Origin of the sequence: Candidatus Micropelagos thuwalensis (assembly GCF_000469155.1) — a bacterium.
Taxonomy (GTDB): Bacteria; Pseudomonadota; Alphaproteobacteria; order RS24; family RS24; genus Micropelagius; species Micropelagius thuwalensis.
In genome coordinates this window covers 230687-461372 of sequence record NZ_AWXE01000001.1, presented here as the reverse complement: position 1 = coordinate 461372, position 230686 = coordinate 230687, and the positions used below count along the sequence as shown (strand labels likewise).

Annotated in this window: 220 protein-coding genes, 7 tRNA genes and 1 pseudogene (2 of these 228 cut by a window edge); 143 read left to right on the top strand and 85 right to left on the bottom strand. The window is 42.8% G+C overall.

Annotated elements, in window-relative coordinates:
• Positions 1 to 513, bottom strand: partial view of a ferritin-like domain-containing protein gene (locus RS24_RS02250; protein ID WP_021776555.1) — the 5' portion only. The gene continues 297 nt to the left of window position 1, outside the view; 513 of the gene's 810 nt are visible here — the first part of the coding sequence; the start codon lies at positions 511 to 513; its stop codon lies beyond the left edge, outside the window.
• A gap of 12 nt (positions 514 to 525) precedes the next feature.
• Positions 526 to 990: a thioredoxin-dependent thiol peroxidase gene (bcp, locus tag RS24_RS02245; protein WP_021776554.1), complete on the bottom strand. Its 465-nt coding sequence runs from the start codon at positions 988 to 990 to the stop codon at positions 526 to 528.
• Positions 991 to 1089: 99 nt separating this feature from the next.
• Here bcp and RS24_RS02240 point away from each other — a divergent pair, with 99 nt between their 5' ends.
• Complete coding sequence (locus RS24_RS02240; protein WP_038300438.1) at positions 1090 to 4515, top strand: YhdP family protein; 3426 nt, start codon at positions 1090 to 1092, stop codon at positions 4513 to 4515.
• Between the two features lie 3 nt (positions 4516 to 4518).
• Here the strand turns inward: RS24_RS02240 and tyrS are convergent, their stop codons facing one another.
• Positions 4519 to 5772 (bottom strand): tyrosine--tRNA ligase, encoded by a 1254-nt coding sequence (gene tyrS, locus RS24_RS02235; RefSeq protein WP_021776552.1) that lies wholly within the window; start codon positions 5770 to 5772, stop codon positions 4519 to 4521.
• 50 nt (positions 5773 to 5822) lie between these two features.
• On the opposite strand from tyrS, the gene RS24_RS02230 reads away from it, so the two are divergent.
• On the top strand, positions 5823 to 7037 hold the full coding sequence (locus tag RS24_RS02230; protein ID WP_021776551.1) for an anhydro-N-acetylmuramic acid kinase: 1215 nt from the start codon (positions 5823 to 5825) through the stop codon (positions 7035 to 7037).
• Here the strand turns inward: RS24_RS02230 and RS24_RS02225 are convergent.
• Complete coding sequence (locus RS24_RS02225; protein WP_021776550.1) at positions 6950 to 7651, bottom strand: alpha/beta hydrolase; 702 nt, start codon at positions 7649 to 7651, stop codon at positions 6950 to 6952. The genes RS24_RS02230 and RS24_RS02225 overlap by 88 nt on opposite strands.
• A 151-nt stretch (positions 7652 to 7802) precedes the next feature.
• Between RS24_RS02225 and RS24_RS02220 the strand changes: the two genes are divergently transcribed.
• The 9 genes from RS24_RS02220 (at position 7803) to RS24_RS02180 (ending at position 15857) form a co-directional block, all read left to right on the top strand.
• Positions 7803 to 8285 carry an Rrf2 family transcriptional regulator gene (locus RS24_RS02220; protein ID WP_021776549.1) on the top strand — a complete coding sequence of 161 codons (483 nt, stop codon included), beginning with the start codon at positions 7803 to 7805 and terminating at the stop codon, positions 8283 to 8285.
• Positions 8282 to 9445: a cysteine desulfurase family protein gene (locus RS24_RS02215; RefSeq protein WP_021776548.1), complete on the top strand. Its 1164-nt coding sequence runs from the start codon at positions 8282 to 8284 to the stop codon at positions 9443 to 9445. Before RS24_RS02220 ends, RS24_RS02215 begins: the two co-directional genes overlap by 4 nt.
• 4 nt (positions 9446 to 9449) lie before the next feature.
• Positions 9450 to 10934, top strand: a complete 1485-nt coding sequence (sufB, locus tag RS24_RS02210; protein ID WP_021776547.1) for a Fe-S cluster assembly protein SufB — start codon at positions 9450 to 9452, stop codon at positions 10932 to 10934.
• Between the two features lie 5 nt (positions 10935 to 10939).
• Positions 10940 to 11692, top strand: coding sequence for a Fe-S cluster assembly ATPase SufC (gene sufC / locus RS24_RS02205; protein WP_038300580.1), 753 nt, complete (start codon positions 10940 to 10942; stop codon positions 11690 to 11692).
• A gap of 17 nt (positions 11693 to 11709) precedes the next feature.
• The gene (gene sufD, locus RS24_RS02200) at positions 11710 to 12903 is read left to right on the top strand and encodes a Fe-S cluster assembly protein SufD (RefSeq protein WP_021776545.1); all 1194 of its coding nucleotides are present in this window, start codon (positions 11710 to 11712) and stop codon (positions 12901 to 12903) included.
• 1 nt (position 12904) lies between these two features.
• Positions 12905 to 14155 carry a cysteine desulfurase gene (locus RS24_RS02195; protein WP_021776544.1) on the top strand — a complete coding sequence of 417 codons (1251 nt, stop codon included), beginning with the start codon at positions 12905 to 12907 and terminating at the stop codon, positions 14153 to 14155.
• A gap of 130 nt (positions 14156 to 14285) precedes the next feature.
• Positions 14286 to 14603 (top strand): SUF system Fe-S cluster assembly protein, encoded by a 318-nt coding sequence (locus RS24_RS02190; RefSeq protein WP_239642392.1) that lies wholly within the window; start codon positions 14286 to 14288, stop codon positions 14601 to 14603.
• A gap of 15 nt (positions 14604 to 14618) precedes the next feature.
• Positions 14619 to 14990 (top strand): HesB/IscA family protein, encoded by a 372-nt coding sequence (locus RS24_RS02185; RefSeq protein ID WP_021776542.1) that lies wholly within the window; start codon positions 14619 to 14621, stop codon positions 14988 to 14990.
• A gap of 12 nt (positions 14991 to 15002) precedes the next feature.
• Positions 15003 to 15857: an acyl-CoA thioesterase gene (locus RS24_RS02180; RefSeq protein WP_021776541.1), complete on the top strand. Its 855-nt coding sequence runs from the start codon at positions 15003 to 15005 to the stop codon at positions 15855 to 15857.
• Between the two features lie 14 nt (positions 15858 to 15871).
• Here the strand turns inward: RS24_RS02180 and scpA are convergent, their stop codons facing one another.
• Both scpA and RS24_RS02170 read right to left on the bottom strand, forming a co-directional pair.
• Positions 15872 to 18064, bottom strand: coding sequence for a methylmalonyl-CoA mutase (gene scpA / locus RS24_RS02175; RefSeq protein ID WP_021776540.1), 2193 nt, complete (start codon positions 18062 to 18064; stop codon positions 15872 to 15874).
• Positions 18061 to 19875, bottom strand: coding sequence for a methylmalonyl-CoA mutase family protein (locus RS24_RS02170; protein WP_021776539.1), 1815 nt, complete (start codon positions 19873 to 19875; stop codon positions 18061 to 18063). The genes scpA and RS24_RS02170 overlap by 4 nt, the downstream gene beginning before the upstream one ends.
• A 199-nt stretch (positions 19876 to 20074) precedes the next feature.
• Here RS24_RS02170 and RS24_RS02165 point away from each other — a divergent pair, with 199 nt between their 5' ends.
• Complete coding sequence (locus RS24_RS02165; RefSeq protein WP_021776538.1) at positions 20075 to 21898, top strand: ABC-F family ATP-binding cassette domain-containing protein; 1824 nt, start codon at positions 20075 to 20077, stop codon at positions 21896 to 21898.
• A 163-nt stretch (positions 21899 to 22061) separates the two neighbouring features.
• Here the strand turns inward: RS24_RS02165 and RS24_RS02160 are convergent, their stop codons facing one another.
• Positions 22062 to 22292: a DUF2842 domain-containing protein gene (locus tag RS24_RS02160; protein ID WP_021776537.1), complete on the bottom strand. Its 231-nt coding sequence runs from the start codon at positions 22290 to 22292 to the stop codon at positions 22062 to 22064.
• Between the two features lie 127 nt (positions 22293 to 22419).
• On the opposite strand from RS24_RS02160, the gene RS24_RS02155 reads away from it, so the two are divergent.
• The 11 genes from RS24_RS02155 to RS24_RS02105 all read left to right on the top strand — a co-directional run bounded on the left by RS24_RS02155 (position 22420) and on the right by RS24_RS02105 (position 32197).
• Positions 22420 to 23478 (top strand): COX15/CtaA family protein, encoded by a 1059-nt coding sequence (locus tag RS24_RS02155; RefSeq protein ID WP_021776536.1) that lies wholly within the window; start codon positions 22420 to 22422, stop codon positions 23476 to 23478.
• A 153-nt stretch (positions 23479 to 23631) separates the two neighbouring features.
• Entirely contained in the window at positions 23632 to 24108 is a 477-nt protein-coding gene (rplM, locus tag RS24_RS02150) for a 50S ribosomal protein L13 (protein WP_021776535.1), read from the top strand.
• Entirely contained in the window at positions 24108 to 24617 is a 510-nt protein-coding gene (gene rpsI, locus RS24_RS02145) for a 30S ribosomal protein S9 (protein WP_021776534.1), read from the top strand. The genes rplM and rpsI overlap by 1 nt, the downstream gene beginning before the upstream one ends.
• 66 nt (positions 24618 to 24683) lie before the next feature.
• Positions 24684 to 25151, top strand: a complete 468-nt coding sequence (fabZ, locus tag RS24_RS02140; RefSeq protein ID WP_021776533.1) for a 3-hydroxyacyl-ACP dehydratase FabZ — start codon at positions 24684 to 24686, stop codon at positions 25149 to 25151.
• A 15-nt stretch (positions 25152 to 25166) separates the two neighbouring features.
• Positions 25167 to 26210 carry an N-acetyl-gamma-glutamyl-phosphate reductase gene (gene argC, locus RS24_RS02135; protein WP_021776532.1) on the top strand — a complete coding sequence of 348 codons (1044 nt, stop codon included), beginning with the start codon at positions 25167 to 25169 and terminating at the stop codon, positions 26208 to 26210.
• Positions 26211 to 26232: 22 nt separating this feature from the next.
• Positions 26233 to 26628: a hypothetical protein gene (locus RS24_RS02130; protein ID WP_021776531.1), complete on the top strand. Its 396-nt coding sequence runs from the start codon at positions 26233 to 26235 to the stop codon at positions 26626 to 26628.
• A 68-nt stretch (positions 26629 to 26696) separates the two neighbouring features.
• The gene (locus tag RS24_RS02125) at positions 26697 to 27908 is read left to right on the top strand and encodes an LL-diaminopimelate aminotransferase (RefSeq protein WP_021776530.1); all 1212 of its coding nucleotides are present in this window, start codon (positions 26697 to 26699) and stop codon (positions 27906 to 27908) included.
• A gap of 15 nt (positions 27909 to 27923) precedes the next feature.
• Positions 27924 to 29240, top strand: a complete 1317-nt coding sequence (locus RS24_RS02120) for a homoserine dehydrogenase (protein ID WP_021776529.1) — start codon at positions 27924 to 27926, stop codon at positions 29238 to 29240.
• 50 nt (positions 29241 to 29290) lie between these two features.
• Positions 29291 to 30283 carry a class II fructose-bisphosphatase gene (gene glpX, locus RS24_RS02115; RefSeq protein ID WP_021776528.1) on the top strand — a complete coding sequence of 331 codons (993 nt, stop codon included), beginning with the start codon at positions 29291 to 29293 and terminating at the stop codon, positions 30281 to 30283.
• Positions 30280 to 32064, top strand: a complete 1785-nt coding sequence (gene recJ / locus RS24_RS02110; RefSeq protein WP_021776527.1) for a single-stranded-DNA-specific exonuclease RecJ — start codon at positions 30280 to 30282, stop codon at positions 32062 to 32064. The genes glpX and recJ overlap by 4 nt, the downstream gene beginning before the upstream one ends.
• Before the next feature lie 58 nt (positions 32065 to 32122).
• Positions 32123 to 32197: transfer RNA gene (locus RS24_RS02105), tRNA-Glu, on the top strand.
• 60 nt (positions 32198 to 32257) lie between these two features.
• Here RS24_RS02105 and msrA read toward each other — a convergent pair.
• Both msrA and RS24_RS02095 read right to left on the bottom strand, forming a co-directional pair.
• Positions 32258 to 32866, bottom strand: coding sequence for a peptide-methionine (S)-S-oxide reductase MsrA (gene msrA / locus RS24_RS02100; protein ID WP_021776526.1), 609 nt, complete (start codon positions 32864 to 32866; stop codon positions 32258 to 32260).
• A 70-nt stretch (positions 32867 to 32936) separates the two neighbouring features.
• Positions 32937 to 33620: a hypothetical protein gene (locus RS24_RS02095; protein ID WP_021776525.1), complete on the bottom strand. Its 684-nt coding sequence runs from the start codon at positions 33618 to 33620 to the stop codon at positions 32937 to 32939.
• A 93-nt stretch (positions 33621 to 33713) separates the two neighbouring features.
• Between RS24_RS02095 and RS24_RS02090 the strand changes: the two genes are divergently transcribed.
• From RS24_RS02090 to RS24_RS02055, 8 genes are all read left to right on the top strand, one after another.
• Positions 33714 to 34448, top strand: coding sequence for an SIR2 family NAD-dependent protein deacylase (locus RS24_RS02090; RefSeq protein ID WP_021776524.1), 735 nt, complete (start codon positions 33714 to 33716; stop codon positions 34446 to 34448).
• 90 nt (positions 34449 to 34538) lie between these two features.
• Positions 34539 to 35948, top strand: a complete 1410-nt coding sequence (nhaD, locus tag RS24_RS02085) for a sodium:proton antiporter NhaD (protein WP_021776523.1) — start codon at positions 34539 to 34541, stop codon at positions 35946 to 35948.
• A gap of 167 nt (positions 35949 to 36115) precedes the next feature.
• Positions 36116 to 36192 (top strand) — tRNA-Pro (locus RS24_RS02080).
• 45 nt (positions 36193 to 36237) lie between these two features.
• On the top strand, positions 36238 to 37260 hold the full coding sequence (locus RS24_RS02075) for a glycosyltransferase family 10 domain-containing protein (RefSeq protein WP_021776522.1): 1023 nt from the start codon (positions 36238 to 36240) through the stop codon (positions 37258 to 37260).
• Positions 37261 to 37486: 226 nt separating this feature from the next.
• Positions 37487 to 37981, top strand: coding sequence for a superoxide dismutase family protein (locus tag RS24_RS02070; RefSeq protein ID WP_021776520.1), 495 nt, complete (start codon positions 37487 to 37489; stop codon positions 37979 to 37981).
• Between the two features lie 12 nt (positions 37982 to 37993).
• Positions 37994 to 38338 (top strand): Mpo1-like protein, encoded by a 345-nt coding sequence (locus tag RS24_RS02065; RefSeq protein ID WP_021776519.1) that lies wholly within the window; start codon positions 37994 to 37996, stop codon positions 38336 to 38338.
• Positions 38339 to 38584: 246 nt separating this feature from the next.
• The gene (locus RS24_RS02060) at positions 38585 to 38890 is read left to right on the top strand and encodes an ETC complex I subunit (RefSeq protein ID WP_021776518.1); all 306 of its coding nucleotides are present in this window, start codon (positions 38585 to 38587) and stop codon (positions 38888 to 38890) included.
• A 13-nt stretch (positions 38891 to 38903) separates the two neighbouring features.
• Positions 38904 to 38980: transfer RNA gene (locus RS24_RS02055), tRNA-Arg, on the top strand.
• Here the strand turns inward: RS24_RS02055 and RS24_RS02050 are convergent.
• Together RS24_RS02050 and metC are read right to left on the bottom strand one after the other, a co-directional pair.
• Positions 38981 to 39709: a gamma-glutamyl-gamma-aminobutyrate hydrolase family protein gene (locus RS24_RS02050; RefSeq protein WP_021776517.1), complete on the bottom strand. Its 729-nt coding sequence runs from the start codon at positions 39707 to 39709 to the stop codon at positions 38981 to 38983.
• A gap of 22 nt (positions 39710 to 39731) precedes the next feature.
• Positions 39732 to 40892 carry a cystathionine beta-lyase gene (metC, locus tag RS24_RS02045; RefSeq protein ID WP_021776516.1) on the bottom strand — a complete coding sequence of 387 codons (1161 nt, stop codon included), beginning with the start codon at positions 40890 to 40892 and terminating at the stop codon, positions 39732 to 39734.
• Between the two features lie 137 nt (positions 40893 to 41029).
• Here metC and RS24_RS02040 point away from each other — a divergent pair, with 137 nt between their 5' ends.
• The 4 genes from RS24_RS02040 to RS24_RS02025 are packed head-to-tail and all read left to right on the top strand — an operon-like array spanning position 41030 to position 45055.
• A complete protein-coding gene (locus RS24_RS02040) occupies positions 41030 to 42082 on the top strand; it encodes an amino acid ABC transporter substrate-binding protein (RefSeq protein ID WP_021776515.1) in 1053 nt (350 codons plus the stop codon).
• Between the two features lies 1 nt (position 42083).
• The gene (locus RS24_RS02035; RefSeq protein WP_108912098.1) at positions 42084 to 43247 is read left to right on the top strand and encodes an amino acid ABC transporter permease; all 1164 of its coding nucleotides are present in this window, start codon (positions 42084 to 42086) and stop codon (positions 43245 to 43247) included.
• On the top strand, positions 43248 to 44315 hold the full coding sequence (locus RS24_RS02030) for an amino acid ABC transporter permease (RefSeq protein ID WP_021776513.1): 1068 nt from the start codon (positions 43248 to 43250) through the stop codon (positions 44313 to 44315).
• Positions 44312 to 45055 (top strand): amino acid ABC transporter ATP-binding protein, encoded by a 744-nt coding sequence (locus RS24_RS02025; protein WP_021776512.1) that lies wholly within the window; start codon positions 44312 to 44314, stop codon positions 45053 to 45055. Before RS24_RS02030 ends, RS24_RS02025 begins: the two co-directional genes overlap by 4 nt.
• Here RS24_RS02025 and RS24_RS02020 read toward each other — a convergent pair.
• Entirely contained in the window at positions 45052 to 45588 is a 537-nt protein-coding gene (locus tag RS24_RS02020; protein ID WP_021776511.1) for a GNAT family N-acetyltransferase, read from the bottom strand. The genes RS24_RS02025 and RS24_RS02020 overlap by 4 nt on opposite strands.
• 30 nt (positions 45589 to 45618) lie before the next feature.
• Positions 45619 to 46617, bottom strand: a complete 999-nt coding sequence (locus tag RS24_RS02015; RefSeq protein WP_021776510.1) for a cysteine synthase A — start codon at positions 46615 to 46617, stop codon at positions 45619 to 45621.
• A gap of 146 nt (positions 46618 to 46763) precedes the next feature.
• On the opposite strand from RS24_RS02015, the gene RS24_RS09640 reads away from it, so the two are divergent.
• Genes RS24_RS09640 through RS24_RS02000 form a run of 3 tightly spaced genes read left to right on the top strand, consistent with a single transcriptional unit; the run spans position 46764 to position 48919 of the window.
• Positions 46764 to 47426 (top strand): ChrR family anti-sigma-E factor, encoded by a 663-nt coding sequence (locus RS24_RS09640; protein WP_021776509.1) that lies wholly within the window; start codon positions 46764 to 46766, stop codon positions 47424 to 47426.
• A complete protein-coding gene (locus RS24_RS02005; protein ID WP_021776508.1) occupies positions 47401 to 48162 on the top strand; it encodes a DUF6134 family protein in 762 nt (253 codons plus the stop codon). The genes RS24_RS09640 and RS24_RS02005 overlap by 26 nt, the downstream gene beginning before the upstream one ends.
• Positions 48155 to 48919, top strand: a complete 765-nt coding sequence (locus RS24_RS02000; RefSeq protein WP_021776507.1) for an SDR family NAD(P)-dependent oxidoreductase — start codon at positions 48155 to 48157, stop codon at positions 48917 to 48919. Before RS24_RS02005 ends, RS24_RS02000 begins: the two co-directional genes overlap by 8 nt.
• Here the strand turns inward: RS24_RS02000 and RS24_RS09635 are convergent, their stop codons facing one another.
• The 7 genes from RS24_RS09635 to RS24_RS01965 form a co-directional block, all read right to left on the bottom strand.
• Positions 48920 to 49381 carry a DUF3833 family protein gene (locus RS24_RS09635; RefSeq protein WP_021776506.1) on the bottom strand — a complete coding sequence of 154 codons (462 nt, stop codon included), beginning with the start codon at positions 49379 to 49381 and terminating at the stop codon, positions 48920 to 48922. It abuts the gene before it with no gap.
• Between the two features lie 69 nt (positions 49382 to 49450).
• Positions 49451 to 50683: an SAM-dependent methyltransferase gene (locus tag RS24_RS01990; protein ID WP_021776505.1), complete on the bottom strand. Its 1233-nt coding sequence runs from the start codon at positions 50681 to 50683 to the stop codon at positions 49451 to 49453.
• Between the two features lie 11 nt (positions 50684 to 50694).
• Positions 50695 to 51474, bottom strand: coding sequence for a DUF1365 domain-containing protein (locus RS24_RS01985; RefSeq protein WP_021776504.1), 780 nt, complete (start codon positions 51472 to 51474; stop codon positions 50695 to 50697).
• Entirely contained in the window at positions 51464 to 52753 is a 1290-nt protein-coding gene (locus RS24_RS01980; RefSeq protein WP_021776503.1) for an NAD(P)/FAD-dependent oxidoreductase, read from the bottom strand. Before RS24_RS01980 ends, RS24_RS01985 begins: the two co-directional genes overlap by 11 nt.
• A 73-nt stretch (positions 52754 to 52826) precedes the next feature.
• Positions 52827 to 54242, bottom strand: coding sequence for a cryptochrome/photolyase family protein (locus RS24_RS01975; protein WP_021776502.1), 1416 nt, complete (start codon positions 54240 to 54242; stop codon positions 52827 to 52829).
• Positions 54243 to 54332: 90 nt separating this feature from the next.
• Positions 54333 to 54408, bottom strand: a tRNA-Asn gene (locus RS24_RS01970).
• A 70-nt stretch (positions 54409 to 54478) separates the two neighbouring features.
• Positions 54479 to 54552 (bottom strand) — tRNA-Cys (locus RS24_RS01965).
• Positions 54553 to 54683: 131 nt separating this feature from the next.
• Between RS24_RS01965 and RS24_RS01960 the strand changes: the two genes are divergently transcribed.
• The 6 genes from RS24_RS01960 to RS24_RS01935 all read left to right on the top strand — a co-directional run bounded on the left by RS24_RS01960 (position 54684) and on the right by RS24_RS01935 (position 62593).
• Positions 54684 to 55349, top strand: coding sequence for a protein-L-isoaspartate O-methyltransferase family protein (locus RS24_RS01960; RefSeq protein ID WP_021776501.1), 666 nt, complete (start codon positions 54684 to 54686; stop codon positions 55347 to 55349).
• 31 nt (positions 55350 to 55380) lie between these two features.
• Positions 55381 to 56736, top strand: a complete 1356-nt coding sequence (locus RS24_RS01955) for a TolC family outer membrane protein (RefSeq protein WP_038300432.1) — start codon at positions 55381 to 55383, stop codon at positions 56734 to 56736.
• 96 nt (positions 56737 to 56832) lie between these two features.
• Complete coding sequence (locus RS24_RS01950; protein ID WP_021776499.1) at positions 56833 to 57183, top strand: hypothetical protein; 351 nt, start codon at positions 56833 to 56835, stop codon at positions 57181 to 57183.
• A 188-nt stretch (positions 57184 to 57371) separates the two neighbouring features.
• On the top strand, positions 57372 to 60035 hold the full coding sequence (locus tag RS24_RS01945; RefSeq protein WP_021776498.1) for a valine--tRNA ligase: 2664 nt from the start codon (positions 57372 to 57374) through the stop codon (positions 60033 to 60035).
• 13 nt (positions 60036 to 60048) lie between these two features.
• Positions 60049 to 61767 (top strand): dihydroxy-acid dehydratase, encoded by a 1719-nt coding sequence (gene ilvD, locus RS24_RS01940; RefSeq protein WP_021776497.1) that lies wholly within the window; start codon positions 60049 to 60051, stop codon positions 61765 to 61767.
• A 46-nt stretch (positions 61768 to 61813) separates the two neighbouring features.
• Positions 61814 to 62593 (top strand): SDR family NAD(P)-dependent oxidoreductase, encoded by a 780-nt coding sequence (locus RS24_RS01935; protein ID WP_021776496.1) that lies wholly within the window; start codon positions 61814 to 61816, stop codon positions 62591 to 62593.
• Positions 62594 to 62595: 2 nt separating this feature from the next.
• Here the strand turns inward: RS24_RS01935 and RS24_RS01930 are convergent, their stop codons facing one another.
• Genes RS24_RS01930 through erpA form a run of 3 tightly spaced genes read right to left on the bottom strand, consistent with a single transcriptional unit; the run spans position 62596 to position 64076 of the window.
• Positions 62596 to 62964 carry a Superoxide dismutase Cu-Zn protein gene (locus RS24_RS01930; RefSeq protein WP_021776495.1) on the bottom strand — a complete coding sequence of 123 codons (369 nt, stop codon included), beginning with the start codon at positions 62962 to 62964 and terminating at the stop codon, positions 62596 to 62598.
• Positions 62961 to 63746, bottom strand: coding sequence for an exodeoxyribonuclease III (gene xth / locus RS24_RS01925; RefSeq protein ID WP_021776494.1), 786 nt, complete (start codon positions 63744 to 63746; stop codon positions 62961 to 62963). The genes RS24_RS01930 and xth overlap by 4 nt, the downstream gene beginning before the upstream one ends.
• Before the next feature lie 3 nt (positions 63747 to 63749).
• Positions 63750 to 64076: an iron-sulfur cluster insertion protein ErpA gene (gene erpA / locus RS24_RS01920; protein ID WP_021776493.1), complete on the bottom strand. Its 327-nt coding sequence runs from the start codon at positions 64074 to 64076 to the stop codon at positions 63750 to 63752.
• A gap of 119 nt (positions 64077 to 64195) precedes the next feature.
• On the opposite strand from erpA, the gene RS24_RS01915 reads away from it, so the two are divergent.
• From RS24_RS01915 to RS24_RS01835, 17 genes are all read left to right on the top strand, one after another.
• Positions 64196 to 65374 (top strand): deoxyguanosinetriphosphate triphosphohydrolase, encoded by a 1179-nt coding sequence (locus RS24_RS01915; RefSeq protein WP_021776492.1) that lies wholly within the window; start codon positions 64196 to 64198, stop codon positions 65372 to 65374.
• A 4-nt stretch (positions 65375 to 65378) separates the two neighbouring features.
• Positions 65379 to 67130, top strand: a complete 1752-nt coding sequence (argS, locus tag RS24_RS01910; protein ID WP_021776491.1) for an arginine--tRNA ligase — start codon at positions 65379 to 65381, stop codon at positions 67128 to 67130.
• Positions 67131 to 68147: an SPOR domain-containing protein gene (locus tag RS24_RS01905; protein ID WP_021776490.1), complete on the top strand. Its 1017-nt coding sequence runs from the start codon at positions 67131 to 67133 to the stop codon at positions 68145 to 68147.
• Positions 68144 to 69190, top strand: coding sequence for a beta-N-acetylhexosaminidase (nagZ, locus tag RS24_RS01900; protein ID WP_021776489.1), 1047 nt, complete (start codon positions 68144 to 68146; stop codon positions 69188 to 69190). The genes RS24_RS01905 and nagZ overlap by 4 nt, the downstream gene beginning before the upstream one ends.
• 6 nt (positions 69191 to 69196) lie before the next feature.
• Positions 69197 to 70066, top strand: coding sequence for a segregation and condensation protein A (locus tag RS24_RS01895; RefSeq protein WP_021776488.1), 870 nt, complete (start codon positions 69197 to 69199; stop codon positions 70064 to 70066).
• The gene (scpB, locus tag RS24_RS01890) at positions 70056 to 70811 is read left to right on the top strand and encodes an SMC-Scp complex subunit ScpB (protein ID WP_021776487.1); all 756 of its coding nucleotides are present in this window, start codon (positions 70056 to 70058) and stop codon (positions 70809 to 70811) included. The genes RS24_RS01895 and scpB overlap by 11 nt, the downstream gene beginning before the upstream one ends.
• Positions 70808 to 71854, top strand: a complete 1047-nt coding sequence (locus RS24_RS01885) for an ABC transporter ATP-binding protein (RefSeq protein WP_021776486.1) — start codon at positions 70808 to 70810, stop codon at positions 71852 to 71854. The genes scpB and RS24_RS01885 overlap by 4 nt, the downstream gene beginning before the upstream one ends.
• A 30-nt stretch (positions 71855 to 71884) precedes the next feature.
• Positions 71885 to 72106: a twin-arginine translocase TatA/TatE family subunit gene (locus RS24_RS01880; RefSeq protein ID WP_021776485.1), complete on the top strand. Its 222-nt coding sequence runs from the start codon at positions 71885 to 71887 to the stop codon at positions 72104 to 72106.
• Positions 72107 to 72122: 16 nt separating this feature from the next.
• Positions 72123 to 72479 (top strand): Sec-independent protein translocase protein TatB, encoded by a 357-nt coding sequence (gene tatB / locus RS24_RS01875; RefSeq protein WP_021776484.1) that lies wholly within the window; start codon positions 72123 to 72125, stop codon positions 72477 to 72479.
• Positions 72472 to 73269, top strand: coding sequence for a twin-arginine translocase subunit TatC (tatC, locus tag RS24_RS01870; protein ID WP_021776483.1), 798 nt, complete (start codon positions 72472 to 72474; stop codon positions 73267 to 73269). The genes tatB and tatC overlap by 8 nt, the downstream gene beginning before the upstream one ends.
• 9 nt (positions 73270 to 73278) lie before the next feature.
• On the top strand, positions 73279 to 74559 hold the full coding sequence (gene serS / locus RS24_RS01865; RefSeq protein WP_021776482.1) for a serine--tRNA ligase: 1281 nt from the start codon (positions 73279 to 73281) through the stop codon (positions 74557 to 74559).
• A 43-nt stretch (positions 74560 to 74602) separates the two neighbouring features.
• On the top strand, positions 74603 to 75505 hold the full coding sequence (locus RS24_RS01860) for a M23 family metallopeptidase (RefSeq protein ID WP_021776481.1): 903 nt from the start codon (positions 74603 to 74605) through the stop codon (positions 75503 to 75505).
• 57 nt (positions 75506 to 75562) lie between these two features.
• On the top strand, positions 75563 to 75889 hold the full coding sequence (gene yajC / locus RS24_RS01855) for a preprotein translocase subunit YajC (protein ID WP_021776480.1): 327 nt from the start codon (positions 75563 to 75565) through the stop codon (positions 75887 to 75889).
• A gap of 6 nt (positions 75890 to 75895) precedes the next feature.
• Positions 75896 to 77509 carry a protein translocase subunit SecD gene (gene secD, locus RS24_RS01850; protein WP_021776479.1) on the top strand — a complete coding sequence of 538 codons (1614 nt, stop codon included), beginning with the start codon at positions 75896 to 75898 and terminating at the stop codon, positions 77507 to 77509.
• 12 nt (positions 77510 to 77521) lie between these two features.
• Complete coding sequence (secF, locus tag RS24_RS01845) at positions 77522 to 78448, top strand: protein translocase subunit SecF (protein ID WP_021776478.1); 927 nt, start codon at positions 77522 to 77524, stop codon at positions 78446 to 78448.
• Between the two features lie 83 nt (positions 78449 to 78531).
• A complete protein-coding gene (locus RS24_RS01840) occupies positions 78532 to 79137 on the top strand; it encodes a urate hydroxylase PuuD (protein WP_021776477.1) in 606 nt (201 codons plus the stop codon).
• Positions 79138 to 79206: 69 nt separating this feature from the next.
• The gene (locus RS24_RS01835) at positions 79207 to 79908 is read left to right on the top strand and encodes a squalene/phytoene synthase family protein (protein ID WP_021776476.1); all 702 of its coding nucleotides are present in this window, start codon (positions 79207 to 79209) and stop codon (positions 79906 to 79908) included.
• Here RS24_RS01835 and trmFO read toward each other — a convergent pair.
• Positions 79903 to 81327, bottom strand: a complete 1425-nt coding sequence (trmFO, locus tag RS24_RS01830; protein WP_420885937.1) for a methylenetetrahydrofolate--tRNA-(uracil(54)-C(5))-methyltransferase (FADH(2)-oxidizing) TrmFO — start codon at positions 81325 to 81327, stop codon at positions 79903 to 79905. The two genes, RS24_RS01835 and trmFO, sit on opposite strands and share 6 nt — an antisense overlap.
• A gap of 44 nt (positions 81328 to 81371) precedes the next feature.
• On the bottom strand, positions 81372 to 84320 hold the full coding sequence (gene uvrA / locus RS24_RS01825) for an excinuclease ABC subunit UvrA (protein ID WP_021776474.1): 2949 nt from the start codon (positions 84318 to 84320) through the stop codon (positions 81372 to 81374).
• A 202-nt stretch (positions 84321 to 84522) separates the two neighbouring features.
• On the opposite strand from uvrA, the gene ssb reads away from it, so the two are divergent.
• The 25 genes and pseudogenes from ssb to RS24_RS10120 all read left to right on the top strand — a co-directional run bounded on the left by ssb (position 84523) and on the right by RS24_RS10120 (position 106879).
• The gene (gene ssb, locus RS24_RS01820; RefSeq protein ID WP_021776473.1) at positions 84523 to 84990 is read left to right on the top strand and encodes a single-stranded DNA-binding protein; all 468 of its coding nucleotides are present in this window, start codon (positions 84523 to 84525) and stop codon (positions 84988 to 84990) included.
• Between the two features lie 206 nt (positions 84991 to 85196).
• The gene (gyrA, locus tag RS24_RS01815; RefSeq protein WP_051295582.1) at positions 85197 to 88016 is read left to right on the top strand and encodes a DNA gyrase subunit A; all 2820 of its coding nucleotides are present in this window, start codon (positions 85197 to 85199) and stop codon (positions 88014 to 88016) included.
• Positions 88016 to 88507, top strand: a complete 492-nt coding sequence (gene coaD / locus RS24_RS01810; protein WP_021776471.1) for a pantetheine-phosphate adenylyltransferase — start codon at positions 88016 to 88018, stop codon at positions 88505 to 88507. The genes gyrA and coaD overlap by 1 nt, the downstream gene beginning before the upstream one ends.
• A gap of 110 nt (positions 88508 to 88617) precedes the next feature.
• Positions 88618 to 89070: a peptidylprolyl isomerase gene (locus RS24_RS01805; protein ID WP_038300550.1), complete on the top strand. Its 453-nt coding sequence runs from the start codon at positions 88618 to 88620 to the stop codon at positions 89068 to 89070.
• 5 nt (positions 89071 to 89075) lie between these two features.
• On the top strand, positions 89076 to 90164 hold the full coding sequence (gene queA / locus RS24_RS01800) for a tRNA preQ1(34) S-adenosylmethionine ribosyltransferase-isomerase QueA (protein WP_021776469.1): 1089 nt from the start codon (positions 89076 to 89078) through the stop codon (positions 90162 to 90164).
• Between the two features lie 9 nt (positions 90165 to 90173).
• Positions 90174 to 91310: a tRNA guanosine(34) transglycosylase Tgt gene (gene tgt / locus RS24_RS01795; protein WP_021776468.1), complete on the top strand. Its 1137-nt coding sequence runs from the start codon at positions 90174 to 90176 to the stop codon at positions 91308 to 91310.
• 87 nt (positions 91311 to 91397) lie between these two features.
• Positions 91398 to 91473: transfer RNA gene (locus RS24_RS01790), tRNA-Lys, on the top strand.
• 84 nt (positions 91474 to 91557) lie between these two features.
• Positions 91558 to 92577: a formylglycine-generating enzyme family protein gene (locus tag RS24_RS01785; protein ID WP_021776467.1), complete on the top strand. Its 1020-nt coding sequence runs from the start codon at positions 91558 to 91560 to the stop codon at positions 92575 to 92577.
• A gap of 150 nt (positions 92578 to 92727) precedes the next feature.
• On the top strand, positions 92728 to 93534 hold the full coding sequence (locus tag RS24_RS01780; RefSeq protein WP_021776466.1) for a DUF3450 domain-containing protein: 807 nt from the start codon (positions 92728 to 92730) through the stop codon (positions 93532 to 93534).
• A 2-nt stretch (positions 93535 to 93536) separates the two neighbouring features.
• Complete coding sequence (locus RS24_RS01775) at positions 93537 to 94910, top strand: MotA/TolQ/ExbB proton channel family protein (RefSeq protein ID WP_021776465.1); 1374 nt, start codon at positions 93537 to 93539, stop codon at positions 94908 to 94910.
• Positions 94911 to 94923: 13 nt separating this feature from the next.
• Positions 94924 to 95475 carry a MotA/TolQ/ExbB proton channel family protein gene (locus RS24_RS01770; protein ID WP_021776464.1) on the top strand — a complete coding sequence of 184 codons (552 nt, stop codon included), beginning with the start codon at positions 94924 to 94926 and terminating at the stop codon, positions 95473 to 95475.
• Between the two features lie 10 nt (positions 95476 to 95485).
• Complete coding sequence (locus RS24_RS01765) at positions 95486 to 95887, top strand: ExbD/TolR family protein (RefSeq protein ID WP_021776463.1); 402 nt, start codon at positions 95486 to 95488, stop codon at positions 95885 to 95887.
• Between the two features lie 14 nt (positions 95888 to 95901).
• Entirely contained in the window at positions 95902 to 96504 is a 603-nt protein-coding gene (locus RS24_RS01760) for an energy transducer TonB (RefSeq protein ID WP_021776462.1), read from the top strand.
• Between the two features lie 2 nt (positions 96505 to 96506).
• On the top strand, positions 96507 to 97814 hold the full coding sequence (locus tag RS24_RS01755; protein WP_021776461.1) for a tetratricopeptide repeat protein: 1308 nt from the start codon (positions 96507 to 96509) through the stop codon (positions 97812 to 97814).
• Between the two features lie 87 nt (positions 97815 to 97901).
• Positions 97902 to 99650, top strand: a complete 1749-nt coding sequence (locus tag RS24_RS01750) for an acyl-CoA dehydrogenase family protein (RefSeq protein WP_021776460.1) — start codon at positions 97902 to 97904, stop codon at positions 99648 to 99650.
• Between the two features lie 110 nt (positions 99651 to 99760).
• Entirely contained in the window at positions 99761 to 101116 is a 1356-nt protein-coding gene (gene glmU / locus RS24_RS01745; RefSeq protein WP_021776459.1) for a bifunctional UDP-N-acetylglucosamine diphosphorylase/glucosamine-1-phosphate N-acetyltransferase GlmU, read from the top strand.
• A 2-nt stretch (positions 101117 to 101118) separates the two neighbouring features.
• Positions 101119 to 102933 (top strand): glutamine--fructose-6-phosphate transaminase (isomerizing), encoded by a 1815-nt coding sequence (gene glmS / locus RS24_RS01740; RefSeq protein ID WP_021776458.1) that lies wholly within the window; start codon positions 101119 to 101121, stop codon positions 102931 to 102933.
• Between the two features lie 67 nt (positions 102934 to 103000).
• The gene (locus RS24_RS10085; protein ID WP_021776457.1) at positions 103001 to 103129 is read left to right on the top strand and encodes a hypothetical protein; all 129 of its coding nucleotides are present in this window, start codon (positions 103001 to 103003) and stop codon (positions 103127 to 103129) included.
• A 368-nt stretch (positions 103130 to 103497) separates the two neighbouring features.
• The gene (locus RS24_RS09630) at positions 103498 to 104001 is read left to right on the top strand and encodes a hypothetical protein (protein ID WP_021776455.1); all 504 of its coding nucleotides are present in this window, start codon (positions 103498 to 103500) and stop codon (positions 103999 to 104001) included.
• Between the two features lie 119 nt (positions 104002 to 104120).
• Positions 104121 to 104513: a hypothetical protein gene (locus RS24_RS01725; protein WP_021776454.1), complete on the top strand. Its 393-nt coding sequence runs from the start codon at positions 104121 to 104123 to the stop codon at positions 104511 to 104513.
• 79 nt (positions 104514 to 104592) lie between these two features.
• On the top strand, positions 104593 to 105165 hold the full coding sequence (locus RS24_RS09935; protein ID WP_021776452.1) for a ferric reductase-like transmembrane domain-containing protein: 573 nt from the start codon (positions 104593 to 104595) through the stop codon (positions 105163 to 105165).
• A 497-nt stretch (positions 105166 to 105662) separates the two neighbouring features.
• Positions 105663 to 105887 carry an aminotransferase class V-fold PLP-dependent enzyme gene (locus tag RS24_RS10140; protein WP_021776451.1) on the top strand — a complete coding sequence of 75 codons (225 nt, stop codon included), beginning with the start codon at positions 105663 to 105665 and terminating at the stop codon, positions 105885 to 105887.
• Positions 105888 to 106279: 392 nt separating this feature from the next.
• The gene (locus tag RS24_RS10135; protein WP_108912097.1) at positions 106280 to 106396 is read left to right on the top strand and encodes an aminotransferase class V-fold PLP-dependent enzyme; all 117 of its coding nucleotides are present in this window, start codon (positions 106280 to 106282) and stop codon (positions 106394 to 106396) included.
• A gap of 13 nt (positions 106397 to 106409) precedes the next feature.
• A pseudogene (locus RS24_RS10130) lies at positions 106410 to 106652 on the top strand (aminotransferase class V-fold PLP-dependent enzyme); the annotation flags it as partial.
• A 50-nt stretch (positions 106653 to 106702) separates the two neighbouring features.
• Positions 106703 to 106879 (top strand): aminotransferase class V-fold PLP-dependent enzyme, encoded by a 177-nt coding sequence (locus RS24_RS10120; RefSeq protein WP_192814054.1) that lies wholly within the window; start codon positions 106703 to 106705, stop codon positions 106877 to 106879.
• A 339-nt stretch (positions 106880 to 107218) separates the two neighbouring features.
• Here RS24_RS10120 and RS24_RS01705 read toward each other — a convergent pair whose 3' ends face one another.
• The gene (locus tag RS24_RS01705) at positions 107219 to 108454 is read right to left on the bottom strand and encodes a tyrosine-type recombinase/integrase (RefSeq protein WP_021776448.1); all 1236 of its coding nucleotides are present in this window, start codon (positions 108452 to 108454) and stop codon (positions 107219 to 107221) included.
• A gap of 261 nt (positions 108455 to 108715) precedes the next feature.
• On the opposite strand from RS24_RS01705, the gene RS24_RS01700 reads away from it, so the two are divergent.
• Together RS24_RS01700 and RS24_RS01695 are read left to right on the top strand one after the other, a co-directional pair.
• On the top strand, positions 108716 to 109123 hold the full coding sequence (locus RS24_RS01700) for a thiol-disulfide oxidoreductase DCC family protein (protein WP_081696218.1): 408 nt from the start codon (positions 108716 to 108718) through the stop codon (positions 109121 to 109123).
• 67 nt (positions 109124 to 109190) lie between these two features.
• Positions 109191 to 109850, top strand: coding sequence for a DUF502 domain-containing protein (locus RS24_RS01695; RefSeq protein ID WP_021776446.1), 660 nt, complete (start codon positions 109191 to 109193; stop codon positions 109848 to 109850).
• A 2-nt stretch (positions 109851 to 109852) separates the two neighbouring features.
• On the opposite strand, the gene recG is transcribed toward RS24_RS01695, so the two are convergent.
• Positions 109853 to 111940: an ATP-dependent DNA helicase RecG gene (gene recG / locus RS24_RS01690; RefSeq protein WP_038300429.1), complete on the bottom strand. Its 2088-nt coding sequence runs from the start codon at positions 111938 to 111940 to the stop codon at positions 109853 to 109855.
• Positions 111941 to 112007: 67 nt separating this feature from the next.
• Here recG and RS24_RS01685 point away from each other — a divergent pair, with 67 nt between their 5' ends.
• The 7 genes from RS24_RS01685 to RS24_RS01655 all read left to right on the top strand — a co-directional run bounded on the left by RS24_RS01685 (position 112008) and on the right by RS24_RS01655 (position 121041).
• Positions 112008 to 112280 (top strand): FAD assembly factor SdhE, encoded by a 273-nt coding sequence (locus tag RS24_RS01685; protein ID WP_021776444.1) that lies wholly within the window; start codon positions 112008 to 112010, stop codon positions 112278 to 112280.
• A 2-nt stretch (positions 112281 to 112282) separates the two neighbouring features.
• On the top strand, positions 112283 to 115789 hold the full coding sequence (mfd, locus tag RS24_RS01680) for a transcription-repair coupling factor (RefSeq protein ID WP_051295566.1): 3507 nt from the start codon (positions 112283 to 112285) through the stop codon (positions 115787 to 115789).
• 25 nt (positions 115790 to 115814) lie between these two features.
• A complete protein-coding gene (locus RS24_RS01675) occupies positions 115815 to 116636 on the top strand; it encodes a TatD family hydrolase (RefSeq protein ID WP_021776442.1) in 822 nt (273 codons plus the stop codon).
• Positions 116633 to 117433, top strand: coding sequence for an MBL fold metallo-hydrolase (locus tag RS24_RS01670; protein WP_021776441.1), 801 nt, complete (start codon positions 116633 to 116635; stop codon positions 117431 to 117433). Before RS24_RS01675 ends, RS24_RS01670 begins: the two co-directional genes overlap by 4 nt.
• A 133-nt stretch (positions 117434 to 117566) precedes the next feature.
• Complete coding sequence (locus RS24_RS01665) at positions 117567 to 118232, top strand: type II secretion system protein (RefSeq protein ID WP_021776440.1); 666 nt, start codon at positions 117567 to 117569, stop codon at positions 118230 to 118232.
• A gap of 30 nt (positions 118233 to 118262) precedes the next feature.
• Positions 118263 to 120701, top strand: a complete 2439-nt coding sequence (locus RS24_RS01660; protein ID WP_021776439.1) for a hypothetical protein — start codon at positions 118263 to 118265, stop codon at positions 120699 to 120701.
• A 25-nt stretch (positions 120702 to 120726) separates the two neighbouring features.
• Positions 120727 to 121041, top strand: a complete 315-nt coding sequence (locus RS24_RS01655) for a hypothetical protein (protein ID WP_021776438.1) — start codon at positions 120727 to 120729, stop codon at positions 121039 to 121041.
• Positions 121042 to 121241: 200 nt separating this feature from the next.
• On the opposite strand, the gene RS24_RS01650 is transcribed toward RS24_RS01655, so the two are convergent.
• Positions 121242 to 121913: a hypothetical protein gene (locus tag RS24_RS01650; RefSeq protein WP_021776437.1), complete on the bottom strand. Its 672-nt coding sequence runs from the start codon at positions 121911 to 121913 to the stop codon at positions 121242 to 121244.
• 98 nt (positions 121914 to 122011) lie between these two features.
• On the opposite strand from RS24_RS01650, the gene RS24_RS01645 reads away from it, so the two are divergent.
• Positions 122012 to 122437, top strand: a complete 426-nt coding sequence (locus RS24_RS01645) for a YybH family protein (protein WP_157833776.1) — start codon at positions 122012 to 122014, stop codon at positions 122435 to 122437.
• A gap of 4 nt (positions 122438 to 122441) precedes the next feature.
• Here the strand turns inward: RS24_RS01645 and RS24_RS01640 are convergent, their stop codons facing one another.
• Positions 122442 to 123563: an MFS transporter gene (locus RS24_RS01640; protein ID WP_021776435.1), complete on the bottom strand. Its 1122-nt coding sequence runs from the start codon at positions 123561 to 123563 to the stop codon at positions 122442 to 122444.
• Positions 123564 to 123655: 92 nt separating this feature from the next.
• On the opposite strand from RS24_RS01640, the gene RS24_RS01635 reads away from it, so the two are divergent.
• Positions 123656 to 124204, top strand: a complete 549-nt coding sequence (locus tag RS24_RS01635; RefSeq protein WP_021776434.1) for a carboxymuconolactone decarboxylase family protein — start codon at positions 123656 to 123658, stop codon at positions 124202 to 124204.
• Positions 124201 to 125277: a glyoxalase/bleomycin resistance/dioxygenase family protein gene (locus RS24_RS01630; RefSeq protein ID WP_021776433.1), complete on the top strand. Its 1077-nt coding sequence runs from the start codon at positions 124201 to 124203 to the stop codon at positions 125275 to 125277. The genes RS24_RS01635 and RS24_RS01630 overlap by 4 nt, the downstream gene beginning before the upstream one ends.
• 4 nt (positions 125278 to 125281) lie before the next feature.
• Here the strand turns inward: RS24_RS01630 and RS24_RS01625 are convergent, their stop codons facing one another.
• Positions 125282 to 126631 carry an MFS transporter gene (locus RS24_RS01625; protein WP_021776432.1) on the bottom strand — a complete coding sequence of 450 codons (1350 nt, stop codon included), beginning with the start codon at positions 126629 to 126631 and terminating at the stop codon, positions 125282 to 125284.
• Positions 126615 to 127652 (bottom strand): NADP-dependent oxidoreductase, encoded by a 1038-nt coding sequence (locus tag RS24_RS01620; RefSeq protein ID WP_021776431.1) that lies wholly within the window; start codon positions 127650 to 127652, stop codon positions 126615 to 126617. Before RS24_RS01620 ends, RS24_RS01625 begins: the two co-directional genes overlap by 17 nt.
• Positions 127653 to 127797: 145 nt before the next feature.
• Between RS24_RS01620 and RS24_RS01615 the strand changes: the two genes are divergently transcribed.
• Positions 127798 to 129228, top strand: a complete 1431-nt coding sequence (locus RS24_RS01615; RefSeq protein ID WP_021776430.1) for a flavin monoamine oxidase family protein — start codon at positions 127798 to 127800, stop codon at positions 129226 to 129228.
• 1 nt (position 129229) lies between these two features.
• On the opposite strand, the gene RS24_RS01610 is transcribed toward RS24_RS01615, so the two are convergent.
• Entirely contained in the window at positions 129230 to 129679 is a 450-nt protein-coding gene (locus RS24_RS01610) for an Lrp/AsnC family transcriptional regulator (protein ID WP_021776429.1), read from the bottom strand.
• Between the two features lie 116 nt (positions 129680 to 129795).
• On the opposite strand from RS24_RS01610, the gene RS24_RS01605 reads away from it, so the two are divergent.
• The 3 genes from RS24_RS01605 (at position 129796) to RS24_RS01595 (ending at position 133560) form a co-directional block, all read left to right on the top strand.
• On the top strand, positions 129796 to 130008 hold the full coding sequence (locus tag RS24_RS01605) for a DUF6356 family protein (protein ID WP_021776428.1): 213 nt from the start codon (positions 129796 to 129798) through the stop codon (positions 130006 to 130008).
• 119 nt (positions 130009 to 130127) lie between these two features.
• Positions 130128 to 132575, top strand: coding sequence for a TonB-dependent receptor (locus RS24_RS01600; protein WP_021776427.1), 2448 nt, complete (start codon positions 130128 to 130130; stop codon positions 132573 to 132575).
• Positions 132576 to 132642: 67 nt separating this feature from the next.
• On the top strand, positions 132643 to 133560 hold the full coding sequence (locus tag RS24_RS01595; RefSeq protein ID WP_021776426.1) for a DUF1838 family protein: 918 nt from the start codon (positions 132643 to 132645) through the stop codon (positions 133558 to 133560).
• A gap of 19 nt (positions 133561 to 133579) precedes the next feature.
• Here RS24_RS01595 and RS24_RS01590 read toward each other — a convergent pair whose 3' ends face one another.
• The 3 genes from RS24_RS01590 to RS24_RS01580 are packed head-to-tail and all read right to left on the bottom strand — an operon-like array spanning position 133580 to position 135895.
• Positions 133580 to 134641 carry a VOC family protein gene (locus tag RS24_RS01590; protein ID WP_021776425.1) on the bottom strand — a complete coding sequence of 354 codons (1062 nt, stop codon included), beginning with the start codon at positions 134639 to 134641 and terminating at the stop codon, positions 133580 to 133582.
• A gap of 2 nt (positions 134642 to 134643) precedes the next feature.
• Entirely contained in the window at positions 134644 to 135447 is an 804-nt protein-coding gene (locus RS24_RS01585) for an alpha/beta fold hydrolase (RefSeq protein WP_021776424.1), read from the bottom strand.
• A 10-nt stretch (positions 135448 to 135457) separates the two neighbouring features.
• Positions 135458 to 135895 (bottom strand): VOC family protein, encoded by a 438-nt coding sequence (locus tag RS24_RS01580; RefSeq protein WP_021776423.1) that lies wholly within the window; start codon positions 135893 to 135895, stop codon positions 135458 to 135460.
• Positions 135896 to 135986: 91 nt separating this feature from the next.
• Here RS24_RS01580 and RS24_RS01575 point away from each other — a divergent pair, with 91 nt between their 5' ends.
• Positions 135987 to 136451, top strand: coding sequence for a VOC family protein (locus RS24_RS01575; RefSeq protein ID WP_021776422.1), 465 nt, complete (start codon positions 135987 to 135989; stop codon positions 136449 to 136451).
• 3 nt (positions 136452 to 136454) lie between these two features.
• On the opposite strand, the gene RS24_RS01570 is transcribed toward RS24_RS01575, so the two are convergent.
• The 5 genes from RS24_RS01570 to RS24_RS01550 form a co-directional block, all read right to left on the bottom strand.
• On the bottom strand, positions 136455 to 137363 hold the full coding sequence (locus RS24_RS01570) for a hypothetical protein (RefSeq protein ID WP_021776421.1): 909 nt from the start codon (positions 137361 to 137363) through the stop codon (positions 136455 to 136457).
• Positions 137363 to 137989 (bottom strand): VOC family protein, encoded by a 627-nt coding sequence (locus tag RS24_RS01565; protein WP_021776420.1) that lies wholly within the window; start codon positions 137987 to 137989, stop codon positions 137363 to 137365. Before RS24_RS01565 ends, RS24_RS01570 begins: the two co-directional genes overlap by 1 nt.
• A 111-nt stretch (positions 137990 to 138100) precedes the next feature.
• Positions 138101 to 139030, bottom strand: a complete 930-nt coding sequence (locus RS24_RS01560; RefSeq protein ID WP_021776419.1) for a polysaccharide deacetylase family protein — start codon at positions 139028 to 139030, stop codon at positions 138101 to 138103.
• Positions 139030 to 139977 (bottom strand): polysaccharide deacetylase family protein, encoded by a 948-nt coding sequence (locus RS24_RS01555; protein WP_021776418.1) that lies wholly within the window; start codon positions 139975 to 139977, stop codon positions 139030 to 139032. Before RS24_RS01555 ends, RS24_RS01560 begins: the two co-directional genes overlap by 1 nt.
• 7 nt (positions 139978 to 139984) lie before the next feature.
• On the bottom strand, positions 139985 to 140653 hold the full coding sequence (locus RS24_RS01550) for an isochorismatase family protein (RefSeq protein ID WP_021776417.1): 669 nt from the start codon (positions 140651 to 140653) through the stop codon (positions 139985 to 139987).
• Positions 140654 to 140786: 133 nt separating this feature from the next.
• Between RS24_RS01550 and RS24_RS01545 the strand changes: the two genes are divergently transcribed.
• The 5 genes from RS24_RS01545 (at position 140787) to RS24_RS01525 (ending at position 144638) form a co-directional block, all read left to right on the top strand.
• Positions 140787 to 141458: a hypothetical protein gene (locus RS24_RS01545; protein WP_038300541.1), complete on the top strand. Its 672-nt coding sequence runs from the start codon at positions 140787 to 140789 to the stop codon at positions 141456 to 141458.
• 97 nt (positions 141459 to 141555) lie between these two features.
• Positions 141556 to 142932, top strand: coding sequence for a 3-isopropylmalate dehydratase large subunit (locus RS24_RS01540; RefSeq protein WP_038300426.1), 1377 nt, complete (start codon positions 141556 to 141558; stop codon positions 142930 to 142932).
• Between the two features lie 4 nt (positions 142933 to 142936).
• Positions 142937 to 143554, top strand: a complete 618-nt coding sequence (gene leuD / locus RS24_RS01535) for a 3-isopropylmalate dehydratase small subunit (RefSeq protein WP_021776414.1) — start codon at positions 142937 to 142939, stop codon at positions 143552 to 143554.
• A 21-nt stretch (positions 143555 to 143575) separates the two neighbouring features.
• Positions 143576 to 144250, top strand: a complete 675-nt coding sequence (locus tag RS24_RS01530) for an MFS transporter (RefSeq protein WP_021776413.1) — start codon at positions 143576 to 143578, stop codon at positions 144248 to 144250.
• Positions 144251 to 144254: 4 nt separating this feature from the next.
• Positions 144255 to 144638, top strand: a complete 384-nt coding sequence (locus tag RS24_RS01525; protein WP_157833775.1) for an MFS transporter — start codon at positions 144255 to 144257, stop codon at positions 144636 to 144638.
• 53 nt (positions 144639 to 144691) lie between these two features.
• On the opposite strand, the gene RS24_RS01520 is transcribed toward RS24_RS01525, so the two are convergent.
• Positions 144692 to 146785 carry a TonB-dependent receptor gene (locus RS24_RS01520; RefSeq protein WP_021776411.1) on the bottom strand — a complete coding sequence of 698 codons (2094 nt, stop codon included), beginning with the start codon at positions 146783 to 146785 and terminating at the stop codon, positions 144692 to 144694.
• Positions 146786 to 146910: 125 nt separating this feature from the next.
• Between RS24_RS01520 and RS24_RS01515 the strand changes: the two genes are divergently transcribed.
• The 3 genes from RS24_RS01515 to RS24_RS01505 are packed head-to-tail and all read left to right on the top strand — an operon-like array spanning position 146911 to position 150947.
• Positions 146911 to 148155 (top strand): serine hydrolase domain-containing protein, encoded by a 1245-nt coding sequence (locus RS24_RS01515; RefSeq protein ID WP_021776410.1) that lies wholly within the window; start codon positions 146911 to 146913, stop codon positions 148153 to 148155.
• 35 nt (positions 148156 to 148190) lie between these two features.
• Positions 148191 to 149591, top strand: coding sequence for an FAD-dependent oxidoreductase (locus RS24_RS01510; protein WP_021776409.1), 1401 nt, complete (start codon positions 148191 to 148193; stop codon positions 149589 to 149591).
• A 3-nt stretch (positions 149592 to 149594) separates the two neighbouring features.
• Positions 149595 to 150947 carry an MmgE/PrpD family protein gene (locus RS24_RS01505; protein WP_021776408.1) on the top strand — a complete coding sequence of 451 codons (1353 nt, stop codon included), beginning with the start codon at positions 149595 to 149597 and terminating at the stop codon, positions 150945 to 150947.
• A 5-nt stretch (positions 150948 to 150952) separates the two neighbouring features.
• On the opposite strand, the gene RS24_RS01500 is transcribed toward RS24_RS01505, so the two are convergent.
• The 7 genes from RS24_RS01500 to RS24_RS01470 form a co-directional block, all read right to left on the bottom strand.
• Positions 150953 to 151801 carry an SDR family NAD(P)-dependent oxidoreductase gene (locus RS24_RS01500; protein WP_021776407.1) on the bottom strand — a complete coding sequence of 283 codons (849 nt, stop codon included), beginning with the start codon at positions 151799 to 151801 and terminating at the stop codon, positions 150953 to 150955.
• Complete coding sequence (locus tag RS24_RS01495; protein ID WP_021776406.1) at positions 151801 to 152109, bottom strand: AsnC family transcriptional regulator; 309 nt, start codon at positions 152107 to 152109, stop codon at positions 151801 to 151803. Before RS24_RS01495 ends, RS24_RS01500 begins: the two co-directional genes overlap by 1 nt.
• A 25-nt stretch (positions 152110 to 152134) precedes the next feature.
• Positions 152135 to 152797: a hypothetical protein gene (locus RS24_RS01490; protein WP_021776405.1), complete on the bottom strand. Its 663-nt coding sequence runs from the start codon at positions 152795 to 152797 to the stop codon at positions 152135 to 152137.
• An 11-nt stretch (positions 152798 to 152808) separates the two neighbouring features.
• Complete coding sequence (locus RS24_RS01485) at positions 152809 to 153177, bottom strand: hypothetical protein (protein ID WP_131443706.1); 369 nt, start codon at positions 153175 to 153177, stop codon at positions 152809 to 152811.
• A complete protein-coding gene (locus tag RS24_RS01480) occupies positions 153113 to 154282 on the bottom strand; it encodes a class I SAM-dependent methyltransferase (RefSeq protein WP_021776403.1) in 1170 nt (389 codons plus the stop codon). Before RS24_RS01480 ends, RS24_RS01485 begins: the two co-directional genes overlap by 65 nt.
• Before the next feature lie 80 nt (positions 154283 to 154362).
• A complete protein-coding gene (locus tag RS24_RS01475; protein ID WP_021776402.1) occupies positions 154363 to 154698 on the bottom strand; it encodes a YciI family protein in 336 nt (111 codons plus the stop codon).
• On the bottom strand, positions 154695 to 155615 hold the full coding sequence (locus RS24_RS01470) for a hydroxymethylglutaryl-CoA lyase (RefSeq protein ID WP_021776401.1): 921 nt from the start codon (positions 155613 to 155615) through the stop codon (positions 154695 to 154697). Before RS24_RS01470 ends, RS24_RS01475 begins: the two co-directional genes overlap by 4 nt.
• An 89-nt stretch (positions 155616 to 155704) precedes the next feature.
• Here RS24_RS01470 and RS24_RS01465 point away from each other — a divergent pair, with 89 nt between their 5' ends.
• Entirely contained in the window at positions 155705 to 156904 is a 1200-nt protein-coding gene (locus RS24_RS01465) for a CaiB/BaiF CoA transferase family protein (protein ID WP_021776400.1), read from the top strand.
• Positions 156901 to 158541, top strand: coding sequence for an alpha/beta hydrolase (locus RS24_RS09615; protein WP_021776399.1), 1641 nt, complete (start codon positions 156901 to 156903; stop codon positions 158539 to 158541). The genes RS24_RS01465 and RS24_RS09615 overlap by 4 nt, the downstream gene beginning before the upstream one ends.
• A 19-nt stretch (positions 158542 to 158560) precedes the next feature.
• Here RS24_RS09615 and RS24_RS01455 read toward each other — a convergent pair whose 3' ends face one another.
• Positions 158561 to 159337 (bottom strand): GntR family transcriptional regulator, encoded by a 777-nt coding sequence (locus RS24_RS01455; RefSeq protein WP_021776398.1) that lies wholly within the window; start codon positions 159335 to 159337, stop codon positions 158561 to 158563.
• 184 nt (positions 159338 to 159521) lie between these two features.
• Here RS24_RS01455 and RS24_RS01450 point away from each other — a divergent pair, with 184 nt between their 5' ends.
• From RS24_RS01450 to RS24_RS01415, 8 genes are all read left to right on the top strand, one after another.
• Positions 159522 to 159818: a DUF1330 domain-containing protein gene (locus RS24_RS01450; RefSeq protein WP_021776397.1), complete on the top strand. Its 297-nt coding sequence runs from the start codon at positions 159522 to 159524 to the stop codon at positions 159816 to 159818.
• Positions 159819 to 161252 carry an aldehyde dehydrogenase family protein gene (locus RS24_RS01445; protein ID WP_021776396.1) on the top strand — a complete coding sequence of 478 codons (1434 nt, stop codon included), beginning with the start codon at positions 159819 to 159821 and terminating at the stop codon, positions 161250 to 161252.
• A gap of 84 nt (positions 161253 to 161336) precedes the next feature.
• A complete protein-coding gene (locus RS24_RS01440; protein ID WP_021776395.1) occupies positions 161337 to 161999 on the top strand; it encodes a hypothetical protein in 663 nt (220 codons plus the stop codon).
• Between the two features lies 1 nt (position 162000).
• Entirely contained in the window at positions 162001 to 162909 is a 909-nt protein-coding gene (locus RS24_RS01435; RefSeq protein WP_021776394.1) for an amidohydrolase family protein, read from the top strand.
• Positions 162893 to 164083, top strand: coding sequence for a CaiB/BaiF CoA transferase family protein (locus RS24_RS01430; protein ID WP_021776393.1), 1191 nt, complete (start codon positions 162893 to 162895; stop codon positions 164081 to 164083). The genes RS24_RS01435 and RS24_RS01430 overlap by 17 nt, the downstream gene beginning before the upstream one ends.
• Before the next feature lie 12 nt (positions 164084 to 164095).
• Positions 164096 to 164368: a hypothetical protein gene (locus tag RS24_RS01425; protein WP_021776392.1), complete on the top strand. Its 273-nt coding sequence runs from the start codon at positions 164096 to 164098 to the stop codon at positions 164366 to 164368.
• Between the two features lie 14 nt (positions 164369 to 164382).
• Positions 164383 to 165396, top strand: a complete 1014-nt coding sequence (locus RS24_RS01420) for a DUF4437 domain-containing protein (RefSeq protein WP_021776391.1) — start codon at positions 164383 to 164385, stop codon at positions 165394 to 165396.
• Between the two features lie 149 nt (positions 165397 to 165545).
• Positions 165546 to 166187 (top strand): Crp/Fnr family transcriptional regulator, encoded by a 642-nt coding sequence (locus tag RS24_RS01415; RefSeq protein ID WP_051295565.1) that lies wholly within the window; start codon positions 165546 to 165548, stop codon positions 166185 to 166187.
• Here RS24_RS01415 and RS24_RS01410 read toward each other — a convergent pair whose 3' ends face one another.
• The gene (locus RS24_RS01410) at positions 166188 to 167225 is read right to left on the bottom strand and encodes a nitrilase-related carbon-nitrogen hydrolase (RefSeq protein ID WP_021776389.1); all 1038 of its coding nucleotides are present in this window, start codon (positions 167223 to 167225) and stop codon (positions 166188 to 166190) included. It lies immediately after the preceding gene.
• 112 nt (positions 167226 to 167337) lie between these two features.
• Here RS24_RS01410 and RS24_RS01405 point away from each other — a divergent pair, with 112 nt between their 5' ends.
• On the top strand, positions 167338 to 168333 hold the full coding sequence (locus tag RS24_RS01405) for an NADP-dependent oxidoreductase (protein ID WP_021776388.1): 996 nt from the start codon (positions 167338 to 167340) through the stop codon (positions 168331 to 168333).
• Here the strand turns inward: RS24_RS01405 and RS24_RS01400 are convergent.
• The 3 genes from RS24_RS01400 to RS24_RS01390 are packed head-to-tail and all read right to left on the bottom strand — an operon-like array spanning position 168330 to position 171394.
• Entirely contained in the window at positions 168330 to 169898 is a 1569-nt protein-coding gene (locus RS24_RS01400; protein ID WP_021776387.1) for an FAD-binding oxidoreductase, read from the bottom strand. The two genes, RS24_RS01405 and RS24_RS01400, sit on opposite strands and share 4 nt — an antisense overlap.
• A 10-nt stretch (positions 169899 to 169908) precedes the next feature.
• Positions 169909 to 170814, bottom strand: coding sequence for a hypothetical protein (locus tag RS24_RS01395; RefSeq protein ID WP_021776386.1), 906 nt, complete (start codon positions 170812 to 170814; stop codon positions 169909 to 169911).
• Positions 170815 to 170827: 13 nt separating this feature from the next.
• Positions 170828 to 171394: a carboxymuconolactone decarboxylase family protein gene (locus tag RS24_RS01390; protein WP_021776385.1), complete on the bottom strand. Its 567-nt coding sequence runs from the start codon at positions 171392 to 171394 to the stop codon at positions 170828 to 170830.
• Between the two features lie 132 nt (positions 171395 to 171526).
• Here RS24_RS01390 and RS24_RS01385 point away from each other — a divergent pair, with 132 nt between their 5' ends.
• Positions 171527 to 172867, top strand: a complete 1341-nt coding sequence (locus RS24_RS01385) for an MFS transporter (protein WP_021776384.1) — start codon at positions 171527 to 171529, stop codon at positions 172865 to 172867.
• Positions 172868 to 172872: 5 nt separating this feature from the next.
• Complete coding sequence (gene mazG, locus RS24_RS01380; RefSeq protein WP_021776383.1) at positions 172873 to 173673, top strand: nucleoside triphosphate pyrophosphohydrolase; 801 nt, start codon at positions 172873 to 172875, stop codon at positions 173671 to 173673.
• Between the two features lie 14 nt (positions 173674 to 173687).
• Here the strand turns inward: mazG and hfq are convergent, their stop codons facing one another.
• From hfq to RS24_RS01325, 11 genes are all read right to left on the bottom strand, one after another.
• Positions 173688 to 173939, bottom strand: coding sequence for an RNA chaperone Hfq (gene hfq, locus RS24_RS01375; protein ID WP_021776382.1), 252 nt, complete (start codon positions 173937 to 173939; stop codon positions 173688 to 173690).
• 144 nt (positions 173940 to 174083) lie between these two features.
• Positions 174084 to 174932: a D-amino-acid transaminase gene (locus RS24_RS01370; RefSeq protein ID WP_021776381.1), complete on the bottom strand. Its 849-nt coding sequence runs from the start codon at positions 174930 to 174932 to the stop codon at positions 174084 to 174086.
• A gap of 36 nt (positions 174933 to 174968) precedes the next feature.
• A complete protein-coding gene (locus RS24_RS01365) occupies positions 174969 to 176420 on the bottom strand; it encodes a potassium transporter TrkG (RefSeq protein WP_021776380.1) in 1452 nt (483 codons plus the stop codon).
• Between the two features lie 5 nt (positions 176421 to 176425).
• Positions 176426 to 177802 (bottom strand): Trk system potassium transporter TrkA, encoded by a 1377-nt coding sequence (gene trkA, locus RS24_RS01360; RefSeq protein ID WP_021776379.1) that lies wholly within the window; start codon positions 177800 to 177802, stop codon positions 176426 to 176428.
• Between the two features lie 21 nt (positions 177803 to 177823).
• A complete protein-coding gene (gene ntrX / locus RS24_RS01355; RefSeq protein ID WP_021776378.1) occupies positions 177824 to 179206 on the bottom strand; it encodes a nitrogen assimilation response regulator NtrX in 1383 nt (460 codons plus the stop codon).
• Complete coding sequence (locus tag RS24_RS01350) at positions 179203 to 181479, bottom strand: sensor histidine kinase NtrY-like (RefSeq protein WP_021776377.1); 2277 nt, start codon at positions 181477 to 181479, stop codon at positions 179203 to 179205. Before RS24_RS01350 ends, ntrX begins: the two co-directional genes overlap by 4 nt.
• Positions 181480 to 181627: 148 nt before the next feature.
• Complete coding sequence (metG, locus tag RS24_RS01345; protein WP_021776376.1) at positions 181628 to 183163, bottom strand: methionine--tRNA ligase; 1536 nt, start codon at positions 183161 to 183163, stop codon at positions 181628 to 181630.
• 23 nt (positions 183164 to 183186) lie between these two features.
• Entirely contained in the window at positions 183187 to 184296 is a 1110-nt protein-coding gene (locus RS24_RS01340) for a DNA polymerase III subunit delta' (protein ID WP_021776375.1), read from the bottom strand.
• Entirely contained in the window at positions 184289 to 184933 is a 645-nt protein-coding gene (tmk, locus tag RS24_RS01335; RefSeq protein WP_021776374.1) for a dTMP kinase, read from the bottom strand. The genes RS24_RS01340 and tmk overlap by 8 nt, the downstream gene beginning before the upstream one ends.
• Before the next feature lie 11 nt (positions 184934 to 184944).
• Entirely contained in the window at positions 184945 to 186090 is a 1146-nt protein-coding gene (locus RS24_RS01330) for a D-alanyl-D-alanine carboxypeptidase family protein (protein WP_021776373.1), read from the bottom strand.
• Positions 186091 to 186128: 38 nt separating this feature from the next.
• The gene (locus RS24_RS01325) at positions 186129 to 187016 is read right to left on the bottom strand and encodes a septal ring lytic transglycosylase RlpA family protein (RefSeq protein ID WP_021776372.1); all 888 of its coding nucleotides are present in this window, start codon (positions 187014 to 187016) and stop codon (positions 186129 to 186131) included.
• A gap of 98 nt (positions 187017 to 187114) precedes the next feature.
• Between RS24_RS01325 and RS24_RS01320 the strand changes: the two genes are divergently transcribed.
• From RS24_RS01320 to RS24_RS01280, 9 genes are all read left to right on the top strand, one after another.
• A tRNA-Ser gene (locus tag RS24_RS01320) sits at positions 187115 to 187204 on the top strand.
• Positions 187205 to 187357: 153 nt separating this feature from the next.
• Positions 187358 to 188395: a LacI family DNA-binding transcriptional regulator gene (locus tag RS24_RS01315; protein WP_038300418.1), complete on the top strand. Its 1038-nt coding sequence runs from the start codon at positions 187358 to 187360 to the stop codon at positions 188393 to 188395.
• Positions 188396 to 188524: 129 nt separating this feature from the next.
• A complete protein-coding gene (zwf, locus tag RS24_RS01310) occupies positions 188525 to 190006 on the top strand; it encodes a glucose-6-phosphate dehydrogenase (protein ID WP_021776370.1) in 1482 nt (493 codons plus the stop codon).
• Position 190007: 1 nt separating this feature from the next.
• A complete protein-coding gene (locus RS24_RS01305) occupies positions 190008 to 190709 on the top strand; it encodes a 6-phosphogluconolactonase (RefSeq protein ID WP_021776369.1) in 702 nt (233 codons plus the stop codon).
• 49 nt (positions 190710 to 190758) lie between these two features.
• Positions 190759 to 192573, top strand: coding sequence for a phosphogluconate dehydratase (edd, locus tag RS24_RS01300; RefSeq protein ID WP_038300417.1), 1815 nt, complete (start codon positions 190759 to 190761; stop codon positions 192571 to 192573).
• Positions 192574 to 193524: a glucokinase gene (locus tag RS24_RS01295; protein ID WP_021776367.1), complete on the top strand. Its 951-nt coding sequence runs from the start codon at positions 192574 to 192576 to the stop codon at positions 193522 to 193524.
• Positions 193525 to 193530: 6 nt separating this feature from the next.
• Entirely contained in the window at positions 193531 to 194166 is a 636-nt protein-coding gene (gene eda, locus RS24_RS01290) for a bifunctional 4-hydroxy-2-oxoglutarate aldolase/2-dehydro-3-deoxy-phosphogluconate aldolase (protein WP_021776366.1), read from the top strand.
• A gap of 149 nt (positions 194167 to 194315) precedes the next feature.
• Entirely contained in the window at positions 194316 to 195320 is a 1005-nt protein-coding gene (gap, locus tag RS24_RS01285) for a type I glyceraldehyde-3-phosphate dehydrogenase (RefSeq protein ID WP_021776365.1), read from the top strand.
• Positions 195321 to 195379: 59 nt separating this feature from the next.
• Positions 195380 to 195790 (top strand): hypothetical protein, encoded by a 411-nt coding sequence (locus RS24_RS01280; protein ID WP_021776364.1) that lies wholly within the window; start codon positions 195380 to 195382, stop codon positions 195788 to 195790.
• 26 nt (positions 195791 to 195816) lie between these two features.
• Here the strand turns inward: RS24_RS01280 and RS24_RS01275 are convergent, their stop codons facing one another.
• From RS24_RS01275 to RS24_RS01240, 8 genes are all read right to left on the bottom strand, one after another.
• The gene (locus RS24_RS01275) at positions 195817 to 197106 is read right to left on the bottom strand and encodes an ADP-ribosylglycohydrolase family protein (protein ID WP_239642383.1); all 1290 of its coding nucleotides are present in this window, start codon (positions 197104 to 197106) and stop codon (positions 195817 to 195819) included.
• Between the two features lie 331 nt (positions 197107 to 197437).
• On the bottom strand, positions 197438 to 198721 hold the full coding sequence (locus RS24_RS01270; protein WP_239642388.1) for an SLC5 family protein: 1284 nt from the start codon (positions 198719 to 198721) through the stop codon (positions 197438 to 197440).
• Positions 198722 to 198765: 44 nt separating this feature from the next.
• Positions 198766 to 199734: a glycoside hydrolase family 16 protein gene (locus RS24_RS01265; RefSeq protein ID WP_021776361.1), complete on the bottom strand. Its 969-nt coding sequence runs from the start codon at positions 199732 to 199734 to the stop codon at positions 198766 to 198768.
• Positions 199735 to 199765: 31 nt separating this feature from the next.
• Positions 199766 to 201277: a tryptophan halogenase family protein gene (locus RS24_RS01260; protein WP_021776360.1), complete on the bottom strand. Its 1512-nt coding sequence runs from the start codon at positions 201275 to 201277 to the stop codon at positions 199766 to 199768.
• Entirely contained in the window at positions 201277 to 202275 is a 999-nt protein-coding gene (locus RS24_RS01255; protein ID WP_021776359.1) for a cupin-like domain-containing protein, read from the bottom strand. The genes RS24_RS01260 and RS24_RS01255 overlap by 1 nt, the downstream gene beginning before the upstream one ends.
• Positions 202276 to 202317: 42 nt before the next feature.
• Positions 202318 to 203034, bottom strand: coding sequence for a SapC family protein (locus RS24_RS01250; protein WP_021776358.1), 717 nt, complete (start codon positions 203032 to 203034; stop codon positions 202318 to 202320).
• Positions 203035 to 203158: 124 nt separating this feature from the next.
• Positions 203159 to 206113: a TonB-dependent receptor gene (locus RS24_RS01245; RefSeq protein ID WP_021776357.1), complete on the bottom strand. Its 2955-nt coding sequence runs from the start codon at positions 206111 to 206113 to the stop codon at positions 203159 to 203161.
• 201 nt (positions 206114 to 206314) lie between these two features.
• Positions 206315 to 207325, bottom strand: a complete 1011-nt coding sequence (locus RS24_RS01240) for a LacI family DNA-binding transcriptional regulator (protein ID WP_021776356.1) — start codon at positions 207323 to 207325, stop codon at positions 206315 to 206317.
• A 384-nt stretch (positions 207326 to 207709) separates the two neighbouring features.
• Here RS24_RS01240 and RS24_RS01235 point away from each other — a divergent pair, with 384 nt between their 5' ends.
• Positions 207710 to 210172 (top strand): glycoside hydrolase family 3 protein, encoded by a 2463-nt coding sequence (locus RS24_RS01235; protein ID WP_021776355.1) that lies wholly within the window; start codon positions 207710 to 207712, stop codon positions 210170 to 210172.
• A gap of 26 nt (positions 210173 to 210198) precedes the next feature.
• Here RS24_RS01235 and RS24_RS01230 read toward each other — a convergent pair whose 3' ends face one another.
• The 4 genes from RS24_RS01230 to RS24_RS01215 form a co-directional block, all read right to left on the bottom strand.
• Complete coding sequence (locus RS24_RS01230) at positions 210199 to 211785, bottom strand: sodium:solute symporter family transporter (protein WP_021776354.1); 1587 nt, start codon at positions 211783 to 211785, stop codon at positions 210199 to 210201.
• 197 nt (positions 211786 to 211982) lie between these two features.
• Positions 211983 to 213020: a 4-hydroxy-2-oxovalerate aldolase gene (gene dmpG / locus RS24_RS01225; protein ID WP_021776353.1), complete on the bottom strand. Its 1038-nt coding sequence runs from the start codon at positions 213018 to 213020 to the stop codon at positions 211983 to 211985.
• The gene (locus RS24_RS01220; RefSeq protein ID WP_021776352.1) at positions 213017 to 213955 is read right to left on the bottom strand and encodes an acetaldehyde dehydrogenase (acetylating); all 939 of its coding nucleotides are present in this window, start codon (positions 213953 to 213955) and stop codon (positions 213017 to 213019) included. Before RS24_RS01220 ends, dmpG begins: the two co-directional genes overlap by 4 nt.
• A gap of 41 nt (positions 213956 to 213996) precedes the next feature.
• The gene (locus tag RS24_RS01215) at positions 213997 to 214785 is read right to left on the bottom strand and encodes a 2-keto-4-pentenoate hydratase (RefSeq protein ID WP_021776351.1); all 789 of its coding nucleotides are present in this window, start codon (positions 214783 to 214785) and stop codon (positions 213997 to 213999) included.
• Between the two features lie 192 nt (positions 214786 to 214977).
• Between RS24_RS01215 and RS24_RS01210 the strand changes: the two genes are divergently transcribed.
• The 3 genes from RS24_RS01210 (at position 214978) to RS24_RS01200 (ending at position 218282) form a co-directional block, all read left to right on the top strand.
• Positions 214978 to 215685 (top strand): ribosome recycling factor, encoded by a 708-nt coding sequence (locus tag RS24_RS01210; protein WP_021776350.1) that lies wholly within the window; start codon positions 214978 to 214980, stop codon positions 215683 to 215685.
• 123 nt (positions 215686 to 215808) lie between these two features.
• On the top strand, positions 215809 to 217056 hold the full coding sequence (locus tag RS24_RS01205) for a cyclic nucleotide-binding domain-containing protein (RefSeq protein WP_021776349.1): 1248 nt from the start codon (positions 215809 to 215811) through the stop codon (positions 217054 to 217056).
• A gap of 83 nt (positions 217057 to 217139) precedes the next feature.
• Positions 217140 to 218282 (top strand): acyl-CoA dehydrogenase family protein, encoded by a 1143-nt coding sequence (locus tag RS24_RS01200; protein WP_021776348.1) that lies wholly within the window; start codon positions 217140 to 217142, stop codon positions 218280 to 218282.
• A gap of 2 nt (positions 218283 to 218284) precedes the next feature.
• Here RS24_RS01200 and RS24_RS01195 read toward each other — a convergent pair whose 3' ends face one another.
• Together RS24_RS01195 and RS24_RS01190 are read right to left on the bottom strand one after the other, a co-directional pair.
• Positions 218285 to 218686: a PaaI family thioesterase gene (locus RS24_RS01195; protein ID WP_021776347.1), complete on the bottom strand. Its 402-nt coding sequence runs from the start codon at positions 218684 to 218686 to the stop codon at positions 218285 to 218287.
• Positions 218687 to 218717: 31 nt separating this feature from the next.
• On the bottom strand, positions 218718 to 219338 hold the full coding sequence (locus RS24_RS01190; RefSeq protein ID WP_021776346.1) for a glutathione S-transferase family protein: 621 nt from the start codon (positions 219336 to 219338) through the stop codon (positions 218718 to 218720).
• A gap of 132 nt (positions 219339 to 219470) precedes the next feature.
• On the opposite strand from RS24_RS01190, the gene hspQ reads away from it, so the two are divergent.
• The 3 genes from hspQ to RS24_RS01175 are packed head-to-tail and all read left to right on the top strand — an operon-like array spanning position 219471 to position 222400.
• A complete protein-coding gene (hspQ, locus tag RS24_RS01185) occupies positions 219471 to 219812 on the top strand; it encodes a heat shock protein HspQ (protein WP_021776345.1) in 342 nt (113 codons plus the stop codon).
• A gap of 12 nt (positions 219813 to 219824) precedes the next feature.
• Entirely contained in the window at positions 219825 to 220580 is a 756-nt protein-coding gene (locus RS24_RS01180; protein ID WP_021776344.1) for a C40 family peptidase, read from the top strand.
• Positions 220580 to 222400 (top strand): extracellular solute-binding protein, encoded by a 1821-nt coding sequence (locus RS24_RS01175; protein ID WP_021776343.1) that lies wholly within the window; start codon positions 220580 to 220582, stop codon positions 222398 to 222400. Before RS24_RS01180 ends, RS24_RS01175 begins: the two co-directional genes overlap by 1 nt.
• Before the next feature lie 28 nt (positions 222401 to 222428).
• On the opposite strand, the gene ntrC is transcribed toward RS24_RS01175, so the two are convergent.
• From ntrC to dusB, 3 genes are read right to left on the bottom strand one after another with little or no spacing between them, the layout of a single operon-like run.
• A complete protein-coding gene (ntrC, locus tag RS24_RS01170; protein WP_021776342.1) occupies positions 222429 to 223877 on the bottom strand; it encodes a nitrogen regulation protein NR(I) in 1449 nt (482 codons plus the stop codon).
• Positions 223870 to 225021, bottom strand: a complete 1152-nt coding sequence (locus RS24_RS01165) for a two-component system sensor histidine kinase NtrB (RefSeq protein ID WP_021776341.1) — start codon at positions 225019 to 225021, stop codon at positions 223870 to 223872. The genes ntrC and RS24_RS01165 overlap by 8 nt, the downstream gene beginning before the upstream one ends.
• A 9-nt stretch (positions 225022 to 225030) precedes the next feature.
• Positions 225031 to 226101, bottom strand: coding sequence for a tRNA dihydrouridine synthase DusB (gene dusB, locus RS24_RS01160; protein WP_021776340.1), 1071 nt, complete (start codon positions 226099 to 226101; stop codon positions 225031 to 225033).
• Between the two features lie 120 nt (positions 226102 to 226221).
• Between dusB and RS24_RS01155 the strand changes: the two genes are divergently transcribed.
• From RS24_RS01155 to RS24_RS01145, 3 genes are read left to right on the top strand one after another with little or no spacing between them, the layout of a single operon-like run.
• Positions 226222 to 227415 carry a bifunctional 2-C-methyl-D-erythritol 4-phosphate cytidylyltransferase/2-C-methyl-D-erythritol 2,4-cyclodiphosphate synthase gene (locus RS24_RS01155; RefSeq protein WP_021776339.1) on the top strand — a complete coding sequence of 398 codons (1194 nt, stop codon included), beginning with the start codon at positions 226222 to 226224 and terminating at the stop codon, positions 227413 to 227415.
• Positions 227416 to 227424: 9 nt separating this feature from the next.
• On the top strand, positions 227425 to 227919 hold the full coding sequence (locus RS24_RS01150; protein ID WP_021776338.1) for a phosphatidylglycerophosphatase A family protein: 495 nt from the start codon (positions 227425 to 227427) through the stop codon (positions 227917 to 227919).
• Positions 227920 to 228411 (top strand): CinA family protein, encoded by a 492-nt coding sequence (locus RS24_RS01145; protein WP_239642382.1) that lies wholly within the window; start codon positions 227920 to 227922, stop codon positions 228409 to 228411.
• Positions 228412 to 228420: 9 nt separating this feature from the next.
• Here the strand turns inward: RS24_RS01145 and RS24_RS01140 are convergent, their stop codons facing one another.
• From RS24_RS01140 to eno, 4 genes are all read right to left on the bottom strand, one after another.
• Positions 228421 to 228870, bottom strand: a complete 450-nt coding sequence (locus RS24_RS01140) for a type II toxin-antitoxin system RatA family toxin (protein WP_051295563.1) — start codon at positions 228868 to 228870, stop codon at positions 228421 to 228423.
• A 5-nt stretch (positions 228871 to 228875) separates the two neighbouring features.
• Complete coding sequence (gene lipA, locus RS24_RS01135; protein ID WP_021776335.1) at positions 228876 to 229847, bottom strand: lipoyl synthase; 972 nt, start codon at positions 229845 to 229847, stop codon at positions 228876 to 228878.
• Positions 229848 to 229885: 38 nt separating this feature from the next.
• Positions 229886 to 230239, bottom strand: coding sequence for an FtsB family cell division protein (locus RS24_RS01130; protein ID WP_081696214.1), 354 nt, complete (start codon positions 230237 to 230239; stop codon positions 229886 to 229888).
• Positions 230240 to 230308: 69 nt separating this feature from the next.
• Positions 230309 to 230686 carry the end of a phosphopyruvate hydratase gene (gene eno, locus RS24_RS01125; protein WP_021776333.1) on the bottom strand. 885 nt of this gene lie beyond the right edge of the window, so 378 of the gene's 1263 nt are visible here — the last part of the coding sequence; its start codon lies beyond the right edge, outside the window — the gene reads right to left on this strand; its stop codon occupies positions 230309 to 230311.

Below are 230686 nucleotides of genomic sequence, written 5' to 3'. Positions count from 1 at the left end.
GGGGACGATAGCTAATCTGGCTGCGAGATTATGCGCAGTATTCTGTGCCGCTTCCCAAAGCCCGTCATGTGCGGGAAGGGCGCCGTAAGTGCTTCCCAATGATTTTAACCGCCCTTGCAAGAGCATAAAATGTTTGGCTTCTTCTGCCCCAACACGCAACCAATCTGCATAAAAATCTTCAGGCATAGGGGTGTTTATAAAGCGTCCAATCAGGTCAAAAGCCAAATCAATAGCATTTAATTCAATATGGGCGAGAGCATGGAGCAACCCGATACGCCCTGCATGACCACCCGATCGTCTCTTGGGCATGTCCCTGGGATGCAAAAGTTCGGGCGTTTTTGGTCTCCCGGGGCGTTCAGGCCAGCCTTCACTTTCTACCAAAGATTTATTTTGTTTCCCTTTTTGGTAATGGGCAAAAACATCAAGAGCATACTCTGCCTTTTTTTCGGCATTATCGCAAAGCAACACATTGCGTGCTTGTTCTCTTAAGCTAACTTGAGTGCCTAAAATCATTTAAACTCTGACTTATCCAGTTTTTGCGGCTTCCAAAACCTCTGCAACGTGGTTTTTAACTTTAACCTTTCGCCAGATTTTTTGGATTTTACCATTTTCATCAATCAAAAAAGTGGCGCGTTCGATACCCATATATTTTTTGCCATACATATTTTTTTCAACCCAAACTTCATAAGCATTGAGCACTTCATGATCTTCATCGCTTCCAAGTAGAATTTTCAGATTATGTTTGTTTTTAAATTTTTCATGTTTCGCAACTGTATCGGCAGATACACCGAGAATCGACGTATTAGCTTTATCAAAGTTTTTGATTTGTGCCGTAAAATCCAAAGCTTCTGTTGTGCAACCCGGTGTATCGTCTTTTGGGTAAAAATATAAAACTAGCTTTTTGCCGGCATAATCAGAGAGTTTGGCTTTTGTGTCGCCATCACATGCGAGGTTGAATTTTGGCGCTTTTGAACCTTCGGTAAGGGGCATGATGATTTATTTCTCCTTTGGTAATGAGTGTTATAGTAATTAGGTCAAATATGCGTGTGAATCAATCTTTGACATCATTATGGGCTGGGTGAACTGAAATTGATTAATAATTTAAAAAATAACTTTTTGTCGCTGTCGACTTCCCAGCTTTTAAGGGCATTCTTTCTAATTGTTTTGCTGCTTTTACTTGCCGTTATCGGCTTCCTGATACGCCTGTCCATCAACCCAATGAGCCTTGACCGTTCTGTACCTGTTATCAACTATTTTATCGAAAAATCGCATTTGATAAGTTCCGCGAGTCTCAAACAGCTGACGCTTTTCTATGACATGGATCAAAGCAGTCTGATGATAACAGCTGGCAGTGCTGATATTCGTATGATTAGTGGCAATCGTTATGAGCTGTATAAAGTCAATCTGAGCTTAAGTACGAAGGCCTTCTTAAGCAGCCTGACTTTTGTTCCTAAGACAATTGAGGCGGAAAAAGTTTATCTTAATATTTTAAATAAAAATCCGTCTCAAATGAAGTCGATAGACGTGGCTTCCAATGCAAATGTGGGTGACACCTCAACATCTCTGCCCGAGCTTGGAAGTATCATTAAATCTGTACGTGACTTTCAAAGCAGCAATGATTTGCCTTATGTAAAAAGTGTCCAGTTTCCTGATATTCGGCTGGTGGTAATGAATGAAGCCACGGGTGAAAAGTTTGAAACAAGTGGATCCTCTGTTTTTTATGAGAGTCTTTCAGATATCCGTCAGGCCAATATTAATCTCGCAATAAACGAGGCTGGCGGTGAAAGCCAGTTAACTTTTGAACTTTATCAGCCCTTTTCAGCCGCAGGGCAGGGGAGTCTGAAGCTTCATAATATTCGTCCGGTTTTATTAAGCTCATTATTTCCCTTTGCTTCTGTATTGGATCGCCTGAATGTGCCGATTGATGGACAGATTGATTTTACATCGAATAATCAGGGGGAGATATCTCTGGCAAAAGTCAGGTTTGATTTTGCCAAAGGGAATATGCAAATTGGTGATAAAAACCACCCCGTTAGAAAGCTTGGTCTTAGAGCTGGTCTCGACTTAAAAGCGGGTATCGGTGAAATATCGCAAATGGATTTTGACGTTGGGCCGCATCAGGGCGCTTTTTCAGGCCAGGTTAATTTTGAGCGTACTCTTCGCAACAAGCTGGATTTTATTTCAGGTAATTTATCCGCAGACATCATTGCCTTGTCTTTTGACAATGCCGGGGGAGACATGTTTTCGCCGGATGATTTGACGTTGAGTTTTGAAGTAAATTTACCTGAAGCGCGTCTTGATATTACTGAAGTCAAATTTTCAAGTGGTGGTGGTGTATTAGGTGCCAGTGCTGAAATATTTTACGATCAATTGGATTTACCGATTATTTTTACCGGACACCTTGATAACTTACCCATAGAGAGTTTTAAAAAGCTTTGGCCAAACAACTTATTAAAACGGACACGGGGGTGGTTTTTCCGGAATGTTCATGGCGGCGTGATGAAACGTGGCACCATGACTATGGATACGACTTTTATGCGCCTTAGAAAGTCCACCAAGGGTAAGCGATTGTCCGAAAGTGACTTATTTGTCGATATAGATATCGAAAAATCCAAATTGAGATATTACAAAAAGCTACCTGAAATGTATGATATTGAAGGTAAGCTGATTGTTAAAGGTAGCCGTCTTGAAGTGCAGGTGCAAAATGCACTTCTGCCGTCACCAGGCGATGCACCTATTCGTATCACGGGCGGCAGTGCTGTTATTCCCGAAAACCATATTCGCCAAAGCGATATGATTGTGACGGCGATGATGGAAGGTTCAGCGCCAAATATTTTAAAATATATTGATCAAGAGCCTCTGCGCCTCATGCGTGGATTTGCCTATAGCCCAGATACGATTCTCGGAAACTTTGATGGCACGGTGCGGTTACAATTTCCACGATTAGGCGAGCTTCCATTTAACCTCATCAGCACGCAAGTTGATGCACAAATTAGTGATTTTGTATTGACCAAGCCGGTTGCTGGTTATCGTCTTGATGCTAATCGCTTAAAGCTTAAGGCCACGAATGAGCAGATTTATGTAACCGGTGAGGCGCGCATAAACACTGTTCCTGTCAGCGTAGAATGGTCTGAAAAAATGAAAAATAAAGGTATTAATAACAATAAGTTAAAAACTATAATTAATATTTCAGCTGAAGTAACTGAAACACATTTGGCTGCATTAAATTTGGAATTTTTATCATCACGAATTCGTGGATATGTGCAGGCTGATGTAACCCTTTCGGGCAGTTTAAACAATTTTACTTTGCTAGAAGTTATTGCTGATTTGTCTAAGGCGAAGGCAAGTTTCTCTCCACTTAACCATATTAAACCTGTGAATACGCCAGGAATGATTAAGGTGCGAACTGACTATGGTGATAAAGGCCGTGTCAAAGGGGCGTTGTTGGACATTGATTTAGCTGATTTTTCAACGCAGATTGAATTCACCTATGACGACTACATTACCGACCTAAAAATATCTCCCTTCGTGATAAAGGATAAATATAATTTTTCACTATCATTTGGTGAAAATGAAGATCGTTATGAAATTTCGCTTCAAGGTAAAGATTTTGATATTTCTGCGTTGACGAAACCGATTGATTTCGGCCTGCCGGATGGAGTTTTGTCTAGTGAAAAAAAAGGTCAATCGCCTTTTGACTGGGTTAATAGGCTGGGCGAAAACCTGTCAATCAAGTTGGATGTTGACAATCTGCACATGAATAATGGTGTTGTGCTCAAGGGGGTTTCTGGGGTTGTTGAGCGACAAGATAATCTTTTTGAAAAAATTGTCCTGAATGGCTCCTTCACTGAAAAACATCGCCTAAGTTACGTCCTCTTCAGAGACGAAAACCGCAATCGCCATGTGTCTCTTGAAGTCCCTAGGGCAGAATATTTCTTTAAGGGTTTCGGTTTTATTGAAGGCATGGAAGGCGGATATATGAGCCTAAATGGCACAATTCCTGACACCCCTTCAGATGACATTGGAGAACTGGATAAAAATAAAACACTCGCCGAAGGCTATGCCTATCTGGTGGACTTTAGCATGAGAGATTTGCCAGTGCTGGGGCGTATCTTGTCACTTTCTTCATTCCAAGGAATTGCTGATATTCTTACCGGCGAAGGGCTTCGTTTTGACGGAGCAGAAATGCGATACCGTATTACACCAGAAGAATTTAAATTCGTACGCCTGAAAGCCAATGGACCATCTATGGGGCTGAAATTAGATGGAAGTATAAATCTTCGTAATGCACGAGCCAATCTGGGAGGGAATATTTATCCAGCTTATTCCTTGAATTCTATTGTTGGTAATTTGCCAGTAGTTGGACAAGTATTAACCGGTGGACGCGAGGGGGTTGTAGGTATCAACTATGACCTGAAAGGTCCTCTGTCTAATCTGAAAGTAGAAGTTAATCCATTATCCATTCTTGTGCCGGAAGTGTTGAAGGAAATCGTTTCCGTCAGGTCGACACGCTAAAACCTAAACTGGCTTTAACAGCACATGTTTTTTCTTACCTGAAGACAGTTTAATAGTGCCGTCATGAACAGCATCCTCAGATGAGATTTGAAGCTTTATATCACTTACAGTGGCATCGTTTAGCTTTGCTCCGCCGCCTTGTACCAGTCGACGGGCTTCACTGTTAGAGTTTGCAAGACCCGCTATCACAAAAGCTTCAAGAATACCTATGCCGGTTTTTAAACTTTCAGCAGGCACGTCAATCCTTGGCAGGTTCTGGCTTGTGCCGCCGGACTCAAAAGTTTCGGTAGCTGTTTTAAGACAGTCGGCGGCTGCCTCTTCCCCATGCACCAAAGCTGTGGCTTGCGTTGCGAGAATTTTTTTGGCCTCGTTTAATTCGGCACCTTCGAGTTGTTCAAGCCGAGAAATTTCTTCAAGAGGGCATTCAGTAAATAATCTTAAAAACCGTCCAACATCTGAGTCCTCAGTATTTCGCCAGAATTGCCAGTATTCCCATGCGCTGAGCATCTCGGCATCAAGCCAGACAGCACCTTGCGCTGTTTTACCCATTTTTGCGCCGGATGATGTTGTGAGGAGTTCAGTTGTCAGGGCATAAAGTTGTGCCTGATCCGTCCGGCGTCCAAGTTCAATACCATTAATTATATTGCCCCATTGATCTGAACCTCCCATTTGCAATGTGCAGCCGTGACGGCGGTAGAGTTCCAGGAAATCATAGGCCTGTAAAATCATGTAATTAAATTCGAGAAAAGAAAGTGGCTGTTCGCGATCAAGCCGGAGTTTAACAGAGTCAAAACTCAGCATTCTGTTAACTGAAAAATGCCGCCCGTAATCACGCAGAAAGGAAATATAATTAAATTCGGAAAGCCAAACATCATTATCAAGCATGATGGCGTCTGTCGGGCCATCTCCAAATGTCAAAAATTTCTCAAAAACTTTCTGAATGGATTTTTTATTGGCTGCAATATCCTCTTCTGTCAGTAATTGTCGGCTTTCATCCTTGCCGGAAGGATCACCAACTTTCGTTGTTCCGCCGCCCATAAGAACAATCGGTTTGCCTCCAGCTTGCTGGAGTTTGCGGAGCATCATGATTGAAATCAAATTCCCGACATGCAAACTTTTCGCGGTGCAATCGTAACCGATATATGCCGTGACAATGCCATCGCTTGCGGCAGCGTCTAGCCCCGCTTCGTCGGAACATTGGTGAATATATCCGCGAGACGACATTAGGTTAAGGAAATTTGATTTAAATTCTGTCATGATGTGAATGGGTAAGACAAGCAAGCTTATTGGTCAAGAACGGAAACTACATGGTTAACAATATAACCGCAAAAAAACCAGATAACGAGATGAAACCACTAACGGCTATTGGGCTTATGAGTGGTACATCAATGGATGCGATTGATTTGGCAGTTATTGAAAGCAATGGCGGGGAAAATATTAGTTTCGGACCCTCCGGGAGTGTGGCTTATACAATGGCGGAGCGCGGTCTTCTCGATAACGCCATGCAAAAAGCGCGAACATGTGACGGACCCGTTCCTCTAACTGGTGTTTTTGCTGAGGCCGCTGGGCTGGTGACACAAAAACATGCCTATGCCGTTAAAACATTTTTAAAAGAACACGAACTTAAAGCGCGGGATATTGATTTGCTTGGCTTTCACGGTCAGACCATTCTTCACCGACCTGAGGAGAAATATACTTGCCAAATTGGTGACGGGCGAGCATTGGCCCGATTGACGGGTATTGATGTCATTGGTGATTTTCGCTTGGCAGATATGCGAGCTGGCGGACAGGGCGCACCGTTAGCGCCGTTATATCATGAGGCGTTATGCACCAAACTTTTGGGAAAAGACAATGTTGCTATTTTAAATCTTGGAGGGGTCGGCAATGTTACTTTTATCAATAACAAAACTATTCTTGCTTTTGATACGGGGCCTGGTAATGCGTTGCTTGATGACTGGATGATGTTGAAAACCGGACGACCGCTAGATGAACAGGGTGCGATGGCACGTAAGGGTGTGATTAATGATGCGCTATTATCGGTTTGGATGAGCCATCCCTATTTTGACAAAGCCGCGCCCAAATCTTTAGACCGGCAGGGCTTCACAACAGCGGGTCTTGAGGATTTATCGGTGGAAGACGGTGCGGCTACTCTGACAGCTTTTACAGTGAATTCAATTTTAAAGGCCGAGGGCTTGCTGGAAACACCTCCCATGACATGGATTATATGCGGCGGGGCGCGTCATAATGATTTTATGATGAATTATCTCTCGCGCGTATTGAAAGGAAAAGTGATGACGGCTGAAGCTGCAGGTTGGCCGGGGGACGAGTTAGAGGCGCAGGCCTTTGCGTGGCTTGCTATCAGGTCACGTTACGGTTTGCCCTTAACTTTACCGGAAACAACAGGATGCAATCAGCCCACAGGCGGTGGCGTTTACTATTCGTCTCGAGACGCATCTTCTTCAGGGGGAGAAATTACCTCTATCGACGGACTCTCAGGAACGGCAAGTCGCTCATCAAGATAGTCATTTACTGTCTTGTCGAGCACGTCCATATGGTCGTTATAAAAATGATTAGCGCCAGCAATATTTTTATAGGTGATTTCAATTCCCTTTTGGGATTGTAGGCGTTCTACCATTTTCCCAACACTATCTGTGTCGACGATTTTGTCCTCGTCACCATGGACAACCAGTCCAGAAGACGGGCAAGGAGCAAGAAAACTAAAATCATGAAGATTGGCTGGAGGAGAGATGGATATAAAGCCGTTAATTTCAGGGCGGCGCATCAATAGTTGCATGCCAATCCATGCGCCAAAAGAATATCCGGCGAGCCAACATTGTTTAGCATCTGGGTTAAAGCTTTGAAGCCAATCCAGCGCGGAAGCAGCATCGGATAATTCACCAACGCCGTGGTCGAAAGTTCCCTGACTTTTCCCAACACCTCGAAAGTTGAACCTTAAAACCGTGAATCCTCGGTTTAAAAAAGTCTGATAAAGCTGATACGTAACAGGGTTATTCATATTACCGCCGAGTTGGGGAAGGGGATGGAGTATCATTGCCATCGGTTTCCCCTCGGTCGGTTTTTGAACATACCGACCTTCGAGGCGTCCTTCAGGGCCGTTAAAGATAATTTCTGGCATTTACAGGATCCGTTTTAAGAGTGAAAAATTGAATGGCCTAAACTTGACTAATCCAGTAAGGATTACTATATAAATCTCAAAAATGTGTTTAACACAAACCAGCACCTTAAAATCAAGCTTTTTAATATTTTATTTGTAGGAACATAGGGTTATGAAATTATCCACGCGCGGAAGATATGCTGTTATGGCCATGACTGACCTTGCCCAGCATTATTACGCCAATAAAGCGCGTGGTGAGTCTGCACTTTCAAAGCCCGTTGCATTGACGTCGGTTTCAGAACGCCAGCAAATATCTTTGCCTTTTCTTGAACAAATATTTCAGGATTTGCGGAAGTTCGGTCTTGTTGAAAGTGTCAGAGGTGCGCATGGTGGATTTCGCCTGTCTCGCCCACCGGAAGATATCTGGATAGGTGATATTATCTCAAGTGTTGAAGAAGTCGTTGATATCACACGGTGTCAGGCATCCGATGGGTGCTTGAAGGGTCATGCAAAGTGTCTAACGCATGATTTATGGGCGGATTTGACCAGCCAGATTGATGGGTTTCTTAACAGCGTCTCTTTGAATGATGTTATTTCTGGAAATACAGGCAAGCGATCTAATAGTTCTGCACAAGTATCGGCGCATTTGTCATGACCCAGCGCGTTTATCTTGACCATAATGCGACAGTCCCGATTAGGCCGGAAGTACTGGATACTATGTCCGAAGTTTTACAAATTGGCGGTAACGCTTCCTCTGTCCATGCCGAAGGGAGAAAAGCCAGGCAGTTTCTTGAGATTGCGCGGGAAAATATTGCAACCTTCGTTGATGGCGAAACCGGCGGTGTAATATTCACAGGCGGCGGAACGGAGGCATGTAATCTGGCGCTACAGACAAGAAAGGCGCCGAAGGGTGTTATTCGTCGTATCCTTGTGTCTTCTATTGAACACGCGGCTGTTTTAGCCCCGCTTGATGATTTAACTGAAAATGAAGATATCTCTGTAACGCATCTACCTGTGTCAGAGCAGGGGGTTGTGGATTTAAAAGCACTTTCGACAGCTCTTGAAGACCCATCACCAGCATTAGTTGTTGTTATGGCGGCAAATAATGAAACAGGCGTGATACAGCCGATAGCAGAAATAGGCGCAATGGTTCGGTCTCACGGCAGTTTGTTTTTTTGTGACGCGATACAAGCGGCAGGTAAAATACCGCTTTCTATGGAAGACATGAATATTGATATTCTAAGCCTCTCAGCGCATAAAATAGGCGGTGCTGCGGGTGTCGGTGCATTAGTGGTGCGTGACGGTATCGTGCTGAAACCACTTCTTAGGGGTGGTGGTCAGGAATTACGCCGTCGAGCTGGAACAGAAAATCTTGCCGGTTGTGTCGGCTTTGGTCTAGCTGCGCGTCTGGCTATGCAGGGACTTTCGTCTTATTCGAACTTGTCGACACTGCGTGATGATTTAGAAAGTCAGCTTGCCGATAGTTTCCCTGAGATATCTATTTTTGCCGAAAACACGCATCGCCTTTCTAACACTAGTTGTTTTGCTCTACCTGATATGCGCGCCGAAACAATGGTCATGTCTCTGGATCTTGCTGGCATTGCGGTGAGTTCAGGAGCGGCCTGTTCCAGCGGCAAGGTGACGCGGAGTCATGTTCTTGAAGCTATGGGTGTGAGTCACAATCTATTAGAGGGTACAATTCGTATCAGTTTAGGGCATACCAATACCGTATCGGATATCCACCAGTTAATTTCAGCTTTGAAAAGTCATGTTGACATTTCTCAGCCCAAACTTCAGTCAGCAAATCGGATATAGCTTAATGAGTCAGGCAAAAGAAAATATTGAAAAAGAAACCGTCGAGCAGGTTCAAAGCCTTGCAGGTGAGAAGTATAAATATGGCTTCTCTTCTGACATTGACAGTGAGAAGGCACCTAAGGGTCTGAATGAAGATATTATCAGATTTATATCGGCTAAAAAGGAAGAGCCAGAATGGTTGCTGGAGTGGCGTCTTGACGCTTTCGAACGTTGGTTGACCATGAGTGAACCCGAATGGGCAATGGTGGATTACCCTCAGATTGACTATCAGGACTTATATTACTATTCCGCGCCCAAAAGCATGGATGACCGCCCCGAAACTTTAGATGATGTAGACCCCGAATTGCTTCGAACATATGAGAAGTTGGGTATTCCGTTATCTGAACAAGAAGTTCTTGCCGGTGTGAAAAACAGGGTTGCTGTTGATGCTGTATTTGACAGCGTATCTGTTGCGACGACATTCAGAGAAGAACTTGCCAGTGCTGGGGTGATTTTTTGTTCATTCTCTGAAGCTGTTAAAGAGCACCCTGAATTGGTCAAAAAATATCTCGGTACAGTGGTGCCAAAATCCGATAATTACTTTACGGCTCTTAACTCGGCTGTTTTTTCTGACGGGTCATTTGTTTACATTCCGCCAAACACCCGCTGTCCTATGGAGCTTTCAACTTATTTCCGAATTAATGAACCAAATACGGGGCAGTTTGAGCGTACGCTCCTGATTGCTGATAAGGGGTCCTATGTCAGCTATCTTGAGGGCTGTACTGCACCGATGCGGGATGAGAACCAACTCCATGCGGCAGTTGTTGAGCTTGTCGCGCTAGAAGATGCTGAGATAAAATATTCCACGGTTCAAAATTGGTATCCCGGTGATGAAGAAGGGCGTGGCGGTATTTATAATTTTGTCACCAAACGAGGCGACTGCAGAGAGAATAACGCCAAGATTTCCTGGACACAGGTTGAGACAGGATCGGCGGTCACATGGAAATACCCATCATGTATTTTGCGCGGCGATAATACAGTCGGCGAGTTCTACTCCATTGCCATTGGGAATAATTACCAGCAAATAGACAGTGGGACGAAGATGATACATCTCGGTAAAAACACCTCGAGCCGCATTATATCTAAAGGTATTTCAGCAGGTAAATCTTCCAATGCTTATCGAGGGCAGGTGAGTGTGCACCGCAAAGCTGATAAGGCGCGTAATTTTACCCAATGCGACAGTCTGCTTATTGGTGATACATGTTCGGCGCATACTGTGCCTTACATTGAAACAAAAAACCCTACAGCTATTTTGGAGCATGAGGCTACGACATCTAAAATCAGTGATGACCAATTATTCTATTGTCAGCAAAGAGGTCTGGATGCTGAGGAAGCGGTTTCTCTCATCGTGAACGGTTTTTGTAAAGACGTTTTGCAACACCTGCCTATGGAGTTTGCTGTGGAAGCGCAAAAGCTAGTCGGCATATCACTAGAAGGAAGCGTAGGATGAGTGCTTTGCTTGAAATTAAAAATCTTCATGTTTCTGTTGCCGATACGGAAATTCTCAAAGGTTTGAGTTTGAGTGTTTCTGCTGGTGAAGTGCACGCCATTATGGGGCCCAACGGATCTGGAAAGTCCACACTTTCATATGTGCTCGCAGGGCGAGATGGTTATGAAATTACCGAGGGTGATATTCTGCTGAACGGCGTCAGTCTTAAAGATATGAACCCTGAAGACAGAGCTATTGCGGGGCTATTTCTCGCTTTTCAATATCCACTTGAAATTCCTGGCGTTACAAATATGACTTTCCTCAAAACCTCTGTGAATGCTGTGCGGCGCGGACGTGGCGAAGAGGAAATGGATGCGGCGAGCTTCCTGCGCTTTGTCCGCGATAAAGCGAAAGCGTTGCGCCTTGATGATGACATGCTGAAACGGCCCCTCAATGTTGGTTTTTCCGGCGGAGAGAAAAAGCGGAATGAAATTCTGCAAATGTCAGTGCTAGAACCGACCATGGCGATATTGGATGAGACTGATAGCGGTCTAGATATTGATGCTCTGAAAACTGTAGCTGAGGGTGTCAATGCGCTACGAGATGCCCAGCGTGGTATGCTTGTCATTACGCATTATCAGCGTCTACTGGATTACATCAAACCAGACATTGTACATATTCTGGCTGGTGGTCAGATTGTTAAAACTGGATCGCCTGAATTGGCTCTGGAACTCGAAAAATCTGGTTACGCAGATTATGTTGGCGAAGTGGTGGCCTAGATGGAAGCACGTACGTCATGACCAGTTTCAATCACATGCAGCAAGAAGCGAAACAGGTATTCGCGACACATGGCTGGCCGAACAAAAGAAATGAGGATTGGCACTATACCGATCTCTCTGCCCGTTTGCCGGAGACTTTTCAAAATCAGTTGCTGGAACTCTCCGAAGATGTCCTTATCGAAAACCTCACCCGCGATATTGATGAAGCTTATCAGTTGAATTTTATCAATGGACTGTTGGCAGAGGTCGAGGGTCTTCCGGATGGTTTAGAAATTAGTGCGCTCATGGATCACCCTGAGCTTGTCCAGCAATCAGATGAGGATATCACTGACCCACTGCTTTATGCTAATCTCGCGCACCTTGAAACAGGCATTGTGATTGATGTAACCAGCACAATTGAAGAGCCATTGGAAATCCATTTTCACAATACTGCCGCAGAAGAAGCCGCTTTTGTTCGTATCGTCCTTCGCCTTGCGGGTGGGGCGAGCCTCACGCTTCTGGAAATTCATAGCGGCTGGGGGCATACACAGCTTGTAAGCGATGTCTATCAAGAGGAAGACAGTGTTTTACGGCATTTAAAAGTGCATGAAGCTGAGGACACACAAGTTTCCTTATTGTTGAATAGAGTGTCTCTGGATGCGCGGGCGCAATATCATAACGTAGCTGTTAGTTTGTCGGGCGGCCTGGGGCGTCTTGAGACACGGTTAACATTTAATGCGGCTGGAAGTCATGCTGGTCTCGCGACGGCACTGCTTTCGAGTGGCAATCAACATATTGATGTAACGACACGCTTAAACCATCTTAGCCCCGATACGACGAGCGAAACGGTTGCCAGAACCATTTTGGATGATGAAGCATGCGGCATTTTTCAAGGCAAGGTGATTGTTCATGAAGATGCACAGCGCGTTGAGGCCACGCAAAAATCGGATGCGTTGATGCTATCTGCAGATGCGATGATGAATGTGAAACCTGAGCTTGAGATTTACGCCGATGATGTTGCTTGTGCACATGGCTCGGCAATTGGTGAGATTGACCATGAAGCACTCTTTTTTCTCCGCAGTCGCGGCATCAGCGAGGAAGCCGCACGAATTATGTTGGTTGAAGGGTTTGTTTCTGAAATTTTGGGACGTCTAGATGATTTTGCAGCAGGGTCAATCTTGCAGGAGCAACTTTCAAAGCGTGTTGCAACATTTTTAAAGAAGAGTGCGTAAGATGCAGAAAGCTGAAGTAATGACAATGAATACGGCTTTTGATGTTCAAAAAATCCGGGCTGATTTTCCTATCCTATCTATGGAGGTTTATGGCAAGCCGCTTATTTATCTTGATAATGCGGCCTCGGCACAAAAACCTCTTCAGGTAATGAATGCTATGAATGAGGCCATGACCTCTGGCTATGCGAATGTGCATAGGGGACTCCACTATCTTTCGAATAAAGCCACAGATGATTTTGAAGTGGCACGCGAAGATGTGCGCCGCTTTTTGAATGCATCATCTCTTGAAGAAGTAATTTTTACCGGCGGGGCTACTGATGCTTTAAACCTCGTTGCTCAATGTTACGGTGCTGATCATATTGGTGAAGGGGACGAGATTATTCTCTCCGAAATGGAGCATCATTCGAATATTGTCCCTTGGCACTATTTACGCGAACACAAAGGTGCGGTTATCAAGTGGGTGCGTGTTCATGATGATGGGGCTTTTGATATGGAGGATTACAAAAACCTCCTTGGGCCAAAAACTAAATTTGTTGCTCTGACACAAATGTCTAATGCTTTAGGAACAATCACGCCAATGAAGGAGATTATCCGCTTGGCACATGAACACGGCGCTCCGGTTTTGGTGGATGGTTGTCAGGGGGCCGTGCATCTTGAAACAGATGTTCAAGACCTTGATTGTGATTTTTATGTTTTATCCGGTCATAAGCTTTATGGCCCGTCTGGTATTGGGGCTTTATACGGCAAGGCTGACTATCTAAATAGAATGCGTCCCTATCGTGGGGGCGGGGAAATGATACGTGAGGTCACACTTGATAATGTGACTTATGGTGACTTGCCTCATAAATTTGAAGCCGGTACGCCACCTATTTTAGAGGTCATCGGTCTGGGCGCAGCCATTCGTTATATTGAAAGTTATGGTCGCAAAGAAATTGCTGCTCACGAAAATGACCTTTTGGAATACGCAACTCGTAAAATGACAGACATAAATAATCTGTCGATTATGGGCACAGCGCCTGAAAAGGGCAGTGTTATTTCTTTCACTATTAAAGATATTCATCCGCATGATCTGGCAACAGTGATTGACCGATCTGGGGTAGCTGTGCGCGCCGGACACCACTGTGCGCAGCCGCTCATGAAACGATTTGGCGTAACTGCTACTGCGCGCGCCTCTTTTGCAATGTATAATACACGCGATGAAATTGACTCACTTGTCGAGTCAATTCACAAAGCTGTAAGTTTTTTCGGGTGAAATAATGTCTGAAAGCACACCAAATAAGGACATGCCGGTTATTGACACGTCAACTGAGGCACATGCTTCAAAGGCATCCTCTGATGCTGATATACCAGTTGAAAACAATGATGAAATTGCTGCACCTGAAATGTCTCCGGAAATGCAAGCCCTGACAGATGAAATCGTCGGTGCTTTGAAAAGTGTCTATGATCCTGAAATTCCTGTCGATATTTATGAGCTTGGCCTGATTTATCGCGTTGAAGTTACGGACGACAGAGATGTGAATATTGATATGACCCTTACAGCGCCTGGATGTCCGGTTGCCGAACATATGCCGGTTTGGGTGCAGGACGCTGTAAGCGCCCTTGATGGTATTGGTGATGTGAAGGTAAATATGGTTTTTGAGCCACCATGGGATCCCAGTCGTATGACTGACGAGGCCAGAGTTGCACTAAATATGTTTTAGGTTTAGGGGTAGAGAATGAACCAGACTTTTCAATTACCAAAAACAATTACCCTGACAGACGCTGCGGCTGACCGCGTAAAGCATATTATGGCGCAATCCGACGAAAATTATCTGGGTGTGCGCCTTGGTCTAAAAAATGCTGGCTGTGCGGGTATGGAATACACTATGGAATATGCCACTGAAATCCTGCCTCAAGATGAAGTGGTCGAGGATAAGGGTGTTACTGTGCTGGTAGACCTTAAAGCGGTTCTGTTCTTGATAGGCACAGAAATGGATTTCGAGACGGAAAAACTTTCTTCAGGTTTTGTCTTTAATAATCCAAATCAGACCGATGCATGCGGTTGTGGAGAAAGCGTCACTTTAACACCTGCTAAATCACCAAATTAAAGAAAGAATAAAATGGGGACTGTCAGTTTAAAAAGCATTCTCGAAATTGAACAAATTGATGATTTGATTTTCCGCGGATTTACCCCGCAAGGCGGCACTGGTCGTGTTTATGGCGGCCAGGTCATTGCGCAAGGCCTTTCTGCTGCTTCCCATACGGTTGAAAACAGACCATGTCATTCTTTGCATGCTTATTTCCTTCGTCCGGGTGATCGGTCAAAGCCAATTATTTATGATGTTGATATTGCTCGTGACGGGAGAAGCTTCTCAAGTCGGAGAGTGACAGCTATTCAAAACGGTAAGCAAATTCTTAATATGGCGCTGTCATTTCAAGTTGAAGAAACGGGATTGGAGCATGCCGAAGAAATGCCGGATGTTCCTGCGCCTGAAACCTTAAAATCACTTCAGGAATTACAATCAGATATTATTGATAAGATTCCAGAAGAGTTTCGTGAGAATATTTTGCGCAAGCGTGCCTATGAGGTTCGTCCGGTCACGCCAATGGATTATCTTAATCCAAAGCCGATTGATACGCTGAATAATGTTTGGATTCGGTTAACTGATGACACTATACCGGATGATCTGGACCACCAACGGCTCGTGCTGACCTATATGTCTGACTTGACATTGCTTGATAGTGGCCTGCGCGTTCATGGCAAAGATTACATGAACACTGATCTTCAAACGGCTAGCCTTGATCATGCTTTATGGTTTTATCATCCTTACAAAATTGATGATTGGTTGCTGTTCTCTCAGCATTCGCCGGTGACAGGTGCGGGTAGGGGATTGAATTTTGCTTCGATTTATACACGCGACGGGAAGCTCGTTGCCTCGGCCAGTCAAGAAGGTCTGATGCGCGAAAGAGGTTAGGTGATTGACCTAACTTAAGGACGTTCATTATGCCCAAGGTGAGCAGATAGTTCCGTCAGCAATGTTTTTGCCGCATCGGGAATAACCGAACCGGGCGGGAATATCGCTTTCGCGCCAGCCTTGTACAACGCATTGAAATCTTGCGGCGGGATAACACCGCCGACAATCACCATAATATCTTGCCTGTCTCGTGAATTCAGTTCTTCTCGCAATTCAGGTACTAAAGTTAGATGACCGGCAGCAAGGGAACTCACGCCTATGGCATGTGCACCGCCTTCAATAGCATCTTCGGCTGCTTCAGCCGGTGTTTGGAAAAGCGGGCCGACAATCACATCAAATCCCAAGTCTGCAAAGGCCGTAGCTACAACTTTCTGCCCTCGGTCATGACCGTCCTGGCCTATTTTTGCTATATATATCTTAGGCTTACAGCCTTGTCTATCAGCAAAACGTGAAACCATATCGCGTACTTCCACAATAGCCTTGCTATCATTGCCAAAGTCGTTGGCATAGACGCCTGAGATGACATTTGGTTTTGCCTCATGGCGGGTAAAAGCTTTTTCCATGGCATCGGAAATCTCACCAACTGTCGCCTTGGCACGCGCTGCATCAACAGCAAGCCCCAACAAGTTGCCTTCGCCAGAACTTGCGGCGTGTGTAAGGGCTTCCAAAGATTGTGTAACAGCTTCATTATTGCGCTCATTTTTGAGTTTTTGAAGACGCTCAATCTGAGATTTGCGGACAGCGCTGTTATCAACTTTTAGAACATCAATATCATCTTCCTGATCAAGACGGAATTTATTCACCCCGACGACGGTCTGTTTACCACTGTCAATGCGCGCTTGTGTATGGGCTGCCGCTTCTTCAATCCGCATTTTGGGGAGACCTTGCTCAATCGCTTTAGTCATCCCGCCGGAGCCTTCAACTTCTTTAATGTGTTCCAGCGCTTTCGCCGCAAGGTCATGGGTCAGTCGTTCAACAAAATAACTGCCGCCCCAAGGGTCAATTACATTGGTTGTTAGGCTTTCCATTTGTAAAAGTAGTTGGGTGTTTCTGGCAATCCGAGCAGAAAAATCAGTCGGTAAAGCGAGAGCTTCATCAAAACTGTTGGTGTGAAGCGATTGGGTATGGCCTTGAGTGGCCGCCATGGCCTCCACACAAGTGCGCGTGATATTATTGTAAATATCTTGCGCCGTGAGGCTCCAACCGGAGGTTTGGCAATGGGTTCTAAGAGCCAGAGATTTTGGGTTTTTCGCGCCAAGACCCTGCATGAGTTGTGCCCATAAAAGACGACCTGCGCGCATTTTGGCAATTTCCATAAAGAAATCCATGCCAATGGCCCAGAAGAAAGACATACGGGGGGCAAATACATCAATATCCAGCCCGGCATCCATTCCTGCACGAACATACTCAACCCCGTCTGCAAGCGTATAGGCAAGTTCAAGATCCGCTGTCGCTCCAGCTTCTTGCATGTGATACCCAGATATTGAAATTGAATTGAATTTCGGCATATGGGCGGAGGTGTAGGCAAAAATATCCGAGATTATCCGCATCGAAGGTCGTGGCGGATAAATATATGTATTGCGAACCATGAACTCTTTAAGGATGTCGTTCTGAATTGTCCCGGCAAGTTTCTCTGGCCCAACGCCTTGTTCTTCGGCTGCTATGATATAAAGCGCCATTATTGGCAACACTGCGCCATTCATGGTCATGGAAACGCTCATCTCATCTAAGGGAATACCGTCAAACAACATGCGCATGTCATAAATCGAGTCAATCGCGACACCTGCCATACCAACATCACCGGCGACACGCGGGTGGTCGCTGTCATAGCCTCTATGTGTTGCGAGGTCGAAAGCCACTGAGAGGCCTTTTTGTCCTGCTTTTAGATTGCGGCGGTAAAAGGCGTTTGATGCCTCTGCTGTAGAGAAGCCCGCATATTGCCTGACCGTCCAAGGTTTGTTTACATACATGGTTGCATAAGGGCCGCGAATATATGGCGGGATACCCGGATAGCCATCCAGATGAGGCAAATCCTTGGTGTCATCTTCGGTGTATAATCTTTTAAGAGATAAGCCTTCAGGTGTTTCACGAGATTTTCGGTCATTATTTTGATTGATGACGTCTTGCCAATTTTGTTTCTGGCTATCTGGCGAAATAGATGAACTCGCGTTAAAGGCGATGTTACTGAAATCGGGTAATTGACTCATGACTGAACCTCATCATAGGCAACCCCTGATAGGCTTAGTGTCAATTGTAAAACCGAAATGGTGTCACAGCCCATAAAAATATTTCCATTAATTGCGTCCGACTCATATTTTCCAGCCAACCATACATGTGCGCAACCGGCCTCAGCAAGGCCTTGTGCCAATGTTTCCGCATGGTTCTCATAAGCTGCATCCGTGCCGCAAATAACGGCGACAGAAAACCCACTTGCTGTAAAGTCATCAATAATCGCATTGAGGTCATTGCCACCACAGCCAAGATGGCTCTCAATCCCACCAGCGGCAAATAAATTTGTGGCAAAATTTGATCTGGCGGTGAACTCAGCCGTTTCCCCAAGAACGGCCAGATATATTTTAGGTTTTTGGTTTTCTGCCGCAAAGCGCAATTTTTCAAAGGCTTCAGCAGGTCGCGTTTCTTGTAAAGCACCGCTACCATATACTGGGCGCGGCTTAAGCAAAGCTTCCTCCAAATTGGCGAAATCACCTGCACCCAGAACGGGCATTTTACGTTTTGCTATATCTTTATTTTCAGTAATGCGGTTTTCTTCAATATTAGTGGTGACTATTTTCATACCTTCAGGGGAGGCAATGCCGCCTGCTTTTTCGATGCTCTGAAAAAGTGACCAGCTTTTTGAGGCGAGGGCTTCAGATAGTGTTTCCACATACCATGAGCCACCAGCAGGATCCATAACTTGCCCGATATGACTTTCCTCTTGCAAAATTACTTGAGTGTTTCTGGCTACACGCCGCGTGAGCAGATTATCGCTTTCGGCGATAGATGTGCAGGGCAGTGCGGTTACAACGTCTGCTCCCCCAATACCGGCGGCAAGTGTGGACATGGTTGCGCGCAACATATTCACCCACGGGTCGGCAAGAGAGAAATATCTCTCAGAGCCTTCGGCGTGAATATATGGCGTGACAATTTTATCTTGCTTTAGTGCCGCGCAAATATTCCCCCAGAGGAGACGTAGAGCGCGTAGCTTGGCGATAGAACCAAAAAAATCTGTATCAGCGCTGACCGTAAGTGTCAGGCGGTTGATTATATCAGCAATATCAAGACCTGATTGTTCTAGATAACGCATGTAGAAGGTTGCCGTTGCGATAATAGCGGCAAGCTCAGTTATCGCATCTGCGCCTGCATTATGATATGTCAGTCCGCTTGCAGTCATAAGCCGGATATTCGGGGATGATTGAGTTTGCTCAACAAGCCCTAACATTCCGGGGAAGATGGTATCGACATCATCATCAATTTTTAAACCCGATGCGGCGGCATAGCCCAACGGATCAAGATCAAGAAAGATAGCTTTATAATTGCCTATTTTGCTAGCGAGATGAGTAGCAAGATTAATCGCATTATCATCTGCGCGCAAAAATAACGGTGCAATATTGATATCAACACCCTCAAGCAGCTTATCAAGTTGGGTGGGTGTTACTGTGTCAAAACGACAATCCAATAGCAACGCACTCACGCCGCCTTCTAGGTCAGTGAGTACATCTTTATTATCATTACCTTTACGCCCTAGGGTAAAACGCGATGCGATATGCCAAGGCAGGAAAGAGTTTGAAAGCGATTTACTGCCCCGAAGAAAGGGCGCTTGACCCGGCATTCCATGAGCGGCTTGAGATAAGTTAACTGTCTCATTTGTATAAAGCGGTTCCCTGCTCAATCCATTATGGCGAGTCTGCAATGTCTCATAGGCGGCCCCTCTTAGAGCTTTCTCAACAGCTTCTAACCAGTCTTTTTTATCAGCATCCGGGAAATCATTTCCAAGCGATAGGTTTGTTTCTTGCGTCATAGATGAAGACTCAGTTTGATTAAAGTGTTAGGCACATAACATTTACAGACCATAATTTCAAATTTTGAGAGCTAGCACAATCATAAGACACCCCAGTAAACTCAGATTTATTATTGTGGTATCTGTGTTGCATTGGATGGAGTGGCAGGACGTGATATGAAGCCCATTCATAATGTTCGAGCATAATTGAGAAATCGTGATGTCCAGCCCACCTATTTTATATCTTCAGGATGTAAACCTGACTTTTGGTGTGACGCCGCTTCTTGAAGGGGCAGATTTGTCTATCGCACCGGGTGAGAGACTTTGTGTTGTCGGGCGAAATGGCTCAGGTAAATCGACACTTCTTAAAATTGCTGCTGGAATGGTTGAGCCTGATAGTGGGGAAAGATTTGTCCAGCCAGGAATAATGGTCAGCTATCTTGACCAAGACCCGACATTTAAGGGGGCTTCGACTATTGGCGAATATGTGCTGGCAGAACTCATGGATAATGAAGACAAACAACGTGCCTTTCAACTTATGGCGGATTTGCGTTTGTCTTCCGATCAAGGGCTTGAAAATCTCTCGGGCGGTGAAAAGCGTCGCGTGGCGCTGGCAAAGGTCATGGCGCCTGACCCTGATATTCTTTTGCTAGATGAGCCAACGAACCATTTGGATTTGCCGGCGATTGAATGGTTAGAAAATGCACTAAAGTCTTTGCGCTCCGCGCTGGTTCTCATTAGCCATGACCGAAGATTCTTAAGCAATATGTCTCAGTCAACATTATGGCTGGATAGAGGAAAGACAAGCTTGCTTAAAAAAGGTTTCAATCATTTTGAGGATTGGCGGGATCAGGAGATTGAACTGGAAATTATGCGACTTCAAAAACTCGACAGGAAAATTGAGCGAGAGGAGCATTGGGTGCGCTATGGCGTGTCAGGCAGGCGTAAACGTAATGTAAAGCGGCTGGCTGAATTATCGGCTTTAAAAAAACAGCGCCGGGATCATCAAGGCCCAGCAGGTAATGTGAAGGCGCAAGTCAGCGAAGCCGATATGTCTGGTAAGCTTGTGGTGAAAGCCGATAAGATTGCCAAAAGTTTCGGGGATAAAAAAATTGTCTCCCAGTTTTCTACACAAATTAAGCGTGGCGACAGAGTTGGTCTCGTCGGTGCAAATGGGGCGGGTAAGACCACCATGCTAAATATGTTGATTGGTGAGTTGGAACCTGATGTCGGCAATGTGCGTCTTGGAAAAAACCTTCAAATGCTTGTGCTGGATCAGGCACGGGCAGGTATTAAGCGCGACTGGACAATTAAGGATGCGCTGACTGATGGGGCAGGGGACTATGTCACTATTGGTGAAGATAAAATGCACGTTATTGGCTATATGAAGGATTTTCTTTTCCATCCTTCTCAAATGCGGACACCTGCCAATGTGTTATCTGGTGGCGAGTTGGCGCGTCTTTTGCTGGCGCGCGGTCTCCGGCATCCTTCTAATGTGTTAATCATGGATGAGCCAACAAATGATTTAGATCTTGAGACGCTGGATTTGCTTCAAGAACTGATTGCAGATTATCAGGGTACAGTCATTCTTGTAAGTCACGATAGAGATTTTCTCGATCGTACTGTGACCTCTGTAATCAATTCGGAGGGCGAAGGGCAGTGGGTAGAATATGCCGGTGGTTATAGTGATATGCTGGTGCAGCGTAAAGCCGGAGATGTGGGGGGTGATAAAGATGCGCATAAATTGCCCGAAGGTAAAAATCTAGACAAAAACGCGACAAGTCCCCCACCAACACATAAGGCTATTACCAAATTAAGCTACAAGCAAAAATATGCTTTAGAGCAACTGCCTGGTGAAATGCGCGAACTTGAAACGCTTATTGCCGACAGCAAAAAACTTTTATTCGACAGCACGCTTTTCACGAAAGACCCTGAGCTATTCAACAAAACCGCGATGGCACTTGAAAAAGCTGAAACACGTCTGGCAGAAGCCGAGGCGGAATGGTTGGAACTAGAAATCTTGCGCGAAGAGTTGGAAGGATAAAATGTTCTTGCCGAGGAAATCAACGCATGTTACCCCCAAACAAGATTAAAAATGTTTAGGTTGAGCGCGTATTATGTCTTCTATTTTACCAATTGTTATCTTTATTGCTGTCATCATCGTACTGAATATTACTCAGTTCGGTAGCATTGATTAAAAGAATTAATTAGGCGACATCCCTGTCAGTTTTTTCAGGTTTTTGCATCCACCAGATGATAATTCCCGCAGGAAAAGTCCAGGCCAGGCCGGTTATCAAATAAAACATAAATTCGATAAAGCCGTTAGCAGGCATCCATCCGCTGACTGCAATCGTCATGACAATCATGGCGTAAAAAAACAACACAATAAGCAACAACAACATGCCAATAAATTTTCTTAAGCGGACGGGTAATCTCATATCTATCTCCTGCTTTTGATATAGCAGACAGATGAGCTTTGACAATTCATCACATCATGATGGGCTTGGTTAATTTGTCGCAAGTCTTCATCTTGCCCTGATATGAGCACAGGTTTAAATCCGTTACATGGATATGTTGTATTCAAAAAATCATGTAACGAAGGAAAACCGAGCTGTAGGCATCTGGCTTCTCAGTGTGGCCAGTTTGATAATTCTCATGGTTTTGGTTGGCGGGCTTACCCGACTGACGGACTCTGGTTTGTCCATCACTGAGTGGAAGCCTGTGACGGGCGCATTACCACCTTTATCGCAAGCAGACTGGATGTCTGAATTCGATAAATATAAAGCCATTCCAGAATATCAGTTGGTCAATAAAGATTTCAGTCTTGAAGAATTTAAATATATTTACTGGTGGGAGTGGGGGCATCGGCAACTTGGCCGCGTTATCGGCGCTGTATTCTTTATTCCTTTTATGTTTTTTCTCATGCGCGGTTTTATAGCCAAAAAGAATTTTTTGCCGCTGACGGGCATATTTTTTCTTGGTGGACTTCAAGGCTTTATGGGGTGGTATATGGTGCAAAGTGGTTTGACAGACCGCGTCGATGTTAGCCAATACCGCCTCGCTATGCATTTGGGGCTTGCCCTTATTATCTTTTGCTTGGTTTTCTGGCAGGCTCTACGTTTGCTGCAACCTGCGCAGGCTATAGCAAAACCATCGAGACAAATTTATTTCGGATATTTTTTAATTTTCATGGTTTTCATGCAATCTTTGCTTGGTGCTTTGGTGGCAGGGTTGAATGCCGGCAAAACCTATACAGATTGGCCGCACATGGATGGTGTTCTTATTCCTTCCGGCTTGCTAGATATGCAGCCGGTCATGGATAATTTTTTCGAAAGCCATCTCACAGTCCAATTTGATCACCGCATCGGTGCTTATCTGCTATTAATTTTAGTAATCATACATTTCTGGTCGCAGTTTAAACAAAACGCGCCCACCCGCGTAACCGCAGGATTATTGATGTTCGGAGTGATCGCGCAGGCTGTACTCGGGATTGTCACCTTAATGCAGGCCGTTCCAATGCATTTGGGTGCTCTCCACCAGCTTGGTGCCGTATTTGTGCTGGCACTGAGCGTTTATCATGTCTATAAATTACAGTACACCCCATTCTCGGCTCAAACTGTTTAATTCCAACAGCTTAGATTTAGGTAATATATTACCATATTTATAAATAGTTGATAAAAAAGTATAAATTTACTACATCATATATTGACATCGATGCTGTGACGGCTTAGAAACTCTAAAAAATTTGTACCATTCAAATTTATTGGACTTTGACTTATGAAAACATATTCTGCAAAACCTGCTGATATTGAAAAAAAATGGGTGCTGATTGATGCCGAAAACTTAGTTGTCGGTCGTTTGGCTTCCATTATCGCAATGCGTTTGAGAGGTAAGCATTTGCCTACTTTTACGCCTCACATGGATTGCGGCGATAACATCATCGTTATCAACGCCGATAAGGTAAAATTCACCGGTAATAAAACTGGCGACAAGACCTACTACCGCCACACCGGTTATCCTGGTGGTATTAAGGCGACAACACCTGAGAAAATTCTTGAAGGTAAGTTTCCTGAAAGGGTTTTGGAATTGGCTGTCAAAAGAATGATGCCGGGTGGGCCGCTAACGCGCCAGCAACTCACAAATTTAAGAATTTATCAGGGCTCAGAGCATCCGCATGAGGCTCAAAAGCCCGAAGTTCTGGATGTATTATCTATGAACAATAAAAATCTTCCAAGAAATCTGAGGTCGTCATAATGAGCGAAGAAACAACTCTCGAAAATCTTGATCAGGCACTCAAGGCTGATACGCCATCACAGCCTACAGACGATGTGGTTGAAACGACACCTTCAACACCTGCGGAACCTCAAATTGACGCTCAGGGTCGATCTTACGCTACTGGTAAACGTAAAAATGCGATTGCGCGTGTTTGGATTAAGCCTGGTGCGGGTCGCATTACGGTAAACGGTAAAGGCGAAGAGACATATTTCGCACGTCCTGTACTGCGTATGATTTTGCGTCAGCCATTGGTTGCTGCTGGTCGTCCAGAATCCTATGATGTTGTCGCTACAGTTAGCGGTGGAGGGCTTTCAGGCCAGGCCGGTGCAGTTCGCCATGGTATCTCAAAGGCGCTTACTTATTACGAACCCGAACTGCGAGGTGTGTTGAAATCAGGTGGCTTCCTGACCCGTGATAGCCGGGTTGTCGAGCGTAAGAAGTTTGGTCGCGCTAAAGCCCGCAGAAGCTTCCAGTTCTCTAAACGCTAGTGAAATATACAAGACTCGTTTAAAAAGGAGCCTTGTGGCTCCTTTTTTATAGGGTGGTATTTGATTATGAGTGATAAAAAAGAAAATAAATTACGAGTTGAACGTGAGGAAATTTTAGAACTTCTGCCCCATCGTGGAACTTTTCAACTTATAGATGCGTTGGAAAATTTAAATGGTGAAGATAGTTGCACAGGTATATTCAAAGTAACTGAAGATGCGTTCTGGGTGCCTGATCATTTTCCATCACATCCAGTTTTGCCAGGTGTTTTGATAATTGAAGCTATTGCTCAAACGGCGGGTGCACTTGTGGCGCATCACCGAAAAGATGAAATCAACGCATCGGTCATTTATTTCCTGGGCATTGATAAAGTTAAGTTCAGAAAACCTGTTTTTCCGGGTTCTGAGGTTAGAATTGACGTGAACCTGATTCACCGTAGAGGTGCGGTATGGAAATATAGTGGTGTTGCGAAAGTTGATGGAGAAGTCGCCACTCAAGCCGAGGTATCGGCCATGAATTATGAACCAAAAGAGTAAAAGTTAGATGAGCTGATGGAACGGGCTGTAAATGTTGTGATTATTGGATCCTCCGGATATACCGGCGCTGATGCTATTCGGTTGCTGGCTGAGCATCCATTTGCCAATATTACAGCTCTCACAGCGCACCAGCATGCCGGAAAAAACTTATCCGATATTTATCCTCAATTCTCCGGCGTTTCGCCCCAGATTTTACAAACCACTGACGAGATTGATTGGTCCAATGTTGATGTTGCGATTTGCGGTTTGCCGCATGGCACATCGCAAAAGCTTATTGCGTCCATTCCCGACACGGTAAAGATTATTGATATGTCAGCAGATTTCAGGCTTAAAAATGCGACGACCTATCAGGACTGGTATGGCCTATCTCATGATTTTCCTGACTTATTATCTGAGGCTGTTTATGGACTGAGTGAGCATTATGCTGATTCCATTATGTCAGCGCGCCTAGTCGCTTGTCCCGGATGCTATCCAACAGCAGTTTTAACGGCTCTGCTGCCCGTTATAAAGTTAGGGCAGGTGAGCTGTGACGATTTGATAATTGATGCCAAATCAGGGGCAACAGGAGCTGGACGGAGCCTGAAGGAAACCAATCTGTTTTGCGAGATTGCTGAAGGGCTTGCACCTTACAGTATTGCGCATCATCGCCATGCACCAGAAATTGAACAAGAAATAGGATTTGCAGCAGGTTCAGATAATGTGACGATTAATTTTACGCCACATCTGGTGCCAATGAATCGGGGTGAGTTGGTTACTATTTACGCAAAAACTAATGGCGCAAAGGCAGATGATGTAAGGGCTTTGTTGAACGCATTTTATGACGATAAACCTTTTGTGAGGATTGTCGGTGCAGATGAAACACCAGCGACACGTCATGTGCGGGGGTCAAATTATTGTCATGTAGGGGTTTATGATGACCGGTTACCGAATAGGGTTATATTGGTCGCGACGCTGGATAATTTGGTTAAGGGGTCTAGCGGTCAGGCCATACAGAACATGAATCTCATGTGCGGATTTGAAGAAACCAGCGGTTTAACACAATTACCGCTTTACCCATGATTTAGAATTGGACAAATACTCAATGAAGATATTTTCAACCTATGGTTTTTTTCTTTTTCCCAAGCTTTTGATTTTAACGCTTGTGATTTCATTCGGGCTTGCGGGGTGTTCGAGTGCCTTGAATCCTCTAGATATTTATAGTGATATTTTCCAAAGCAAGGCGGCGCGTTCAGATGTTTTGAAAGCTGATGTTGAAAATCGCGCTCACTCAGATTTCATCCTGCGGGGTGGTTCACTATCCAGATTGCCGTCATTGCAAACAGATGAAGGGATTACCCCTCAGCCGTCTCAGCCGGTTGAGACAAAACCTCTTTCAGAACCTCCTCTTAATAACGAAGAGGAGCCATCGGCGGAAAATCAAACTCAACAGCAGAAGAAAACCCCCGCCTTTCCTGGTTTATCTGGTGTGGTGCAGTAGACTTGCCATAAGCTTGCCGCAATTAAAGGTATAATAAACTTATTATTATCGATGATTAAGAAATTCACATGGTTCAAGATTTTCAAAGAATACAAAGACTTCCCCCCTATGTGTTTGAGCAGGTAAACAAGCTCAAATATCAGGCACGTTCAGATGGGGCAGATATTATTGACTTTGGTATGGGAAACCCGGATTTGCCGACCCCTAAGCACATAGTCGATAAATTGGTGGAGACTGTTAATAACCCTAAAACTCACAGATATTCTGCCTCAAAGGGTATTCCGGGTTTGCGCCAGTCTCAAGCGAGATATTATGAACGTCGTTTTGGGGTCAAACTAAACCCCGACACCGAGATTATTGCCACACTTGGATCTAAAGAAGGCTTCGCTAATATGGCTCAAGCTATGGTTAACCCAGGCGATGTTATTCTGGTTCCAAATCCGACTTATCCAATCCACGCTTTTGGCTTTATCATTTCTGGTGCGACCATTCAGCATTTGCCAATTCTCCCAGATACTATGTCCACACCTGACGGTTTCTTTGAAGTTTTGGATCAGAATGTTCGTAATTCCGTGCCGCTCCCCAAGGCTCTGGTTTTGAATTTTCCAGGCAATCCAACTGCTGAAGTGGTTGATCTGGATTTTTATAAAGAAGTCGTAAGCTATTGTAAAAAAAATGATATTTTAATTCTTTCAGACCTTGCTTATGCCGAGATATATTACCACTCCGATAACCCGCCGCCGTCTATTTTGCAGGTTGATGGTGCGAAAGATATCGCTGTTGAATTTACATCCCTGTCAAAAACTTATTCCATGCCAGGCTGGCGTATGGGCTTTGCTGTTGGTAATGAACGCCTAATTGGCGCGCTAACACGCATCAAATCATATCTTGATTATGGTGCATTTACACCCATTCAGGTTGCGGCCTCGGCAGCGCTCGATAGCCCTGATAGCGTCATTCAGGAAATTCGGGATGTTTACAAGCATCGTCGTGATGTCCTTATTGACGCCTTTGACAGGGTGGGGTGGCATGTTCCTGCGCCTGAGGCAACCATGTTTGCTTGGGCACCAATCCCAGAGCCATTAAAAAAGCTTGGGTCGCTTGAGTTTTCAAAGCTTTTATTGCAGGAAGCCGATATAGCTGTGTCGCCCGGCATTGGTTTTGGCGAATATGGTGATACGCACGTCAGAATTGCGCTGGTTGAAAACGAGCAACGTATTCGTCAGGCCGCACGAAACTTGAAAAAGTTTCTCGATAAACATCAGATTTCAGCTGCCTGATCCCTGGAGAAGAAAATGGACTCTTTGAAGATTGGGATTGCCGGTGTCGGAACTGTAGGCACCTGTGTGGTTGTCAAACTGCTTGGTGGTGCGGTTAAGGATACAACCATTACACGTCTTGCAGCGCGTGATATCAATAAAGACCGTGGATTTAAGATGCCTGAGTCACAATGGACTCAAAACGCGCTTGATTTGGCTGATGAGGATGATGTTGATGTTCTTGTTGAGCTTATTGGTGGTGCTGATGGTACTGCATTGGATTTGGTGCGTGCTGCATTGGCAAACAAAAAACATATTGTAACGGCGAATAAAGCGCTTTTGGCAAAGCATGGTGTCGAGCTGGCTGAATTGGCGGAAAAGAATAATTGTATTTTGAAATACGAAGCTGCAGTTGCCGGCGGTATTCCAGTGATCAAGGCTTTATCTGAAGGACTTGCGGCAAATAATATTTTCCGTATTAACGGTATTTTGAATGGAACATGTAATTTCATCCTTACTGAAATGGAAACAAAAGGCGCGGGCTATGAAGAGACACTGAGTATTGCTCAGGAACTCGGCTATGCAGAAGATGATCCGACTTTCGATGTAGAAGGTATTGATGCTGCTCAGAAGCTAAGTTTGTTGTCTGCTATCGCCTTTGGTCAGAAACCAAATGAAAATGATGTCCTCACGCGCGGTATAAGTGACGTCGCCGCTATAGATTTCGAATTTGCAAAAGGTTTTGAGGCGGTTATCAGGCTGATAGCACGGGCTGAAAAAAAGATAAAAAGCGAGTCATCCAGCGCATCCATATCAGGCACTTCTGGTGAGGTTGTTCAGGTGGTTGAACCGTGTCTGGTACGAAAGACTTCTGTTCTCTCTGGAATTAGTGGTGTGACAAATGCTGTGCAGTTTGAAACGGATATGGTGGATGTCATACTTCAAGGGCCGGGTGCGGGCGGTGAAGCGACGGCCTCAGCAGTGCTGGCAGATATTGCCGATCTGAGCCAATTTATGAAATCAGGTATGCGCGTAACCCCTCATGTTTTCGGACGCTCAGTATCGGAACTTGTTGCTTCACAAAGCGAGACAGAGGTTATGCCGTCGCAATGGTATATAAGGTTGAATCTTAAAGATGCGCCCGGAAGCATGGCTAAAGTCACCTCAATTCTTGCTGAACATGACGTATCAATTGAGGAGGCGGTGCAAAGAGGGCCGCAAAATGGTGAAGACCACAGACCAGTTGTGTTTATCACCCATAAATGTGAAAAATCAGCTATTAAAAATGCGTTAGTAGCTCTTGAGGCTATTGATGTTATAGCCAAAGATGTAAATTATATGCCTGTAATTTAGGTTTGTAGTTCAATAAATCCGTCTGAGACCCCAACATAAAAGGATATAGTATGACCTCTGGAATTAATCGTAGCCTTTCGCTTGAGCTTGTCAGGGTAACTGAGGCCGCCGCTGTCGCCTGCGCACCTCTCATCGGACGTGGTGATGAAAAAGCTGCTGACCAAGCCGCCGTAAATGCCACTCGGACAGAGTTAAACCGTCTGAACATAGACGGAAGGATTGTTATCGGCGAAGGCGAACGTGACGAAGCACCCATGTTGTATATTGGTGAGGAGGTCGGCACAGGGCAGGGGCCAAAAATTGATATTGCTCTTGACCCTCTTGAGGGCACAACCCTTACGGCCAATGGTATGCCCAATGCGTTGGCGGTTATTGCTCTTGCAGAGCATAATAATCTGTTAAACGCGCCTGATACATATATGCAGAAAATCGCCGTAGGGGGTGGGTTGCCTGATGGTGTGATTGACCTTGATGCTTCGCCGCAAGAAAACATCAAAGAACTTGCTAAAGCTAAGGGCGTCGGCCCGGAATATATAACTGTTTGTGTGTTAGACCGTCCGCGTCATCAGGATATTCTCGAGGGTATCCGAAGTGCTGGGGCAAAAGTAAGCCTCATCTCTGACGGAGATGTGGCGGGCATCATTCACACAACAGACCCCGCTACAGGAATTGACCTCTATATTGGGACAGGTGGAGCACCGGAAGGTGTTTTGGCGGCAGCGGCGTTGGCCTGTACGGGCGGTCAAATGCAAGGCCGTCTTGTGACGGACAGTGAGCATCAAAAAGAGCGCGCGGCGCAAATGGGTGTGTCTGACTTTGATAAAAAATACTCAGTTGATGACATGGCAAAGGGGGATATTATTCTCTCCCTAACAGGTGTCACAAGCGGGTCGCTGGTCAAGGGTGTTTCTTATCAGCAGAGTGCGATTACCACAGATAGCCTTGTCATGAGGCGGTCACTCGGTGAAACACCAACTTCAACAACACGCTGGATACGCGCTCGTCATCACATTACTGACAAATTTTCGCAGGACGGAAAATGACATCTGAGCCGGTGCGTGAAACCCTGCTAGGGGTTGAACAATCTGCAGCCGGACGACGATGGGTCATGCGGCCTTACGATGAGCGTCTAGCTCTAACGATTGCTCAAAGGCACGGTTTGCCAGATGCAGTTAGCCGGATACTGTCTCAGCGGGGGATAACATCGGAAATTGTTGCCGATTATCTAAACCCAAATCTTGCCGACGTTTTGCCCGACCCTTTTGTCCTAATGGATCTTGAAAAAGCTGCCTCCCGTCTCGCTGATGCAATTATCCATGACGAAAAAATCGTTGTATTTGGTGATTATGATGTTGATGGCGCAACCTCTGCAGCTTGTCTTATCAGATTTATGCGTCAGCTTGGCATAACCCCTATGCTTTATGTGCCGAACCGCATGACAGAGGGGTATGGACCAACTGTACCAGCTTTTAAATCTCTCATAGATGATGGGGTTGGTGTGATTGTTACCGTTGATTGTGGAACAATGGCGCATGAGGCACTTACCTTTGCAAAGGAGCACTCTGTTGACGTGATTGTCGCTGATCACCATCAGACAGGAACATCTTTGCCGGATTGCTTTGCACTGGTTAATCCAAGGCGTGGTGATGATTTAAGTGGACTGGGTAATCTGGCAGCAGTCGGCGTGACATTCATGCTGCTCGTCGGATTGCGTCGGGAGCTTCGTAATCGGGGATATTTTTCTTTAAAAGAAGAACCGAATTTAATGGCATTAACAGATCTGGTCGCGTTGGGAACTGTGTGTGACGTTGTGCCATTGGAAGGGCTAAATAGGGCGCTGGTAAGCCAGGGTTTGCGTGTCATGGCAAGAAGAGAAAATACCGGCATAAAGGCTTTGATTGATTTGTGTAATCTGGAAAGCGCGCCTGAAGCGTCGGACTGCGGGTTTAAACTTGGGCCGCGAATTAATGCAGGTGGTCGGGTTGGTGAAAGTGATCTTGGCACGCGTCTGCTGATTTCAGATAATCCTGATGAGGCTGCAGGTTTGGCTTTACGTATGGATGAGTTGAACACGCACCGCCGCAGTCTTGGTGATGAAAATCTGTCTCTTGCTGAAAAAATGATCGAAGATATTATCAGCCATCGAAATGGTCTGCCGCCATATATTCTTTTGTCTCATCGTGAGTTTCATGCCGGTGTTATTGGCATTGTCGCCGGAAGATTGAAAGACAAATATAACCGTCCGACCTTTGTGATAGCGCTTGAAGCAGATGGGACGGGCAAGGGATCCGCGCGCTCTATTAAGACGGTTGATATTGGGCGGTTGGTATCTGCTGCTGTGCTGGCGGAAGTCCTTAACGCTGGCGGCGGTCATGCAATGGCTGCAGGGGTGACAACTCACATTGATCAACTGGCAGATTTTGAAAACTATCTCTCAAAGGAGCTTGGCGAAATGAGCTTTTCCGGCCCACGAGAAATGATGTTTGACTGTGCAGTCAGTCCTTCCGGCGCTGTGAGGGATTTTCATAATCTTATATCTCAAATCGGGCCATTTGGTGCCGGCAATCCTGAGCCGCGCATGGTGTTGCCTGCCGTTCATGTTCTTCACGCTGAAATCATTGGTGCGGGGCATGTGCGTTGCCGTTTTGGTGATGACCAAGGCGGCAAATTATCTGCGATGGCCTTCGCTTCAGTCGACGAACCAGTGAGAAATATGATTTTATCAGGTGCGCGTGTCCTCCATGTGGCGGGTACGTTAAAAGCGGACAATTGGCGCGGGAGAAATGGTGTGCAGTTCATGGTTCAAGACGTCGCATCAATTTAGAGATTCATGCCTTGAAATCATGCATTGACTGAGTTATATCCCTCTCACTCAGTGTAATGCGCCCTTCGTCTATCGGTTAGGACGCCAGGTTTTCAACCTGGAAAGAGGGGTTCGATTCCCCTAGGGCGTGCCATCACTTTTTTACATACCAAGCATTTTATTTAACTTGGTATAATTCAGCCTTTCCCTTTATCTATCTATAAACCTTATCATCACCTTTCCAGTGTTGATTTATAAAATCGTCACGTCCACATCTTGACCGATAAAATTTATAACGTATTGGATTTTTTTTAGCGTAATTTTGGTGATGTTCCTCAGCAGGATAAAAGGCTTCAGCCGCCAAAACCTTTGTGGCGACAGGTTTTAAAAATTTCCCTGACGCATCTAAAGCCTTTAGCGCTTTGGTAGACACCAACTTCTGACGATCTGAATTATAAAAAATTACACTGCTATATTGTTGACCTCTATCACAGAATGAACCGTCGCCATCAGTAGGGTCAATCATGCGCCAAAATGCCTGTACAAGGTTTTCGAAACTAACTTTTTTGTCATCATAAACAACTTTTACGATTTCATAGTGGCCAGTCGTTCCTTTACTAACATCCGTGTAGGCAGGATTAACAACATGCCCGCCCATATATCCTGAAACGACATCCTGAACGCCCGCAATTTTTGCAAAATCTGCTTCGGTGCACCAAAAACAGCCGCCACCAAAATAGGCAATTCTTTCAGAAGCTAATGTTAGTTGAGGAAGAAATACAATAAGGGCATACAATAAAGTATGAAGGAAATAATTTTTCATGTTTTTCTCTAAATTAATTATAGATAATTATTCTGAATTATTAATGCTTTACGCTTATATAATAAAACTATTATTTTATATAAACTGGAAACCAGTTTCTTGCTAATTCTTTTCCTAATAACCATTGATTTTTTGTCATGTTATTTTCCAGCTTTTTTAGCTTTTTTTCTTCAACTATCGGGGCGCCGATTTGAAGCCTTAAGGGATTGGTAAGATATAAATGTGCCCACATGGCACCATTGACATGCATGTCATGTGTTTTTTCATTCACCTTCTCTTGCGGGTTACTGGCTCCATCGCTAGGCGGTATGAGGTTGTCCGCATGTAGAGACACTAAACTTGCCTGCGCCTTAAAGTGGCCAGCATTGGCAGCTCTTAAAATCCATTCGATACCTTGTCTAAAATTGATGTCTTGTATCAAATCCTGTCGTTCTTTTTTTGTAACAGGCGAGGCCGTTAGACCCGCGAGGCGGAGCTTACAGAGACCGGTCGCATGCTGGGCATCCTCAAAGCCATAACCTTGATGGGCGAGGGGGATTAATTTTTCCAATGCTTCTTCGCATTTATCTGCATGCTTTAATTTAAAGCCCTCCCAATAAGGGCTGTTATAAATGCTGGGTTTTTTGGTTTTGATATTTGTTGATTGTTGCATTTGAGCATACGCTGAATAAACATGAATGAGGCTCACTAAGCCAAACAAGAAAGCGACTCGTAACGATAAAACCGAGAATATAATTTCTTTTAATTTTTTCATGTATTCCAGACCAAATAATATGAACTACCTTAATAATTAAATCTTTGCAGAATAATGCATCATGTCAAATATAGTATGGGCTGAGGAGTGTTAATGGAAGAGCTGAAAAATTGGATAAATGACTCTGCATATACGGTCGTTTTTACGGGTGCTGGTATCAGCACAGACTCGGGTATTCCGGATTTTCGAAGCCCAGGCGGCTTATGGAGCAGATTAGCGCCAATAGATTTTCGTGATTTCATGGCGTCCGATGAGATGCGTGTAGAAACTTGGCGACGCAAAGTTCTTCTGGATCAAGAAATTGGTAAACCCGAGCCTAACAAAGCCCATTATGCAATCTCTGAATTGATGGATGTAGGCAAGGTGAGCAAAGTCATAACTCAAAATATTGATAATCTTCACCAAAATTCTGGCCTTTCAGATGACCAAGTCATTGAACTACATGGTAATGGAACTTTTGCGAAATGCTTAAATTGCGAAAAAAAATACCAGATAAATCTCATCAAAGAGCAGTTTAAAAAGGATAATCTGGCGCCTGTTTGTGAATGCGGTGGGTATATTAAATCTGCGACAGTTTCCTTCGGTCAATCTATGCCACCCGAGGCGATGCAGGCCGCTGAAGAAGCAAGTCTCGCCTGTGACCTGTTTATTGCTGTCGGATCTTCTTTAAAAGTTTTTCCAGCCGCTGGATTCCCACTTCTTGCTAAGGAAAACGGCGCAAGATTTGTCATTATCAATCGTGAGCCAACCGATCTTGATGGTTTTGCAGATTTGGTTTTGAATATCGAAATTAATGAAATTTTCGATTCATTAATTGAAAATAATTAACATTTTTTACTCCCGATTTTGCTGTATTTGTGTGCGTGGTGTTGGTATTGTTGGTTTGCTTTTGAATTCTTCCAATTATCTGAGGGTATAATGCCAAAATTCTTCTATGGACTTCCGGCCATTCTTCTTATGGCTTTTATGTCATTTCCAGTTCACGCAGCTGATGGTGGTGTGCTTAATCTAAAAATGACTACATCTACTTTTGCGATTTCATCAATTTGTGTATTTACGGTTGCTTACGTGCTTGTAATGCTAGAGGAGGTAACCCACCTTCGTAAATCTAAGCCTGTAATGTTAGCAGCAGGTATTATTTGGCTTCTTGTAGGTTTAGCGGTTAACCAAAGTGGTTATGATACCCACGAAACCCAAGGAGCATTTAGACACGTATTTTTAGAATTTGCAGAACTTTTCATGTTCCTACTGGTTGCGATGACTTTTATAAATACTATGACAGAACGGAATGTGTTTGAGTATCTTCGAGCTTGGCTGGTGGCACGTAATTTCAGCTTCAAAAAAGTTTTCCTGATTACAGGTGTTCTTTCCTTTTTCATCTCTCCGATTGCAGACAATTTGACAACAGCATTGCTAATGTGTGCGGTTGTTATGGCTGTGGGAGTTGGGCATACAAAGTTCGTTGCACTTGCATGTATCAACATAGTTGTTGCTGCAAATGCAGGTGGTGCATTTAGTCCTTTCGGTGATATTACTACTCTCATGGTATGGCAGAAAGGAGTTATTGATTTCTTTGGTTTCTTCCAGATTTTTATTCCTTCAGTTGTAAATTACATTGTACCAGCAGCAATTATGTATTTCGCCGTTCCTGACCAACAGCCTGCTGCTGTGTCAGATAATGTTGTAATTAAAAAGGGTGGCATTCCTGTAGTATTTTTATTTCTTGGCACAATAGCTTTCACGGTTTCTGGTCATCAATTTTTCCATATCCCGCCAACTTTTGGTATGATGACTGGTCTTGGAGTTCTCGGATTTTTCAGTTTCTATTTGAAATCTTCGGGTGAAAAATTTAGTGACGGAAAAAAATTCGATTTTTTCGAGATAATAGGGAAAGCTGAATGGGATACTCTTCTATTCTTCTACGGGGTTCTACTTTGTGTTGGAGGTCTAGCAACATTTGGTTATTTAAATTTAGCCTCTGAATATATGTATGGTGATTTAGGTGCAACTACGGCTAACGTACTTGTTGGTATATTATCAGCTATTGTAGATAACATACCGGTAATGTTCGCAGTTCTTACAATGTTTCCAGCTATGGATGAGGGCCAATGGTTGCTTGCAACGCTGACAGCAGGTGTTGGGGGCTCAATGCTTTCTATTGGTTCAGCGGCGGGTGTTGCACTTATGGGCCAAGCGCGAGGCATATACACATTCTTTGGTCATTTGAAGTGGACATGGGCGATTGCACTTGGTTACGCTGCAAGTATAGTCGTACATCTTTATGTCAATAAGCACCTTTTTGATAATGTTCCATTAACATTAAATTAAGAAAAAACACTTTAACTTTTTTGCCGCTGAAGAGAAATATTCATTCCTTCAGCGGTTTTTTGTGGCCGTTAAATTAACAAATAGCCTATTAAATGAAAAATTTTTTAATGTTTTTTTTAATTTACTTGATAATTCATTGTTGAAAAGGTATTTGAACCAGAAGTTGTCGGGGCTTGGCGCAGTCTGGTAGCGCACCTGGTTTGGGACCAGGGGGTCGCAGGTTCGAATCCTGCAGCCCCGACCATTTAAATTTCACAAATTCAATGCTTAAAGTTTTTACTGCTTTGCTATGCCAAATAAGATTCGCATTAAGCTGGTTTCCAAATATCCCAGAGCCTTTAAACTTCTGGCAGAACCTGAATTTAGTCATGATGATATTGAATGGATTCTGGATTGGGATGCGAGGGATTATGACTGGTTCGTTGTTTGCGATGATTTGCCAGGACATGATGGAGAACGTTTCAGTTTACGTGTCGAGGAGTTAGCGTGTCCACAAAGCCAGACAATATTACTGACCTATGAGCCATCATCCGTGAAGTTTTACGGTTGGGATTATGTTAACCAGTTTGGTTCTGTGCTGACGAGTCATGAGCCTGAAATCCTTAAACATCCAAATAGACATTTTGTTCCGCCGGTAGGTGTCTGGTATTACGGCACCATGGAACATGTTAGGGCACATTTAACCCCGCCAGATAAAACAGCCGATCTTTCCATGTTTATGTCTTTTAAGGCGCAAAAGCATACGATGCATCACCTGCGCGCCAGTTTTATGCAGGCTCTGGCTGATAGGCTCGGTAATCAGGTGGATTTATTTGGACGCAATTTGAAATTTGTTGAACATAAGGCTGAAGGAACAGATGGCTATCGCTATCAAATAGCGATTGAAAATCATGTCGCCCCCCACCATTGGACAGAAAAACTTTCGGATGCTTATCTGGGGTATTGCCTCCCATTTTATTTTGGTTGTCCGAATGTGTCCGAGTACTTTCCTCCAGAAAGTTTTATTGAATTGGATATTAATGATGTTGAGGTTTCGGTAGATATAATCCGGCAAGCCATCGCAAATAATGAATATGAAAAAAGACTGGATGCTATTATAGAAGCCAGGCGGCGCGTTATTGAAGATCATAACATCCACTCTATTTTGGCATCTTATATTTTGGATAAGCCTAAGCCTGACCTGATACGAGGGAATGGTAAAATTTTAAGCCGTCACGCTATGATGCGCCGCGATATTCCGACTTTTATGAGATATGCGTTTGATAAAACGAGCCATCGTCGTCGAAATAAAAAACGTTTTAAAAATTTTTGATACTTCATTTCAAATAAAGCAAACTCCCAGCAAATTCTATTTTAGCTTGCTATGATATTAGTCTAGATTAAATTTACTATCAGTAATCTGGAGTGAGAGAAATAATGGGATTGATTATTGCTTTGTTTTTTGTCGTCTTGTTCATCGCCACTCAAGTCTGGATGATTATGAAGATTTCAGATTTAAGTAAACGTTTGAAGGATCTTGAGAATAGGGAGTGAAAATTATGCTCCGAATATTTACCTACGCTACCTTTATTTTTGTCATTTTTAGTTCAGGTACGTTTGCCAATGAGTCAACTCTCAGCGGTACTTTATTATCGCCCGAGGGGGAGCTAAGAGGTGGTTTTAAACTGACCCCCGCGCCGGGTGGCCTGCTTGTGTCTGCCACATTAGAGAACATGCCGGTCGGACAACATGCTTTTCATCTTCACGCGAATCCGAGTTGTGCTGACAGTTTTAATGCGGCAGGGGGGCATTACAATCCAAAGGATAAACCACATGGTTTTTTCAGTGGGACTGAATACCACCTTGGTGACATGCCGAACATACATGTCGGTAAAACAGGCAAGCTTAAAATTGAGAACTTCATTCACGGGTTGATTTTGTCGCCAAATACCCCGCCTCCAGGTACGCTTATTATTCACGCAGGCGGCGATGATTATATCAGCCAACCTTCCGGTGCAGCGGGTAAACGCATTGCGTGCGGGGTTATTGAATGATAGGTTTTGGTTATGTCTAAGCCAATTAAAACTTATTCTGAATTTTGGCCATATTATCTGCAGGAGCATGCACAACCGGCCACACGTGGTTACCATTATTTTGGTGTTATCTGCTTGGTAGGAATTATTTTCACAGCGATGATGACCGGTAATTATTTTTATCTCTGGTTCGTGCCTGTTGTTGGTTATGGTTTTGCTTGGTTCAGTCATCTCACTATTGAGAAAAATAAACCTGCTACTTTCGATTATCCTTTCTGGTCGCTCATTAGTGACTTCCGCATGTTCTATTGCTGGGTGACGAGACAAATTGATGATGAGTTAAAAAAAGCGGGCGTCCTTGAAGAAAGCGTTTCTTAATAAACCTTTTTAATATCCTTGGGTTCTAATAATTTTCATTATTCTGTCACAGGAATCGCGTCTTGTGCGCTTCGCTATATTGTGAAGGGCAATGCTATGATACGTCATGTTTTTATACTTTTAATACTGGTTCTATCCATGGTGTCATGCGGTGTGGCCTTCGTTGATGTGCCCATTGTGCCCAGCATTTAAAATTTCAGTTGATAATTCTTGTGACTTTGGCGATATATTGCCCAAGAGGTGATTATGTCTGCAAAAATTTATCAACCCGGCAAAACAGCAATGCAGTCCGGTATGGCGAAGACCAAAAGCTGGATGCTTGAATTTGATGCCGAAACCGCGCGATCTAAAGACCCGCTAATGGGTTGGAACAGTGTGTCTGAGACTAAAACTCAAGTTAAACTCCGTTTTGAAACGCTTGATGAAGCCAAAGCATATGCTGAAAATAATGGCATTGCCTACCGAGTGTTGAAACCACATTCAAGGAAGAAAGTCAGCAAATCATACGCTGAAAATTTCAGCTATGACCGGCAAATTTCCTGGACGCATTGACGATTAATATTTTGGCCCCGTAGCTCAACTGGATAGAGCGACGGACTTCTAATCCGTAGGTTGCAGGTTCAAGTCCTGCCGGGGTCACCATTATCGCGCAAAGACTGCTTCCGCAAAAGCCTCGTAAAAACACTTGGAAAACGCATTGGTCGCCGGCTCATATTCTGGGTGCCATTGGACTGCTGCGGTAAAGCCTTTAGCATTTTTAACCGTGAAGCCCTCCACAGTACCGTCTGCTGCAACCGCTTCAATGGTTAATCCGTCACCAAGCTTCTCGACACCTTGAAAGTGCAGACTGTTCACCATTATTTCATCTGTCCCGACCCAGCTTTTAAACAGCCCCCCTTCGGTGAGTTTAACACTATGACGTGGTGCATAACGTATAGCCTCATCATCGGTTTTGATGCGTCTATGATCCAGCCTGCCGTCAATTTCGTGAATAGCAGGATGAAGTGTTCCCCCATAGGCAACATTCAATTCTTGAAAACCGCGACATATCGCAATCAAAGGAATTTCATGTTCAATGATTTTTTCAAGATAGGGTATGGCGGTGCTATCGCGGTCTTCATCATAGGGTGGATGTTTTTCCGTCTCAGCCTGACCGTATTGGGAAGGGTGAACATTCGACACATTACCGGTAAGCATCACCCCATCAAGCTTATCGAGGAGGGGCATAATATTAACCCCTAATGGGGGAATGAGAATTGGTTGGAGATCCGTTAATTCTGTTAAGGCTTGCAGATATCGTTCTCCGGAAAAGAAGACCCGATTGCCGTAAAGTTTTCCCGTATCTGCAATAATTCCGACAATCTTGCTCATTTGAATCTATCCGGTTATTTAACTATGCACTGGCATTATCAAATCTTTTAAAACCTTCAGCTAAATCTTCAAGTAAATCTTCAACATCCTCAAGGCCAATATGAAGGCGGAGGAGGGGGCCTCTTTCTGGCCCTAATTGACGCAATAAGACGACAGGTATCATGAGGCTTTCATAGCCGCCCCAACTATAGCCCATACCAAATAAAGACATGTCATCCAGCATAGCGGCGATTTGTGTTTCACTACATGGGTGAAGTTCAATCGCAAAAAGTCCGCCAGAGCCTATGAAGTCGCGTTTCCATAAATCATGTTGCGGATGGCTTTCCAGTGCGGGGTGATGCACATACTTAACTTGTTCTTTTTGTTCAAGCCATCGCGCAATCGTTAGGGCGCTTTCTTGATGCCTTTTTAATCTGACATCTAATGTCCTTACACCGCGGAGCGTCATGGCGACATCATCCGGCCCGACGCATAGTCCCATAAGGCCATACGTTCTTTTAAGGCGGTTATAAATTTCTTTGCGTGCCGACACATAGCCAAGCAGGCAGTCAGCATGACCGGACACATATTTGGTAGCCGACTGGATGGAGACATCAATACCCATGTCTAGCGGCTTACAAAATAGAGGCGACGCCCAAGTGTTATCCATCGCTGTTAGAATATTTTTTTCCCGTGCAATTTTTATTATCATCTGCAGATCCATGACTTCAAAAGTCTGTGATCCGGGGCTTTCGAGAAAAATAAGCGCTGTATTGTCGCGTATTAGAGGAGATATGTCACTAACCGTCGGGTCATAAATCTCTGTATCAATACCAAAGTCAGGGAGGATTTTCTGGCTAAAAGATCGGGTAGACTCATAGGCATTATCCGGCACAAGAACATGATCGCCCTGTTTGCATAAGGCTAGAAGTGTCAACGTACATGCTGCTAATCCACTTGGAAGGAGAAGCGTGCCATCAGCATTCTCGAGGCCGGAGATAACATCTTCAAGTGCTCTTGTGGTGGGGGTACCACGCCTGCCATAGGTGTAATCCCCCCGGTTATTGATAATATCTGCATAGCTGTCGAATAAAATTGTAGAGGCATGATAGACAGGTGGGTTTACGGCGCCAAAATGTGCGGCTCCGGCGCGTCCACTATGCGTCAGAAGAGTAGAGGGTTTCTTTTCGCTTTTGTCTTTCAATTTAAAATCCCCGTAAAATTTTTATAAATCTCATTTGAAACCTCAAATACTGGGCTTTGTGGCTAGGTTTTGCCTGTTTATTAATGTTAGAATTTATTACTCTACAATTACCTTTGATTTTGAGAAAGAAGAAGATCATGAATTTTTTAAAGTGGCCACATATCGGATATCCGAAAGCAGGCGTGTTTTTAACGTTTTTATTATTGCCTGTATTGGCAATCTTTACACCTGCAAAAGCAGAGGGAACGCTCGATCTCGTCAAAAAACGCAATGTGCTTATATGCGGCGTTACACAAGGGTTGCCTGGGTTTTCTGCGCCTGACGATAAAGGTAGATGGCATGGTCTTGATGCAGATTTTTGTAGAGCTGTGGCTGTTGCGGTTTTAGGGGATGCCGAGGCCATTAAATTCGTTCCCCTTTCTGCAAAAGTGAGATTTACAGCACTGCAATCAGGTGAAATTGATTTGCTGGCACGTAACACGACCTGGACAATGCACCGGGATACAGCGCTGGGAATTCAGTTTATCGGCGCAAATTATTATGACGGGCAAGGTTTTATTGTCCGGAAGGATATTGGCGTTACCAGATTAAGTGAGCTTGATGGTGCATCTATCTGTGCAAATGCCGGAACGACAACAGAGCTAAATGTTGCTGATTATTTCAGAAGTAATGGGATGGAATATGATATTAGCTCGTTTGAAAAATCTGAAGAAGCCGTCGCCGCTTATGATGCTGGGCGTTGTGATGCCTATACGACGGATCAATCGGGTCTTTATGCTCAACGTCAACGTTTAATTGAACCCGATGCGCATATTGTTTTGAATGAAGTGATTTCAAAAGAGCCGTTATCTCCTGCTGTCCGACAGGGGGATGAAGTATGGGCGGATGTTGTGCGCTGGGTGCATTATGCCATGTTGAATGCAGAAGAGTTCGGCGTTAATTCGCAAAATGTTAATCAAATGAAGGAGAGTCCCAATCCGTCAATTCGGCGCTTGCTGGGTGTAGAAGGGTCATTTGGGGAAAGCCTCGGTCTTGATAACGACTGGGCGACACGCATTATCCGTAAAGTAGGTAATTATGGTGAAAGTTTTAACCGCAATCTTGGTGCTGGCTCCGAACTCAAAATTAAACGCGGTTTAAATGCTTTATGGACCGATGGCGGTCTCCAATTTGCTCCACCCATCAGATAGTATGAAAATAATCTCTTCATTATGGTCTAGCCAGAATGGTCGTAATCTTACTGTCCAGATACTCATGGTTGCCGCCTTTTTGGGGCTTGTCTGGTGGCTTGTAGACAACACGATTGCCAATCTAGCGCGTCAGAATGTGGCCACAGGTTTTGGCTTTCTTGATAACAATACTGGCTTTGATATCAATCAAAAGCTCATTGCCTATGATGAAACATCCAGCTATCAGCGTCTTTTGCTTGTCGGGCTTTTAAACACAGCGATAGTGTCAGTATTAGGGATTTTTTTCGCCACCGTAATCGGATTTATGGTGGGGCTTGCGCGCTTATCAGATAACTGGTTGGTGTCAAAGCTGGCATTTCTTTATGTTGAGATATTCAGAAACCTGCCTTTATTAATACAAATTCTTTTCTGGTATGTGTTGTTGATTGAAATTCTTCCCCATCCCAGAAAAAGCTTAGCTTTATGGGAAGTCTTTTTTCTCAATAATCGCGGGCTTTATCTCCCTTGGTTCACAACATTACCGGGCGGTGGGTTTTTGCTTTGGGCGATTGGCTTGTTTTTTGGAGGGTGGTTTTTAGTTGCTCGTGAAGCACGAAAAATGCGTGAATTGACTGGGCGGAACAGGGCCTATGTTCGGAATTATTTCATTATTGGTGGGGTGTGTCTTGGCGGGTATCTCAGCTTATGGGGTGTCCCCTTTGAGGCTAACCTCCCTGCATTGAGGGGGTTTAACTTCCGGGGAGGCTTGAGCTTCACGCCCGAATTTGTAGCCTTACTCATCGCGCTTTCCCTTTATACGGCATCTTTTATTGCCGAGATTGTTAGGGCTGGGATTTTATCAGTTTCAAAAGGGCAGTTCGAAGCTGCTAAAGCTTTAGGCCTACCAACTTCTGTGACCATGAATAAGGTCATCATTCCACAAGCCATGCGGGTTATTATTCCGCCACTGACGAGCCAGTATCTAAATCTGGCTAAAAACTCTTCTTTAGCTGCGGCAATTGCTTATCCCGATCTGGTATCAGTTTTTGCCGGAACTGCGTTGAACCAAACCGGTCAGGCAGTTGAGATTATTTTCGTCACGATGAGTATTTATCTCTTCTTAAGCTTGTTCACCTCATTTGTGATGAACATTTACAATGCGCGTGTCGCTTTGGTGGAGAAGTAGATGCAGCAATTTATAAAATGGTCGCGCGAAAATCTTTTTGCGACACGAATGAACACTTTCCTTAGCTTGATTAGTTTTTGGTTGGTTTATGTGACGATAGACGGCGTGGTGTCGTGGGCATTTATTAATGCCAGTTTCTTTGGAGCAGATAAAGCCAGTTGTATGTCGAATCCTTATGGCGCTTGTTGGCCATTTATTACTGCAAAATTCAACCAATTCATTTACGGCAATTATCCTGAAGCTGAGCAGTGGCGGGTTAATATTGTATTTGTACTTGGCGCGTTGGGCTTAGGTTTCTTGATGGTTGAACGCGTAGGTTTCAAAAAACAGCTCGCTATAGTGATGCTGACTGTTTATCCGGTTCTGACCTTTATTCTTTTATCTGGTAGGGTTTTGGGGCTGGGTTATGTCGAAACAAATCAATGGGGCGGCTTATTGGTGACATTGGTGATTGCGGTTACAGGCATTGTTGTTTCCTTACCATTAGGCATTTTGCTGGCACTTGGACGACGCTCAGAACTTCCCATTATTCGAATTATGTCCATTGCATTTATTGAGTTTTGGCGCGGTGTTCCGCTTATTACTGTTTTGTTTATGGCGAGTGTCATGTTGCCTCTATTTTTGCCAGAAGGGATGAATTTCGATGCTCTGCTAAGATGTCTGATAGGGGTATCCTTGTTTGCTTCTGCCTATATGGCAGAGGTCATAAGGGGCGGACTTCAGGCGATACCCAAAGGCCAATATGAGGCGGCTAAGTCTATCGGTCTGTCTTACTGGAAATCTATGCGGTTGATTATCTTGCCGCAGGCTTTGGTGATATCAATTCCGGGTATCGTTAATACATTTATCGGGTTGTTTAAGGATACAACATTGGTGATGATTGTAGGCATTTTTGACTTACTTGGTATTATAAGTTTTCATTTCACAGATCCAAATTGGACATCACCACAAGTACCCATTACTGGATTTGTGTTTGCGGGGCTTGTCTTTTGGGTATTTTGTTTTGCCATGTCACATTATTCTAAATCGGTTGAACGGCGTTTTTCAGTCAAAGGAGAAGATAAATGAGTGAAAAACGCATAATCGAGATTAATCATTTGGATAAGTATTTTGGAGAATTCCATGTTCTCAAAAACATTAATCTATCTGTTGTGGCTGGTGAAAAGATTGTTATTTGCGGCCCCTCTGGCTCAGGTAAATCAACATTAATTAGGTGTATAAACCACCTGGAGAGACATGACGGTGGAGAAATTATCGTTGACGGTATACCTCTTGATGACAAGATTAAAAATATTGACCACATCCGTTCTGAAGTTGGCATGGTGTTCCAGCAATTTAACTTGTTTCCACACATGACTGTTCTGGAGAATTGCATTGTTGCGCCTGTTTGGGTGAAGGGCGAACCGCGCGCCGAAGCTGAAGCGCTTGCTTTGACATATTTGGAGCGTGTCCGTATTCCCGATCAGGCCGACAAATATCCCGGGCAGCTCTCTGGTGGTCAGCAACAACGGGTAGCTATTGCGAGGTCACTTTGCATGCAGCCGCGTATCATGTTGTTTGATGAGCCGACATCAGCGCTTGATCCTGAAATGATAAAGGAGGTGCTGGAGGTTATGGTTGATTTGGCTAAGCAGGGCATGACAATGCTTTGTGTCACGCATGAAATGGGATTTGCACGACGCGTTGCTGACCGTGTGATTTTTATGGATGAGGGTGAAATTATTGAAGAAAATACCCCAACTGCATTTTTTGATAACCCACAAAATGATCGTACTAAAATGTTTCTAAGTCAGATTATCGGTGATTAAATTATCTCAAATTTATTGCGTGTTTTAATCGACACTCTTTTGCGTTTATAAGGCTTAAAACCGATTTTTTGGTATAATGGCAGGGCTGACGGGTGATCTAATGTATTTGTTTCGATAATCACACGTGTGGGGTTGCGGTTCCATATTTTTTGTAAGGTGTGAGATAGCATAGCCCGCCCGAGGCCCTTCCCCGTTTCAGACGCTACAAGCCCGACAAAAACAATTTCCATTTGAGGGAAATGCCGTGCGTGATATTCGGTAAAACCGATACATTCGTTATCTTTCCAAAGCTGGGTAACATAATTTTCCGGATGGTAAAGAAGCGCGCCCAATTGCCCATCCGTCAATCGCTTTCTGTTTACCCAAAAATGATTATCCCCGACGGCATGGTATATGGCGCGGTATTGTTTGATTTCGGGTTCTGGGGTTTCAATGAAGGCGAGCCCACTGATAGGCCATGTAAGATTAAGCTTTGGCGGTGAAAGCATCTCCAACATGGTTACATCTGCAGTAATTCTATCTTCACGCGCCATTCACAAAGTCACTTTCTTAAACTTACTCACTTACAACCATTCAGGGCAGGGGAGGTTTTTCTCTTTTAAAAACGCAGCATTGAACAATTTGCTTTGATAACGTGTGCCGTAATCGCAAAGAATGGTTACAATTGTGTGGCCTGGCCCTAAATTTTCAGCCATGCGCATAGCACCGGCGATATTAATACCGCTTGATCCGCCAAGGCATAAGCCTTCATGCTTCAATAAATCAAATACAATTGGCAAAGCTTCTTCATCTGAAATTTGGTAGGCATCATCAATTGGCGCATCCACAAGATTTGCCGTGACGCGGCCCTGTCCAATACCTTCGGTGATAGAAGTGCCTTCAGATTTTAATTCACCATGTTTGTACCAATGATACATGGCTGCACCCATCGGGTCTGCTGCTGCGATTTGAATATCGTTATTTTTTTCCTTCAGAAACATGCCGGTTCCGGCCAATGTGCCGCCGGTTCCGATGGCGCAGGTAAAGCCATCAACTTTTCCTTCGGTCTGAGACCAGACTTCCGGGCCGGTTGTCATGATATGGGCATCTCGGTTGGCTGTATTATCGAATTGGTTGGCCCATATGGCTCCATTTTCGCTTTCAGAAGCGAGTTTCTCTGCCAGACGACCAGAATATTTAACGTAATTATTATCGTCTTTATAAGGGACAGCGGGGACTTCAATCAGTTCTGCCCCACATAAACACAGCATATCTTTCTTTTCCTGACTTTGGGTTTCAGGGATAACTATGACGGAGTTATATCCCAGCGCGTTGGCGACGAGAGCTATACCAATGCCTGTATTTCCAGCAGTACCCTCTACAATTGTTCCGCCTGGCTTTAATTGACCTTTAGCTTCTGCATCGCGGATAATTTGCAGGGCAGCGCGATCTTTTACGGACTGACCAGGATTCATAAATTCGGCTTTTCCAAGGATGTTGCATCCTGTGAGTTCTGACGCTTTTTTTAGTTTTATTAACGGTGTATTGCCAATAGCATCAATCATATTGTGATGGATGGTCATTTTTGGGTCTCCTTCATCCTTTTTTACTTAATGGGACTGGAATAAACACGCAAGAGCTCATCTTTTAAGTTTGTCTGTGAACCAAAATGAAATATATATCGTATTAAAGTTATTATTTGAAACGTGTACTTAACTCGGATTTTTAAATGTCAGCAGACATAGACACATTATTACTACAATATTCGGCAGGCACTCTTGATGCGCCGATGAGTATTCTTGTCGCCAGTTATCTGACACTGGAGCCTGAAGCACGCAAAAAACTTGATTTCGCTGATAACCTCAATGCTTCATTTATTGATAGTGAAGATCCAGTGGGAATGTCTGAAGATAGTGTTCATTCACTTATGGATATGCTTGACAATGACACTATCGTTGAGTTGGTTGCCGAAGAACCAGAACCAGTTGATGAAATCGTTTCTTGTTCAGATATAGATTTGCCATTACCTCTTCGTCGCGCTTTGTCTTCAGATGTCGATGATCTAAAATGGTCTTTCTCTTATCCTGGTGTTAAATCATCAAAAATTAAAGCCGCAGAGTCTTCCAGCGATATTCGTCTCTTAAGAATACAGCCTGGTAAATCTGCACCGCGTCACGCGCATGAAGGCATTGAGGCCACGCTTGTGCTGAGAGGTGCATTTATTGATGGTGGCGAAATTTACAGCCGAGGTGATCTCGCAATCGCTGATGGTAAGGTAGAACACCGTCCAAAGGCCGTAGGTGACGAAGTATGCTTATGTTTAGCCGTCACGTCTGGCTCATTAAAATTTAAAGACAGGTTTGGGCGTGTTCTCAAGGATTTTATATCTTAGCATCCTTGCTCTAGCTTTTATTCAGCTATCATTAATACCTCCTTCTTACGCAGAGAGTAGCTCAATAGCTTTTGAGTATCCTGCACAGGATTGGCGGGCGGCTGTCCCACCAGAAGGCACTAAATCTTTTCTTATTAAATATAAAGGTAATGCCGTCGGCTTTCATCACATGGAGTTTTTTCCAGGTGGAAATAATCTCGTCGTTAAAACCCATTTTGAAATTATTGTGAAGCTAGGCTTTATTAAGGTTGCTGATTTCCGTCATGATGCAGTTGAATACTGGGAAGATGGGCGGCTGGTGGCTTTTATAACGGAGACCAAAGAACAGGATAAAAAGCGCTTTGCAAAAGGTGTTTTGCGTAAAGAGGGGCTCGTTGTTGAAGGCAGTAAATTTAGTGGTGTCATTGATAAAGCCTTAATGCCTGCAACTTTTTGGAACCCCGAGTCACTCACGAAGAAGGAACTGGTCAATCATCAGAATGGCGACCCTATTGAGGTTGAAACTACATTTTTAGGGCTTAAACAGCTTAATGTTTTAGGTGAGATGAAGGATGTCCTCACATATAGTTTTGCTAAGGGGGATGCCTATTACACTCGCCAAGGAGCATGGGTCGGTGGTGCTTTCAGAAAGAAGCGCGATGCCATATACGAAATATGCAGCAGTGAAAAAATCCCTCCAAAAAAGAAATGGCACTATGCCTCTGATATTTTGTTGAAGGAAAACCCATTTGAATAATCGAAAATTATCAGCCATGCAGCCTTCTGACGGGGTTGTTTGGATATCAGGTGCAAGTTCGGGTATTGGTGCGGCTGTGGCTATGGAAATGGCTGAACGGGGCTGGAAGGTCGCAATATCAGCGCGTAGCAGTAAAAAACTCGATAAGATTGCCGCCTTGCACCAAAACATTAATGCCTTTGAATGCGATGTGACTGACCGTGAGGGAATGTCACAAACAGCGCAGAAAATTGAAACTGAAATTGGTTCATTGGCGATGATTATTGCGAATGCGGGTATCTATTTACCGACGCATTTTCCTGAATTTGACGTGTCTGTTTTTGATGAAAGTTTTGATGTGAATTTAACTGGCACAGTCAATATGATTGCCGCAGCATATCCTTTCATGATTGCTCGTAAGAAAGGTCAAATCGTGCTGGTATCTTCTGTGGCGGGCTATAACGGTTTGCCAACCTCTGCTGCTTATGGTTCTACAAAAGCGGCTCTTCTTAATATGGGGGAGGCCATGGCTGTTGACCTTGCGAAGTATGGTTTAAGCGTGAATATGGTCGCTCCAGGCTTTATTGATACGCCAGCGACACAAAAAAACACCTTTCATATGCCTGCTTTAATGGATGTCACTAAGGCTGCTAAGGCTATGGTAGATGGGCTTGAAAAAAATCATACGCGCATCACATTCCCAAAACGATTTACGTTCTGGCTAAGGCTTCTGACCTTTTTACCACGCCAATTATTTGTGCGGTTACTCTCTCGCTAATTATACTTTATTGAATGTCTGGAATATTTTTAGTACCGGCAAGCTGAATTTGCTGATGGTTGCCACATTGCTGATTGCATTATTATGAAAATGCATCATATCCGTGAATCGCAACGTTACGGGGATATTTTTAACTGGCAATTTCAGGCGGTAAGACCAACTAAAAAGGTTTTCAGTCGGGTGGTTACGGGGCGGTGGCCCAACAAGGTCGGTTGTATAACCTTCGTATGACCCATCCGGCAAACATAAGATTTGCCATACACGCTTATCAACTTCGCCATCGTCATAAGTGAATTTTTCGTTGAGGGTTAGCGTTCCTTTTTTAAAATTTGATTGCCCCTCGACTTTAAAGCGCCTGATTAATTTCCCATTGGGCTTTACAATTATGCCGTCTGATACGAAATCTCCGACAAAAAAGTTTTCCAGACGAAAATCGTTATTTAATGTTTCTGCGGTAGACATTTAGACCTCCTGAACCGCAGATTGACTATGCCGGTTTATATGTATGACTGTTATACGCCGTTTAGAGCGTTATGGATTAGATTTGGCTTTATGCAAATAAAATTGTGATACGTCAATTGTTCCAGTTTTGAAACCTGCTTCACAATAAGCAAGATAATATTCCCACATGTGCTTAAAGCGTTCGTCAAAGCCCATAAGTTTGATTTCATGCCACTGTTCATTAAACCTGGCCCTCCATCTCGCTAAGGTCTCGGCATAATCCAAACGAAAATCGACTGTTTCTTGAAGTTTGAGATGTACCTTATTGAATTCGTCATTCAAAGCATCTTTTGAAGGGAGCATGCCACCCGGAAATATGTATTTTTGAATAAAATCAGCATTTTTTCGGTAGGTTTTGAATTTTTTGTCATCAATTGTGATGATTTGTAGGCCAGCTTTACCACCTGGTTTTAAGATACTGGAGACTTTGGTAAAAAAAGTAGGCCAATACTTTTCTCCTACGGCTTCAAACATCTCAATAGAAGCAATCCTATCAAAATCACCTTGTATATCTCTGTAATCTTGTAATTTGATATTGACCCTATCTGACAGCCCTTTTTTGCGTATGCGGTCACAAGCATAGTCATATTGCGCTTGACTGATTGTTAAGCCGGTCACGCGGCATCCAATGTGAGTTGCTGCATATTCCGCAAACCCGCCCCAACCGCAGCCAATCTCAAGGATATGATGTTCTTTTTTCAAGTCTATCGATTGCGCCAGCGACTTATATTTTTCGTGCTGGGCAGTCTCCAAGGAGTTTTTTTTATTTTTAAATATGGCAGATGAATAGGTCATGCTCGGATCAAGCCATTTTTCGTAGAAACTATTCCCTAAATCATAATGTTCGTAGATATTTTTTTTAGAACCAGATCGGGAATTTGGCCGCAAAATATGTGATAGGCGCGTCATAAATTTGATAATTTTATTTTTACCAATATGGCTTTGCATTTCATCAAGATTTAAATTTAAGACTTCTAATAAGTCTGAAATATCTGGGGTTGACCAATAATTGGCTAAATAACCCTCAGCAAAGCCTATCGCACCGGTTCTCACAATTTGTTTAAAAAGATCCCAATCATGGACAATCAGGACGCCTTTAAGGTGCATGCTTTCTTTGCCCTGATAGGTCTCGACTTTACCGTCAGGCCAATGCATTTCTATCGTCCCATGGCGAATATTTTTCAGGAGATAAACCATTAAATTTGCAATGACTTTAGTGCGTTTGGAAGGCATTAAATTAATATTATCTGATAAGGAATTCATTAGTTTAGCTATTATGAATACGTAATTCTAGATGTCTCTTTGGATGGACGTTTTATGTAGATTACACCTTTTAGGATGAGTCTCAAGGCTTCATAATGTATACCAAATACGATTTTCATCGTCATTAATGGATATCGGAAAAACGCCTTGAGGAGTTCTTTGTCGTTTAAAGCCGCGCGGTGACCGATAAAGCTTGCGAGTAAAAGAGGTGCGTTATTGCTTTTTTCTCTGATGATTACTTTAAGTTCATCACCAGGGATATCTGTCGTAAACGAATATTCCGCATCCATTGCTATAAACGGCGAAACATGAAGTTTTTTCCTGCGATTATGTTTTGCGGGACGGTCGGCATCAGTTTGAGGGACAACATAAATATGATCCTCACCGAATGTATTGTTGACCTCATAAATCATGGCAGAAATTTTATTATTTTCGAGGCAATAATAAACCGTAATCGGGTTGAACACATATCCAAAGATGCGTGGGTAGCACATCACCAATATATTATCCGGTGCTTTGATTTTTTCTTTATCTAGAATTTTTTCAATAAAGGGGCGCAATGGCGAGCCGTCTTTGGCGCCATGGTCAGATGTTCTGAAACTAAAAATGTTAAAACGGTTAAATGAGAATAGTTTTAAATTTTTCGATAAAGTTTCCAGTTGATCAATGTCAAGCAGTAATGAGAAAACCTTATAGGCAAAACGGTGCTTTTTGGGCATGTAACGGGCGTGTCTGACCGTGCCATGATAAATGGCAGAATAAGAATGGGCTGTCACGTCATTATGAGGCATTTGCTATCGTTTCAACATAGTTACGACTTTCAATATCTATGACAATTCTTTGTGCAGATTGTAAGCCATCTTCGTGAAAACCGAAACCAGCCCAAGCACCACAAAACCATGAATTTCGATTTCCTTGAATTGAGGAAAGGTTGGATTGAGCTGCAAAGGCTTTGCGGTCAAACTGGGGATGGTCATACTCAAAATATCCGAATGTCAGTTCTGAAGCAGGGGGCTCGGGGGGATTTAGGGTCACAAAAAGTGGATATTTTTTATTGATGTTTTGCAGTCGGTTCATCCAGTAACTAACTGTTACTATTATGTTATTTTTCTCATCTTTATCATGTAGATAATTCCATGCAGACCATACTTTTTCACGTTTTGGCATCAGGCGGCGGTCACGATGCAAATAAACCTGATTTGGTAAATATTTAATATCTGACAAGATTTTTTGTTCTTGGGCATCCGCATCATTCAAAAGCGAGAGGGTTTGATTAGTGTGAGCGGCAAAAATGACAGCATCAAATGTTTCAAAAACATTCTCATTATTTATGTAAACCTGCACTTTTGAGTCTTGGCGCGTTACTTTGGTTACTTCAGAATTGACTTTGAAATCAGCAGAGGTCTTAGCAACAAGTTTTTTTACATATTCTCTGCTACCGCCTTTAACAGTGCGCCATACAGGGCGGTCTTGATAAGTTAGCTTGTGGTTTATGAAAAAATTCAAAAAACTTTTTGCAGGAAAATCATTCATTGCTCTGCTAGGGGTCGACCAGATTGCAGCCCCCATAGGGATGAGGTAGTTATTTTTGAAACTCTCTGAAAATTTGTGGCGTTTTAACCAATTTCCAAGGCTTTCGGGTGCGTCTGTATTTAAATCGCCGTTGTTGGCAATTTTATTAAATCGTAAAATTTCTTTCAGCATCATCCAAAAAGATGGGCGAAATAAATTCATTCGTTGGGCGAATATGGTGTCCATAGAATCGCCTGACCACTCCAGTCCGCCACTCTTGATGTTGTATGCTGAACTGAAGGCAAAGCTCATATTGCTTTGGTTTGTTTCTACGTCTAATTCAGCAAACAGACGCGTGAGACCAGGGTAATTTAATTCATTATAGACAATAAAGCCTGTATCAACGGCAATTTGTTGTCCATCATAGTCAACATCTATCGTTGCACTATGTCCGCCAAGTCGTTCGCGTTTTTCAAAAACGGTAACTTCATGATTTTTAGAAAGTTTATAAGCGGCATAATTTCCTGATATGCCAGCACCTATGACTGCAATTTTCACTTTGCCTCCCCCTCAATCAAATTCATGGAACAGAATTGTACCAGTGGTTTTGTTTACTGATACGAGACTGAACCTAACGCCGAATTTGCTGAAAGGCTTCCAAAGCGCGATTACGAGCATATTCGTGTTCGACAATCGGGTCGGGATATTGCCCTTCCTGAAAATCCAACTCTACTCTATCCGATTTTGATTTCCATGGGGAAAATAAATGTTTCTGCTCCAAATGGGCGAGTTCTGGTATGAAACGCTTTGTATAACTCCCGTTTGGATCAAATTTTTCACCCTGAATAATTGGGTTGAAAATTCTGAAGAATGGCGCAGCATCCGCGCCACTGCCGGCAACCCATTGCCAACCAGCAATATTGTTGGCAGGGCAGGCATCCAAGAGGCGATCCCAGAAATATTTTTCCCCAGCACGCCAGTCAATCATCAAATGTTTTATCAAAAAACTGGCAGTAATCATACGAACGCGATTGTGCATATATCCCGTTCGGCGCAGTTCCCGCATCCCGGCATCAACCAGTGGATAGCCTGTATTGCCTTCTTTCCATAGTTGCAGTGCTTTTTCATTTTCCTCCCAAGGAAAATCATTGAAGGAGGGTTGCAGGTTTTGTGTCGCCATTTCAGGGACGTGAAAAATCAGATGATAAGAAAATTCACGCCATCCAATTTCCGCCAAAAATTTTGTAACTGTTTTCTCTGAAAAACTTTCATGTGATTTAACAAATTGAATTTTTGACCATATTTGGCGTGGGCTGATTTCTCCCCAGCGCAAATAAGGTGATAATCGAGACGTTGCCAGGCGGTCAGGAAAATCTCGAAACTCAGCATAAATTGCCAAACCTTCTTCTACAAATTTCTCTAATTGCTGATATGCGCCTGATTCTCCGGGTGTCCATTCCTCCGTGACTAAATCCGCATCTTCATCTAAAGGCGTCGCTGGCAAAGGAATTTGAAACGGGTCAATGTCTGGGTGCCCTCGTAGTTCGGCTGGTCTTGGGCATGGAGAGTCAGGTTGGTTTTCAGCCATACATTGTCGCCAGAAGGGTGAGAAAACCTTAAAATGTGATCCAGATTTGTTTTTAATTAACCATGGCTCAAATAACAAAGATGCGTTGAAACTTGCGCATTGAATTCCTTTATCACTGAACGTCTGTTTTATTTCTTTATCCCGCGCAACACTGTAGCCGTCATATTGACGACTCCAGACAAATTCGTCGGCATCATAAAAACTTGCCAGTTTTTGCAAAATCTCAAGCGGACGACCTTCATAAAAGTTCAAATTAGCCCCAATTTTTTTAAGCTCGGCGCCAAGATTGATGAGGCTTTGCTCGCGCCACCATGATGCTGCCATGCCTATAGGTCTGTCATTTGGATCAAAAATGTAAATGGGGATAATGCGTTTACCTGTTTGTGAGGCGTGCAAAAGAGCCGGATTATCCGCTAGGCGTAGATCTTGACGAAACCAATAAATAATTGATTTGGACATCTAAAAGTCTCCATATGTTTATGAAACATACGCTTAAGCAGGCAGATTGGATGAAAGAGAGGGTATTCAATATCTATAGAAAAATTCCGGTGGCTCCGCCTGCTGGGCTCGAACCAGCGACCCAATGATTAACAGTCATTTGCTCTACCAACTGAGCTAAGGCGGATCAGCCTACCGGATAGGTCGATATATCAAAGCATGGCACCTGCGCCAAGCTAAATTTATCTTTTTTTCTTTGGAGGCCACGCCCGGACTCGAACCGGGGTACACGGCTTTGCAGGCCGCTGCGTAACCACTCCGCCACGTGGCCATTACACAAAGATGAGGCATGCTATATCAAAGCAAGAAAAACAAAACAATCTTTTCATTCTTTTCAATGCTAATTTCTTGTTTTCCATTGCACACAATCGTATAAGCAAATAATTCCATCCAGAGGTTAAAATGGTCGAACAGATTGTAGATTTTGAAGTTGCTAGAGAAGCAATGGTGGAGTGTCAGGTTTTACCCGGTGGCGTGCGTGATACCAAACTTTGCCGCGTTCTTAAGAATATTCCTCGTGAAGCCTATGTTCCGGAGAAATATAAGAACCTTGCTTATATGGACAAAAACATTCCCCTCATAGGTGAGCGTGAAGTCTTAAATCCTCTTGTCTTGTCTATGCTGGTTGAGCTTGCGGATATACAACCAGATGATTTGGTTTTGGATATTGGGTGTGGTCTTGGATATTCAACAGCGGTATTAGCAGCGCTTGCCGGGACGGTTGTTGCGCTTGAAAATAATCCTGTTTTTGTAGAAAGCGCCAATACAGTTTTACAGAATCAAAATATTGATAATGCAGTTGTTGTAGAGGGCGATCACGCAGTTGGTCAGCCAAAACAAGGGCCATTTAATGTGATTTTCATCGGCGGTTTGGTTGATGAAGTTCCACATACACTGCTTGACCAACTTGATAAAAACGGTCGTCTTGTTTGTGTATCTACTTATGAGAATGCCAGTCGCGGCGTTATTATTTCGCGTCATGGCGACAGTTTTTCTATTAATGCTGCGTTAGATGTAACTGCACCAAAAATGCTAGGTTTTGAGAAAGAAGAGCAGTTTTCTTTTTGAATATTCGTAAAGAACTCAAAAAGATTTACATATGTCATTTATGAACCGATTTCTTACAATATTTATTCTGACTTTTATCATGGTCGGAGATGCACTTGCCCAATCTTTTGAGGAAGCTATGTCGCTTGCTCTTGGCAACAACCCCCAATTATTGGCGGCGATCTCCGAGTATAAAGCCATCCGCCAATCTCAATATATTGCTATAAGCGCAAGCCTTCCGCAAATTGAAGCCTATGCACGGAGTTCGACCAACGACACAAAAACGAATTGCTTGGTTGACTTAGATGGTGTTTGCAATGGTGTGGCTGTGGATCAGCAAGTTCCCCCATTTCTGGAAGAACATGATACTGAAGGGTGGGGACTAAATGCCAGTTTGAGTATTTTTACCAGCGGTAAGAATTTTAATGATTTTCGTAAAGCACGCGCTGATATTGTCACTCAGAAAATCAGCCTCCAGAATACAGAACAAACAGTTTTGTTGAATGCAGCGCAAGCTTTCCTTGATGTGCTGCGCGACCAGGCTCTAACAAGCTTACGCCAAAAAAATGTAGAAGTTTTGGAAAGACAATTCCAAGCTGTTAAAGACCAATTTGAGGTTGGTATTGTCACACGAACGGATGTGGCCCAATCCGAGTCCCGACTTAAGCTTGCGCAGTCAAATTTGCTTTTACAAAATGCTTCGCTTTCTGCTTCTAGGGCGACTTATCAGGAAGTTATCGGACAGCCACCGGGCAGACTTATTCCACCTGAAAAACTGCCTGAATTACCAGAATTGCTTGAGCAAGCTTTGACCATTGCACGGTCAAACAGCCCGATTTTACGGTCTGCACAAGAAATTGCGCGAGGGGCTAAATACGCCACATACAGCACGGTTGCGGCGTCTTTGCCACAAGTGCGACTATTTGGTAATTATTCCGTCATGGACGATCCAACGCGCATGAAAGTTGGGTTGCAAGATGAGGTCACGAATTTCGGTGTGGAAGTTAAGATGCCTGTTTTTACAGGCGGGAGATCTTTAGCGACAATTAATGCATCGCGGCATGTTTCTAACAATTCAAAATATAATGTTCATGCGGCGGCCAATCAGGTGCAAAAATTGGTGACAATTGCTTGGTTTGATTTTAGTGCCGCAGGCGGACGCGTTGAAGCATCAAACGGTCAAATATTAGCGTCCAAAATAGCGCTTGAGGGTGTCCAGCAGGAGCGCGAACTTGGTACGCGGACAACATTAGATGTGTTAAATGCAGAGCAAGAGCTTTTAGATGCCCGGGTCGCGCAGGTAAAGGCCGAGCGCGATCAGATTCTTTCAGCCTATAGATTACTATCGGCTATTGGCAGATTGACGGGCGATAACCTTGAGCTTATCCCCGCTTCCCTAAGTGACTGATCAATTTAGTTTGCCTGTCCGGCTAATTTGATTAAACTTTAATAAATTTATGTTGCGTTCAATGTCGTATTTCATAAAGGAACAATGGACGACGAAATGAATAATTATGAAGACGAGGCGCAAAAACTCGCAGATTTTGTTCCAGCAAATACAAAAATAGGCGTATCCTCACCCAAACCATCTATTCCGGGAGATGATCAGCAGTCCGAGGATATTGTTAGAGCTGTTGAAATACTGGTTGGGGATAGAAATAAGCGCTTTACATATGCGCGTGATAATATGGCGGCGGCGAGCGAGGTCATGCAGGCTGTTGAGGATAATATCTCATTTCAAAATGAGGCATGGGCTATTGACCAAATTCTTCAAGATGAAGAATCTGAACTGCCTAAAATGACTGTCCTTGAGGTCATGATGCGTGAAGCTTTGCCTGATTTGTTACAAGACTAGATGAATAAAAATATGGAAGCGATTGCCACAGAGATGATCAGGCGTGACGCTTTGCATGATGCGGTGGCACAAGTTTGGTCGAAGAAAATGAAAAATTCAACTTAAGCTCTATAAGCCATTGAAGACTATAAAAGATTGTAGTACCCACGGGAATACGATTATTCTTTGACCGATAACGAGTCCGGTAAATGTCTGATACCTCACCCGCTGATATAGAAAAGCGTTTATATGCAGAATGGGAAGAGCAAGGTTGCTTTGAAGCAGGCCGTGTGGATGGCGATCCTTACACGATTGTAATTCCGCCGCCTAATGTTACTGGCAATTTGCATATGGGGCATGCCCTTAATAATACGCTTCAGGATATTCTTTGCCGATTTGAACGGATGCGCGGTCGCGATGTTTTATGGCAACCCGGTACGGACCATGCTGGCATTGCCACTCAAATGGTGGTCGAGCGTCAACTAGCTGAAGCGGGTGAGCCTTCGCGCCGTGATATGGGGCGACAGGCTTTTCTTGAGCGTGTCTGGCAATGGAAAGAGGAAAGTGGCTCAACGATAACGCAGCAACTCCGTCGCTTAGGAGCCTCGTGCGACTGGAGCCGTGAACGTTTCACGATGGATGAGGGGCTGTCTAAAGCTGTTCTTAAAGTTTTTGTGACCTTACATCAGCAGGGTTTGATTTATAAAGACAAGCGCCTGGTAAATTGGGATCCAAAATTACTGACGGCAATTTCCGATCTTGAGGTGGTGCAAAAAGAGGTGAATTCACATCTCTGGCATTTCAATTACCCGCTGGAAGATGGGGCAGGTCATATTACGGTTGCAACCACACGTCCTGAAACCATGCTTGGGGATACCGGGGTTGCGGTTCATCCTGACGATGAAAGATATGCTGATTTGGTCGGTAAGAATGTAATTCTTCCAATTGTTGGGCGGAAAATTCCCATTGTTGCGGATAGCTACGCCGATCCTGAGCAAGGTTCAGGTGCAGTTAAAATTACCCCAGCGCATGATTTTAATGACTTTGAGGTTGGACGCCGATGCAATCTGAATTCGGTTAACATTCTTGATAAAACAGCATGTATTGAATTGAATGAAGATGATTTTTCCGACATGGAAAGCCTCGATAGCTGGCAAGGGCTTGAGCGGTTTGAAGCGCGTAAACGCGTTATTGATGAGATTACCGAGCTAGGCTTGCTTGATAAGATTGAAGATAACACACATATGGTGCCGTTTGGCGATCGTTCAGATGTTGTTATCGAGCCATGGTTGACAGACCAATGGTATGTAGATGCGGCAACTCTCGCAAAACCCGCCATCGAGGCGGTTAAATCGGGCCAAACAAAATTTGTCCCAGCGAATTGGGAAAAAACTTATTTTGACTGGATGGAAAATATCCAGCCTTGGTGCATTTCACGCCAGCTTTGGTGGGGACATCAAATTCCGGCATGGTACGGGCCGGATGGCGAGGTGTTTGTCGCTGAAAGTGAACAGGATGCTTACGCAGCCGCAAAGACGCATTATGGTCATGATACCGAATTGACGCGCGATGAGGATGTTCTCGATACTTGGTTTTCTTCTGCGCTTTGGCCTTTCTCAACATTAGGGTGGCCAGATGATACATCTGAGCTCCACAAACATTACAAAACTGATGTGCTGGTCACAGGTTTTGATATTATTTTCTTTTGGGTAGCCCGCATGATGATGATGGGACTTCATTTCAAACAAGAAGTTCCTTTTCACACGGTTTATATTCATGCACTCGTCAGAGATGAGAAGGGCGCAAAAATGTCCAAATCAAAGGGCAATGTAATAGACCCGCTTGAATTGGCGGATAAATATTCCGCCGATGCGTTGAGATTTACTTTGTCAGCCATGGCAGCAATGGGACGGGATATTAAACTTTCTGAAAGTCGCGTGGAAGGTTATAGAAATTTTGCGACGAAGTTGAGAAATGCAACTCGTTTTTGTGAAATCAACGAATGTTTTACTGCGGGCGCATTTAATCCTGCCGAGGCTACCTTACCTCTAACACAATGGCTTGTTGGTGAAACATATCGCGCAACAGAGGCAATTACTGCTTCTCTTGAAGCCTATAGATTTAATGATGCTTCAACATCCGTTTACCAATTTATCTGGGATGGGTTTTGTGATTGGTTTATCGAGCTTGCAAAGCCTATTTTGCAGGGTGACGATGAAGCGACTAAAATTGAAACGCAGGCTGCCGCTCAATGGGGGTTGCAAAATGCCCTTAAATTACTGCACCCATTCATGCCTTATGTGACAGAAGAATTATGGCAGGAAATAAAGCCTGCTGATACGGGCACTAAATTTCTGATGCTTGAAAATTGGCCACAAATTCCAGAAAACTTAATGAACAAAGACGCTGATGCAGAAATTAACTGGGTCATTAAGGCCATCACCGGCATCCGCTCCGTCCGTTCAGAAATGAATGTGCCGGCTGGTGCAAAAATTCCCCTTATTGTTTCTGGCAGTAATGAACTAACGCAACAGCGTATCGTCAGGCATAATGATGTTTTGAAAAGACTTGCTCGTCTTGATACAATCACGGTGCAGAATGATTTTCCTGAGGGGTCGATACAATCTATCGTTGAGGAAGCGGTGTTTGCTATTCATCTTAACGAGGTGATTGATGTTACTGCGGAAACCGATAGATTAAAAAAAGAAATCACCAAAGTGGAAAAAGAAATTTCAAAAATATCAGGTAAGTTGAACAATCAAGGCTTTCTTGAAAAAGCCCCTGACGCGGTTATTCAAGAAAATAAATCCCGTTTGCAAGATGAACAAAGCAAGCTAGAAAAACTCGAAACTGCCCTAGACCGGTTGAGTTGATACGGAGCACCAAATGACAAAATTTGATAAATCAAAACTTCCAAGTCGCCATGTATCTGTTGGCCCCGAGCGCGCGCCTCATCGATCATATTATTATGCTATGGGCATGACTGAAGAAGAAATTGCACAACCATTTGTCGGTGTTGTGTCATGTTGGAATGAAGCTGCGCCCTGTAACATCGCCCTAATGCGTCAGGCACAGGCTGCAAAAGCAGGGGTAAAAGCCGCAGATGGAACGCCGCGAGAGTTCTGCACCATTAGTGTTACTGATGGTATCGCCATGGGACATGAGGGAATGAAGTCCTCACTCATTTCACGAGAGGTTATTGCCGATAGTGTTGAACTTACCATGCGTGGGCATTGTTATGATGCAATGGTTGGCTTGGCTGGCTGTGATAAATCTCTGCCGGGTCTTATGATGGCTATGTTACGTTTGAATGTGCCAAGCGTGTTTATGTATGGTGGTTCAATCATGCCTGGTGAATTTAAAGGTAAGGATGTAACAGTCCTTGATGTGTTTGAGGCTGTTGGTCAAAATGCGGCTGGAAACATGCCGGATGATGAATTGCATGCATTGGAGTGCGTAGCTTGTCCTAGCGCCGGAGCATGCGGGGGACAATTTACAGCTAATACCATGGCTTGTGTCTCTGAAGCTATTGGGTTGGCTCTTCCAAATTCTGCCGGTGCACCCGCGCCTTATGAAAGCCGTGATGCCTATGCTGAAGCTTCAGGCAGAGCAGTGATGTCGCTGATTGAGCATAACCTCCGACCACGCGATATTGTGACACGTAAAGCATTTGAAAATGCGGCGACGGTTGTTGCCGCAACAGGTGGGTCAACTAATGCAGGGCTTCATTTACCTGCCATGGCGCATGAAGCAGGCATTGATTTTGATCTGCTTGAGGTTGCTGAGATTTTTAAGAAAACACCCTATGTTGCAGATCTGAAACCGGGCGGGCAGTATGTTGCAAAAGATATGTATGAAGCTGGCGGTGTGCCGATGCTTCTGAAAACTTTACTTGAAGGCGGATATCTTCATGGTGATTGCAAAACGGTTACCGGTAAATCTCTCGGTGATAATCTTGAAGAAATTACATTTAATCCAAATCAAAAAGTTATTTATCCGGTATCAAATCCACTTTCGCCAACTGGGGGTGTTGTTGGATTGACCGGTTCACTCGCACCAGAAGGGGCGATTGTTAAGGTTGCGGGTATGGAGTTGCTTCAATTTGAAGGCGCGGCGCGTTGCTTCGATTGCGAGGAAGACGCTTTTAAAGCCGTTGAAGCTGGTGACTATAAAGCTGGGGATGTAATTATTATTCGCTATGAAGGGCCCAAAGGTGGCCCTGGCATGCGCGAGATGCTATCGACGACTGCAGCTATTTACGGGCAGGGCAATGGCGATAAAGTTGCGCTTATCACGGATGGTAGATTTTCCGGTGCAACACGAGGTTTCTGTATCGGTCATGTCGGGCCTGAAGCGGCTGACGGTGGCCCTATTGCCTTGATTGAAGATGGCGACATCATCCGCATTGATGCTGAAAAGGGAACGCTAGATTTGCTTGTGGAAGACAGCGTAATGGCTGATAGACATAAAAAATGGCAGGGCAAAGAAACTGATTTCACTTCCGGAACAATATGGAAATATGCACAAAGTGTTGGGCCTGCCCGTAAAGGGGCTGTCACGCATCCAGGTGGTGCAAAGGAAAAACGCCAATTTGCTGATGTTTAACTGACTCACATTTTAAAAATTTTTGGTATTTAATATTGTGACTGATATGAAATCCATTTGTTTAATTATTGGTGCTGGTGCCGGGATAGGCGGTCATGTAGGTAAACGTTTTGCACGTGAAGGATATCATGTAGTTCTGTGCCGTCGTAGTGATGCGGATGGGCTGGAAACTCTTGTTAAAGAGATTGAAGGCGATGGCGGTAGTGTGGAAGGGCGGCTTTTAAATATTGTTGATGAGAATGCGATTGAAGGTCTTGTCCTGGATATTGAGAAAAATACCGGCCCCATTGAGGTTGTTGTTCATAATATTGGCGCGCAAATCGGTAATCGTCGTCTAACCGATACGCCTTTGAAAACCTTCGAACTTGGTTGGCGTTTGTCATGTTTTTCACTTTTCAGACTGGCTTACGCCGTATTGCCAATTATGGCGGAACGCGGGAAGGGAACACTCCTGGTAACCTCCTCAACAGCATCTCGGCGCGGCAATGCCGGACAGCATTCACATGCAGCCGCTATGGGCGGACGGCGAATGCTCTGCCAATCTCTCAATGCAGAATTCGCATCACAGAATGTTCATGTGGCGCATATTATTATTGACGGGGCAGTGGATGCTCCAGACACGCTTGGTAAAATGTTAGGGACTGAAGCCTTTGAGAGGCTAAGGCAAGAAATAGGCCGTGAAGATGGTCTTATGCTCCCGGAGCACATAGCAGATACTTACTTTCATATTGCGCACCAACACCGTTCCGTTTGGACGCATGAACTTGATTTGAGAAGTTTTTCTGACGAAGCTTGGTGGAACCATGCAGTAAGCGTTAAATTTTAAAATTAACCAGATGCGCTAGATAAATCACATTCTTTGAGGTTTGCGGCCTCTTCAAGAGCATTAATTCTGCCTGTTAAATCTGCAAGTTCTCGTTTTTTAAAATTATCTTCATCGCCTAGAAATAACAAAAACGGCCAAAATATTATGCTCGCGCCGATCTGCCAGATGTCATTTTGAGCCGTATTTTTCATATCGCCCGAAATTTTTTCAACCCGCGTAACGAGCCGATTGCGGTCGGTTTTTATTTGAGCGCAACTGGCTGTTTCATATTGAGCGGCTGAATGAGGATAAGGATCGATGTCACTAGGGAACGAGGCGCAACCGAATAAGAGGGGCAATATGATAAAAGCGGATAATATGTTCTGTTTCATGCCATATCCAATTCAATTAAAACAGGCACATGATCACTTGGCTTTTCCCAATCGCGTGTATGCTTGTCTATGCGAACATTGACGAGTTTGTCAGCCGCAAGAGGAGATAGTAAGTGGTGGTCGATACGGATGCCCTTATTTTTCGGCCAAGCACCGCCTTGATAATCCCAGAATGTGTATGTGTCAGGACCGGTTGTTGTGAGTGTGCCCACCGCTTCGGTGAGTCCCAGATTAACTAAACGCCGGAACGCTTCGCGTGTTTCAGGGCGGTAAAGCGCATCGCCTTCCCAGGCATCTGGCGCATGCACATCTTGCGGGGACGGAATTGCGTTATAGTCACCTGCCAAAACAAATGCCTCTTCATTTTGCATTAAAATTTCAGCATGTTTTTCGAATGCTGCCATCCATGCAAGTTTATAGGGGTATTTCGGGGAGTCGACAGGGTTGCCGTTGGGCAGATAAAGTGAGGCAACTCTTAAGGCGCCTGAGGACGTTGAGACAACAGCTTCAATATAACGGCTATGCTCATCATCGAAACCAGGAATGCCGCGTATGATATCTTCCAGTCGATAACGAGATAACAACGCAACACCATTATAAGTCTTTTGACCGAACGTTTCGATATTATAGCCAAGGGCTTCAATCTCAGACCTTGGAAATGCCTCGTCAACGCATTTAAGTTCTTGTAAGGCAACAATATCGGGTTTGGCTTCTTCAAGCCAAGTCAGCAGGTTTTGTAACCGTGCTTTAACCGAATTAACGTTCCAACTGGCAATCAGCATATTTTAAACTGAAAATGAAGTGCCGCAGCCACACGAAGACGTGGCAACGGGATTGTTGATTTTAAAGCTGGCACCAATCAAATCGTCGACCCAGTCGATTTCCGCCCCATCCATATATTGAAGGGATAATTCATCGACTAAGACAATAATATCGTTACGCGTGAACTGCTTGTCATCAACAGTAGCAGTATCATCAATTGAGAATGAATAAGAAAAGCCTGAGCAACCGCCACCTTGTACGGATATCCTGAGCATCGAGCCTGGTGCTTCTTGTTCCAAAATCTTTTTGATTTGGTTGGCAGCGTTTTCAGTGACAGAAAAATTTTCCATAAGTCTTAGATAGGCAGGTTTACATTGTTTTTCAAGACATCATCCTACAATGACACTTGTGAGTGACTCTTTCTTCGAACTAGATTAAGAAAACAGAATAATATTTAGGTACGAAAAAGATGTATCAGCTGGCTAATTTTGCCTCACAACCAGACAAAACGCGTGGGCGTCTTTATGCAGAGCCCGAAAGTTCCACACGGTCTCCGTTTCAGCGTGATCGAGATCGTGTGCTTCATTCTGGTGCCTTCCGAAGGCTGATTCATAAGACACAAGTATTTATCGCTCATGTTGGAGATTATTACCGTACCCGTCTTACTCATTCCCTTGAGGTGGCACAAATTGCAAGGTCAATTTCACGCGAATTGAAAGTTAATGAAGATTTAGCCGAAACGCTTGCTCTGTGTCACGATTTGGGGCATACGCCATTCGGCCATGCTGGTGAGGAAGCTCTTGATGCAGCGATGCAAAATCATGGCGGTTTTGATCATAACGCCCAATCTTTAAGAATTGTTACACATTTAGAGCAGCGCTATGCTGATTTTGATGGGCTGAATCTGACATGGGAAACGCTTGAAGGATTGGTCAAGCATAACGGCCCGGTAGTAGGCGCTGAAAATCCGATTGAAACAGCGCCTTACGCTATCCGAAAATATTCCGAGAAGCATGATTTAGAATTATCTGGTCACGCGGGTATCGAAGCTCAAATTGCCGCTATCTCAGATGATATTGCCTATAATAATCATGATATTGATGATGGATTACGGGCGGGTTTGTTTACAATAGATGACTTGTTGCCTCTGCCACTTGTTGGCGACATATTTACCCAAGTTATGTCGACTTATCCGTCTCTGGAACCGCGAAGGTTACGCCATGAGGCTATTCGTCGTTTAATTTCTCAAATGGTAAGCGATGTTGTTGCCGAAACAGAAAAACGCGTTAATGAAAATAATATTCAGAGAGCTGAAGACGTACGCGCATTGTCATATTCGGTAGCCGAGTTTTCATCTCAAATGCAAGAAAGCCATCTTGCTTTAAAAGAATTTCTTCGTGCCAAGATGTATCGTCATTCAGAGGTGAATAGATCTATGAGTAAGGCGCGCCGTATTGTTAAGGATCTTTTCAACCTGTTTTATGATGAGCCTCATTTGTTACCTGAGGAATGGCAAGAGCTTTGCGACAAACCCGGTAGTGAAACAACTGCGCGTATCATCTGTGATTATATTGCAGGCATGACGGACAGGTTTGCTGTTGAAGAACACAAAACACTTTTTAATCTGTCAGAACATAACTACAGGTAAGTTGATGAATATTTTTGCCGCCTTCAGAGCACGAATTGACGAAAGCATCCGCGAGCTTATCCAGCAAGGCGTTGTTAACGATAGTGCCGACCTCTCCCGCATTTCAGTTGAACCACCTCGTGAGGCGTCGCATGGCGATATGGCGACGAATGCCGCCATGGTTCTTAGCAAGTTTTCGGAACTACAACCGCTTGATCTCGCTGGTAAAATTGCTGATTTACTATCCGAAGATAAAGATATTGTCGCCATTGATATTGCAGGGCCGGGGTTTATCAACTTGTCTTTAGCGCCGTCCGTTTGGCAGGGCCAAGTTGCAAATGTTTTGAGAGCCGGTACGGCTTATGGAAACAGCGACATTGGTGCAGAGGATAAGGTCAATATTGAATATGTATCAGCCAATCCAACCGGCCCTATGCATGTTGGTCATGCGCGTGGAGCTGTAGTTGGTGATGCATTGGCGCGTTTGCTAGAACGTGCAAATTATCAAGTCACACGAGAGTATTACATCAATGATGCGGGTAGTCAGACAGATACACTGGCGCGATCAGCATTAATCAGAATGCGCGAAGCACTTGGTGAAGATATTGGAGACATTCCTGAAGGCTTATATCCTGGTGATTATCTAATAGGTGTTGGTCAGGCTCTTGCCACAGAATATGGCGCGGCCTTATTTGAGAATCCCGAGGTGGAGCAGATTGCTGCCGCCAAGTCCATGGCTTTGCCCATGATGATGGAGATGATTAAAGATGATCTGGATGTCTTGGGTGTGAATCATGATGTATTTTTGTCGGAGCAATCCTTACATGATAGTGGTGCTGTGGATAACAGTATCAGCCGCCTTGATGAGATGGGACTTATTTATGAGGGTGTGCTTGAGCCACCGAAAGGCAAAACGCCGCCTCCAGACTGGGAGCCTTCCCCGCAAACGCTTTTTAAATCTTCTGAATTTGGAGATGACAGCGATAGAGCCTTAAAAAAATCAGACGGTAGCTGGACATATTTTGCGCCAGATATTGCGTGTCACTTAGATAAATTTGAGCGTGGCTATAAGCAGATGATTGATGTCTGGGGTGCTGACCATGCGGGCTATATAAAAAGGATGAAATCTGCCGTGACAGCTGTGACGGCAGGCGCGGGAAATCTGGATGTCAAAATTTGTCAGATGGTCAAGCTCATGAGAGATGGTGAGCCGGTCAAAATGTCAAAACGGGCAGGGCAGTTTATCACCCTAAGAGAAGTTGTGGATGAAGTTGGTAAAGACGTTGTGAGATTTATGATGCTCACGCGTAAAAATGATGCACCGCTAGAATTTGATTTCGTTAAAGTTCAAGAGCAAAGTCGTGATAATCCTGTCTTTTATGTTCAGTATGCTCATGCTCGTATTTGCTCTGTCATTCGAAACGCCGAGGAGATATTTGGTGCCATAAATGATGACGACTTGGCTGATGCTGATGCACACTTAATTGGTGACCCGGCAGAGATTGCACTTTTGAAAATGATATCTGCGTTTCCGCGAGTTCTTGAAAGTGCAGCAGTAAACCATGAGCCGCACCGTATTGCTTTTTATCTTCAGGATTTAGCATCAACATTCCATAGTTTATGGAATCTAGGTAAAGAGCGTCCGGATTTGAAATTTATTATTGAGGATAAAAAAAATGTTACAATGGCTCGTGTTTCCATGATTCGTTGTTGTGCGTTTGTGATTGCTTCCGGTTTAGACATTATAGGAGTACGCCCAGAGGAGGAAATGCGATAAATGTCGCCAACTAAGCCACCATCAGGTCCGCCAAATGACCCGTTTACAGATCCGCTCTCCGGCTCTGGAACTGAAACATTGTCTGCAGGGGATAACTTCACACCTCTTTCAAGCCAAATGACAAACCAGAATGCTGATATCGGTATAGGTAAGCCCCCGCCGGATGCGTCTTATTACGATTACAATGATGGAGGAAGTAATCTTCCTATTATTCTTATGGGTATTGGCGCTGTTTTGATAACTGCCATGATCGCCGGGCTTGTGTATTTGGCTTACATGAAAGGTCTGGAAGACGGTCAGAGTAGCATGCCGCCACTTATACTGGCAGAAGAAGCTCCCGTTAAAACACCTCCACCCGATGAGATTACAGCACGGCGTCCTGAAGAGGGGGGATTAAATATTTACCGTCAGCTTGAGGTTGAGGATGTGGATGCCTCAACTCAAGAGAATATCCCGTCTGAAGCTTTGTCCGAACCTATTGATGACATCCCTGCTATAAAAGAAGATAGCATGGAAGGTAATGGCGGGATTGAAAGCTTGATGGCAGAGGTTATGGAGGTTGAAACACAAACTTTTGATAACGCGGCAGCTGAAAATCCTGAAGCATTAGAAGGTGAGACACTTGAAAAAACATCGATAGAAGAGTCGCAATCTGAAGAAAATTTGATACCTCTAGCATCACCAAAATCTAAAAATAAGACAGAAATTACACCGGAAATCGTATCAGAGGTATCAACAAATATTGCGCCTCTAGTCATTGAAAATAACTATATGGTGCAGCTTATTTCGGTGAGAACACCTGCAGAGGCATCTAAAGAGTTTACAAGAATATCTAATAAAAACAAATCAATAATTGGAAATCGTGAACCATTAGTTAAAGAGGTGGATTTAGGGGAGCGTGGCAAGTTTTACAGGGTAAATATACATGGATTTGTATCATTAGATGCTGCAAATGAATTTTGTAGCGCGTTAAAGGAGAATGGTCAGGACTGCCTTGTTGTTAAGGTTCCGCAATGACATCACGTCAGGCGGCTATTTATGGCGTTTCAGGGCCTGAACTTTCCTCGGATGAAATTGATTTTATAAGTGAAGCAAAGCCTTTAGGTTTTATTATTTTTAGTAGGAATATTAAATCTCTAGAGCAGGTTTCTAATCTGGTTTCTCATCTTAAATCTTTTGCAAAAGATGATGAAACTTTGGTTTTAATTGATCAAGAAGGTGGACGCGTTGCGCGTTTACGCCCTCCGCTTGTTCGGGAATACCCTCAGGCTGAAATTTATGGCAAAATTTACGAATTAAATCCCGTAAATGCCATGCGTGCAGCTTATCTCGGTGCTGTTTTAATGGCGAAAGACCTTCTGAGTCTGGGCATAAATGTAGATTGTACGCCTTGTTTGGATTTATCTTTGCCGCAAACTTCAGATGTTATTGGTGACAGGGCTTTTTCTAAACATCCGGAAGTGGTGGGCGCTTTGGGACAATCTGTTGCGCAAGGGTTTCTTGATGAATGCGCGTTACCGGTGATTAAACACATTCCCGGTCACGGTCATGGCACTGTGGATAGCCATGAATCGTTACCAATTGTTGAGGCTTCGTTAGACGAACTGGTGAATGATTTTGCACCTTTTCGTAAATGTAATTACTTACCATTGGCGATGACGGGCCATCTTGTGTTTAACGCGATTGATGCAGAAAATGTGTCTACACAGTCTGCAAAATTGATTAAAAAAGTCATTCGTGGGCATATTGGTTTTGATGGTCTACTGATGACGGATGATATATCCATGAAAGCGCTTTCACCGGATAAAGGCATTACATTGCATGCTGAGAATGCGCTTAGGGCTGGATGTGATGTGATTTTGCATTGTAATGGTGACGCAAGTGAAATGTTTCCTCTCATGGAGACTCTGCCGCGATTGACGGGTAGGGCGCTAGAGAGAGCTGATAAGGCTATGAAGTTATTGTCTAGCAAAACCTCAAAAATTGATGCGGCCACTGCCGAGGAGGAATGGAAGGAATTAATATCTGCCCATTTTCCCGAATCTCCGAAAAATGTATAAAGAAATATGACTGAAGACATGAATAATTCGGGTACCCCAGCGGACGGGTTTGTTGAGGGGCCTGCTTATCAGATTCCTTCCTCAATGAGAGGAGCAACGAACGCGGAAAACGTTTTGGAAGTCGATGTTGATGGCTTTGAAGGGCCGCTTGATATTCTGCTGAACCTTGCGCGCGTACAAAAAGTTGACCTCAAGCAAATATCTATTTTGCAACTTGCTGAACAATATCTGGAATTCATCGGCAAGGTGCAATCTCTCAAGATTGAAATTGCCGCAGATTATCTTGTCATGGCTTCATGGTTAGCCTATTTGAAGTCGCGGCTACTCCTACCAAAAGAAAATGATGATGAGAATGTTTCAGCGGAAGAAATGGCGGCGCGTCTGGTGTTTCAACTGCAAAGACTTGAAGCCATGCGCGATGCCTCTGCAAAACTTATGACCCGAAATCAACTTGGAAGAGATTTCTTTTCTCGCGGTATGCCGGAGGGGATTAGAGTTAAGCGAGAAAGCCATTATGATGCGTCACTTTATGAATTGCTGACATCTTATTCGACACAACGTCTTAGAAATTATTATGCCAGTTGGAAGCCAACTGAGCTTCCTATTCTCAGCATTGAGCGCGCAAGAATGCGGCTGGAGCGCATGCTTGGAAAAATGGATGATTGGGAAGAGTTTGACATGATTGTCATGAAGGAGCTGAAGGACCCGGTTAAGCGGCGAACAACTGCAGCAAGTAGTTTTTCAGCTATGCTGGAATTTGCGCGAGATGGTAAATTAGAAATTCAGCAAAATAAAAATTTCGGAAAAATTTTGATGCGCCGTGCGCGTCCAAAATCTGCACCAGATAATATGCTAACAGGAGAGAATGGTGAGTGACAGCGCTGAAAGAACTTCTGAAATGACCCCGGACATTGACGAAAAGACTCTTGAAATTTTAATTGATGATCTGTCTGAGCAAGATATTGCTAAGTCCATACGGATTGTTGAGGCTGTTTTGTTTGCCGCTGAAGAACCGCTGGATGTGAACAGTATATCGCCACATTTGCCTTCAGGCTATCCTATTAGCGACCTTCTGGCTAAGCTTGAAAGTGATTATGAGGCGCGTGGCGTTCAACTCAAAAAAATTGGGCGCAAATATGCGTTCCGTACAGCAGATGATTTATCGGATGCGCTTCAAAAACATATTGTATCTCAAAGAAAGTTGTCGCGGGCTGGGCTGGAGACATTGGCGATTATTGCCTATCATCAGCCAGTGACACGCGCAGAGATTGAAGATATACGGGGTGTGAGTGTTTCCAAAGGGACGCTTGATGTTTTGTTGGAGACGGGCTGGGTGAAATTGCGTGGTCGTCGTAAAGTGCCTGGTCGTCCGGTAACCTATGGCACTTCTGATGGGTTTTTATCGCAATTCGGCCTCGAAGCATTATCTGATTTGCCGGGTATTGATGAGCTCAAAGCGGCAGGGCTACTTGATAATAGATTACCTCCCGGATTCTCTATTCCTGAGCCGAATGCTGACCTTAACCCTGATGAAGACCCGTTGGACGCGGATGACACTGGTGCTGAATTTCTGGATGATGAACCACTAGAGATGGATTTGCCTGATGAGGGAAATGAATGAGATCAGTATCTCTCTCGGATGTCGTGTGCACAATCCAGGGTAAAAATGCGGTTAATGGCATTTCCCTAAACATCAAACCGGGTGAGATAATTTGTTTTCTTGGCCCTTCGGGTTGCGGAAAAACAACAAGCCTTCGTTTGATTGGTGGCATCGTTACGCCGAATAATGGAGAGATATCTATTGACGATGAGATAGTTTCTAGCGCTTCGTTCCAAGTTCCACCGGAAGACCGACATATCGGTTTTTTGTTCCAAGATTTTGCATTATTTCCTCATTTATCGGTGATGCAAAATGTGTTGTTCGGTTTGAACATTCAAAAACATGAAGATGCAGATGCAAGGGCAGGCCGGATGCTTGCCTTAACCGGTGTTAGTCATTTAGCTGAGCGGTATCCAGATACACTTTCCGGGGGGGAGCAACAGCGCGTTGCCTTAGCGCGCGCAATTGCGCCTGCGCCGGGATTGGTGTTGATGGATGAACCATTTTCAAATCTAGACCCCCCTCTACGCGCAGATATGAGGCGACTAACTGTTTCTCTGTTGCGCGGTGAGCATAGTGATATTTCACCTGCAACCGGGATTATCGTGACCCATGATGCTGTCGATGCGATGTATATGGCAGACAAGATTGCTGTCATGTCAGGAGGTCAGATTGTTCAATTTGATAAACCTGATCAGATTTATGAAAATCCAGCTTCTCCCCTCGTTGTTAAATTATTGGGGGCCTCAAATGAGTGGGCCGGTGCTGTCAATAATGGCGTTTTCTCGACACCTATTGGAGATTTTCAACTGGATAATTCTGTTGCTTCAGCGCGTTTGATGATACGTCCCTATCATTTAAAGCCAGGTGGGGGAGAGAATAGTTTTACAGCGCGTCTGTCATCACTTCGTAACCACGGTAACACCCAAGCCTTAGATGTTTTATTATCTGATGGTACAATTTGGGAGGTTGTGGGAAATGATTTCATTGAAAACGGACTTCAAATAGGTGATGAAGTTAAATTTCAAATAAATCCCGAAGATGTTATGCTATTTACAGATTAGATTATAACCAGACATAGAAAAGGTCGATTAATGTCTCTTGGTGCGCCGCAAATACTTCTTATTATTCTGCTCGTGATTTTGTTATTCGGGAGGGGTCGTATTTCATCACTCATGGGTGAACTGGCCCGTGGTATTAAAAGCTTCCAGTCCGGTCTTCGTGAAGACCCGAAGGATAAACTTGATGATGACAGCTCATCCGGCAAAGCAGATGTGATTGATGTGAATAAATCCGAAGATAATACAAATAGTTAACGGAAAAATTTAATTCATGTTTGATATTGGGTGGTCTGAGTTTTTATTTCTGGCCGTGTTGGTGCTGATTGTTGTCGGCCCACAGGAACTGCCCGGTCTCATGCGTCGTCTTGGTCAAATGACATCTGCATTAAGAAACGCAGCTTTGCAGTTTCAACTGAATCTCAAGGCGCTTGACCGCGAAACCGAAATATCAGAGCTGAAAAAATTTGCTGATAATGTGTCACCTAAAAACATGTTGAGTCAGATTGAGGATGATATCTCGGATGCCATGGCCCCTCCTGAAATTGTTGAGCCGATAGAGTCTGTGCAAATACTAGCAGAACCAGATGAAACCTCCTCTTCAAGTGGTGAGGATAAAAAAGATGACTGATGATCCACTCATGAAGGCGAGCGAGGCGCCGTTAATGGATCATCTGGTTGAGCTTCGAACGCGCTTATTAAAATCTCTCTTTGCGCTGGTGATTACTTTTGCTTTTTGTTTTTATTTTGCTGATTTTATATTTGCTTATTTACTAAGCCCATATGAAGCGGCGGCGTTGGCAGTATCTCCGAATGCCGACCTCCAACTCATCTACACTGCGCCCCACGAATTTTTGTTTTCTCAGATAAAATTGGGTTTGTTTGGCGGAATTTTTTTAGCATTCCCTTATATTGCTTTTCAGCTTTATAGCTTTCTTGCGCCTGGACTTTATAAAAATGAACGCGGTGCGTTTCTTCCTTATCTGGTGTCGGCGCCCTTATTATTTTCTGCTGGTGCGGCCTTGGTTTTCTTCTTGATTATGCCGCTTGCGCTTCAATTCTTCATTGGGATGGAACAAATCTCTCGCGACGGGGCAGACATCGTCATGATGAATCGCGTGAGTGAATATCTTGGATTTGTGATGACACTCATGCTGGCTTTTGGATTTTGCTTCCAATTGCCGATTATATTGTCGCTTTTAGGCCGTGTCGGACTTGTTACGGCTGATGGTCTTAGGCGTAAAAGAAAATATGCCATCGTCATTACGTTCACTGTTGCTGCTCTCCTGACACCGCCAGACCTTATCAGTCAAATTGGGCTGGGCGTGCCTACCTTGTTTTTATACGAAATCTCAATATGGTTGGTAGCCATGACGGAGGCTAAGCAAAGCGCCTCAATGGACAAAGCTTCAGATGAATAAGGTTTAGATATGCTCGACATTTCTATCATTCGTGACAATCCGGAAAAGTTTGATAAAGCGCTTTTATCCAGAGGGGCTGAAGCGATGTCACAACAGCTTCTTACTCTTGATGAGGCGCGTCGGGGGGCGGTGAGTCAAGCGCAAGAGTTACAAACTAAAAGAAACGAAACATCAAAACAAATAGGGCAGGCCAAGGCCGCCAAGGATGAAGACCTTGCAAAAAAATTAATGGATGACGTTGCCACGATGAAAGAGCAACTACAAACAGCAGAAGAGTCGGAACGTGAGGCCTCTCAAGCACTCGAAAATGCACTCGCGGCGATTCCAAATATACCCCTTGAAGATGTCCCCATCGGAACGGATGAGGATGCCAATGTTGAAATCAAAAAAGTTGGGACGCCACCGCAGATAGAAAATCCAAAACAACATTTCGATATTGGTGAAGAACTTGGGCAAATGGACTTTGAGATCGCCGCTAAAATCTCCGGTGCCAGATTTGTTGTTTTGCAAGGCCAGCTTGCCAGACTTGAGCGCGCATTAGCTAATTTTATGCTTGATACACATACAGAAGAGTTTGGTTATACCGAAGTCGTGCCGCCAGCTCTTGTTCGCGATGATGCAGTATTTGGGACGGGGCAATTACCTAAATTCAAAGAAGACTTATTCCGAACCGAAGAGGGCTTTTGGCTTATTCCTACCGCAGAAGTGCCGTTGAGCAATCTCGTGCGGGAACAGATTCTAGATGCCGAGGATTTGCCGTTACGATACACGGCCTACACCCCTTGCTTTCGTTCTGAGGCCGGATCAGCAGGTCGCGATACGCGTGGCATGATACGTCAGCACCAGTTTTCTAAGGTAGAATTGGTTTCTATTGTCATGCCCGAAGATGGTGAGGACGAATTGGAACGCATGACGAATTGTGCAGAAACAATTCTGCAAAAACTGGATTTGCCATATCGTGTGATGCTGCTGTGCACAGGAGATATGGGATTTTCTGCACGTAAAACCTATGATCTTGAGGTTTGGTTGCCCGGTCAGGATAGCTATCGAGAAATATCTTCGTGCTCGCTATGTGGAGACTTTCAATCACGGCGCATGAAAACCAGATACAGACATAAAGGCGATAAACAGACGCATTTCGCCAATACATTAAATGGCTCGGGTCTTGCGGTTGGCAGAACCATAGTTGCCTTGCTTGAAAACTATCAGGATACACAAGGGCGTGTCTTTATTCCTGAACCTTTGCAACCTTATATGGGTGGGAAAACACACATCGAGATTTACGGCTAATAGGCATAACAATCGGGGCAGGAATCACGTTAAAAATTCCTTCATGAAACCCTTTTTTGCCGTAACTGCTTTACTTTTACTGACGGTGCTTGCTTGCGCGCCAGTAAGTAGTGAGAGATGGTATGACAGCGAACGATCAGATCGCCCGGGGGATGTTTTTTTTAAATCCCGTCAAGCGGCTCAAGCCAGTTCTTCTTCAGTGGCAACATCACAAGGCTTATCACCAAATCAGATACGTGTAAGAGACGGTGACAGTTATTATACCATAGCCAAAAGAAACCGTATTTCTGTGCAGGATCTTATTGCCGTTAACAATGCGGCTCCACCTTATCGTCTTAATAAGGGGCAGGTCATTACCTTGCCTTCACAACGGGAAATTACCATTAAAAAAGGTGATACGCTCTATAGCATATCTCGTACTTACGGTGTGGATGTGAACTTACTGGCTAGACAAAATAACTTAAGTCCACCTTATCATCTTAATATTGATCAAAAGCTTGTTGTGGCTCAGGGCAGCACCAAACGACAGGTTACCAAGCGCAGTAAAGCATCCCCGCCGCCACCCATTTTATCGGGGAGTTTTTTACAACCGGTTTCAGGTCGTGTCATTTCAGGCTTTGGTGCCAAAAAGAATGGCCTTCATAATGACGGTATTAATTACTCTGTACCACTAGGGACGCCAGTGAAAGCGGCTGAAAATGGCGTTGTCGTCTATGCTGGGAATGATTTACCGGGTTTTGGCAATCTGTTGTTGGTTAAACACGCCAATGGCTATGTAACAGCTTACGCACATACCCAGTCATTTCTTGTCAAACAGGGGAGTCGCGTAAAGCGCGGGCAGGTTATTGCAAAATCTGGAAAATCGGGAAATGTTGTTGAACCTCAACTACATTTTGAAATAAGACAAGGAAGTCGGGCAATAAACCCGCAAAAACTGCTTACATAGTTTTCAAAAACAAATTATACGGATATAGTTCCTATCCGTTCAAAAAATGAGAGTTTAATGTTTATTACACAAGCCTTTGCACAATCTGCTCCTGCCTCCACCGGATCATTGTTTGATCTGTTCTTTCCGCTGGCGATGGTATTTCTGATTGTCTACTTCATGATTATCCGACCACAGAATAAGCGTCAGAAAGAACACCAAAATCTGATTGATGGTTTAAGACGCGGTGATACGGTGGTTACACAAGGAGGATTAATTGGCAAAATTGCCAAAGTTGAAGAAAATGAGCTTCAAATTGACGTCGCAAAAGATGTCCGTATTACAATTGTACGCTCAATGATTTTGACAGTGAGATCGAAAACTGAACCAGCAGAAAAAAAATAACTTTAAATGCTTTATTTCTCCAAACCGAAAATCTTTTTGATACTGGCATGCCTTTTTGCCGGTATAATCTTCTCTGTTCCTAACCTTTATAATGAAGAGTCGGTAAATGACCTGCCGGATTTCTTTCCGAAAAATCAACTTAATCTCGGTCTTGATCTGCAGGGCGGCTCTCACTTGCTGCTTGAGGTTGAGGTAGAAGCGATTGTTAAGGAGAGACTTGAAAATCTGCTATCCGACATGCGTTTGAATTTACGTGAAGCGCGGATTGGTTATAGCCAGATTGCTATAAAAGAAGATTATGCCACCGTTTTTATTCGGGATGCGGCGCAACTGGATGCGGCGCGTGATGTTCTAAATGAGCTATCCATGCCCATTACAACAAATCTTTTTTCTGGTGCATCAACTGAAGAGCTTGAGGTTGAGGATGTTGGCAATGGTCGCTTTAATATAAAGCTAACTGAGGCAGCCCTTCAAAATCGCGTGTTAAAATCCGTTGAGCAATCCATAGAGATTGTACGCCGTAGAATTGATGAACTTGGCACAACCGAACCTTCTATTCAGCGCCAAGGTACTTCGCGTATTCTTGTTCAGGTGCCGGGTCTAGATGATCCAGAGAGATTAAAAGCATTGCTTGGGCAAACTGCGAAAATGAACTTCCATCTCTTAGATCGTAATGTTTCCGGTTATGATGCAGTTGCTGGGGCGCGTATACCGTCAGGCTCTAAGTTGGTGTTTTCTGAAACATCTCCCGCAGAGCCTTATGTCATCCGCAAGCGCGTTATGGTTAGTGGTGAACGCTTGGTAGATGCCAGTGTCGGCTTTGATCCGCAAACCGGCGAGCCGGAAGTTGATTTTAGATTTGACTCGGTTGGTGGCAGAAAGTTTGGCGAGGTAACCAAGGCGAATGTTGGTAACCCGTTTGCTATCGTCCTGGATGATAAAGTGATTTCTGCACCGGTAATCCGTTCACCTATAATGGGAGGGTCGGGTCGTATTACCGGAAGTTTTACTGTAGAGACGGCAAATGATTTAGCTATTTTGCTTCGTGCGGGTGCGCTTCCTGCGCCTTTGAATATTCTTGAGGAGCGCACGGTTGGGCCTGGTCTGGGCGCTGACTCTGTTGAGGCGGGCACGCGGGCGTCCATTATCGGCTTTGTTGCGGTGATGATTTTTATTCTCATCAGCTATGCCATGTTCGGACTTTTTGCCAATATCGCTCTGATTTTAAATATGGTGCTTATTGTTGGCGTGTTGTCACTCTTACAGGCTACCCTGACATTACCCGGCATTGCGGGTATTGTTTTGACGATAGGTATGGCGGTTGATGCTAATGTTCTTATTTTTGAACGGATTCGTGAGGAAATCAGGAACGGTAAATCGGCACTGATGGCGATTGACTCCGGTTATAGCAGAGCACTCGGCACTATCTTGGATGCCAATATTACCACATTGATTTCAGCAATGATTTTGTTCTATCTGGGTTCCGGCCCAGTGCGCGGTTTTGCTGTCACACTTGGCATCGGAATTATCACGTCGGTATTTACCGCTTTTACGGTCACGCGCTTAATGGTGGCTCTTAATTACGGTTCCAAAAATCGCATCGAAAAACTGACAATATAAAATGGATTTATCATGTGGACATTAAAGCTCGTTCCAGCCGAAACAAAAATTGATTTTATCCGCCTTCATATTGCGAGTTTTATTGTCTCGGCCAGTTTAGTTATCGCTTCATTGGGGTTGTTTTTTACTCAAGGGCTGAATTTTGGCATAGATTTTAAAGGCGGTACGCTTATTGAAATCGGCACAAATGGTCCAGCTGATATTGCCGATTTGCGCGATATTATTGGCAGTCTTGACTTGGGTGAGGTGCAAATTCAAGAATTTGGTAGTCCTGAAGATGTGTTGATACGCGTTGGTGAAAAAGCTGATGCGACTGATAATGCAGAAAACCTCTCTGCAGTTGATCAAATCCGCAATGCACTCCCGCAAGATGTGACATTCCGAAGGGTTGAGGTCGTTGGCCCTCAGATAAGCGGTGAGCTTGTCCGTGCGGGTTTTTTAGCGGTAACGGTTGCGATTGGTCTTATGCTCTTTTACATCTGGTTACGTTTTGAATGGCAGTTTTCTGTTGGTGCGGTTCTGGCACTGATACATGATATTATCTTGACCATTGGTGTTTTTTGCCTCATTCAGTTGGAATTTAACTTATCAATTATCGCGGCAATTTTGACGATTGTTGGTTATTCAATGAATGATACGGTTGTTGTGTATGACCGTGTGCGTGAAAATTTACGCCGGTTCAAGAAAATGCCTTTGTCTGAATTAGCCAATCTGTCGATTAATAGCACCTTGTCGCGTACCGTTATGACTTCGGTCACAACGCTTCTGGCTCTTTTTTCGCTTTATATATTAGGCGGTGAGGTGATACGCGGCTTTACTTTAGCGATGATTTGGGGTGTTTTTGTTGGGACTTATTCATCAATCTTTATCGCTGCGCCAGTTTTAATGTATCTTGGTGTTAAGCGTGATTGGTCTGAGGCCGCAAAAGACCAGATTTAGGGCGTGAAGTAAGGTTTTTTCGCTTGTTTCAACACCAAGGCAGCTTTAGGTTTGTTTAATAAATTTATTTGATGGAGGGTTTTATGGCGTCAATTTTAACTTCACTTCGAAACACAGTTATTGCCGGTTTTGTCCTGGCAACTGTTCTACTTATTATCTACGCGCAGATACATATGGGTGTGTTCGATCATAATTTTGGGGCGTTCGTTCTTCGTTATCTCCATGTTCTGGCCGGGATTATGTGGATTGGTATTCTGTACTATTTTAACTTTGTACAAATTCCAAACATGCCGAATATTCCCGATGAGCAAAAACCAGCAATTGGCAAGGTGATTGCGCCTGCCGCCCTATGGTGGTTTCGCTGGGGCGCAATGATTACAATCATTTCCGGTCTTCTTTTGGCGGCTGCTAATGGCTATTTTGTTGAGGCGATTACCCTTGGGGCATCAGAAGGCTTTGCCGTTGAAAAGCATACAATGATTGGCATTGGCATGTGGCTTGGTACAATAATGTGGTTCAATGTTTGGTTTGTCATCTGGCCTAATCAGAAAAGAGCGTTAGGTATTGTGGAAGCCGATGCGGACACAAAGGCTGCATCTGCTAGAACCGCGATGTTGTTCTCACGCACGAACACAATGCTCTCTGTTCCTATGCTTTTCTCAATGGTTGCAGCGCAAAACCTGTACTAGGAATATCAAATGATTAAGGCTGCACGGATCTTAATGATGCGTGTAGCCTTTTTTATGGGCGAATGAAATATGCAGGATATTGCAATCTTTAGAGATGAATTACGAAGCCTTGATGGAGATTTATTCTTATGCCATCTCTTTACGCCTGATGAACGTCGCACTGATATGCTTACTCTCTATAGTATTTATGCAGATAGTGCGCGTATTCCTTTTATTGTCAGCGAACCCATGCTGGGAACGATACGTTATCAATGGTGGCGTGAGGTAATTGACGGCAAACATCTTGATACTGCGCCCATTAGCTGTTTTCTAAATGCTTCCAGCCTGCCGCGTGACTTATTGCATAAGCTCATAAATGGACGCGAAGGGTTATTTGATAAAGAAGAGCCGAATTTATCTGATATTGAACACTCAGCTCATGAAATAGGCGTACCATTCATGCAATCGGCATTGCGGGTGTTAGGGCAAGATAACGAAGATATTTTACCGGAAGGGATGTTAAAGGCTGCCGGAAGCGGATTTGAATTGTTAAGATTATCCACGGCCTATCCTGGTGACATACAGGCAGATATCGTTTCAGCAGCTAAGGCAAAACTTCAGACAGCGACAGTTTTATTTAATGGCATGCCGCGAAAGTACCGAAAACTTATTCTTCCCGCCTTTTTAATTATCGGACTCTCAAAAAAACATGCCCAAAATATTAATAAATCAAGATCATTGTTCTTCTATCAGCTTCATTTACTAAAAATGGCATTTTGGGGAAAACTATAACGAGACACAGGCTGATTCTGAGAGGCGCCATATTTCAAAATCCTGTCTGGCACGGCTAGTAAACCCTATTTGCCGTGCACGTTTTTTGGCAAATGCACGAGCTTTTCCACGTAATTTTTCACCAGTTTCAGCATGGATAAATGTCGCTTCGGTTTGTAAAATCTCTGGCATCAAGCCGAAATTAATATTCATGGGTTGGAACGTATCCTTATTGGCGTTTTTGGTAATATGTGCCAGCAAGGCTCCCAATGCAGTCGTCATGGGTGGTGGTGACAATTGCCGGTTTTGAATTTGAGCAGCTGTAAATAATCCCGCGAGAAGGCCAATTGCTGTGCTTTCTACATATCCTTCAACACCTGTTATTTGTCCGGCAAAACGGATATTTTGGACTGTTCTCAGTGTTAAATCTTCAGTGAGCAGGCTTGGGCTGTTCAGAAATGTATTACGATGCAGCCCCCCTAATCTGGCGAACCTTGCGTCTTCAAGTCCGGGTATAAGGCGCAAGATATCTGCCTGAGCGCCGTATTTCATCTTAGTCTGAAATCCGACAATATTATAAAGTGTTTTCAATGCATTATCTTGACGAAGTTGGACTACTGCATAAGGTTTTACGTCTGAATTATGGGCATTTGTCAACCCGCGTGGTTTCATGGGGCCATGACGTAAAGTTTCACGCCCGCGTGCGGCCATGACCTCAATTGGCAAACACCCATTAAAATAAGGTGTATCTTCTTCCCATTGCTTGAAGTCTGCGGTTTCACCATCAATGAGGGCATCTATAAATTCATGATATTGCGCTTCATTCATGGGACAGTTAATGTAGTCTTTTCCATCCCCACCAGGCCCGGATTTGTCATAACGGGACTGTTCCCAACAAATATCCATATTAATACTGTCACGGTAGACAATCGGCGCAATCGCATCAAAAAAAGCAAGCTTATCGCTGCCTGTCATTTTTGAGATTACTTCTGATAAAGCGGGGGAGGTTAACGGGCCTGAGGCAATAATCACATGCGCCCAATCAGGGTCAATATGTGTCACCTCTTCGCGTTTAAGTGTCACGAGTGGATGATTTTCAAGCTCTTTCGTAACGGATTGCGAGAAACCTTCACGGTCAACGGCAAGCGCACCTCCTGCGGGTAATTGATGCGTGTCAGCACATCTCATAATTAGGCTATTCGCGTCCCGAAGTTCAGCATGTAAGAGACCCACAGCATTCGTTTCTGCATCATCGGATCGAAACGAGTTTGAACAAACAAGTTCTGCAAGCCCGTCTGTGACGTGTGCTTCGGTTTTACGATGAGGGCGCATTTCGTAAAGTGTCACAGCAATTCCAGATTGCGCTAATTGCCATGCGGCTTCAGATCCGGCAAGACCACCACCTACAATGTGAACTCTATCACTGCTCATAATCGACATGCTCCATGGTTACTCATAAATTAAGCAGACGCTGGATGGAAGCTTTATTCAGCAGCTTTTGCTGTAGTTCTTTGTGGTTTAGCAGAAGGCTTGGAAGTTAGTTTAGGTTTTTTTAAAAGTTTAGACAAAAACTGACCCGTATAACTTTCTTTGACAGAAGCGACTTCTTCAGGTGTACCAGCGGCAACAATTTCTCCGCCACCATGACCACCATTTGGCCCTAAATCGATTACTTTATCAGCAGTTTTAATCACTTCGAGATTGTGTTCAATAACAGCTACTGTGTTACCGGCATCAACCAGTTCATGTAAAACATCCAGAAGTTTTGCGACATCATGGAAGTGAAGGCCTGTGGTTGGTTCATCCAGAATATAGAGTGTTCGGCCTGTGGCACGTCTGGAAAGTTCTTTGGCAAGTTTGACGCGTTGAGCCTCACCACCTGAAAGCGTTGTCGCCTGTTGCCCAACTTTGATATAGCCCAATCCAACACGTTGAAGCGTTACCATCTTATCTCGGATAACAGGCACGGCCTTAAAAAAATCTGCCGCTTCATCGACTGTCATATCGAGGATATCAGCGATATTTTTATCTTTGAACTTAACTTCCAGCGTTTCTCGGTTATAGCGCTTACCGTTACAAACATCACATTCAACATAAACATCAGGGAGGAAGTGCATTTCGATTTTGATAACACCATCTCCCTGACAGGCTTCACAGCGGCCACCTTTCACATTGAATGAAAATCGGCCCGGCTTGTAGCCACGCACCTTCGCCTCCGGCAGACCTGAGAACCATTCACGAATAGGTGTGAAAGCACCTGTATAGGTCGCAGGATTAGAGCGCGGCGTTCTGCCAATGGGCGACTGGTCAATATCAATCACCTTGTCGAGATGTTCTAAGCCTTCAATAGCTTTATGCGGGGAGGGCAAATCCCGCGCATTATGAAGTTTCCGCGCAGTTGCTTTGTAAAGTGTATCAAGCAAGAGTGTTGACTTACCACCCCCCGACACACCTGTTACGCAGGTGAATGTGCCGAGAGGAATATCAGTTGTTACGTTTTTAAGGTTATTACCGCTTGCTTCGACAACTCTAAGATGCCGCCCAAGATAAGCCTCGCGCCTTTTGGGGGGTACAGGAATAGACTTAGTGCCTGAGAGATATTGTCCGGTTAGGCTTTTCTTTGCACTTTTGATTTTTGCGGGTGTACCTTCAGCGATAATCTCGCCGCCATGAACACCTGCACCAGGGCCAATATCAACCACATGGTCTGCAGCAAGAATAGCATCCTCATCATGTTCAACAATAATCACCGTGTTACCGAGATCGCGAAGTCGCGTCAGGGTTTCTAAAAGTCGTGCATTGTCGCGCTGATGTAAGCCAATAGATGGCTCATCCAGCACGTAAAGAACGCCTGTCAGACCCGATCCGATTTGGGAGGCCAAGCGAATACGTTGACTTTCCCCGCCAGATAGTGTGCCTGAATTGCGAGAAAGGGTAAGGTAATCAAGTCCGACATCATTCAGGAATTTTAGCCTCTCACGGATTTCTTTAAGAATCCGTGAAGCAATTTCAGCCTGTTTTGAATTGAGATGTTTGTCTAAATCTGCAAACCATCTATCCGCGTCAAGAATCGACATCTCAACCACTTCACCAATATGCAGGTTTGCAATTTTAACTGCCAGAGCTTCCGGTTTGAGTCGATAACCACCACATGTTTCACAGTGGGTCTTGGATTGGAATTTTTCTATTTCTTCACGCATCCATGAACTGTCTGTCTCGCGGTATCGTCTCTCCAGATTGCCAACAACCCCCTCAAATGGTTTTGTTGTTTTAAAGCTTCGTGTTCCGTCATCATAAGTGAATTTGACGGGTTCTTTATTGCTTCCATAAAGAATGACTTTCTGTGCTTTAGCGTCGAGATCATGCCACGGGTCATTTAGAGAAAAACCGTAATGTTCAGCGAGGCTTTCGAGTGTTTGCGTATAATAAGGCGAGGATGTGCCGGACTTGGCCCATGGGACGATCGCGCCCTCTCTTAAGGATAAGGTTTGGTCAGGCACAATCGCTTCAGGATCTATAAAAAATTGTGTCCCCAGGCCGTCACAGTCAGGGCAGGCGCCAAACGGATTATTAAAGGAAAATAACCGAGGTTCGATTTCGTCAATTGTAAAACCCGAGACAGGGCATGCAAAACGCGAGGAGAACACAATTTTCTCTGGTTCCTCTTCCTTGCTATCTGCCATCTCAGCAACAGCAATGCCGTCTGTGAGTTGCAGAGCAATTTCCATACTATCAGCAAGCCGATTGCCGAGGTCAGGTTTAACGACAATGCGATCTACAACCACATCAATGTCGTGTTTGAATTTCTTGTCGAGTGTCGGCACATCTGAGATTTCATAATAATTGCCGTCAACCTTCACACGCTGAAAGCCGCGTTTTTGTAATTCTGCAAAATCTTTGCGGTATTCGCCTTTGCGTCCGCGCACAATGGGTGCAAGCAGATAAAGTCTTGTACCTTCGGGAAGTGCCATAATACGGTCAACCATCTGGCTAACGGTTTGGCTTTCTATCGGCAGGCCTGTTGCAGGTGAATATGGGATACCAACACGCGCAAACAACAGGCGCAGATAATCATAAATCTCTGTGACTGTTCCAACTGTTGAGCGTGGATTTTTGGATGTGGTTTTTTGTTCAATTGAAATTGCCGGAGATAAGCCGTCAATCTGGTCTACATCCGGTTTTTGCATCATTTCCAGAAACTGTCGGGCATAGGCTGAGAGGCTTTCAACGTAACGCCGTTGACCTTCAGCATAAATAGTATCAAATGCCAGAGAACTTTTACCGGAGCCTGAAAGACCCGTAATAACAATCATTTTATCGCGGGGCAGAACGATAGAAATATCTTTGAGGTTATGTTCGCGCGCACCGACAATGCTCATATTTTTAGCTTGTAATGGAGCCGGAATATTGTCTGTTTTGCGTTTTGCGGGCATCTGCGTGTTTGACCTATCTTTATACATGTCAGGAGTTAGTTCGCATCCTAACACGAGCAATATTTATTATGCTGTCAATGACTATTGTTTAACGATTATGAATGACAATTTAAATAAGTTTTCCACAAGAATGCCGTGCTATGGTTGATACTTAGAGCCGAGTCATCACTAAATTTATAACGTAATAAAGATTGGAGAAAAAATGGCTGGTAGTATCAATAAAGTTATTCTCGTCGGGAATCTGGGGGCAGACCCAGAAATTCGTCAAACAAAAGACGGCAGACCTATTGCCAATCTAAGTGTTGCAACAGGTGAAAGCTGGAAAGACAAAAATACCGGTGAGAGAAGAGAGAAAACAGAATGGCATCGCGTGGTGATTTTCAATGAAGGCCTTGCAAAAATCGCCGAGCAATACCTTCGAAAGGGCTCCAAAGTCTATCTGGAGGGGCAACTCCAAACCCGCAAATGGCAGGATCAAAACGGTCAAGATAAATATACAACCGAAGTTGTTTTGCAGGGGTACAACGGTAATCTAACCATGCTTGATAGTCGTCAAGGTGGTGGTGATTTTGCAGGAAGTTCAACTGGAAGTATAGGCTCAGGTGGTGGTGGCGATAGTTTGCCCCCGTCATCTCCGGGTGGTGATATGGATGGTGACATTCCATTTTAACCTATTGATTTAAAGATAAATTTTCCTGTTTCTAGTGCAAGGATTTATTGCGACTCATAGCTCTAAAATGCTATAAATAAACATGGAAATTTTCCAAAAAATTTAATGCAGGAAAAGCCAAAAAATTGAACGACGATTCTAACGATGCCCCTGACGACGAGGTCGAAACCGATACCCTGCCTGAAGATGAAATAATATCTGATGATATGGGTAATGGTAATGGTGACGATCCGCCAATAGCTGCCGGTGGTGGGGATGTGCCCCCCGATTTTGATGTCAGTCCTATTAATATCGAAGATGAGATGAGAACATCTTATCTCGATTACGCTATGAGCGTGATCGTGAGTCGTGCTTTGCCGGATGTCAGGGACGGCTTAAAGCCTGTTCATCGCCGTATACTGTTTTCGATGAATGAAAATGGGTATGACTATAACAAACCTTATCGTAAGTCTGCGCGCGTTGTCGGTGATGTTATCGGTAAATATCACCCGCATGGTGATCAATCGATCTATGACGCTTTGGTTCGGATGGCGCAAGATTTCTCAATGCGTTTACCCCTTTTAGACGGGCAGGGTAATTTTGGTTCGATTGACGGTGATCCAGCAGCGGCTATGAGATATACTGAGGTGAGAATGGCCAAGTCGGCACATTCGTTGCTTGAGGATATTGACCGCAACACAGTCGATTTTCAGGATAACTATGACAACTCGGAGCGTGAGCCGGTTGTTTTACCTGCTCGTTTTCCAAATCTACTCGTTAATGGGGCAAACGGTATCGCTGTTGGTATGGCGACCAATATTCCACCGCATAACCTTGGGGAAGTGATTAATGCCACCCTGGCGTTGATAGAAAATCCTGAGTTAGAGGATAATGAATTAAATACAATTGTCCCTGGCCCTGACTTCCCGACAGGTGGGCAGATTTTAGGCCGCAGAGGCGCTCTGTCTGCCATTTTGACTGGGCGTGGCTCTATCGTTATGCGGGGTAAGGCTGAGGTCGAGGAAATTCGTAAAGGGCGACTGGCGATTGTTGTAACGGAAATTCCATATCAAGTTAATAAAACTTCCATGATTGAAAAGATCGCCGAATTGGTGCGGGAGAAAACACTGGAAGGCATTGCTGATATTCGGGATGAGTCGGATCGCGATGGGATGAGAATTGTCGTTGAATTAAAGCGGGAAGCTGTACCGGAGGTTGTGCTGAACCAGCTTTATCGTTTCTCCAGTCTCCAAACCAGCTTTGGGGCTAATATGCTGGCGCTGAATAGTGGCAAACCAGAATTACTCAATCTACGTTCCATTTTAAAAGCTTTCATTGCTTTTCGTGAAGTTGTTGTTACGCGTCGTACTAAGTTTGAACTTGATAAAGCCCGCGACAGAGCTCATGTGTTGGTCGGTTTGGCGATAGCCGTAGCGAATATTGATGAGGTGATTGCAGTTATCCGTAAAGCGGCTTCACCGCAAATCGCACGCGAAGAACTTATGACTCGCGCCTGGGATGCCGCAGATGTTGCAGACCTTATTCGCCTGATTGATGACCCACGCCACCGCATTGATGACAAGGGTAAATATGTCCTCAGTGAAGCGCAGGCCCGTGCCATTCTTGAACTGCGCCTTCAACGCCTCACAGCTATGGGCCGAGATGAAATTGGTGGTGAACTGAGCGAGTTGGGTGGGAAAATTACTGATTATCTTGATATCCTCGGCAGCCGTGAGCGTGTTCTCTCAATTATCAGCGATGAGTTGACCACTGTAAGGGATGAATTTTCAACGCCGCGACGTACTGAAATTATTGAAGATGAGTTCGAAGTTGATGATGAAGACCTTATTCCCTCAGAGGAAATGGTTGTGACGGTAAGTCATTCTGGTTACATCAAACGTGTTCCGTTATCTACTTACCGGGCGCAAAAGCGGGGTGGTAAAGGTCGCTCCGGCATGTCCACAAAGGACGAAGATTTTGTTACCCGTATTTTTGCGGCAAATACCCATCAACCTGTGTTGTTCTTCTCAACAACAGGAATGGTTTACAAAATGAAAGTTTGGCGTTTGCCAGTTGGTAATCCGCAATCGCGTGGCAAGGCGCTTGTTAATTTATTGCCCTTAAAAGAAGACGAGACCATCGCTGCAATTATGGCGCTTCCTCAGGATGAGGATAGCTGGAGTAATTATCACGTCATGTTCGCAACAGGCTTCGGTAATGTCCGGCGGAATGATTTATCAGCTTTTGTAAATATTAACAAAAGCGGCAAAATCGCAATGAAACCGGAAGAAGGGGAGGTTATTGTCGGTGTTGAATTGTGCACAGAGAATGATGATGTGCTGCTCACCAATAATGCTGGTCGCTGTATTCGCTTTCCTGTTACCGATGTTCGGGTCTTCCGAAGTCGTAACTCTACAGGTGTGAGAGGTATCAAGCTGGGTAAGGATGAAAAGGTTATTTCTCTTTCCATTTTGATGCATAGTGATGCCTCACCGGCAGAGCGCAACAGCTATCTGAAACAAGCTGCGATGCTCCGGCGTGCTACCGATGAAACTGATGAAGATGTGAACGACACTGAACTTGAGGAGACAAGTGAAGAAGCTGTGCTAAGCCCTGAGCGCTATGCCGCAATGGGGGCACAAGAACAATTCCTGTTGACTGTAAGTGAAAACGGCTATGGCAAACGATCCTCAGCATATGAATACCGCGTTTCAGGTCGTGGCGGGAAGGGTATTATTGCCATGACTGTGACCGACCGGAACGGGCCTTTGGTTGCTTCATTCCCTATCAAAGAAACCGATCAGATTATGTTGGTGACCGATAGCGGGACTTTGATAAGATGTCCCGTCAATGATGTTCGTGTTGCTGGGCGGAATACGCAGGGTGTTACCATCTTTAAGACTGATGAGGATGCTCATGTTGTTTCCGTAATTTGTCTTAACGAAACTTCTGATGAGGCCATACCTGATGATGGTTTGGGAAATGATGAAACTTCCACGACTTCAAGTGCGTCATCTGATGACACATCAGATGCAGGGGATGCATAATGCTAAAAGGTTTTTATCCGGGAAGTTTTGATCCATTAACTTTCGGTCATCTCGATATCATCACGCGCGGCTTAAGCCTTGTGAACAGTCTGGTAATTGGTGTGGGTGTAAGCGCAACCAAAAAACCGATTTTCACAATTGAAGAACGTCTTGAAATGATAAGTCTGGAAATCTCAAATTGCCTTCCTGACCAAGTAGACAAGGTTCAAGTTGTAGCTTTTGAAGGACTTATGGTTCATGCTGCAGAGCAATATGGCGCCAATGTGATCTTGCGAGGTCTTCGTAATACTGGTGATTTTAATTACGAAACTCAAATGGCAAATATTAATCGTCAGACATCATCACCAGTTGAAACAGTTTTCCTGGCGGCCTCGCCGGAAATTTCTCATATTTCGTCAACTCAAGTTCGTCAAATTGCTCAGCTAAAAGGTGATGTAAGCATGTTTTGCCCAACATCAATTTGTGAAAAACTAAAAGCTAAACTAAATTAATGTGTTAGGAGTGTTATTCAATGCGTAACATTAAATATTTATTTGCATTTTTCTGTATCATCCTACCTCTTTCCCTAACCCCTGCTTCCGCGTCAGAAAAGGAGTCTGTTATGATATTGGAGCTTAGCACAGGCGTAGTTAAAATACGCCTCAGAGATGATTTGGCGCCAAAACATGTCGAGAGAATTAAACAACTCGCTGAACAAAAATTCTACGATAACATTATCTTTCATCGCGTTATTGACGGTTTCATGGCTCAAACCGGAGATCCAACGGGAACTGGTATGGGTGGTTCTGACTATCCTGATTTACGGGCGGAATTTTCGACTGAACCATTTTTACGCGGTACGATTGGTATGGCGCGCGCCCAACATCCTGACAGTGCGAACAGTCAGTTCTTTATTTGTCTGGAAGATGCAGAATTCTTGAACCGGCAATATACAGTTTTTGCTGAAGTCATTGAGGGCATGGAGCATGTTGATGCTATAGCCAAAGGTGAGCCACCGGAAGAACCTGATTATATCGTAACCATGCGTCTTGCGGAAACTGATGACGAAAAGTAAAACGTATGCAGGTTGAAGCATTTGACTTTGACCTGCCAGACGAACTGATTGCGTTGCGTCCTGCCTCACCGCGTGACGCTGCAAAACTCCTTCATGTTGCACCTAACGGTCATCTCACTGATAGAATTATCCGAAACTTACCATCCTACTTTTCAAAGGGCGATGCACTGGTTGTCAATGATACACGGGTGATTCCGGCCAAACTTTCAGGAACCCGGCTTAGTGATGCTGCTATAGATGCAGAACAAAATCTGGGCGCTAAAATAGAGCTTAACCTTATTGAACGACAAGGTGCGAGTGCTTGGAAATGTCTGCTCAAGCCTGCAAAAAAGGTGAAGCAAGGTGATGTTATCCGTTTTGAGGATACGGCTGGCATTACATATCAAGCAACCGTTTTGGAAAAAGAACAAGGCGAGGCGTTAATTGATTTTAATTTATCATTAAACAAAATGGATGAGCTTCTTGGGCTTATCGGATCCATGCCTTTACCCCCGTATATAGCTGGTAAACGCCAACCAGATGATAAAGATAACCAAGATTATCAAACTTTATTCGCTGAACATGACGGCGCGGTAGCGGCACCGACTGCGGGGCTTCATTTTACTCCCGATTTACAGGCAAAGCTTGAAGTGATAGGGGTTGAGATATGCCGTGTGACATTACATGTAGGTGCAGGAACCTTTTTGCCTGTCAAAGTCGAAAACACTGCTAATCATAAAATGCATGCAGAGTGGGGCGAAGTTAAGCCTGAGATCGCTGAAAGGCTCAATAGATCAAAGCAAGACGGCCATAAAATTTGTTGTGTTGGGACGACGTCTTTAAGACTATTGGAGTCTGCGGCAAGAGATGACGGACGGATAATGCCGTTTGCAAAAGCGACTGATATTTTTATTAAACCCGGTTATCGTTTCAGAGCTGCCGACATGCTTTTGACCAATTTTCACTTGCCCAAATCAACATTATTTATGCTCGTTTCAGCTTTTTCAGGGCTGAACACAATGAAAAAAGCCTATAACCATGCCGTTCAAAATAATTACAGATTTTATTCCTATGGCGATGCCTGCCTGCTGGAATTAGCTGATAAAGTTAATTAAAATTACGCCATGGATTTCATACTTCATTCAAAGGATAAAAATGCACGGCGTGGCAAAGTCATTACCCCTAGAGGTGAGATAAGAACGCCTGCTTTTATGCCTGTTGGGACGGCTGGCACTGTCAAGGCGATGTATATGGAACAGGTAAAAGACCTTGGCGCGGACATTGTTCTTGGCAACACCTATCATTTGATGTTGCGACCTGGTGCTGAAGAAGTTGCCGAACTTGGCGGTTTGCATGATTTTATGAAATGGGAGGGACCCATACTTACCGATAGTGGAGGGTTTCAGGTGATGTCGCTTTCTAAGCTCCGAAAAATGAGTGAGGAAGGTGTCAATTTTCAGAGCCATATTGATGGAAAGTCCTACATGCTTACCCCCGAGCGCAGTATAGAAATACAAACACTTTTGGGTGCGAATATACGCATGATTTTGGATGAATGTACCCCATTCCCGGCAACCGAAAAACAGGCGCGTGACTCGATGGCGTTGTCTACGCGTTGGGCTGAAAGATCGAAAAAGGCTTTCCAGCTTTACGATAAAGGCGAAGGTGATGCGCTGTTTGGGATTGTCCAGGGCGGGGTTTATGAAAATCTTCGACTGGAAAGCGTGTCAAATCTCCTTGATATCGGTTTTGACGGATATGCCGTTGGTGGTCTTGCTGTTGGTGAGGGACAAGAAGAAATGTTAAAGGTGCTGGAATTCACGGTTCCCGCCTTACCTGAAGATAAACCGCGATATCTTATGGGGGTCGGTACGCCCGAAGATCTCGTCCTTTCCGTTGCCAAAGGTATTGATATGTTTGATTGTGTGATGCCGACTCGCGCCGGGCGTCATGGTTTGGCCTATACACGCAAAGGTAAAGTTAATTTAAAGAATGCCCGTCACGCTAATGACCCGAGGCCACTTGATGAAGAATGTGATTGCCCAGCGGCAAGTCAGTATAGCCGAGCCTATTTGCATCATTTGGTCAGATGTGGTGAATATCTCGCGGCAATGTTATTGACCTGGAATAATCTTCATTATTACCAATCACTCATGCAAGAAATGCGGCAAAATATTGAGGCGGGTTCATTTGAAGCTTTTGTAGCGGCTTTTTATAGAGACCAGAATGAGGGCGATATACCGCCATTTGAAAAGGCATGATTTTGTGAAGGGTGAGACGAATTGTACCTATTATAAAAATAAGGCTGGAAGTGACGTGTAAGTTGGTCTATATCCCGCTTACTGGAAGGGCCCTTAGCTCAGTTGGTAGAGCAACTGACTTTTAATCAGTGGGTCGCAGGTTCGATTCCTGCAGGGCTCACCAGTTACCCGGACATTACCTGTATAACAAGACAATTTGTTTATTATAATTTTTGTAACTTAATAATAAGTCAGGGAATTCTGGAGCATGCGCCTTACCGAAAAAAAGATTCATTTTGCGGCGTTGGTAATATTATTCATCGCATGTCTGTGTTTAGGTGTTTATTACTATTTTGGCACCCATAAACCTCAGCAGAAAGCTCAGTGTGACAATCCCCAGCACAAAATGGTTTTGATTAAAGGTGGAAATTTTATAATCGGGGACAGCACTGGTTATCCTGAGGAACGGGTACGCGAGAACATCGTTATAAATGACTTTTACATGGACAAGTATGAAGTCACGAATGCACAATTCTTAGAATTTGTCGATGCAACAGGTTACGTCACGCTTGCAGAACGTGGCCTTTCTAAAGAAGCCTATCCAGATATTGATGATGAGCTAAGGGTTCCTGGATCTGCGGTCTTCAGTCCACCTGAAAAGTTTTACAGTCTAAATTTCATGAATTGGTGGCAATTTGTAGCTGGCGCGAACTGGCGTCATCCGGAAGGGCCATCAAGTTCGATAATAGGTAAAGAGCATTATCCGGTTGTGCATATTGCCTTAGCTGATGCTAAAGCCTACGCAAAATGGAAAGGGCATGAGTTACCTAGCGAAGCAGAATGGGAATATGCTGCTAAGGCTGGGTCTGACTCCCGCTATGCATGGGGCGATGAAGCTTATCCAGACGACATTTTTATGGCAAATACATGGCAGGGGCGATTCCCTACGATGGGTACTGGGGAAGATGGATATGAATTTATTGCACCTGTGGGTTGTTTTCCGGAAAACAATAATGGACTTCTGGATATGATTGGTAACGTTTGGGAGTGGACAGATGACATTTACTCCGCTGAACGTGAAGCGATTGATCATAGCCATCCTGATGCGTTCTTGAAAGATAAGATAAAGGCAAATGACCTAGAGGAAGTATATGTTATTAAAGGGGGTTCTTATTTGTGTGCTCAGAATTATTGTCTCAGATACAGACCCGCAGCAAGACAACCTCAAGAAACAGGGTTGGGTACAAATCATCTCGGTTTTAGAACAATTAAGAAAATTTACCGCTAATTCAGATTTTTACTAACATTCTTGATAGGAAATTTATTGAGTTTCTAACATCACACGACTTGATTTTAGCGCGTTGATATGAAAGTAAATCAATGGATATTTTCAAATAACGGTTTTAAGCCGTATTCTTATTTTAGTGAGGGACTAGATATGCCGAAGGCTTATTCAAACAGCAATGCCCTCTTGCATCGTGGTTTAATAACAGCGATTGCAAGTTTTTTTGTTTTAATTGCTTTAATATTTCAGACGAATGCACAGGAAGTGCTAGCTCAAGTTCAGTCCACAGCAAACGGTACTGTGACTGACGGATCAAAATCTCAAAAGAAGATTGATAAACTGGATGATCAAACTGCTGAACTTGTTATGGAGTACAGAGCATCCGTTAGACAGCTTGAAGAGTTAAGAGAGTACAACGCTCAGTTGGAAAAACTTATCGCTGCTCAACGAGAAGAGATGGTTAAAATTCGTCAGGAAATCGAAGACGTAACAACCATCGACCGGACAATCATCCCTCACATGTTTAAAATGATTGATGGTCTGGAAGCTTTCGTAAATCTTGACACACCTTTCCTTATTGATGAGCGTAAAGCACGTGTTGCCCGTTTACGTTCTCTCATGGACCGGTCAGATGCTAACCCTGCTGAAAAATATCGTAAAATTCTCGAAGCTTTCGAAATAGAAAATGAATACGGTCGTACGATTGAGGCCTATGAAGGTGAGCTTACAGTTGATGGCGTCGAGCGTACTGTTAATTTCCTTCGTCTTGGTCGCGTTTCATGGCTTTATCAAACACTTGACGGCGAAGAGAGTGGTGTGTGGTCACAAGCTGCTAGCGATTGGATTGACCTAGATGGTGACTTTGACGCTGAAATTCGCACCAATTTAAGAATTGCCCGCGAACAAGCCGCGCCAAATCTAATGGTTGTGCCTTTGTTTGGCGCTAATGGGGGTAACTAATCATGTTTCGTAAAACACTTTTAACATTTCTGGTATGCGGTTTTTTCGCTACCAATGTCTTTGCCCAGGACGCTGAAGCAACTGCTAAAGACGAACCACTTACCCTTCAACAATTACTTGAGCGCGTCAAAGAAGGTCGTGTTACTGACAACTCAGCCAATAAAAAACGCGAGCGCCAATTTATTAATGAGCGCAACAAGCGTAAATCTATGCTTGATAATGTTAACCGAAAAATCGGTATCGAAGAGGCTCGAAGCGAGCGTCTCGAAGCAACATTTAACGCGAACGAACTGCAACTTGCTGAACTTGAAGGTTTGTTAAACGAACGCCTTGGTGTTTTTGGTGAACTATTCGGTGTTGTCCGTCAGGTTTCCGGTGAAACCAGCGCACAAGTCGGTTCAAGTATAATCAGTGGTGAGATTATTGGTCGTCTGCCTGCTCTTGATGAGCTTGCAAAGTCTAAAGGTCTTCCAAAGATTAAAGAGCTTGAGGGGCTCTGGTATGCACTCCAGCAAGAAATGACAGCACAAGGTGAAGTCAAAACATTTACCGGTAAGATTGTCGGCTCTGATGGTATCGCTGGTCCGGCAGAAATTACCCGTGTTGGCCCATTTACAGCCATTAGTGATAATCGTTTCCTCCGCTATGCAGGTGACGGTAAATTTGTTGAACTGGGTCGTCAACCACCAGCACGCTTCATGGATGGTGCGGACGATTTGCTTGATGCGGATCCAGGTGAGTTGACTGCAGGTGTTGTTGATCCGTCTCGCGGGGCAATTTTGGATCTTTTCCTGCAGACGCCAAATCTTAGTGAGCGTATCGGGCAGGGTGGTCTTGTCGGTTACATCATTATCCTTCTTGGTATTGCCGGTGTCCTATTGGCATTCGAGCGGATTTTCCGTCTGACACTGACAGCTAAATCCATAAATCAACAGCTTGAGTCGGGTCAGCCTGGTGGCGATAATCCACTGGGTCGCGTCTGGGAAGCTTACACCAACAACCGTACGGTTGACGTTGAGACACTCGAATTGAAACTTGATGATGCAATCTTGAAAGAGATGCCAGCGCTTGAGCGTGGCCTAAGCACCATTAAACTGATTTCTGGTGTTGCACCATTGTTGGGCCTATTGGGTACGGTGACAGGTATGATTCTGACCTTCCAGGCGATTACATTGTTTGGTACGGGTGATCCAAAACTCATGGCTGGTGGTATTTCACAAGCTCTCATGACAACTGTTCTGGGTCTTTGTGTTGCTATTCCGACTTTATTGCTTCATTCGGTTGCGGCTTCTCGTTCTCGTGAAGTTGTTCAAATCCTTGAAGAGCAAGCTACCGGTCTTGTTGCCGCGCATGCTGAAGCCAACAAAGGTCGATAGGTAGGAGCCGAATATGGAATTCAGCGAGATCATCTGGCTGTTTCTTAATCCCTTTAACGCCATTCGTGGCGTTAGGGACTTCCTAGAGATGGGTGGCAACGTTTTGTTTGTCATCATGATTGTTAATGTCATTCTTATGGGATTGATTTACGAACGTTTCAGTTACTTCAGACGTGGATTTGTGCAACTACATGATGAAACATTGAATGCTTGGAACGCGCGTAGCGATCATAAGTCATGGACGGCTCATCGTATCAGAGAGCAACTCATCTCAATTGCCAAAATCGGTGCCCAGAAAAATATGGGCTCCATTAAAGCACTTGTTGCATTGTCACCTTTACTCGGTCTCGTCGGGACCGTTACTGGCATGGTAGAAGTGTTTGATGTGATGGCGATTACTGGATCAGGAAATGCTAGAGCCATGGCTGCGGGCATATCCAAGGCAACTCTGCCAACAATGGCAGGCCTTGTAACCGCAGTAGCTGGTATTGCTTTTTCGACTGTTTTGGAACGGCGCGCAGATCGTGCTGTCTCAGAACTCGAAGATAAATTAATATTGATGTAGGGGGGATCTTATGCGTCGCAAACGTCAAAGAAATACCGAAGAGTCCGATATTGACATCACACCAATGATGGATGTCGTGTTTATCATGCTCATCTTCTTCATTGTGACAGCCACTTTTGTGAAAGAAAGCGGTATTGATGTTACCCGTCCTGATGCACAAACTGCCACTAAGCAGAACCGTGTAGGTATTCTTGTCGCAATCAATGAATACAATGAGATTTGGATTAATCGCCGTGAGGTCGACATTAATGCCGTTCGTGCTAACATTGAACGTCTGCATGCCGAAAACCCTCAGGGGGGTGCTGTCATTCAGGCAGATAAAAATGCTCAAACCGGTACATTGGTTGAAGTTATGGATCAAATCCGTCTGGCAGGTGTGCAAGCAATTTCCATTGCTGCAGAAGAACGGTAAAGGAGTCTCCGGGCATGCCTTCATTTATCCAAGGTTTACCTAATTGGTTTTTGGCTGCTGTTACGACAACAGCTCTATTCCTCGTAATGAAAATCATGGTGACCGGTCAGCAATATGAGATTGAGGAAGCTTTTGGCGGTGTAGCCATTGATTTCGTCCGTCTTGAGAGAGAGGAGGAGGTTAACACCAAAGACCGTGTTAAGCGACCATCTCGTAAAGAAGCTGAACCACCGCCCCCGCCACCACCCATGGATCAGGTAGATCGTCCAGATATAGACCCGTCAAATATCGATGCAGATTTTGGACTGTCAATGGGTCTTAATTTGAATGCTCCTGTTGATGGTGATGCCCTCGCGATTGTTCGTGTTCTGCCGAGATATCCAAACCGTGCGCTGTCGCGCGGAATTGAAGGCTGGGTGTTGCTTGAATTTACAATCAGCCCTATTGGGCAGGCTATGAATCCTGTCGTGATTGACTCTGATCCAGCTGGTATATTTGACCGCGCTGCCATTAACGCAGTTCGGAAATGGAAATATAGACCCAAAACAGAGGAAGGTCGTGCTGTTTCGAGACCGGGGGTTCGTCAGATGATTACCTTCCAGATTAGTAAGGACTAGTTATGTCAAAGCTTCGCTTTAGCTCACTTATTCTGATTTTTTCTTTCATGGCATCTCCTATCATGCCCGAAGCAATTCGCTTGATTGATACGGCAACAGCGCAGGAGGAGAAAAAGAAAAAGCCGAAAACCCGCCGTTCACAAGTATTGAGTAAAGCGGCTTTTAACCAGATTACGTCAGCCCAAGAAGCTTTGTCTGAAGGCAATCATGAAACAGCAATGAATATCTTGCTGAACATGATGAAAAGTGATCGGTATAACTCCTATGAAAAAGGGGTTGCCCAGCAAACATATGCTTATGTTTGGGCCGATAAAGGTGATTATAGCCGTGCGCTCGTTGAATTTGAACGTGCTTTAAATTTAGGTGTCTTGCCTGAACAAGTTCAACTCGATCTGACATATAATTTGGCTCAGCTCAGCATTGCTGAGGATAAACCGAAGCAAGCACTTCGTTATTTGAATCGCTGGTTCTCGCAAGTCGAAGAGCCGAGTGCATCTGCGTATGGTTTGAAGGCACAGATATATCTCATTATGGATAATCTGAAGCAAGCCGAAAAGAATGTCACAAAAGCGATTAGTATGTCTGAATCGCCAAAGGAGGCTTGGTATCGCATCTTGCTCTCTGTTTACCTTCAACAAGAACGTTATAAAGAATCTCTTCCTATCCTAGAGCTTGTTGTTGATCGCTTCCCCGGTAAAAAAGCATTCTGGCAGCAATTATCAGCCGTTTATCAAGAATTGGGTAAAGAGCAGAAAGCTTTCGCCGCCCAGCAAGCTATGCACAGTCAAGATATGCTCACAACAAGTAAAGAACTTGTGCGTATAGCCCAACTTTATCTTTATAATGATTTTCCCTATAAAGCTGCACGTATCTTAGATAAGGGGCTAAAAGATGGTTCTATTAAAAAGACATCTAAGAATTGGGAATTGCTTGCAACGGCGTGGATGCATTCGCGTGAATGGAAAAAATCCCGTTCACCATTGCTAAAAGCAGCATCAAAATCAAAGAGTGGCAAGCTTTACGCTCAATTGGGTCAGGCCTATATTCAGGATGAAGATTGGAAAAATGCTGAAAAATATCTCATTAAAGCCGTCGATAAAGGCAAACTTGAAAAGAGAGAAAGCAACACCTATCTCGTTCTTGGTATTACTCAAGCGCGCTTAGGCAAGTATGAAAAAGCCATTAAAACATTCCGTAAAGCTGGTGACTTTGACGACACAGCGAAGGATGCATTTAAGTGGATTAGATCTCTTGAAAGACAGCTTGCGGAAAAGGCGCGTGAGGAAAAAGAGAAGCAAAAAGCCGGTTAATCCTGTTATTACCGGCGTTTTGGCATTAATTTAATTATCAGTGACCAGCAGGGTTTAGATTAAACCCTATATTTGCTTTGAGGTTTCATGTCTTACACAGCACCAGTCGATAGAATAAGTTTCAGCCTGAAGCATGAGGCAGGTTTTGATCGTCTTTATGAAGCAATTCCAGAACTTGATGCAGATGTGATTTCTTCCATTCTCGAAGAAGCTGGTAAATTTACAACTGAAGTTATTGCCCCCACCAACAGAATTGGTGATGAAGAGAAAGCCCATTTGGAGTCACACGGTGTTGTGGTGCCGGAAGCGTTCAAAGACGCCTATAAACAACTTGTCGATAATGGCTGGCCAACACTCTCAGCTTCGGAAAAATATGGTGGACAGGGGTTACCCATCTCTTTGGCAAATGCAGTATTTGAAATGCTTAATTCCAATATAGCTTTCACACTGTGTCAGATGCTGACTTCTGGTGCAGTTGAAGCACTCGAGGCTCATGCTTCAGAGGCGCAAAAAGAGAAATATCTTCGTCAGATTATTTCAGGTAACTGGTCCGCAACTATGAATTTGACAGAACCTCAAGCTGGTTCAGATGTCGGAGCTGTGAAAACCAAAGCCGAACCCCAGCCAGACGGTACTTACAAAATTTATGGTACAAAAATTTACATAACTTACGGCGATCACGACATGGCCGAGAACATAATTCATCTTGTTCTAGCTCGCACGCCTGGCGCACCTGAAGGCACGAAAGGTATTTCGTTGTTTATTGTGCCGAAGTTTTTCGTAAATGATGATGGCTCTCTTGGCGATAGAAACGATGTTAAATGTATCGGTCTGGAAGATAAACTCGGTATCCATGCAAGCCCAACCTGTGTCATGTCATTTGGTGAGAATGATGGTGCTGTCGGCTGGCTCATTGGTGCTGAAAATACCGGCATGGCGGCAATGTTCACTATGATGAACAATGCACGTTTAAATGTTGGTATTCAGGGTGTTGGTTTGGCTGAACAAGCAACACAAATTGCTATGTCTTATGCCGCAGACAGAGTTCAGGGCCGTGCACCGGATGCTGATAGGGGTGATAATACACCTGTTCCCATCGCAACTCATCCAGATGTTCGCAATATGCTGATGACAATGAGGTCGCTGACAGATGCGGCGCGCGCTATTTGTTATGAAAACGGGGTATTTCATGATCTTGCCCATTTCGGGGGAGATGAGAAAGCGAAAGCTTTTAATGATCTTCTTACGCCTATCTCTAAAGCATTTAGCACGGATATTGCCAACGAAGTTTCTAGTCTGGGCGTTCAAATACATGGCGGCATGGGCTTTATTGAAGAAACAGGCATTGCTCAATTTTCCAGAGATGCAAAAATTCTGCCTATTTATGAAGGCACCAACGGTATTCAGGCCATAGACTTAATTAATCGGAAACTTCCACTTGCTAATGGCGCTATCATATCTGAGTATTTGGCTCAAATTGAAGAAACCATTACTCAATGCGCCGAAGAAGAAACACTTAAAGAGTTATCTTCTGCTCTTAAAAACGGTTTTGCTGACTTGCAAGCAGCCACAGATTTCATGCTGACGCACCCCAATAATCTTGATCGCCTGTATGGTGCTACAGATTATCTTACGCTTTTCGGCTTAGTTGCAGGCGGGCATTATCTTGCCAGAGGCGCGCTTGGCACAATGAAAACTAATGAAATGACCCATAAGGTCAAAACAGCTAAGTTTTTCATGGATCGCCTTCTGCCACGCACCAAAAGTCATTTGGCTTCTATTCTGTCGTCAAAAGAGCATCTCGACAATGAAGAGATTTTTCACATTGTTGGATAATTTGTCTGAATTGCGCATCAAACTACTGAAATAATTTGAAAAACTCTTTGAGTTTATTTATCGCATCATTCATTCTATTTAAGTAATCGTGACTCATACAGAAGTGAAGCATGACTATTAGTGGTAAATTCTCAGCAATTATTCTCGCCGCGGGTAAAGGCACCAGAATGAAGTCAGATATACCCAAGGTGTTGCATAAGGTTGCAGGCCTTGAAATGATATTTCATGTCATCAACGCTGCCCAATCTGCCGGCGTTTCGAGTACCACCATCGTTACATCACCTTTTCAGGAAGATTTAAGAAATAACATTCTTGCCAATGCGCAGACCGAAAAGTTGACCATGGCAATTCAAGAAGATCAGCTTGGCACAGGCGATGCCGTGAAAGCAGCGATGCCACTTTCTGGCGCCCCCGATAAAGTGCTTATCCTTTTTGGGGATACGCCATTAATGCGCCCAGAAGTACTCAAGCAAATGGTTGAAGACAGTGCCGACCTAACCTTGCTTGGTTTTAACACCGATACGCCTGAGGGCTATGGGCGCATTATTTGTGAGGATGGTAAGCCGGTAAGTATTGTTGAACATAAAGACGCCGATGCGGCGACTCGCCAGATTAACCTGTGTAATGGGGGCGCTTTAGCAATAAATGCAGCACTATTGCCCGATTTACTTAATGGTCTTGAAAATAATAACGCTCAATCAGAATATTATTTGCCAGATATTGTTGGGCTGGCTAACAAACAAAATATTAATATCGGTCTCGTCAGGTGCCAAAAAGAGGATACGATGGGCGTTGATACGAAAAGCGGTTTGGCAAAAGCCGAAACGCTCATGCAAAACAGATTACGCCAAAAACATCTTGATAATGGCGTCTCCATGATTGCCCCTGAAACTATTTATTTCTCACATGATACAGAGATTGGGCCGGATAGTTCGATAGAGCCACATTGTATCTTCGGCATAGGCGTTAAAATTGGTGCAGCAGTCACGATTAAAGGGTTTAGTCACCTAGAGGGTGTATTAGCAGAAACTGGTGTTCAGATTGGCCCTTATGCACGCCTTCGTCCCGGTACGCAGCTGGGGACAGGCGCTAAAATAGGCAATTTTGTTGAAACAAAAAAAGCCCAAATTAAGGATTACGCAAAGGTTAATCACCTTTCTTATATTGGCGATGCATATATTGGTGAAGGTGCAAATATAGGTGCGGGTACTATTACCTGTAATTATGATGGGTACGATAAACATTTTACCAACATTGGTGCAGGGGCATTTATTGGTTCTAACTCGTCCTTAATTGCACCGGTTAATATTGGTGAAGGCGCTTATATCGGGTCGTCTTCCAGCATTTCCGGCGAGGTAGAGGCTGACAGCCTCGCACTTACACGTGCTCCGTTACGAAAGATTGACGGATGGGCTGTTAAATTTCGAATGAAAAAAAGTAAAGCAAGTGAGGCTAAGGGCGACTAAATATGTGTGGAATAATTGGTATAATTGGTCAAACAGAAGTTACGCCTGTTATTTATGACGCGCTGAAACGGTTGGAATATCGCGGTTATGACAGCGCTGGAATAGCAACCATTAATGATGATAAAATTGATCGACGGAGAAGTCAGGGAAAACTCATCAATCTTGAAGCCGAACTAAAGCAGACACCCCTTAAGGGGAATATAGGTATTGGGCATACGCGCTGGGCAACTCATGGAGCCCCTACACAACAAAATGCGCATCCACACAAGGCTGATAGCGTTATGGTGGTGCATAACGGCATTATCGAAAATTACCTGGAACTGAAAAACACCTTAACGTCTCATGGTTATGTTTTTTCTACGGAAACAGATACGGAAGTTATTGCCCATTTGTTTTCCTATCATTTGGCTCAAGCTGAAAGCATCAAAATAGCGGCACGCAAAACTTTTGCCATGCTTGAAGGTGCTTATGCCGTTGCCTTGTTAATCGAGAACGAGGATAGGATGATGATTGCTGCCCGACAGGGTAGCCCGCTCGTTATTGGCCACGGTGATAACGAAATGTTTGTTGGGTCAGACGCTTTCTCACTCGCACCTATGACAAACCGGATTACTTATCTGGAAGATGGCGACTGGGCCATTCTTACTGATAACAGCCTTGATATTTTTGACGCTGACGGTAAGTCCGTAGAACGTCCTATCCAAGTTAAAGATGCCTCTGCTTCTATTGTCGACAAAGGTCGGCACAAGCATTTTATGGCTAAGGAAATATTTGAACAGCCGGAAGTCATTTCACATACATTTGCGCATTATGTTAATGCCCATGAAGCTACAGTTAAAATTCCCGAAATTGATTTTGATACCTCAGATATTAAGCGCATTGTGCTTATCGCCTGCGGCTCAGCTTATTATGCGGCGATGACCGGACGTTACTGGCTGGAAACACTGGCGGGTATATCCACAGATATTGATATTGCTTCCGAGTTTCGCTATCGCGATGTCCCTATGGATAAAAACACCCTGGCGGTGTTTGTTTCTCAATCCGGGGAAACAGCGGATACACTTGCAGCTTTAAAGGCTTGTAAAGCACAGAATGTTAAAACGCTTGCTATTGTCAATGCACCAGACAGTTCCATGCAACGCGAAGCCGATATTACTTTGCCAACTTTTGCTGGGCCGGAAATTGGCGTGGCTTCAACTAAGGCCTTTATTTGTCAACTTGCGGTTCTGTTTTGCTTTGCCCTCGCACTTGGGAAAGCACGCATTGCTTCTGAGCGTGAAAATGAACTTGTCAAAGCACTTTTAACCTTGCCAAGGCTCATGGGTGAGGCACTTAAACTTGAGACGAGCATTGAACAAATTGCTGTGCGGCTTTCCAAGAAAGAAAATGCTATTTTTATCGGGCGTGGCCTGATGAATCCTCTGGCACTAGAGGGCGCTCTGAAACTGAAAGAAATATCTTATATCCATGCAGAGGGTTTTGCCGCAGGCGAGCTAAAACACGGCTCAATTGCCTTAATTGAAGATAATATGCCTGTTATTACTATTGCGCCGAAAGATGCAATGTATCCTAAAACTATTTCAAATATGCAGGAAGTGATTGCCCGACAGGGAGACATTATTTTGCTAACCGAGGATCCTGGTAATACTGACACAGACAATATTTCGGACCTCATATTTTTACCAGAAATTGATCCGGTTTTGACACCAATTCTTTATACCATTCCTTTACAATTACTTGCCTATCACACAGCTGTTGCAAAAGGGACAGATGTCGATCAACCGCGTAATCTCGCAAAGTCAGTAACGGTCGAATGATTTTGTATGTAACAATTCTTTTAAAGAATAACTGTAGTTTCGAACTGTTATTTAATAGGAGTTAATTATGGAAGTATTTGGAGTGATGGGAATGTCATTAGGAACAGTTGGATTTGTATTTGGACTAATATCATTTGTTAAAACAAAAAAACTTACAAAGAAATTAAAAGAAAAAGGAATTCTCGAAGAGAATTAAAATGAAAAATAAAAAAACAGTTACAAACAAAATAAATCCACCACTGTTGAATAAAGAAAAATTTCCTGGTTGGTCGCAAACCATATTAAGATTTGAATCATGATTTGTATTAAAACAGAAATACCAAAAGAGATTTGTGAAATAGATGACGAGTTAAAAGCAATTTATCATTCGCATGACACCGTTTGTATTTGGGTTTTCAAATCTAGAGAAGATGGAAATAATTTTATGAACGATACAGTCGGCATGAAGAAAGAAGAGAGAGAAAAACATTATTCAGATAATTATGGGTAAATATAATTTGGTTATGGACACTCTGTTACCGTGGAGTAGATAAAGTTGTCAATTAAGATATAAATAGAATATGAATGAAAAAATTATTTCAAACTGTATGTGAAACAACAATTAATGCACCTAAGGAAGCATTTAATCTTCATGATTGGGTTTTCACTCTATCAGACAAGGACTATCAAACCACAGCACGCGGTCATATTGCTGCTGGATCAAGCATTCACACTGATGGAACACAGACGTCTGTCAATGTAGAGAGCGTTGGAGGAAACTTATTGGTCCAACACTATGTAGCGGAAGCTAAAGAACCTGATTACATTAAGATGGTTTCTATGTCGGATCTTTGGTTAATGAAATTAATACATATTGTTGTGAAAGTTACATGGGAAATGCGTCTCATTTCTGTTTCTAAAAATGAATGTAAATTCCAAAATACCGTGTTGGTAGAACACCCTAATTTCATTATGAAAATTTTGTCTGCTTTAGCATTAGGTGGTTATTTTGTGCGGAAACATAATGAAGAAGAAACACCCTTATTCGCTAAAAACTTATATGAAAGGACATTTAAAGAAAAGGTTTAGACTTTATAAATTTAAGAAACCATAATGAGTTTTAATAAGATTTCTCAAACCAACAAGTAGACACCTTTTTTATTTCGTGGCTGTCGAATAGATTTAAGTACAGGTTTAATCCATTAAACATGAAAGCATTTCTTTATAAATTTTCTATCTTCACTATTTTTATTGCCCTTGTTCACTTTACACTTGAGACCTTATTTACGATAAAGTTTGGACAAACTATTGCTGGTTATTTGCCTGACCTCATTGCAGTTGCCTTACTAATAACCGCAGGATTTCTAACTGTAAAGGATTCAAGTGCTATAGGTATTCTGTGTGGTGCTTGGGGGTTTGCATTCTGTCTTCACTATAGGACTTGGGCATGGAGATTTGATGATGTAATTGATGGAACGGCAACAGAATTGGTTGAAACAACCATGTATGTCTTGGCATTTACTATGCCAATTTCATTAATTTCTTTTATAATCACTTTAATATTATGTTTGCCAAAAAACAGAAATAAATTAATAGGGTAAAATGGAATTTATTCTGCAAATGAAAATGCTCACCGTCCGTGAAGTTGATATAACTGTCTACTGTCTATAACTACAATAAATGCTTTTAACTAAATTCAACTTACTTTTTTCAAGTGTCTTATTTTCATTTGCCTTGGCAATATACTTTTTTATCATTGCCCCTTCTGATGATAGTGCAGGACTTTGGACAAGATATAGTGCCCACCTTTCTTTCTTATATTTGATTGCCGCATACTCCGTAAGCATTCTCAAAGATACATTTAATTTTGATGCGATTAACAATCTAGCAACTAACCGAAGATATTTTGGTTTGAGTTTTTCTATTACTCACTCCGTTCACCTAGCCGCATTGATTTATTTTTTTTATACAAACAATGAAAACCCTGAACTTGTTTCAATTTTAGGGGGTGGATTGGGATACTTACTAATGTATGCAATGACCTTAACATCCACCGATGCCATGGTAAAAAGAATTGGAATAAAAAACTGGAAGATGCTCCATGCGACTGGAGTTAACTACTTGGTTATTATCTTTTTCTATACATTTTCTGGAAGCATGATTGAAACATCTCTATACTCAACTTATACAGTTTATGTTTTAGTAATTCTAATTATCTGGATGTTAAAAATAATTAAGTTTGCAAAGTCATAAAATGAAACCACATGTAAAAAGTTTTATTGGATCCATTATTTTTAATACAATTATCTGGGGTTTTATTTTTTGGTTCTTTTTCGAGTTTATACTTTGATTATTATGGGTAGTATAAATCTATTCAGTCTCCGTTGAATGACTACATGGCAATTTTAAGGGGCTAAATCCTTAAATTTACATATATTACATATATTTAGTAATATAAAATCAGGTAATGAATTAGATTATAAAGGCCGCGCACCCACTCTTTTAGCAAATAAGGCATGCCTTAATAACTTTCCTATGGGGGACAAATCGATCATTGGAGGTTTTAGGGGACGAAAAATTTGTCTTATCATTAAACTGTAAAGACGACACTAACTTGACTCAAGGTAATAAATAGCACTCAGCTAATAATATGTACTAGCGGAGCCTTGAAGTGCAGGGGTTTAATATACTTCGTGGCAGTTACTACTTTATCAATCAGTCAACTCAGGTTTTAGAAAAAACAAAGCCAAATGAAAGTTGTGCATTTCGATAGTGCAAAGGTTAGGGAGGGCATCCCGACCTTAGAACAAGAAGTTAATGTTCACCAGTTAACTCGGTTGGATAATGTGGCAGAGAGTAAAAATCCAAATCAAGTGTTTAACGAAGTAAATCCATTTTATCAGAAATCAAATTCAAATATACATCAGAGCTCACAAGAACTTGGAAGAGAAGCATCAGATATGTATAAGGATTAAAGTGACTAAGTTCAAAAATATATAAATATTGCGCGCCCTGAGGAATTTTTATTTTGGGTTATAACGGAAAGAACCAATCTAGTTGTCAATAGCTATGGACGTGAAAATTTCAAATTGGTGAACAGATAATTCTCTCACAAATAAAGCATCACGCTAACATTTTTCCATGGTAAACAGTGTCCCAAATAATAGAGGCTATTATTAGTTAATTCCCACTACAGATAGCGGTGAGTTGGACATTTTAGCTTATGCGAATATGCTTAGCCCGAAGACAAAAAATTGTCATAATTGCTAATTTTATCAATGTGTTAGTGACAATCAACCCGGTAGAAGGGGTTTATGTTATGACGCGTACTATCGGTGAAGTTAGTCTAGTTGACGGGGCTTAATGATTGCCTCATTTCAAGGTCGATGTGCAATCACTGGGTTTTGATTTCTTCACTTTTTCCGGACATAAAATTTTTCACCCACCTGTATTGGTGCTCCTTACGGACAAAGTGACTTACTAGATAGCATGTTTCCGTGGCAAGGGGCGGTAGCATAATCAATGATGTCATATTCACAAAAACAACTTATGCAGGTCGCCCAACTAAATTTGAGGCAAGAACGGAGAGCCTTACTGATGCAGTTGCTCTCGTGGCAGCGCTTAACTATCCTAACACGCCAGACCTTCAAGCTGCGGGTTTACAAGTGTCGGCATTACTTGCCATGGCAACTGATGCATTTTTGTATAAACCCGGCTGTTCCATTATCGGCCAATCACCCAAAAAGGAGGAGGATTGTCTTTTAATATTGATGGTTTTTGTGCATAGGAAATTGCTGAAGGGCTTAACGCCGGGGGTATTGCCAATATATCGGGGCATCATTGTACTCAAATTATTTTATACATATTTAGTGAGGAGAAGTCTTCACGTTATTCATTTGCAATTTACAAGAGTTTCGAAGATGTAGATCGTCTGGTTTCTAGACTATATCGAATTTGCTCAAGGTGATATTCACAAGAAACCAAAATTAGTACTGATTCTTGCTTTTTTTTACGTTTTCAAAAAATCGGGTAGAAAAAATAAAAAAACGATATAAAAACAATTGTTTATGACGGCTATATTTTAAGATACAAATTAAGATACACTTAAGTTAACTATTTATAATTAATAGTATTTAATAGAATATTTTTTTTGATAAAAAAATTTATTCCATAAGTAATGGCACGGAACCATAAAGGTTTCGAAAAGTTTATTTTTTAACTTCATTGTTCCCAGGTTTTTTAAATTTATAAAACAAGAGTTGCAATACAATTTAATTAAAATGTATGTGAATACGTCTTTGAAAACTTATAGACGCGCGCGTTCTGTTAGTTTTGCATTGCCAGTTAAATAATCCTGCCAGTGTGTTAGCATGATGCGTGATTGTCGGTACATTTCCTGACGCTCTGTAATGTTTAGATTTAAGAATGCTGATTGGTGAAAATATACTTCCAACAATGATTGCGAATAGCCGGTGGAGTGGCTCCAGGTTTTGAAAGTCCCGAGCCACCCATGGGGCGTTAATCCTTTACCCCAAATATTTTGAATAGCGTGACGGATAGACGCCTCCGTTATCGTATCGGATTTTTTATTCTGTTTATAAAAAACAAACGGCTCATTACCGGTTTGCATCCTCAAATTTTTCAAAATATCCAACGCCAATGAAGGGATAGGGGTATACATATTCAGTTCAAGCTCAGTTTCAGAAAATGAGCCAATCATCCAGCGTGAATTTGTAAGATCCAAATCTATCCAATTCATCTGGGAAACTTGCATTGGCGATTTGCATAATAACATCAATATCTTAGCTGCCTGAACGGACAGGGATTGCGGGTCGGCCTTAGTATTAAACTCATTCCAGAAATGCGCAGCGCGGACATAATCAATTTTTGTTGTATCTCGACGTAACGTTTTTGTTCTACGGGGTAATTCAAAATCAACAGAAAACACAGCGGGATTAAACACACAATATTTACGCGATTGTGCATACTCGAAAATCCGTTTCAATTTACTCATCAAACGGTCCGCAGTTTCCGGTTTCTTCAACCAAATAGGGGCAAGGCACTTAACAACATCGGATGTGCTGATATCTTCAACTGGCATTTCACCAAGATGGGGGAGGCAGTACACCTCAAGCATTCGCCACATTTGCGTAACAGTTTTATCTCGCGCCCATGAAGATTTGTTTTTATTGAACCACTCAGTTGCCACGCGGTTGAAGAGAATACGGTTTTCTAAAACAACTGCTTCCTCTGCTTTGGCTACCTCTTCTACTTCCCATAGTGTCTCAAGTTTTTCACGCCGTGCAATTTTACTTCTTATTTTGTCAACATCGTATCCGCGCGCCAAAGCCGTATGTATCGCATCATTAATGGCCTCCGCATCATCAATATCTACCTTGTGAAAGTCCCCAATGAGTATCCAGTAATTTCTATGACGGTGAACATAGGCCTTAGACCCCCCCTGATAACAGCGAAGATACAGCTTTTTTTCCAGACGGTGAAAACCGGGACGTGACAACTTATTTACATCAACTTTACGCATACAAAACTCAAGATACAAAAACTGCAGAAAAAATCAGGATACAGCGAGATACATTTTTACTAAAAAAACAGCAAAATTTGTGCCGTTTTAAAGTCGAGATGTAAACTTTATCATCTTCTGCTTACTTAATGATATATATAATGAAATTATAAAACTTCCAAAATCAAGCCCTAAAAAATACTTATTTTACGTCTCCAAAAACAGTATTTTAAAAAAGAAAAAATTTTTTCCATATAAATATTATCACCCTATATATTTTATATGAAATCAGGCACGAAAAAACCGAAAATCCAGATATTTTACAATGGTAGTTGCTCTATTTGTGCACCGGAAATCCAAATGTATAAAAAACTAGTCACGCAGAAAAAGGGGGTAAAAGATAGCCCGCTTGATTTCGTTGATATATCCGTTTCAGTAACTGAAGGCTTTTCGCAGGAAGATATGTTAAAGCGTTTGCATGCAAAACTTCCGAACGGGGAAATTATTAGTGGTGTACCTGCCTTCATCACATTGTGGAGACAAGTGCCAGGTTTCAAAGGTCTTGCCTTTTTAATAAACCTACCATTCATCAAACACCTTGCCGTAAAGGTATATGATCACATTCTGGCTCCAACACTTTACAAACGATATATGCGAAGCATTAAAAACCGTAAGCAATGCGATATTTAAAAATACGGTACTTAAAATGAGTGACGCATCTGTTTTCAAATCAATCAGAATAAGATAGATTTTATCTATGTCTGATCCTCTGCTTGAAGAACCAAAACCATCCAAATCAATAATGCGTACCTTGCGAAATAGTTTCCTAACGGGGCTTGTCGTGACTGGTCCGATTGGGATAACGATTTTACTCATCACTTGGTTTATTGGTTTGCTGGACAGTTGGTTTACACCGCTTATCCCTTCTCAATTTCAACCTTCGGAATATCTGCCGTTTGATGTGCCCGGCATCGGTGTCATTTTAGCTCTTATCATTGTGTTTATCGTTGGCGCATTGACAACAAATTTCTTTGGTCGATCTCTTGTTAAGTTTGGTGAAAATCTGATTTCCCAAACCCCGATTGCCGGAACGATATATAATGCGCTGAGGCAAATTTTTAAGGCGGCTGTTGAGAACGGCCAACGCTCTTTCTCACAGGTCGTTTTGGTTGAATACCCGCGGAAAGAATGTTGGGCCGTGGGTTTTATTACCAATGATATCGAAGGGCAAATTGCTGATATTGTGGGCGATGAGACTGTATCTGTCTTTGTGCCGACAACGCCAAACCCGACCTCCGGATTTCTTCTGTTCTATGCACGCAAAGATGTGCGCGTTTTGGACATGTCGATAGAGGAGGGGGCACGTCTTGTCATTTCTGCAGGCATGACAAATACAATCGAAGAGGATGAGGCGTAGACTTATCCTGACTCCAGCAATCTGATTGCTTCATCTCGTCTAAACAGATAGAGCAAAAGTCTGAGAGCTTCGCCACGCGGTGATGTAAGCTTGGGGTCTGTCTCAAGTATATAACGTGCATCATCATGAATAGCCGGAAGCATGCCGCTATGACTATCGAGATTCACAAGTCGAAAATGTGGCAATCCACTTTGGCGTGTTCCCAATAATTCACCAGCACCTCGTAGGCGTAAATCTTCTTCGGCAATTAAGAATCCGTCTTCTGTTTCTCTCATAATCTTCAATCGCGCTTTTGCCGTTTCACTTAATGGTGTGCGATATAATAAAATGCAAAATGATTTATCTGCACCACGCCCAACGCGTCCGCGAAGCTGATGAAGTTGCGCCAGCCCAAATCGCTCCGCATGCTCAATCACCATAATAGTTGCCTCTGGCGCATTCACGCCAACTTCAATAACTGTAGTCGATACAAGCAACTCAATATCTCCAGCTTGAAATTGCGCCATGATTTTATCTTTATCAGTCGACTTCATTTTGCCGTGAACAATACCAACCCGTGCCCCAAAAACTGCTTTTAAATCCTCAAAGCGCGCCTCTGCGGCAGCTAAATCAAGCATTTCACTTTCTTCAACTAGCGGGCAAACCCAATAAATACGGCTTTTCTTCTCAATTTGACGCTTAAGCCCCGCCAAAACCTCATCAATGCGCGTGACATCTATTAAAGTTGTTTCTATGGGCTGCCGACCTGCAGGCTTTTCAGTTAAGCGCGACACATCCATATCTCCATACGCCGCAAGCGTGAGCGTGCGGGGTATAGGCGTTGCGGTCATCACCAAAACATCTGTCCCCTGACCCTTGGCAGAAAGACGCATTCGCTGATGCACCCCGAAGCGATGCTGCTCGTCTACAACAACCATGCCGAGATTTTCAAAAATCACATCTTCTTGGAACAAAGCATGTGTTCCAATCGCAATATGTGTTTCACCCTGACTGAAGCCAGATAATTTTTCTTCGCGCTTAATACCTTTGTCGCGTCCAGTCAGTAGCTCCACACGAATATTGATAGCATCACAAAGCGGCATGATGGTCTCAGCATGCTGACGAGCAAGAATTTCTGTCGGGGCCATCAGGACAGCTTGAGTACCACTTTCAACAGCATGTAACATCGACAATAGCGCAATGATTGTCTTTCCACTCCCGACGTCACCCTGAAGCAATCGGAGCATTCTTTGGTCGGATTGGAGGTCTTCAAATATCTCCTTCAATACAAGTTCCTGAGAACTGGTAAGGGTGAAGGGGAGTTCCTTAAGCAACGAAGATTTTAGCTCTCCTGTACCCATCAATATGCGCCCGGGCTTTGACCGACGCTGAGACCTAACCAGCCCAAGAGCAAGCTGGTTTGCCAGTAGCTCGTCATAAGCCAGCCGTTGACGATTTATGTCATCTGGGCGCAAGTTTTCCGTACCATTCGGGGCATGTGCCGCCAACAATGCGGCCTTCCAACTTGGCCAGTTCTGCCGTTTAAGCCACTCTTTATCCTGCCATTCATCAACCTCTGGAAGATGTGCTAGTGCGCCCCTTACGGCCTTATAAAGTGGCTTTGATGTAACGCCTGCTGTCATTGGATATACCGGCTCAATCAGAGGCATTTTTTCAAATTCTTCTAGTGTGAGAACATGGTCTGGATGAACCATTTGCAACGTATCCCTAAAGCGTTCAACACGTCCGGAAACAATGCGTCTTTTACCAACCGGCAGACTACGCGACAACCAGTCGGCTTTTGCATTAAAATAAATCAGCGTCAGATAACCGGTCTCGTGACTGCATAAAATTTTATAGGGCGCGCGGCGATATTTTCGCGGCGGGGCGTTGTGTTTCTCAACCACAATTTCGAATGTTGCAATTCGGTTATCTTCGGCATCCTGAATTGTTGGCTGATAACAGCGGTCAATTATCCCGCTGGGCAAATGTAAACACAAATCAATGGGAGCAGGACCGCACAGCTTTTCAAGCAGGGCTGACAATTTAGGCCCTACACCTGCCAGCGTTTCAAGACTGGTAAATAACGGATTTAAAATTGATGGTCTAATATCTTCTACCTGTTCAAAAGAATGAAACTATATTATGCATTCAATACGGTTTTACATGGGATGAGTTATGCCAACAAATATAGCCACACTTGATGATAGACGTAAAAAACTCTATTTCCGATCCTGTCATCGCGGTATTAAGGAAATGGATATTATATTCTCCAAATTTGCCGAACAAATTCTCGCTGATCTTAATGACGAAGAATTGGATGATTATGAACGGATTCTTGAGCTTTCCGATACAGATTTATTCGCCTGGTCGACAGGACGTCAGGAACTTCCTGATGCGCTGAGATCTCCTTTGCTTGACAAGCTTTTAAGCCTCAAACATATGACTTGAAGTTGTCTACACAGTCCATTGAATTAAATAGAATAATTGATAATCCACCTCAAAGTTTTTCGGGGGTGGCAGATGGGTATGATGCGCTCATTTTAGCTGATTATTGTCGCGCGCTCTCAGCTGCGGGTAAACCCGGCCTTTTACATATTGCCCGTGACGCAGGGAAACGCGAAGAACTTGAAACTTTGCTGGCTTTTTTTGCGCCTGATATCACTGTTTTATCACTCCCCGCATGGGATTGCTTGCCATATGATCGTGTTGGGCCTGGGCAAACTGTGATGTCACAACGCATGTCGACATTGGCAAGCCTTGCAAATCTAAAAGAATACAATACCCCTTATATTTTGCTTACAAGCATCAATGCTGTTTTGCAAAAGTTTCCAGCCAGAGACATTATCTCGAAGCAAAGTTTTTCAGCGCGTGTCGGCGATAGTGTAGATATAAATGATCTGCTTTTGTTTTTGTCAGAAAATGGATTCATAAAAAATTCATTAGTAATGGAGCAGGGGGATTTCGCCATGAGGGGGAGCATTGTTGATTTGTATCCACCTGGCGAAGACAAACCATTTCGTTTGGATTTCTTTGGAGAAACACTTGAGACCATTCGGGTATTTGAACCAGAGAGTCAGCGCAGTCTGGACAATCGGGAAGAAATAAACCTTTATCAGGCCAGTGAAATTAGACTTGATGATGAAACGGTAACCCGCTTCCGACAAGGCTATATCAAACAATTTGGGCCAGCAACATCACGCGATCAACTCTATGAAGCCGTATCTGACAAGAGGCGGCATCAAGGTATGGAACATTGGCTCCCTTTATTTCATGAAAATTTGGAGAGTATTTTTGACCATTGCGGGGACATGAAAGTTACCATGGATCATCTCGCCCAAAATGCTGCAGATGTTCGCTTTGAACAAATTAACGATTATTACGAAGCGCGGTATCAGGCGTTAGAAATGGCACTTAAAAATGAAACGTCAGCGTTACATCCGTTGCCGCCTGAATATCTTTATATGTCTCAAGATGACTGGGAGGATGCAAAAAAACGCCTTTCGCCAATCACTATAACGCCATTTGAAACAGATAATTCTTCTCAAACTGCTGAAAGCATGAGTTTTGGCGCGCGAGAGGGGCGCAATTTTACTGCTGAAAGAAATAGAGAAAATATCAATATATTTAATGTATTATCTGATTATATTAATTCTTTAATTAAAGATAATAAAAAAGTTCTGATTACCAGTTGGTCTGCTGGCGCCAGTGAACGACTAAGTAATATGCTTGCAGACAACAATTTAACACAATTAACGCAAGTTAACAGTTGGAACAGCTTTGCAAAATTGCCGGATGATCAAGCCGGTATTGGGGTTTTACCTCTCGAAACCGGATTTGAAGCCAACAACATTGTTGTAATCACCGAGCAAGATGTTTTTGGTGACCGTCTTGTAAAGCGTAAGGCCACCAAAAAAGCCGCTAATTTTATTACAGAAGCAAGCACTTTATCTAAAGGTGACCTTGTTGTGCATGTTGATCATGGGGTTGCACGATTTGAGGGACTAGAGACAATCACAGTATCAAGCTCACCGCATGATTGTCTTAAACTTGTTTACTATGGTGATGACCGGCTTTATTTGCCCGTTGAAAATATTGATTTGTTAAGTCGGTACGGGCCGGATGATGTTGGCGCACAACTCGACAGACTTGGTACAGCGAATTGGCAAACCCGAAAAGCCAGGCTTAAAAATAAACTCCGAGATATTGCCGACGAGCTTATTAAAATTGCTGCAGCGAGAGAATTGCGGGAAGGGCGGGTTTTTGAAGTCGACAATAAGCTTTACGAAACCTTTTGTGCACGTTTCCCTTACAATGAAACGGATGACCAGCTTGAGAGTATTGAGGCCGTCATTGAAGATTTTGCTTCTGGTCGACCGATGGACAGACTTATATGTGGTGATGTTGGCTTTGGTAAAACCGAAGTGGCTTTACGTGCCGCCTTTATCGTGGCCATGTCCGGTGCTCAAACTGCAATCATCGCCCCAACAACTTTACTTGCGCGACAACATGCCAAAACTTTTAGAGAGAGATTTGAGGGCCTACCGATTGAAATTCGTGAAATGTCACGCTTGGTTGGACAGAAAGAAATCACGACTGTCAAACAAGAATTGAAAGACGGTAAAATTGATATCGTAATCGGCACTCATGCACTGTTATCAAAAGAAGTCGAGCTTCAAAATCCCGGTCTTGTTATTATTGATGAAGAGCAACGATTTGGGGTTAAACACAAAGAACAACTTAAAAAACTGAAATCAGAAATTCATGTGCTGACATTATCCGCGACGCCGATACCTCGTACACTTCAACTTGCGTTGACTGGTGTGCGCGATTTGTCTCTTATCGCAACTCCGCCAGTCGACAGACTCGCTGTGAGAACTTATGTAACGCCTTTTGACCCTGTGATTGTAAGAGAAGCTCTGTTACGTGAAAAATATCGCGCCGGACAAAGTTTCTTTATCTGCCCACATATTACCAATCTGGATGAAATCACAAAATTCCTCACAGAAAATGTGCCGGAAGTTAATTTTATCACTGCACATGGTCAAATGGCGGGCAAAGAACTCGAAAGCCGTATGACCGCATTTTATGATGGACAATATGATGTGTTGGTATCGACCTCAATCATTGAAAGCGGACTTGATATTCCGTCCGCAAACACAATGATTATTCACAACGCTCATCTTTTCGGATTAGCGCAACTTTATCAAATGCGCGGACGCGTCGGTCGGTCAAAACTCCGTGCCTATGCGTATATAACCTATGACGATCAAAAACCTTTGACGGGGCCTGCAGAAAAACGGCTTAAAGTTCTGCAATCATTGGACAGTCTTGGTGCCGGATTTACATTAGCCAGCCACGATCTAGATTTGCGCGGTGCTGGTAACGTTTTGGGTGAAGAACAATCCGGTCATATTAAAGAAGTGGGTTATGAACTTTATCAATCAATGCTTGAGGAGGCTGTCGCGCTTCAAAAAGGCGTCGCCCATGAAGAAAGCTGGTCACCACAGATTAACATCGACACACCGGTGCTTCTTCCAGAAACTTATATTGAAGATTTTGAACTTCGTATGGCTATGTATCGTCGTCTTTCCAACCTCCTGGAGCCAGAACAAGTTGACGGCTTTGCCATCGAATTGATTGACCGTTTTGGTTCCCTCCCGGATGAAACAGAAAACCTTCTACAAGTGGTGATTGTTAAAACTCTTTGCCGTAAAGCAGGAATCGAAAAAATTGATGTCGGGAATAAGGGGGTCATTATGACATTCAGAAATAATGAATTTGCTAACCCCGCCGGCCTTGTTGACTATCTATCTCAACATGCTTCTCATGCTAAATTACGGCCTGATCATTCAATAGTTTTTAGAATGAATTGGAAGCCGGATGATGAAAGGTTGGGGCCAACGCGTAAAATTATTGAACAACTTGTTGATTTAGTGTCTGCGGATACTGTTGCTTAACCTGCAGATATGCTAGACAGACACAATGTTGATTGACAGCCATTGCCATTTAGATTTCCCCGATTTTATTGAAGATCGGGATGACGTTATCCGGCGCGCCCGGGAGGTGGGGGTTCGTCTTATGCTCACAATTTCTACCAAGATAACCGAAGCAGATAAAATCATTTCACTTGCTGAAGCTTATGACGACATAGTTTGCTCCATCGGCATTCATCCGCATGAAGCTGGGCGGGAGCCAGAAACAACAGCCGAAGAACTTGCGCGTATTGCCTCACATCCTAAAGTGGTCGGCATTGGTGAGACAGGACTTGATTATTATTACGAGCACAGCCCACGCGAAGCACAGAAGAAAAATTTTCAAGCCCATATTGCCGCTAGCCGAGATACAAATCTGCCTCTTATTGTTCATGCCCGTGATGCGGATACTGATACCGCTATGATATTGGAGCAAGAAGTCGCGAAAGGGCGCTTTCCCGGGCTGATACATTGCTTCACCGCCGGGCCGGAATTGGCTGAACGTGCGTTGAATATAGGTATGTATATTTCTTTTTCCGGCATAGCAACTTTTAAAAATGCTAAAGAAATCAGAGATGTTATCGAAATTGTACCCTTAGACCGAATATTGGTCGAAACAGATGCACCATTTCTTGCACCGACGCCGCATCGAGGGAAAAGAAATGAACCAAGCTTTGTTCGCCATACAGCAGAACTTATTGCAAATATAAAAAATATTTCTTATCAAGAATTTATAGATATAAGTGGAACTAATTTCTTCAATCTTTTTAGTAAAGCTTCACCACCAAAAATATCTAATCAATCTCATATTGCCTCAAGCAGCAACACATGAAATTAAAGTTCACAATTTTGGGATGTGGATCTTCTGGAGGCGTCCCACGCATTGACGGTGATTGGGGTATTTGTGACCCAAATGAACCAAAAAACAGACGAAGACGTTGTTCATTACTAATCCAAGTTGAAAACACGCAAGGCGTCACAAACATTGTGATAGATACCTCGCCCGATTTAAGAGAGCAGATTATTGATGCGGGTATTAATCGCATTGATTCAGTCTTACTGACGCATGACCATGCCGATCAAACGCATGGTATCGATGATTTGCGCCCCTTGGTTTATAAACATATGAGACGTATACCAGTCTGGATGGATGAGGCGACGGCTCAAACCATTAAAACAAGGTTTAAGTATTGTTTTGAGGAGTTAAAGAACAGTGGCTATCCGTCTATTTTAGAGGATTGCCGGATTACAGACCCACTCACACCTTTACAGTTAGAGGGGGAAGGCGGCACAGTAGACGTCATCCCATTTTATCAACAACATGGTCGTATTAGATCTCTCGGCTACAAAATAGGCAATATGGCATATTCGAGTGATATAAGTGAATTACCAGAGGAAAGTCTGAAATATATAGAGGGTGTAGATGTTTGGATTGTTGATGCATTACGCCAAACGCCTCATCCCACCCATTTTCATCTTGAGAAAACGCTCGAGCATATTGAAAGATTAAATGTTAAAAAAGCATACCTTACAAATCTTCATATTGATATGGATTACGCTACTCTCTGCAAAGATCTGCCGGATTACATCCGTCCGGCCTATGATGGGCTTGAAATTAACCTTGGTTAATTTTGTCCAGATAAAACTGGTATTTTTGCCATAAACCAGATAAGAATCGCCGATTACTCTTATATGGATTGAATAATTCAAAGGCAGGGTTAAACTAGCTTAAGTAATAAAGCGAGGGTATATAGGGTATATTATGCGTGATGGTTTTTCATTGATTGAGTTGCTTGTTGTTATCGCCATATTAGGGATTATCGCTGCGGTAGGTCTTACTGTTTACAATGATTTTCTGGATGAAGCCAAAAGGGAAGCAACATTTGCCTCGGATGACCGTATCAACAGATCAATAGATCAAGATTACATTTCACTTTCTAACGATCTATCCGGTACTACGGATATTGTTGGTGAAACGAACATCAATTCAAGTTCTAATTGTTATGACTATCTGAAAGCGTCAGTGGTAGGTATCAATGCCAGTTTTGAAAATGCCTATAATAAAGATATACCCTATGCAGTAAATCTTCATGTATCTGGCACAACAACCCTGAGGGAAGGGCAACTTGGTCTTCAATGCGCAAATGTCTGCTCCACATTTAGCGACTCGTCATATTTCTTTATGCGCTGCACCTGTACAGACGGTGATTGTGAGCTTGATAATTTCACTTTTGGTGATGCTGATGCTGCCGACTACACAAGTGAATCATCAACCCCCAGCAACCCAACTGATTTGTTCCTGGACAGCGATGATGACGGAACAATTTCAACAGGAGATCCAATTCTTGTAGGGCCCGATATTCCTGACGGCTATTGCCCTGTTCCCCAGACGACATTTTCCGATGCAACCGTTTCACCAATTTGTTGAGTTTAGGGTTTAGTGAGAAGAGGTAAAACCATGTCTATTTATAAGCATAAAATACAACTAGCCCTGCTGATAATTACCGGACTATTTTTGTCGCCATTTGCGGAAGCGGCATTCAGAACAGCAAAAACAGGGAAGGGTAAATTTGATGGCTCATCTATTTCAACAATCACAAGTACATGTGTAACCAATGGCTTTCCATCAGATAGTGCCGGGGCCAATTTATGTCAGGAGGTGACAGCCGGTACATATGACTCGGATTGCACAAATTGGGGGCTTGATCAAAGCCCTGTTGTTTCAGTTAGCAACTGTTCAGGGCTGAGTTACTCGCAATATACAAGTTTCAAAACAGCACTCGGGCAAGCTACGCTCGCCATTACTTCTGGTGGTAATGGATTTACATCCTACACAGAACAGAAGTCATATTTTGATATTTATCTTACAAATACCAAGGCGATTTACGCGAACCAGCTCGGCTATAATGCAACATCGGATCACAACACAACTTATGAAGCCGCCGCCTCTGCCGTCAGCAATTTGCAAACCCAATGCAGTAATTCAGATACATCGCCGCTAACAACCTGTTCATCCTCAATCAGCAATTGTGCCTGTATTCCAAAGTCCGAATATGAAAATATCGCAAGCGGGGCAGTGGCAATAGCAGCAGCGTTAGATGCTGCGGATAACACGCCGCACACACTCACGAAAGCCTTAATTGATGATATTGTTGATTTGGATACTTCTTCTATCGATCTAACAGATAGTAATGTCATTGATTATCTTGCCGTACAATTTGCTACACTCGACTCCTCGACCACAACTCAGCCATCACAACTAACATCCTATGTGGTTGGTGCGACAGCTAGGAATGTTGCTTTATGGAAAATCGGTAAAATGGTTTCTGATAGCACTAATCATCCGTCATCCGGTTTAACCGAAGCTTTGATTGATAACGCAATCGGAAACTCTTTCAGCACATCAGATACTTTAGCGCTTGATAGTACGAAAACCATCAACACTTTACGCACAGCGCTGTCAAGTTCAGGGCTTGGTAGTTCACCAACTGCAAGCGCTGTTCAGGACTGGGTAGGGACGCATGTTGGCTTTGCGTCCGCAGCGTCATTCACGGCTTATCTGGCGAACTCAGATAGTTCTAACTTTACTCTTTCAAATTGGAGTAGCTGTTACAGCTCTACTCAAAGTACCACCGGCGGCGCAGGCAGCTGTACGTTGAACAATTCGAATTGGAATTCTGTTGCCTCTGCAATAGCTGCCGTTTCCGATACGTCACAAGATATTACAGCTTCAGATGCAACAAACATTCTCTCTGCGGCATCTGTTACAGCACATAGTTTCTTCGACAGCAGTAATGCTGTCATGATGGGGTATCTTAATAATTGTATATCAGGTCAAAGTGATGCAGTTGATGCGGTTGTGAACTGTGTATCCAGTGGGTCTGGCGGATCTGGCGGTATTACAGAAGCAGTTCTCAAGAAAAATGTGACTGCTTTTAAACTTGGCAAAATAGCAGCTACGAATAGCGGAACGTATACCACGTCAACTGTTACTCAGAGTGATATGGTGAACATTGGTTTAGGCTCACACGAAAGCGGAATAATCGGTCAGAATTACTGCGGCACTTCAGGAAATTCTTCATGTTTGTCTGTTATTAGTTCAGCAATAGCATCCGCAAGTTTGACAGCAGACTCGTCGCCAACTGCAGTGCAAAATTGGATTAATTCGACGATGCGAAGTCATTTTCAAAATACTGTGGCTGCCAATCAGTCCGCTCCATCTAACCCAACCTCGTCGGGCGATGCTTGTGCGGCCTCCAATACAACCAATACGGTCACAATGCCGATACCGGGCGGCTGCGACCATTCTAGTTGGACTTGCACATTTCAAGGAAGCAAATCGCCATCATCGCTAACGCTTGATGTTACTGACGGCAATGTGAAACTGGCGGTTTCCGGGGGTGGGCCGGTAAATGGGGTCAGCTACACCATTCGTAAGTCTTTGAACTATACCGGCGGAAGCTATTACAAAGATTTTGCTTATAGTCTCAATATACCGGCATCAAGCAATGCCTCGGCCAATGTGCAATTGACATCCCATACCACGTCCGGCAACCATGCTATAACCCCATGGAACAATTGTATAAATAAGGGGTTAGGTTGGGAGCTTGCCGAATCAGCAGAAGTTTCAACATCGTTGAAAAATGCGGCTAGCGGCACCAAAGTTTATGCCGCAGCCAATACAAATGCCCAAACAGTGCCGTCGTGTGGCTCAAGCTGGGGGCAGAATAATATAGTAACTGCTTGGCATACTTGGCGTAATCATGGGCATCGTCCTCACAAAGCCAAGTACCGCAATGCAGCCAACACCATCGTCACATCTGCCTGCGGCACATCTGCTGGTGGCACCGGCTACAGTTATTGGTGCCGTAACGCTGCGACCTATACGTGCAACTAATATGATAATCATGGAGGATTAAAAAATGAAATATACGTTTGTTCAAGACAATGTTATTGCTTTCGTGGCCTGTCTAATGACTACGGTTTTTATGATGGCAGATGTGCGTGCAGAAATTTCACAGCCGCCAGAATGTAATAATTCGGTTATTAGTGTCACGGTCGATGATGACAGCTCGCTTTCATCAGGCGCCATTATTCAACTTGATGGCGTCTCTATGTCCGGCACGCATAATCTTTCCAACGATAATAAAACTATTTCGGTAACTCATACCGCCACATGCGATAACATTGACTTTTCGGCGTTGACTATTACTGACGGCTCCACAACACATCAATAATTTGTCATAATATATATTATGCGAATATTAGGGTTAAGCTTTAGTAATCTTTATAAATAAAAATGCATACTAACACGTGGGGTTTAATGCTGTTAAGGCATTACCCCTTTTGTATCCATTTTCCTTATTGATAATTTAAACGTGTGTGGCAAAAGTAAAATTATATATGAAAATAATAACTAATTTGTATCTCACAAAAATTAATAAAATTTAGTTGTTCCTACGAAAGCAGTAATAACGAGCAAGACGTAAACTACTCTAACCCAAAAACGGCTTCTATTCATAATTTTCAATGTTTCGGCCTCAGTTTCATCAGTTGAGCCCCGCTCTACCAGTTTAATAAGTGCCGGACTCAGGTCACGAAAACGTAAATCGATCATTATCGCTGACCAAAATATAAAGCCAAAAAGAAGTGATTTTGTAGCCAGCCAGTATTCCGAAAGCGGATCATTCCAATACAATGAAATAAGACCTAGAAGAGTATAAAAGGAAGCTAACAAAAGTTTTAAAACAAATTCGATTTTTTTAAGCTTACTTATTGTAGGGTTTTTAGGCTTAAGATGAATTTGCCAGACAAGTAATAACCATCCGAAACCTAACAACCAAATTAATAGGACGGCTTCAGTGGTTAATGTCCAATACCCCCCTACCGTTAATAAACTAAGGGATAAAGGCACCATCAACGCCCATGCTGAGCGTGGAAACATGTCAATGATACCAAGCAATTTCAATATTATTAGTCTTTCAGACATTAAATATGAGCGCTTTCGGAAGTGATGACCCAGTACCGCCACTCCCATATCTGCCCCAAGCCAAAACACAAATAACAAAATATGAACAAATACTAAAAAATCGTATAGTGTAATCAGCATCACTTTTCCCCACTAACTCTCTTAAGATATCGGAATAATTCATGAGGAGCTATCTGTTAAATCAATTTTTGTTTGGTTTTATTATTTTAAAAATAATAATGGTTCCTTCAGTCTTATTGGCTGATGACAATCCCATTAATACTGACATCCTTGAAATCAAAACTCTGGGAAAGAAATGGCTGGAGTTATATCGCTCCTCAAATATTGAAAAATTTATGGATCAATATACTGAGGATGCTCTTGTCGCTTTAAATGGTAAGCCTGCATTGAAGGGGAAAGAGGCTATTCAGGCCTATTTTGAGTCTCGAATTGGCAAAAAAAATGTAGATATGCGATTGGATTATGAAAAAATCAGTATTAATCAAAATATAGCCGTCGTCGTCGCTAAATTCTATTTAGATTATCCTTTCGAAGAAAGGATTGAGACTGTCGGCGGCCGGTCTCTGATTGTTTACAAAAAATCGGACTTAGGAAAATGGCTTATTGACGTTGATATTGATCAAAAGACGCCTGATGCGAACTAATTATTCAGTTAATTTTCTTTATATATTTTATGAAGTTATAGAACAAAAAGAATGCAAAGGATGTAAATATAAAATATAGCCAACCTAATTTTTCATAATTTTGGTCATCACCAACCATTAATCCCGCCGTTAATGGCCCAAATGCAGAACCAAGAAGCCCAAAACCTGTATTTAAGGCTATTAAACTTCCCTGTTGGTCATGACGCGCAACAAGACCCACCACAAAAGGGTCGTTGAAGTTCTGGGCAAACCTGAAAATCAGAAATAATGCAATGAAAAAAGGTACATATGAAACTTGAGGAATGGCAAAGCCACCCAGGGTTAGTACCGAGGTGGCGATTATGATTGGAAATGCACTGCCAAATTTATCACCAATGACAGCAGCTATGCCTGCGCCTACTAATCCAAAAAATGTGCCAATACCAAGTAAATAACCAACATCAGTCACGTTCATGCCAATAGCGACACCCATTCGTTCTGTAAAAGCCCACATGCCAGAACTCGCTACACCAAAAATAAAGGCAAATCCGGCAAGTATCAGAAATTTAGCCCGAAATGGCGTTTGATTCCTTTCCGTGTCATCTAAACGCGGGGGAAAGAAAAAATAACCCGGCAAACATAAAGCCGTTATTCCAGCTAGAGATAAATACCCTCCCCCTGCACCAGCTTGTGCAATAATATGAGGCATAATGATATTAAGAATCCCGCCAAAAAAAGCGACACCAAGAATAGCCAGAGCTGTCAATCTTTCTGGGGAACTTGATCTAGCTATGATCAGCGCCATTATCCCAGTTTGTATCCCCGCCGCTAATCCAGTGGTTGCTCTCTCCAAATAAAATGTCTGAGGGAAGAAATTTAGACCCGACATGATTTGCATGCCGGATAATATAACAGCGCATACGAGTCCGAGACGTGCAGTATCTATTTTATGGATGAATTGTGAAATGCAAATAGTGGCTACAGCCATACCTAAGAGTTCAAGTGTCCCAACAATACCAACTGTTCCGACAGTAAACCCGCGGTAATCGACCAGAGCGCCTACCATTAAAGGCATAGAAATCAGACATTGATATCCGACCATACCTGAGGTGATGATGGCTGGTAAAAGAACTCTGGTTGAGGACATATAACGCACCCTTTTGAAATTGATAAGCAACTGTGGCAATGTATGACAGGCATTAGATAATTAATCTAATACATTTACTAGGACAGAATTAAATGGACAGACCAATTTTTCCATTTTTGGATAAATCAGACTTAAGCGATAAGATGCAAGCCGCGTTTGAAAGATCTTTGGAGAGACGAGGCGAAGCCAGACTTATCAGCGCAATGGGCCATGCCCCCGACTTATTTGAATGGTATATGAGTTCCTTTTATGAGCAGTTATTTTATAGTGGGAATGTCCCGATAAAATATAAGGAACTAGGAAGATTACGTTTATCTGAGGTTCATGGATGCAAATCCTGCAATAAGGGAAACAGAGTTGACGCACATGCAGCGGGACTTGGCGATAAAATCTCTTTTATCGATGATGTAAATAACCCAGTTTTTGATGAGGCTGATAAATCAGTTATGAGACTAGCTGACTTAATGTCTCTTCATGCTAAAGGTCAAAAACTTTCGCAGTCAATATATGAAGATTTACGAAATAATTTTAATGATGGTCAGATACTCGAATTATCAATGATATTTGCACTTCTATCTGGTATGGCCCATTTTTTATTTGCATTTGAAATGGTTGAAAAAGAGGACAGCTGCAAATTATGAGAAGGTTATTAAATTTTTCAGGTCTAATAGTTGCTGTCTTTTTCGTTTTTTATTCACTTATTATTCCAGTTCATGGTTCACAGAAAGTTTATAATAGCTCTATTGCTGATCAACCATGGCAAGAAGTGGTTATTATTGTAAGAGATTTGGAAGGTATTGCAGCATTCTTTACTAAGATAGGAAAATACGAAGTTCTATGGAGAGGTTTTGCTGATAAATCGGAAATATCATTTCTTGGGGTCTCTACTGAAATTAATGAAAATGTAACTGCTGAAAGCTTGTTACTTGGTCATAAAAAATTTCCCACGGGTCAAATTCGACTGATTAAATTTAATAATGCTGGAAAACAAAAGCCCATGCGTCCGGGAGGTCATGCATGGGATAGTGGTTGTTATTTTAGCTTAATGGTGCGCATGAAAAATATTGAAAAAATATATGAAGATGCAATTGAGTTAGGATGGTGGACTGAAACACCCATTACCCCATTAGATTTTGGTGCATCAAAACTAAAAGTAGTTATTTTTAGAGGTCCACAGGGTATTCAAATTCAAGGCTACGAAAGACTTTCACCATCACTTCCTGAAACAATTCCTGATTTTGATATTTTAAGCGCCCCATTCAACATAATGCAAATGGTCAGAAATCGAAATCATTCGTTTAAATTTTTCACAGAAAAGCTTGGGTTTCACACTTTTTATCATGGCAAGCCATATGTATCTAAAAAGCCTAAGCCAATGCCAATCGGTATTCCTGCAAATATTACAACTCAATCTCGATATGTAGCATCAATTGTTTCTCCAAAACCCGGAGAATTTGGACGTATGGAGATGATTGAAACTATTGATCTAAAAGGGTACGACTTTTCTAAAAATTGTGTTGCACCTAATTATGGAATTCTCTCAGTGCGTTTTCCTGTTCGAGATATTAAGACCACGAAACAATTACTTTTAAAGAGGGGTGTTAATATTGATCATGAAAGTTCAAAAATTTACATTCCAAAACTTGGTTTACTTGATGCATTGTCTATCAATACTCCGGATGGAGCACGCATTGAATTCTATAAACCCCAATAAACTACTAATTAGCTTCGGTATTTACAGCATTATACTCTCGAAGATAAAGTTTTCTGGTAATTGGTATAAGCATTAAAACAGGTAGTCCAAAAATCAGAGGGACTATGGACATTGCATTACGTAATGAGTTTGCCTCAAAATAATTGTCACTAATATATCCGACCATTGTTGGCCCTAAAAACAATCCCGCTAAACTTATAGTCATATAATAATATGCCACCATTTGCGCTCGGATATTTGAAGGAACAATATTTACCAAAGCCGTAATTCCTGTCGCTGACATCCATGTTATACCAACTGTATTGATAGCATAGACTGCTATCGACAACTCTCCACTGGGCATCAAAGGAGCCATCACACCAGTAGGCAAAACTATTAGAGTTCCAATGATAGCAATTATTAATGGCGCTTCTTTTCTTCCATTTTGATACCATTTATCAGATATGATACCGGCCAAGCTGATTGAAATTGGGCCTATCGCGAGTAATACAAGACCATTAACAAGGGCATAGTCCACTGGTGACCAACCCCACGTTCTTTGGAACATTGGTGCAAGCCATCCCTGTGAATAGGCGGTAATTGTTAGATAACAAAAAATACTCATAAAGCATGCAAATAACACCAAACGTTGTTTTATATACCCTAGAACATGAATGGGATTTGAGCGCACCTCTAAATTTGTGTTTGTATTTTGTTGGCGCTTAGGTTCTTTTAAAAATAGAAAAATAATACCTAAAAAAATTCCAGGTATTCCAAGAACAAAAAATGTTAATTGCCATGGTGCAACAGTTCCAACAATCGGAAGAGACAAACTACTAGTTTGGTTGGCCCAAGTTAATATTGCAGCACCTAACAAATTAGCTATTGCAGCTCCAACACTCAGGGCAGCAGAATAAAACGCAATAGGTAAACCTCTTTTTTCTGCAGGAAAGCTGTCAGTTATCATCGACATAGCACAGGGGCTCAATGTTGCCTCTCCAACCCCAACACTCATACGAGCTACAAATAAATGAGGGAAAGTTTTTGCTAATCCAGATGCTGCAGTTGCCATAGACCAGACTATGATACCTGCAGCTACAATCCAGACGCGTTTTACATGATCAGCGGCCCACCCTAAAGGCACACCAAGAGTGGCATAAAAAATTGCGAAGGCAGGGCCCAGCATCAGACCAATTTGAAAATCTGTTAAGCCCATATCAGCCTTTATGGGCTCAATAAGCAGTCCCAGTATCCAGCGATCAATGAATGAAAAAACATAAGCAACTGTTAGCAAAAGAACTAACATCCAAGCGCGCAAAGGACTGGGGTAGTTAAATTTATTAACTTGAGTTTCTATATTAGATTGCGTTGTCATAGGGTCCCCTTCTCACACGACAGCACTGAACACCAAAATTTTTCCTATCGTACAATCGCATTAATGCTTCAGGCATCGTCTCTATTCCATCCGAAATATCGAGTTTCGGTATAAGTTTTTTATTTGATATATACCCCCCCAATGCTTCCATACAGTTATCGAATTTATTTAAATAATTATAGACAAAAAACCCCTTCATCATCCCATTAACCCTTCTCAAATTCGTATAGTTCTTCGGGCCAGTAGAATTAATTTGCGTATATTCAGAAATTGATCCGCATAAAACTATCCTCGCTTCAAATGCCAAATGCTCTAAAGCCGCCTGTAATATTTCACCGCCAACATTATCAAAGTAAATATCTATGCCAGATGGGCATAAATGTCCCAATCTAGTATCAACATTCTCCTTTTTGTAATTAATTACCTCGTCAACCCCGAGCTCACTCAGCCAAAAACATTTTTCCGCACTACCAGCAATACCAATTACCTTACATCCATAAATTTTCGCTAATTGAACAACAATCGAACCTACGCCCCCAGCTGCACCTGAAACTACAACCACATCTCCTTCTTTAGGTTGACCACAATCTAAGAAGCCTCCCCATGCACTCAAGCCAGTCATACCTAACGTCGCAGTGTAATGGGCATAATTTATACCTTTATCTGGGCAGTTAAAAAATTTTTCAGAGAATGAAAGCTTCGAGGCTTTATAGCTTTGCCATCCGATTTGACCCTGCACTTTTTCACCCACTTTATAATCTGGATTTCGACTTTCAATTATTTCTGCAACCCCGCGACCGTGGATAATGTCACCAATATTTAGCGACTTTTCACCTGCGGTTGGATTACCTTGCATATACATACGCATTACTGGTGCCAAACCTAGGTACAGAGTTTTAAGCAACACCTCACCGTCACTTATTACAGGTATGTCACTTGTAACCAACTCAAAATCTTTTTTTACTGGCTTTCCTTTTGGTCGACGAGCAACAACCCATTTGTAATTTTTATTTTCATCCATGAAAAAATACCAAAATTAATATGTAATTTTGAATAAAATCTTATTTCCGTTATCGTAATAGCAGTTGACCTAAATCAATATTGTCTAATCAATTTTATATAATTTTGTTGTGAAGCATATAAAAGCAAACATAGATGAATTGTTAATGCAAAAATTTACCCGTAGAAATTTTACAAAAACAATAATTGCTAGTGCCGTTTTTGCACCCTCTTTTATTAACCCCTCCAGAGGGAGTATTGAACACTCCGATGTTTTGGTCATCGGTGCTGGTTTGTCAGGCATGAACGCAGCTCGCACTCTTAAATCTGAAGGATACAATGTAAGAATTCTCGAAGCGTCAAACAGATATGGCGGGCGTGTAATGACACTAGATGATATTGAAGGCTCCCCAGATGCAGGGGGTCTTCAAGTAGGGGGAGGCTATGCACATTTTAAAACACTCGCAGATGAAATGAATGTTGAGCTTGAACCATTCCCAGCTGCTGACACAAGTCTTTGCATATCTATTGGGGGAGAGTCAGTAAGTCAAAAAATGTGGGCTAAATCCAACATAAACAAATTGCCAGAAAATTTAAAACATTTACCACCCCCTTTTTTATTAAGTAAATTTATAGACACTACTCCACTAGGAGACACTTTAACCTGGCTTGAAGACTCCGCCCATAATCTAGATATTTCTCTTGAGCAATATCTAATCAATAAAGGCGCCAATGAAGAAGTTAGGCGGTTAATATCTGTTGCTTTAAATACATTAGATATAAATGAACTATCAGCATTAAATGAAATAAGAAAATACCGGGCTTATGAAGATGAAAAAGAGTTTGGCCCCTCTAAAAGGGTTCTGGGAGGTACTTCCAGAATAACTGATGCAATGGCGGTAACATTAAGTAATGAAATTCACAAAAACAAGCCCGTTAAATTAATTGAATTCCATGGCAATAAATACGTAGTTACCTGCAAAAATGGTGAACGCTACAGTTCAAACACAATAATAATCGCAATTCCATTTTCAGCATTGAGACATGTAAACTTTGCCCCCTCCCTTCCCCCGAATATTCAAAAAATAATTAATAATATTGGTTACGCCCCGGTTACTGCTTACTTCTTAAAAGTCAAAAGGCCTTTCTGGGAAGAAGATGGTCTTGGAGTTAATATGTGGAGCGATGGTCTCACAGAACGTATTTTTACCCTTGATGATCGAAAGGGTGGAAATAATCAAATTCTATGGGGGCTCATTAATGGCCGCAAAGCTATCGAGTTTGATAGAATACCCAATGAACAACAAGAGAAGGTTTTGATGGATGAGATTTTTAAAATTCGTCCATCAGCGCGGGGGAGTCTAGAGAATTTACATATTCATAGTTGGTCAAAATCTCAATACTCAGCAGGCGCATGGTCTTACTGGAAGCCCGGACAAATAAAAAATTTAGCGCGTGAACTCATTAAAAATTCTTTTAAAAATCACCCAGGCTTGTTTTTTGCAGGTGAACATATGGCTAAATTCTCTGCAGGGATGGAGGCAGCTTGCGCCTCAGGTAGTCGTGCTGCATTTGAATTGATAGATTTCACATCATAATTTAAATAGGTAATTCAGTCGTATCTTTTAGAGTTTCCATCACGAAACTTGCTGATATGTCGAAAATTTCAATTTCCTTAATAAGCCGCTGGTAGGTTTCATCATATGCGTTAGCATCCTTAACTATTATTTTCATCATATAATCAATGTCACCACCTAAACGATAAACAGAGACAATTTCAGGCATTCTTTTTGTTACTTTATCAAAAGTTTCTAGCCAACTTTTAGCATGCTGATTAGTTTTAATTAGAACAATCATTGTCAGACCGAAACCTAATTTTTCAGAAGATAACAATGCTACGCGGCCTTTAATTACTCCTGATTTTTCTAATATATTTACACGACGCCAACAGGCATTACGAGACAAACCAACCTCTTTAGATAATGTATCTAAAGAAAGAGATGCATCTTTTTGAATTAATTTCATTATTTTGAGATCGATATTATCCATATATCAAATTTATGGGAAAAATTCTCAAAAATCTAAGTATTTTTATAAAATTTTCGTATCCTTTTCTTTCTTCTTCGAATTAATTTATTTTTGATTAATCTTTTTAGGGTTTGAGAATGACATCAACTTTTAAAAAAATCTTTTTTGAACACCCTGCCGAAATAGGTGAAGGATATTTTGAACATCAAAAGAATGCCTTTAAAATTAGCCTTAAGCTTTTGGCTTTATCATTGATTGTATCAATTCATGCAATATTTCCATGCTTATTCTCAAATACTGGGAGTAAACAAATCAAACAGCTAAATATTAATTTAAATAAGAGAAAATGATCAAAAACAATAATTCAATAAATATGATTTATATCAAAAAATTATAGAAATATTACTCTAATGTTTTATTGATATAACCATAATACAAATAAATTTAACTACTTTTTATGGAGGGGCCAATGAATATTAAAATTTTATCGCAGATATCACTGGGTTTGGCGATATCGACAACTATGATTTCCTCGCCTTCATTTGCACAACAAAATGTTGACGAAATAATTGTTACTGCTCGTAAAGTTGATGAAAGTCTTCAAGACATTCCTGTTGCTGTAACAGCACTGACACGAGAGACAATTGATAATTTAAATATTAACGATATTGACGACATAGCAAGATACACACCAGGCTTCAGTTACTCTCAAGCATTTGGTAGAGCAACAGAAAGACCCGTTGTTCGAGGTGCAGGTAATATTCTGGCAGGTGTTCAATACGGTGTTGAGGCCGGTACCGCCTACTTTATTGACGGACAATATTACTCCGGTGAGGTATCTTCACTAGATATGAATATGATTGAAAGGGTTGAAGTTGTTAAGGGGCCTCAATCTGCTCTATTCGGAAGGAATTCATATGCAGGTGCCATCAATTTTATTACCAAAGGTATTTCTGATGAAACTGAATATAACGTTAAAGCAGAGATAGCAGAGCATGATACTTATAATTTATATGGATCAGTTAGCGGCCCATTAAGCGAAAACTCTGGAATGTCATTGTCCTATCGTCAATATGAATACGGCGGCGAATATACTAATGCCTTTGATGGAGCAATGCTTGGAGAAGAAGAAAGCAAATCAGTTCAACTTGCTCTAAAAACCGAAAGTGATAATGGCGCAAGTCTAAAATTAAATATTAGCTACAATGAAGATAAGGATGGCCCAAGAGCATTCTCATTATTTAAATCCGACAACAACAATTGCTATCCTGGATACAGATCAAACAATTACTACTCAGGGCCAAGCACAAATGTAAATCAATATTTTTGTGGTGTTGTACCTCCTGCATCACAGGGAACACAAGATACTGATGGTAACACCTTTATGGGGGTTGACAGAGAAACATTCAATATAATGCTTGCAGCTGATTATGAGGTGGGAGAAACAGTCTTATCCGCAAAGTTTGCCTTCAGAGATGAGGAGAGACAAACTGGCGCAGACTCTGACCATCAACTTGGAGCAACTACTTTTGCGCCAACCCCATTAGGCAATCCATTATGGTTCTTAGATCCACTAGCTTTTTTTGGGGCAGTAGAAATCCAGAGACCGTTTGCTAGAAGCCCACTGTTTAGCACTAATAGTATTAATGAATACGAAGACAACCAACTTGAAATTACTTTGAGATCTAACAACGATAGTAATCTTAGCTGGATGGTTGGAGCATTCATTTATGAATTCTCAAATGAAGAATCCTCAGCTACTCTTCAAGCTCCTGCACATGTATTTGCCAGCTTAAACGAAATAGAAAACGAAGCATTTTTTGCTATGCTTGAATATGATGTTTCTGACAATCTATCACTATCTGCAGAGGGAAGGTTTTATGATGAAGAAAAATCTTTTGCTGACAACAATTTGAACCAATCAGTATCTTTTGATGGGTTCGCCCCACGTTTTGTTGCTAATTATAAAGTCTCAGATGATACGCTGTTATACGCGAGTTATTCTGAAGGCAACAAATCAGGAGGTGTAAACGGTACAAATGGAGTTGCAGCTGGCATACCTTCATATGATGAAGAGGAAGTTGAAGCTATTGAATTAGGCTTAAAGTCAACATTTATGGACGGTAAGTTAATTACTAATATTTCAGCATATAAAAATGAAATTACTAATTATCAACTTACTACACCCGTCGCGACTGCAGCGGGCGCAGTTACATCCATTGCTTCTAATCAGGGTGATGTGGAGGTAAACGGCCTTGAACTTGAGTTAACTGCATTTCCTTCAGATAATCTTCAAATGGGTTTAACCTATGCGTATACAGATGCAGAAATTGTTAAGGGTTGTGATGATATGCAATTTACCCTCACTTCTGGAGGTTTTCAGATTGCTCCATTTGACATAAATGATAACTCAACTTGGAACAGGCCTCGTGTAGATGCTAATGGTGATGGAATTCCAGATAATGACCCTGATGGAAGATGGACAGGCGCAGCAGCTGATTGTTCCATAGCTGGCAAACAGGTTCCAATGACATCTGAAAATCAGTTTAGTGCATACATTAATGCAGATTTTCCTATGGAGAACGGGTTAGTTATGTTCCTAAATGCTGACTTAACTTATGAAGACTCAAAATTTGTCCAGGTTCATAATGGTTTTGAAACTGGAGAAGCGACAATCCTAGGAGCACAAGTGGGTGTTAGATCAGATGATTGGAGTTTAATGTTATTTGGCAAAAATCTAACAGACGAAGATAGTATACCAATGGGCACTAGATGGTTTGATGTTCTTCAAGGCCAAGGAACAATTCCTGCAGCAGTTGACAATGGTATTGATGAAAGTGCACTTGGTCCAAGAGCTGTATTCAGATCCTTCCGTAAGGGATCACAATTAGGTGTTAAGGTCTCTAGACGCTTCTAATTGACAAAAAATTTAAGGCCGGCAAATATTGCCGGCCTTTTTTATATAAAAACGGATGACACTATAAATGCTTAGAAAACACTTTTTAAAACTTTCCTTAACACTTTTAATTTTAGTTACCTCAACTCATTCCCTACCCGCCCAAACAAAATCAAAAATTGATTTAAGCACACCCGATGGCCAGCTCATGGCAATGCGCAAAGACACTTGCTCAACAGTTGATGGTAAAACTGTAATTTATACCTGGCATGGCGAAATTTACTCCCGTAGACGTGGAGAACCTGATCAGAAGTTATTTAACGTTGAAGGGATGAACATTAGACAATGTGGAACAGTGAAAGATAAAAAACGTGGCACTGGCTTCCGCACTGTAAGCAGAGAAATAATGCTTTATCTGGATCCCAAAACCAATGAAATTTTGGATAAATGGGAAAACCCGTGGTTAGGTCGAGAAGTTAATGTAATTCATGTGGCTAATGATCCTGTAAATTTTGGTCAAGGATTTTTTGCAAGAAATAAAGATGGTGAACCAACAATTAAATGGCCGGACATAGTAACTGAAGATAGTTGGTACAATCAGCAAACTATACCACTTTTTTATCACAATGTGCTTCAAGGTGATTATCAAAAATATGTTGGAGGCGCATATCATGCTGCTGAAATGTTTACATCCTTTGGTTCGCTTGATGATTTATTAAATGATAATGATTCAACTAAAGTACGAGGTGGAGGATGGAGCCGTATTTCGGATTATTTACCTTGGATGGAAATGCAGGGTCGAGAAGGTGTTCTTTATGCACATGCCATGTCTTGGAAAGTCGATGAATTTGAAGACCTATCAGTCAACTTAAAAAATTATATTAATGAACGTGAACCAACATATAAAAAACCGCCTCCATTGGATGATCAACGTCCAAACCAAACAAGTTGGACAGTTTTTAAAAACTTATTAGAGGGCAGCAAATTACCTCGTGGGGGACATTGAGAAAGTTACTCAAATAAATTTAATTATTTAAAATTTGAAAAAACTCAATGATTGCACCGCCAGGAGCTTTAAAAGCAACAAAATCTGCACTTTGATTTTTCATGAAAGGTAATTTATTTCCAATCATGAATGGCTCAATACCAAAGGTATGGGCACGGGCAACTAATTTGCGAATATTTTTAACAGGGAATCTGAGGCTGGATATCCCCCTATTGGGGAGTTTTGATGCATTGCTGAAATCATATCCAGTTGCGCCATGAAACTTTAATAATTCGATGCTACCATCATTTTTCCCCGTTGGATGTAATATTTGAACCTCTCTTTGAATAGTAGTGGCCAAATTATGCGGTAGTCCCAAAACATTTTTCCCTGGCTCGGGTGATGCCCCCTTGTGATATAGATAGCTCTTAAAACCTAGCATATCCCGCCAAAACTTTTCGGCAGCAGATAAATCGTCAACAATCATTGTGGCATTAAAGCTTCTAGACATTTTTTTTAAATATGGCCAACCCTCTAAGGGGGGATCTATACGTTCAATTAATGCGAGCTGCACACCATCAGGACCAATAGGCAACCATTCTTTAACATGGAATTTTCCAAAGCGGAATTCTATTGGATCTGTTGGTGCCTTCCAGCCGTCTAATGTCAGATATTTTTTTGTATGCTCTAAATCTTTAATGCGTAGATTGAAATCGAAAATACCACCCGTATCCCAACTTTGACTGTGCGACCGAATAGTTGGCGCTATATATCCACCAGGTTTAGTAAATTTCAAGACGCGGACGCGCCCCTTATTACTTCCAGGGTTTTGATAAAGCTCATAACTGGCCTGATAATTTTCAAGCCCCCAATATGTCATCCAATTTTCATCACTTATGCCTTTATCAATTTTTTTCCAACCAGCGTGGTAAGTAAAAAAACGATGCCACAAACTATGATCAGCCGTTATCAAAACCACTTCTTCAAAACCTTCAGTAATTAATTTTTCTTCAGCATGGGCTTTAGGATATGAAAATAAACACATTAAAATTAAAAATTTAAAGAGTGTCTGAAACAGAAAATATGGCTGGGTTATAATCAATTTTATTTATCCAAAAAAATATTAAAGGCATCAGCGATTTCTTTAAAATTAACTTCAAACAAATCACTAGACATGTGTGACCAATCTATTGTCTGTGCGTTTATTAGAAATTTTGAAGCTTCTAATGAATTCATTTTTAAACTTTCATTTGGAAGCGGAATAAGCACAGGTTGGTTAATTTCTGCTAGACACTCCCTAAGTGCGAATTTAAAAACAGCAGCAAATCCCCAATTCCCTCTCTCGACACCAGCTGAAAGACTATCAGAGAAATATGATAAAAAACGTTCATTGGATTGACCGCCACGATTAACGAGTCCTTGCTTCCATCTATTAGACAGAAACTCTTCTTCAGAAAAATAACCACGTTCAACAGAATATTGTTCACTTAATTCCTTCTGCTGTGCCGCCTCCATCAGGGGGATCCCAATCGGAATAATTTTTTTAATACGATCAGGAAAGGATCTACCCATTTCCAGGGCTATCACACTTCCAGTATGAAACCCCATAACGTTGAATATATCCAAACCCAATCTGTCACATAACGACATTAGTAGCTCAACATAATCTTCTATTCTGGGTGGAGTTGATGGTGCATCAGAATTTCCGTAACCGGGTGTATCTGGACATAAAACCAAACGTTCGGCACTTAATTCTTTTTGTAAGAAAACAAACTGATCACCACTATATGGCGACATATGGAAGCAAACGAGTGGAAGCTTAGATTTAGCATCACCCGCTATTCGGTAATGAATATGATTCAGACCATCATAATAATAATTCTTTTTGATTTGCTGAGTCTGACACATATCTTGATGCTTATTTATTTATCTTATAAATCACAATTAAATTTCCATCATAATCAAGGAAGCCATATTCACGGCCTTCCCTACCATCTTGCGTTACAAGATGATCTTCTCGGTAACAGGTTAAACCTCGATTTTTGACCTCGGCGATTATGTCATCAATGTCGCTCACATCAAGTACAATAGCAGACGTAAATGGCGGAGATTTTGAGGGCAAATCTAAACCGGTGACTTCGGTCAAAGCCATCACATTTTCCTGAGTGTCAGTCGCTAAAACTGCAAACCTTAGTCCTGCTGACCGATCAATCTCAAAAACATCATATGTGTATGAGTCTGTGTCTGATACTTTTTGAAAAACAAGTTTGAATCCAAGAACATTGCAATAAAAATCTAATGAACGTTCTAAATCGGAAACAACATAATTTGCTCTTTGGAACCTTACTTTTTTCATTGAGTTTCTCACAAAAAAACGAATTATAAATACTTATAATGTTATATTGTTATAATATTCATGCAATTTAAATATAAATTATAGGAATACAATGACAGCAATCATTAAGAGAACAACATTAAAAGTACGGAACATGGAAAAGTCCCTTATTTTCTATGAAAAAGTTCTGGGAATGAAAAAATATTATGACGATGAAATTACGCTCTCTGGTGAGTTGTTACCAGGTGGAAAAGCTGGAGATTTAACAAGACTTGTTATTATGGAGTCGCTAGATCCTGAAATAGGTAAAATTGGACTTCTTCAATGGTTAAATCCATCAACACCACCACCCCCAATAAACTTTGACTTTGACTACGGTCAACCTGTTTTTGTAGCTGGCGTTAAGGATGCTGAAGAAATATTTAAAACTGCACAATTATATAATATTAAAATACGTGCACCATTAAGTGAAGCTGTATACCCTGCCGCAAATGGTGGGGAAGTCCGTGTTCGATCGGTAGGATTATTTGACCCTGATGGACACTTTTTTGAATGTAATCAACGGCTTGCGGGATAAAAGTTACATCTCAGGTGTAGTTACTTTGTTAGATTGCAAGTAACATGAGACCAATATCCATTTAAGATTTAATCCAATACGGTCAGCCTCATCATCCACGAAAGCATAACCATGCTCTTTAAACGACCCATCTCTGTTTTTCTCAATCACATACATTGCTAGAGAGTCGCGCGCAAATTCACCATCAAAATTATTGATTGGCCAATCCACTCGGAAAAGACGAATAGCAAGATTTCTGCCTGTGTCCGTTTTAATCCATTCTTGGCCACCCTGATCGTGGATTTTTAAATCAGAATACCTCTTGTATGGCTCATTTCTGCCGCCTCCCACCCCAGGTATATCGGCGTGACAAGTAAATTTTCTGCTTTTATCGAATTTTATTAAACCATCTGACGTAGTGTGCCACCATAAATGTCTTTCCGATAGTTCAATAGATTTAGGCATGCTTGGGTTCTTATTGCAGTCTTTATTTGACACAGTACCGAATTGCCCTGCCTGACGAGAAAAATATAGAGTACAAGGTGTATCACTTTTATTCTCAGATAATATGGTTAGCTTTGTAACATCTGAATTTTTTGCATCAGAAATTACCGCAACCAATTCTTTTGGCTTTTCACCCTTCTTACCAACTGAAATTTTAAAACTTTTTGGATGCCGGTCGTTTCCCGCTGCCCGAATAGCAAGTTTATAGGCATTTTGGGCAGGTAACTTAGCAGTGCGTTTATCAAAATATGATTGGTTGGCATTAAAATATTCTCCCGGCAACAATGCGGCAATTACCTGCTGATCACGTTCAGAGCGAGAGGTATCCTGACCTTGAGCAATAGCTGGTTTATTTGTTGCTAGGACAAATAATGACATTAAGAAAAAAACATTTAACTCATAAATCTTATATTTTTTAAATTTAGACATTATTGTGGCTCAAGCGGATCTAATAATTGGTTCATCTCTACTAAAAACCCATCCGGATCATAGAATTTACTAACCATTACTCGGATAATTCCTTCCCCACCATATCCTGGATAAGTCGTTAATTTTGGTTTTGTAATAATTTTAACGCCCGGAGATTTTTCAATTAATGGCCAAGACTCGGAAAGTTCATTTGAATTAAAGACTAGAATGGAATTCCCTGGCGTAAACCCTTCATGTCGTATGGGTTTTGTATGCGCTGGATGGTCAGGATATCCATATTCATAGTCTACAAGACCTAAAACGCCCGTATACTGATTAGAAGCTTTTAGAAATATTAATCTAAGCACTTGCTCTCTGTCAGACCCTGACAGTGGTCGCTTTATAACTTGATCATAAATGACTTCCATACCTATAGCATCACGGTACAGAGCCAAAGATTTTTCAATATCTCTCACGACTAGAGTCTGACGTCTAAGCACAAGCTTTTCATCAAAAGGATCTTCTGATGCACTCACCTGTGATGACAACAGAGATATTATTATAAACGTTAAAGCTAAGGCACTTTTAATTAGCGAGCGTCCGCTCTTTATCAGACAACCCATTAAATTTTGATAATAAACTTGCAATCTAACCTCCCCTATAATTTTATATTAAATTGATAAGAATTATTTTAATTTTGCAAAACACCCTCAAATAAAAAGCGCTTGGTAATAAAATCGAAAAATTGACGTGATAATTTAATTAATCAATTCCTGTTTATTAAATATTTCAACAATCTCACTTGGCTTAGCGAACCACACGCCTTTGTGTTGACACACATAATCAAGAAAATTTTCTAATACTCCAATACGATGTGGCTGCCCTATTACCCATGGATGGATAGATAAGCTAAAAATTCGTCCATTTTCCTCCGTGGCGTCATTATACATCCACTCAAAAGCATCCTTTAATTGCTCCCCATATGATGTCTCTGAATGAAGATTTTCCAGCATAACAAACCTATCTTCTAATTCTGTGGGTAACGGCATCGATACAAGAGGCTTTTTACGGGTCTTAAAAATATATGGCATGTCGTCATTTACCCAATCTGCAAAGAATTGGATACCTGCTTCGGAGAGCAAATCTGGAGTAACGGGGCTTTCAAACCTTCCGGGACTAATCCAGCCAGTAATATCCTGCCGACTAGCCTCAGATAAACTATCAACGGATTGCCGAATAATCTCGCGTTCACGCGCTTCAGATAATGAATGGTGCGGTGTATCCATATCTAACCCGTGACCCAGAAAATCTACTCCGGCGTCGCGTAAAGCTTGTATCAAATATGGCGCGTATTCCGTTATTTGAGCATTAACAGCACACGAAGCTGGAATGTTGCGCACTTCCAATGCGTCAAGAATACGATAAATACCTATCCTATTACCGTAATCTCTGAGCGAAAAATGCCTTAAATCAGGATATGGCATTGTCATGCCGCCGGGAGGTCTAGGTTGAGGGCTTTCTGGGTTCAAAGGAAAAAACTGAACACTTATATTAATCCAAAATGCTAATTTGCAATTATCCGGCCATACTAAAGGCTGACGCTCGCTCATTAAGGACCAGTCATAACGGTCATGATCCATGCCATAACGGCGTAACGGATATTCGAGATATGATTTATCCAGACCCATTAACCACCTCCATTGTCTTGATAAGAAGCGATAGACGCTGATGACTCGTCATAATAGTTTTCTATAAAATAAGAGGCTATTTCTCGGCCTGTTGTGACCCAAACATCAGAATGACCAGTAATATATTCCAGCGCCTCTTCAAAAGCACGTAAACGGTGTGGACAAGCGACTTGGTAATTGTGCGTAGGAATACACATGACAGTGCCCGACTGGGCGCCCTCTTGATATAGGCGGTCAAAACTAGCTTTAATCATGTGCCCGTATTGTCGGGGTTCCACACGATTAACGACATAGGCAATCGTGTCATTCATCTCCAATGAATAAGGTATAGAAACGAATTTTTTATTACTGCGGAGCTTTATAGGTGTGGGTTGATCATCATGAAAAAGGTCGCAGGTATAAATCCCACCCCCCTCACCGAATAGCTCAGCGCCGACTTCAGCAAATAAGTCCATAGTGACCTCAGAATGAGATAATGCAGGTGCCAAATAGCCGGAACAAGCTTGCCCAGTATGTTGATAAATTGTTTCCATAGAGTCTCTAATCATCGCTCTTTCTTGAGCCTCATCAAGACCGTAGGTGTAACGCGTATTATAAATTCCATGACTGAAAAACTCCCAATCACGTTCTTTGCACATCTCAATAATTTCTGGATGATGTTCACATAACGCCGTAGATAAAGAAATTGAACCCCTGATATTATACTTATCCAAAACCTCCATTTGGCGGAGATGCCCCACACGATTACCCCAATCGCGAATACTATAACCAGCTACCGATGGATAGGGATGAGGCCATGGTTTTCTGTGAGGATTTTCCGGTGGGTTTAATTCATAAAATTCAATATTTGGTGCAACCCAAAATGCAAGCCGAGCACCATTAGGCCATTCAATTTTTGGTCTGCCCTTATATGGCCAGTAATCATATAAATTAGGGTCTTGTCTCATTATTCGCCTAAACGCCCTGCCCGTTAAGCCATTCGAAAACTTCAGATACACTCACAACATCAGCATATTTCAATAATAAGTCTGTTAGGTTGGCGAAATGGTAGCTCTCATGTTTATCCGCGACACATTCTTCCGGCACGATAGTTCTATATCCCCGAGACAAGCTATCAACTGCCGTTGCCCTTATACAGCCTGAGGTAGAACCGCCAGTAAGGATCAAAGTGTCAACTTGATGCCAAACCAAATAACTTTGTAAAGGCGTTTCAAAAAAAGCTGATGGCATTTTTTTCAAATATATAGCGTCTCGTTTATCATCGATGATTAATTTGTCATCAAATTCAGAGCGCCGGGAACCAAATTTAATGTTTTGCAAAGAATCCGGCGTATCTGTTCTGGTTCCCCATATACCGGCATCACCTCCATCTTCCATATAGGCAACATAAGTCCAAATAACAGGCCATTCCAAAGCTCTGAACTTAACCGCAAGGTCATTAACATAATCTAACTGTTTCGGGTCAGTCTGGTAGGCCGTTTTAAACTCATCAATGCATGTATAACTTTTTTGCAAGTCCACATTCACAAGTGCTGCTTTTTTTCCAAACCCAAATTTAGCACGGGTTGGATTTGCTTTAATTTCCTGAAAAATCTGACGCGCAGTTTTATCACTCTCTTCCATTGGATGATCCTCTAACGCAAGTCTAATTAGTGTAACCAAATAATTCAGTTTGGCCTATTATCTCAAAAGATGATTGATGTATATCAATGTTACTATAACTCAATATTGGCTTAATACGAGTAAAGGTGAAGGCATGAATGAAATAGATATATTGAGGTGGGTTCACATACTTGCAATGGTCTATTGGCTGGGTGGCGAGTGGGGAGTTTTTCAATCCTCATATAATGTTGTGAATCACAAACTCTCGATGGATGAACGCCGTCGTCATATGGAAACAGCATATCGTATTGATCTCTTAGCACGCATTGGCATCACGTTGATGCTACCTCTCGGTCTTCAAATGGGTTATTACTACGGGTTTGTTCCTTTTATGGAAGGATGGCTTATTGCTATGTGGTTCTTCTTTTTGGGAATTCTCCTGACAGAAGTAATGGCTTTTTACTATCGCGAAACAGATCGAGGAATAACCTTAGGTAAAATAGTCGAAATTTCTCGATATATTCAAATCGGATTTTTAATTGGTCTTGGCGGTATGGGTCTGCTTAGTCTTGGTCCAGTCGATGTTTCTGGGGGATATTGGTATCCAGCAAAAATGGTAACTTTCGGAGTTATGCTTATTATTGGCTTGTTGTTGCGTTTTGTTATGCGTGAATGGACAATACTATTCAGAGTTCTTGCAACTGGCCCAAATGCTGAGGCAGAAGCTCAGTTGGACAGCTCAATAAGCAAAGCGCGTATCATGGCTTATTTTTATTGGGTGGGGATTGCTGGAACCGGCTTTTTAGGGGCTGTTAAGCCATTCTAATTAAATCAAAATTTATTGTTAGCTTGTCTTCTATCTACAAATAGTGAAGAGTAAGCCTCAGTTTGTTTCGATAAAAGTCACACGAATTAACAGATAAATGAGCCATACTTTAATGGATAAAATTTGGGCGTCTCACCTCATACATAAATTTGAGGACGGAGACGACCTATTGCTCATTGATCGAATTTTTCTTCATGAGCGCACCGGAGCTTTCGCACTAAAATCTCTTGAAACAAAGAAACTAAGTGTTAAAGAGCCAAGCAGTGTCTTTTGCACAATTGATCATATTGTAGATATAAAACCCGGGCGACCAAACCTTTCAAGAATGCCAGAAGGGCAAGGTTTTATTGAAGCCATGCGGCATTCAGCAAAAGCACATAACCTTAAATTATTTGATTTAGACAGCCCTGAGCAAGGCATTGTTCATGTTATCTCGCCAGAACTTGGTATCGTGCAACCTGGTTTATCCCTTATTTGTGCTGATAGCCATACTTGTACGCAAGGTGCATTTGGTGCTTTGGCATGGGGGGTTGGTACCACAGATCTTGAGCATGCACTTGCAACGAAAACGTTGAAGTTACGCAAACCTAAAAATATGCGCATTAATCTGGATGGAAAGTGGTTAGAAGGTGTTAGCGCAAAAGATGCTATTCTCGCAATCGTATCCAAATATGGCGCAAGTCACGGAAATGGTTTTGCGATAGAATTTGCCGGGCCAGCGACAGAGGTCCTTTGTATGGAAGACCGTATGACACTTTGCAATATGGCGGTTGAATTCGGGGCTTTCACAGCAATCATAAAGCCAGACCAAAAAGCTATCTCTTGGCTAAAAAACCGACGCTACTCACCCGATAATGACGTTGAGATTGAAAATTATGTCGCTGCATTATTCAGTGATAAAGAAGCAGTCTTTGATGAAGAGATTAATTTTGATGTCACGTCCCTCAAACCATATGTAAGTTGGGGCAGTTCAGTCGATCAATCTGCTCCTATAGATAGTCTGATACCGCAAGTTGATGGCTCAGAGATGCCAGCTTTGGATTATATGACACTCAATGTGGGGACACCCCTATTAGGGTTAAAAATTGATGGTGCCTTTATCGGGTCATGCACCAATGGTCGGTTAACAGATCTGCGTCGCGCCGCAGCTATCCTCAAAGGTAAAAAAGTGGCGCCTCATGTAAAAGCTATTTGTGTTCCCGGATCTAGCCGCGTTAAAGCTGAAGCAGAAAAAGAAGGTATTGATAAAATTTTTATAAATGCGGGATTTGAATGGTGTGAGTCCGGATGTGGATTTTGTTTCTATGCTGGTGGTGAGACATTCGAAAAAGGAGCTCGTGTCATTAGCAGTACAAACCGTAATTTTGAAGGCCGGCAAGGACCGCAAGTTAAAACACATATTGCCGCCCCAGAAACAGTTGCCGCTTCAGCTGTATTAGGCTTCATAACTTCTAAAAATCAGAAAGAACATTAGAGTAATGGAAGCTTTAAAAATTATTCGTGCCCCGGCTATCTCCCTATTAATTCCTAATATCAATACCGATGTGATTATGCCTTCACGGGAGATGCGAAAAGTTGAAAGAACGGGATTAAAGGAAGGAATTTTCGCAGACTGGAGATATCTTCCAGGCAGTCGTGATCCTGACCCCAACTTCATTATGAATGATGAACGCTTTGAATCCGCGCGAATAATTTTAGGCGGTGAAAATTTCGGTTGTGGATCAAGCAGAGAGTTTGCCGTGTGGGGACTATATGAATATGGTTTTCGGGTCATTATTGCGCCATCATTTGGCGATATATTTTATAAAAATTGTATCGTTAACGGTATCTTGCCCGCCATAATTGAACATGGCGCTTTAGAAGTTCTCAATAATTACTGTTTAAATGCCTCACCGTTAGAAATTAACCTTGAAACGAAAACAATAAATTTCAGCGGAAATTCTCTGCCGTTTGATATCGATAATCATGCGCTGAATTTATTGCTCGAAGGCTTGGATCAAATTGATAGAACGCTTGAATATACAGAAAAAATTGACACCTTTATCAATGCCGATAAAAAAAACAGAAGCTGGGTTTATATTAGTGAAATTGGCTAGTAAATTTGCGTATTTGAATGCTTGTTTGGTAAAAACAGAAATACGACTGAACTCACAAAGAGTGGGATTATACCAAAATATGTTAATGTAAGCGGCCACCCAATAGACTCAGATCCCCAGGATATAAGCAAGGGTGCCAATAGCCATGCTGTCGTTACAGCAAGAGAACCAGACACCCCCGTTGCTGTCAGCACAGGTCTCGTACCAATTACCAACTCTTTCGTAGTTGAAACGGCGCCTACTCGTTTGCGAGGTATTTACAGCGGCATACTGCAATGTGGATATCCATTAGGATGGTTTTTTACTTCTTTAATCGCTACACCACTTTTAACAGACTTTGGTTGGAGAGCTATGTTCCTTCCAGCTCTTGCTGTTATACCAATAGCCTTTTTAATGGGAAGGGTCTTACCTGAAAGCTTAAAATTTTCAGAATTAAAAGAACAAGACGATATACAACCTGAAAAATTATCCATGAAAGCACGTCTTGGAATACTTTTATCAAACGAATATCGTTCTAGAGCTATTCTTGAATTTATTGCTTTCTTTTTTTTCGGGGGCGCTTACGCGGGTACCGCATTTTACTTTCCAACCTTTTTTCAAGAAGTTCGCGGATATACCCCTGAAGTTTCAACATTATTAGTAGGAATATCATACGGGCGGTGTGCTTGGGTATATTGGCGCTTCTTTTGTTGGTGAGTTTTTGACCACGAGACGAAACACCGTTGTCATTTGGACTTGGGTTGGAACTGTTTGTGTAGCTGCTTTGGTATGGCCAGACCACAGCTATTACATGCATTTGATGTGGTTTTCTTTAATGGCAATTTTCTTCTATGGTACATCTGCAGTTCTCACTACTTTCATTGCTGAGTTATTTCCGACGCATATTAGAGCCACAGCAGTAGGTGCTGTATCTGGCTTAGGTATCAACCTTGGTTTTGCTCTATTTCCTTTACTTGTAGCTAATCTTGTCGGAAGTCTTGGTTGGAAAATGACTTTCACAGCAGCAATCATTCCATCACTTTTTGTAGTTGGTTTGGTCACATTATTTCAGCCTAACCTAAAATCTGGTACAGAGATAAACTGATATAAAAAAGGGCGGCCCTTCGGCCGCCCTTTATAATTTTGATTTATTTTAAATTAGAATTTTGCTGAGACAGTCATTCCATAATGTCTTGGGTTATACATATAAACTAGACCACCAGTTCCGTTTGCAACTTCGTGTTGATCAGTAATATTCTTACCCCAAAACTTAATTCTGTAAGGGCTGTCTTCATCATCATATGTAATGCCGATATCGTACTTATCATATGTATCAGTACGAGCATATGCTGGATTTCCAGTTAAGTTGTCAGTTTCATCAGCACCGTAACCTTGTAGGTCAATGGTTATTGCATCATTAACCGCATACTGTAATCCAAGACTCCAAGTCATTTCGGGTGCGCCTTTGATGTTTAACCCGTAAGCACATTGTTGCCAAATAGGACCATTAGCTGTGAGATCTGCTCCAGCAGCAGGACAAGCAGCTTGTCTAGCTGCAGGACTACTTCCAAGGAAGCCTTGTGCTTGACCAACTGTAAGCTCAGTGTACTCAGCATCGAGTGTCGTGATGTAACCATTAAAGCTAAGGCTATCTGTTAGATTACCACCGAATTCAATTTCTAGACCTTTAAACTCTGCCTCATCTGCGTTAGATCGACCAAAAGCCCCTGTTCTTGATACGCCTGTTTGGAAGCCCTCGAGGACTGAATCGAAGTATGTAAGGTTAAAACGAATTCCACCAATTACTGAACGAATACCAATTTCTGTAGTTTCAAGTTCTTCCTCGTCAACTGGAACGAGGTTGTCTGAAGACCACCCACCAGTTCTTGATCCTGTGGAATGGGAAACATACAACATCAAATCATCGCTTATTTGATAATCTAAAGCTAAACGATAATCTTCACGATCAAAATCCAAATCGTATTGTCCAAGGGCTGTAGGAGAAGATGGACCACTGCTATATGCCCCTGTGCCAGCAATCTGAAGAGTATTTGTATCAGTCACACTTAAATACCGGTCTTCTTGCATAGTTCTCAAACCAGTAGTCAACATGAGTTGATCAGATAATGACCATTTGGCATTAACAAACGCAGCAGTTTGCTCTGTTTCACTGTCAAAAGTTGCGCCATATGAGGAGAAGCCGAAGAAATCATATTCGAAGTCATACTGCTCTTCCATATAATACAGACCAGCGGTAACGTTAACCATTCCAAAATCTCTGTTACCAGAAACCTCAAGTGAGTCCTGTGTCTGGTCCATAATTTGAGTGTAGCGAGCAAGAATATGAGTGTCTAAAAAGTTTTCAATACTTCTGTTACCATAAAGAACACTCATATCCCAATCACCCACCGGGCCATTGAGAGCAATCGTTAGACCGCTGGACTCTGTATTATCAACGTATTCACGAGAGCTGTTAGCAGCTGTATTATAGGTTCCCCTAACAGTTGCCGGTGTAGGGTCGGAGTCATCTTCTACTAAGTCAGCTGAGATTTTCAAACTCCAGTCATTACCAAACTCATTATCATATGCGACACGAACGGCAGTAACATCTTTGCCGCCCTGTTTTCCAAAAGCGCCAGCATTCACATAGCCATCGCTCTCCTCATGAAGTGCAGAAAAGATAATGCCAGATGAGTCATTAATACCATAACTAAACCCGCCTTTGACTTTTCTATAACCTTCGTCACCGACTGAAACAGCGAAATTACCACCATTTTCACCCCTATCTGCAGAGTTGATTTTGATGGCACCAGCAATGGTATTTCGACCGTAGAGCGTACCTTGAGGACCACGGAGCACTTCAACACTTCCGGCGTCAATTAGTTCAACAAGTGAACCATATGGACGTCCAACATAAACACCATCAATATACAATCCAGTTGTGGGATCTGTAAGACGGCTTTCATCATCACCGAAGCCGCGAATGTAAACGTTGGATGCACTAGCAGTACCAGTATTTCGTCTGTAGACCATGCCAGGAACCGTCTTTGTCAGTTCCATTGTAGTTGTAATATTGTTTGTTTCTAAATCAGCAGCCGACAAAGCAGTAACAGCCATTGGAACTTCTTGAAGGTTTGCTTCAATTCTTTCAGCCGTTACTATAATCTCGTCAACAGCAAGTGCCGGTAATGACACTGCAATTGCGGGAACGGCAAGAAGAAATTTACTATATAAAGATTTCCCTCTAAACATACACACCCCATAAATAAAATTTAAATTAGATAAAAAAAAACTCTAACAATTGTATACATCCAATACAATTAAATTTTATGCTCTAAACTGTTTAATTCAATTTAGTTATTTTTTGGGGGGGGTAAATGAATAAACGCCCTAAACGTTTTCGAAAATTCTTAATTCTTTTGGTAGTTTCAATCATTATCACTACGAGTTGGGTCATTTATGATTATCAATTTTTAAAAAGATACTTTTCTTTTATCCATGCTGGCGGAGATCCCCACGTAATAGGGCTTAGTTGGTATAACCCTAGATTAATTATTTCTAAAGATAGCCCAGAAAACTATGCATCTGATCAAGAAATCAATACAAAAAAATCGTCAGAATTAAGCAAAAATGAATTAATTTTTGATAAAGTTGCTGACTACGCATTAAATGACAGTGGACAAGCAATTCTGATATCAAGGTATGGTAAAATTGTTTATGAACGTTACCAAAATGACACAACAAGAGAAACATTAATAAATCCCCAATCAATGTCTAAGAGTTTGCTGGCACTCGCAATTGGATATGCACTAACTCAAGGTGACATAAAATCACTAGATACGCCAATCTCGGAATATTTACCTGACTTAAGCAAAGATAGACGAGGGAGCATAACTGTTAAAAATTTGCTTCAAATGTCTGCAGGACTTGAACAGATTTCGAAGGATTATAGCCCCTATCCATGGTCACGAGGGGTTAGACAACACTTTGGAACTGATTTTGATTATTGGGTAATGCAACTACAATCAATTGATCCCCCAGGCACAATGTTTGAATACAACAATAATGAAAGCAATCTTCTTGGTATGGTTCTGGAGAAAGCTGTAGGCATGTCTTACCAAGAATACCTTTCAAAAGAAATATGGCCAGCCTTTGGTTTAGGAAAAGCGGAAGCCTATCTGGATAAAGAAAACGGATCAATTATGAAGTCTTGCTGTATTTTTTCTCGACCAATTGATTGGCTAAAGCTTGGTCAAATCATTTTGGACAAAGGTGAAGTTAATCAGAAACAAGTAATAAGCGAAGAATACATAACTCAAATGACTAACCCCTCCCCCACCAATCAGGGTTATGGATATCAGTTATGGCTTAAACCTCTTGAACTTCGCGGTGGATATGTCGGTGAACCCGTACCTAAAAATCCTCAAATTTGGTGGTCTTCGGAAATATATCTCGACACGGTCTATAACTTTTCAGGTTATGGACACCATAAAACATGGATTATTCCCTCTCTAGATATGGTGGTAGTCAGAATAAATGGAAATAACTGGCCAAAGGAACCTTTTGACCAGAGCAAAATACCAAATATGCTGATTAGATCACTTGGCTCCACTCAGTCCTGACTTTTAGTAAAATTTAAATCGGAAAACGGTTAATCATGACAGTAATAAAATCTGAAAAGCGTTCTTTCGATATAAACGTTTCTGTTGCAATTATTGGCGGTGGTGCTTGCGGGATGACAGCCGCCCTTTCGGCAAAGGAAAATGGCGCAGAGTGTATCATTTTTGAACAAGATAAAGTCCCATATGGATCAACAGGCATGTCCTACGGCGCAATTTGCGCTGCTGGTAGTCAAATTCAAAAATCTTCCGGAATAGAAGATTGTGCCGATGACTTATATGAAGACATCTTGTCAATTACAAATAGTAAGACTGACCCAAAACTGGCTCGTTTGCTTGCAGATTTATCTGGGCCAACCGTCGACTGGTTGCATCAAAAACATGCCATTAATCTAACGACTGAAAAAAGCTGGACAGGTCTTGGTCATCGTCAACCTAGACTTCACGCACCTCCTAACAGATCCGGTGAAACATTAATGTCCATGTTGAGTGCCGCGTGTAGCAAGTCAGAAGTTGATATTTTAACACAAGCGCGAGTCGTAAATCTTTTTGCAGACGAAACCGGAAATATTCACGGGTTACGGGTGGAGCGTTCAGATGGTGCAATTGAAGAAATAGGAACAAAATCGGTAATTCTTGCAACATGTGGATTTGGAGCAAACTCTGATTGGGTTAGCAAATATATGCCTGAGATTGCCAATGCGCTTTATTACGGTCATGAAGGCAATCGAGGTGATGGCATTAATTGGGGTATGGAACTCGGTGCCGATACTGGCGATATGAGTTCTTATCAGGCATTGGGGTCCTTGGCTTATCCGCAAATGCTTGTGATACCGCATACTCTGCTTATTTCTGGTGGTCTACAGGTAAATAAGAATGGAGAAAGATTTCAAAATGAATTGGATGATATTTCAGGGCAGTCACTAACCATTCTGAAACAGCCAGAGGCCATCTGCTGGATTGTTTATGATGAAAAAGCGCATCAAGATGCATTAAGGTTCGAAGAATATTTATCTGCATTCAATCTAGGTGTTCCCAACCAAGCAGAGACACCCGCTGCACTTGCTGAGCAAATGAAAATACCCTCTGAAAATTTTACTAAAACAATTCAGGCATCCTTTAACTATGTCGCCGGCAAAGAGACAGACCTTTTCGGGCGCGACTTTACGGCAGGGCGTAGCTTGGAAGCTCCTTTTTACGCTATTCGCGTAACAGGTGCGCTGTTTCATACACAAGGAGGGTTATGTATTGACCATAACGCCGCCGTCGTCAGACCCGATAAGACTCCTTTACCAAACCTTTTTGCTGGCGGTGGAGCAGCGCGGTCTGTTTCAGGTCCAAGTTGTCAAGCGTATCTACCGGGAATGGGGTTATGCACGGCAGTAACACTTGGTCGCCTCGCTGGAAAAAGTGCGGCACTCCACGCACAGGATATCTAGAATATGGAAGATAAAGCTGTCACTGCAATAATAGATAAGATTAATACCGTTTCGGAAAAAACACTTGATCAAGCAACAACAAAAGCTGCAAAAAAGTTTCTCGCAGATTCTTTAGCGGTTGGATTTAGTGGCTATCACGAGCCTGTTGCCGCCCAGCTAAGACAAACTGCTAAACAATGGGGAACAAGCAAACAAGCATGCCTCATAGGAACTCAGGAGCGTCAGCCTTCAACCAGTGCTGCTTTCTGTAATGCCTTCCAGATACATTGCCAAGAATTTGATTGCCTGCATGAGGCTGCAACGGTTCATGTGATGGCGGTCTTGGCGGGAAGCCTCGTGGCTGTTGCTGATAGAGAGAAACTAACAATTGAAGACGCACTTAAAGCCATCGTTGTTGGTGTAGATGTTGCTGCCGGATTGGGATTGGCTGCAAAGAAAGGGCTCACCTTTTTTCGCCCGGCAACGGCTGGTGCCATGGGAACCGCGGCCGCTTTTGGGACTTTTGTAAAATTGGATGAAGTAAAACTTAAAAACTTTATGGGCCTCGTCTACAGTCAACTCGCAGGTACAATGCAAGCACATATCGAAGGGTCTGTAGCCTTGCCATTGCAAATTGGTGCCGCTGCGAGATCTGTTATCACTGCTTTGGATCTGTCTAGAGAAGGAATAGGCGGGCCGCATAACGTCATGACCGGACCCTATGGCTATTTTAACTTATTTGAGCAAGATGCAAACTGCGAAAGTTTCGTAACAGAACTCAAAACGAAGTCACGGGTTTTAGAGTTATCCCATAAGCCTTTCCCAACCGGTCGTGCAGCCCACGCTATTTTAGATGGCATAAGAAGCATTATGCGAGAAAATCATCTTGTCGTTGATGATATCAAAGAAATTAAAGCGGCTGTGCCACCACTTATCAGACGGCTCGTTGACCGTCCCATAAAAAATGATATGTCTGCAAGTTATGCAAGGCTATGTATTTATTATCTTTCCGCCCTTATGATGAGAGATTTGCGCATAGATAGAAACAGCTTTTCTCCTGCCAATTTAAAAGATAACAGTCTGCAGATAATTTCACGAAAATTAGTCTTAATAGATAATGATCTGAAAGATCCAAACGCCTTATCCCCACAGCATATAATTTTACAAACATTCAACGGACAGACTTTTGAACTGGATATACATGCAACTCTCGGTCATCCAGACAACCCTCTAAATTATGACGATCAGATTGAAAAAATAACGAACTGCTTACAAACAGATACACATGACGAAAGCAAAACTTATATATCCAAAGCTACAGATCTGCTTGATATGAAGGAAGATAAATTACTTGAGGAAGTGATTGCAACTCTATGAAATGATTAGTGCATTTCCTCACCACCGCTGACATTAATTGCCTCTCCAGTTATATAGCCAGCTTCATCTTGACACAAAAAACCACACATAGATGCAATATCTGTGACTTTTCCCGGACGGCCGAGAGGAATACGTTCGCGCATCGCAGCTAAATAGGCTTCCTCACTCTGCCCTAATAAATCACTGAAATAACTATTTTGCCAGCTCCCAAGACCTGTCGTTATGTGATTTGGGCAAACGGCATTAACGGTAATCCCATGCTCACCAAGCTCAATCGCAGATACGCGGGTAAGACCTATGAGACCATGCTTTGACGACACATAGGATGAGGCATGCGGAAAACCAGATTTGGCAGCTTGACTAGCAATATTGATGATACGTCCGCCCTGCCCGTTTCTAATCATCAGGGGTGCGGCATGTTTTGTTAGCAAAAAGGGACCACGCAAATTCACATTCAAAACCCTGTCCCAATCCTCAAGGCTAACATCCATAAGTGATGCCATCAAAAATCCTATGCCTGCATTATTGATTACAATATCAAGCCGCTCGTGAGTCCTATAAATCTCCGCGCATGTCTCAGCGACAGAATCTTCTTGTGTCACATCGCATATAGCCGATGATACCGACCCTGCCTCTGCATTTGGAATACTCTCTAAAGCATTCATAATTTCAGCGCATCTGGTCTCGAGCTCTTTTTTGTCTCCTAATCCCATACCGGTCTCTGCAATATCGGTTAGCACAACACGACAGCCGAGAGTGGCGAGTTTTTCAGCAATTGATGCCCCTATCCCCCCGGCACGGCCTGCACCGGTGATAAGCGCAACCTTGCCCCTTAAGCTGTTAGACGAAGTCATCAAAGACTCTCGGTTGCTATAAATATCGGATTATCGGCGAACCCTTGAAACTCCTGCGCGACACGCTGCATAGTTTCATCACCCAAAGCGATTTGGAATTTTTCCATGTCAGAAATATCGATAATCTCAATATATTGATAGGGAGCTGCATCATCAGAACCAAACAGACTGATAGTTCTCAAAACCTCAAAATTATCTACACCTGGCAATTTATTAACCATAGGTAAATCAGTGTTTTGTGCCCAATCCTCATATGCGGTCACAGAAACACCCTCTTTCAGATTAAATAATACGATAACCTTTGACATCGCTCCCTCCCATTAAGATTTCAAGTTACGGCTTTGCAATACCAAGACCAGCAGCAATAATTGCTAAAAGATAAATAGTAAGTACGGACAAATAAACAGGCGCAATAGCTTTGCTGTAAGTCATATCTCTATCTTCAGTCGCCCCTTTGGTCATAATTTCTGAAAAGGCAACCACAGCAGGCCGGAACTGCATATCAAGGACAACACCAACAGCAAAAATTAACCCGACACATAAAAATTTAAGACCTATCCAAACTTCGTAAGCCCCAGATGTTAGCATCCAAATTGCCGCGGCTGTAACAAGAAGGGCCGAGACACCATTTAATAAAAGATTAATGGACATGCATTTAGCTTCAGTGGCCGAATTTTTAGTCATAAAGCCAAGCCATAAAATTGCGAGCCATATACCTGCTAAAATACAAATACCATAAAAAATAATAGGGGGAATATTCATAAGCCCACTATATGAAGCCAGAAATAATCCCGAAGGGATGATTAAAACCAGGGCAGATCGGGGAAGACGGTCAAGCACCATGCCCACAGATAATACCGTTGAACGCGTCTCAATACTTAAGTCAGTTCTTTCAGAGACCTTTGCCGCCAGAAAAACACCGACATCAGTACCAACCCAAAACACCAACAAAAGAATATGAACGAGAACCATTATTGAGTAGATAAAATCTATCATTTCTCTCCCTGTTAATCTTCTGCTTTGTTGCCAATATTACTTCCAGCTTCAAGAATATTTTTAATCATTTTCATACGTTCAATGTCCATCGCGGTGGATGTTTCGTTGTTAGGTGTAAAAGAAGCAAGCTCCTCATCATCCAACAGGCCTTTATCGCTCAGGAATGACTCAAGCTTGACCAGTCTATCCTTAACACTTGAGTGTTCAGCCATAAGAGATAACAACATCGACAGAAGCATATCTGTTTCAGCCTGTTCAAAAAAGAATTTGCGACCACCTTTGACTTTCTTAGAAATCAACTCAGACACATTAACCTCAATCTTTTCTGGAACCAAAGCCATACCACTGAATGCTGTCAGATAGACGACCAGTGTTTTCATCAAAACTTGCATCTGCGGAAACTGCAGCTTCAAAAACATCTTCTGACACATAGGTGAAGCGTGGCATTACAGACTCAAAAAAAGATTTCTCTTGGAAACCGGCTGTGCTGCACAAATCCCTATAACCCAAATCTCTGAAAGTTTTATAGAATGGCTCATTGTTATAATAACTGTCCCAATCCAAATAAAATGCATCATAAGGTGTCAATGAATCATTAGGCGGCAATTCCATATGAAACATAACGCCACCTTTTTTTAAAACTCTGAAGGCTTCATCCATAAATTTACGAATTTCTTTCACAGGCATTTCATGCAGAAACATGGACGAAAAGACAATATCCACAGACTCATCATCAAAAGGGAGTTCTTGCGCTGATGCCTGTCGGAAATGCGCCTTTATATTCATAGCCTCCGCACGGGCATGTGCATACTGCAAGCAAGGACCAGCTAAATCCAATCCATACACTTCTGCAGATGGAAATGTTTCTTTCCAAGGCAAAGTGTTATGCCCAATCGTACACCCCACATCTACAATTACTTCAGGTAATAAATCAGGGAATTTCAGTCGAACACAATTCGCCATCGACATACCAATATCATTGAATTGCTTGCCCATTGCGCCAAATGCGAAAACGTTGAAACCATTGTCATAAACAGCACCAGAAAGGGAATTGGCTCCCTTGACACGCCCTTCATAATTCCCGGGCATTAAATGTACATCCAAAGAGGTATAATATTTTGGAAATTCAAAATCAGGGTCAAGCACCAATGATCCTTCTGCTTGATTACTATAGGATTTAACCTGTGCTTCTAAAAATTCTATATTGTCATTAACTTCATCAATGACCGAACCCCACACCATCTCCTGTGCTGCACAACGAATACTACTATATCGTGAAAAAATTTCTCTTCCCTTCATAGCTTTGTGAACCTCAAAGCCATCTAAGAAATCGTTCTCACAAGCGACATTTTTTTCGAAATCCTGACGCATATCACTTGCTAAATCATTAAGAACATAAGCCCTTAAAGACGAAACAAATTTTTCTTTGTAAATTTGATCCTGTGTTTTGACTAGATCCAAACCATGCCCAAGTTTGCTATCCATTATAACCCCTCATTAAATTCCCTACTTACAAATTATCATTTAATCACGTTGAGCTTTCAATTGGCTAAATTCGATTTTCATTACCATGTTAAACCACCAACTTGATCACCAAGTGCCACTTTTATGAATTTAATTTCCACACTTTCCCAGATATTAGCTTGATAATAAGGGTCGCCTTTGAGCCATTCACGCGCTTGGTCAATTTTATCAGTTTTATAAACAAGCATTGAGCCATTTATTGTCTCACCGTCATCAGCATACATTGGCCCAGCAAGTGCTATATGATCAACAATACTTGCTACATGATCCATATGCCCTTGCATATGGGTATGACGTTCTTGCGTTGCTTCTTCGCCGACTTTATCTTTGCAATAAGCAACGACAAACATTTTCCGATTTTCTGCTTTATCATTCATATGATCTGTCCCTTGGGTATGCCGGCATTACCAATAAATCCATATAATGGCTCTCCGGGTAGAGCCTCACTCAGAATATTCTTTACCTTAACTAATTGGTCAATATTAATTCCTGTTTTTAATCCCATTGCCTCGAGCATATACACCAAATCTTCAGTAACGATGTTTCCACTCGCTCCCGGTGCTGTAGGGCATCCTCCCAGACCACAAAGGGAAGCGTCGAGCGTGGTAATTCCCTCCTCAATACCCGCCAGCGCATTCGCAAGGCCAAGACCTCGCGTATTGTGAAGATGTAATGTTTGTAATTTGTCGGCACCGACTGCAGAGCGAAGCGCCCTAACCCGTTCTTTAATATCTCTCGGATTGGCAGAACCTGTTGTATCAGCGAGCCCAAGTTCATCTGCTCCCGCAGATAAAGCCGCCTCGCCCAATTCAATGACAATAGACAAATCAATTGGCCCGGCAATACTGCACCCGAAAGCAGTAGATAAACCAACTTCAAAATAAGGCCGCTCATCTACTGGAAGAGTTTTTATCAATGAAGCAATGGATTGAATTTCTGATAAAACTTTCTGATGGTTGCGATTTAGATTACGAATGCTGTGTTCTTCGCTAACAGATAGAGGTAGCCCAATTTTATGGACGCCAGCCTCAATTGCCATCTCAGCCCCTTTCAGATTTGGGACTAAAACACATATCTCGAGTCCCTCCAGCGTTTTAGCAAACTTAACGACTTCGGTGGTTTCAGACATTTGCGGTAACATTTTTGGCGATACAAAGGACCCAACTTCTATTTCCTTTACACCCGCCTCAAATTCAGCTTTAATCCAAGCCTGCTTCGCCTTAAGTGGCATCATTCGGTCGATACTTTGCAATCCATCTCTTGGACCTACCTCACACACATTAATGATATTCATTGTACAACCTAAATAATTCTAGCTTTAATTGTTATACTAATATAACATTATAGAATAAAACCCTTAATAATTAGTTTCTGTCCTTATTAATGATTAAAACTGCAATCACCCCGTTAACAGGCATTAGAGTCGTTGAGTTATCTCATATGGTCATGGGGCCTTCTACAGGTCTTCTTATGGCAGACCTGGGCGCGGAAGTCATCAAGATTGAGCCAATTGATGGCGACAAGACGCGCAATCTTCGCGGTTCCGGCGCCGGTTATTTTTCAATGTATAATCGGAATAAAAAAAGTATTTCATTAGACTTAAAAAGTGATGAAGGTCTGGAGATTGCCAAAAAAATAATATCTGAGTCGGATGTACTAATTGAAAATTTCCGAAGCGGTACAATTAACCGTCTCGGTTTGGATTACGAAACTTTATCAATCACTAATCCTGGTTTGATTTACTGTTCCGAAAAGGGATTTTTAAGTGGTCCCTATGAAAAACGCACTGCATTAGATGAAGTTGCTCAAATGATGGGCGGGCTTGCTTACATGACTGGTCCACCTGGGCAGCCTTTGAGGGCGGGAGCATCCGTTATAGACGTTATGGGTGGTACTTTTGGCGTGGTAGCAATTTTAGCGGCTTTATTGGAGAGAGTAACAACCGGTAAAGGGAAACTCATTCATAGTGGTCTTTATGAGACTTGTGTGTTCCTTGTAGGCCAACATATGGCCCAATATGCAGTTACCGGCGCGGCTGCAAAACCTATGCCTGTCAGAATTTCTGCCTGGTCTGTTTATGATATTTTTGAAACTGCGGATAATGAGAAAATTTTCGTCGGGATTGTAACAGATAGCCAATGGCGGGCGTTTTGCGAAAAGTTTGAATTAAGTGACTGGGCTCTAGATAGTAATCTAGCAACGAATAATCAAAGAATAGAAAAAAGGACTGAAATTCTTGAGAGGCTTGGTTCATTATTTAAAACAATAACCACAAAACAACTCATTGATAACCTGTCGTCTTTTGGCGCCCCATTTGCGCCAATTAAACGCCCAGAAGATTTGTTTGAAGACCCTCATCTTAACGCTAATGGGGGCCTGACCTCGGTCAATTTACCGGATGGAACCGAGACTAAATTACCAAGCCTGCCAATAGAAATTAATGGTCAAAGACCTACTCTTAAATCTGATCCCCCTCAAATAGGTCAACATTCAATTAAAATTCTAAACGACTTAGGATTTGAAGATGATGAAATTCAAAACTTAATAAACAAAAAGGTCATCGGCAACGCACCAGATAAATGACCAGAATTTTAAAAAATTATGCCTATTGTGGCGATCGAAGGGTTCATTATATCACGGCTGGAAATGGACCACCTTTAGTAATGTTTCATCAATCACCCCGATCTGCGTCAGAATATGTTCCGCTGATTGAAGAATGGGCAAAATATTTCACCATTATTGCTCCAGATACCCCTGGATATGGCCAATCTGATCCTCTCGAAATTACTGAGCCGGATATGACAGATATCGCACACGCACAAATGACTTTTTTGAAGACGATTGGCATCACTCAGTTTGCGGCTTATGGCTATCATACTGGTTCAACCATTGCCCTAACAATCGCAGGGCTATACCCCAAAGCAGTAAATCGTTTTGTAATGAACGGATTTTCAGTTCTATCTAAAGAAGAGAAAGAGTCTTTTCTTAAAGAGTACCTCCCGCCCTTTCAACCTGATTGGTCAGGCTCCCATTTAGCATGGCTTTGGTCGCGCTATCGTGAGCAATTAATTTTTTTCCCATGGTATGCCAAAAACAATTCGTCACGCATGCCCTATGACATCGCCCCGCTTGATATACTTCATCAGCAAGTTCTTGATCATTTATACGCAGGTGACGCATATAGAAGCGCCTATGGGGCTGCTTTCGCTTTTGACAAAAAAAGTTTTCAATCAAAGGTTACCTCGCCGGCATTAATTATGGCCGCCCCACCCGACCCTCTGACAGCCCATCTTGATCGCCTCTCCGACATGCCAGAAAACTTTGAACTTGTACGCCCAGAAAATCGTGACGACGGCCATGCTGTTGCGCTCGAATATTTGCGCAAAACTGATTTGCCGAAGTTGAAAAATTTTCATATCAACTCAAACACCAAAAAACCTAATAAAGCAAAAACTTGGCGCGAATATTTTGGGCAGGAGAACAATTTGCATTGTTTGGTTACGGATTACGGAAAGACTCGTGTGCTAGTAATCCATGATATTTTACAAAGTAGTAATTCGCTAAAAAGCCTTATCGGGACATTAGCAGATGCAGAATATGAAGTTATCGCGCCCGACCTGCCGGGTCATGGACTAACCAATATACTTTCCGATACTTTTATCGAAGAACTCACAAACAATCTTGATGCGGCTGATAAACTGCCTGATTATATTTTGACTATTGGTCAAAGCGCAGCCATGGGGCCTCAGTTAAAAAAAGCATTTCAAACAGCCAAATTGATAAATTTTGACTTTTTCAAACCGGCTTCAGAAAAGAGCGAAGCTTTCACACAAAACTACATGCCCGACATGACAGCTCAAAAATATGGTGGACACCTTCTAACAGGATGGAGTTTCCTGAGAATGAAAAATCTTTTTTGGCCTTGGTATGAAGAAAAGAAAGAAAATATAATTCCTGCTCATCCCGACAGCCAACCGCATGTTCTTCAAACCGGTTTCGTTGCGCTTATGCAGACAACAAAAGTGGGCTATCAACTCGCCCGTCAATTATTGCACAGCGCAGTAACCGATAAACATGAAGTTGATATCTCCGTATGTCCTGATTGGGTGAAAACACGAAATGATATTGCTTTAGGATCTGATAATATCGTCTTCTATGACAGCGAAACTAACGGTCATACCGCCCTTGTGGAACTGCTGAACAGCCTTTCGGATAAATAAGTTTTAGCCTAAATAATCCTTAACTATCACTCTGCCAGAAATTACTTTTTTTTCCCGAAACTCTCGATAAGCGCATTTGCAATTGATATTTATCTGGCCTGTAGAAAATCTTGATATATTGGACTGGCGCTTCATCCGTATCATAAACGATACGTGTTACTTCAAGCGCTGGCGATCCAATCTTTATTTGTAATAAATCTGATAACTTATTGTCAGCAGCAACAGCTGTAATGGTTTGACTGGCATGACTAATTTTGATTTCCGCTTGCTCAATTAAAGCTAGCAATGGTTTATGAGATAGATCTTTTCGCTTGTAACATCTGCCAATTTCCTCAGGAACATGCGCAACAACATAAGAAAATGGGGCTTTATTTTGATAACGAACTCTCACAGTCTTTTGCAGCGTATGATTATCCCCCTCTTGGAGCTGAAATACAGACTTTAATTCTGCATCCGCTTCAATATATGAAAAATCAAGTATCTTAACTTTTGTCTCCTGAGCAATCATGAGGAGATTTTCCATTAAGTCTTCCATGCCGCCAGATTTGGCAGCAGTGACTGGCATATCGTAAGTCACAATTGTACCACGCCCACGGTGACGCGAAACCAGTCCATCTCGAGATAAATTTTCAAGTGATCTACGAGCGGTAATCCGCGAAACACTATACTCTTTAACAAGTTCATTTTCGGAAGGAATATTGCTTCCCTTCGGATAAATTCCGCGTAATATTTTATCTCTGAGAACGATGTAAATGAGATGGTATAGAGGGGTTGGATGATTGTTTTTTAAATCCATGATGACCGTAAGCTACAATTTAGATCTTTGACATTAGCTTAATGAAAAGAATTGCACAATCTTATCATCTTAAACAAAAATGATTGGGTTGTAATGTAAGGATTTGACCTATCGCAAGGCAGAGTTTTCTGCAAAAATCTACCGTGAAATATGAATAATATTATCAGTTGCAATGGGTGAATAAATGGCAGCCTACATGGTAATCAGAGCACAGATAACAGATCCTGAAAAATTTGCTAATTACGGCAAATCTGCCGCTAAGCTTGTAGAAAAATTCGGCGGTAATTATGAGGTTATGCGCCCTCCTCAAGATATACTCCTTGAAGGTGAAAGTGAACCGAATATGAAAATTGTCATTTCAAAATGGCCTTCAATAGACACGGCCTTGGCATTCTGGAATTCGCCTGAATATTCAGAAATCAAAAAGTTAAGAGAAAATGCTGGTACGGTAACTGTCAGGCTGGTTGAGGCAACAAGCTAGATGTCCCGCAAAATTAACGTACGAAATCCAAGAACTGGCATAAATGACTATACATTCAATGTGACCACTCCCGAAGAAATATCCTCTATTGCTGCTAAGGCTCGGCAAGGTTCTGAAAAGTGGCAAAAAATGTCGCATTCAGCAAGAACAGATGTAATGAAATCCTTTCAAGCCGCACTATCTAATAAGCAGTCGGAAATTACGGACGCCTTAATAATTGATACGGGGCGACGAGGTATTTCTATTATGGAAGTTTCCGGTGTTATCAAATCCATTGACCGTTGGATTAATATTGCTGATTGTCATCAAGAAGATAATCTACGGGCTGGCAATAAGACCGCCCTTCCCTCTGTTACCTATGGCTCCCAGTTATGCCCATATAATCTGGTCGGCATTATTAGCCCTTGGAATTTTCCATGCACGCTAGCAATGATAGACGCCATACCGGCATTATTGGCAGGTTGCGCCGTCATTATAAAACCTTCGGAAGTCACGCCACGTTTTATTGAGCCGCTTGTAGGGGCAATACAATCAATTCCGATATTATGTGATGTACTTCATTTTATCCAAGGCGACGGCGAAACCGGCAACGCACTAATATCTCATATTGATGCGGTTTGCTTTACAGGCAGTGTTAATACTGGGCGTAAAGTTGCTAGCGTCGCCGCGGATAATTTTATTCCGGCTTTTTTGGAACTTGGAGGTAATGATCCCGCAATAGTTTTGGAAGATGCTGATATTGAAAAAGCGGCAACAACGTTGCTACGTGCCTCAATAATTAATACGGGTCAAGCCTGTCAGTCTATCGAGCGGATCTATGTCGCTAAGCCACATTATGATGAATTTTGTAACCTATTGGTAGAGGCAGCAAAAAAAGTACATCTCAATCGCGATGATATCTCCAAGGGCCATATTGGGCCGCTGATTTATGAAAAACAGGCGCATATTATTAAAGCTCAACTTGATGATGCCCTAGAACAAGGTGCTAAAATTTTATGTGGTGGTGAAATTTATACCGACGCGGGCGCATGGGTTGAGCCTACAGTAATTGTTGATGTTAACCACCACATGAAACTCATGAAGGAAGAAACATTCGGGCCGATTATGCCTGTTATGGCTTTTGAAACAGATGAAGAAGCAGTGAAGCTTGCAAATGACACTGATTATGGATTAAGCGCCGCAGTGTTCTCAAAAAACCTTGACCATGCCTATAACATAGCTGTCAAAATTGAAGCAGGGGGCATCAGTATTAATGATGGATCATTAACTGGTTTGGTAGGTGATGCAGAAAAAAATTCTTTTAAGCTGTCCGGAATGGGGGGATCACGTATGGGAGAAGCGGGCTATTTGCGTTTTTTCAGAAAAAAATCAATGCTTTTAAATAGTGGCGAGCCCTTTAACATAAATATGTTTGATGAGTCTAATAGTACCTGACCTGAGTATAATAATTGACTTGGCATTGATTTATCTCAAGGAAATTAACTTTCGACTAAGCAATATCAAAAATGGGATATGGAAATGGCACTCATTGATTTTACAACAACATTTTATATCGTTGTCGGTATAGCAGTCTTGCATACACTCGCCGGACCGGATCATTACCTTACATTCTGGTCATTGGCAAAGTCACATAAATGGTCTACGCGCAGGACTCTCCTTTTTACTACCATTTGTGGTTTGGGGCATGTCACGGCATCCCTACTGATGGCATTGCCAGCTATTTACTTTGGGAAGAAAATACTGGTTGCGCTCGATATTCAGGACTTAAGAGTGGAACTTGCTGCTTGGGCATTAATTTTTATCGGTCTGTTCTACATCTACCGCGCCTTTAAACAAAAAGCCCTCCCGAACTCTTTATTTTTGGTCGGCTCGCCTTTATTTGTTGTCTTCATTCTCGGCCCCTGCGAACCAATTATTGCGCTTTTAATGGCCGAAGAAGCGATTGAAACAAGCAAGGTAGTTAGCCTGATAATTTTCTATACCGTAAGCACCATTATTACTATGGTCTGCTGTGTTTTAAGTTTAATTATCATTGACAGAAACATGATTAATTTTAACACCAGTTTGTTCGCTTCAGCAGGACGTCTAAAAAATGTAATTTCAGTTCATCATGCTTCACATTTATTGCCTGGTGTGGTCATTTGTGGATGCGGACTTGCCATGTTGTTGCTTGGAGTTTGAAATGAGCGGTTTCAAAGCCATAGATGCAGTAGTAAATATCTGGACCCCGGAAGCCCTGAAGCATCGCCCGGGTTGGACAGACGAATTTTTTATTGGCAAGGTCAAGGGCAAACATGATGCTGGTGGTATCAGTCTTGAAAGCATGATTGAAGGCATGGACGCTGCCGGCATTGATATTAGTTTTTTAGTTGCAGCTAAAGCTGGTAGGGTTGGTTTGCCAGGGTGCTACCACATGCCGCCTGAAGTTGTTGCTGAGGCAATAAAAAAATATCCTTCGCGATTTATGGGCTTAGTCGGACTTGACCCTTATCAGGGTATGGATGGAGTCAGGCAACTGGAATATGCTGTTAAAGAACTAGGCTTTATCGGCGCTCATCTCTACCCTCACTGGTATGATTTACCGCCCAATAATGCTCGCTACTATCCATTTTATGCAAAATGTATTGAGCTTGATATCCCTATTCAGATGCAGGTCGGTCAATCCCTGATTTATTCTAAAGAGCATCGAACAAGATCAGTTGGCAGGCCTATTTATCTTGATGATATTGCCTGCGACTTGCCCGAACTCAAATTAATCGGGTCACATGTCGGTATACCCTGGCATGACGAGATGATTGCTATGTCCTGGAAACACGAAAATGTTTTCATTTGCACCGATGCCCATAGCCCCAAATATTGGCCTGAGTCTGTTTGGCGTTACCTCAACAGCTATGGTCAAAATAAAGTCATCTTTGCGACTGATTTTCCAGTTCTCAGATTTGAAAGAACTGTTCAGGAAATTCATGACTATGGCCTTAAGCCTGAGGTGATGCGAAAGTTCATGAGAGACAACACAATCCGTATTTATAATTTACAATCAAGAGGCATTGAGTTGTCTGCTGATGGAGAAAACCATGACAGGCCCGCTTGATGGAATACGAGTTATTGAGTTCACCAGTGTTGTACTGGGCCCTTTTGCCTGTCAAATTTTAGGCGACCTCGGCGCTGATGTCATTAAAGTTGAGCCGCCCGGCGGAGACACTAATCGTAACCTCGGCCCTGTTAAAAATACTGAAGGACTAGCAGCGCTTTTTCTTACCTGCAACAGGAACAAAAAAAGCATTGTTTTAGACCTAAAATCTGACGAAGGGCGTGAGGCAGCATTAAAACTGATCGCCACGGCTGACGTAGTTGTCCATAATTTTCGTCCCAAAGCTATGGAGAAGCTTGGATTGGATTATCAGGCGGTCAAAAAAGTAAACCCAGATATCATTTACTGCGCGACATATGGTTTTAGCAAAAAAGGTCCCTATGGAGATAAAGGCGCTTTAGACGACTCTATTCAAGCTGCATCAGGTGTAGCTATGCTAATGAAAATGGTGGAAGGCGAACCTCGTTATTTACCCACAATCATCGGCGATAAAACGACAGGGCTGAATGTTGCTAATGCAGTTACATCTGCCCTGTTCCATCGTGAACGCAAGGGTAAAGGGCAAGAAATAGAAGTGCCCATGTTTGAGACTATGGTTTCATATGTCATGGTTGAGCATTTATGGGGACAAGTTTTTGAGCCGCCATTAGCTCCGGCGGGATATACGCGCCTGATGAGTAAACATCGCAGGCCTTATAAGACTAAAGATGGGTATATTGCTGTTTTACCCTATTGGGACAATCATTGGGCGACGTTTTGCAAATTAATTGACCGTGAGGACATGATTTCAGACGAGAGATTTATCAATATGAAGTCCCGACTTGAAAATATTGACATCACTTATAGTGAAACCGGTAAAGCACTGGCGAAACGAACAACTGATGAATGGCTCGAAGCACTCTCGGACACAAATGTTCCGCATATGCATGTGAGCGAGCTGGATGATTTAATGCAAAATCAACATCTTATTGAATCTGAATTTTGGGAAATGCACCAACACCCTACAGAAGGAACAATTCGTATGCCCAAATTACCAATTTATTTTTCAGAAAGTCCCGCTTCTATTCGTTTAATGCCGCCAAAATTGGGCGCACATAATGACGAATTATTGAGTGAAATCGGTTATTCTGAGGATGAGATTAATGCATTAAAGGAAAAAGGCATTACAAGTTGAAGGAGACTTAAAATGGCAAAACGAGTGCAAAATGAGAAGCCGCCTAGGAGTAAAGAAGCGGAGAAATGGATTGAGGATGAATGTGCCGAACAAGTAAAGCGACACGCTTCAATTGTTGAAGAGATGGAGTCCATTCAGGACAAACGCAACGGCTGGGTTGCAGAATTCCTTAGGCTTGTTCACGAGCGCGGTTTTTATGTAACCGGAGATATGCGGGTCAAAATACCTGCTGAGGATATTCCCAAGAAACCAAAACGCAAAGATGCCGACCGTGTTGTCTGGTAAATCAGGAGAAAAAAATGGCAAGACCACATATTGAACCTTTTGTAGAACTTAATGAAGACTTTAAGAAACTTGATTTACCAAAATTAAGCGGCGGTATGCATTACAAAGTGATGTCTATGGATACCGACACAGGTGCGTGTTCACTGAAAATGCGCTTTGACGGTGGCTACAAACGTAAGCCTGGTATGAGCTACTCGGATATGGAAATGTTTGTTTTAAACGGGGCTATCAAAATCGGTGATACCCTCTGCCGAGAAGGGCATTACATGTTCGTACCAGCTGGCTATGCCCTTCCAGCTTGGGAAGTTGACCAAGGTGCTGAAGCATTGGTTTTTTACAACGATAGTGAGCCGTCTTTCGAGGAAGGTGATGTTAGTCATCCCTTATGCCTGAAAGAAGGTTATATTTCCCTTAATTCATATGAAGATGCACCTTATACGAGCGGTTCTATCGTTTCCCCGTCCACAGCCACTGGACTATTTTTGAAGATGCTACGTTTTGATCCGCTCACTGAGGCAATGACATTCCTTTACACTATGGCTCCGGAATATATTCAGGATAATATTTCATATCATGATTGTTGTGAGGAAAGTTATCATATTTGGGGAACATCTTGGATGATGCAGTTTGGTGATTTACCCACAGGTGGTTATTTTTGGCGTCCGCCTTACATCAATCATGGATCATTCAGAAGCAAATATGGCTGTATCGCTCTGGGACGCACTGATACAAAACTCCATAACTACTTTCATTACAATCCGTGGAGCAGCCCTGACGAGAATAAATTACGTGCGGCAGCACATTTTTATCGTCACCGCCCACAACTATATAAGTGGGTTCACTCCGACGATGGGCATAATCACCCGCATGGGCCTGTTGGCGAATTAACCCCGCCACCTGATTTTCAATATCCAGAATATGCTGATGAAGCGCATGTAAAAAATCCGCATGATTTACCGCATAATGAGCATCATCACCACAATCATAGCCACAAGCATGGGCATGATCATTCTCATGAAAGTGACTAAATAAACGTATATTGACCTTATTGTTCAAATGTGATGTCGTAATTTGAAAAGTAATTCACATGAACAAAACAATTTACGCTAACACCCAAAATCGAGGGGATAATTATTGTAAAGACTGCAGAGCGCGGTATAGAGATTTATGTGGCGTCATGTCTGACGATACAATTTATACACTCTACGATTTAGGTCGCTCAAATAAAATTGAAAAGGGCGAATACTTATTCATGGAGGAAGCCCCCTCCACATATGTTTACAATATCTCTTCCGGTATGTTGATGCTTGAGCGTATAGGATCAGACGGACGCAGACAGATTATCTCGTTTGTCTATCCTGGGGACTTTATAGGGCTTACTGTTGACTCTAATTACAGCGTTTCCTGCCGTGCTGTTGAAGCCAGCCGTTTTTGTCGCTGGAAAAGAACTGAATTGGAACAATTTGCAGAAGGACATCAAAATTTGGAGAAAAGCCTTCGCGTTATCGGCAATAAAGTATTAGCCAGAACGATTGATCAAATTTTTATTTTAGGCAGAAAAAATGCTGTAGAACGGCTCGCCTTTTTTTTATTGCAAACAAGTGGTCGCCAAATCAATGCAGGTCTTTCTGAAACTCAGCTTAACTTACCCATGACAAGAACAGACATTGCCGACCATCTCGGATTAACGATTGAAACTGTCAGTCGCGCCTTTTCACGCCTATCAAAGGATAAACTGATAGAACTAGCCACTCCGTCCTTAGTTACAGTACTTGATCACGATCAGCTCATTAAATGTGCCGATAATTATAAGGTTTAATTAAAAAAACCCTCTTTTCCGCATAATATCCAATGCCTGCTGTTGAGCTTCCTCAAAGTCACTCCGCTTCGGCTCTCGGACACTGCCGTCTGACTGCATTAAATTATTCGCTTTCTGAGTAGCAAGATTTGCATAGCCGTCGGCAAATAGCTCAAATCTTTGTCGTGACAAATAGTTGCCCATACCCGGTCTTTGACGATAACGACGCAACGCCGCTAAATCGATTGACGCAAACGCTGTCATGGTTGGTCCCCAGCCAGACTCAGCAAGAACTATACCACGATAATCAATAATGACGGACTTTCCGTCTGTAGAAGATATAGGCAGAGAATGTCCGCTAATACCGCCTGAATTTGCTGAAACTATGTAGCCCATATTTTCAACAGCACGTGCTTTACGCGATATCGATTTAGGGGTTTCAATCGTACTTCCTATTTCGCCGGTAGAATGCAGGCCTACCTCAGCACCACGGATGAAAAACATTCTGGCAATTTCAGGATAAAGTATTTCTTCGGAAGCGATACAAGCAAGTCTTCCAATCTCCGTATCGGCAACGGGGAAAACCCCTTCTATTCCATAAATATCTAGATATTTATCCCAGACATCATGAGGGGTCGGTGAATACATTGAATTGAGGCGGCGATAACGCAAAATAACATCACCTTTGGGATCAATAATAAAGCTTGTCTGAAAATATAATTCATCAAAATGCGCATCAACCTCATAGGCATTTCCCGAAATAAAAATATCATTGTCTTTAGCGATCTCGCCCAACTTGGCATATTCAGGCCCATCTTCTAATAGGGCTGCCTTATCAGCCCACCCCTTAATTGTGTCGCCCATTGGATACGCCGTTAAGAAATATTCCGGTAAGACAACTAAACGCACATCTGATCCGACAAACTTTTTAGCAGCAAAAATCTCGACTTTAAGGCGCTCTAATGTGCTGTCCATTACAGACCGGGCCTCATCACGCGTCGAACATCCATTAACGGCATGAACTGTAGTTTGAAGTGCGATAGCGTAGTAAGAATCCATTTGTGTTCCTGTCTGGCGGCTAGAATAAGAACTTGTTATAAATCAACTTAAATTAACTTATTTGCTATATATTTGTAATTACTTTTATAGATTGCGGGAAAAAGGTAAATAGATGCAACTTAATACTCAAATTAAACTCGCAGAAACACCTACTGGAACACCTGAGCCGAAGCACTTTGCTGTTCATAATGAGGCTATTCCAGATATTGAAAATGGTGAATTTCTCAGTAAAACCCTTTATCTCTCCTTAGACCCATATATGAGGGGGCAAATTGCCGGCCGTCATATATCCGGAAGAGTTGATCCTGGCGATATTTTGCGCGGTGAAGCTATCTGTGAAGTAATCGATACCAAACATCCGGAATTTGCTGTTGGTGATATTGTTTCCTATTTTGCTGGCTGGCAAAAATTCAGTAAGAGCGATGGTCAACAAGTATCAAAGATTGACTCACGAATAACGCCTTCCTCTCTAGCATTAGGTATTCTTGGGATGCCCGGACTTACTGCTTATGCAGGGTTGATAGATTTAGGAGAACCAAAAGCGGGAGACGTGCTCGTCGTATCTGCGGCTACAGGTGGCGTCGGCTCTATGGTCGGTCAAATCGGAAAAATAAAAGGGTGCCGCGTTGTCGGCATTGCAGGTAGCGCAGAAAAATGCAAATGGGCTGTTGAGAACGCTAACTTTGATGTCTGCCTTAATTACCGTGAAGATGATTTGCCCACAGCTTTGGATAAAGCCTGCCCGGATGGTATCGATATTTATTTCGATAATGTTGGCGGTGAGATACTTGAAACCGTTATGGAAAAATTATCTTTGGGTGCGCGTGTAATTCTTTGCGGCCTTATGGCGCAATATAATCAGGATGAACGCCTTCCCGGCACCAACCCAGCAAATATTATTCGCAGTCGGGCAACGGTTCGAGGCATGGTTGTTTACGACCATTTTCACAAACAGAAAGATTTTGTGGAGGATGTCTTAAACTGGCTGGATGACGGACTTATCACCTATCGAGAAGATGTCTCCGAAGGAATTGAAAACGCAGCTGAAAGTTTCTGTCGCCTCATGAAAGGACAGAATTTTGGGAAAACAATTATCAAAGTCGCTTAACCGAGACCCAAAGACCCTGGATTCATTAATCCTTTGGGATCAATCACGTTCTTGATACCTGTTATCAGGTCTAACGTTTCCGGCTTAATATTCTTCGAGTAACGATATGTTCTGCCAATCTGGAAATGGGTAGCACCATAGTCAGCAAAGACATCTAATAAGCCATCGCGCAACTCAACGACAACTTCACGCGCAGCTTCATCTGCTTCAAAACCGGAAATACGTTCAAGCACATCCTCTTCAACATTTCTATGATGAAACTCCATCAGTTCATCAGGCCAGAAAAAGACTGGTTCTAAGAGTGTCGCACTATTGCCAATATTCAGAATGAGATGACCGGCTTCAATTTTATACTTTTCCATAACGTCCTGTTTGGACTCAAAATAATCTTCAATTGCCTCAAACAAGTCTATCGCCTTAGAGTGCGGTACCAGACAATGAACTGGTACCCAGCGCTCCCCCTCTGGCCCGATCATATTATTAAGCGGCACAAATGGATGGGCATGGATAATTTTAGGAATTGAATTTGCAACTTCTATTCCGCCATGAAGGTTAGCTATTTCTCTGATGCGATTTAAGTGCTTATCAGCCTGAACGTCCGTCATTTCAGAAACAACCGCATGAAAAGAAAAAGATGTTTCCTTCATATAATCCCGTCCAGCAATAACAACCTCAGCGGCTGACTTGAGCTTACTTGTGAAACCTTTTTCAGAACCAATGACTTTGCCAAGAGTTTTAATATCTTTGGCTAGGGACTCTCGTTTCATTCGCTGTTGTTGAAGAAACGGGTCGAAACCAAAACATTCGGAAGCCAAATTTTCTCGCGCCACATCAGCAATCGCTTTCAACATTCCTGAGTGATCGTCAAAATTAAATGAAACAAAGCGCTTTTCAGGCCGATCGGGAACAAGTTTTAGCGTGAGTGTTGCCTTAACACCCAACGCACCTGTATCACCGGTGAACAACCCTGTCAGATCAGGACCAAAATGGCGGAAAAAGGGGGTGCCATTTTCGATAGCGCCACTCCCTGTTATTACGATTTTACCATCAGAGGTTACAACTTCCATCCCAATAATACTGTCAGACATCGCGCCATTCTGACCGCTACCGAAAAATACAGAATTTTGTGAAGCCCCGCCGCCAATACTGGCTTTCAGACCAGACAGTGTTCCCCACATTGGTGTTTTGACATTTTTATCTTTTAAGGCCTCATATAAATCTACCCAACGGCAACCAGCTTCCACCGTTACATACATATCTTCCAGATTAATTTCGATAATATCGGTCATGCGGCACATATCGACCATTACGCTCTGGCGATTACTTAAATAACCGGACGTATATGACATTCCCCCACCCCGAGGCAGAATGGCAATATCATGTTCCGTGACCATACCAATCGTTTCAGCAAGTTCTTTCTTATTGCCGGGTCTAATAACGGCTAATGGTTTATTAGCTTCAGAAAAAACATCCTGACCATAATAGGTAAGTTCGTTTTCATCTGTAATGACATGTTCCTGACCGAGTTTTTGTGTCAGCGACGCAATTAAAGTCTCAGTGGTCATTTAAACCTCTTTAGAGTTCTATTAATTCAACTAATTCGCCGGCATTGCCGCGACAAGCGGCAACTCTTCGACCATTATATGGTGCATGTTCTAAAACTTGTGGCGGACTGAAAAAATCAATATCAAGACTTTCCAAATCCGTCACGGTATAACTTACCATAGCAATACCTGGAGGCAATAGACCGGGGGTACATGGACGTTCGGTCGTACCTTCAGGATATTCATCAACTTCATTATTAACATCTCTCCCGACACAAGTCATTGAAAGATGGTGCGGTGTTTCCTCCGGTAAATCAAAAGCATTATTGATAACAGAATATTTTGTGAAATAGGCATTACCCTGTGACCAACCAAGCTTCTCAGTGTAAAACTTGATAGCTTCATTCATATTGGGACTTGCCAAAATCATAATAAAAATCTGATCAACAAAACTTCGGGCTAGCGGCAAGTCATAATCAGGCAAATCACCTTTGACCTGATTGAGATAAAAAACCTCATCTGCAAGACCGACTGCTTGCATAGGATAAATCTTATCAGAAAAATCCAAATAAGCTGGAGGTCCGATAATCTGGAAAGGTGAGTCTTGAAGCTGGCGGTCAATTTCTTCAACATCTTGAACCGTAACCTCAATGGCATTCCACCCAAATGATTTTAACGGCACATAATTCTCAACCTTGTCATTTTCTATAATTCGGAAGAAAACCTGTGTCCCGCTCTCAGGCCCCATCAAAATTGACTTCTTGCCTATCATGCCGGGCGTTCCCCACATTTTAGCTTCTGCTTCCGTCACCACACCCTGCTCAACAATTTGATAACCAAAATAGTCTTGATAGCTTTTTGCAACCTCATCAGGTTTAGCGGCAGAGATTACGGCCGTTTTAATGCGCCCTTCACAATCCATTTTACAGTCAGTCATTATTGTCTCCAGATTAATGCGGGAAATATTTGTCTAGCACCGCTTTTGGTAAAGATTCTATTTCTGTCTCAAACACAGAATTCCATTTATTCAAAAATCCGAAAAGACTGATAGTCGCAACAATTTCAACAATCTGACTATTAGAGAAATGTGAATTTAACTCTGTGAATATGTCCTCAGACACATAAGCCGGCGACATACCGGCAGCTTGAGCGAGCCGTAGGGCTGCCCTTTCAGCGTCCGAGTAAAGAGGAGATGTTTCGTATTCCCATAGAGCCTCCAGCTTTGCATCATCAATGTCATGGTTTAAGGCGGCATGCGCCGTGTGGGCTTGGCAATATCTACAACCAGCAGCATGACTGGTTACCAGCCCGATAAGTCGCTTTAAAACTGGTGAAATCTCGCTTTGTTCATCATAAACTGCTTGAACCAAATTGCCGAAAGCCAACATCACATCAGGCTTATGCGCCATAAGAAGGGCATCATTTGGCATAAATCCCATTTTGATTTCTACGGCAGATAAAATATTTTGCATATCAGAAGTCAAGTCGGACAAAATTACTGGCGAAATACGGCTCATGATTATCTCCGCTGCAATTGTCTTGTTCAAGATGAGATATGTCTTTGATATAGGTCAACATTATATTCTCGCCTTGATACATCAAAATCGTTAGAACAAATATATGTGATATACAAAAAAATGGATATTAAAATGGCAAGCACCCAAATCCACCATCAAGAAAAATCAGAAGAACATATTTATCCCCCGATTTCCTATGGATGGTATGTAACCATACTTTTGACGATAATTTATATTTTGTCATTCGTGGACAGGCAGATACTCAGTTTACTTGTTGAACCCATTAAAAATGACATGGATTTGTCAGATACTCAGATTGGTCTGCTCATGGGTGCCTCATTTGCGATATTTTATTCAACCATGGGGTTACCCCTCGGTTGGCTGGCAGATAATATGCCGCGTAAATATCTTCTGGGCGCGGGTCTCGCTATCTGGTCGGCGGCAACTGCGCTCTCAGGATTCGCACAAAGCTTTAGGCATTTATTCATAGCTCGTATTTTGGTTGGGGCTGGTGAGGCCACGCTTGGCCCATGCGCCATTTCCTTGATCAGCGATGTCATGCCGCCAGCCCAACGTGCACGTGCAATTGCTGTATATTCGAGCGCTTTATCCTTTGCTCTGGCCATTGCGTATCTGCTTGGAGGGCAAATCATGAAATTTGCAGACGGTCTTGATCTGTCCTTCATCCCCTTTATGGCGGATTTAAGGTCATGGCAACTCGTTCTTATTATTGTTGGCTCACCCGGTCTTCTGATTGCACTGCTCGTGCTGACGCTTAAAGAACCAAATCGCCAATATATTCAAAAAAATCCCTTCAAAGGTTTCGACTCAATTAAACGAACCTTCGCCTATTTCGGAGATAATAAAAACCTATTCTTAAAGCTCTTTATTCTTCCAGTCACTATGACAATAATCACCTATAGCCATAATTTTATCCCGTCACTTTTCCAGCGCGAATATGGCTGGAGTCCCGTAACGCTGAGCGTTTATATCGGGACAATTATTGGACTGGTAGGCCCTTGCTCCACTTTCTTTGGTGGATGGCTGATAGATAAAATGCATAGTAAAGGCATTGATGATGCAGGCATTATCATTATGCGTATTGGCGGTATTATTATGGTTCCCACCTGTATTGCTATGCCGCTTATGCCATCTCCACAACTGGCACTCTTTGTTTATGGTCTCTCTTTATGTGGTGTCACACTTATAACCGTTTCGGCTTGGAGTAGTATTCTCAGAATCGTCCCTCCTGAATTAAGGGGACAGGCAACCGCCATATACCTTATGGTGATCAGTATGTTCGGTCTCATGTTAGGCCCAACACTTGTAGGTGTGTTCAATGATTTTGTTTTTGTGGGAAGTGACCGATTAGATTTGTCCATGGCAATGGTGTCTGCCATTTTTGGCACGCTCTCTCTGATTATGTTGCCAAATATCGTAAAAACCTATCGTGCGGCTATTGGCATCAATTGACCAAAATGACAAAAGCTACCAGCATAGATAGGCTTCGCGATATTTTAAAAGCTCTACGTACGCCCGAAACTGGCTGTCCATGGGATTTAAAGCAAAACTTTAAGTCTATCGCCGCCTATACCATCGAAGAAGCCTATGAAGTCGTCGATGCTATTGAGCGTGATGATATGGATGATTTGAAAGATGAACTTGGTGATTTACTTCTACAAGTTGTTTTTCATGCACAAATGGCAGAAGAAGCCGGATTATTTAACTTTGACGATATTGCACATGCCGTTTCCGATAAGATGCAGCGCCGTCATCCTCATGTTTTTGCTGATGAAACTGTTAAATCTGCAGAAGACGTCAAAAACAGTTGGGAAGTCGTTAAAGCTAAAGAAAAAGAGGCTAAATTAGGATCCATGCCTCAATCTCTTCTGGACGATATACCCATCACCCTACCCGGCATGACAAGATCCGTTAAATTACAAAAACGCGCGGCCCAAGTCGGATTTGACTGGCCTGTAATTTCACAGGTTTTTGATAAGCTGGATGAAGAACTGGGCGAATTACGTGAAGAGATCGAACAAAATGGTGCAACAGATAGGTTATTAGATGAAATGGGTGATGTCATGTTCGTCATCGCCAATTTAGCGCGTCACTTAAAGGTTGATCCAGAACAAGCTGCCCGCGCCGGAAATCAAAAATTTACCAGCCGTTTCATAGATATGGAAAAACAAGCTCAAACCCTAGATAAAGATATGAGCAAGCTTACACTGGCCGAATTGGAGGCCATGTGGCAATCAGCTAAAACAAAAGACTTATAGGAATCGTCTTTAGCTTATTCTTCTCTAGGGACTTCATCACCCTGATCAGCTTCAAAAATTTCTATCGGCTGGGTAGGCATTATTGTTGATATTGCATGTTTATAGACAAGCTGTGAATGACCATCACGAGCTAATAACATACAAAAGTTGTCAAACCATGTGACAACACCTTGTAGTTTGACGCCATTGACCAAGAAAATAGTCAGTGGCATACGATTTTTACGAACATGATTTAAGAAAGAGTCTTGAAGGTTTTTCTCAGACATGGGTAAACCCCATTTTTACGACTGGGGAGGCAGCCAAATTAAACGCCCGGATGCTTCTCCTCTAACACAACAATCCGGTGTCTCCAGACATCGAAGACAATTTCTACTTTACACTAATTTTAAAGAAGAAGTTAACTGATAAATTCAGTTATTTGATATTTTATAATTATGTATTAATTGAGTTGTGATTTTCCCCGGCTTCCCATTCCCAATCTCGTGACCGTCAATATCAACAACCGGCATGACGATCAAACTTGAAGCCGTAGAGAAGGCCTCTTTACTAGAATATGCTTCATCAAGGGTAAACGGCACCTCATCCAGTTCAAGTTTCAATTCATTTATAAGTGAAAGAAGCATTTGCCGCGTGATACCATCCAGAATGTCATTCGCAAGTGGACGGGTTCTTAACTTGCCAGCTTTATCAACAATCCAGGCAGTTGTTGACGCCCCTTCAGTAACAAATCCTTCCCCGTCAATCATCCAAGCTTCTTGTGCGCCGGCTTCAACTGCAGCCTGCTTCGCCATTACATTTGGCAAAAGGGAAATGGATTTAATATCACACCGCTTCCATCTCTGATCCTCAATACTGATAACTTTAATCCCCGCCTCTGCGACATGGCGACGGTGAGTTTCATTTATTGGTCTTACGGTAACACTTAAAACAGGCTGTGGGGTCACCGGATATGCATGATTACGCGCCGCCCTTCCCCTTGTTATCTGCATATAAACCAAACCGTCCTTAATATTATTTGCGCGTATCGTTTCCTTTAAAATAACCAGCAAGGCCGACTTGGAAACTGGAGAGGCAAGATTGATTTTCTGAAGCGATAAATCAAGGCGTTCTAAATGCGCTTCCACATCCAGCATTTGCCCGTCAATTAGTGCGAACACCTCATAAACACCATCTGCAAACTGATAACCACGGTCTTCAATATGCACCCCTGCCTGATCAAAGGGAAGATAAGCACCGTCAACATAAGCAATTCGGGTCATAAAATTCTTCTTTAATTTCTACTTTCAATTACGAATTTAATTTCCGCGAATTAAAAGTTTTGGCAGTAAAATTACAAGAACGACAAGAAACTCTAGCCTTCCTAGTATCATGATGATTGACATTAAAATATGGCTAATTGGAGGCATATCCATCAATAAATCAAAATACCCCGCCATATAAATAACACCCCCTGCATTATTCAGCAGCGCAAGCGCCAGCAACCAGGCACTTTCAAAATCACTTGTCAGAAAAGACAAAATTAAAAAACTACCGACAAAACCGATAAAATACATTAAAAACAAGCCCCAAACAGAGGCCATCGTTTCTTTACTGACAAACTTCCCACCATAATGCATCGACTCAACTGAATTCGGATATGGCAAGTTAACAACCTCATAGGTGACACGTTTAATCAAAAGATAAAAACGTAAGACCTTCAATCCCCCAGCGGTTGAAAGTGTCATGCCACCAATTAAGACGGGTAAGAAAAACATGGCAGCCGGTAAATAATTTGTGGTGATAGCCGGGTCAGAAATTACAAACGCAGTCGTCGAGATCATATTGATTGCCATCGTTATTGAGACAAGCAAACTATTATCTGGAAAAAACAAAGCCAGCACCAAGCCCAGAAAGATAATAGTCAGGACAAAATCCTGAATTTCTCTATCATCTTTGAAGGTATCGACTTTAAAAGATTGTGCAGCAATTAAAAGAGGATAGCTGAGACTTCCAACAAACATCAACAAGCTTAGAACTGCAAAAGCTCGTGAATTCAGGAAACCATCCAATGGGGTAAACGACAACGAAAAGCCTGTTGTTGATACAGCATTGAAAGTCAGAGAGACCGTATCAGCCAACTCCGTTCCGGTTAAGCCCAACAAAATTATACCGATAGCTGTCAGAGCAAGGTAAGGCTTCAAGACATATCGAAAAGATCGCCTCAAACGATGAGGCAATGACTCATTTGCATTTTGCCGAATATTTAAAGGCTTAAGATTAATACCAAATAAACCATTTGGCGCCATAAGCGCCACACCGAGCGACAGGATAAGAACACCTCCTAACCAACCAAGTGTCGAACGCCAGATTAAAAGCGACTCATTTACCAATTCAGGGTTCTTAAATATTGTTGCCCCGGTTGTTGTGAGGCCGGAGACAGCTTCAAAATAAGCTCCCCAGAAACCAACACTCTGCCCAACATTACTCCCTAGTGAAAAGAATGGAAGGGCGGCCAATAAGGGAAGATATAGATACAGAAAAACAGATATTAGAAAAAGTTCACTTTTTTGAACGGGCCTGACATCTTTGCTTTTACCAACCAAAACAAAAGCAACCGATATAAAACTAGAAATCATAAGGCTAATCAGAAACCGACCAACATAAATATTATCAGTTTGAAATACTGCCCAGCCAAGAGGAATAAGCATAGTCGTGGAAAGTAGAACACCGCCCCACCCCAAGCAGAATATAATTGTTCCCCAGGACATAATTCTTAGAAATATTCCAGCCCGACGCTAAAGAAGTTTTCAGCTTCGTTCACTGCGTCGGTCAAAACAAAAAGTACAATTCTATCACCGACTTTAAATTCGAAATTGCCTCTTGGCATCATCACCTCATCATTCCGGTATATTGCGCCGATGCGCATCGTGTCCGGCAAATTTAATTGACGCAATTTCTGACCGACAAAAGCAGATGTTTCCAACACCTCTGCCTCAATGATTTCCGCTTCGCCGTCTTCAATTGTGTGAACGGCAAGTACATGCCCTTTCCGTATATGCTGAAGAACAGACGAAACAGTTATCGCGCGTGGGTTAATGGAAATATCCAGACCAATAGATTGCCCAAGAGGTAAAAAAGACGTGTTGTTAATCAGGCAAAGCGCGCGCTCACACCCCTCATTTCGCGCCAGCATTGTTGTCAGGAGATTAACCTGATCATCATTAGTCAGTGCCAAAAGAATCTCGGCATCCCTAACGCCGGCTTCAGACAGAATATCCGGCTCAAGGCCACTACCGAGCAGTACAGTGCTATCACTTAAGGTCTCGGCAATATTCCGTGCGCGTATTTCACTATTTTCTATAAGGCGTACTGAATTGCGCACACCATTTTTTTCAAGTTGGCGGGCAACGTGATAACCAATATTACCCCCGCCGACGATAATCAGATTTCGTGCCTCTTGTTCCTCATGACCAAATATGGTCATCGTCCGATCACAATCTTCCGATGCAGTCACCAAAAATGCACTGTCCCCGGCCATCATCAAATCATCACTTTTCGGAACAAATAATTTTCCATCCCGTTTCACCGCAATTACTGTCGCCTGCAGATCCGGAAAAAGATCGGTTAATTGTTTTAACGGGGTTTCAAGAACAGGACAGTTCTCATCAAGATTAATGGCAAGAAACTGAATATTTTTATTGCCAAAACTCGCTGTGTCATAAGCACCCGGAATCTCTAGACGCCGCATGACTTGATCGGCGACCGCGCGTTCTGGAGAAATAATCACATCAACAGGAAGCTCCTCCCGGCTGAATAAATCCTTCCATTCTTTTTCAAGGTATTTTTGGTCACGAATACGCGCAATACGTTTTGGAACAGAAAAAAGCGATAAGGCAACCTGACAGGCCACCATATTCACCTCATCAGAGGCGGTCACGGCTATAAGAATATCCGCACCCTCAGCACCTGCATCTTCAAGCACTTGAGGATGGGAGCCGTGACCGACAAGAGCACGCACATCTAGTGTATTATTTATACGCTGGATAAGCTCCGAAGATCTGTCAACAACTGTGACATCATTACCTTCTGCAGCCAGATGCCGGGCAATACCAAAACCCACCTGCCCGGCACCACATATTATTACGCGCATTCTCGTTCCTCTGATTGACCTTTAGGCCGGTTTAAGGCGTTTGGTTGGATTCACCCCAAGTGTTTTAAGTTTACGATGAAGAGCCGAACGCTCCATACCTACAAATTCAGCGGTTTTCGATATATTCCCACCAAATCTGTCTATTTGCGCCAAGAGATATTGTTTTTCAAATATCTCTCTGGCTTCACGCAATTGAAGCGTCATAATATGCGTGCTGTCACTTTCCTCAATATTGAGTTTAGTCGCCGAAAGAATATCAGCCGGCAACATATCAGCAGTGATGGTATCATGCTCACTATCAGCCGCAGAAATTAGCATATTCTCAACACAGTTTCTCAGTTGACGAACATTTCCAGGCCAGGCATGAGATTGCATGACCGCCAACGCATCAGGTGCAATTTTGCGCGGGGCAAAGCCTGAACTATTGACAAGATAGTCAACAAAATTGTCAACCAGCATGCCAATATCTTCACGCCTTTGCGCCAAAGAAGGCACTTCAATCGGCACGACATTTAATCGGTGATAAAGGTCTTCTCTAAACAACCCCTTAGAAATATGATTATTCAAATCTCTGGAACTTGACGACATCACCCTGATATCAACTGAAACATTCGGGCCGCCACCAAGACGGACGAATTTTTGTTCAGTTAAGACCCGTAAGATTTTGCCTTGTGTATCAAGCGGCATCTCACCGACCTCATCAATATAGAGTGTGCCACCATGCGCCTGCTCGAGCAGACCTGGCATTACATCCCCATTTTCAATACGTCCAAAAAGAACATATTCCATATTTTCCGGCTCAAGAATGGCAGCATTAATTGCCACAAATGGCGCCGCAGCGCGTTCCGAATTTTTATGTAACGCACGCGCAACAAGCTCCTTACCAGAACCGGATGGCCCAGTAATCAAAACCCGGCTATTTGTCGGGCCAACTTTGTTAATGGAACTTCTAAGTTTCTGAACAGCTATAGAGTCACCAATAAGCTCATATTGTCCCGTTTTGCGACGCAATTCGGAATTTTCTCTTTTGAGCTTAGAGTTTTCTATTGCCCTTTGAATGACCAACAAAAGCCGGTCAGATTTGAACGGTTTTTCGATATAATCATAAGCCCCAATCTTGATCGCACTGACCGCCGTTTCAAGATTGCCGTGACCACTGATTATAACAACCGGTAAGTTTGGCAGACGCTCTTTAAGCAACTTAAGCACCTCAAGACCGTCAAGTCTGCTCCCCTGTAGCCAGATATCCAGCAAAACGAGAGACGGACAGCGTTTGGCAATTTCATTTAAAGCCGTATCACTATCCGACGCCGTACGGGTCGCATATCCCGAGTCCGATAAAATCCCGGACACGAGTTCACAAATATCACGCTCATCATCAACAATTAAAACATCCCCTGTCATATTACTTCCTCAACTTTGGAATGCCCTACCGTTTCACGCTTAATCGAAGGGAAACTTAAAGTAATCTGTGCGCCAGATCTCCCATCTCTTACCCACGGTGCATCACCGAGAGTAATCTCACCTCCATGATCAGACATAACCTTCTTCACAATCGCAAGACCAAGACCAGTACCCTGCTCTCTTGTTGTGATGTAAGGCTCTAACAGAGCCTCACGGTTAATGTCCGGCAGACCTATACCTGTATCTGCAACATCAATGGATATAACCTCATCTTCCTGCCTGAGGGTCACAACTATTTTTGACACAACACGCTCTCGATTACGATAAATTGATTCAGCACCATTTTTAAGAATGTTTGTTAGTGCCTGACTAATCAATCTACTGTCTGCATTAATTGGCATTTCGCCATCCTCTTCACACTCAAAAATATACTCAATTTCTGGATGCGCAACACGCTGGAGAAACACTGTCTGACTTACAGCATCTCTTATATCAAAATTTTTGAACACAACACTTGGCATTCGCGCAAAAGAAGAAAACTCATCAACCATGCGTCCAATATCACCGACCTGACGAATTATGGTCTCGGTACATTGTTTGAAAATTTCTGGATCACTGGAAACCTCGTCCTCATATTTAGATTTCAACCTTTCGGCTGAAAGCTGAATCGGTGTCAGAGGATTCTTAATTTCGTGAGCAATGCGTCGCGCAATGTCAGCCCATGCAGCTGTTCTTTGCGCGGAAATAAGATTGGTTACATCTTCAAATGTAATCACATAATTTTTTTCGTTCCCGGCACGCCCTTTTGCGACCCGCACCAAGAGAACACGGCGATTGCCATCATCATCTTTTAATTCAATCTCAACGGCACGAGAAATTTTACTATCAGCAATAATGAGCAAATTTGAAAAAGCGGGTAGCACGTCGTCAATTGGTCGCCCGACCATATTGAATTCATTCACACCACAAATATCCTGAGCCAACAAATTAGCGTGATTAATCTTACCCTCTTCATCAAGACCAATCACGCCAGAACTGATGCCGGTCAAAACCATTTCAGTGAAATTATGTCTTCGGCTCAGATCATCTCTGGCATCAATCAAATCTTTTCTTTGTTTACTCAATTGTTCAGTCATCTGATTGAAAGTATGACCAAGCCGATTAATATCTTCATCAGAACCGTCAATATCAACGCGCGTATCAAGATTGCCGTTACTGACTCTCTTAGATGCTATAATCAACTGACCAATAGGAAATGCCAGTCCATTTGCAAGACCAAGCCCAAACCATATGGCTGCGAGCAACAGAACCAAAGCAATACCAATATAAATCAAAGCAAATGTTAACTGGGCTTCAAACCTCTGTGACTCAAGAGAATTATATTCACGCATCGCAATGTCTGTCTTAGCGAGATGTTCGACAATTTGCGGATCAACTTTTTTTGCCGTGTAGAGATATAAGCCGTCAAACTTATCAAGTTTCAAAAGTGATCTAATTTGCGCCTGCCCACCCAACGTCATAATAACTGGCTGCCCTTCTTTGACTGCTTCAAAAGCCTCTTTTGGCGGAGGTTGTATCGGTATTTGACGCTTGGTTTGCGCCGCAGTAATGAGTTTACCATCTTCATCAATTAACAATGCCATCGGAATAGAACGAAGCGCGGCTTGGGCTGTCAGAAATGTTGTGAATTTTGCAATGTCTTTTTCAAGAGCGCCTGCAGCGCGACTCAAGTCACTCGCCATGATAACGCTGTCCCGACGCAGGGTGGCTCTATGCTCGTCAAGATAGGCATTGGCAACAAGAGCTGTGTTATTAATGATAAGCTTCGTACGGTCGCTAAACCAACTATCCAAACCACGGTCAAGCGTTACAAATGCAAAAATCGCCACAAGAATTGCCGGAACCACAGCAATAATTGAAAACATCGAAACAAGTTTAGCATTCAGATGCGAGCCTGGCTGTTTGATTTTCCGTTTTTTCCAGAGTCTGAATAGGCCGATAAATACAAATAGAACAAGCGGAACAACAAAAAGCAGATTGATGAAAATCAGGAGCTTAAACACCCACTCGGTTGGCTTGACAGGTGTCAATCCGCTAATAACCAGATAGGTGGAGATACTACTAACCACCCCGCCCATAACCACAAACATGGAAAAATAGGAAAGTACAGAAGCACTTATGACACCCTTAACTGGGTTCATTAAACGTGCGAGCGTATCTCTATGAGAGTTATTTAAAACTTTATTTTCTATTTTTTGACCTGAATCCGTCATTACTTACCAAACTGTGTTCCAGGACGTCCTTGTCTATGAGGATGTCACAACCAAACTGTTATACAAGTTAATTCAGCACATCTAATAATGAGCTAACCATATTAGTGATATAAATACCACAGTAAATATTGATATAAAATGAATGGAATTAAGTTTCTGAGTCTACTTCAAGACGAGGAAAAATTACTTCGGGCTTCGGTAAATTTTGACCCGAAGCGAGCCTACCGGTAGAACCCAGAGAGTCAAAACTTCTTTGATCATCTGGTATGGTTAATAAATCGAGCAATTTTGAGGAACCTTCTGGAATGACCGGCTGAAGCGCAACCGCCGACTGTCGGATGGTTTCCGCAGCGAGGTAGAGCACAGTTCCCATGCGTGCCGGATCAGTTTTTTTCAAGCTCCAAGGCTCCTGCTCGGCAAAATAGCGATTAGCTTCAGACACCAATTCAAAAACGGATTTTAAATAATCATGAATTGCTAGCTTATCCATAGCATTGACAACCTTATCCTGAAGAGCATCTGCCAATTTCAGGAGTTTAGCATCACCATCCTCATTTAAGTCAGGTGTCGGCATGATGCCATCACAATTCTTTGCAATCATGGACAGACTACGTTGCGCGAGATTACCCAAATCATTTGCAAGATCGGCATTCACTCGGTTGACAATAGCTTCGTCACTAAAACTGCCATCTTGACCAAAAGGCACTTCCCTCATGAAAAAATAGCGCAGGTTTTCAGAGCCATAACGCGCGACCATATTAAACGGATCCATCACATTACCCGCTGATTTTGACATTTTCTCCCCGCGCAACGTTAGAAACCCGTGGGCAAAAATCTTTTCCGGCAGATCAAGATTGGCTGACATCAAAAAGGCAGGCCAATAAACCGCATGAAAACGCGTAATATCCTTACCTATAATATGTAAAGCAGCAGGCCACACAGGAGCTTCATTTTCTGGAAAACCTGCAGCAGTTAAATAATTAGTGAGCGCATCAACCCAGACATAAACCACATGCTCAGGGTCATTTGGTACCGGAACCCCCCAACTAAAACTGGTTCTGGATATAGACAGATCTTTCAACCCACCCGATACAAATGAAACGATTTCATTTTTGCGGGTTGTCGGTGCAATAAAATCAGGGTGGCTGTTATAATAATCCAGCAATCTGTCCTGATAAGCGGAAAGACGGAAAAAATAGCTTTCTTCTTCTACCCACTCAACCTCTGTGCCAGAGGGCGCTGTTTTATTACCTGCTTTATCAGTAATCAATTCAGCTTCCGTATAAAAAGCTTCGTCTCTAATTGAATACCAACCCGCATATGAGTCTTTATATATGTCCCCGTTATCAGCCATACGTTGCCAAATTGCTGCAACAGCTTTGTAGTGTCGATCCTCCGAGGTGCGGATAAAATCATCATTTGAGCACTTAAACGCCGAAACCATATCTCTAAATCTTGGAGTCAACTGATCCGCAAGTTCTAAAGGCGTCATGTTTTGATCACGCGCGGTCTGGAACATTTTTTGACCATGGTCATCTGTTCCTGTTAAGAAATATACTTCTTTACCCGCGAGACGGTGAAAGCGCGCAATCACATCCGTCGCAATAGCTTCATAAGCATGCCCAATATGTGGCGGGCCATTTGGATAAGAGATTGCTGTGGTTATGAAATAAGGTCGCGTCATTATTTACCTAAATTTACCTCAAGCTAGACACCTGATTGAATAAGTTTGAAACTTTCAAGTATGGTTTGCTTGCGATCAAGATTAAGGCGCTTGGCATTATCAAAGAGTTCCGTCACCTTCTCCCATACATCCACCCATGCTTCAAGAGGTCTATGAGAAGCCATTGTCTGAATAGCGGCTTCCTCCCCTTCAAAAATAACTTCCGGCATTTGTCCCTTTGCTAAAAACCGCGCCAATTGATGAAGCCATTGCTGGAGAAACTCCCCCATATCCGCAAACAGATGCTCGGTATTTCGTTTAGACATTCTTTCTGCGACCTCATGTAACATATCTGCTTTAATCGACGGAAATTGACGCAGCAATTTAACCATATCCGAGTAAACCTCCAGGCCATTTGTGTCATGTATATGCAAAGCGCGGCCAATACTCCCGCGCGACAAGTGTGAAATAGCCGCTAATGATTGTGAAGAAGCGGCATTATCAGAACTATCTTCAATGGACTGCTGCATAAGGTGCTGTATGTGAGCATATTTAAGAGGCTGGAAAGCGATTTTCATACATCGTGAACGTATGGTTTCCAGCAGACTTCCTGATTGATGAGAAACAATTAAAAACAGTGACTTAGGAGGGGGTTCCTCAAGTATTTTTAGAAGTGCATTGGCAGCATTCAATGTCATGTCATCCGCCGCATCAATAATACAAATGCGCCACCCGCCCATCCCGGCGCTTAAATTAAAAAATGACCTGATTTTCCTGACTTCATCGACTGATATCGCTTGCTTAAAACGCTCTTTCGCGGAATCCCAGGGGCGTGTAACAATCATTAAATCGGGGTGACTGCCTTGCTCAATTTGTTTACCTAATCTTTCATCATCCAAAACACTCATATTTTGTGCATTTTTTGCGGCAAAAACAGGGTCAACATGATGAAACATAAAACGGGCCGCCATATGAGCAAAACTTGCCTTGCCGACACCTTTTGGCCCGGTTAGCAAACAAGCATGGTGTAACTTGCTCTGCGCAAGATTGGATAAAAAATGAGAAACGGCAGCATCTTGCCCTACCAATTCACGACAAAAACGCGGTGAGCGCACGCCGTCTATATCAGGCAATTCATCAACAAATTCAAACATCTAAACGTTCATCCAAAACAGCAAGAATATCAGCGCTTACGACCTCAACATCTCGATCAGCATCAATAACAAATATACGATCAGGCTCTTGGGCTGCAAAATCTAAAAATGCATTTCGCAATGTACGGTGATATGCCAGCGTTTTACTTTCAAACCTTAATTCGCCACCACGCTCTTGAGCACGACGCAAGCCTTTTTCAGGGTCAATATCCAACAAAAGTGTAACATCGGGTAATGTCGTGCCGAGAACAGGCTGCTGAAGATTATGAATGACATCCAAACCTAATCCACCCGCAACGCCCTGATAAGCTCTGGTCGAATCAAAGAATCTATCACAAACGACGTATTTACCTTCTGCCAATGCAGGTCGAATTACGCGTTCCAGATGCGCGGCACGGTCTGCCAAAATTAATAGTGTTTCCGATAAGGGCGACCACTTATCTTTATCCCCACTAACAAGCAGGTTACGGATTTCTTGTCCTTCAGATGTGCCACCCGGCTCTCGTGTAACAACCACATCGTTTCCACGAGTCAGGAGAAAGTCTTTTACGACCTGTATCTGTGTTGATTTGCCAGCCCCCTCACCACCTTCAAGCGTAATGAAACGACCGGGATTTTTAACGCTGGGAGCATCCATAAACCATATCCTTATTCACCGAATATAACATAGGATATGGCAGAAAGCGCGCGCGCGAGCATGCCTTCGCGTTCAATATTGGCGGTTGTAACCAGATCAATTTCTTGAGTTTCCAGGCCGGGCAAGGTCACACGTAATTTACCAACCCGCATTCCTTTTGTAATTGGAGCAAGAATGGGTTTGTCATAGCTTGCCGTAACAACCATTTTGCGTAACCCCGTCCGCGGTAGAACAACACGAAACGCCTTAGAAGGCGCCAAGCCAACCCTTGCAAATTCTCCTTGCCAAACAGGCGCGCGGACAAGAACATCGTCAGGGGTTGCAAGCGTATCATTCGTAAAGGCACGGAACCCCCAATTCATCAATTTTCTGGCTTCAGAAGCGCGTTCTTTTTTACTTTGCAAGCCGTTGACCACCAAAATGAGTCTTCTGCCATTTTGCTCTGCGGACGCGACCAACCCATAACCGGAGTCCTGTGTATGGCCAGTTTTAAGACCATCAGCACCCATATTGGCATAAAGCAAAGGGTTTCTATTTTGCTGAGTTATTCCATTCCAAGTAAAACTGCGCTCTGCAAACATGCCATATGATGAGGAGTGGTGTTTAATAAGATGCTTAGTGAGATTAGCTAGGTCACGCGCAGTTGTTTTATGCTCTTCATCAGGCCAGCCGGTAGAATTCACAAATGTCGAATTTTCCATCCCGAGATCTCGCGCACGCTCCGTCATCATTTCCGCAAAACCCAGCTCTGACCCTCCCAACCCCTCAGCAAGGGCAATACAGGCATCATTGCCGGACTGGATAATGACCCCGCGCAATAAGTTTTCAACCGAAACTCGTGAACGGGCATTTAGAAACATAGTGGAACTTCCAGACTTTGATCCACCGCGACGCCACGCATCGTCACTAACAAAGAATTTGTCATTCATACTGATGCGCCCATCCTCCACGGCTTCAAGAACCATAAGAACCGTCATCAGCTTACTCATACTGGCTGGCGACATCAGCGTATCGGGATTATGCTCAAATAGAACCATGCCCGTTTCATAATCTACCAATATAGCATGGGTGGCGCGCGTCTCAATAGCGTGGGCGTTATTGTTGATTGACGTGATAAATAAAATCAGAAACAGCATACATAATTTTAATCTTTTCACGCTTTCCCCCTCATGCTTTCGCCTTCAAATCTTTTAAATTATTCTTCTAAAATGAATGCATCTTGATGACCATTATCCAGGACATCATCAACTAAAATATTCGCATCAACTCGACTATTCACCGGCCCGACGCGCACACGATATAACTGTCTGCCCCCAGATGTTAATTCACTCACCTCGACCTGTCCAATTTGTCCAAGTTTCTGGCGTAAAGCTTCAGCTGAGTCCTTCCTACTAAAGACACCAAGCTGAACATAGTATTTCTGCTCAGGCAGAACAGATTTTTTTGACGGCAAATCTTGCCCATCCAAAGATTTCGTTTCCACTTCTGTGATTGGCGCTGCGCTGACATATCTATCCCGTGTTGGCGTATAGGGCTTGTCAAAAACAAAACTATCGCTTTCATCACCTGAAATAAGCTGACCGCGTTGATTATACAGCGGTGCTCGGTGGAGGTACTTCACCCGTACCCTTGCCGTACCTTTATCTTTAAAGCCAAGGATTTCCGCGGCGCGGCGAGACAGGTCAATTTCACGATTTTTCTTAAAAGGGCCACGATCGTTAACACGTAATTTCATTGAGCGCCCGTTTTCAAGATTAGTCACCTGAACCATAACCGGCATAGGTAATGTTGGATGTGCTGCCGTAAGTAGATTCATATCGAAAATTTCGCCATTAGCTGTTCTTCTTCCTTGAAATTTCGGGCCATACCAGGACGCAATACCAATATTATCGTATTTTGTGTTTTCTCTTGGATAATACCATTCCCCGGCAATCTTATAAGGCTTGCCAACTTTATAGATACCGCCTGCCGCAGTTCTTTTGCCCTGTTTTGCCAGTTCTGCGCCGAATTGAAGCTGCGCACATGCAGGCAAAACTGCTGTCAAAGCAAATAAAACAATAAGGCTTGAGAAAAACCGCATCATATAAATACCACCAATTATTATTTAACCGGATTCGTTTACGAGATTGATACCGAAAATGACTTGCCCTTAACGGGCGGTCGCGTTATTCAGATACCGTTGGAGAGGTGGCTGAGTGGTTGAAAGCGGCGGTCTTGAAAACCGTTGAGCGTTTGCGCGTTCCGGGGGTTCGAATCCCTCCCTCTCCGCCATAATTCAACCTATCCTATTGATAAATATTCAGACAATTACAAAAATTCTAAACAACTGCAGCAAATATTCTTAAAGCAGAGTTTTGCATTTGCATTGTCTTCATGGGTATATATATTTGCTCATTCTGTTTTGCATTTTATGAAAGTTTAAGAATGTCTTTGCGTCATAAGAAAAAGAGAGTAACCGTTACGGATATCGCAAAAGAAGCAGGTGTGTCCCTCAAGACCGCGTCTCGTGCCTTAAACAACAGCCCTCATGTGCGAAAAGAAAAACGTGAAGCTGTTTTACGTGCAGCTAAAAAGTTCAATTTTCGTCCAAATATATCAGCTCGCCAACTTGCCAGTAACCGTTCTTACGTTATCACGCATTTTTACGATAATTTGAATACGGACTACCTCTCTAAAATCTACACAGGCATGCAGAAAGCCTGCCACAAACACGGGTATTACGCAGTCGCTGAAGCAACGGACTACAGCAGAAAAAATTTCATCGCCCAAACGCTCGATTATGCCTCCTCTTTTAATATTGACGGCCTTATATTGTCACCACCTCTTTGTGATGATGCAAAGCTCATTGAAGCTCTTAAAAAACAGGATATCAAACTGGTTCTGATATCCCCTCAGGAGGCAAGCAATGATGATTATTACGTTTTTGTTGATGAAGAAAGATCTGCATTTGAAATCACCGAACATCTCATCACGCTCGGGCATGAGAACATAGCTTTTCTTGGTGGGCTGAAATCACATAAGGCGGCTTCCGATCGTCAAAAAGGCTTTATTTCAGCCATGAAACATCATGGTTTGAATGCCTCCAATAAAAATATCAAAAGTGGCGACTTCACCATGCAATCAGGGCATGATGCTTATGTTGACATAATGAAAAAATTACCCGAAGCCACAGCTATTTTCGCTGCCAATGATGAAATGGCAATGGGTGTAATAATGGCGGCTTTGAACGATGGCAAAAAAATCCCAGATGAAATTGCGATAGCAGGCTATGACAATATTCGTTTTTCAGGCCTGTTCTGGCCAAGCCTTACAACTGTCTCTCCACCTGTTATTGAGATGGCGAGTTACGCGACAAATCTTCTCATCAGATTAATTTCAGGCGAGATCATCAAAAATAAAAGACATGAATTTGTCTCTGAAATTATTATCAGAAAAAGTACAAATAAAAGGAAGTCGTCTTAATCCCTTCACTGAAAAAAGTGAAAATAATCTTGAAGCTTAAATTGACAGCGCTGTCATATATGAGTAATTTAAATTTCAATCATTCTGGATTAGAGTGGTCGAACAGCTCCTAAATATTAGGTAAATAATATGGCCAAATTTGTTCCCGTCGGTTCTTTTGATATTGTCATTTTTGGTGTCACGGGTGATCTTTCAAAACTGAAACTTATACCCGCCCTATTCCACCGATTTCTTGATGGACAGATAGACCGCGCTAGCAAAATTATCGGTATATCCAGGCAGACCCTCACGGAAGAAGAATTCCTGAAATTTGCATATGATGCCTGTGTAAAATCAGCGTTGAAGGGGGGGGCGTTTCCAAAAGCGAAATGGGCAGAATTCGTATCTATGCTCACCTATATTGAAATGGATGCCACCCAACAATGTCAAAAATGGGCCGAACTCAAAAACCTAATTTCGGATAAGAACCATCCATGCATCTTCTACCTTGCTGTTTCCCCACATCTGTATGTTCCAATTTGCAACAGTATAGCTGAAACAGGAACCAAATCAGAGAATGCTCGTGTCGTATTAGAAAAGCCGATTGGGACAGATCTGCAATCTGCCATTGAAATCAATCAGGGCGTACGTGCCGTGTTCGATGAAAACTCGATTTTCCGTATGGATCATTATCTCGGGAAAGAGACAGTTCAGAATCTATTGGTCTTGAGATTTGCTAATACAATGTTTGAACCTCTGTGGTCTAACAATTCTATTGACCATGTACAAATCACCGTATCAGAGACGCTCGGTGTTGAAAATCGCCATGAATATTACGATAAGTCCGGCGCTGTTCGTGACATTATGCAAAACCATTTGCTTCAACTTCTTTGCCTTACCGCTATGGAAGCTCCGATTTCGCTTAAAGCTGAAGATGTGAGAGAAGAAAAAATCAAAGTTTTGCGCGCGCTTAAAGGGTTTGACGCACAATCAGTGCTTAAAGAAACTGTTCGCGGACAATATATAAGCGGTCACATCGAGAAACAGGCTGTCAGCGGCTATACGGAAGGCCTACCTGATAAACTTAAGAACAGCACTACGGAAACATTTGTCGCTATCAAAACCGAGATTGAAAACTGGCGCTGGGCGGGAGTGCCGTTTTACCTTCGAACCGGAAAGAGAATGGCAGCGCGCCGTTCAGAAATAGTTATTCAATTTAAGCCCCTGCCCCATAATGTTTTCGGTGAAGGTATTAGAGAGCCGAACCGACTTGTTATCAGACTTCAGCCAGATGAAGGCATGCGCCTTTATATGCAAATTAAAGAACCTGGCCCCGGCATCTTAACGCTAAAATCGCTGCCACTTGATTTGTCCTATGCGGAGAGCTTTGCTGAAGTCAGTTATCCCGATGCTTATGAGAGGCTTCTCATGGATGTCGTGCGCGGCAATCTCTCTCTCTTTATGGGGCATAACGAGGTTGAGGCTGCGTGGCAGTGGACAGATAATCTCCTGCAATCTTGGGAGGAGGCCAACCAACCAATAGTAACATATATGGCTGGCACAAATGGCCCGTTGCAATCAGCAATGTTATTAGATCGTGAAAACCGTGCTTGGTGGGAAGAAAAAGCCTGAGATGAGTATTCAACACCCAAAGATTGAGATTTTCGACACTCGGGATCAACTCGATGGTGTCGCTGTTGACAGAATTTCAAAAATGCTGGGCGGACAGACATGCTCTCTGTTTATGTCGGGCGGTAGCACACCCGGCCCAGTATATGACAGACTTTCAGAGATTGACTTAAACTGGCGCAATATTTACGTCGCACCGGCGGATGAAAGATGGGTGGATGAGCAAGATAAAGGCTCCAATGCCCGTACGATCAAGGAAACACTCATCAAAAACCACGCAAGAGATGTCAATTTCATGCCTATGAAATCCAAACATCAAACACCAGATGAAGGTGCTCTTAGCATTGAAATGAATTATCAACAGTTGCCGCGCCCTTTTTATATTGTCCTGGGTATGGGAACTGACGGACACGTCGCATCATGGTTTGCGACGGCACAGGAATATCAATCTTTGATGACCCGCCGTGACAAGTTTCTTGTCGCGCCCATTCATCCAGAACAAAATGAAATTACCGGCGCCTATACATCGCGCATGACGATTACACCCTACACTTTACATATGTGCCAGAAGGCTGTTTTGATAATTACAGGAAAAGAGAAGCTTGATCTTCTGACATCTTGCCTGGAACAACCAGACAAACATTTGCCTGTAAATCACGCCATTAACATTTTAAAGTCAAAATTGACTATCCTTGCAACATTATAACTCTGCGACCTAGCTGTGAGACAGGCTATGCTCGCGCCTGATGACAAATATGACCCATAAGAAAATCATAGAGATAACAAAAAAGATTGCTGACAGGTCTCAGGCAAGCAGGACTGATTACCTCGATATGATTGAAGAGGCGCAGACCGCACATAGCGCAAAAGGTCTCTCCGCAGGTAATGTTGCACATGCAACAGCAGCCTGCCCTGTCGCAGATAAAAAATCCATGATAGCCGGAGACTGGGCGCATCTTGCTATTGTAACGGCCTATAATGACATGCTTTCCGCGCATCAACCCTATGAACGCTATCCAAATCTTATTCGTGGTTTTGCAAGAGAATTTAACGCGACGACACAAGTTGCCGGCGGTGTTCCCGCCATGTGTGACGGTGTCACTCAGGGCCAAACCGGTATGGAGTTATCCTTATTTTCGCGTGATGTAATTGCTATGTCCACGGTTGTTGCCTTGTCACACAACACATTTGATGCCGCAATTTATCTTGGCATTTGCGACAAGATTGTTCCCGGTCTGTTGATGGGTGCTCTACAATTTGGTCACTTGCCGAGTATTTTCATTCCTTCTGGGCCGATGCCATCAGGCCTCCCCAATGAAGAAAAAAGCCGTGTACGAAAAGCTTATGCTCGCGGAGAAGCGAGCCGCGAGGAATTACTAGAAACGGAAATGAAAAGTTATCACAGCGCCGGTACTTGTACATTTTATGGTACAGCGAACTCAAATCAGATGCTTATGGAAATTATGGGACTGCATGTCCCTGGTGCAGCTTTTGTCCCGCCCGAAACCGATATCCGAGACGCTCTCACCCGAGAAGCCGTTAAACAGCTTGTTGAAAATGCTCAAAAAACACAAACTAAAAACCGTATTGCCGACATTGTTAACGAAAAATCCATTGTGAATGCAATGATTGGTCTGCTCGCAACTGGTGGTTCAACTAATCACACCATTCATTTACCTGCCATTGCCCGCGCCGCGGGTATTCATATTAACTGGGATGATTTTGATGAGTTGTCACAAATTGTGCCACTTATCTGTAAAATCTACCCAAACGGCAAAGCCGATATAAACCAATTCCATGCCGCAGGTGGTATGAGCTACGTCATCCGCACACTTTTAGATAACGGCTATCTTCATGAAGATGTCAAAACCGTTCTAGGTGATGGACTGGAAGCTTTTGTCTCAGAGCCAGTTCTTAAGAACAACGAGATTGAATGGCGCACCGGCCCCGCAACATCTGGCGATGCAAATATCATCTCCGACGCTCGGACCCCGTTCAGTAAAAATGGAGGCTTGCGAGCCTTATCCGGCAATCTTGGTCGCGGTATTGTCAAAATCTCGGCTGTGAAACAGGAGCATTATCTTATTACCGCCCCTGCACACGTCTTTTATGATCAAAATGATGTCGTCGCAGCTTTTGAAAACGGGGAATTGGAAAAGGATGTTATGATTATTCTTCTGGGACAAGGGCCAAAATCCAATGGCATGCCAGAGCTTCATAAGCTTACCCCACCGCTTAGCGCTTTACTTGAAAAAGGTTTTAATGTTGGACTTGTAACAGATGGCAGGATGTCTGGGGCATCAGGAGCAGTTCCCGCTGCGATACAAATTACGCCCGAAGCTTCAGATAACGGTTTTCTTGGTCTTGTCAAAGATGGCGATATGATTTGCCTTGATTGTAATAATGCGACCTTAACAAATCTTACTGATGACTTCACATCACGTGAAATAAAATCAACTGACAAAACGAAAACCTCATACAAAACAATGGGGCGTAACTTATTCAGCACCTTCCGAGAAACTGTTTCCGGCGCCGAGACTGGCGGCTCAATTTTCTTCGAGGATATGTAGATGATACTTGTGGGAGACATCGGGGGAACAAATGCGCGCTTTGCAATCGCAATAGAAACCGACAACAGACAAATCGTTATCAGTGATTATGAAAAATTCAAAACCCGTGAGTTCAACCAATTTGATGAGCTCCTTGAAAAATTTGTTCACGGCATCAAACACAAACCTCAAAAAGCTATTCTGGCTGTTGCCGGTCCGGTGAAAGATGGTAAGGCCAAATTTACCAATCAAAACTGGCTGGTTGATAACAAACTGATTGAAGAAAAATGCCATATTTCCTCAGTAGATATCGTTAATGATTTCGCCGCCATGGCAATGGCTGTGCCGAAAGTTGGCGAAGAGGGCTTTATAGAAATCAATCGCGGCGAAGCGCATGCCAACGCCCCTATTCTTGTGTCTGGCCCCGGTACGGGCTTCGGATCTTGTATACTTGTGCCACAAGGCACTTCATGGCGAACTCTAGCCTGTGAAGGCGGACACAGCCTATTTAGCCCGCGAGATGACACACAAATTGAAATTGTTAAAATCCTGCAGCATGATAATCCAAATGTATCAGTAGAGAATTTTTGCGGTGGCAAGGGGCTTAATAATCTCGCACGTGCAGTCTGTGAACTTCAGGGGTATAGCTACCAAGAACTCAGTCCTCATGAAATCCTAGAGAAGTCAGAGAAAGGCGAAGAACCATATACCACGATATGCACCATACGTGCTGAAGCAATCATGTCATCTCTCGCTAATATGGCGCTCGTGACTGGGGCACGCGGGGGTGTGATTATTGCCGGTGGTGTTGCCAAGCACTTAGTTAATTTTTTATCTTCAGAAAGTGCTCTTGAAGCATTTACTTCTGTATGGCCACATAATGACATGTTGAAAAATATACCGATTAAATTACTCATCGAACCAACAGCTCCCCTGTTAGGGGCTGCAGCCTTTGGCTTTGACGGAAATTAAAAGTAAATGAACATGACAGAACTCAACAAAATACTTGATGCCATAAAAACCAAACCGATTGTTCCAGTGTTAACCATCTATAATCTTGACCATGCCGTCCCTCTCGCTGACGCTTTTGCAGCGGCGCATATTAACACATTGGAAATAACCTTCAGAAGTGAACATGCTGCTGCCGCTATAAAGAAAATCAAAGCTGAGCGTCCAGAGATGATTGTTGGTGCAGGGACAGTGATTAATGCACAGAATTGCCAAACCGCTATTGATTGCGGTAGCGACTTTGTCGTCACGCCTGGCATTACCAAAGAACTACTCACAGCTTTATCCAATATGCCCATCCCTGCCATTCCCGGTATAACAAGCGTTAGCGAAGCAATGGTCACATTGGAAAAAGGGTTTACATATCAAAAACTATTCCCTGCCAGCATTGCAGGCGGTCCAAGTTTTTTAAAATCAATTCACGCACCTTTGCCACAAATCAACTTCATGCCGTCAGGCGGCATCTCCCAAAAAAATGCGGTAGATTATTTATCTCTCAATAATGTTTTTTGTGTCTGCGGCACTTGGATGGTGGATAAAGAAATGGTCGCGCAGGAAAGCTGGGGTCAGCTTACCAATTACATAAAGCAACACGCCTCACTCTAAACCACTAGCTTATTTTTTATTAACATAGAGATATTCGTACGAAGACTAACGAACAAGAATAATTTTGACAACGCTGTCATTTTTCCTTAAATTGTAATTAACAAAGGCAATAAAACCCAAAACCTGAGATGAAATCAAAAGGGCTCGCCATGACAATAAACATTGCTATTAACGGGTTTGGCCGCATTGGTCGCATGGTGCTTCGAAGCCTAATTGAGAATAATGTTAAGGGCGTAAACGTTGTTGCGCTAAACGACCTCGGGTCTTTGGAAAGCAACATTCACCTTTTCAAACACGATAGCATTCATGGCAATTTCACCACGCCGATTAGACAATTAAAATCCGGATTAAAAATTGGAAAACAAAATATTACTTGTTTTTCCGAGCGCGACCCCGCCAACCTCCCATGGGAAAAGTTAAATATTGATATTGTGCTGGAGTGCACTGGTATTTTTACATCTCGTGAGGGCGCCTCTAAACATCTAAAGGCAGGTGCTAAGAAAGTACTTATCTCTGCCCCGGGTTCAGAAGTCGATTTAACAGTTGTGTATGGTGTTAATCATAAAAAAATTAAACCCAAGCATACGATAATCTCTAATGCGTCATGCACCACAAACTGTCTCGCGCCAATTGCCAAAGTACTTAATGACAAATTCGGTATCGTTAGGGGGCATATGACCACAATTCATGCCTATACTGGGGATCAAAACTTGCTGGATACGATACATAAAGACTCACGCCGCGCGCGAGGGGCTGCCCTATCTATGGTGCCAACCTCTACAGGTGCTGCAAAAGCGATTGGTCAGGTTTTACCGGAGCTTTCAGGCCGATTAGAAGGTACGGCAGTCCGTGTCCCGGTGCCGAATGTATCGGTTATTGATTTCGTTGTTGAATTAAAGAAAACCATCAGCATTGATGATATTAATATCGAAATGACCAAAGCATCCAAAGGGCCAATGAAAGGCATTCTGGGTATTAATTCAGACCCGCTGGTCTCTTGTGATTTTAATCATAACTCTCATTCGTCAATTTTCGACACAACCCAAACTCAATTAGTCGGCAAAAAAATGGCACGCGTTGTGAGTTGGTATGACAATGAATGGGGCTTCGCAAACAGAATGCTGGATGTAGCAAAAGCAATGAGAAAAAATTAAATCCAGTATTTTTAACTTTATCCATGATCCGTAAGCAAACTATTTAAGGAGTATTTTCTATGATTAAAAAATTTATTTATGCGTTTAAATTTGCGTTCCTAACTTTGATGTTTTTGTCCCAACATGCCGTTGCAAACCCACTAATGGGCGCTTGGGAAATCGCGGAAAGTAAATGGAATAATGAGAAAGTCAAATTACCTGAACCCCGTGCGGTAAAAATTTATAGTGCTGAGAATTTTATGTACTCGTACTATGACATCTCAAAGCCCGAAGGTGTCTTAATTGGTCAAGGAAGTTATGTGTTTTCAGACGGCAATGTTTCTGAAACAATCTCAAATCATTCAAATAAAGAACTAATTGGTGAAGTTTACAAATTTGAAATAAGTTTCTCTGAGGACAAAAGCACTTTTAGTCAAACTGTTATGTTTGGCGAAAACAAGCTCGACGAAGTGTGGCGACGACTGGACTAATTGAACCATAAGAATTATTTGAATTGTTATGGGATTTTAAATACCCATGCATTTCTAATAATATCAACAGATCCATTAAGTTTTTGTTCAACAATTTTATCGACTATACTCACAGACTTTTTAGCCATGGCGGAGAAATTATCAAATCCATTATTTCCAAAGCCTTTTCTAGTTCGATGAATGTAATATTCGGAAGAAAGTTGTCTTCCGAATATTTTTTCAAGCTCCACTTTGCCCAACATAAATCCTAATAAACCTGCCCAAGTAGCTGTCGGGTTATCAGAGTCCCAACCAGCTAAAGTACCAATTTTAACGGTCTTCTTGAAGTCACCTTCTCCATAAAAAAGACTAATCAAACTCGCGCCAAAATTAATGCCAGCCGCAAAGCAGCCGTTACAATACAAATTTCGCGACGTCATATCATATCCATCAGCTTGTTGAATTTGATACCGCTCATAGAGTCTATCCCTAGCCTCTTCCCATTGAATACCCCGATCATAATCAGCTTTCACAAAATCAAACATACCGGCAGTATAGGAACCTTCAGGTAATAAAGCACGCGCCTGCTCAGCCATACTGAACAAAGCATCTTTTCTTTTCATTTTCTTGAGTGAAGGTGATAACGCAAGTGCGTGCATCACGACATAGAATTCTGCTGCAAGCGCCGCTTCCCCTCGCGCAGTTGTCTGAATTGGCATCTTCGCCAACTCCAAAGCGAGTGAAGGATGAGCTGGTGCGAACAAACCAAAAATTTCAGTTGTAAGTTGTGCGTCAATCATCTCCCAATGCGGGTTTAAATCAGGTCGGCTTGTTTCTGGAGGCGTCACTCCCTGTAACATCAATTCATGCGCACGTTGATTGGAGACCCAAAGATAATTTTCAAACACGCCATCCGCCTGACCATAGGGGGTTGGATATTGTTCATCGTAAATATGTGTAATCCATGCCTGCCTCACATCTTCTCCTGACAATTTTGTCAGCCCGTTTTGAAATAGATATTCCTGATACATATATTCAATATCCGTATCATCGTCAGACCCCCAGACCTCGCCAGGCGCAAGCAACACAAAATCAATTACTGGCGAAATATCACTTGGCTTACCCTCACCCCAAATGCTCGGAAGATCAGGCTTGCCCCAGTCTTCACGCGTGTAAAAATTTCCATGTATACCCTCACCGCCAATTTTATCCATTTCCGTGATACGGCCTGTCCAGTTTCCAATATTTGCCCCAAGCCAAAAACCTTCCATGCGATCGGCATAAACAGCGCGGTCAATAACGATTAGCCGAGAACCGATAGGCGTATCTGCGAGCACAGCCCCTGTCCCAGAAAGTGACAATAATGAGAAATAAATACATATAAAAAGTTGTCTCATGGTCAGGCAAAATAAATAACAAATAGAAAAGTACAGGTGAGTAGGAGTATAGAAGATATCAGCAAGTATCTGTCTTTTAAAATCTCAATCGCTGAGTGCTCTTCAACAGACCATGTGAGGTTTTTATCAAGCGCGCTTGGCTTCTCAGAAGAAGCAGTATCCAGATGAGTGATTACAAACATAGATAGAAGACACAAAAGACAAATGGGTAAAGGCACATAAAGATAATGAAAATCAAATATCGGTATGTAGTTTTTAAGAATTACCAAACTTAGTGAGCAGGCAATACCGATAAGTAATGAAAAAAAAGCTGCGTTTGGCGTAATGCGTTTAAAAAAATACCGCCGACATATACTGTCACAAGAGGCGCAATAGAATAGGACAAAGTGCTTTGCACATACTCAAATAGCGTATCGAATTTATCTATCTCACGTGCCCAGAATGCACTGACAATCATGATGACTAGGGTAAAAGTGCGACTGATAAAAATGAGCTGCTTATCATTAAGATTTGGCTTTCGACGCCTGACTAGATCAAGTGTAAAGATTGTTGTTGCGGCATGAAGAGATGAGTCAGTGTTAGACAGCAAAGCCGCCACAAGCCCTGTCATAGCCAAGCCTAACGCCCCGGCAGGCAATAATTCAGTTAGCAAAATAAGATAAACCCTGTCTGGCTCGGCAATACCAGGAAATAAGACCGCCGCAAAGACACCCGGTATAACGAGAATAAAAAAAACAGAGAGCTTCAAAAAACCCGTAAAAATCAATCCGAATTGCGCATCGCGCAAACTTTTAGCACTCAACCCCCATTGCAACATGTTTTGATTAGCAAACCAAAAATAAGCACATAATATTGGTATGCCTGTTATGAGACCTGGCCATGGCACGGCACGATCATCTAAAGAACGAATTAAAGAAAAACTTTCCGGCGGTAATCCTGCCTGAAAATCATCAAGCAACCGAATAGAAGCAAATGAAAAATAAGCAACAGTGATAGAGCCAGCAATAATAATCAAAAACTGTAATGAGTCCGTTCTAGAAATAGCTGCCAATCCGCCCGCCAAAACATAAACACCTGAAAAAATAACAGCCAATAGAATTACATTGCTCACAGAAAGCGACGGGATTAACGAGCTTAAAATCAACCCGCCAACATAAAGCGCCCCTGCCAGATCGATAAAAATAATCATGAAAATCATGAAGATTGAATAAAATATCGTTACACGGTGGTCATATCGCTTTTTCAAATATTCAGAAATGGTGAACACACCGCTACCCAAGAGCATCTTGTAGAGGACGATAGCCATAAAAATCAGAGCCAGAATACCAATCCACTCATAATTATAAATGGCTATGCCTGTCAGATAAGCAGCACCGGTAATTCCAACCAAGGCCGAAGCAGAGAAATTTGTGGCAAAAAGAGAGGCGCCAATTTTAAGCCAATTTAAATTTCGGCTACCGAGAAAAAAATCCTCAAGCGTGTCGTGTTTCTTTTTACCTGCAAGACCCAAAAACAAAATCGTTACAAGCGTAACAATCAAAATTGCGTAATCCACTCCAACCAAAAAGACACCTCATCACGCATAGCATTAGCGCTATTTTAGTTTTTGTGGCAACCTTTTCCGGTTCTTTTGTCGCTTCCACATTCATAAACACGTACCCAGTCCACGATAAATTGCTTTGGAAATGATTGTGTTATGTAGCCAACATCATTGTTCTCTTCGGGCCATTTACCACCAACAGCAAGATTCAAAATCATATGAAACGGATGATCAAAGGGGGCATGCGCACTGGGATTACCTTTTTTGGGTATGGTTGACCATTCTGCAGAAGTTAATGTTGAGAATTGCTGACCATCCACATACCAGTCCATCCTGCCCTCGCTCCACTCAAGAGCATACACATGAAAACCATCTACAGGTGCAGACAATGAAATATTTTTGCCTTTTTGAATATTATTTGGCGCAGCACCTCCAAAATGCAAAGTACCATAGACGCGATCTTCACGTCCGACTTCACATTCAGGGCATGACGCAGATAGATTAATCGCCTCCATAATATCAATTTCACCGGATGCAGCCCAGCCACCGTAACGCCACTCTTCAGGTAACATCCAAAAAGCCGGCCACATGCCCTGTCCCATTGGCAATTTCATTCTGGCCTCAAAACGCCCATATTGCCAAGCTTGTTTGCCACGCGTTGAAATCCGTCCTGAAGTATAGGCCTGTCGTTTTTTTTCAAATTTTTTACTGCTTGTTGGATTAGGAATATATCCATCACGCGCAATCTGCGGAACTGAATACCCCTTAGATCGTTTTTTGAGCGCAGTAATCTTCAAAAAACCATCTTCTAATTTCACATTTTCTTCTCTATCCGTGTAGCATTGACGCTCATTATTACCACCACCCCAACAATCAACATCATAAGTCCATTTGGAAATATCCAATTTCTCACCGTCAAATTCATCCGACCAGACGAGCTCCCAACCAACCACATCCGAGGCCTCAGAATTTGCTGGTAAAATCCACATCAAGACTAAAAATGCGATGAAATGAGAGTTTTTTATCAAAAGTATTTTCCTAAATGAACTTAAGTACTTTCTATGCAATTTCTTTTACACCACAATATTGTTTTACATAATCATGATGCATTGGAAGACCTTTGACAGTTTTTTCAACGCCTTCCCTGATAGTTTTCAAAAAAGTGTTTAGTTCTTGATCTGTCATTTTTGATGCAATGGGGTGATGTGACACAGGCATAATACCCTGCCCCATCATTACCTGAATCCATGAATTTTCAGCGAATAACTCTTCATTTTGTCGGAAAACTCTACCTGTCTCTCTAAAGAGCTCAATTTTTTGATTTAAGCTGTCAGTTAAATTAATATCAGCGCACATTTTCCAAAAAGGGTCATCTCGTTCATTTGCAATGTAGTGCAAGACTAGGAAATCTCGTATGGTTTCCATATCCCAATCAGCCTGATTATTAAATTCATCAATATCACGCTGTGAAATTTCATTGTAGGGCATCATCCGAATAAACCGCAAAATATTGCGCTGAATAAGATGAATACTTGTGGACTCTAACGGTTCCATAAAACCACTAGAAAGTCCAACCGCAATACAGTTTTTATGCCATTGCTTTTTACGTGTGCCAGCCCGGAATTTGATGAAATTCGGATCCGTGATGGTTTTGCCCTCTACAGTCTGCAATAATTTATCAAGTGCTCCGTTTTCATCCAGAAAATCATTACAATAAACAATACCATTGCCGGTTCTGTGCTGAAGTGGAATACGCCACTGCCAGCCAGCTTCATGAGCAATTGAACGCGTGTAAGGAACAGCTGGCTGAGTGGACTCCGTTTGAACAGCTATTGCACCATTACAAGGTAAATGATCTGTCCAATCCTCAAACTCAATACCCAATGCCTCACCAATCAACAAACCCCTAAAGCCTGTACAGTCGATAAAAATATCCCCCTCAAGGGTAGTGCCATCATCAATATCAAGAGAGCTGATAAACCCAGTTTCACCATTGAGGTTTACTTTATTAATTTTTCCCTCAACACGTTCCACACCGTTCTTCTCGGAGAAACGCCTTAAAAATTTTGCATATCGTGAAGAGTCAAGATGGAAGGCATAACTCATACCTTCATTAGGAAGGTGTGAAAATTTATTATCCAACGCCGCCTTAAGCTCAAGACAATAATCATCGTAAGAAGTTTTGTGACCTCTTTTTAGCCCATTCAACCAAAAATGTTGAAAGCCGCTTGTCCAATGATCTTTTCCAGTTGTCCCGAATGAGTGAATATATTTTTCACCATCCACACGCCAATTTTCGAAGCTAATACCAAGCTTAAATGTTGCTTGAGTTTCACGCATGAATTCATTTTCAGGAATATCCAGCATCCTATGAAAAGTAATAATCGGAGGAATTGTTGCCTCGCCAACCCCTACTGTACCTATCTGTTCAGACTCAATGAGCTTAATATCTACTAATTCTCCGAGGGTTTTTGATAATGCCGCAGCCGCCATCCAACCGGCAGTTCCCCCACCGGCAATAACAATCTTACGCAGTTTAAATTCATTTTCTGCTGACATAGTCAAAGTCATTAGCTTAAAACCTCCAGTAAATAACTCTTAATTTTACGCGCTAAATCTGAATTTATTCTGCTCAACACACCCTTGCTTTTTTCAGGAATATGAGCCGTATTCTCTTCAGAATTGTTAAATATATAATACTCGAATAATTGCTTCCAGTGTTGTTTTTCTGGGTGCGGCAAATCGCGTATTGTCGCGATAGCTAATTTCATTGCTGCGTCAGGACCACCAAGAAATGTTGGGTTTTCTCGCCACCAAAAATTTAACATGACATTAAAATCATCCAATCCTTCAACCGCATGCCACCACATACTCGGTATATAGATGATATCTCCAGGTGAAAGTTCGGCTGTAAGGGCATGCTCTAATGCCACTGCAAATTTTGGATATTTATCCAAATCAGGATTTTGCAAATCAACCATACTTACTGCGCGTCCAGCAGGTGTAAAATCAATAGGCCCAACATAAAGGTTTTCAAATTGATTTGGAGGGATAAGCGTAAACTTTCTTCGCCCGCCAATTACGCAAGCTACATTATTGGGAAAATCATTATGCAATGGGACCTGAATCTTATTTCCAATCCACAAACCTGCACGATATTGATCTTCATTTAGATATGAAGGTGTCTCAGTAAGCAAATTTTCAAAATATTTGTGAATTTCTAATGAGCTTAGATAAAGTGCTACATCCTCTTCTGCTTCACGGATTTCGTCAAAATAACCTAATACTGTTTTAAGGGCTGCTTTTCGTTCAACAAAATTTACCCCCATATCTTTATTATAAAATATCTTACCGTTTTGCTCCGGCTCGCCAATCGCATAAACAAAGTCACGTTTTAAACTGCATTCATGAAGATACTTTTTTAGTGCAGTTTCTGACTCTCTGCCCTTTTTAACTAATAACCAGTCGCTATGTAGTTGACGAACAATAAAAGGACGTCCAGATTGAAATCCCTCTCTCATTACATCAGGGTCTTTTGAAGACAGTTCAATTATTTGTTGAAAAGACATTTTTCCCGAAATCCTCCGTGATCAGGAAAATTAAAATTGTTTTTATAGTTGACGGTTTTTTCTTTCTATTAATCCGGTAACACTCGCCATAGAAGCCAAAATCATAAAAGTAGGCATTAAATAACCTTTGCTTCGCATTTCGAGCAACAACTCATCTTCAAGTTCTTTAAACCGTTCCTCGTTAATAGTTTGAAAACCTGTTAGCCTATTCAAAGATTGATCTTGAAGAGAAACATCTAGTACGAATGGTTCTAACAAATCATATTTGACCAGCCAATCCACATAGCCTTTTCCGCTTTCAAAGCCAAAATGTAGCATTTCCATATTTTTAACTGTATTTTTTAGATATTCAGACTCAGCACCCATTTCATCAAAGATAGCGATACCATTTTCCTCATCATCACCAGCAATTAAAGGACTATCCAAATCAATAAAGACGCGTCCATCATTTTCATTTTCACTATCACGACCAATAACAAATGGCTGAACATCTAAGGCCAAAGGAACATACCCACAATCCCAACCATCTTGCGTTACGAATAAATTTTCTTTCGGCTCTAGACCTAGAAGGGCTACCGAAGAAAAGTCTTCACCATCCGGATTTTTTTGAAAAAATATAGGATAATGAGACTGAATATTTCTAAACTCAATAGGAAAAGTAACACATACGCTATTCCCAATACCTAGATAGGCATCTTTATTTTTTTTAAGTTTTAGATTTTGGTGTTTTTCCTTAGTTAAGATTTCTACATTTGACATATGAAAAACTTCTTAAAAATTAACAGCTCTTAACTCTAAAATAAAAGGGGGCAGGTTAGTCAAGCCTCTTTGAGACTAAATCTAACCTGCCCACAATTTGTGTTCAGTTTAACTTACTAAAAATCTAGTAAGTGTAACGGATGCCGAAATAGTATCTAGCAAAGCCAGGAGCTGCAAAGTATACATATGACGGATCACGACCGTGAGTTCTTGGTAAGTCCTCTTCAGTCATGTTAATGCCATCAAAGAAGACCGTTACATTATCATTGACTCTGTAACTAGCACTCATATCGATCTGCTCATATTCTTCAACGTAGCTAGGATGGTTGCCAGTTCCATTCAGGAAAGAGTCTCTCCAGTTATAAGCGACCCTAGCCTGCAAACCATCTTTATCATAGTAAGCCACAAGGTTGGCACTATCACTCAATCCAACCAGTGCAAACTGATTTCCAGCTGCCGCATTAGTTAAATTGTTGTATTCAGCTGATCCATCGACAATAGTGTAGTTAGCTAAGAAGCCAAAACCAGTGTCAGTGAAATCATGCTGCCATGCAATTTCCCAACCATCAATTGTTTCAGAGTTCGCACCATTGGTTGGAGCCGTGAAACGGAATGGTACATTTGGATCTTGACCAGCAATACCATTAATTACAGTTAGACCATTTGCATCTACTTCTGTAGTACCTGGGTAATTAGCAATGATCCAATTTCTTACATCATTTGCATCCGTTCCCACTGCTGCTACAGCCTCGTCGTAACGAGGTCCCTGTCCAGGGTGACCAACATTAAATGGAGCAACGTCAATGTTACCAGAGGTAATCCAGTTATCTACATCTTTAGTAAAGTAACCAACAGAAATATAACTTAAGTCACCATAATAATATTCAGCTGAAATATCAAAATTTTCAGACTCGAATGGCAGAAGTTCAGGGTTACCACCTGAACCAGTACCACGGTCAATTCTGAAAAGCTGATCAATTGAGTAACCAGCTTGCAAATCAGCATAAGTAGGTCTTGTAATAGTTTCACTCCAAGACATACGAAGCTTTGCATCATCAGTAATATCGATATCAAAATCTAATGACGGTAAATCATAATCATACTCTGATGTCAGAGTAAGAAAGTTTTCACCTGGAGCAAAACCAAGATAGAACTCATTAGCTGTAGCCCAGTTGGATGCTACAGGGACTTGACTAAGTGAGGTTGAAGTTATCTCAGTTTCTTCATGTCTTAAGCCAGCCACAACATTTGCAGGACGTCCAAAAAGTTCAAATTCCTTATTCAACTGAATGTAGAAAGAAGTTGTCTCTTCCTCCAGTGTTCTGTTGGTGTTTGTATATCCAGGAAAACAAACATTATCAGTACCACAAACATTATAGTTTGCCCTCAAGAAATCAGCCGCTTCTTCGAAATTAAAACGATGAAACTGAGGAATTATTGAGCTTGTACCAAATGCACTTGGAAGACTTGTTAACTTAAATAAATCATCAGGTGTGTTAGCTGGAGTGTTCCCAGGAATACCACCCCAAGTATCATTTTGGCGGAAACCATACTTCGACTCAATTTTGTTATCTATAATTGAAATACCAAAATCAACACTGTCAATAATGTCATTAATTGCATCATTGTTGGTAAAATCGTAGGTACCATGAACCTGACCTTGATCAAGGTTAGCCTTCATGTAAGCAAAACGATAAACATTACCAGTAAACTGTCGGCTAGCAGAACTGAAAAGAGTGGCTTGATCAGTTACACCTGTGACAGACATGATTGGCAGGTCACCCGAAAAATCAATACCTTGGCCAGCAAGTTGGTATGCAGCTGTACCAATGACATTATTAGATCCGTATTCACTATTTGGTTTAGACTCAGACTCTGAACGATTGTAATCGAATACCAAACTCAGATTTTCTGTCGCTTGAACCTCAAGATTAAGACCCACACTATCAAGTATATTTTCGTTGGCTGTTAAACCTGCGCCCATAGAGAAGTCTGAGGGACCAGCTGGGTCAAAAGTTTCATTATAAGAAATGATTGGCTTAGGATTACCATCACCCCAAACTGAAGCTACAGTTCCATGATTAAACCAAATACTTACATCATTATTTCTTGCTTCAATCTCATAAGTTGCTTTGAGAATATCTAATGTAGCAGTTATTTTGTCATTTGGAGCGTATTGCATGGTTAAAAGACCGTTAAAACGCTCAGATTCAAAATCAATTAAACTGTATGCCATATTTTGTGGAATACGGTAAACATCTGTATCAGCAGGCCCATTGGTAACAGTGTGATTGGGGTTTCCTACAATAGAACCCCAATTACCTTCATTACCATAATACGCATCACGCCAACCAACTGTAGCTTGATTAACACTACTCTTACGCTCTTGGGAGATTAAAGATAGGGATACACCAAACTCTCCTTCAGCCAAATCCCAAGTATTTGAAATAAGACCTGAAATTTCAGGAGTTTGTGTGGAGCCACCGTTCCAAGACTCATCTTGAACGACCTTGTAAGAGGCAGTTGCCTTAAAACCTTTGTCATCTAATGGACGAGTTGTATTGATGTTTATGACTGAACCAATACCTCCACTGGCAACTGGAGCTTTACCAGTTTTATAAACTTCAAGACCTGCAATCCCCTCAGAGGCAAGATTAGCAAAATCAAAAGATCGTGAGGAAGGAGCACTTGCACCATCACCTAAAGTAGATGTTGCAATTTGGCGGCCATTAAAAGTAACCAAATTGTATTCAGGCCCGAAACCACGAACTGTAACTGTTGAACCCTCGCCACGTTGACGGTCAATGGAAACACCAGAAATTCTTTGGAGTGATTCCGCTAAGTTTGTGTCAGGGAATTTACCCATCTCCTCAGCAGAAATTGCATCCACAATCCCTTTTGCATTTCTTTTTAGATCGCTTGATGATTGAAGACTTTTTCTAATGCCCTGAACAATAAGCTCATCGACTTCTTCACTTTGTTGCGCAGATGCTACGTCTATACCTAAAGATACAGCAGCAACAGACACACCAGCAAGAAGTGTATTTTTAAGTGTTTTCTTTGCAAATGAATTTTGCATTTAAACTACCCCCACAAATATTTTTATAAGTCTTAGCAGAAAACTAAAATTGTCCATCATTGTCAATTAAATTTATTGATATGAGACAAAATTTGTGTGACTCAATTATTTAGTGTTACATTTTTGTTACAAAATGCCCGCAGAATTTAAAAGCATAATTGAGCTCTTAGCCTTTTTGCGAGTGGGTAAGAAAGATGGCAATTAAGTTAGAATACTTGACTCTCTAACATGCAGTTTATGTGGTAAAACCCTTACAATTGGATCAAATTCTAATGCTTTAGGAAAATTATTCAGTTGTAGCATTGCTTCTGATGCCATTTTTGAAAAAGGTTGAGCAACTGAAGTTAACTGCGGCCACAATACTTTAGAAATAAATGAGTCATCAAAACCAGCTATAGCCAACTGATCAGGAACACTAAACCCCATTTTACTTGCCACCATCATGGTGGCTGCAGCCATTTCGTCATTTGAACAAAAAATAGCTGTCGGACGTTTACTTTCAGGTAAAGAAAGTAATTCTTGGGAACACCTCAGCGCTTTTTTGTAATCAAAACTACCCTCTTTAACCAATTCTGAATTAATCTCTAAACCAGCCTCCGAAAGCACCTTTTCATAGCCCTGCAGGCGAAGAAGGCTTGCTACGTGCATTACATCACCACTAATGTGAGCAATTCTTTTATGCCCTTGATCAATTAGATGTTTTGTTAGCTGCATGGCAGCCTGCTGTTCATCAATTACTATTGATACACAAGAAGGAAATGCCTGGGACGGGGAAATTAACACAAAATTAACCCCTTTTTGACGTAAAAGTTCATGAACTTCAACGGAGTCGCATAATGGAGGAACCAAAACAAGATTTTTAATTTTTGTTTTATCCAAGAAACGGCTTACTTGACCAATCCAATCTTTGTTAGTTTCGTCCAATAATTCTGCTACTAAATAACGACCAGCATTGAAACAAGCTTCCAAAAATGCCTGATTTAAGCCTGACTGATAGCCACTACTTGGATCGCCATACATTAAACCAACGCTAAGCGTATCACCTAATCGCATTTGTCTAGCAATCGAACTAGGCGAGTAGTTGAGTGTTTCCATTGCATTTTGGACTCTTAAACGGGTTTTCTCGCTCACATGACTATAATCATTGAGAACTCTAGAAACGGTTTTAACCGAAACCCCAGCCTTTTCTGCTACATCGTGGATTGTGCTCAAGATAACCTCTGGAAGGATAAAAAATCAAAATAGATTGATTCCAAATTTTTAAATTAGAAAAAAACTTATCAATAGCTCAAAAAATTGGGTCCTAATCATTTTTAAAATATAAATTTTATAGTAATTGGCCAAATTGTCCTTTAATGCATTGACTTTGTCCAATAAAGACAATATCCATTTCTTGAGGACAAAATAACTGATAAATATGTGGGGGTGTTTAAAGTTAAATCATTCACTCGAAAGGTTTAACTGATTAAAAAATCTTTTATCTAAGCAAAAATTTCTTAACTTTCATGGGTTTAAAGCCCAGTTACTTAACATGCCAAAATTTAACAGTCTTTCAGTCCATAAAGGGTTAAACAAAAAAATTTTCAGGGAAATTCAATGTCTAAAAGTTTTGTTACAAAAAAAATTATTAAAAATTTAATTGTAATTGTTATCGGATTACAGATTACAGCTTGCAGCGATAAACAAAAATCTCAAGCAGAAATAATATTGGAGCAAATGACACTTGAAGAAAAAATTGGGCAAGTTATTCAAGCTGATATTGGCTCTGTCACCCCTGAAGAGGTTCAAAAATATAATCTTGGGTCCATTTTAAATGGCGGTAATTCCGCCCCTGGAGGAGGAAAAACTGCTGAGTGGCAGGAATGGGTGAGTCTAGCCGATGCCATGTGGTTAGCTTCAACAGATATTTCAGATGGTGGTCTTGGTATCCCCGCCATTTGGGGGACTGATGCTGTTCACGGTCATAATAACCTGCAATCTGCTACAATCTTTCCGCACAATATTGGCCTCGGCGCGACACGCGATACCGTTCTACTCGAAAAAATTGGTGCTGTTACTGCTCACGAAGTTCGTGCAACAGGTTTAGATTGGGTCTTTGCTCCCACTGTTGCCGTAGCGCGCGATTATCGTTGGGGACGCACCTATGAAAGTTATTCGGAAAACCCGCAGCTCGTTTCAGATCTTGGTGCAGCACTCATTTTAGGCCTGCAGGGTAAACCTGGCACTGAAAATTATCTGGGCGATAAAAAAATTATTGCTACCGCAAAGCACTTTGTCGGTGACGGTGGCACACAATACGGCATTGATAAAGGTGACACGATTGTTACCGAACAGGAACTACGAAATATTCACGCCTTTCCCTATAAACAGGCTTTCCAAAATGATGTGCAATCCGTAATGGCATCCTTCTCAAGTGTGAATGGTACCAAGATGCACGAAAATAAACCCTATCTGACCGATCTGCTTCGCGATGAAATGAATTTTAACGGTTTTGTTGTTGGCGACTGGAATGGTCATGCCGAGATACCAGGGTGTACGGCGACGAATTGCCCAGACGCTTTCCTTGCCGGTGTTGATATGTATATGGCGCCTGAAAGCTGGAAAGGCATTTACGAGTCCCTCAAATCACAGGTTGAGAGTGGCGACGTCCCAATGGCCCGTCTGGATGAGGCTGTTCTCAGAGTCCTTCAAGCCAAAGTGACCGCTGGTATTTTTGAAGCCGGCCTTCCGTCACAACGTCCGGAGACCAAACAAGAGTCACTGGGAATTGCCGAGCATCGTGCCTTAGCGCGTGAAGCTGTTCGTAAATCACTTGTTTTGCTTAAGAACAATAATCAAGCCCTTCCCATTAAACCAAAAGCCAATGTTATGGTGGTGGGTGCGGTTGCCAAATCCATGAAACATCAGACGGGTGGTTGGACACTTTCATGGCAGGGTAATGACAACGCGAATGACGAATTTAAAACCGGCGAAACCATTTATTCAGGTCTTGAGGCTGCCATCACCCAAACAGGTGGCACAATTAGCTGGTCGCCCGACGGGTCTTATGAACAAAGGCCCGATGCTGCGATTGTTGTTTTTGGGGAAGACCCCTATGCGGAATTTCATGGCGATCGAATGGATTTGATTTATGAATTTGAAGGCGATCCTAACCTTAACATTCTTAAGCAACTCAAAGCCGACGGCGTTCCGGTTGTTGCCATTTTCATTAGCGGTCGTCCACTCTGGGTCAACAGCCATATAAACCTATCCGATGCATTTGTTGCAGCTTGGCTACCCGGCACGGAAGCTGGCGGGATTGCGGATGTTATTGTTGCTTCTGCTGATGGCTCACCACAATTTGATTTTGTTGGCAAATTGCCATTCTCATGGCCTGTTGAAGAAACGGGCCAATTGGTTCGCAAGAATGATGGTTCTGCGTTTCAATTTGGCTATGGCCTAAACTATGCCGATGATGTGCAACTCGCTGCCCTGCCCGTGTCAGATGTTTTACAAAAACCTGAAAAAGTTTTCTCAGGTCAAATTCTTGCCAAAGGGAAAGCCGTTGAGCCGCTTGAATTTTATCTTGGCGACCTCACCAATTCAAACACACCGGCTCCTATGCTGAACCTGAAAAGCCTTGGTGGAAGCCTGACCTCTTCTGGCACGGATTATCAAGCCCAGGAAGACTCCAGAAAGTTGAGCTGGGTAAACGATAACTTGGCGAATGCCTCAGCTCGTCTAGCCCGCCCTTTTAATATCACGCAAATGCCTAATTACGACTTGCTCGCGCTCTCCATGACGCTGAAACTATCAAAGGCTGGCGATGATGAATTCATTATAGGGATGATTTGCGGCGAGGCGTGCATTGGTTCATTGGCAATATCGTCAGTTCTGACAGACCTCCCCCAAGATAAATGGCAAGAGGTAAAAATTCCCCTCAGTTGTTTTGTAAGCAAAGGTCTTGACCCCACAAAAGTCGAAGTTCCGTTATTTATGCAAGCCAAGCAAGGATGGGAATTGTCAGTTCACAATGCAGAGCTTGTCAGCTCAGATGAATTGACAAGCTGTCCGCAATAATTATTTGGTTACGTTTTTTAGGGCGACTACCAGAAGAATATATAAATACCGGTCAGCAATACACCAATAGCAATCGACAAGCGATTAAAAAGGGCTGCGCTTTCAAACCTGATGCCGGAAAGATCCACGGGCTGTCCGGCTTCTGGTTCTTTCGTCAGTATTGAAATGATATATCCAGCTGCTAAGCAGGCCAAGAAAACCACCCAAATACGGATGACGAAAGGTGTATCCGGTGTTGCGAGTTTAAGAATGATATTTGACCCCACCGACACAACAAGCATGCCAAAGGCACCTTGAGAATTGCATCTCTTCCAGAACATACCTAACAGGAAAACCGCTACAATACCGGGCGCGATATAACCTGTATATTCTTGAATGGTTTGAAACGCGCTGGCCATACCGCCAAGAAACGGGCGGGCTAAAATGACCGCAATTACAATAGAAGCAAGCGATGTAAACCGCCCAACTGTCACATAATGCTGTTCGGTTTTTTCTGTCGCAAGATAATCACGATAAATATCCATTGTGAAAATCGTTGAGATGGAGTTCATCATGGAGGCCAATGAAGAAACGATGGCAGCGATGAGTGCGGCAAAAACCAACCCACGCAGACCTTGAGGCATCAAAGTCATTAAAACGCCATAAGTCGAGTCAGGCTTGGCTTGAAGCGTTGCCATATCCAACTGAGCATTTTGCGCCAGCCACAAAGCTGCAATGCCTGGAATAACAACAATAACCGGAATTAAAAGTTTCAAAAATGCGGCAAATGCCAGACCTTTACGCGCCTCTTGTAGACTTTCGGCGCCGAGCGCTCTTTGAATAATGTATTGGTTAAACCCCCAATAAGAGAAATGCAAAACCCACAAACCGCCAAGCAAAGTCCAGATACCGGGTAAATCCTGATAGCTTGGATTTTCTGGAGATAAAATCATTTTAAAATGACCCGGAATGTCATTCATAAGCACACCAAAACCCCCAAGCATGCTACCTCCAACATTCACCATGGACAGCAAAATACCCGTAATGGCTGCACCGCCGACAACCAGAATGACCACTTGAATAATGTCGGTCAGCGCAACGGCTTTAAGCCCGCCATAAATTGAATAAAGCACGGCAAATCCAGCCAGACCAATCATGCAATACATAACACTCCAACCGGTAAGCGCGTTAAGCGCCAGCCCCCCAAGCCACAAAACAGCAGTTAAATTGACAGATGTGTAGAGCACGACCCAGAATATTGCCAAAAGCAATTTGACCTCACCCCCAAAGCGGGTCTCCAAAAATTGCGGCATGGTATAGATTTTTTTCTCAAGGAATATTGGTAGAAAATATTTCGCAACAATAATCAGCACCAAGGCGGCCTGCCATTCATAAGCGGCAATCGCCAGCCCAACGACAAACCCCTGCCCTGATTGCCCAATAATTTGCTCAGCAGAAATATTGGCCGCAATTAAAGAAGCACCAACCGCCCACCATTTCAGGCTGTTACCGGCAAGGAAATAATCTTTACTATTAACTTCGTGATCTGCTGGCGCTCTGGAAACATAAAGCGCGACACCCATCAATACGGCTCCGTAGATTGCAATCACGGATAAATCTAGAAATGTAAGCATTATTCCCTCCCAATAATGTTAGCTCTTATTATATTAGGCTTGATAATTACTTTTTGTGACAACGTTGTCAAATTATCTGTATTGCACATGTCTTATAGCAATATTTATGGGCGTGTTTAGGCTGGCTTTTCTGAGCAAACGATTGGGTTAATTAAAAACCATTAACGGAAATAGTAGCTTCAAGATGATGACTGATTCTAATTTTGTTGTTTCAGGAGGTCGAGCGCGACATCGACAATCATATCTTCTTGTCCGCCAACCATGCGGCGTCTGCCAAGTTCAACCAAAATTGTACGGACATCAATGCCGTAATCTTCTGACGCTTTTTCCGCATGACGCAAGAAGGAAGAATACACACCCGCATAACCCAATGAGAGCGTTTCCCGATCAACCCTAACCGGGCGGTCTTGCAATGGGCGCACCAATTCTTCGGCAGCATCCATAAGTTTGTATACATCGCAACCATGCTGCCAGCCCTTCCGGTCAGCCGCCGCGATAAACACTTCCAGTGGGGCATTACCTGCCCCCGCACCCATGCCCGCCAAAGACGCATCCACGCGCCGCACGCCGTTTTGAACAGCAACAATCGAGTTCGCAACCCCTAAAGATAAATTGTGATGGGCATGCACACCAATTTCTGTCGCCGGGTCTAAAATATCACAATAAGCCCGCACACGCGCCGCATAGCCATCCATATCCAAAGCCCCGCCACTGTCAGTGACGTAAACCGTGGTCGCGCCATAGCTTTCCATCAGCTTGGCTTGCTCTGCAAGTTGCTCTGGCTCACTCATATGGCTCATCATTAAAAAGCCGATGGTGTCCATCCCCAAATCCCGCGCAATACCAATATGCTGTTTGGACACATCTGCTTCTGTGCAATGCGTGGCAACACGCACAGACCGCACACCAAGGTCATAAGCCCGCTTTAATTCCTCAACCGTCGCAATACCCGGCAGAATGAGCGTTGTCAGAACAGCATTATCAATCACATCGGCAACGGCTTCAATCCATTCCCAATCGGTATGCGCGCCGAACCCGTAATTAAAGCTGGCGCCGGAAAGACCATCACCATGTGCGACTTCAATCGCATCAACACCAGCTTCGTCGAGCGCCTTGGCAATCATTGCTACATGATCAATGCCATACATGTGTCGGATAGCATGCATACCATCGCGCAAGGTAACATCCTGAATATAAAGTTTTTCTTTGGTAGGATCTTTCAAAAAGCCACTCATGCCACACCCCCTCGTACTTTTGTCGCCATGCGTTCGGCGGTTGCCATACCCGCAGATGTCATAATGTCGAGATTACCCGCATAATTCGGCAGATAATGACCCGCACCTTCTACCTCAAGGAAAATCGTTGTTTTAACGCCTTCATATTCACCCTGCCCCGGGATTTTAAGACGGCTATTGCCGGTAAAGCGCTCAAATTGAACTTCTTGTTTCAGGCGATAGCCCGGCACATATTTCTGAACCTCGGCAACCATATCCTCAACGCTTTGGCGGATTTTATCTTCCTCGCCGCCAACTGAAAACGCATAGATTGTGTCGCGCATAATCATGGGCGGTTCGGCAGGATTGAGAATAATAATCGCCTTACCTTTTTCTGCCCCGCCAATCACCTCAACGCCGCGCGCGGTGGTTTCTGTAAATTCATCAATATTGGCACGTGTGCCCGGCCCCGCAGAGCGCGACGAAACAGAAGCTACGATTTCGGCATAAGGTACGCTGTCGCTCACACGGGTAACAGCATAGACCATTGGAATGGTGGCTTGCCCGCCGCAGGTCACCATATTCACATTCTGCTTGTCTACATGCTCATCGGCATTAACGGGAGGGATACAAAACGGGCCAATAGCCGCCGGCGTCAAATCCACCATCAATTTGCCATCGCGTACACAGATTTCGTTATGGATTTTATGCGCGCCTGCCGACGTTGCATCGAAGCAAATTACAATCTCTGACCATATATCAGACGCCACCGCCCCCTCAATGCCCTCATGGGTGGTTGCCACACCACGCTCACGTGCTATACGGAGACCGTCGGAGTCAGCGTCAATACCAATCACAAGAGCCGCTTCAAGAATATCCGAGGTTTCCTGAATTTTGATTAACAGGTCGGTTCCGATATTTCCTGAACCGATAAGAGCACATTTAATTTTGGACATATTACTTTCTTTTCATCTCAATTTAGAAGGCTATTTAAATCTCAAGCTGTAAAATCAGCGCGTACTGAACCAAGCCCTTCGATTTTCATTTCATAAACCTGCCCACCCTCAACTTGCGTTAACGGCCCGAGCGCACCAGACAGAATTAAATCCCCTGCCTTGAGAGGGCGACCATATTTAATCATCATCTGCGCCAGCCAAAGACATGCATTGAGGGGATTACCGAGACAGGCGGAGCCTTGCCCCGAACATACAACTTCACCATTATTCTCAATGACCATGCCGCAATTCAGATGGTCGAAAGCATCCAGCTTGACCGGACGAGAACCTAATACATAAAGGCCTGAAGAGGCATTATCGGCAATTGTATCTGTGATTTGAATATCCCAAGCAGCGATGCGGCTATCAACAACCTCAATCGCAGCGACAGCATATTCTATGGCCGACAAAACCTCCGCCAGCGTAATGCCTGTACTATCGAGATCTTTACCAAGATAAAAGGCAATTTCACCTTCAATGCGGGGCTGAAGTAAATGAGACATGGAAATCTCCTGCCCGTCTGCAAAAGCCATGTCAGAAAACAACATACCAAAATCCGGCTGATTGACACCAAGCTGACTTTGCACGGCGTGAGAGGTTACACCAATTTTACGCCCACTCAATAGCCGACCCTGCTTTAACCAGTATTTTGTGTTTTCTTCCTGGACAGCATAAGCATCGTCGATTTCCATGTCATAGCTTTTGCGCAAAGCATCAATCGGAGATTTAGTCTCATAGGCCTCCCGAATGGCGGTGGCTGCAGACAGTATCTGCTTTTGATCTAATGACATTCTTATTCCCTCATATTTAAAACAGAATTTTCTTATACGTGTTATTTACTCTGAAGACTCCACTTTCGTCTTAAACGACTGCACCATATTCATCAAGTTGTCGTGATTAAAATTGTCACATTGTTTAGAAATTTTATACAAACTCTGTACTCAAATATTCCTGATGTGATATAAAATAAACGAGGGAAAGTTATGAGTAATAGTGCGTTAATGGACGATGAAGCTCTTGAGTTACTTCTCGAGAACCTCTTCTTCAAGAAAAATACAGAATTAATGAGCTACAGCGACTCGTTCGAGTCTCGGATGCGTGACCGCTTCATCACTTTTGTGAAAGAAATACGCGAAGCCGGTACCTCAGAGGAAAATAACCAAATCCTCAGAAACACAAAAATTGTTGTTAAAAAGAAATCGCGCCGAGCCATGGACTTAGTCAATGTGCAAGCCTTTTTGGATCGAATTGAATTACGTTCAACAGATGCTGAAGCGCGAACTGCCGTAATTAAAATCCTCAAAGAAGAAAAAAACTTTAAACAGGTTGAAGAAAATGCGGAGGACGGCCTTATTACGGTCAAACTTCCAAAAATGGATTTGGAAAAAAGGTTTGAGCTTGCTGACTTCATTGAAAGCAAGTTTAAAAATTACCAAAAAAATGTGATGATGGTAAAAAACCAGTCTATGCAACAAATCAGAGCCGGGCTTCAAAATGAATTTATTTTCGGCCCGGATGCAGCAAAAGCAACCAAAGAAATCGAGAAAATCATCGATCACTACATTAAAACAGCTAAATTGATTTTCTTTGTTAAGCACAAAGATGTTTTAAAAAACCAATTCAAGCTATCCGACGAGGATGACGTCATTCTTGCCCGTAAAATGTCCACAGTTGCACACGTGCTTGATTAATAAGCTTAACCCTTTATTTAGAAATACATTTAATTGTGATATTTAAAATGATCGTACAAATCGGTCTGAAATTTGCAATAGAATTTATTTGTCATGTGAAATGACTGTTGCGGGTAGGTTGAGATGCAAAGAACAGTAGACGACATTAAAGAAAGAGCAAAATATCTTCGCGATATGTTGGCTGAATATGCCGATGATGCGTCCGTGTGGCTGGATAATGATGAGGATATGGAGTACTTCATTGATGAGCCCGCACAAGAAGTTGTTAACAAAGCCATTACGCCTCACCAAGATACTACTCATGAAGTAGCTCCCACACCTGCAACTCACCCTTTGGTAGCCGGTTTTCAGGATAACACTGAAACACCAGCCGACTTAGCGAAGGAAAAAATTGAGGATGAGATTGATGATCTCAGTTCGGAAAATACTGACCAACACCTTGCAAACATTCTTGCCGACGTGCCAAGCCGCACCAACAATGAAAAAATGCCCGCAAAGGACCAAAAGCCTGCTGTAAATAGTCCCTCAGATCGCTTTGAAAAAATTGCTCAAGTGATTTCAGAGAGTGAAAACTCTTCATCTGTCTTGCCAACTGAAATGCCCAAAACGCCTAATATTGATGAAAAAGGGCGCAAGATTATCAAATCTAAAGAAACCTTAAAAATTCTCAACGAAATGGGTCGGGAAATCGAGATAGGTAAACTCAATGACAGCATGATTAGCAAAGGCACGCCCTTGAATGCTTGCTACTGCATCCTTGAGGGGCGCGTTAGATATTACGACTCATTCACGAATGAATATCTGCTGGGCGAAGGAAGTATGATTGGTGCAGCGGAAGTGCTGGCCCCAAATAAAATTCATTTTGATTATCGAACTGAGGGCTATGTCAAAGTAGCTATTATTGATTTTGGTATTATCAAATCTGCCATTGATAATTTACGCCCCCTCACCCGCGGCATTATCAAATACACGCATGACCGGATTATGGGACAAAAAGAACGTTCATCACATCATCTGGTCGATGATCGATTCATCAATCAACTCGATCGCTATAACCATTTCAATATTAAAGAAGGCGAAATACTATTTGATGTCGGAGATAAAAGTGACACTTTCTTTTATATCTCAGAAGGCTCGATGAATGTTGTCGATGAAACCGGTAAAGTACTTGCCAATCTCACATCCGGCCAATCCTTTGGTGAAATAGCCGCCTTGACAAGCATGCCCCGCACAGCAAGATTGGTTGCCAAAACTGATACAGATTTATTTGAAGTCCGCTCTAAAGATGTCTCGAGGGAATTGTCATTCGAACCACCAGTGATAAAGCTGATTGTTCGTGGCATTATCAATCAACTCATAATCAACAATTAGTCGCACGTTTAGTGTTTGAATAAGCACATACTCTTTTGTAGGTTATTTCTTGAAATAAGAATGCCAGCAATCAGGAGATGAGAATGTTATCCACGCACGCACGTAAATTTTACAAAGAAGAACACAATATGTTCCGCGACACGGTACGCAAAGTCTTTGATAAGGAGATGGTGCCGCATCTGGATAAACACGAAGAAGAGGGTATTGTTGGACGCGAAGCATGGAAAGCCATGGGCGATGCCGGACTACTTGGCATGACTGTTCCAGAGGAAATGGGGGGTCTAGGACTGGACTTTTCTTTTAATGCAATATTCTCCGAAGAGCTTGCCTATATGGGCTCTTCAGCGGGCTTCACCCTGCAAAATGACATCACCGCAGATTATTTTGTTCAATACGGCACTCAAGACCAAATTGAAAAATATGTGCCTGGTATTATTTCCGGCGACATTGTTACCGCCATCGCTATGACCGAACCTGGCGCAGGCTCTGACCTGCAGGGAGTACGTACGACGGCGATTAAAGACGGCAATGAATATGTTCTAAACGGCTCGAAGACCTACATCACCAACGGACAAAATGCCGATGTTATTATTGTCGTCGCGAAAACAGATCCATCACTTGGTGCCAAAGGGATTTCTCTTATCTTGGTTGATGCCGATACGGAAGGTTTTGAGCGTGGACGAAACCTTGACAAGGTTGGACAGCATAGCGCTGACACATCAGAATTATTTTTCAATGATGCCCGCGTCCCAATGACGAATATTCTCGGTGAAGAAGGTATGGGTTTTGTTTATCTGATGACCCAGTTGCCACAAGAACGCCTCTCCATCGCCGTATCTGCTATGGGTATGGCTCAAAGAGGCTTTGACGAGGCTGTCAAATTCGTGAAAGACCGCCCTGCTTTTGGTAAGACGGTTTTTGACTTCCAAAACACTCGCTTCACTCTGGCAGATTTACAATCCAAACTTCAAGTTGGCTGGGCACATTTGGATTGGTGTATTGAACGCCATGTTGAAGGCAAACTGACAAATAGCGAAGCGTCTGTTTGCAAATTATGGCATACGGAGATGGCTTGTGAGATAATTGACGCCGCATTGCAACTCCATGGCGGCGCCGGCTATATGAATGAATATCCAATAGCCAGAATGTGGCGTGATGCGCGTGTTATGCGTATCTATGGCGGTACATCCGAGATTATGAAAGAACTTATCGGTCGTTCAATATAATCTTATGACAAAATTTTAAAGCTGGTTGTGGCTTTGGCAAGCAATCGGTCTTGGTCGTCATAAAGCATACTTTCCACAAAACCAATGGTGCGCCCCATACGCTCCACTTGACCTATACCCCATAAGGGCCCTGCAGCAACCGGACGCATAAAACGCACATTTAAATCAAGCGTTACCTGCTCCGGTGTTTTGAATTTTTCGCGTTTATAAGCCAAAGCTACACCGCAGAGTTGATCCAACATGGTTGCAACAATACCACCATGAATAATGCCCTGTAGATTATTCAAATCCTCTGAAATATTGAAGGTACATTTTACATGCCCTGTTTCAGGGTCGCATGAAACAATTTCAACACCAAGGAGCCTGTTTAAAGGTGAGTCAGCAATCGGCGGAAAGTCAGTCATTATTATCTCTTTTTTATTGTTGGCTTAAATTTTAAGCCGTTTTTTGAACTGAAGAGCGTTCAGCAATTGAGTCAAGCACATGCGTCAAATGCACAAGTCCACTTTCAACTTTTTGGCCCGTTTTTTTGAAGTAATCCGTGTAACAATAAAGCATTATATCGCCGTAAGTCATACGATCCCCACATAAAAATTGCTTACCTGCCAGCACATTATCAAGCCAAACAAGTCCATCCTGGGCTTTGTTTTTCATACTTTCAGCCGCTTCGGGATAGACGGTAATGCGCTTTTCAAAATAATTTTTCCCTATGCCATATTTAAAAGCCATGGACATCGGCTCCATCACAGCAAGGTCAACACGGCGCGCCCACATACGTGCTTCCGCACGCTCTTTCGCGGTAGCCCCAACTAAAAACGGGTCGGGGCAGACTTCCTCAAAATACTCAATAATTGCCGTAACCTCTGAGATAATTGTCCCGTCATCCAATTCAAGGACTGGTATCTGCCCAGCAGGATTTTTCGTAAGAAAAGAACTTGCACGGTTCTCGCCTTCAAGAAAATCAACAATAATTCTCTCTAGATTGAGATTCTTTTCATACATGGCAACATCGACAATTCTGGGATTGGGAATACCATCGGCTGTGTAGAGTTTCATGACGCAGTTACCTATTTTAAAATGGGACAGACAAATTTCTAAATCTAGATTTGAGGTTAATCTGTTCAATATATTTTAACAATTAGCATTTCACGATATCGACAAATTTAATAGTCGTGCTAGGTTCTTGTTATGACCAAAACATTCACACTCAAGAAAGCTAAATTCACAATCGGACAAGTCGTAAAACACAGGCTTTTTCCGTTCAGAGGCGTCATCTTTGATGTCGACCCGGTTTTCGACAATACGGATGAATGGTGGGAGTCGATTCCTGAAGATATCCGACCTCATAAAAACCAGCCTTTTTATCATCTTCTTGCAGAGAATGAAGAGACCGAATATATCGCCTATGTATCCGAACAGAATTTATTGGCTGATGATCTTGACCTCCCCGTAAATCATCCGCAAATTAACGAAATCTTCGGTGCCTATGACCGGGGTCAATATCAGGTACTCACCAACAACACACATTGAGTGACAAACTAAATGTTCAGCAAATTATTTCACTGGTTGGGACGACGACTTGTGCAATATCTTGATGAGCCTGTTCTCGGTTATCACTCATTCTCAACGACCACTGCAGCTGATTTGAGACCCTGTATCCAGCCTGGAGATGTTTTACTTATTGACGGCAATTTACGTATCTCATTGGCCATCAAATACCTCACCCAATCAACATGGTCTCATGCGGCCATCTATGTTGGACCGGACTCCGGATTGACAGACGAATATGGTAACCCTGCCGAGCTTATTGAAGCCGATGCCGGCAAGGGGGTTATAGCTGTGTCTTTGAATAAATATGACGGTTTTAACACCCGCCTATGTCGACCGGTTAAACTCATCAACGCGGATCGCCAGACATTGATGGATGCCCTCATCGCCTCAATAGGGCGCCAATATGACATCAAAAATTTTATTGATTTAATTCGCTTCACCTTTCCACAACCGCCGGTACCACAAAAATGGCGGCGACGCATGCTGGCATTAGGTAGTGGCGAACCGACACGCGCGATATGCTCGACTTTAATTGCCGAAGCCTTTGAACAAATCCGATATCCGATATTACCCACAGTGACCCGCGAAAATGCCAAAGAAATATTTCATATTCGGCATCATTCGCTTTACACACCCCGCGATTTCGATATTTCGCCATATTTTGAAATTGTAAAACCAACCCTTGCAAAAGATTTTAATTACCGCAATATCAAGTGGTCCAAACACAACCAGCCTACTGATTTTTAATGCGTCCTAAATTTCTTAAAACACTCACCTTCAGCCTTATTGTTGCTCACATTATTGGCAGCATTTCAATGCTTGGCGTCTCTATTGCTCTCGCTCAAACCTCACATGGCATCGCCATGCACGGGGAAATGAGCCTGCCATCTAATTATAAAAAATTCTCTTTTGCCGACAGCCGAACGATTATCGGAGGCAAACTCACCCGAGCAGAAATTGGTAGCTTTGACAGCCTGAATCCCTTTCTGGTTCGCGGCACGGCACCTGAAGGTTTACGTGATTTCGTATTTGAAAGCCTTATGGTTCGCCATAATGATGAACCCTTCACCCTATATGGTTTGCTCGCTGAAAGCATTGAAACTGCCGAAGATCGAAGCTCAGTAACTTTCACTTTACGCCAAGAGGCCCGATTTTCAGACGGTAAGCCTGTGCGTATCGAAGATGTAATTTTTTCATATGAAACACTGAAAGCGCGCGGACGCCCGAACCATAGATATTATTATGGGCAAGTCACGGCTTTGGAGCGCCCTGCGTCTGGACAAATAAAGTTTATTTTCAACACCGACAACCCCGATAGGGAACTCCCGTTAATTGTTGGGCTCATGCCCATTCTTCCGGAACATATCTATAAAGGGGCAGCATTTGACGATATCTCTATGAAACTTCCCGTCGGCAGCGGCCCCTACATGGTTGAAACAATTGAACCCGGACGTCGTATTACCTACCGGCGCAATAAAAACTATTGGGGGCTTTCAATGCCCTTTAATAAAGGGCGGCACAATATTGAACGTCTTGATTATGAATATTTTCGTGATGAAAATTCTGCCTTTGAAGCATTCAAAGCGGGGCTCATAGATTTATGGCGCGAAACTGACCCTAAGCGATGGCAAACAGGCTATGACTTTCCTGCAGCGCGTGATGGACGCATTATCAAAAAAGAAATCAAAACCGGAATACCTTCAGGTTTACGAGGCTTCGTATTTAATACCAGAAAAAAATCTTTCAAAGATATACAGGTGCGCCGCGCTCTGTCTCTGGTTTTAAACTTTGACTGGATTAATAAATCTCTTTTCAGTGGCGCTTATCAGCGTACCGAAAGTTATTTCCAAAACTCTGATCTCAGCGCACAAGGACAATCTGCTTCACCAGCGGAGATGAAAATTCTGCGTGGGGCAAAACTACCGCGCAACATTTTACAAAATGGTTATGTCGCGCCGGCAGGTGATGATAAGGGTCACAATCGTCAAGTCCGACAGACAGCTCTGGACCTTCTTAAAAAATCCGGTTACGCCATTGTGGATGGACGCCTTGCACATAAGCGCAGTGGTGACGAATTAGAGTTCGAGATTCTTGTTCAAACGCGGGAGGACGAGCGACTTGCCCTTACTTATAGTCGCATGTTGAACAGTATTGGGGTCATGGCAAAAGTTCGATATGTCGATGCCACGCAATATCAGAACCGCCTCCAATCTTTTGATTTCGATATGATTATTTATAATTGGTACGCCTCTCTTTCACCTGGCAATGAACAAGCATTTTACTGGGGGTCAGCAGCCGCCGATCAAAAGGGTAGTCGTAATTACCCTGGCATCAAAAGCAAACAGGTTGACCGTGCTATTGAAGCCCTTACCCAAGCACGAAAGCGTGAAGATTTTGTAACAGCCGCCCGCGCTCTGGATCGCTTATTGATGGGTGGGCATTATGTCGTCCCGTTATATCATTTGCCACGTCAATGGTTTGCCGTCTGGAGTCAGGTTGAACACAGTTGGAGACATGCGCTTTATGGCGCACAGATTGATAGCTGGTGGATTAACCCGCAGAACTAAATTTTCTCAGTTCAACAGTCTCATAAAATTAATTTTTTCTAGGTACCCGGATTACATCAATATCCAATTCACGGATTTTCTTACGGAGCGTGTTCCGGTTCAGCCCTAGCAAATCAGCCGCCTTGATCTGGTTACCATTGGTCGCGGCAAGGGATTGGCGTATGAGAGGTTCTTCGACCTCTCGCAACACGCGGTCATAAAGCCCGTTGGGTGGCAAGCCATCTTTGTGATCAGAAAAATATCGCGTAAGATGCATGTCCAAACTTTCGGAGAGTGATTTACCACTTACCGACTCTTGATTAGGAAACGACACCTGATTAACCCCAAGTTCCTGCTTAAGAACGGACACATCAATAACATCTTCATTATAAAGAGCCGCCACTCTTTGCATCAAATTCTCAAGCTCACGGACATTACCCGGCCAGTGCCAATCTTTTAAAAATTCAAGGCCTTCCTTGGAGACCGAGCGCGCCGGCAGCCCCTCAACTTCTGCTTGATGGAGGAAATGTCGACATAAATCCGGCACATCCTCGACCCTATTTCTCAAAGGCGGTAGGCGCAACGGTACAACGTTCAAACGATAATAAAGATCTTCCCTAAACAGCCCCTGATTAATAAGTTGGCTTAAATCGCGATTTGTGGCGGCAACAATACGCACATTGGTTTTAATCGCTTTGCGCCCACCTACGGTTGTATATTCTCCCTCCTGCAAAACACGCAATAATCGTGTTTGCGTTTCCATTGGCATGTCACCAATTTCATCCAAAAATAATGTACCTCCCTCAGCTTGAGCAAATCGACCTTCAACACGTTGATCAGCCCCAGTAAAAGAACCTTTTTCGTGACCAAATAATTCACTTTCAATCAATTCTCTTGGAATTGCCGCCATATTAATTGGTACAAATTGATTATGCTTACGGGACGAGAAATCATGCAATGCACGCGCAACAAGCTCTTTACCCGTACCACTCTCGCCAAAAATCATGACCGTCAAATCATTCTGCGTCATACGAGCCAGGCCGCGATAAATCTCCTGCATTGCCGCTGAGCGCCCGATAAGCGGCATATCCTCATCGGTCTCTTCTTCTTCCTTTTCAACAGCAGGCTTTTCAGCCGAGGCAATCGCTTGACCAACTATAGAAACAAGCTCCGTTAAATCAAAAGGCTTAGGCAGATATTCATACACACCACTTTCAGCCGCAGTCATAGCTGTTGAAAATGTATTCTGGGCACTCATCACAATAATGGGCAGTTCAGGTCTTATCCTTTTAATGCGTGGGATAAGATCAAAAGCGTTTTCATCTGGCATAACCACATCAGTAATCGCCAGAACGCCCTCACCATTAATCACCCATTGCCAGAGCATGGATGCATTTGAGCTTGCCAGAACCTCATAGCCCGCTCTGACAAGCGCCTGTGTAACAACTGTCCGAATTGCTTTGTCATCGTCTGCGAGTAGCACAACGCCCTTACTCATTATTATTCTCCTGCGTATCAGATGGTGCGGCAGACATCGGCATTAAGACTCTAAAAATTGTCTGCCCTGACTCTGTTTCACATTCAATAATGCCACCATGATCTCCAATAATTTTAGCAACCAAAGCAAGCCCGAGGCCTGACCCACCCTGCTTGCCGGTTACGAAAGGCTCAAAAATAATATGCTTCAGATCCTCATCGATACCTGCACCATTATCAATCACGCTAAACTCTAGCGGCAGGCTGACGCGCTTACCTTTTCCCGGCACAGCAAGTCTTACTCCAGGGCGGAATGCGGTGATAAGTGTGATTTCTCCATTCTTGGCATCACAGGCTTCGGCAGCATTTTTTACGAGATTTAAAAAGACTTGAATAAGCTGGTCACGATTACCCCGTAATGGCGGTAAAGAGGGATCGTAAACTTCATTGATTTTAAGTTTTTTGGCAAAGCCCGCCCGTGCCAACTGAATGACATGATTAAGAATGGAGTGAATGTTTAAATTTTCATCAAACTCTCTTGGGCTATCCGTAAAGACCTCAAACTCATCAACAAGCCCTGCAATCCTGTCTGCCTCAGCACAGATTAAGGAGGTTAAGTTTTTATCCGCCTCGCTCAAATCACTTTCAAGTAATTGCGCGGCTCCTCGGATACCAGAAAGGGGGTTTTTAATTTCATGCGCCAACATTGCCGCCATTCCACTAACGGAACGAACCGCCCCGCGATGCGTTAATTGCTGGTCAATTTTAGACGCAATCGACCTTTGCTGGATAATAACAATCACGCTTTCAAGGTCATCAATATCATTGAATGACCCGACAGTCCCTGACGCGTCGGAGGACACGGGTGCGACCAGCACATCCACGGGTTTCTTCCGACCATTACGCGGCGTACCAAGATCAATATTATATTCATTCACGGAATGACCGGTCTTAAAAACCTGCTCAATCAAAGATAAAATCGGACTACCAAAAGGCACGAATGAACTAAAGGTCTTGCCAATCATCAGATTACGGCTCGCAGCAAAAAATTCCTCGGCTGCCAAATTAAGATACATAAGCTGACCGTCGCGGTTCAGTGCCAAAAATGGCTGGGGAATAGCGGCAAGAAGATTTAGCTCATCTGTTTTAGCTGTTGTTTTGCTCATACTGTCTTTCTAGGCGGCTACCGTATTTCGGAAAATGTCTGACTTTCTGAGAAAAAGTGTTTCAATCTCATGAAAAACATCACTAGGGTTTTCAATCTGACAAAGCTTTGATTTATAATATTTTATGTCTTCTAATTTCACCTCATCACCCAAATGCGGCTCTGAAAACTCTGTATCAACAAACCCTGCAAGATGTTTGCGTGCCATGCGATTACCCAGCTTCTCGCCATATAAATCTAATATATCGGCATACCAAGTCTGAACCTGCTCACATCGTTGCTGTGAAGAAAAAGAAGTCAGGTTGTTTTGCGTGAGAGAACATGCCACTTCATCCAGCAACCAGGGATTACCAATAGCGGCACGACCAATCATTACCGCCGCTGCGCCTGACTGATCTAACGCTGCTTGAGCTTGCTTGGCTGTTGTGATGTCACCATTCACGATAACGGGTATTGAGACAGCCTTAACAACATTATTAACAGCCTTCCAGTCTGCCTGCCCTTTATAAAACTGGCATCTTGTGCGTCCGTGAACAGTTATGAAATACACGCCCAGTTCTTCAGCCTTTGCAGCAATATCAGCCGCATTAAGAGAGTCATGATCCCAACCCAGCCGCATTTTCAAAGTTACAGGAATGGAAACCGCATCCACCGTGGCTTTGATGATATCCATTGCTAAATCTTCTTCACGCATTAACGCAGACCCGGACAGCCCCCCAGTAACCTGACGTGAAGGGCACCCCATGTTAATATCCACTATATCTGCCCCAGATTCTTCGGCCAGTTTTGCGCCCAGACTCATCCAATAGGGGTCACGACCCGCAAGCTGTATAATGAAGGGTTTTTTCACTTTATCATGAGATGTGCCATTACAGGCTTCATAACCTGCCATACGGCGCACGACATCGGGACGCGCTTCGACGAGCGGCTCACTGGCAACCATCTCAGTTACAACCCAATCACACCCAACATTAAGAGAGAGTTTTCGAAACGGTAAATCCGTCACACCAGACATCGGTGCCAACGCAACCATGCCTGGTAGTGGACTATTATCCGTAGGGGTTGAGAATGATGTGTTCATAAATCGGTCACAACAAAAAATTGCCTAAATTTTGAGCAAAGTAGGCAATTCACCCCAAAAGAGCAAGTGGATAATATAAATTCTATCGCCTTTATTCGCGGAGCATATTAGGTTGGTGTCATGTCGCAAGGTTCCGAAAATAAAAATATAGCGCTTATTGTTGCCGCAGGTCGGGGGCATCGCTTTTCTGCCTCTGATAGCGATACAGCGATTAAACCGGTATCAGCTTTGCCAAAACAATATCAGCCCCTCAATGGCGAGCCGGTGTTGCAGCACACTTTGAAGGCTTTTGAAAATCATCATCTTATCAGCCATATCCAGACCGTTATTCATCCTGATGATGCAGATTTATATATCGCAGCCTCACAAGGTATTACGAAATGCCTGCCACCTGTTTTCGGGGGGTTAGAAAGACAAATATCTGTTTTTGAAGGTTTGAAAGCATTAAAGGACATAAACCCGAAGTGTATTCTTGTTCATGACGCGGCACGACCTTATCTATCTGAAGATTTGATCTCCAGAATACTCGCTGCCCTCGAAACCTCGCCCTCGGTTATTCCAGTTTTACCTCTCACAGATACGGTGAAGTTGTTTCATAAGGATCAATCATCTCAAACCCTCCCGCGTGACCGTCTTAAACGCGTGCAAACGCCACAAGGCTTCGACTATGCCACACTCTTAGAAGCCCATGAGAAAGCCACAAAAATAAAGGATTTGTTCACAGATGACGCATCTCTTGTTGAGCATTTCGGTATTGAAGTGGTAAGCGTTGACGGTGACGAGAGGAATATCAAGCTGACAGTTGAAAGTGACCTGATGGAAACCCTTGAATACAGAACTGGCTCAGGATTTGACGCCCATCGCTTCACCAATGGCGACCATGTCATGCTGTGTGGGGTAAATATCCCTCATGACCGGTCGTTAGAGGGGCATTCAGATGCCGATGTAGCTCTTCATGCCCTCACCGATGCGCTCATGGGCGCTTTGGCAGCAGGGGATATCGGGGAGCATTTTCCAATGTCAGAAGCTGGAAACAAAAATCGAAATTCAGAGGACTTCCTCAAATATGCGGCCAATCTAACCACTAAACAAAGAGCGCATATTGTTAATATCGACCTGACAATAATCTGTGAAAGCCCAAAAATAAGTCCCTACCGTGAAAAAATGGTTCACCGCCTCGCTACAATATTGGATATGCCTGAAAACCGGATCAGTGTTAAAGCTACAACTACTGAAAAAATGGGTTTTACAGGCCGTTCAGAAGGTATTGCGGCCCAAGCCGTAACTTCTATTGCTCTTCCCACAGGGTTGTAAGGAAATTATATGCTCAAACTTCATACCCCGCCGGAACAACTCTCAGTATTCTCGCCCGTTACGTTACTGGCTAGCTTTGGTGGAAGCGGCTTTATCTCACCAGCATCCGGCACATGGGGGAGTCTTGCCGCCCTGCCTTTAATCTCATATATATTATTTAATTACAGTGCTTTATATCTAGTTTGTTTAAGCATTGCTTTATTTTTTGGTGGCATGTGGGCTTGTCAGGAATGGCTAACAGCAGTTGAAGGTCAAGATAATGACCCATCCATGATTGTGATTGATGAAGCCGCCGGCCTGAGCCTTACGCTTGCTTTTGCTGAGATGAGCTTAATGAGCGTGTTTTTTGGCTTTGTCTTGTTCCGTTTTTTCGATATTGCCAAACCCTGGCCTGTTTCATGGCTGGAAAAGCGTTTTTCAGGCGCATACGGCATCATGATTGATGATATGGCAGCAGGCCTTATTGCGGGTATTCTTTTATTTTTCATTCAAATATACGGATAAATGATGTTCAAAACGGCTCTTATCGACAAAACAAGTGATTTGCTGGACACTTGCAAACGCCTTGATATTACCCTTACCACAGCTGAGTCATGCACAGGCGGCATGATTTCCGCACTTTTAACTGAAATCCCAGGCTCTTCCGCATCGCTACATCAAAGCTACGTTACCTATGCCAATAAAGCCAAGCACGCAATTCTGGGCGTTCCGACAGATATATTAAGGGATAAGGGCGCGGTGAGTGAAGAGGTTGTCAGGGCCATGGCAGAAGGCGCCGTTATAATTAGTGGTGCAAGCATCAGTGTTGCTGTCTCGGGCATTGCCGGCCCGGGGGGTGGCACAGCGGACAAACCCGTCGGAACGGTACATTTCGCTACGCACTATAAAAATGAAACAGCCTATGATTGCCAGCATTTCGGATATATCGGGCGACACAATGTCCGCATGGCAACCGTTGAACACGCCATTGACATGCTTGTTAAACGGTTGAATTAGCTAATTTTTCTAGCTGTATATATCTAGCGCACGTTCTTCGAAAGCTGAGACAAATTTTTCGACGACGCGCCCCATCATTGGCTGAATAATTTGCCGCAATAACGGCATACCGAACTCAAAATCCAGATAAAAGTGAATATCCGAGCCTTCTGACGTATCAGTGAAAGTCCATCGATTATCCAATTTGCGAAACGGCCCATTGGCTTGAGTAACAAGAAGAGAGTGCGCCGCCGCATCCATCTTTATCTCGCTGGTATAAGTTTCTCGCAGCATTTTATAGGCAACACGCAAATCAGCGAGCATAACAGACTGGCCTTCTGCCGCCTCAGTGACGGATATCACCCGTGACGCGGTACAATAAGGTACGAATTTGCTGTAATTATCCACGTCGCACACAAGGTCATACATTTGCTGTGCGGAAAAAGGACTATGCCGGATAAGTGAAACAGCTTCTGTCAAACTGACTATCGCGCCTGTTGCGCCTCTCTGGCCGCTTTAAGCTTGGCAAAATCCTCATCAGCATGATGCGAGGATCGCGTGAGCGGCGTGGCTGAGACCATTAAGAACCCTTTGGCCCGAGCCATTGTCGCATAGGACTCAAATTCCTCCGGCGTAACAAACCGATCTATCGGCGCATGTTTACGAGTCGGCTGAAGATATTGCCCAATCGTGATGAAATCAATGTCAGCAGATCGCATATCGTCCATCACCTGCATAACTTCCTCCCGGCTTTCGCCAAGCCCAACCATAATGCCGGATTTGGTAAAAATCGTCGGATCAATCTCTTTTACGCGCTGTAACAGACGCATGGAATGGAAATAACGTGCCCCGGGACGAATATTCAGATAAAGCCGCGGCGTGGTCTCAAGATTATGATTGAAAACATCAGGCCGCGCCTCGATAACAATTTCCAATGCGCCTTCTTTTCTTAGAAAATCAGGAGTCAGAATTTCAATACTTGTCTCCGGCGAGGTGGCGCGAATGGCATAAATCGTATCGGCAAAATGCTGCGCGCCGCCATCATCGAGGTCGTCGCGGTCAACCGAGGTAATTACGATATGACGTAAGCCAAGCTTGGCAACAGCATCAGCCACACGCGCTGGCTCATCAGCATCCAACGCAAGCGGCAGGCCAGTACTTACATTACAAAAAGCGCAGGCACGGGTGCAAATCTCACCCATAATCATCATGGTGGCGTGGCGCTGTGACCAGCATTCGCCAATATTGGGACAGGCGGCTTCTTCGCACACCGTCACAAGATTGTTATCTTGAATAATTTTCTTGGTTTCTGCATAAATCTCGGCATCTGGCCCAGCGCCGGGTGCCTTGGCACGTATCCAGGAAGGCTTGCGTAAAACTTCCGTATCTGGACGATTGGCCTTTTCCGGATGGCGGGGACGTTTGTCAGGCGAGAGATTGTCTATAATCACTGTCATAGACGTTTATATATATCAATTTCTCAGGAATTTTAAGATTAATCGGCTGATGGTAACAAAATTACCGTTTCACCTGCCGCAGAAAAGCCAAGCACATCGCGGACACGCTCATCCAGATAATCCGGATCAGGATTTGGGCCTGAAAGTAAACCAATGCGGGCGAGTAATTCGGCATTGGCAGATTGAAGCGCCAACAATTCCTTATCTTTATCGGCTCGTTTCTCACTCAACGCGCCCCAGGCAAAATAGCCGCGCTCACCCTGCAAAGCATGATAGGTGAGATAACTGCCTAACAGCGCCAGACAAAACGGCATAATCAGAAATCGCAAGCGCAGAGGTTTGCGTCCGACTGTATAGGGTGTCACCGGAGATGTTGAAAAACGAATCATCATGATGTCCACAGAGAATCACAAAGTGATTCATCCGGTCAAGGTGAAACTGATTCGGTGCTTAAAAAAGTGTTATACAGACCCGTTATAATGTGCTGTATCGCCCAGCATTTCCTCGATACGAATAAGCTGGTTATATTTGGCAAGCCTGTCGGAACGCGCCAGTGACCCAGTTTTAATCTGCCCGCAATTGGTTGCCACAGCCAAATCAGCAATGGTCGCGTCTTCAGTTTCACCAGAGCGATGCGACATGACAGCCGTATATCCGGCTTTATGAGCCATCTCGACGGTTTCTAGCGTTTCGCTTAACGTGCCGATTTGATTGACCTTCACCAGAATGGAGTTAGCGACCCCCATATCGACACCTTTTTTCAAACGTACAGAATTGGTAACAAACAAATCATCACCAACAAGTTGCACATCATCCCCGATAGCGGCAGTGAGCGCGGC

Excerpts from the sequence above, each read along its gene's own strand:
- bcp (WP_021776554.1), bottom strand. The coding sequence starts at position 990 with ATGCCCCTTACCGAAGGTTCAAAAGCGCCAAAATTCAACCTCGCATGT.
- tyrS (WP_021776552.1), bottom strand. The coding sequence starts at position 5,772 with ATGACAGAATTTAAATCAAATTTCCTTAACCTAATGTCGTCTCGCGGA.
- RS24_RS02230 (WP_021776551.1), top strand. The coding sequence starts at position 5,823 with ATGGTTAACAATATAACCGCAAAAAAACCAGATAACGAGATGAAACCA.
- RS24_RS02225 (WP_021776550.1), bottom strand. The coding sequence starts at position 7,651 with ATGCCAGAAATTATCTTTAACGGCCCTGAAGGACGCCTCGAAGGTCGG.
- RS24_RS02220 (WP_021776549.1), top strand. The coding sequence starts at position 7,803 with ATGAAATTATCCACGCGCGGAAGATATGCTGTTATGGCCATGACTGAC.
- RS24_RS02215 (WP_021776548.1), top strand. The coding sequence starts at position 8,282 with ATGACCCAGCGCGTTTATCTTGACCATAATGCGACAGTCCCGATTAGG.
- sufB (WP_021776547.1), top strand. The coding sequence starts at position 9,450 with ATGAGTCAGGCAAAAGAAAATATTGAAAAAGAAACCGTCGAGCAGGTT.
- sufD (WP_021776545.1), top strand. The coding sequence starts at position 11,710 with ATGACCAGTTTCAATCACATGCAGCAAGAAGCGAAACAGGTATTCGCG.
- RS24_RS02195 (WP_021776544.1), top strand. The coding sequence starts at position 12,905 with ATGCAGAAAGCTGAAGTAATGACAATGAATACGGCTTTTGATGTTCAA.
- RS24_RS02190 (WP_239642392.1), top strand. The coding sequence starts at position 14,286 with ATGTCTCCGGAAATGCAAGCCCTGACAGATGAAATCGTCGGTGCTTTG.
- RS24_RS02185 (WP_021776542.1), top strand. The coding sequence starts at position 14,619 with ATGAACCAGACTTTTCAATTACCAAAAACAATTACCCTGACAGACGCT.
- RS24_RS02180 (WP_021776541.1), top strand. The coding sequence starts at position 15,003 with ATGGGGACTGTCAGTTTAAAAAGCATTCTCGAAATTGAACAAATTGAT.
- scpA (WP_021776540.1), bottom strand. The coding sequence starts at position 18,064 with ATGAGTCAATTACCCGATTTCAGTAACATCGCCTTTAACGCGAGTTCA.
- RS24_RS02170 (WP_021776539.1), bottom strand. The coding sequence starts at position 19,875 with ATGACGCAAGAAACAAACCTATCGCTTGGAAATGATTTCCCGGATGCT.
- RS24_RS02165 (WP_021776538.1), top strand. The coding sequence starts at position 20,075 with ATGTCCAGCCCACCTATTTTATATCTTCAGGATGTAAACCTGACTTTT.
- RS24_RS02160 (WP_021776537.1), bottom strand. The coding sequence starts at position 22,292 with ATGAGATTACCCGTCCGCTTAAGAAAATTTATTGGCATGTTGTTGTTG.
- RS24_RS02155 (WP_021776536.1), top strand. The coding sequence starts at position 22,420 with ATGGATATGTTGTATTCAAAAAATCATGTAACGAAGGAAAACCGAGCT.
- rplM (WP_021776535.1), top strand. The coding sequence starts at position 23,632 with ATGAAAACATATTCTGCAAAACCTGCTGATATTGAAAAAAAATGGGTG.
- rpsI (WP_021776534.1), top strand. The coding sequence starts at position 24,108 with ATGAGCGAAGAAACAACTCTCGAAAATCTTGATCAGGCACTCAAGGCT.
- fabZ (WP_021776533.1), top strand. The coding sequence starts at position 24,684 with ATGAGTGATAAAAAAGAAAATAAATTACGAGTTGAACGTGAGGAAATT.
- argC (WP_021776532.1), top strand. The coding sequence starts at position 25,167 with ATGGAACGGGCTGTAAATGTTGTGATTATTGGATCCTCCGGATATACC.
- RS24_RS02130 (WP_021776531.1), top strand. The coding sequence starts at position 26,233 with ATGAAGATATTTTCAACCTATGGTTTTTTTCTTTTTCCCAAGCTTTTG.
- RS24_RS02125 (WP_021776530.1), top strand. The coding sequence starts at position 26,697 with ATGGTTCAAGATTTTCAAAGAATACAAAGACTTCCCCCCTATGTGTTT.
- RS24_RS02120 (WP_021776529.1), top strand. The coding sequence starts at position 27,924 with ATGGACTCTTTGAAGATTGGGATTGCCGGTGTCGGAACTGTAGGCACC.
- glpX (WP_021776528.1), top strand. The coding sequence starts at position 29,291 with ATGACCTCTGGAATTAATCGTAGCCTTTCGCTTGAGCTTGTCAGGGTA.
- recJ (WP_021776527.1), top strand. The coding sequence starts at position 30,280 with ATGACATCTGAGCCGGTGCGTGAAACCCTGCTAGGGGTTGAACAATCT.
- msrA (WP_021776526.1), bottom strand. The coding sequence starts at position 32,866 with ATGAAAAATTATTTCCTTCATACTTTATTGTATGCCCTTATTGTATTT.
- RS24_RS02095 (WP_021776525.1), bottom strand. The coding sequence starts at position 33,620 with ATGAAAAAATTAAAAGAAATTATATTCTCGGTTTTATCGTTACGAGTC.
- RS24_RS02090 (WP_021776524.1), top strand. The coding sequence starts at position 33,714 with ATGGAAGAGCTGAAAAATTGGATAAATGACTCTGCATATACGGTCGTT.
- nhaD (WP_021776523.1), top strand. The coding sequence starts at position 34,539 with ATGCCAAAATTCTTCTATGGACTTCCGGCCATTCTTCTTATGGCTTTT.
- RS24_RS02075 (WP_021776522.1), top strand. The coding sequence starts at position 36,238 with ATGCCAAATAAGATTCGCATTAAGCTGGTTTCCAAATATCCCAGAGCC.
- RS24_RS02070 (WP_021776520.1), top strand. The coding sequence starts at position 37,487 with ATGCTCCGAATATTTACCTACGCTACCTTTATTTTTGTCATTTTTAGT.
- RS24_RS02065 (WP_021776519.1), top strand. The coding sequence starts at position 37,994 with ATGTCTAAGCCAATTAAAACTTATTCTGAATTTTGGCCATATTATCTG.
- RS24_RS02060 (WP_021776518.1), top strand. The coding sequence starts at position 38,585 with ATGTCTGCAAAAATTTATCAACCCGGCAAAACAGCAATGCAGTCCGGT.
- RS24_RS02050 (WP_021776517.1), bottom strand. The coding sequence starts at position 39,709 with ATGAGCAAGATTGTCGGAATTATTGCAGATACGGGAAAACTTTACGGC.
- RS24_RS02040 (WP_021776515.1), top strand. The coding sequence starts at position 41,030 with ATGAATTTTTTAAAGTGGCCACATATCGGATATCCGAAAGCAGGCGTG.
- RS24_RS02035 (WP_108912098.1), top strand. The coding sequence starts at position 42,084 with ATGAAAATAATCTCTTCATTATGGTCTAGCCAGAATGGTCGTAATCTT.
- RS24_RS02030 (WP_021776513.1), top strand. The coding sequence starts at position 43,248 with ATGCAGCAATTTATAAAATGGTCGCGCGAAAATCTTTTTGCGACACGA.
- RS24_RS02025 (WP_021776512.1), top strand. The coding sequence starts at position 44,312 with ATGAGTGAAAAACGCATAATCGAGATTAATCATTTGGATAAGTATTTT.
- RS24_RS02020 (WP_021776511.1), bottom strand. The coding sequence starts at position 45,588 with ATGGCGCGTGAAGATAGAATTACTGCAGATGTAACCATGTTGGAGATG.
- RS24_RS02015 (WP_021776510.1), bottom strand. The coding sequence starts at position 46,617 with ATGACCATCCATCACAATATGATTGATGCTATTGGCAATACACCGTTA.
- RS24_RS09640 (WP_021776509.1), top strand. The coding sequence starts at position 46,764 with ATGTCAGCAGACATAGACACATTATTACTACAATATTCGGCAGGCACT.
- RS24_RS09635 (WP_021776506.1), bottom strand. The coding sequence starts at position 49,381 with ATGTCTACCGCAGAAACATTAAATAACGATTTTCGTCTGGAAAACTTT.
- RS24_RS01990 (WP_021776505.1), bottom strand. The coding sequence starts at position 50,683 with ATGAATTCCTTATCAGATAATATTAATTTAATGCCTTCCAAACGCACT.
- RS24_RS01985 (WP_021776504.1), bottom strand. The coding sequence starts at position 51,474 with ATGCCTCATAATGACGTGACAGCCCATTCTTATTCTGCCATTTATCAT.
- RS24_RS01975 (WP_021776502.1), bottom strand. The coding sequence starts at position 54,242 with ATGTCCAAATCAATTATTTATTGGTTTCGTCAAGATCTACGCCTAGCG.
- RS24_RS01960 (WP_021776501.1), top strand. The coding sequence starts at position 54,684 with ATGGTCGAACAGATTGTAGATTTTGAAGTTGCTAGAGAAGCAATGGTG.
- RS24_RS01955 (WP_038300432.1), top strand. The coding sequence starts at position 55,381 with ATGTCATTTATGAACCGATTTCTTACAATATTTATTCTGACTTTTATC.
- RS24_RS01950 (WP_021776499.1), top strand. The coding sequence starts at position 56,833 with ATGAATAATTATGAAGACGAGGCGCAAAAACTCGCAGATTTTGTTCCA.
- RS24_RS01945 (WP_021776498.1), top strand. The coding sequence starts at position 57,372 with ATGTCTGATACCTCACCCGCTGATATAGAAAAGCGTTTATATGCAGAA.
- ilvD (WP_021776497.1), top strand. The coding sequence starts at position 60,049 with ATGACAAAATTTGATAAATCAAAACTTCCAAGTCGCCATGTATCTGTT.
- RS24_RS01935 (WP_021776496.1), top strand. The coding sequence starts at position 61,814 with ATGAAATCCATTTGTTTAATTATTGGTGCTGGTGCCGGGATAGGCGGT.
- RS24_RS01930 (WP_021776495.1), bottom strand. The coding sequence starts at position 62,964 with ATGAAACAGAACATATTATCCGCTTTTATCATATTGCCCCTCTTATTC.
- xth (WP_021776494.1), bottom strand. The coding sequence starts at position 63,746 with ATGCTGATTGCCAGTTGGAACGTTAATTCGGTTAAAGCACGGTTACAA.
- erpA (WP_021776493.1), bottom strand. The coding sequence starts at position 64,076 with ATGGAAAATTTTTCTGTCACTGAAAACGCTGCCAACCAAATCAAAAAG.
- RS24_RS01915 (WP_021776492.1), top strand. The coding sequence starts at position 64,196 with ATGTATCAGCTGGCTAATTTTGCCTCACAACCAGACAAAACGCGTGGG.
- argS (WP_021776491.1), top strand. The coding sequence starts at position 65,379 with ATGAATATTTTTGCCGCCTTCAGAGCACGAATTGACGAAAGCATCCGC.
- RS24_RS01905 (WP_021776490.1), top strand. The coding sequence starts at position 67,131 with ATGTCGCCAACTAAGCCACCATCAGGTCCGCCAAATGACCCGTTTACA.
- nagZ (WP_021776489.1), top strand. The coding sequence starts at position 68,144 with ATGACATCACGTCAGGCGGCTATTTATGGCGTTTCAGGGCCTGAACTT.
- RS24_RS01895 (WP_021776488.1), top strand. The coding sequence starts at position 69,197 with ATGACTGAAGACATGAATAATTCGGGTACCCCAGCGGACGGGTTTGTT.
- scpB (WP_021776487.1), top strand. The coding sequence starts at position 70,056 with ATGGTGAGTGACAGCGCTGAAAGAACTTCTGAAATGACCCCGGACATT.
- RS24_RS01885 (WP_021776486.1), top strand. The coding sequence starts at position 70,808 with ATGAGATCAGTATCTCTCTCGGATGTCGTGTGCACAATCCAGGGTAAA.
- RS24_RS01880 (WP_021776485.1), top strand. The coding sequence starts at position 71,885 with ATGTCTCTTGGTGCGCCGCAAATACTTCTTATTATTCTGCTCGTGATT.
- tatB (WP_021776484.1), top strand. The coding sequence starts at position 72,123 with ATGTTTGATATTGGGTGGTCTGAGTTTTTATTTCTGGCCGTGTTGGTG.
- tatC (WP_021776483.1), top strand. The coding sequence starts at position 72,472 with ATGACTGATGATCCACTCATGAAGGCGAGCGAGGCGCCGTTAATGGAT.
- serS (WP_021776482.1), top strand. The coding sequence starts at position 73,279 with ATGCTCGACATTTCTATCATTCGTGACAATCCGGAAAAGTTTGATAAA.
- RS24_RS01860 (WP_021776481.1), top strand. The coding sequence starts at position 74,603 with ATGAAACCCTTTTTTGCCGTAACTGCTTTACTTTTACTGACGGTGCTT.
- yajC (WP_021776480.1), top strand. The coding sequence starts at position 75,563 with ATGTTTATTACACAAGCCTTTGCACAATCTGCTCCTGCCTCCACCGGA.
- secD (WP_021776479.1), top strand. The coding sequence starts at position 75,896 with ATGCTTTATTTCTCCAAACCGAAAATCTTTTTGATACTGGCATGCCTT.
- secF (WP_021776478.1), top strand. The coding sequence starts at position 77,522 with ATGTGGACATTAAAGCTCGTTCCAGCCGAAACAAAAATTGATTTTATC.
- RS24_RS01840 (WP_021776477.1), top strand. The coding sequence starts at position 78,532 with ATGGCGTCAATTTTAACTTCACTTCGAAACACAGTTATTGCCGGTTTT.
- RS24_RS01835 (WP_021776476.1), top strand. The coding sequence starts at position 79,207 with ATGCAGGATATTGCAATCTTTAGAGATGAATTACGAAGCCTTGATGGA.
- trmFO (WP_420885937.1), bottom strand. The coding sequence starts at position 81,327 with ATGTCGATTATGAGCAGTGATAGAGTTCACATTGTAGGTGGTGGTCTT.
- uvrA (WP_021776474.1), bottom strand. The coding sequence starts at position 84,320 with ATGCCCGCAAAACGCAAAACAGACAATATTCCGGCTCCATTACAAGCT.
- ssb (WP_021776473.1), top strand. The coding sequence starts at position 84,523 with ATGGCTGGTAGTATCAATAAAGTTATTCTCGTCGGGAATCTGGGGGCA.
- gyrA (WP_051295582.1), top strand. The coding sequence starts at position 85,197 with ATGGGTAATGGTAATGGTGACGATCCGCCAATAGCTGCCGGTGGTGGG.
- coaD (WP_021776471.1), top strand. The coding sequence starts at position 88,016 with ATGCTAAAAGGTTTTTATCCGGGAAGTTTTGATCCATTAACTTTCGGT.
- RS24_RS01805 (WP_038300550.1), top strand. The coding sequence starts at position 88,618 with ATGATATTGGAGCTTAGCACAGGCGTAGTTAAAATACGCCTCAGAGAT.
- queA (WP_021776469.1), top strand. The coding sequence starts at position 89,076 with ATGCAGGTTGAAGCATTTGACTTTGACCTGCCAGACGAACTGATTGCG.
- tgt (WP_021776468.1), top strand. The coding sequence starts at position 90,174 with ATGGATTTCATACTTCATTCAAAGGATAAAAATGCACGGCGTGGCAAA.
- RS24_RS01785 (WP_021776467.1), top strand. The coding sequence starts at position 91,558 with ATGCGCCTTACCGAAAAAAAGATTCATTTTGCGGCGTTGGTAATATTA.
- RS24_RS01780 (WP_021776466.1), top strand. The coding sequence starts at position 92,728 with ATGCCGAAGGCTTATTCAAACAGCAATGCCCTCTTGCATCGTGGTTTA.
- RS24_RS01775 (WP_021776465.1), top strand. The coding sequence starts at position 93,537 with ATGTTTCGTAAAACACTTTTAACATTTCTGGTATGCGGTTTTTTCGCT.
- RS24_RS01770 (WP_021776464.1), top strand. The coding sequence starts at position 94,924 with ATGGAATTCAGCGAGATCATCTGGCTGTTTCTTAATCCCTTTAACGCC.
- RS24_RS01765 (WP_021776463.1), top strand. The coding sequence starts at position 95,486 with ATGCGTCGCAAACGTCAAAGAAATACCGAAGAGTCCGATATTGACATC.
- RS24_RS01760 (WP_021776462.1), top strand. The coding sequence starts at position 95,902 with ATGCCTTCATTTATCCAAGGTTTACCTAATTGGTTTTTGGCTGCTGTT.
- RS24_RS01755 (WP_021776461.1), top strand. The coding sequence starts at position 96,507 with ATGTCAAAGCTTCGCTTTAGCTCACTTATTCTGATTTTTTCTTTCATG.
- RS24_RS01750 (WP_021776460.1), top strand. The coding sequence starts at position 97,902 with ATGTCTTACACAGCACCAGTCGATAGAATAAGTTTCAGCCTGAAGCAT.
- glmU (WP_021776459.1), top strand. The coding sequence starts at position 99,761 with ATGACTATTAGTGGTAAATTCTCAGCAATTATTCTCGCCGCGGGTAAA.
- glmS (WP_021776458.1), top strand. The coding sequence starts at position 101,119 with ATGTGTGGAATAATTGGTATAATTGGTCAAACAGAAGTTACGCCTGTT.
- RS24_RS10085 (WP_021776457.1), top strand. The coding sequence starts at position 103,001 with ATGGAAGTATTTGGAGTGATGGGAATGTCATTAGGAACAGTTGGATTT.
- RS24_RS09630 (WP_021776455.1), top strand. The coding sequence starts at position 103,498 with ATGAAAAAATTATTTCAAACTGTATGTGAAACAACAATTAATGCACCT.
- RS24_RS01725 (WP_021776454.1), top strand. The coding sequence starts at position 104,121 with ATGAAAGCATTTCTTTATAAATTTTCTATCTTCACTATTTTTATTGCC.
- RS24_RS09935 (WP_021776452.1), top strand. The coding sequence starts at position 104,593 with ATGCTTTTAACTAAATTCAACTTACTTTTTTCAAGTGTCTTATTTTCA.
- RS24_RS10140 (WP_021776451.1), top strand. The coding sequence starts at position 105,663 with ATGAAAGTTGTGCATTTCGATAGTGCAAAGGTTAGGGAGGGCATCCCG.
- RS24_RS01705 (WP_021776448.1), bottom strand. The coding sequence starts at position 108,454 with ATGCGTAAAGTTGATGTAAATAAGTTGTCACGTCCCGGTTTTCACCGT.
- RS24_RS01700 (WP_081696218.1), top strand. The coding sequence starts at position 108,716 with ATGAAATCAGGCACGAAAAAACCGAAAATCCAGATATTTTACAATGGT.
- RS24_RS01695 (WP_021776446.1), top strand. The coding sequence starts at position 109,191 with ATGTCTGATCCTCTGCTTGAAGAACCAAAACCATCCAAATCAATAATG.
- RS24_RS01685 (WP_021776444.1), top strand. The coding sequence starts at position 112,008 with ATGCCAACAAATATAGCCACACTTGATGATAGACGTAAAAAACTCTAT.
- RS24_RS01675 (WP_021776442.1), top strand. The coding sequence starts at position 115,815 with ATGTTGATTGACAGCCATTGCCATTTAGATTTCCCCGATTTTATTGAA.
- RS24_RS01670 (WP_021776441.1), top strand. The coding sequence starts at position 116,633 with ATGAAATTAAAGTTCACAATTTTGGGATGTGGATCTTCTGGAGGCGTC.
- RS24_RS01665 (WP_021776440.1), top strand. The coding sequence starts at position 117,567 with ATGCGTGATGGTTTTTCATTGATTGAGTTGCTTGTTGTTATCGCCATA.
- RS24_RS01660 (WP_021776439.1), top strand. The coding sequence starts at position 118,263 with ATGTCTATTTATAAGCATAAAATACAACTAGCCCTGCTGATAATTACC.
- RS24_RS01655 (WP_021776438.1), top strand. The coding sequence starts at position 120,727 with ATGAAATATACGTTTGTTCAAGACAATGTTATTGCTTTCGTGGCCTGT.
- RS24_RS01650 (WP_021776437.1), bottom strand. The coding sequence starts at position 121,913 with ATGCTGATTACACTATACGATTTTTTAGTATTTGTTCATATTTTGTTA.
- RS24_RS01645 (WP_157833776.1), top strand. The coding sequence starts at position 122,012 with ATGGTTCCTTCAGTCTTATTGGCTGATGACAATCCCATTAATACTGAC.
- RS24_RS01640 (WP_021776435.1), bottom strand. The coding sequence starts at position 123,563 with ATGTCCTCAACCAGAGTTCTTTTACCAGCCATCATCACCTCAGGTATG.
- RS24_RS01635 (WP_021776434.1), top strand. The coding sequence starts at position 123,656 with ATGGACAGACCAATTTTTCCATTTTTGGATAAATCAGACTTAAGCGAT.
- RS24_RS01630 (WP_021776433.1), top strand. The coding sequence starts at position 124,201 with ATGAGAAGGTTATTAAATTTTTCAGGTCTAATAGTTGCTGTCTTTTTC.
- RS24_RS01625 (WP_021776432.1), bottom strand. The coding sequence starts at position 126,631 with ATGACAACGCAATCTAATATAGAAACTCAAGTTAATAAATTTAACTAC.
- RS24_RS01620 (WP_021776431.1), bottom strand. The coding sequence starts at position 127,652 with ATGGATGAAAATAAAAATTACAAATGGGTTGTTGCTCGTCGACCAAAA.
- RS24_RS01615 (WP_021776430.1), top strand. The coding sequence starts at position 127,798 with ATGCAAAAATTTACCCGTAGAAATTTTACAAAAACAATAATTGCTAGT.
- RS24_RS01610 (WP_021776429.1), bottom strand. The coding sequence starts at position 129,679 with ATGGATAATATCGATCTCAAAATAATGAAATTAATTCAAAAAGATGCA.
- RS24_RS01605 (WP_021776428.1), top strand. The coding sequence starts at position 129,796 with ATGACATCAACTTTTAAAAAAATCTTTTTTGAACACCCTGCCGAAATA.
- RS24_RS01600 (WP_021776427.1), top strand. The coding sequence starts at position 130,128 with ATGAATATTAAAATTTTATCGCAGATATCACTGGGTTTGGCGATATCG.
- RS24_RS01595 (WP_021776426.1), top strand. The coding sequence starts at position 132,643 with ATGCTTAGAAAACACTTTTTAAAACTTTCCTTAACACTTTTAATTTTA.
- RS24_RS01585 (WP_021776424.1), bottom strand. The coding sequence starts at position 135,447 with ATGTGTCAGACTCAGCAAATCAAAAAGAATTATTATTATGATGGTCTG.
- RS24_RS01580 (WP_021776423.1), bottom strand. The coding sequence starts at position 135,895 with ATGAAAAAAGTAAGGTTCCAAAGAGCAAATTATGTTGTTTCCGATTTA.
- RS24_RS01575 (WP_021776422.1), top strand. The coding sequence starts at position 135,987 with ATGACAGCAATCATTAAGAGAACAACATTAAAAGTACGGAACATGGAA.
- RS24_RS01570 (WP_021776421.1), bottom strand. The coding sequence starts at position 137,363 with ATGTCTAAATTTAAAAAATATAAGATTTATGAGTTAAATGTTTTTTTC.
- RS24_RS01560 (WP_021776419.1), bottom strand. The coding sequence starts at position 139,030 with ATGGGTCTGGATAAATCATATCTCGAATATCCGTTACGCCGTTATGGC.
- RS24_RS01555 (WP_021776418.1), bottom strand. The coding sequence starts at position 139,977 with ATGAGACAAGACCCTAATTTATATGATTACTGGCCATATAAGGGCAGA.
- RS24_RS01550 (WP_021776417.1), bottom strand. The coding sequence starts at position 140,653 with ATGGAAGAGAGTGATAAAACTGCGCGTCAGATTTTTCAGGAAATTAAA.
- RS24_RS01545 (WP_038300541.1), top strand. The coding sequence starts at position 140,787 with ATGAATGAAATAGATATATTGAGGTGGGTTCACATACTTGCAATGGTC.
- RS24_RS01540 (WP_038300426.1), top strand. The coding sequence starts at position 141,556 with ATGAGCCATACTTTAATGGATAAAATTTGGGCGTCTCACCTCATACAT.
- leuD (WP_021776414.1), top strand. The coding sequence starts at position 142,937 with ATGGAAGCTTTAAAAATTATTCGTGCCCCGGCTATCTCCCTATTAATT.
- RS24_RS01520 (WP_021776411.1), bottom strand. The coding sequence starts at position 146,785 with ATGTTTAGAGGGAAATCTTTATATAGTAAATTTCTTCTTGCCGTTCCC.
- RS24_RS01515 (WP_021776410.1), top strand. The coding sequence starts at position 146,911 with ATGAATAAACGCCCTAAACGTTTTCGAAAATTCTTAATTCTTTTGGTA.
- RS24_RS01510 (WP_021776409.1), top strand. The coding sequence starts at position 148,191 with ATGACAGTAATAAAATCTGAAAAGCGTTCTTTCGATATAAACGTTTCT.
- RS24_RS01505 (WP_021776408.1), top strand. The coding sequence starts at position 149,595 with ATGGAAGATAAAGCTGTCACTGCAATAATAGATAAGATTAATACCGTT.
- RS24_RS01500 (WP_021776407.1), bottom strand. The coding sequence starts at position 151,801 with ATGACTTCGTCTAACAGCTTAAGGGGCAAGGTTGCGCTTATCACCGGT.
- RS24_RS01495 (WP_021776406.1), bottom strand. The coding sequence starts at position 152,109 with ATGTCAAAGGTTATCGTATTATTTAATCTGAAAGAGGGTGTTTCTGTG.
- RS24_RS01490 (WP_021776405.1), bottom strand. The coding sequence starts at position 152,797 with ATGATAGATTTTATCTACTCAATAATGGTTCTCGTTCATATTCTTTTG.
- RS24_RS01485 (WP_131443706.1), bottom strand. The coding sequence starts at position 153,177 with ATGAAAACACTGGTCGTCTATCTGACAGCATTCAGTGGTATGGCTTTG.
- RS24_RS01480 (WP_021776403.1), bottom strand. The coding sequence starts at position 154,282 with ATGGATAGCAAACTTGGGCATGGTTTGGATCTAGTCAAAACACAGGAT.
- RS24_RS01475 (WP_021776402.1), bottom strand. The coding sequence starts at position 154,698 with ATGAATGATAAAGCAGAAAATCGGAAAATGTTTGTCGTTGCTTATTGC.
- RS24_RS01470 (WP_021776401.1), bottom strand. The coding sequence starts at position 155,615 with ATGAATATCATTAATGTGTGTGAGGTAGGTCCAAGAGATGGATTGCAA.
- RS24_RS01465 (WP_021776400.1), top strand. The coding sequence starts at position 155,705 with ATGATTAAAACTGCAATCACCCCGTTAACAGGCATTAGAGTCGTTGAG.
- RS24_RS09615 (WP_021776399.1), top strand. The coding sequence starts at position 156,901 with ATGACCAGAATTTTAAAAAATTATGCCTATTGTGGCGATCGAAGGGTT.
- RS24_RS01455 (WP_021776398.1), bottom strand. The coding sequence starts at position 159,337 with ATGGATTTAAAAAACAATCATCCAACCCCTCTATACCATCTCATTTAC.
- RS24_RS01450 (WP_021776397.1), top strand. The coding sequence starts at position 159,522 with ATGGCAGCCTACATGGTAATCAGAGCACAGATAACAGATCCTGAAAAA.
- RS24_RS01445 (WP_021776396.1), top strand. The coding sequence starts at position 159,819 with ATGTCCCGCAAAATTAACGTACGAAATCCAAGAACTGGCATAAATGAC.
- RS24_RS01440 (WP_021776395.1), top strand. The coding sequence starts at position 161,337 with ATGGCACTCATTGATTTTACAACAACATTTTATATCGTTGTCGGTATA.
- RS24_RS01435 (WP_021776394.1), top strand. The coding sequence starts at position 162,001 with ATGAGCGGTTTCAAAGCCATAGATGCAGTAGTAAATATCTGGACCCCG.
- RS24_RS01430 (WP_021776393.1), top strand. The coding sequence starts at position 162,893 with ATGACAGGCCCGCTTGATGGAATACGAGTTATTGAGTTCACCAGTGTT.
- RS24_RS01425 (WP_021776392.1), top strand. The coding sequence starts at position 164,096 with ATGGCAAAACGAGTGCAAAATGAGAAGCCGCCTAGGAGTAAAGAAGCG.
- RS24_RS01420 (WP_021776391.1), top strand. The coding sequence starts at position 164,383 with ATGGCAAGACCACATATTGAACCTTTTGTAGAACTTAATGAAGACTTT.
- RS24_RS01415 (WP_051295565.1), top strand. The coding sequence starts at position 165,546 with ATGTCTGACGATACAATTTATACACTCTACGATTTAGGTCGCTCAAAT.
- RS24_RS01410 (WP_021776389.1), bottom strand. The coding sequence starts at position 167,225 with ATGGATTCTTACTACGCTATCGCACTTCAAACTACAGTTCATGCCGTT.
- RS24_RS01405 (WP_021776388.1), top strand. The coding sequence starts at position 167,338 with ATGCAACTTAATACTCAAATTAAACTCGCAGAAACACCTACTGGAACA.
- RS24_RS01400 (WP_021776387.1), bottom strand. The coding sequence starts at position 169,898 with ATGACCACTGAGACTTTAATTGCGTCGCTGACACAAAAACTCGGTCAG.
- RS24_RS01395 (WP_021776386.1), bottom strand. The coding sequence starts at position 170,814 with ATGACTGACTGTAAAATGGATTGTGAAGGGCGCATTAAAACGGCCGTA.
- RS24_RS01390 (WP_021776385.1), bottom strand. The coding sequence starts at position 171,394 with ATGAGCCGTATTTCGCCAGTAATTTTGTCCGACTTGACTTCTGATATG.
- RS24_RS01385 (WP_021776384.1), top strand. The coding sequence starts at position 171,527 with ATGGCAAGCACCCAAATCCACCATCAAGAAAAATCAGAAGAACATATT.
- mazG (WP_021776383.1), top strand. The coding sequence starts at position 172,873 with ATGACAAAAGCTACCAGCATAGATAGGCTTCGCGATATTTTAAAAGCT.
- hfq (WP_021776382.1), bottom strand. The coding sequence starts at position 173,939 with ATGTCTGAGAAAAACCTTCAAGACTCTTTCTTAAATCATGTTCGTAAA.
- RS24_RS01370 (WP_021776381.1), bottom strand. The coding sequence starts at position 174,932 with ATGACCCGAATTGCTTATGTTGACGGTGCTTATCTTCCCTTTGATCAG.
- RS24_RS01365 (WP_021776380.1), bottom strand. The coding sequence starts at position 176,420 with ATGTCCTGGGGAACAATTATATTCTGCTTGGGGTGGGGCGGTGTTCTA.
- trkA (WP_021776379.1), bottom strand. The coding sequence starts at position 177,802 with ATGCGCGTAATAATATGTGGTGCCGGGCAGGTGGGTTTTGGTATTGCC.
- ntrX (WP_021776378.1), bottom strand. The coding sequence starts at position 179,206 with ATGACAGGGGATGTTTTAATTGTTGATGATGAGCGTGATATTTGTGAA.
- RS24_RS01350 (WP_021776377.1), bottom strand. The coding sequence starts at position 181,479 with ATGACGGATTCAGGTCAAAAAATAGAAAATAAAGTTTTAAATAACTCT.
- metG (WP_021776376.1), bottom strand. The coding sequence starts at position 183,163 with ATGACGCGACCTTATTTCATAACCACAGCAATCTCTTATCCAAATGGC.
- RS24_RS01340 (WP_021776375.1), bottom strand. The coding sequence starts at position 184,296 with ATGTTTGAATTTGTTGATGAATTGCCTGATATAGACGGCGTGCGCTCA.
- tmk (WP_021776374.1), bottom strand. The coding sequence starts at position 184,933 with ATGGATGCTCCCAGCGTTAAAAATCCCGGTCGTTTCATTACGCTTGAA.
- RS24_RS01325 (WP_021776372.1), bottom strand. The coding sequence starts at position 187,016 with ATGATGCGGTTTTTCTCAAGCCTTATTGTTTTATTTGCTTTGACAGCA.
- RS24_RS01315 (WP_038300418.1), top strand. The coding sequence starts at position 187,358 with ATGTCTTTGCGTCATAAGAAAAAGAGAGTAACCGTTACGGATATCGCA.
- zwf (WP_021776370.1), top strand. The coding sequence starts at position 188,525 with ATGGCCAAATTTGTTCCCGTCGGTTCTTTTGATATTGTCATTTTTGGT.
- RS24_RS01305 (WP_021776369.1), top strand. The coding sequence starts at position 190,008 with ATGAGTATTCAACACCCAAAGATTGAGATTTTCGACACTCGGGATCAA.
- edd (WP_038300417.1), top strand. The coding sequence starts at position 190,759 with ATGACCCATAAGAAAATCATAGAGATAACAAAAAAGATTGCTGACAGG.
- RS24_RS01295 (WP_021776367.1), top strand. The coding sequence starts at position 192,574 with ATGATACTTGTGGGAGACATCGGGGGAACAAATGCGCGCTTTGCAATC.
- eda (WP_021776366.1), top strand. The coding sequence starts at position 193,531 with ATGAACATGACAGAACTCAACAAAATACTTGATGCCATAAAAACCAAA.
- gap (WP_021776365.1), top strand. The coding sequence starts at position 194,316 with ATGACAATAAACATTGCTATTAACGGGTTTGGCCGCATTGGTCGCATG.
- RS24_RS01280 (WP_021776364.1), top strand. The coding sequence starts at position 195,380 with ATGATTAAAAAATTTATTTATGCGTTTAAATTTGCGTTCCTAACTTTG.
- RS24_RS01260 (WP_021776360.1), bottom strand. The coding sequence starts at position 201,277 with ATGACTTTGACTATGTCAGCAGAAAATGAATTTAAACTGCGTAAGATT.
- RS24_RS01255 (WP_021776359.1), bottom strand. The coding sequence starts at position 202,275 with ATGTCTTTTCAACAAATAATTGAACTGTCTTCAAAAGACCCTGATGTA.
- RS24_RS01250 (WP_021776358.1), bottom strand. The coding sequence starts at position 203,034 with ATGTCAAATGTAGAAATCTTAACTAAGGAAAAACACCAAAATCTAAAA.
- RS24_RS01245 (WP_021776357.1), bottom strand. The coding sequence starts at position 206,113 with ATGCAAAATTCATTTGCAAAGAAAACACTTAAAAATACACTTCTTGCT.
- RS24_RS01235 (WP_021776355.1), top strand. The coding sequence starts at position 207,710 with ATGTCTAAAAGTTTTGTTACAAAAAAAATTATTAAAAATTTAATTGTA.
- RS24_RS01230 (WP_021776354.1), bottom strand. The coding sequence starts at position 211,785 with ATGCTTACATTTCTAGATTTATCCGTGATTGCAATCTACGGAGCCGTA.
- dmpG (WP_021776353.1), bottom strand. The coding sequence starts at position 213,020 with ATGAGTGGCTTTTTGAAAGATCCTACCAAAGAAAAACTTTATATTCAG.
- RS24_RS01220 (WP_021776352.1), bottom strand. The coding sequence starts at position 213,955 with ATGTCCAAAATTAAATGTGCTCTTATCGGTTCAGGAAATATCGGAACC.
- RS24_RS01215 (WP_021776351.1), bottom strand. The coding sequence starts at position 214,785 with ATGTCATTAGATCAAAAGCAGATACTGTCTGCAGCCACCGCCATTCGG.
- RS24_RS01210 (WP_021776350.1), top strand. The coding sequence starts at position 214,978 with ATGAGTAATAGTGCGTTAATGGACGATGAAGCTCTTGAGTTACTTCTC.
- RS24_RS01205 (WP_021776349.1), top strand. The coding sequence starts at position 215,809 with ATGCAAAGAACAGTAGACGACATTAAAGAAAGAGCAAAATATCTTCGC.
- RS24_RS01200 (WP_021776348.1), top strand. The coding sequence starts at position 217,140 with ATGTTATCCACGCACGCACGTAAATTTTACAAAGAAGAACACAATATG.
- RS24_RS01195 (WP_021776347.1), bottom strand. The coding sequence starts at position 218,686 with ATGACTGACTTTCCGCCGATTGCTGACTCACCTTTAAACAGGCTCCTT.
- RS24_RS01190 (WP_021776346.1), bottom strand. The coding sequence starts at position 219,338 with ATGAAACTCTACACAGCCGATGGTATTCCCAATCCCAGAATTGTCGAT.
- hspQ (WP_021776345.1), top strand. The coding sequence starts at position 219,471 with ATGACCAAAACATTCACACTCAAGAAAGCTAAATTCACAATCGGACAA.
- RS24_RS01180 (WP_021776344.1), top strand. The coding sequence starts at position 219,825 with ATGTTCAGCAAATTATTTCACTGGTTGGGACGACGACTTGTGCAATAT.
- RS24_RS01175 (WP_021776343.1), top strand. The coding sequence starts at position 220,580 with ATGCGTCCTAAATTTCTTAAAACACTCACCTTCAGCCTTATTGTTGCT.
- ntrC (WP_021776342.1), bottom strand. The coding sequence starts at position 223,877 with ATGAGTAAGGGCGTTGTGCTACTCGCAGACGATGACAAAGCAATTCGG.
- RS24_RS01165 (WP_021776341.1), bottom strand. The coding sequence starts at position 225,021 with ATGAGCAAAACAACAGCTAAAACAGATGAGCTAAATCTTCTTGCCGCT.
- dusB (WP_021776340.1), bottom strand. The coding sequence starts at position 226,101 with ATGAACACATCATTCTCAACCCCTACGGATAATAGTCCACTACCAGGC.
- RS24_RS01155 (WP_021776339.1), top strand. The coding sequence starts at position 226,222 with ATGTCGCAAGGTTCCGAAAATAAAAATATAGCGCTTATTGTTGCCGCA.
- RS24_RS01150 (WP_021776338.1), top strand. The coding sequence starts at position 227,425 with ATGCTCAAACTTCATACCCCGCCGGAACAACTCTCAGTATTCTCGCCC.
- RS24_RS01145 (WP_239642382.1), top strand. The coding sequence starts at position 227,920 with ATGATGTTCAAAACGGCTCTTATCGACAAAACAAGTGATTTGCTGGAC.
- lipA (WP_021776335.1), bottom strand. The coding sequence starts at position 229,847 with ATGACAGTGATTATAGACAATCTCTCGCCTGACAAACGTCCCCGCCAT.
- RS24_RS01130 (WP_081696214.1), bottom strand. The coding sequence starts at position 230,239 with ATGATGATTCGTTTTTCAACATCTCCGGTGACACCCTATACAGTCGGA.